Here is a 229,017-nt window from a genome sequence, read left to right as displayed (position 1 = left end):
CACAGACCGGGCAGTCGCTGGCGCGATGCAGCGCCAGGCTGCGCCACTGGCTGGTTTTACCGTCAAACAGGCGCAGCTCGCCGCTCGGCGTTTCCATCCCACTGAGGAATTTGATTGCCTCCAGCGCCTGCAAGGCGCCCATGACGCCAACGACGGGACCGACGATACCTGCGGTACGGCAGTTGCGCTCTGGCTCCACATCGTCTGACCACAGGCAACGGTAACAGCCTTGCTCCCACGGTGGCGTCAGTATCATCAACTGGCCGCCAAAGCCGACGGCGCTGGCGGTAATTAATGGTGTATTCAGTGCCACGCAGGCGACGTTGATCTCCTGACGGGTCGCCATGTTGTCGGTACAGTCGAGCACGACGTCGGCACGCGCTACCGCGTTCTTAAGCACATCGCCAGTCAGACGCTGTTTCAATACGATCAGCTCGCTGCCGGGGTTGAGCCGCGCCAGCCGTAGCTTCGCCGCCTGCGCCTTCGGGTGGGCGATATCGTCGGTGGTGAACAGAATTTGCCGCTGGAGATTGCTCAAGTGAACATCGTCATCGTCCGCCAGCGTCAGCGTACCAACGCCTGCGCCCGCCAGATAGAGTGCCGCAGGCGAACCCAATCCGCCTAAGCCGACAATCAATACATGACTATTGAGCAACTTTTGCTGGCCTTCAATCGCAATATCGCCGAGCAGGATCTGGCGGCTATAGCGCATAAAATCATGGTCATTCATCGCCGACTCCTGCGATTGCAAGTAACTGTTGCGTAGCGGCGCGCCAGTCGGCGGCCTGGGTGATGGCGCTGACCACGGCAATACTGCCGACGCCGGTCGCCAGCACCGCAGGGGCGCGTTCCACACTGATACCGCCAATCGCCACGGTGGGGTAATCCGCCAGACGTTCAATATGCCGCGCCAACTGTTTCAGTCCCTGCGGGGCGGAAGGCATCTGCTTGGTTTGCGTCGGGAAGACGTGGCCGAGGGCGATGTAGGAAGGACGAGCGGCGAGCGCTATGTCGATTTCCATATCATCATGCGTTGAGACGCCCAGGCGTAAACCGGCGGCCCGAATGGCGCTCAGGTCGGTGATCTCCAGGTCTTCCTGACCCAGATGCACGCCCCAGGCGTTGTGCTTAATCGCCAGACGCCAGTAATCGTTGATAAACAGACGGGCATTGTAACGACGCCCAAGCGCAATGGCCGCGACCACATCCGCTTCGACGTCGTCATCGCGCTTGTCTTTGATGCGAAGCTGGATGGTGCGTACGCCCGCCGCCAGCAGGCGCTCAACCCACGTTACACTATCGACCACCGGATAGAGACCTAAGCGGAAAGGGACGGGGGGAAAGTTAGGCTGGTACATTACGCTTCCTCCCGCTTCAGATAGATTTCGCCACCTTTAGCGCGGAAGCTCTCCGACATATCGGCCATTCCCACTTCGATAGTTTGCGCGGCGGCATAGTCGCGCACTTCCTGGCTGATTTTCATTGAGCAGAATTTTGGCCCGCACATCGAGCAGAAGTGCGCCACTTTGCCGGATTCTTGCGGTAGGGTTTCGTCGTGCCAGGCGCGGGCGGTGAACGGGTCGAGCGCCAGGTTAAACTGATCTTCCCAGCGGAATTCAAAACGCGCTTTCGACATCGCGTTATCGCGGATCTGCGCGCCTGGGTGGCCTTTCGCCAGGTCGGCGGCATGGGCGGCAATCTTATAGGCGATCAGCCCCTGCTTAACGTCTTCTTTGTTCGGCAGACCGAGGTGCTCTTTCGGCGTGACGTAGCACAACATCGCGCAGCCAAACCAGCCGATCATCGCCGCGCCAATGCCGGAGGTGAAGTGGTCATAACCCGGCGCGATATCGGTGGTCAGCGGCCCTAAGGTATAAAACGGCGCTTCATGGCAGTGCTCCAGCTCTTCGGTCATATTGCGGCGGATCATCTGCATCGGAACATGTCCCGGGCCTTCAATCATTACCTGTACGTCGTATTCCCAGGCGATTTTGGTCAGCTCGCCCAGCGTATGCAGTTCGGCAAACTGCGCGTCGTCATTGGCGTCCTGAATGGAACCCGGTCGCAGCCCGTCGCCCAGCGAGAGTGAGACGTCATAGGCGGCGCAGATTTCACAAATCTCGCGGAAGTGCTCATACAAGAAGTTCTCTCTGTGATGAGAAAGACACCACTTCGCCATGATCGAGCCGCCGCGCGAGACAATGCCGGTCAGGCGTCTGGCGGTCATCGGCACGTAGCGCAGCAGTACACCGGCGTGAATAGTGAAATAGTCTACCCCTTGTTCCGCCTGTTCCAGCAGAGTATCGCGGAAGGCTTCCCAGGTAAGATCCTCGGCGATCCCGTTGACCTTCTCCAGCGCCTGGTAGATCGGCACGGTGCCGATTGGCACCGGGCTATTACGCAGGAGCCACTCACGGGTTTCGTGTATATAGCGCCCGGTGGAGAGATCCATCACCGTATCCGCCCCCCAGCGCGTCGACCACACCAGTTTTTCGACCTCTTCTTCGATGGAGGAGGTCACCGCCGAGTTGCCGATATTGGCGTTGACCTTCACCAGGAAGTTGCGGCCAATAATCATCGGTTCCGATTCCGGATGATTGATGTTAGCGGGGATGATGGCGCGTCCGGCGGCGACTTCATCGCGCACAAACTCCGGGGTGATGTTTTCCGGCAGGCGCGCGCCGAAGCTTTCTCCGGGATGCTGGTGGCGCAGCACTTCACTGCGGATACGCTCCCGGCCCATGTTTTCACGGATGGCGATAAACGCCATTTCCGGCGTCACGATCCCGTTACGGGCATAATGAAGTTGCGTCACGCGGTGTCCGGCTTTGGCGCGTTTTGGCGTTAACAGACCGGTAAAGCGCAATGCGTCAAGCCCTTCATCCGTCAGACGTTCGCGGGTATAGGCAGAACTGCGGTCAGAAAGCGTTTCTACATCAGCCCGCGCTTCAATCCACGGCTGGCGTAGCTTTGCCAGACCCTGCTGGATGTTGATGGCGATATCCTGATCACCGTACGGGCCGGAGGTGTCATACACTGGAATCGCTTCATTTTCTTCATACTGCGGGTGGTCTTTCGTTCCGCTAATCAATGTCGGGCTAAGCTGAATTTCGCGCATCGGTACGCGAATATCATGCTGCGAACCGGTAACGTAGATGCGTTTCGAGTTGGGAAACGCGGTGCCTTCCAGCGTATCGATAAAATGCTGGGCTTTAGCGCGCTGCTCGCGGCGGGTTAATTTTGTTGTAGACATAGCTCATTCCAAAAAATTAAGGACGTGGCTTGTCAGACGACGGATGGAGTAATGGATGTGCGCCGCCCGTAAAGGCAGCAGCATAAAGCAGAATTACTCTTGTTCCCTTCGCAGGTATTAACCTGATCAGGTTCCGCGGATCCCGAATTAACGGTCTCAGCCAAAAATGGCACTCCGACAAGATGGCATCCCCTCATAAGAGGGGGAAGTTTGTAACCTACCTGTTAACGGCGTAAAACTCAAGCGGGACGTTTTACTCTGGCGCCGTCGTGCATTGCGTCAAATACCAGCATAATCAGCTTGTCTTCCAGCACAAAGCGGGCTTCCAGCGCCTCGCCGATATCTGACAGAGCCTGTTGAAATTCGAGACAATTATCGTGATCGATGGCAGTTTCCAGGCTGGAATCGTAATAATCCATAATGCGCTGCGTATTATCTTCCAGCAGCGGCCAGATTTTTGCCGCATGTAAAAGCTGACCGTTTCCTTCCAATTTATGGAGAATACGTTCATAAATACTGAAGTGCCCGGCGGAAAGGTAATCGACCAGGCTCTGACAAAAATCATCCAGCGCTTTTTCATTCAGCCGCATGTACGATTCTTTGCCAGGCTTAATGCCAACCAGATTGTAGTAAGCCACGAGCAGGTGCTTACGTACATGTAGCCAGCGATCGACCAGTTTGTTGCTTCCGCCAACGCGCTCCGTCAGGTTTTCCAGCTGGTTTAGCATGATTGTCTCCGCAAGTTAGATAAAGGCTGTGCGCCATAAATGTAAAAATATTGTTAACAACATGCCAGTGAAGCAAAGGTAGTGCAAGAGCTATGGATCGTATAATTGAAAAATTAGAGAGTGGCTGGTGGATCGTCAGCCATGAACAAAAATTATGGTTGCCGTATGGGGAATTACCACACGGGCTGGCGGCAAATTTCGATCTTGTGGGGCAGCGCGCACTCCGGATAGGTGAATGGCAAGGCGAGCCCGTCTGGCTGGTGTTACAGCATCGGCGTCATGATATGGGATCGGTACGCCAGGTTATCGATCAGGATGCAGGGCTGTTCCAACTGGCGGGACGCGGCGTACAGCTGGCGGAGTTTTATCGCTCGCATAAATTTTGCGGCTATTGCGGGCACCCTATGCACCCCAGTAAAACCGAATGGGCGATGCTGTGCAGCCATTGCCGCGAGCGTTACTACCCGCAAATCGCCCCCTGCATTATTGTTGCCATTCGCCGTGAGGATTCTATTCTGCTTGCCCGGCATGTTCGCCACCGTAACGGCGTGCATACGGTACTGGCCGGGTTTGTTGAAGTAGGCGAAACCTTAGAACAGGCGGTAGCGCGCGAGGTGATGGAGGAGAGCGGGATTAAGGTGAAAAATCTGCGCTATGTGACTTCCCAGCCGTGGCCTTTTCCGCAGTCGCTGATGACCGCTTTCATGGCGGAGTATGACAGCGGCGAGATTGTCATCGACCCGAAAGAGCTGTTGGAAGCAAATTGGTACCGTTATGACGATCTTCCTCTACTGCCGCCGCCGGGCACCGTCGCACGCCGTTTAATCGAAGATACGGTGGCAATGTGTCGGGCTGAATACGACTGACATGTTACACTGGGCGCATCAACGCTAAAGGAATGTAAAAATGACCGAACTCAAAAACGATCGTTATCTACGTGCGCTGCTGCGCCAGCCCGTTGATGTTACGCCAGTGTGGATGATGCGCCAGGCAGGCCGTTATCTACCGGAGTATAAAGCCACTCGCGCGCAGGCGGGCGATTTTATGTCGCTGTGCAAAAATGCCGAACTGGCCTGCGAGGTCACTTTACAGCCGCTGCGCCGTTATCCGCTTGATGCGGCGATCCTTTTCTCGGATATCCTGACGATTCCGGACGCAATGGGACTGGGGCTCTATTTTGAAGCCGGGGAAGGCCCGCGCTTTACGGCTCCTGTCACCTGTAAAACCGATGTCGATAAGCTGCCCATTCCCGATCCGGAGGATGAACTGGGCTACGTGATGAATGCGGTACGCACGATTCGCCGCGAACTAAAAGGCGAGGTTCCGCTGATCGGCTTTTCCGGCAGTCCGTGGACGCTGGCGACCTATATGGTGGAAGGCGGCAGCAGCAAAGCCTTCACGGTGATTAAAAAGATGATGTACGCTGACCCGCAGGCGTTGCATCTGCTGCTGGATAAGTTGGCGAAAAGCGTCACGCTGTACCTCAACGCGCAAATCAAAGCTGGCGCGCAGTCGGTGATGATTTTCGATACCTGGGGCGGCGTGCTAACCGGCCACGATTACCAGCAATTCTCCCTGTACTACATGCATAAAATCGTGGATGGCCTGCTGCGTGAAAACGACGGGCGTCGGGTACCGGTGACGCTGTTCACCAAAGGCGGCGGTCAATGGCTGGAAGCGATGGCGGAAACCGGCTGCGACGCGCTGGGCCTTGACTGGACAACCGATATTGCCGATGCGCGTCGCCGTGTGGGTCATAAGGTCGCTCTGCAAGGCAATATGGACCCCTCAATGCTTTATGCGCCGCCAGCCCGTATCGAAGACGAAGTCGCGACTATACTTTCTGGTTTCGGTCAGGGAGAAGGGCACGTCTTTAACCTCGGACATGGCATCCATCAGGATGTGCCGCCAGAACATGCTGGCGCATTTGTGGAGGCGGTGCACCGACTTTCTGCGCAGTATCACAACTAAGGAGTTAGTATGGATCTCGCGTCGCTACGCGCTCAACAGATAGAACTTGCTTCATCGGTTTGCCGCGAGGATCGGTTGGACAAAGATCCGCCGGCGTTTATCGGCGGGGCGGACGTCGGTTTTGAGCAGGGCGGCGAGGTGACGCGGGCGGCGATGGTATTGCTGAAATACCCGTCGCTTGAGCTGGTAGAGTACAAGGTGGCGCGTATCGCCACCACCATGCCGTATATCCCCGGCTTTCTCTCTTTTCGTGAATATCCTGCGCTGCTGGCAGCGTGGGAACAACTCTCGCAAAAGCCCGATTTGCTGTTTGTAGATGGTCACGGTATTTCGCATCCGCGTCGGCTTGGCGTCGCCAGCCATTTTGGACTGTTGGTGGACGTGCCAACTATCGGCGTGGCGAAAAAACGGCTATGCGGTAAATTTGAACCGCTTTCCGCTGAACCTGGCGCGCTTAGCGCCTTAATGGATAAAGGCGAGCAACTGGCATGGGTATGGCGCAGCAAGGCGCGCTGTAATCCGCTGTTTATCGCGACAGGGCACCGGGTCAGTACTGACAGCGCGCTGGCGTGGGTACAACGCTGTATGAAAGGGTATCGCCTGCCGGAGCCGACGCGTTGGGCGGATGCCGTCGCTTCCGGGCGTCCGGCGTTTGTTCGTTGGCAAGAAATTCAGCGCTGATTCAGGTAAACTGCCGCTAATTTCCGATTCGAGATTCCATCATGTTACAAAACCCGATTCATTTGCGTCTGGAGCGGCTGGAAAGCTGGCAGCACGTTACTTTTATGGCCTGCTTGTGCGAGCGCATGTACCCGAACTACGCCATGTTTTGCAAGCAGACGGAATTCGGCGACGGACAGATCTACCGTCGCATTCTGGATCTGATCTGGGAAACCCTGACGGTGAAAGATGCGAAGGTCAATTTCGACAGCCAACTGGAGAAGTTTGAGGAGGCAATTCCGGCGGCTGACGACTATGATCTGTACGGCGTTTACCCGGCGATTGATGCCTGCGTCGCATTAAGCGAATTAATGCATTCTCGTCTTAGCGGCGAAACGCTGGAACACGCTATTGAGGTTAGTAAGACTTCCATTACTACGGTAGCGATGTTGGAAATGACTCAGGCTGGTCGGGAAATGACCGATGATGAGCTCAAAACGAACTCTGCCGTTGAACAGGAATGGGATATTCAGTGGGAAATATTCCGACTTTTAGCCGACTGCGAAGAACGCGATATTGAACTGATAAAAGGGCTCAGGGCAGACCTGCGCGAGGCTGGCGAGAGCAATATCGGTATAAATTTTCAGCAATGACACCAGAAAACGTGATTTAACGCCTGATTTGTCGTGCCATAAGGCTTCCCTTCTGCCCCCCGTCTGGTCTACATTTGGGAGGCGAAAAAAAGTGGCTATCGGTGCGTGTATGCAGGAGAGTGCTTTTCTGGCATTTCCGTCGCACTCGATGCTTAGCAAGCGATAAACACATTGTAAGGATAACTTATGAACAAGACTCAACTGATTGATGTAATTGCAGACAAAGCAGAACTGTCTAAAACCCAGGCTAAAGCTGCTCTGGAATCCACTCTGGCTGCTATTACTGAGTCTCTGAAAGAAGGCGATGCTGTACAACTGGTTGGTTTCGGTACCTTCAAAGTGAACCACCGTGCTGAGCGCACTGGCCGCAACCCGCAGACCGGTAAAGAAATCAAAATCGCCGCCGCTAACGTACCGGCATTTGTTTCTGGTAAAGCACTGAAAGACGCAGTTAAGTAAGACGCGTAGCTGTGAACAGTTTTATCGAAGGGGCTCGTCAGCCCCTTTTGTCTGTCTGGCGTCGTGCGCTTCTGTTTTCGGGCGCGCTGTTGCTGACTGCCTGCAGTCATAACGCTTCACCGCCTCCGTTTACTGCCAGCGGCTTTGCCGGCGATCAGGGTGCGGTACGTATCTGGCGTAAAGATACGAACGATGAAGTCCATCTGCTTTCTGTTTTTAGCCCGTGGCATAGCGGCAGCACGAGGACCAGCGAATATCGCTGGCAGGGTGATACGCTTTCGCTTATTGAACTCAATATTTACAGCAAACCGCCAGAACACATTCGCGCGCGTTTCGACGCTCGTGGCGAACTCAGTTTTATGCAGCGTGAAGTCGGGGGGCAGAAGCAGCAGCTTTCCAACGATCAGATTGCCCTGTATCGCTATCGCGCCGAACAAATCCGTCAGACCAGCGACGCATTGCGTCTGGGGCGCGTCATACTACGCCAGGGACGGTGGCACGCCGACCATACGGTAACCACTTGTGAAGGTGAAACGCTGAAACCGGATCTGGATTCCTGGGCAATAAGCCACATTGAGCGCCGCCAGAACCACTCATCGGTAGAGGTGAGCGTAGCATGGCTGGAGGCGCCGGAAGGATCGCAACTTTTGCTGGTGGCGAATTCAGATTTCTGTCACTGGCAGCCACAAGCGAAAACCTTTTGATGGAATGCCGGATGGCGAAGCCGACATTCGGCAAAAATGCTTTACCAGTTTCCCATACCCATGTGGCCGCCGCCGCGATGATAACCGCCGCCATAGCCGCCGCAACCGCCATAGCCCATTCCTGCGCCGCGTGGTATGCCAGCCTGCGCCATCGCGACATCCCGTTTCACGCGTTGCTCATCTAACTTCTGGCCTAATGATTCCATCTCTTTGGCAACCGCATTAATTTTCGCAGTATCCGGCGAACTGGCGGTCAGCAGCGCGTTGTATTCATAACGTTTGGATATCAGTTGCTGGCGCAGCGCGCTGGTCTGCGTATAGTAATCATCATAAATTTTCTGCGCCGTCGCCTGCAGTTCCGTTGTTAACGGGCTACCTCCCTGTTGCCACATACCGTCATTGTTGCCCCAGTGATGCCCGGCGAAGGCGGCGCCGGAGCTCAGGGCCAAAAGAGAGAGGGCGATTAGCGCGATAGCTGATTTATTGTTCCGTTTCATTTTGCGTTCTCCAGTTGCTCATCTTATCCTTTCTCTTGCATCTTCCGTGCCAGGTCACTATTCCTTGTCGGACAGCGAGTTAACCCGCTTCAGGCGGCAAAAAGCGAGTAAAAATGACTCGCATGATCTGCCTGGCGAGTCATTTTTACCCGCTTATCCGGAAGGGTGTGCGACAACGCGCGGTTATGCGGAGCGAAGAATGGCATGATCTCTGCTTAAAGTAAGGAAAATAAAAACGAGCCGGGGAAGCCTGTGAGTTTTATGCGATTACATAAAGATGCCGCTGCAACGTGGTTGAGTCGGCTGCTACCTGTGGCGATCTTCATTCTGGTGGGGCTATTTTCCATTATGGTCATTCGCGACTATGGCCGTGAGAGCGCAGCCGCCAGGCAGACGCTGCTGGAAAAGGGAAATGTACTCATTCGCGCTCTGGAATCCGGCACGCGAGTTGGTATGGGAATGCGGATGCATCACGCGCAGCAGCAGACATTACTGGAAGAGATGGCGGGTCAGCCAGGCGTGTTGTGGTTCGCCGTAACGGATGCGCAGGGGGTAATCATCACTCATAGCAACCCAGGCATGGTGGGCAAATCGCTCTATTCCGCATCTGAAATGCATCAGCTAAACCCCGGGCCGCAGGAGCGTTGGCGGCGTGTCGACGTTGCTGATAGCGGCGAGACGGTGCCTGCGCTGGAAATTTACCGCCAGTTCCAGCCGCTTTTCGGTATGAGAGGTCATGGTATGGCGCGTTGCGCCAATGACTACGAACCTGCGAAGCAAACTATTTTTATTGCCTTTGACGCCAGCGAGCTGGCCGCGACCCAGGCAAGGGAGTGGCGTAATACGCTGATTGTGTTGTCTGCTTTAGCGGCGGTGCTGTTGGCAACGTTACTGGCATTTTTTTGGCATCAGCGTTATCAACGCTCGCACAGAGAACTGCTTGATGCAATGAAGCGTAAAGAAAAGCTGGTGGCGATGGGGCATCTGGCGGCGGGCGTCGCGCACGAAATTCGTAACCCGCTCTCGTCCATCAAAGGACTGGCGAAATACTTTGCCGAGCGTACGCCTGCTGGCGGCGAGTCGCATGAACTGGCGCAGGTGATGGCCAAAGAGGCCGACCGTTTGAACCGGGTAGTAAGCGAATTGCTCGAACTGGTAAAGCCCGCGCATCTGACGCTCCAGGCGGTTAACCTCAATGATATTATTACCCACTCCCTGAATCTGGTCAGTCAGGATGCCCAAAGCAGAGAGATTCAGTTGAGATTCACGGCGAATGAGACGCTTATGCGTATTCAGGCTGACCCGGACAGGCTGACTCAGGTGCTGTTGAATTTGTACCTGAACGCTATTCATGCGATTGGCTGCCAGGGAACGATTACCGTAGAGGCGAAAGAAAGTGGGACCGACCGCGTTATCATTACTGTTACCGATAGCGGGAAAGGGATCGCCCCGGATCAGCTGGAGGCGATTTTTACGCCTTATTTTACGACGAAAGCTGACGGAACAGGCCTGGGGCTGGCGGTGGTGCAAAATATCATCGAACAGCATGGCGGTGCGATTAAGGTGAAAAGTATTGAGGGTAAAGGCGCGGTCTTTACTATCTGGTTGCCAGTGATAGCGAGACAACAGGATTAACAAGGATGATACGCGGAAAAATCGATATTCTGGTTGTGGATGATGATGTCAGCCACTGCACGATTTTACAGGCGCTGCTTCGGGGCTGGGGCTATAAGGTCGCTCTGGCCTACAGTGGGCATGATGCGTTGGCTCAGGTGCGTGAGAAAGTCTTTGATCTGGTACTGTGCGATGTTCGTATGGCGGAGATGGACGGTATCGCCACGCTGAAAGAGATTAAAGCGCTCAACCCCGCCATTCCGATTTTGATTATGACGGCATTCTCCAGCGTAGAAACGGCGGTAGAGGCGTTGAAAGCTGGAGCGCTCGACTACTTAATTAAACCGCTGGATTTTGACCATCTGCAGGAGACGCTGGAAAACGCGCTGGCGCATACGCGGGATGCCACCGCCGAGTCACCTTCTGTGCCTGCCGCGCAGTTTGGCATGATTGGGGAAAGTCCGGCGATGCAACATTTACTGAATGAAATCGCGATGGTCGCGCCATCAGACGCCACGGTATTGATTCACGGAGACTCCGGTACCGGCAAGGAGCTGGTGGCGCGGGCGCTACACGCCTGTAGCGCCCGGAGTGATAAACCGCTGGTCACGCTCAACTGCGCGGCGCTTAATGAATCGCTGCTGGAGTCCGAGCTGTTCGGACACGAAAAAGGCGCGTTTACCGGCGCGGATAAACGTCGGGAGGGACGCTTTGTCGAAGCTGACGGTGGGACATTGTTTCTTGATGAAATCGGCGATATCTCGCCGTTAATGCAGGTACGTTTGCTGCGTGCGATTCAGGAGCGTGAAGTGCAACGCGTGGGAAGCAACCAGACGATCTCTGTGGATGTTCGGTTGATTGCCGCCACCCATCGCGACCTGGCGGAAGAGGTGAACGCCGGTCGCTTTCGCCAGGATCTCTATTATCGCCTGAATGTGGTGACGATTGAAATGCCTTCTTTGCGCCAGCGTCGGGAGGATATTCCGTTACTGGCGGACCATTTTCTGCGGTGTTTTGCCAGACGTAACCGTAAAGCGGTAAAAGGTTTCACGCCACAGGCGATGGATCTGTTAATTCACTACGACTGGCCGGGTAATATACGCGAGCTGGAAAACGCTATCGAACGGGCGGTGGTGTTGCTGACGGGAGAATACATTTCTGAACGCGAACTTCCTCTCGCTATTGCAGCGACGCCGATAAAAACGGAAAACAGCGCCGAGATCCAACCGTTGGTCGATGTGGAAAAAGAGGTCATTCTGGCGGCGCTCGAAAAAACGGGTGGCAACAAAACGGAAGCCGCCCGTCAGTTAGGGATCACGCGTAAGACGCTGCTGGCGAAATTATCGCGTTAGTTCTGCTCGCGTTCGATGGCGCGCCAGCCGATATCGTTACGATAGAAGCAATCGTCCCAGTGGATATCGGTCATTAAGGCGTAAGCGCGTTTCTGCGCGTCGGCCACGGTCTCACCCAGCGCGGTGGCGCACAATACGCGACCGCCGCTGGTTAGCACACGATCGTCATCGGTGAGTTTAGTGCCGGCATGGAATACTTTGCCGTCCGCAACCTCTTCCAGTGGCAGGCCGTGGATAACATCGCCGGTGCGATAGTCGCCAGGATAACCGCCGGCCGCCATCACCACACCCAGCGAGGCGCGGTCGTCCCACTCGGAAGTTTTCTCATCCAGCTTACCGTCGCAGGCGGCGAGGCAAAGATCCACCAGATCCGATTTCATGCGCAGCATGATCGGCTGCGTTTCCGGATCGCCAAAGCGACAGTTGAACTCGATCACTTTTGGGTTGCCTTGCTTGTCGATCATCAGGCCTGCATACAGAAAACCGGTGTAGGTGTTCCCTTCCGCCGCCATGCCTTTCACGGTAGGCCAGATGATCCGTTCCATGGTGCGCTGGTGGACTTCATTAGTGACCACGGGAGCAGGAGAGTAAGCGCCCATACCGCCGGTGTTAGGACCGGTGTCTTTATCTCCCACACGTTTGTGATCCTGACTGGTCGCCATCGGCAGCACGTGCTCGCCATCGACCATCACGATAAAGCTCGCTTCTTCGCCGTCGAGGAACTCTTCAATCACGATGCGGTGGCCCGCATCGCCAAAGGCATTGCCGGCCAGCATATCCTGCACCGCGGCTTCCGCTTCTTCGAGCGTCATCGCTACGATCACACCCTTACCGGCAGCCAGGCCGTCAGCTTTGATCACAATTGGCGCGCCTTTCTCACGCAGATACGCCAGCGCTGGTTCCACTTCGGTAAAGTTCTGGTACTCCGCCGTCGGGATGTTATGACGGGCGAGGAAATCTTTGGTGAAGGCCTTAGAACCTTCCAGTTGCGCTGCGCCTTCGGTCGGGCCGAAGATTTTCAGGCCCGCAGCACGAAAAGCGTCAACCACACCGATTACCAGCGGCGCTTCCGGGCCGACGATAGTCAGGTCAATCTTCTCGTTTTGGGCAAAACTTAGCAGTGCCGGGATATCGGTCACGCTGATAGCGACGTTTTGCAGCGTGGGTTCCAGCGCAGTACCGGCGTTACCCGGAGCGACGAACACGGTTTTTACTTTTGGCGACTGTGCCGCTTTCCACGCCAGCGCGTGCTCGCGCCCGCCGTTGCCAATCACTAATACTTTCATGTTTCGCTCCATTAATGGCGGAAGTGGCGCATGTCGGTGAAGATCATCGCAATACCGTGTTCATCGGCAGCGGCAATCACTTCATCATCACGGATAGAGCCGCCAGGCTGGATCACGCAGCTCACACCCACGGCTGCAGCGGCATCAATACCGTCGCGGAACGGGAAGAAGGCGTCAGAGGCCATGGCGGAACCTTTCACTTCCAGCCCTTCGTCACTGGCTTTAATCCCGGCGATTTTCGCGGAGTAGACGCGGCTCATCTGACCGGCGCCGATGCCGATAGTCATGTTCTCTTTGGCGTAGACGATGGCGTTGGATTTGACGAACTTCGCCACCTTCCAGCAGAACAGCGCATCGCGCAGCTCCTGTTCGGTTGGCTGGCGTTTAGTGACAACGCGCAGGTCTTTTTCGCTCACCATGCCCAGGTCACGATCCTGCACCAACAGGCCGCCGTTCACGCGTTTGAAATCGAGACCTGGCACGCGTACCGCCCACTGGCCGCAAACCAGCACGCGTACGTTCTGTTTGGCGGCGGTGATTTTCAGCGCTTCTTCGCTGGCGGATGGGGCGATGATCACTTCGACAAACTGGCGAGAGATGATCGCCTGCGCGGTTTCAGCATCCAGTTCGCGGTTGAAGGCGATGATGCCGCCGAATGCGGAAGTTGGATCGGTTTTGTACGCGCGGTCATAAGCGTCGAGAATAGAAGTGCTGACCGCCACGCCGCATGGGTTGGCGTGTTTAACAATGACGCAGGCCGGTTCGCTGAACGCTTTCACGCACTCCAGCGCTGCGTCGGTATCGGCAATGTTGTTATAAGAGAGGGCTTTGCCCTGAACCTGCTGAGCGGTAGCGACAGAGGCTTCTTTTACCTCTTCTTCTATATAGAAGGCCGCCTGCTGGTGGCTGTTCTCGCCGTAGCGCATATCCTGCTTCTTAATGAAGTTCAGGTTCAGGGTGCGCGGGAAGCGACCAGCGGCTTCTTTGCTTTCACCGTGGTAGGCCGGAACCATGCTGCCAAAGTAGTTGGCAATCATGCTGTCGTAGGCGGCGGTGTGCTCAAAAGCTTTGATGGCGAGATCGAAGCGGGTTGCAAGCAGAAGGGAACCGTCGTTGGCGTCCATCTCTTTAATAATAGCGTCGTAGTCGCTGCTCTTCACCACGATAGCCACGTCTTTATGGTTCTTGGCAGCAGAGCGCACCATGGTCGGGCCGCCGATATCAATGTTCTCTACCGCATCTTCCAGCGAGCACCCTTCACGGGCCACGGTCTCGGCGAACGGATACAGATTAACGACAACCATATCGATAGGGGCGATGTGATGCTGTTCCATGATCGCATCGTCCTGGCCGCGACGACCGAGGATGCCGCCGTGGACTTTTGGATGCAGGGTCTTCACGCGTCCATCCATCATTTCCGGGAAACCGGTGTAATCGGAAACTTCGGTCACTGGCAGACCCTTTTCTGCTAACAGGCGAGCGGTGCCCCCTGTTGACAGCAGCTCCACACCGCGTGCGGAAAGTGCCTGGGCGAATTCGATGATACCGGCCTTGTCAGAAACACTGAGCAAAGCGCGGCGGACTGGACGACGTTGTTGCATGGTAAATCCCCTGGATTTGACGATTACAGAGAGCGTTAGCTGAATTTTTCGTGAAAAACTCAGCTAACGCCCCTTACGGGGCATCCTCATTTTGCGGCGATATTGTAACGAAAACGTTTGCGCAACGCTCGCGAATTTTTCTTTTTAAATTCTGGCCCCGCTTTTATCCCTGAAAGATCGTTTGCAGAGTGAGAAGATCCAAGAAATGAACGCGCATTTTGTGGATAAGTCTGTGCGTAAATGGGTATAACCAGGGGTTTTGCTGGGGAATGCAGCAAACAGTCATTTTTCTGCAATTTTTCTATTGCGGTCAGCAGAGAACTCCCTATAATGCGCCTCCATCGACACGGCGGATGTGAATCACTTCACACAAACAACCGGTCGGTTGAAGAGAAAAATCCTGACATTCAGGGTTGACTCTGAAAGAGGAAAGCGTAATATACGCCACCTCGCGACGGTGAGCTGAAAGCCGCGTCGCACCTGCTCTTTAACAATTTATCAGACAATCTGTGTGGGCACTCGAAGATACGGATTCTTAACGTCCCCGGACGAAAAATGAATACCAAGTCTCTGAGTGAACACGTAATTCATTACGAAGTTTAATTCACGAGCATCAAACTTTTAAATTGAAGAGTTTGATCATGGCTCAGATTGAACGCTGGCGGCAGGCCTAACACATGCAAGTCGAACGGTAACAGGAAGCAGCTTGCTGCTTTGCTGACGAGTGGCGGACGGGTGAGTAATGTCTGGGAAACTGCCTGATGGAGGGGGATAACTACTGGAAACGGTGGCTAATACCGCATAACGTCGCAAGACCAAAGAGGGGGACCTTCGGGCCTCTTGCCATCAGATGTGCCCAGATGGGATTAGCTTGTTGGTGAGGTAACGGCTCACCAAGGCGACGATCCCTAGCTGGTCTGAGAGGATGACCAGCCACACTGGAACTGAGACACGGTCCAGACTCCTACGGGAGGCAGCAGTGGGGAATATTGCACAATGGGCGCAAGCCTGATGCAGCCATGCCGCGTGTATGAAGAAGGCCTTCGGGTTGTAAAGTACTTTCAGCGGGGAGGAAGGTGTTGTGGTTAATAACCGCAGCAATTGACGTTACCCGCAGAAGAAGCACCGGCTAACTCCGTGCCAGCAGCCGCGGTAATACGGAGGGTGCAAGCGTTAATCGGAATTACTGGGCGTAAAGCGCACGCAGGCGGTCTGTCAAGTCGGATGTGAAATCCCCGGGCTCAACCTGGGAACTGCATTCGAAACTGGCAGGCTTGAGTCTTGTAGAGGGGGGTAGAATTCCAGGTGTAGCGGTGAAATGCGTAGAGATCTGGAGGAATACCGGTGGCGAAGGCGGCCCCCTGGACAAAGACTGACGCTCAGGTGCGAAAGCGTGGGGAGCAAACAGGATTAGATACCCTGGTAGTCCACGCCGTAAACGATGTCTACTTGGAGGCTGTGCCCTTGAGGCGTGGCTTCCGGAGCTAACGCGTTAAGTAGACCGCCTGGGGAGTACGGCCGCAAGGTTAAAACTCAAATGAATTGACGGGGGCCCGCACAAGCGGTGGAGCATGTGGTTTAATTCGATGCAACGCGAAGAACCTTACCTGGTCTTGACATCCACAGAAGTTTGCAGAGATGCGAATGTGCCTTCGGGAACTGTGAGACAGGTGCTGCATGGCTGTCGTCAGCTCGTGTTGTGAAATGTTGGGTTAAGTCCCGCAACGAGCGCAACCCTTATCCTTTGTTGCCAGCGATTAGGTCGGGAACTCAAAGGAGACTGCCAGTGATAAACTGGAGGAAGGTGGGGATGACGTCAAGTCATCATGGCCCTTACGACCAGGGCTACACACGTGCTACAATGGCGCATACAAAGAGAAGCGACCTCGCGAGAGCAAGCGGACCTCATAAAGTGCGTCGTAGTCCGGATTGGAGTCTGCAACTCGACTCCATGAAGTCGGAATCGCTAGTAATCGTGGATCAGAATGCCACGGTGAATACGTTCCCGGGCCTTGTACACACCGCCCGTCACACCATGGGAGTGGGTTGCAAAAGAAGTAGGTAGCTTAACCTTCGGGAGGGCGCTTACCACTTTGTGATTCATGACTGGGGTGAAGTCGTAACAAGGTAACCGTAGGGGAACCTGCGGTTGGATCACCTCCTTACCTGAAAGAAACGGTCTTTGCAGTGCTCACACAGATTGTCTGATGAAAAGTGAAAAGCAAGGCGTCTTGCGATTGAGACTTCAGTGTCCCCTTCGTCTAGAGGCCCAGGACACCGCCCTTTCACGGCGGTAACAGGGGTTCGAATCCCCTAGGGGACGCCACTTGCGCGGTAATGTGTGAAAGGCGTTGCCATCAGTATCTCAAAACTGACTTACGAGTCATGTTTGAGATATTTGCTCTTTAAAAATCTGGATCAAGCTGAAAATTGAAACAAGAACAATTCCGATTGTTCATGAGTCTCTCAAATTTTCGCAATCATGAAGATGACCTGTAAAAGGTGAAGTGAGCGAAGTGAAGACAAGGCGTACCGCACGCAGCGAGCGCAGTGGACTTGATGTCCATGAGCATCGCGAGTACGGAACAACGCAGTATTCACAACGCGCAACAAACCGGACAGAACAAGACATCTTCGGGTTGTGAGGTTAAGCGACCAAGCGTACACGGTGGATGCCCTGGCAGTCAGAGGCGATGAAGGACGTGCTAATCTGCGAAAAGCGCCGGTAAGGTGATATGAACCGTTATAACCGGCGATGTCCGAATGGGGAAACCCAGTGTGACTCGTCACACTATCATTAACTGAATCCATAGGTTAATGAGGCGAACCGGGGGAACTGAAACATCTAAGTACCCCGAGGAAAAGAAATCAACCGAGATTCCCCCAGTAGCGGCGAGCGAACGGGGAGGAGCCCAGAGCCTGAATCAGCATGTGTGTTAGTGGAAGCGTCTGGAAAGGCGCGCGATACAGGGTGAGAGCCCCGTACACAAAAGCGCACATGCTGTGAGCTCGATGAGTAGGGCGGGACACGTGGTATCCTGTCTGAATATGGGGGGACCATCCTCCAAGGCTAAATACTCCTGACTGACCGATAGTGAACCAGTACCGTGAGGGAAAGGCGAAAAGAACCCCGGCGAGGGGAGTGAAACAGAACCTGAAACCGTGTACGTACAAGCAGTGGGAGCCCCACCACTAAGCCAGTGGTGAACTCCACATACGCATCCTTTGCGGAAGATGCGGTTAACGGAGCGAAAGCGACGTTCAACCTCAGAAGAAGCAGAGGGGGCTTAGTGGTGGGGTGACTGCGTACCTTTTGTATAATGGGTCAGCGACTTATATTCTGTAGCAAGGTTAACCGCATAGGGGAGCCGAAGGGAAACCGAGTCTTAATTGGGCGTTAAGTTGCAGGGTATAGACCCGAAACCCGGTGATCTAGCCATGGGCAGGTTGAAGGTTGGGTAACACTAACTGGAGGACCGAACCGACTAATGTTGAAAAATTAGCGGATGACCTGTGGCTGGGGGTGAAAGGCCAATCAAACCGGGAGATAGCTGGTTCTCCCCGAAAGCTATTTAGGTAGCGCCTCGTGAACTCATCTCCGGGGGTAGAGCACTGTTTCGGCTAGGGGGCCATCCCGGCTTACCAACCCGATGCAAACTGCGAATACCGGAGAATGTTATCACGGGAGACACACGGCGGGTGCTAACGTCCGTCGTGAAGAGGGAAACAACCCAGACCGCCAGCTAAGGTCCCAAAGTCATGGTTAAGTGGGAAACGATGTGGGAAGGCCCAGACAGCCAGGATGTTGGCTTAGAAGCAGCCATCATTTAAAGAAAGCGTAATAGCTCACTGGTCGAGTCGGCCTGCGCGGAAGATGTAACGGGGCTAAACCATGCACCGAAGCTGCGGCAGCGACACTGTGTGTTGTTGGGTAGGGGAGCGTTCTGTAAGCCGTTGAAGGTGTCCTGTGAGGGGTGCTGGAGGTATCAGAAGTGCGAATGCTGACATAAGTAACGATAAAGCGGGTGAAAAGCCCGCTCGCCGGAAGACCAAGGGTTCCTGTCCAACGTTAATCGGGGCAGGGTGAGTCGACCCCTAAGGCGAGGCCGAAAGGCGTAGTCGATGGGAAACGGGTTAATATTCCCGTACTTGGTGTTACTGCGAAGGGGGGACGGAGAAGGCTATGTTGGCCGGGCGACGGTTGTCCCGGTTTAAGCGTGTAGGTGTGTGTTCCAGGTAAATCCGGTTCACTTTAACACTGAGGCGTGATGACGAGGCACCACGGTGCTGAAGCAACAAATGCCCTGCTTCCAGGAAAAGCCTCTAAGCATCAGGTAACATCAAATCGTACCCCAAACCGACACAGGTGGTCAGGTAGAGAATACCAAGGCGCTTGAGAGAACTCGGGTGAAGGAACTAGGCAAAATGGTGCCGTAACTTCGGGAGAAGGCACGCTGACACGTAGGTGAAGTGATTTACTCATGGAGCTGAAGTCAGTCGAAGATACCAGCTGGCTGCAACTGTTTATTAAAAACACAGCACTGTGCAAACACGAAAGTGGACGTATACGGTGTGACGCCTGCCCGGTGCCGGAAGGTTAATTGATGGGGTCAGCGCAAGCGAAGCTCCTGATCGAAGCCCCGGTAAACGGCGGCCGTAACTATAACGGTCCTAAGGTAGCGAAATTCCTTGTCGGGTAAGTTCCGACCTGCACGAATGGCGTAATGATGGCCAGGCTGTCTCCACCCGAGACTCAGTGAAATTGAACTCGCTGTGAAGATGCAGTGTACCCGCGGCAAGACGGAAAGACCCCGTGAACCTTTACTATAGCTTGACACTGAACATTGAGCCTTGATGTGTAGGATAGGTGGGAGGCTTTGAAGCGTGGACGCCAGTCTGCGTGGAGCCGACCTTGAAATACCACCCTTTAATGTTTGATGTTCTAACGTGGACCCGTAATCCGGGTTGCGGACAGTGTCTGGTGGGTAGTTTGACTGGGGCGGTCTCCTCCTAAAGAGTAACGGAGGAGCACGAAGGTTGGCTAATCCTGGTCGGACATCAGGAGGTTAGTGCAATGGCATAAGCCAGCTTGACTGCGAGCGTGACGGCGCGAGCAGGTGCGAAAGCAGGTCATAGTGATCCGGTGGTTCTGAATGGAAGGGCCATCGCTCAACGGATAAAAGGTACTCCGGGGATAACAGGCTGATACCGCCCAAGAGTTCATATCGACGGCGGTGTTTGGCACCTCGATGTCGGCTCATCACATCCTGGGGCTGAAGTAGGTCCCAAGGGTATGGCTGTTCGCCATTTAAAGTGGTACGCGAGCTGGGTTTAGAACGTCGTGAGACAGTTCGGTCCCTATCTGCCGTGGGCGCTGGAAGACTGAGGGGGGCTGCTCCTAGTACGAGAGGACCGGAGTGGACGCATCACTGGTGTTCGGGTTGTCATGCCAATGGCACTGCCCGGTAGCTAAATGCGGAAAAGATAAGTGCTGAAAGCATCTAAGCACGAAACTTGCCCCGAGATGAGTCTTCCCTGAGACCTTGAGTCTCCTGAAGGAACGTTAAAGACGATGACGTTGATAGGCCGGGTGTGTAAGCGCAGCGATGCGTTGAGCTAACCGGTACTAATGAACCGTGAGGCTTAACCTTACAACGCCGAAGATGTTTTGGCGGTTGAGAGACGATTTTCAGCACTGATTCAGAGTTGAGTACGCAATAATTTGCGCAGCAGCAAGGCGGCAAGCGAAGGAAAGGAAGGAGCATACAGAAGTATGTGCCTGACTTTACGAATGCAGCCAACACCGCTGATGCGATAAAGAATTGCGTACAGAGCACAAAAGAATTTGCCTGGCGGCCGTAGCGCGGTGGTCCCACCTGACCCCATGCCGAACTCAGAAGTGAAACGCCGTAGCGCCGATGGTAGTGTGGGGTCTCCCCATGCGAGAGTAGGGAACTGCCAGGCATCAAATTTAGTGTGCTGATATGGCTCAGTTGGTAGAGCGCACCCTTGGTAAGGGTGAGGTCCCCAGTTCGACTCTGGGTATCAGCACCACTTAATACGGTTAAAGTTCGGTATTTAAAAAAGAATTTGTCTGGCGGCAGTAGCGCGGTGGTCCCACCTGACCCCATGCCGAACTCAGAAGTGAAACGCCGTAGCGCCGATGGTAGTGTGGGGTCTCCCCATGCGAGAGTAGGGAACTGCCAGACATCAAATAAAGCAAGAGGCCCAATCGAAAGATTGGGCCTTTTTGCATTTATTTTTCTGTGGAAAAGGCTGGCGGATAATGATGCCGACGCGTTTTATATTTGGTTTATGACATCCTCGTCGAGTTGATAAAAACCGTTTTAATAAACGTGATTTCCCGTCACATATCCGCCTGAACCATCGAATGTGACCTGTGCTGATATTGATATACAAACGGTTTTTACTTAGCCCTCTAATAAGCGATGGAAATATTTGTTGAGGACTGAGAGCCTGGGCCATTAGGCTATTTCATTTGCCAGTCTGACCCTGGACAGTGCTCAAAATCCTCACCGTACTACGTGTACGATCTGGTTTTGTCCAAATTGCCAGCAACAATTATGCCTAATGGGCCAGATTCTAAGACTTATTGTACGACGTGTGTTTTTAATATGGCTTACGATTCTATCAACCTACGATGTTGTCTGTATTGAACAGGAATTTGAACAATAGAGTCGGGATTAGCGAATAAGAAAAGGATGCGTTTTACCGTCTTAACTTTCGGGGGATATGCTGAACAGATTACGTAGCTGAGCTGAGTATCCTTATGATCTTTATATTATTACTGAAAGCGCGGCATTGCCGCGCCTGCATGTATCATTTAGAAAGCGCAATGATACCCATCGTCAACCCTGCTACTGCTGCAGCGCCGCCAGCAATAGCGCCTGCTGTCTCCCAGTTATCCTGCGTTGTACCTTTCATACATGTATTGGTATGAACCAGCCGCCCTTGATCGTCATAAACCGGTACGCAGGGAGAGTCATGTGCACAACCTGCCAATAAGGTGGTAAGCAATGCAACTGGAATTAGTTTTTTCATGGTGTTACCTCATTAATAAGTGTTTCGCGAAGTACAGCAATATCAATGCTGGCTCTAACCGCTGCGAAAACGAGAGTTATTTTACCACTACATAAAAAATGACCGACATGAGGAATAATCTCAATTCATGTGAATTGTAAAAACTATGGAGAATACAGAGGTAAGCGGAGAGGGGAGAATAGCAGAGCTAAAGACGTACCGTTTAAAAAAGGCGTCCGAAGACGCCTCTGTTTACCGATTAATCATGATGGCGATTAAATCGGCGTTTTACAACAACAAAGAATACTGGCACGAAGAAGATAGCGAATAAGGTTGCGGTTAACATTCCCCCCATCACCCCTGTTCCTACTGCGTTCTGCGCCCCACTACCCGCGCCACGACTGATAACCAACGGCATTACTCCGAGAATAAAGGCCAGCGAGGTCATTAGAATAGGACGTAAACGCATACGGGATGCTTCCAGCGTTGCCTCGATCAATCCACGCCCTTCTTTCTCCATAAGATCTTTCGCGAACTCGACAATCAGGATGGCGTTTTTAGCAGAAAGGCCAATAGTGGTTAACAAACCAACCTGGAAGTAAACGTCATTGTTCAGACCGCGCAATGACGCTGCGAGCAGAGCGCCAACCACGCCGAGCGGTACGACCAGCATTACCGAGAACGGAATTGACCAGCTTTCATACAGTGCGGCAAGGCAGAGGAAAACGACGATGAGTGAGATTGCGTACAGCGCCGGCGCCTGGTTACCTGACAACCGTTCCTGATACGACATACCTGTCCAGTCATAGCCAATACCGTTTGGTAGCCGTGAAGCCAGGTTTTCCATTAACGCCATTGCTTCACCAGTGCTTCGTCCGGGCGCTGCTTCGCCGAGTAGTTCCATTGACGGCATCCCGTTATAGCGTTCCAGGCGTGGCGAACCATAAATCCACCGTGCTGAGCTAAAGGTAGAGAAGGGAACCATCTCGCCATTGGCGCTGCGTACATAAAGATTGTTGATATCTTCTGGCAGCATACGGAACTGAGCATCAGCCTGAACGTATACTTTTTTCACTCGCCCACGATCGATAAAGTCATTAACGTAATAGCCGCCCAACGCCGCGGAGATGGTTTCGTTGATATCAGACAACGAAACGCCGAGCGCCTGCGCTTTTTCCTGATCGACATCCAGCTTGAACTGTGGCGTGTCTTCCAGCCCGTTCGGGCGTACGCGCACTAACAGATCCGGATGCTTTGCGACCATACCTAAGAGTTGATTACGCGCTTTTGTTAGCGCATCGTGACCGAGTCCTCCCTGATCGATCAGTTCAAAGTCGAAACCTGTCGCGGTACCTAACTCGACAATCGCCGGCATGTTGAAGGGGAACACCAACCCGTCGCGAATCTGGCTAAAGGCGCGTGTTGCTCGGGCGATAACGGCTTCGACGCTATTTTCTTCACCGCTACGGTCTTCCCAGGGTTTAAGGCTGACAAATGCCATCCCTGAGTTTTGTCCCTGACCGCTAAAGCTAAAGCCGTTTACGGTAAACACGCTTTCGACGTTCACTTTTTCATTATTCAGGTAGTAATGAGTGACTTGATCCAGCACTTTCTGCGTACGTTCTTGCGTAGCGCCAGAGGGGAGCTGAATCATGGTCAGGAATACCCCCTGATCTTCTTCCGGCAGGAAGGAGGTCGGGAGGCGTAAAAACAGAACCGCCATTCCGACAACAATCAGCAGATAGATAATGAGATAGCGACCCGTATTACGAACGATACCGCTAACGCTGTTAGTATAGTGGTTAACGCTGTGGTCAAACCTGGCATTGAACCAGCCAAAGAAGCCGCTTTTTTTCTTGTGATGTTCAGCAGATACGGGTTTAAGCAGCGTAGCGCACAGCGCTGGCGTCAGAATCAACGCAACCAGAACGGATAGCGCCATTGCTGAAACAATAGTAATAGAGAACTGACGATAAATTGCCCCGGTTGAGCCGCCAAAAAAGGCCATCGGGATAAATACCGCAGACAGTACCATCGCGATACCCACCAGCGCTCCCTGAATCTGCGACATGGATTTTTCCGTCGCCTCTCGGGGAGAAAGATTATCCTCCATCATCACACGTTCAACGTTTTCTACGACCACTATCGCATCGTCAACCAACAGCCCTATCGCCAGTACCATGCCGAACATCGTCAGGGTATTGATGGAATAGCCAAAGGCGGAGAGTATTGCGAAAGTGCCTAACAATACGACGGGAACAGCGATGGTAGGAATCAGAGTTGCCCGGATATTCTGTAAAAACAGATACATTACCAGGAACACCAGAATAATCGCTTCAAACAGCGTTTTTACTACTTCGTGAATAGATATCTTTACGAAGGGCGTTGTGTCATAGGGATAAACCACCTTCATTCCCTGAGGGAAGAAAGGTTGCAGCTCCACCAGTTTTGCTTTGATTGCGGTTGCGGTATCCAGCGCGTTGGCGCCGGTCGCCAGTTTAATACCCAGACCGGAGGCCGGTTTACCGTTAATGCGCGCCACAACGTTATAGTTTTCACCGCCAAGCTCAATACGCGCGACATCTTTGAGATGGACGACAGAACCGTCGGCATTGACTCGCAACGTAACTTTGCCGAACTCTTGTGGATCTTTCAGACGCGTTTGGGCGATGATTGAGGCGTTAAGCTGCTGGCCTGGTAATGCTGGCGTGCCGCCCAGTTGGCCTGCTGCAATCTGGTCGTTCTGTACTTTTAACTGGTTGATGACGTCAACTGGCGTGAGCTGGTATTTATTTAGCAGATTCGCATCCAGCCAGATACGCATGGCATACTGCGCGCCAAATAGCTGAACGTCGCCCACGCCATTCAGACGGCTGATAGAATCCTTAATATTAGAGGCGACATAGTCAGAGATGTCGTCCTGGGTAGTGTTCGGATTATCCGAGACAAACCCGGCGACCATCAAAAAGCTGCTGCTGGATTTTTCAACGCTAATCCCCTGCTGCTGGACTTCTTGCGGCAGTAAAGGCGTGGCGAGCTGCAATTTATTTTGCACCTGAACCTGCGCGATATCCGGATCGGTTCCGGACTGGAAGGTCAGGGTGATGGTCACGCTACCGGCAGAGTCGCTGGTAGAGGACATATACATCAGGTTATCGATGCCGTTCATATTTTGTTCGATAACCTGAGTAACTGTATCCTGTACCGTCTGCGCATCCGCGCCAGGATAGGTCGCAGAAATAGAAACCGCTGGCGGCGCAATGGTTGGGTACTGCGCAACGGGAAGTTGCATTATTGCCAGTGCGCCCGCCATCATCAGGATAATGGCCAGAACCCAGGCGAAAATAGGACGTCTAATAAAAAAGTTTGCCATGTACGGTTACCTTATTGCGCCGTTTTCGCAGCCGAAGCATCGGTAGTGGCTTTCACCTGGACGCCCGGTCGCGCTTTTTGTAAGCCGCTGATGATGACTTTATCGCCCGGTTTTAACCCTTTGCTGATGAGCCATTTATCACCAATAGCCTGCGCCGCCACGACATTGCGGGCTTCGACCTGGCTTTTATCGTTAACTACCATCACCATTGCGTCGCCGCGCGGCGTGCGGGTCACGCCCTGCTGGGGGACAAGGATGGCATTGGGCTGGATGCCTTCATCAATGCGGGCACGAACAAACATACCGGGAAGTAAGCTGTGCTGTGGATTGGGGAAAACCGCCCTGAGCGTGATAGAGCCGGTGCTTTCATCTACGGTAACGTCGGAAAATTGCAGTGTGCCTTTAAGCGGATAGACCTGACCATTTTCCATGACCAGTTCAACCGTGCTACTTGCGCTGTCTTTATGCAGGCTACCTTGTTCGACGGATTGCCTGAGTCGCATAAAGTCGTTGCTTGATTGCGTAACGTCGACATAAATCGGGTCGAGTTGCTGTACGGTAGCCAGTTCAGTTGACTGACCGTTAGTCACCAGCGCGCCTTCAGTCACGTTAGATTTTCCTATACGCCCGCTGATGGGCGAGGTGACTTTGGTATACGCAAGGTTAATACGCGCGCTTTCAACAGCGGCTTTTGCCGCCACAACGGTGGCATCGGCCTGGCGGGCGTCGGCAATCGCCTGATCATATTCCTGTTGGCTGATATATTTTGTGCCGACCAGCGGAACATTGCGTTTGACCGTCAGGTGCGCGATAGCCGCAGCCGCTTCGCTTTTAGCAAGTTCGCCTTTAGCGCTGTCATAATCGGCCTGATAAGTGGCAGGATCGATCTGATAAAGCGACTGTCCGGCCTCCACATCGCTACCTTCGGTGAAATTTCTTTTAAGCACGATCCCGCTCACCTGGGGGCGAACCTCCGCAATGCGAAATGCAGACGTACGTCCGGGAAGTTCGGTCGTTACGGCTAACGGCGCTGTTTCGACCACATGGATGGTGACTTGCGGCTCGCCGGGATGAGCCTGGGTATCTCCCTGGTCGTTACAACCGGCCAGCAGCGCAGCAGAGAATATGATGAATGAGGGCAGGAGTGAAAACCTGGCATGTTTCGTCATTACTGTTCCTTAAAAAACCGAAAGCTCGTTATTTACCGGGTGATGGTAAGGCGTTAACGCGCGAAAAATAGAATAGCAGAGGGGTATCCTACAAATTATTAGCTTGTGATGTAAGTAATACTTATTTTGGGGTGGGGTTCACGGCACATAAAAGCAAAAGACATTCATTCTTTGTCGTTTCATAATGTCCGGATTAGTAAACTTATGAAGTTGAATTACATAATTCGGAATACATATCCTATGTGAATATATTTATCTAATGCATTTATTTTTATTATTGATTTGGCGATGTTGTGCGAAATAAAAATAGCTGTCTCTCGTCTGGCTAAAAAGGACATGGTAAAGTTGTTTTTTGTGCTGAATATTTTACCAGCGTATGTATCGTTTTTATGTTTCCGGATATCTTAATTATGGCGAAGAAAACGAAGGCGGATGCGCTTAAGACACGGCAACATCTGATTGAAACCGCTATTGTGCAGTTCGCTTTGCGCGGCGTTGCCAACACGACACTGAACGATATCGCTGATGCCGCTGATGTCACGCGGGGAGCCATCTACTGGCACTTTGAGAATAAAACGCAGTTGTTTAACGAGGTCTGGTTACAGCAACCGCCTTTACGCGAACTCATTCAGGATAGGCTTACGGGATACAGGAATGATAATCCTTTACAGGATTTACGTGAGAAATTTATTGCAGCCTTACAATATATTGCGGCAGTGCCTCGCCAGCAGGCGTTAATGCAGATTTTATATCATAAATGTGAGTTCCATAATGGCATGATATCGGAACAGACCATTCGGGAGAAGATTGGTTTCCATCATCAGTCGTTGCTTGAAGTATTACAGCAATGTATGGATAAAAAGCTGATTTCAGGCAGTCTTGATTTAGGCGTCATATTAATTATTCTGCACGGTAGTTTCAGCGGAATAGTAAAGAACTGGTTAATGAATCCCACAAGTTATGATCTTTATAAGCAGGCGCCAACATTAGTCGATAACGTATTAAAAATGCTAAGTCCGGATGGCTGTGTGACGCAATTAATGTCGAATGAACATCAGGCGGAAGGAGCCTGAGATTACTTTTGGCGGGTATTATATATTGACCTGATAAATGTATTGGTGGAATCGAGAATATCGCGATCGATTTCCTCTGCAGTGCGCGGTTTGCCAAGCAGGAATCCCTGAAGCGTATGGCATCCCAATTGTGTCAGAAATTGTTGCTGCGTTTCATTTTCTACGCCTTCTGCCACAATTTGCAGATTTAACGCTTTCGCCAGTGCGACAATAGCCGCAACAATGGTCGCGCCGTCGCCTGCCGCGCTGAGTTCATGCACGAAAGCGCGATCAATTTTTAGTTCGCACGCCGGAAGACGTTTCAGATAGAGAAGGCTGGAATAACCGGTGCCAAAGTCGTCAATAGAGGCCTTAACCCCCATTTCCGTTAATCTGGTTAGTATAGCGACGCTTTGCTCCGGCTTATTCATCGCTGTGGTTTCGGTGATTTCCAGAATCAACAAATCGGGCCGGATATTGTGTCGGGCCAGGCTCTGCCTAATGGTATCCACAAGGCCAGGCTGCTCAAATTGTAAGGCGGACAGGTTTACCGCAACTGACCATAAGGCGTATCCCTGTAAGTGCCACTCGCGGAGCTGGCGACACGCCTCGTTGATAACCCAGCTACCGATGGCGACAATAAGACCCGTTTTTTCCGCCAGCGGTAAAAACTGGTCAGGATTCAGTACGCCTTGTTTTGGATGATGCCAGCGCAGCAATGCCTCAAATCCTACAATGGGGCCGGCAGGGGCCTGAAATTTAGGCTGATATACCAGCCTGAGCTCTTGTCTCTCCAGCGCCAGCCACAGGTCATTCATTAGCTGAAGTTGGGTTTGCGCCAGCATATTCATTGATGGCTGAAAGAAATGGTATCCGTTATGTCAACGCCACGATGTTTGACCGTTATTTGCCATTTTCATGCCCGCTAAGATACTTTCGTTACTGATGCTGTCCGCTTTTCACCATTTCATCATCACTGATTGGCGTTGTGTTTTTGGTCAGCACTCCAGCTTTACGTTTCTCTTTTAACCGGTAACTCTCTCCTTTGATATTCAGCGTGGTTGAGTGATGTAGCAACCGATCCAGTATCGCTGTTGCCAGCACGTGATCTCCGAACATTTCTCCCCAGTCTGCGAACCCTTTGTTTGACGTCAGTATGATGCTCGCTTTTTCATATCGACGGTTCAGTAGCCGGAAGAACAGGCTGGCTTCCTCTCTGTTCATCGGCAGATAGCCTATTTCATCCAGGATCAACACCCGGGCATAACTCAGTTGCTGCAGCTGACGCTCCAGACGGTTTTCCTGTTTCGCTTTCATCAGTGTCGCGATCAGTCTGTCCAGTGGCATAAACAGTACCCGATGTCCCGCATCCACCGCTTTCACGCCAAGAGCTATGGCCAGATGAGTTTTTCCGACACCAGGAGGTCCCAGCAGGATCACGTTTTCGCTGCGCTCCACGAACGCCAGACCAGCCAGTTCCCGGACAACCTTACGGTCGATGCCCGGCTGGAAGGTAAAGTCGAACTGCTCCAGCGTTTTGACCCACGGCAGACGAGCCTGCTTCAGCCTGGACTCCATACCGCGCTGATGCCTGCCGTTCCATTCCTGCTGTAGCGCCATGCACAGGAACTCCCGGTAGTTCAGCTCTTTTTTAGCTGCCTGTTCCAGCAGGCTTTCAACGTGATAACTCAGATGCTCCATTTTCAGGCGACTCAGCAGGACTTCCAGCTCATGCATCACAACAGCTCCTCATAGGCACTCAGTGGTCGATGTTCCACCTGACTGACCTGCTGCCAGAGCGGGGCGTGATGCTCCGGCACTGTCTGCCAGCCAGACGATGCCGAACAGAGGCGATGTGAGGCCACCAGTTTCTCATTACTGTAGATCCGCAACTCGTCATCCAGCGATATTCGTATCGATACCGGCTGACCACACAGCGCTTCGGGAACGCTGTAACGATTACCACCAACCTCGATATAGCTGTCCCAGGACACATGGCGGATATCGAAGTAACTGGTATCGAAGTCCGTATCCGGTAACGGCTGCAGATGTTCCTGCTCCAGCGCGAAGCGCTGTTCCGGCGTTTCTTTGAACTGGCGAAGTTCCCGTTTGTCAGCCACATCGGCTATCCATTGCTCCAGTTGTTGATTAACATGAGTGAAGCTGTCGAACCTGCGGTACCGGACGAAGAAGTTCTCCTTGAGGTATTTCACCATTCGCTCAACCTTACCTTTTGTTCTGGCCCTGCGTGGACGGCATGCCCGTGGCAGGAAGTTATAGTGGTCGGCCAGCAACAGGAATCCGGAGTTGAACACGACTTTCCCGTTGTTATTCTTCAGCACCGCAGCCTTCTGGTTATCAACCAGCACCGTTTTCACACAACCACCGAAGTAGCGGAAGGCGCGAACCAGTGATTCGTAGGTATGCTCAGCATCCTGTTTTGGTGCTGCGAAGACATGGAAGCGGCGGGAGAACCCCAGCGTATTAACCGCAAAGTTAACTTTGCACCGTTGCCCGGCAACCTCCACCTCAACTTCGCCCCAGTCGTGCTGGAGCTGGTATCCAGGCTGAGTTTCGAAGCGAACTGTTCTTTTTGACGGACGCATTTTACGTTTGGGCTGGATGTAGTAACGCAGCATGGAACGTCCGCCCGTATAACCCATTGCCTTAATCTCCGCGAAGATAACCTCACTATTCCAGACATTCTCTGCCAGGCGCATGTCGATGTAATCCATAAACGGTTTCAGCTTAACCATTTTGTGGCGGGTCTTTCTGGCTGGCGGTTCAGGGTATTTGAGGTAGCGTCTGACCGTCCGTTCAGAGCAACCAATCTGAGTCGCAATATCGACAATGTACGCGCCCTGCTGGCGCATTTGCTTTATCATGTAAAAGTCCTCTCTGCTCAGCATGTTGATGTCCTTTCTGGTGTGAGAACCTTAAGGAAACAACATGTTGGGGGGAGCGGACAATCCAAATGGTGAATTACCGTCTTATATCACTGGCGCTGACAGTTACGCCCCGTATGTTTCGTGTGGTACATCGCGGCATCGGCGTTGAACATCAGTTCCCGTTCGTTTTTTCCGTCCAGCGGATAGAGCGCTATTCCAACGCTAAGGGTGACGACCAGTTCATACGGATCTATCGTAAAGGGCGCATCTATCGAATGTACCAGCGCGCTGGCAAGGGAAGCCGCTTCGTCAGGCGCGCTGACTTCTGCGAGCAGCACAAACTCATCGCCGCCAATCCGCGCCAGGGTAAACTGACCGTTCAGCGGTTGGTTCAGACGATGCGTTACCGCCACCAATAACTTATCGCCGATATCATGACCATAAGCGTCATTAACGGTTTTAAAGCCATCCAGATCCATAAACAGTAGCGCGAAAGGCGTACCTTCCCGATTCGCTTTGCTGATGGCCTGTTCCAGACGATCCTCAAGGAGTACCCGGTTTGGTAATCGGGTGAGCGTATCATGCAGCGCTAACTGTGCCAGTTCCTGGTTCGCCTGTGCCAGCGAAGAGGCAAGCCGTGCGGTACGGGCCTGAAGCCGGGCGTCAAATAAAGAAACCAGCAGAGTAATACCCAGGATAGTCAGCGCTACCACGCTGACAAGAATAGCCAGCCAGTTGCCATCGACGCCACGATGCTCCATCGGCCAGTTTTGGGGAAAGTGCGCGGCCTTCATGCCGGCGTAATGCATGCCGGCGATAGCTATCCCCATTAATACCGCGGCGCCTGCTCGCCTCAGAGCAACATCCGTTCCCTCATGACGCAGGCGGAACGTGAGCCACAGCGCGGCGTAGGACGCCAGTAGCGCGATAATGATAGAGAGAGCAACCCACGCGCTATTCCAGACGATGATGGAAGCGAATTGCAGCGCCGCCATCCCGGTATAATGCATTGCGCTGATGCCCAACCCCATCACCAGCGCGCCCGGCAGTAAGCGGCGCAGGCGCAATTTTTCAGCGCTGACCAGCCATAACGCAAAAAGGGAGGAACCGATCGCAATCAGCATGGAGAGGCCGGTGAGGAAAGGATCGAAGCGCATGTTCATCGCGTGATCCATCGCCAGCATCCCAACAAAATGCATAGCCCAAATACCGACGCCCAGTGCGAATCCGCCGCCCATTAGCCATATTCTGGCGCTTGTTCTGGCGTTTCCGACAACGCGTCCGGCCATATTTAATGCGGTATAGGACGCAAAAATAGCGACAGCAAATGAAACCGCCACAAGGATGTGGTTGTACTCACTAACCGGCATGTTTCGTTAGCTCATTGGTTATGCAGGAAAAGAAAAGGACGAGATAGTATCCCCCTTCTTTTATCCTTAAAGTGTTTTAATACACTGATTTTATAAGGGATAAAAGAAATCCAGGCGATAAATAATCATAGGTTAAATCGCCCGGTTCGCTACTCCAGATCGGTACAATTGATCAATTTGAGAGGGTTAACAGAGTCCATGTTTCGACACTTATCCTGTTCAGTTGCCATCAATTCGATCCATTGCATCAAAAGCGCATCAAAAAGAAAAACGGAGACGGCAAAAACAACCAGCCACCAATACTTACGTATCATCGTCAAATCCTGTGTATTCATGCCCATGCGTGCTGGGAATATACATGAAATTTTGACGCTGAAAAGCGGACTTACAATGCTTTTACTTCTCTGAAAATAGCGCATTTATCCCAACATTTCGCCGCTTTTTTGATAGGTTTTTTGTCTTTCTCTTTTTAACTTTTGCAAGTTCATTTTCTGAATAATGCGAAGTGATGCTCAATCTTCTGAGGCCGATTTTTACGTACTCATTATTGATTTCAATACCGATAAACTTACGTCCTGACATCGCTGCGACAGCGCCCGTAGTAAAACTACCCGCGAAAGGGTCCAGCACGGTATCTCCTGGGTTAGAAGAGGCCAGTATGATCCGTCTTAACAGCGCGCTGGGTTTTTGCGTAGGATGGTTTTCATATTCATCCATCAGATAACGTACGCGTGGAAATGACCAGACGTTGCCCGGTACTTTTTTCTGATTGTATGGTTGGGGCGGGTTTTTTCGATAATCAATTAGCGCGCGCTTAGCGCCCGTCGTGGTCTCGACCAGAATCGCGTCGCGGTTAAAGGTATAGCTTTTCGGGTTTTTTACCATCATCAGGATTGGTTCATACATAGAACCAAAGTATTTTTTCGCCTGTACCCCGGAACTATCATAGGACCAGACGATACGGCTTTTGATGGTAAAAAGCGTTCGGCATTTGAGATCGATATACGGCATATTTTCTGTGCTGTTCATGATGTACATGGTGCCGTGTTTCTTCAGCACGCGGTAGCATTCATCAACGCATTCATACAGCCAGGCCAGAAAAGATGCTTCATCCCAGGATTCCACCATACCGTCGAAATCTTTTCCGATATTGTACGGCGGATCGGCAAAAATTAAGTCAATGCTTTCAGAAGGCAGTTTTTTAAGTTCTGTTAGCGCGTCACCGTGAATAATCTTCTTCGATTCATCGCCAAAGTACTGAGGTTCACATTCCGCTTTCATGACCAAATTCCATATGGTGCGTATAAAAAAGGCGCTTCCCCATGCCGAGTAGCGCCTTTTTAAACAAGCAGTTAGCTAATCGAAATTAGTTCATGCCGTATTTTTTTAATTTTTTACGCAGCGTACCACGGTTGATGCCCATCATCAGAGCAGCACGGGTCTGGTTACCACGGGTGTATTGCATCACCATGTCCAACAGGGGCTGTTCTACTTCAGCCAGTACCAGCTCATACAGGTCATTAACATCCTGACCGTTCAGTTGAGCAAAATAGTTCTTCAGTGCCTGTTTAACCGAGTCACGCAGGGGTTTTTGGGTTACCTGATCCTGAGAGTTAACGGTAGAAACGGTCAGTACGTCAGAATTTACGCGTTGTTCGAACATAGTTCTGTCAGCTCTTTATTTCTGTTTACGCAAAATTTTCGAAGTATGCCTCCAACGCCTCCAGCTGTTCGCTGGCGTCCTCAATAGCGTTGAATGTGCGCCGAAACTGGTCATTTGGAGCGTGCTCCTGGAGATACCAGGAGACGTGTTTACGCGCGATTCGGTACCCTTTTGCCTGACCGTAAAAGTCATGCAGTTCCCGAACATGCGCGCAAAGCAAGCGCTTCACCTCTGCCAGCGGCAGCGGCGGGAGCAGCTCCCCAGTGTCCAGATAATGCTGGATTTCCCGAAAGATCCAGGGTCTTCCCTGAGCTGCGCGGCCTATCATCAGGGCATCTGCCCCTGTATAGTCGAGAACAGCTCTGGCTTTACGCGGGTTAGTAATGTCGCCATTCGCGATAATCGGAATGGAAACTTTCTGCTTAACTGCCCGAATACTGTCATATTCAGCTTCTCCGTTGAACAAACAGGCGCGGGTGCGGCCATGGATGGTCAGAGCCTGAATACCACAATCTTCAGCCAGTTGGGCAATCTCTACGCAGTTACGGTATTCCGGCGCCCAGCCGGTGCGAATCTTGAGAGTCACAGGAACGTCCACTGCGTTTACGACCCCGATGAGTATAGACTTCACTAAATCCGGGTACTGCAAGAGGGCTGAACCTGCAAGCTTACGATTCACTTTCTTCGCCGGGCACCCCATATTGATATCAATAATCTGGGCGCCGCTTTCCACGTTAATACGTGCGGCATCGGCCATCTCAACCGGGGAGCCGCCGGCAATTTGCACCGTGCGAATACCTGGCTCATCAACGTGCACCATCCGTAAACGAGATTTATCGCTTTCCCACACTTGCGGGTTAGAAGACATCATCTCGGATACTGTCAATCCTGCTCCCATCTCATAGCACAGCGTCCGAAAAGGTCTGTCAGTAATGCCAGCCATGGGCGCTGCGATCAGGCGATTTCTGAGCTGATATTGTCCGATGCGCATGAGTTAAGAAATGACCATACTGTGACTGCAAGGCGGCGTATATTACGCATTTTTTGCACGAGATGAAAGGCCAAACTTTGAACAATCCACTGTTGTAGATCAATGAATCGTGCTTAAAAACAGTAAAATAAATTGATAATTCATTAAAATCATAGAGTTATTCATTGTTGTCGGTTTTGTACGCGCTTACAAATTCCCGTAACTTCTCTATATTTCTTCGTCCAGGAACAAGATGAACGGGATAATCTGCTTTTTTTATAAGCTAATTACCCCAAATGAATGGGATCGCCGTCTCGTTTCAGGACAAGATCACTTTCCCGCTGCGCGTGATTTTTCACCATTGCCAGCCTGAAGGGGGAGATTGCCACAAGCGTTCCTTAGCGTGCCTCCTGCAAACATCATCACGACAACGGCAAGTTCGCCGTTCGAATTTCGAGACGTTTAATTGGATGGATTATTATATAAATCAATAAATTATTTAATATTATATCGAAGTAGCAGAAAGGCGTTAAGGCGAGTTGTGTGGAGAAAAGCGTGGCCAGGCGACCACGCAGACAAGAACTATTTCTTACGGCCAGTAATGCGGCACCACTCTTCTTTTTCAACGACCGGGTCGAGAGTGAAAAGCTCGGCGTAAGCGTCGCAGACGCTTTCCGCCGGGCTGGCAAGAATACCGGAAAGGCCCAGCAAACCGCCCTCAACGGGTAGCACGCTGATTAACGGCGCCAGTTCGCGTAACGGGCCAGCCAGGATGTTAGCGACGACCACGTCGGCTTTCATGGCGTCTGGCTGGTCTTTCGGCAGATACAGCTCCAGCCTCTCAGACACGCCGTTGCGTTCGGCATTATCGCGACTGGCCTGGATAGCCTGTGGATCGATATCAATGCCAATCGCCTTTGCCGCCCCCAGCTTCAGCGCGGCAATCGCCAGAATGCCGGAACCGCAGCCGAAATCGATCACGGTTTTGCCGTTGAGATCGAGCCCGTCCAGCCATTGCAGACATAAGGATGTGGTGGGGTGCGTACCCGTACCGAACGCCAGTCCCGGGTCGAGCATCACGTTGACCGCATTCTCGTCCGGGATATCGCGCCAACTGGGGCAAATCCACAGACGTTCGCCAAAGCGCATCGGGTGGAAATTATCCATCCATTCGCGTTCCCAGTCTTTATCTTCCAGTTGTTCGATTTTATGGGCAAATCCGGCGCCCAGCAGGGGATGTTGCTCCAGAATCGCGACAACGTCTTTCATGTCGGTTTCGGCGTCGAACAGACCGATCACATCGGTATCGCCCCACAGACGGGTTTCGCCCGGCAACGGCTCAAAAACCGGCGTATCGTGCGTATCCTGAAAGGTGATGGAGACGGCGCCCGCTTCCATCAGCGCATCACTCAAATCTTCAGCATTCGCGCCGGTGGTATTCAGTTTCAATTGGATCCATGGCATGGCAAAACTCTTTATTTATCAGTAGACAATACGGTGGCTTGCGAAGCGGAGGAACCGAATCGGTTTCCGATCAGAAAAGCCAGTAAACTTAACAGTAACGCGGGCACAATCGGATGAAAGCCCAGATACTGAATATTAAATGTGGCAAGCAGGGCATATAGCACGCCGCCCACGATCATGGCGCTTAACGCGCCTGCCGCGTTTGCCCGCTCCCAATAAAGGCCCAATACCAGCGGCCATAAGAACACCGCTTCCAGGCCGCCAAACGCCAGCAGGTTGAGCCAAATGATCATCTCTGGCGGTTTCCACGCGGCCAGCAGCAACAGCGCGCCTAACAGTAATGTGATCGCTGCCGACATACGCTTCAGCCGGATCTCATTTTGCATCTGATCGGGGCGCAGGTTGAGATAGAGATCTTTAATGATCGTCGCGGAACTTTGCAGCAGTTGGGCGTTAATTGTCGACATGATCGCCGCCATTGGCGCAGCAAGGAAGATCCCGGCGGCAAACGGCGGCAAGACTTTCACCATCAGGGTGGGGATCACCAGATCCGGCACCGTCAGATCCGGAAGCACCGCACGACCCAGCGCGCCGGCAAGGTGCATTCCGAACATTAAAATCGCCACGACAATCGTACCGATAATAATGCCCCGGTGTACCGCTTTACTATCTTTATAGGAGATGCAGCGCACCGCCGTATGCGGCAGGCCAACCACGCCAAAACAGACCAGTACCCAAAAAGAGGTCATAAAGGCGGGAGAAAGTATGTTATCGGCACCCTGCGGCGTCACCAGTTTGGGGTCGAGAGCGTGTAGCGTGTCAACGGCCTGGCTTAAACCGCCCGCCGCATGAACCACGCCGACCAGCAATACTACTGTGCCGATCAGCATCACCAGGCCCTGTAACGTATCGTTAAGTACGCTGGCGCGAAAGCCGCCAAATGCCGTATAGAGTGCGATACTGACGCCAAATATGAGCAGGCCGGTTTCGTAGGGGATCCCCGCTGCGGTTTCCAGCAGCCGCGCGCCGCCGATAAATTGTACGGTCATTGCGCCAATAAACGCGACCAATAAACTCAGGCTTGCCAGCCATACCAACAGGCGGCTTTGGTAGCGGGCGAATAGCATATCGTTAAGCGTAACGGCATTATAGCGACGCGCCAGAATAGCGAATTTTTTACCCAGAATACCCAGTGAAAGCCAGACGGCGGGAAGCTGGATCATCGCCAGCAATACCCAGCCTAAACCGTATTTATAAGCCGCGCCGGGACCGCCGATAAATGAACTGGCGCTAATATAGGTGGCGGTAAGCGTCATCGCGAGCACGATCCCGCCCATCGAACGGCTGCCAAGAAAGTATTCGTTTAAAAAGGTGCCTGCGGTACGTTTGCGCATGGCGTAAACGGAGATCCCGAATACCACAACCAGATAGGCTACCAGCGGTAGAATGACCTCAAGCTGCATCGTCATCCTCCAGCGGAATATCGCGATAAATGAATTTCACCATCGCCCAGCACAGCAAAATAAAGACCAGCGGCGTCAATAAGCAGGCCATCTCGAACCAGTGCGGCAGACCGGTAATTCCCGGCGAGTTTCCAGGTAAGTAAGCAGCCACTAACCATACCGCCAGATAGCAAAGGGTCAGCCACAGCGCCCAGCGCGCCTCTTTATGGGCCTGAAAAAAACGAGCGTCCATTTTTTGTCCCTTGTGGGTGAAGAAAGCGGGAATTGTACATGATGGGGCATCGCTATCCCCAGAAATAAAAAAGGCCGGATTAACCGGCCTTTTAAGATTAACGTGCGATTACTTTTCCTGAAGACCGAGTTTTTTCTCCAGATAGTGGATGTTGGTTCCACCGTGCTGGAAGTGCTCGTCATTCATGATGCGGGTCTGCAGATCGATATTGGTTTTTATACCATCGATAATCAGTTCCTGCAGGGCATTTTTCATACGGGCAATCGCCACGTCGCGGTTTTCACCGTAGCAGATAAGTTTGCCAATCATGGAATCATAGTACGGCGGCACCGTGTAGCCCGCGTAGATATGGGATTCCCAGCGAACGCCAAAGCCGCCTGGCGCATGGAAGCGCGTGATTTTGCCGGGGCTTGGCAGGAAGGTGTTCGGATCTTCGGCGTTGATACGGCATTCTACCGCATGGCCGCGAACCACAACTTCGTCCTGAGTGATCGACAGCGGCTGACCCGCCGCGATGCGCAACTGTTCTTTGATCAAATCGACGCCGGTAATCATTTCAGTCACCGGGTGTTCAACCTGAATACGGGTGTTCATTTCGATGAAATAGAACTCGCCGTTTTCGAACAGGAATTCGAACGTCCCTGCGCCGCGATAGCCGATGTCTACGCACGCTTTCGCGCAGCGTTCGCCGATATAGCGACGCAGTTCCGGCGTAATGCCTGGCGCCGGGGCTTCTTCAACCACTTTCTGGTGGCGACGCTGCATGGAACAGTCGCGTTCCGCCAGATAGATAGCGTTGCCCTGGCCGTCCGCCAGCACCTGAATTTCGATGTGGCGTGGATTTTCCAGGTATTTTTCCATGTACACCATGTCGTTACTGAAAGCCGCCTTCGCTTCCGCTTTGGTCATGGAGATGGACTGCGCCAGTTCAGCATCGCTACGAACCACGCGCATACCGCGGCCGCCGCCGCCGCCGGACGCTTTGATGATCACCGGATAGCCAATACGTTTGGCATGAGCGCGGTTCGCATTCATATCGTCGCCCAGCGGGCCGTCAGATCCTGGCACGGTCGGCACGCCCGCTTTTTTCATAGCGGTAATAGCGGACACTTTATCGCCCATCAGGCGGATGGTGTCCGCTTTCGGGCCGATAAAGATAAAGCCGGAACGTTCAACCTGCTCGGCAAAATTGGCGTTCTCAGAAAGGAAGCCGTAGCCCGGATGGATTGCCACCGCGCCGGTGATTTCAGCGGCGCTAATGATAGCCGGGATGTTCAGATAACTTTTTACGGACGGCGCCGGACCAATACAGACCGTCTCATCCGCCAGCAATACGTGTTTTAAATCGCGATCCGCGCTTGAGTGCACAGCGACGGTCTTGATGCCGAGTTCTTTACAGGCACGAAGAATACGTAGTGCGATCTCGCCGCGGTTGGCGATGACAATTTTATCCAACATGTTCGCCTCGTTACTCGATGACGACCAGTGGCTCGTCAAATTCTACCGGTTGACCACTTTCGACCAGAATCGCTTTCACAGTACCTGCTTTGTCTGCTTCGATCTGGTTCATCATTTTCATGGCTTCAACGATGCACAGGGTATCGCCCACGTTCACTTTCTGGCCCACTTCGATGAACGCTTTCGCGTCCGGGCTTGGGGTGCGGTAGAAAGTACCAACCATTGGGGAGCGTACGATGTGACCACTGATTTCCGCTGCGGCAGGCGCTTCCATTGCTGGAGTAGCCGCTGGCGCGACAGCGTTAGACAGAGCAGGTTGCTGCATCATCGGCGCCGCATAAGCCTGCTGCATCACCGGAAAACCGGCATTTGCCGTTGTGCGGCTGATGCGAACAGATTCTTCGCCTTCAGAAATTTCCAGTTCGGAGATACCTGATTCTTCAACCAGCTCGATCAGTTTTTTAATCTTACGAATATCCATGAGTGGGTTCCGTACTCTTTGTTTAGTGTGATTGTGACAGGCGTTTTAGCGCCGTCTGTAAAGCATGTGAATGACTGCTGCGGGTAAAATACCGCGCATCTTTGATTTGCCTGTTATGCCGTAGCACCCGAAGGTGAAATTCATGATTTGCCAGTCATTGTGCGGCTATCTTCTGCCATTTTCGGGCAAAAAACAAAATATACCTTCATTGCACGATTGTCACCCTTTCTGCGAACGAAAATCGCCGTGGGGGAATGCAAAGTCGCACATTATAACTATTTCGTCGCAATTGGCAGCTAAATACTGGTCTTATCAGGGAAGATTATCAACCCAAAACATGCAAAGGACATTGCCTGTTTTGCGTTTTGCAATCGACCGCACAATTCACCAAACTAGCGCCACCACTGGCGAAACTTCCGGTAACGCAACGCTAAAAGGGCTAATGCTAATGCCGCGTAGATGACCGGTTGCGGTGATAAAATCTTTACCGACCACAGATAATGTATGGGGGCCAGGATCACGACAAGATAGACGACGTTATGCAGTGTTTGCCAGCGTTTACCCAATTTACGCTGCGCAAATTGCGTTGAGGTCAACGTCAGAGCCAATAACACCAGCCAACTAATGATCCCAAGCGTCAAATAAGGACGTGAAAGCAGCTCGCTTCCTAACAACGCCAGGTTATGTATCCCCAATTCCAGCAAGGCATAGCTGGTTAAATGCAGTGTGGCCCAAACGAAACACCATAGTCCCAACAGGCGGCGTGTGCGTATCAATAATGGCTGTTTAGCGTAGCGCGCCAGTGGTGAAACCAGCAAGGTGGCGAGCAAAAATTTGAGCGCGGTTCTGCCGGTAAAGTGTTGGATATCCTTTACCGGGTCTGCGCTTAGCCCACCCTGATTTATTGCCCAAAAGAGCCACAGAAGCGGCAAAAAACCGGCAAGATGCAGGCAAACTTTTAGCCAGGTTATCTGTTTTGCTGTCAGACGCACTTAAAAATTCTCCCGCAAATTGAGACCGCGATACAGCGAAGCGACTTCATTGGCGTAGCCGTTAAACAGTAGCGTCGGCTGTCTTTGCACATCAAGGATACCGCCTGAACCAATAAAGCGTTCAGTAGCCTGAGACCAGCGTGGATGATCCACATGCGGGTTCACATTGGCGTAAAAACCATATTCGTTGGGAGCCGACAAATTCCAGGTGGTTGGCGGGCGTTCGCGGGTTAGTTTAATGCTGACGATAGATTTAATACCTTTAAAACCATACTTCCATGGAACGATGAGTCGAATGGGCGCGCCGTTTTGCGGGGGTAACGCCTTGCCATAGACGCCGACGGTCATCAGAGTAAGCGGATGCATGGCTTCGTCCAGACGTAGCCCCTCAACATAAGGGTATTTCAGTCCGCCGCCAATAAAGCGATCTTTCTGTCCCGGCATATCATCCGGCGCGTATAGCGTTTCGAATGCCACATATTTAGCGTGGCTGGTGGGCTGTGCCTGCGCGAGTAGCTTATATAAAGGGAAACCAATCCACGGCACGACCATGGACCACGCTTCGACGCAGCGCATCCGATAGATACGCTCTTCTAATGGGAAACGATGCGTTAAATCGTCGTAATCCAGCGTAAATGGCTTCGCGACTTCCCCGCTGATTTTCAACGTCCACGGTTCGGTTTTCAGACTACCGGCATTGGCCGCCGGGTCGGCTTTATCGAGGCCAAACTCATAGAAATTATTGTAGCCCGTTACTTTATCTTCCGGCGTTAACGCTAAATCACTTCGCCAGGCGGCAGGCTGACTAAACTCAAGCGGTTTACCGGCAGGCGCTTTCGGACGATCGTTGCCTTTAAACCAACTGAATAGATCGGCCTGCGCCGTTGAGGGTAAGGATAAGGCTGCCGCGCTGATGCCTAACGCTTTTAGCACCTGTCGGCGCTGCATAAAAAAAGCCGATTCCGCAGTCACATCGGCTTCTGTTAATGGACGTATTTTTTTCATAACAGACTCCCGGTATACCCACCACAACACGGCGTGGCGTGTAGTGAATATGACAGGGAGTATGTCAATGTGTAAAAATAAATAGTTAATTAAGTGTAAATTTTTTTATACGTGACGTTATTTTATCTTCACCAGCGTACGGCCCTGAACCTGATTATTAATGATGGCATCGGCAAACTTCGGGGCATCGGCCAGGTCTATCTCGGTTGCCGCCTGGGTGTAGAAGGCGTCCGGCAGGCCATTTACCAAACGTTTCCACGCCTCGGCGCGGCGCGCTGGCGGCGTCATAACGGAATCCACGCCCTGCAGACGTACGTTGCGCAGAATAAAGGGCATGACAGTAGTTGGCAGAGCAAAGCCGCCAGCCAGGCCGCAGGCTGCGACGCAACCACCATAGTTCATTTGCGCCAGGATTTTCGCCAGCACGCTATCGCCGACCGTATCAACCGCGCCTGCCCAAAGCTGTTTCTCCAGTGGGCGGGCGTCGGTGAACGCATCGCGCGGCAGAATGCGGTTAGCGCCAAGCGCGCGTAAATAATCATGGGTACTTTCACGGCCGGATACCGCAACGACCTGATAACCTAATTGATGCAGCAGCGCGACCGCAGTGCTGCCTACGCCGCCGCTGGCGCCGGTAACAACGATTTCGCCATCTTCAGGGCGGATGCCGGCCTCTTCCAGCGCCATTATGCACAGCATGGCGGTAAAACCGGCGGTGCCGATGATCATGGCGTTACGGCTGCTCAGTCCCGCAGGCAGCGCGACCAGCCAGTCGCCTTTAACGCGTGCGCGTTCGGCCAGACCGCCCCAGTGGTTTTCGCCCACGCCCCAGCCAGTCAGTAGTACTTCCTGGCCTGCATGAAAGCGAGGATCTTCGCTTGCGCGAACGGTGCCGGCGAAATCAATACCAGGAATCATCGGAAAATGACGGATAATTTTCCCTTTCCCGGTGATAGCCAGAGCATCTTTATAATTCAGGCTGGACCAGTGGACATCCACCGTCACATCACCCTCTGGCAGTTGACTCTCTTCGAGATATTGCACGGATGCGAGGGTTTTATCGTCCTGCTGTTCTAAGATCAACGCCTGCATAACCTGTCCTCACTTTACATGGTAGATTGGAAAAATAACTACGAAGACTATACTCGCTAATTAAAACGTGATGCCGATACAACGCAATAAATTGCCAGACAGACCCATTTTGGTAGTATGCCTGCTTCATTGCGCGCCGTGGCGAATTCCGCCTTCAGATTCGCTTTTTCATACTGTTTATAACTGTCGGAGTTAACTCAAGGATGCGATTAACGACGAAATTCTCAGCTTTTGTTACGCTGCTCACGGGGTTAACGATCTTCGTGACTCTGATAGGCTGCTCTCTAAGCTTTTATAATGCCGTACAGTATAAGTATGTATGCCGTGTGCAGGCGGCGGCGACAGCGATGGATACACACCTGGTGACCCGCGATATTGTTTCGCTGACGCCGCGAATCGACGAACTCATGATCGCTTCCGATATTGTGCGCGTCGATCTGTTGCAGGGGGAGCACCGGGTCTACAGCCATTCTCGCGCCAGAGGTTATCGGCCAGCCGGCACCAGTGACACGTATCGCGAGCTGGTCGTGCCGCTAGTCAAACATCCGGGTATGTCGCTACGTCTGGTTTATCAGGACCCGATGGGCAACTATTTTCACTCACTGATCGCTACGGCGCCGCTGACACTGGCGATCGGCTTTATCGTTCTGATTCTGTTTTTATCGGTGCGCTGGCTGCAACGGCAGCTTTCCGGGCAAGAGCTTCTGGAAATTCGCTCAACGCGTATTCTGAATGGCGAACGCGGACCGAATGTCCGCGGTTCTGTTTATGAATGGCCGACGCGCACCAGCAGTGCACTTGATGTGTTGCTTTCCGAAATTCAGTTTGCTCATGAACAGCGTAGCCGCCTGGACACGCTAATTCGCTCCTACGCCGCGCAGGACACCAAAACCGGACTCGGTAACCGTCTGTTTTTTGATAACCAACTGGCGACGCTGCTGGAAGATCAAGAAAAAGTGGGGGTACATGGCGTGGTGATGATGATCCGCTTGCCAGACTTCAATCTTCTGCGCGACAGCCTGGGCGGCAATCAGGCGGAAGAACAGATGTTTATGCTTATCAATTTGCTATCGACATTTATTATGCGTTATCCAGGCTCGTTGCTGGCGCGCTATCACCGTAGCGACTTTGCCGTGCTGCTACCGCATCGAACGCTGAAAGAAGCGGAAAGTATTGCCGGACAACTTTTAAAAGCCGTCGATGCGCTACCGGCTAACAAAATGCTCGATCGTGACGATATGGTACATATCGGCATTTGCGCCTGGCGCAGCGGGCAGTCCACCGAGCAGGTGATGGAGCATGCTGAAGCGGCGGCGCGGAATGCTGCCCTGCAGGGAGGGAATAGCTGGGCTATCTACGACGACTCATTGCCGGAAAAAGGACGCGGCAATGTGCGTTGGCGCACGCTGATTGAGCAGATGCTAAACCGGGGCGGACCGCGACTTTATCAAAAACCAGCGGTTACGCGAGAAGGCCGCGTGCATCATCGGGAATTGATGTGTCGCATCTATGACGGTAAAGAAGAGGTTAGCTCGGCGGAGTATATGCCGATGGTGCTGCAATTTGGTTTATCGGAAGAGTATGACAGATTACAAATTAGCCGCCTGATTACGTTGCTGGGCTACTGGCCGGATGAAAATCTGGCAATGCAGTTAACGGTCGAGTCGCTGATTCGTCCGCGTTTTCAGCGCTGGTTGCGCGATACATTAATGCAGTGTGAAAAATCACAGCGAAATCGCATAATTATTGAACTTGCGGAGGCGGATGTTTGTCAACACATCAGTCGGTTACAACCCATCCTTCGCTTAGTCAATGCGCTTGGCGTTCGGGTGGCGGTGACGCAGGCGGGTTTGACGCTGGTCAGCACGAGCTGGATTAAAGCGCTTAATGTGGAATTACTCAAGCTACATCCGAGTCTGGTCAGAAACATTGAGAAGCGAACGGAAAACCAGCTTCTGGTTCAAAGTCTGGTAGAGGCCTGCGCGGGTACGCCTACGCAGGTCTACGCGACGGGCGTCCGTTCACGGGGCGAGTGGCAGACGCTGACAAAACGCGGCGTGGCTGGCGGGCAGGGTGATTTTTTTGCCTCCTCCCAACCACTTGACACAAACGTGAAAAAATATTCGCAAAGATACTCGGTTTAACCTGCCGTTTAATTTGTTTTCACGTAGAATAACGCGCGCTGTGCCTCATGGGGGTGTGCTTGTCTGCTCGCCAGATTGTTGCAGCAAATATGCAGGTGAATGACCTTTGACAGGTTGCAAACGAAAGCGAGGATTGCTGCTGATTTTTTCAGCCCTGAGGGACTCAGGCCGAGATTTGTAACAAAGGAAACGAACTGCACTAATTTTCACCGTAGCAGATGATTTTTGCGCCTTGTCGCTGCTGCGTGTGGTTGGTAAAGTAAGCGGATTTTGTTTTCCGCCCCAGCTTTCAGGATTATCCCTTAGTATGTTGAAAAAATTTCGTGGCATGTTTTCCAATGACCTGTCCATTGACCTGGGTACCGCGAATACCCTCATTTATGTAAAAGGACAAGGCATCGTATTGAATGAGCCTTCCGTTGTGGCCATTCGTCAGGATCGTGCCGGTTCGCCGAAAAGCGTGGCTGCGGTCGGTCATGATGCGAAGCAGATGTTGGGCCGTACGCCGGGCAATATCGCGGCGATCCGTCCGATGAAAGACGGCGTTATCGCTGACTTCTTTGTGACCGAAAAAATGCTTCAGCACTTTATTAAACAAGTGCACAGCAACAGCTTTATGCGCCCAAGCCCGCGCGTACTGGTATGCGTGCCGGTCGGCGCGACGCAGGTAGAGCGCCGCGCAATTCGTGAATCCGCTCAGGGCGCTGGCGCTCGAGAAGTGTTCCTGATTGAAGAGCCGATGGCGGCGGCAATCGGCGCCGGTCTGCCGGTCTCTGAAGCGACCGGTTCGATGGTCGTCGATATCGGCGGCGGTACGACGGAAGTCGCCGTGATCTCCCTGAACGGCGTAGTGTACTCCTCGTCCGTGCGTATCGGCGGCGACCGTTTCGACGAAGCGATCATCAACTATGTACGCCGTAACTATGGCTCTCTGATTGGTGAAGCGACCGCAGAACGCATTAAACATGAAATCGGTTCTGCTTATCCGGGCGATGAAGTGCGTGAAATCGAAGTGCGCGGTCGTAACCTGGCGGAAGGTGTTCCACGCGGCTTTACCCTGAACTCAAACGAGATTCTGGAAGCGTTGCAGGAACCGTTGACCGGTATCGTCAGCGCGGTAATGGTGGCGCTGGAACAGTGTCCGCCGGAGCTGGCGTCCGATATCTCCGAGCGCGGTATGGTGCTCACCGGCGGCGGCGCGCTGCTGCGTAACCTTGACCGTCTGTTAATGGAAGAGACGGGCATTCCTGTCGTGGTTGCTGAAGATCCGCTGACCTGTGTGGCGCGCGGCGGCGGCAAGGCGCTGGAAATGATCGATATGCACGGCGGCGACCTGTTCAGCGAAGAGTAGTTGGACACAGGCAGGATTATCCCTGGATGGTCCTGCCTCTCCGACGCGAGAATACGCATAGCCTATGAAGCCAATTTTTAGCCGTGGCCCGTCGCTACAGATTCGCCTTATTCTGGCGGTGCTGGTGGCGCTCGGCGTTATCATTGCCGACAGCCGCCTGGGGACGTTCAGTCAAATCCGAACGTACATGGATACTGCCGTCAGTCCTTTCTATTTTATTTCAAACGGTCCTCGTGAACTGCTCGACAGCGTGTCGCAAACGCTGGCTTCTCGCGACCAGCTTGAACTGGAAAACCGGGCGCTGCGCCAGGAATTACTGCTAAAAAACAGCGACCTGCTGATGCTGGGACAGTACAAACAGGAGAACGCGCGGTTGCGCGAGCTGCTGGGGTCGCCGCTGCGTCAGGACGAGCAGAAAATGGTGACGCAGGTTATTTCAACGGTTAACGATCCTTACAGCGATCAGGTCGTTATCGATAAAGGCAGCGTCAATGGCGTGTATGAAGGTCAACCGGTCATTAGCGACAAAGGCGTCGTAGGGCAGGTTGTCGCCGTGGCGAAACTGACCAGCCGTGTACTGCTGATTTGCGATGCGACTCATGCGCTGCCTATTCAGGTGCTGCGCAATGACATCCGTGTGATTGCTGCCGGTAACGGCTGTACTGACGATCTTCAGCTTGAACATCTGCCCGCCAATACCGATATTCGCGTCGGCGATGTGCTGGTAACGTCCGGACTTGGCGGTCGTTTCCCGGAAGGTTATCCGGTGGCGGTGGTATCCTCCGTCAAGCTGGACACTCAGCGCGCCTATACGGTCATTCAGGCGCGGCCTACGGCAGGGTTACAGCGTTTGCGCTATCTGTTGTTGCTGTGGGGCGCAGATCGTAACGGCGCTAACCCGCTGACGCCGGAAGAGGTTCACCGCGTAGCTAATGAGCGCCTGATGCAGATGATGCCGCAGGTGTTGCCTTCTCCGGATGCGATGGGGCCGCCGGCGCCAGTGCCGGACCCGGCGACGGGGATTACTCAGCCATCTGCGGGCCAGACTGCGCCGGTATCAACGCAACCATCGCCTTCGGGCGCGACCACGCCGCCTGCGCGTGCGCCGGGAGGGCAATAGTGGCGAGCTATCGTAGCCAGGGGCGCTGGGTTATCTGGCTCTCGTTTCTTATTGCGCTGTTGCTGCAAATCATGCCCTGGCCGGACGACATCATTGTTTTCCGGCCAAACTGGGTTTTGCTCATCTTACTGTACTGGATTCTGGCCCTGCCGCACCGCGTAAATGTGGGGACGGGATTTGTGATGGGTGCCATACTTGATCTTATCAGCGGTTCCACACTCGGCGTTCGCGCTCTGTCGATGAGTATTATCGCCTACCTGGTCGCTCTGAAATTCCAGCTCTTCCGTAACCTGGCGCTCTGGCAGCAGGCGCTGGTGGTGATGTTGCTTTCACTGGCTGTGGACATTATTGTTTTCTGGGCCGAGTTTTTAGTGATCAACGTCTCTTTCAGACCGGAAGTGTTCTGGAGTAGTGTAGTTAATGGCGTGCTGTGGCCCTGGCTCTTCTTGCTGATGCGTAAAGTACGCCAGCAGTTTGCTGTACAATAAAGGTCGATATGACAACTCTGTATCTTGCTTCCGGTTCCCCGCGTCGCCAGGAATTATTGACTCAACTTGGATTTTCATTCGAGCAGGTCGTGCCTGGTATTGAAGAGCAGCGGCGCGCTCAGGAAAGCGCGCAGCAGTATGTTGTTCGGCTGGCGCGCGAAAAGGCGCAGGCTGGCGTGGCGCTGGTTCCCCGTGATCTGCCGGTTTTGGGCGCGGATACAATAGTCGTGTTAAATGGCGAGGTGCTGGAAAAGCCGCGCGACGCTGCTCATGCCGCAGCAATGCTGCGTTTACTTTCCGGAAATACGCATCAGGTGATGACTGCTGTCGCGCTTGCGGACTCGCAGCAGATACTGGATTGTCTGGTGGTGACGGAGGTGACTTTCCGCACGCTTTCTGCGCAGGACATTGCTGGCTATGTCGCCAGCGGCGAGCCTTTAGATAAAGCAGGTGCATACGGTATTCAGGGGCGGGGTGGCTCTTTTGTCAGGAAGATAAATGGCAGCTATCACGCCGTCGTCGGCTTACCGCTGGTTGAAACGTATGAGTTGTTGAGTCATTTTAACGCACTGCGTGATAAAAGGGATAAACATGACGGCTGAATTGTTGGTAAACGTAACGCCATCGGAAACGCGCGTGGCGTACATTGATGGCGGTATTCTTCAGGAAATCCATATTGAGCGCGAAGCGCGACGCGGAATCGTAGGCAATATCTACAAAGGTCGTGTAAGTCGTGTACTTCCGGGTATGCAGGCGGCTTTTGTAGATATTGGGCTGGATAAAGCCGCATTTCTTCACGCTTCCGATATTATGCCGCACACCGAATGCGTGGCGGGCGACGAGCAAAAACAGTTTACTGTGCGCGATATCTCCGAACTGGTGCGTCAGGGGCAGGATCTGATGGTGCAGGTGGTGAAAGATCCGCTCGGCACGAAAGGCGCGCGTCTGACCACGGACATCACGTTGCCCTCCCGTTACCTTGTTTTTATGCCCGGCGCGTCGCACGTTGGCGTCTCCCAGCGCATCGAAAGCGAAAGTGAACGCGAGCGCCTGAAAAAGGTGGTGGCGGAATACTGCGACGAACAGGGCGGGTTTATTATACGTACCGCGGCGGAAGGCGTGTGTGAAGAGGATCTCGCGTCTGACGCTGCCTATCTCAAGCGTGTCTGGACGAAAGTCATGGAGCGCAAAAAGCGACCGCAAACGCGTTATCAGATGTATGGCGAACTGGCGCTGGCGCAGCGCGTGCTGCGCGATTTCGCCGATGCGCAGTTGGACCGAATTCGCGTCGACTCACGTCTGACCTATGAGTCGCTGCTGGAGTTTACCGCAGAATACATCCCGGAAATGACCAGTAAACTGGAGCATTACAGCGGTCGTCAGCCGATCTTCGATCTTTATGACGTGGAAAATGAGATCCAGCGCGCGCTGGAGCGTAAGGTTGAACTCAAGTCCGGCGGTTATCTTATTATCGACCAAACCGAAGCGATGACCACGGTAGATATCAATACCGGCGCGTTTGTCGGACACCGTAATCTCGACGACACCATTTTTAATACTAATATTGAAGCGACTCAGGCTATCGCCCGCCAGCTACGCCTGCGTAATCTGGGCGGCATTATCATTATTGATTTTATCGACATGAATAATGAGGATCACCGCCGCCGGGTGCTGCATTCGCTGGAACAGGCGTTAAGTAAGGATCGTGTGAAAACCAGCATTAACGGTTTTTCGCCGCTAGGGCTGGTGGAAATGACTCGCAAACGGACCCGTGAAAGCGTGGAACATGTGCTTTGTAACGAGTGTCCAACCTGTCATGGCCGCGGGACGGTAAAAACGGTGGAAACCGTCTGCTATGAGATTATGCGTGAGATTGTACGTGTCCATCACGCTTATGACTCCGATCGCTTCCTGGTTTATGCTTCTCCTGCGGTAGCGGAAGCGCTGAAAGGCGAAGAATCACACGCGCTGGCGGAAGTCGAAATCTTTGTCGGCAAACAGGTTAAAGTTCAGGTCGAACCGCTTTATAACCAGGAGCAGTTTGACGTCGTAATGATGTAAAAGACCGCACCCCGTACGAGCATTGCAGGCCGGATAAGGCGTTCACGCCGCCATCCGGCAAAACGAGGTTGTGAGTCGTATTTTTTGGCAGACAAGGAGAGACGCGTGAGGCGATTGCCGGGGATTTTATTGCTCACTGGAGCCGCGCTCATCGTCATTGCAGCGCTGCTGGTTAGCGGGCTGCGCCTGGCGTTGCCTCATCTGGACGCCTGGCGTCCAGCTATCCTGAATAAGATAGAGTCCGCGACCGGCGTGCCGGTGGCTGCCAGTCAACTCTCCGCAAGCTGGCAAAATTTTGGCCCTACGCTGGAAGCGCATAATATTCATGCCGCCCTGAAAGATGGCGGCGAACTGTCGATAAAACGCGTTACGCTGGCGCTGGATGTCTGGCAAAGCCTGTTGCATATGCGCTGGCAGTTTCGCGACCTGACCTTCTGGCAGCTCAATTTCCGCACCAATACACCTCTTCAAAGCAGCGACGGGGAAGGCATCGAAACCAGCCGTTTAAGCGATCTTTTCCTGCATCAGTTCGATCATTTCGATTTGCGCGATAGCCAAATTAGCTTTCTGACGCTTTCCGGACAACGCGCGGAACTGGCGATCCCACAGCTTACCTGGCTAAACGGCAAAGACCGGCACCGCGCCGAAGGCGAGGTCAGCCTCTCCAGCCTGACCGGGCAGCACGGCGTAATGCAGGTGCGGATGGATTTACGCGATGACGACGGTCTGCTGAATAATGGCAGAGTCTGGTTACAGGCCGACGATATTGACGTCAAGCCATGGCTGGGTAGGTGGATGCAGGATAACGTGGCGCTCCAGACGGCGCGTTTCAGTCTGGAAGGCTGGATGACGCTCAGTAAAGGTGAAATCGCCGGAGGAGACGTCTGGCTGAAACAGGGCGGCGCAAGCTGGCTGGGCGATAACGCGACGCATACGCTGTCTGTCGATAACCTGACGGCGCACATTAGCCGTGAGCAGCCGGGCTGGCAGTTTTATATTCCCGACACGCGGATTACGCTTGATGGTAAGCCCTGGCCGAGCGGAGCGTTAACCGTGGCCTGGCTCCCGCAGCAGGACGTCGGCGGGAAGAATCACACTCGTAGCGATGAACTGCGCATTCGCGCCAGTAATCTTGAACTGGCAGGGCTGGAAGCATTACGTCCGCTGGCGGCTAAACTGTCGCCTGCGCTGGGCGAGATACGGCAGGCTACGCAGCCGAGCGGAAAGATCGCCACACTGGCGCTGGATATTCCGCTACAGGCGACCGAAAAAACGCGTTTTCAGGCATCGTGGGAAAATCTTGCATGGAAACAGTGGAAGCTGTTGCCTGGCGCGGAACATTTTTCCGGTACGCTGGCGGGAAGCGTAGAAGACGGGCAGATGAAGGTTGTGATGCAGCAGGCCAAAATGCCCTATGAAACAGTTTTTCGCGCGCCGCTGGAAATTGAAAACGGCGTCGCGACGCTTAGCTGGTTGAAGAATGAGAACGGCTTTCAGCTTGATGGCCGTGACATTGATGTAAAAGCAAAGGCGGTACATGCGCGTGGCGGGTTCCGCTATCTGCAACCAACGGGCGATGAACCGTGGCTGGGCATTCTGGCCGGAATCAGTACCGACGACGGGTCACAGGCGTGGCGCTATTTTCCGGAAAATCTGATGGGCAAAGCGCTGGTAGATTACCTTAGCGGCGCGATTCAGGGCGGCGAGGCGGATAACGCCACGTTGGTTTACGGCGGTAATCCGCACCTCTTTCCCTATAAGCATAACGAAGGTCAGTTTGAAGTGCTGGTGCCGCTACGCAATGCGACGTTTGCCTTTCAACCCGACTGGCCTGCGCTAAAAAATCTCAATATTGAACTGGATTTCCTGAACGACGGCCTGTGGATGCGCTCGGATAGCGTCGATTTGGGCGGGGTGAAGGCCAGCAAACTCGCGGCGGCGATTCCGGATTATTCCAAAGAGAAACTGCTCATTGATGCCGATATTCACGGGCCGGGAAAAGCCGTTGGACCTTATTTCGACGAGACGCCGCTAAAAGACTCGCTTGGTTCGACGCTGGCGGAGCTACAATTAGATGGCGATGTGAATGCTCGCTTACATCTTGATATTCCTCTGGATGGCGAACAGGTTACCGCCGAGGGCGATGTCTCGTTGCGTAATAACAGCCTGTTTATTAAGCCGCTAAACAGCACGCTCAAAAATTTGAACGGTAAATTCAGCTTTGTGAATGGCGCGCTAAAAAGCGGGCCGCTGACGGCAAACTGGTTTAATCAGCCGCTTAACCTGGATTTCAGTACGACGGAAGGGGCAAAAGCGTATCAGGTAGCCGTCAACCTTAACGGTAACTGGCAGCCAACGCGTATGGGGGTCTTACCGCCGCAACTGAATGATGCCCTGAGCGGCAGCGTGGCGTGGAATGGTAAAGTCGGCATCGATCTTCCGTATCACGCTGGCGCTACCTATAACATCGAGCTGAACGGCGACCTGAGAAATGTGAGCAGTCACTTACCTTCTCCGCTAAATAAACCCGCAGGCGAAGCCATTCCGGTGAACATTAAAGCTGCCGGCAACCTGAAAAGCTTTGCGCTAACGGGGAGCGCAGGGAGTAAAAATCACTTTAATAGCCGCTGGTTATTAAATCAGAAACTGACGCTGGATCGGGCCATCTGGACGACGGACAGCCGGACGATTCCGCCATTGCCTGCTCAACAAGGTGTTGAACTCAATCTGCCGGCGCTGGATGGCGCGCAATGGCTGGCGCTATTCCAGAAAGGCGCGGCGGATAACGTGAGCAGTTCGGCCGAGCTTCCCCAACGCGTCACGTTACGAACTCCCGCGCTATCGCTGGGCGGCCAGCAGTGGAACAATTTGAGCGTCGTTTCAGTCCCTTCGCTGAATGGAACAAAAATTGAAGCGCAGGGCCGTGAGGTGAACGCCACGCTGACTATGCGCAGTCATGCGCCGTGGCTGGCGAACATTAAGTATCTGTATTACAACCCTGGCGTCGCAAAAACGCACGCCTCGTCGTCAACGCCGACATCGACGTTTGCTTCGGCAAACACTATTAGCTTCCGCGGCTGGCCGGATTTACAGCTTCGCTGCGAAGAGTGCTGGCTGTGGGGGCAAAAATATGGGCGTATTGATGGCGATTTCGCCATCAAAGGCAATACGCTGGCCCTGACGAATGGCCTGATCGATACCGGATTCGCTCGTTTGAAAGCGAACGGCGAGTGGGTGAATGCGCCGGGCAATGAACGAACCTCGCTGAAAGGCAGTCTGCATGGCCGTAACCTGGACGCGGCTGCCGGGTTCTTCGGCATCTCGACGCCAATCCAGAACGCGTCGTTTAACGTAGATTACGATCTGCACTGGCGAAACCCGCCCTGGCAACCTGATGAAGCCACGCTCAACGGGATTTTACGTACGCGTCTGGGTAAAGGCGAGTTTACTGATCTAAGTAGCGGTCATGCCGGGCAGCTACTGCGGCTGCTCAGTTTTGATGCGTTACTGCGTAAACTGCGGTTTGACTTTAGCGATACCTTTAGCGAGGGCTTCTATTTCGACTCTATCCGTAGTACCGCGTGGATTAAAGATGGCGTCCTGCATACTGACGATACGCTGGTGGACGGGCTGGAAGCAGACATTGCAATGAAAGGTTCCGTCGATCTGGTGCGCCGTCGTCTTGATATGGAGGCTGTCGTTGCGCCGGAAATTTCCGCCACGGTGGGGGTCGCCGCGGCTTTTGCCGTTAACCCGATTGTCGGCGCGGCGGTATTTGCCGCCAGTAAAGTGTTGGGGCCGCTATGGAGCAAGGTCTCCATTCTGCGTTATCGCATTACCGGTCCGGTCGATGCGCCGCAGATCAACGAAGTTCTGCGCCAACCGAGAAAAGAAAGCCAGCAATGATTTGACGGGGGCGAGGAATTGCCCCACTCTCAGTACATAGTTATGCCGGATGGCGCTGCGTTTATCCGGTTTGCACAACCTAACAACATAGGCCGGATAAGGCGTGTGCCGCCATCCGGCAGAAATCAACGAGTAGCAAAAACGATGAGTCTGAACCTGGTAAGTGAACAATTGCTAGCGGCGAACGGCCTGAAACATCAGGATCTGTTCGCTATCCTCGGCCAACTGGCCGAACGCCGTCTTGATTATGGCGATCTCTATTTTCAGTCGAGCTATCACGAATCCTGGGTTTTAGAAGACCGCATCATTAAAGATGGTTCATATAATATCGACCAGGGCGTTGGCGTTCGCGCCATTAGCGGCGAAAAAACCGGTTTTGCTTATGCTGACCAGATAAGCCTCCTGGCGCTGGAGCAGAGTGCGCAGGCTGCGCGAACCATTGTACGCGATAACGGCGAAGGCAAGGTAAAAACGCTCGCCGCCGTAGATCATCAGCCGCTCTACACCACCCTTGATCCGTTGCAAAGTATGAGCCGCGAAGAGAAGCTGGATATCCTCAGACGCGTTGATAAAGCGGCGCGAGAAGCCGATAAACGCGTGCAGGAAGTCAACGCCAGCCTGACTGGCGTATATGAATTAATCCTCGTGGCGGCGACCGACGGGACGCTGGCGGCGGATGTCCGTCCACTGGTGCGTTTGTCCGTTAGCGTGCAGGTGGAAGAAGATGGTAAACGTGAGCGCGGCGCCAGCGGCGGCGGCGGTCGCTTTGGTTATGAGTATTTTCTTGCCGATCTCGACGGCGAGGTTCGCGCCGACGCGTGGGCGAAAGAAGCGGTACGCATGGCGCTGGTTAATCTTTCTGCGGTCGCGGCGCCAGCGGGGACGTTACCGGTGGTTCTGGGCGCCGGGTGGCCGGGCGTATTGCTGCACGAAGCGGTCGGACACGGGCTGGAAGGCGATTTTAACCGTCGTGGAACGTCTGTATTTAGCGGTCAGATCGGCGAGCAGGTTGCCTCCGCGCTTTGTACCGTAGTGGATGACGGCACAATGATGAACCGTCGTGGCTCCGTCGCTATCGATGATGAAGGTACGCCAGGCCAGTACAACGTATTGATTGAAAATGGCGTACTGAAAGGGTACATGCAGGACAAGCTGAATGCGCGCCTGATGGGCGCTGCGCCGACCGGTAACGGGCGTCGCGAATCTTACGCGCATCTGCCGATGCCGCGTATGACCAATACCTATATGTTGGCGGGGCAGTCAACGCCGCAGGAAATTATCGAATCCGTTGAGTACGGCATTTATGCGCCTAACTTTGGCGGCGGTCAGGTGGATATCACCTCCGGCAAGTTTGTATTCTCTACTTCGGAAGCGTATCTGATTGAAAACGGCAAAGTCACAACGCCGGTGAAGGGGGCGACGTTGATTGGATCAGGCATTGAAACGATGCAACAGATCTCCATGGTCGGCAACGACCTTAAGCTGGATAACGGGGTGGGGGTCTGCGGTAAAGAGGGCCAAAGCCTGCCGGTAGGCGTAGGCCAGCCGACGCTGAAAGTCGATAACCTGACGGTTGGCGGCACCGCATAACTGTCCGCCTTATCAGGCCTGCGGTGTGTGCCGCCCAGGCCTGATAAGCGCAGCGCCATCAGGCAATGTCTGCGCCGGGTGGCGGCATAAATGCCTTATCTGGCCTACAACCGTCTCCAGCAATTACCCGGTGTTTTTATTTTTCTTTTCCTAGCCCGCGCATCCCCTGAAACAGGTGTGCGACATCGACAAAATAGTCAGTTAACGCGTTAATCACTACCTGCACTTTAAGCGGCAGCTTATCTTTTTCGGTGTACAGCGCATATACCGGTCGGGGATCGGACTGATAGCGAGGCAGCAGGATCTCCAGATCGCCACGATTGATCTCATCGATCACCCACATCAGCGGCACATAGGCGATCCCGGTACCGGCGGTCAGCCAGCGTACCAGCGTCATCGGATCGTTAGTAACGAACCGTCCCTGTGGAATCAACCGGGTAGAAATTCCTTCCGGCGCGATAAGTTCAAACTCATTATCCGGGCGTACGCTATATTCCAGCCAGGAATGGTTGCTGAGATCGGCGGGTTTTTCCGGGGCGCCGAACTGGGCGAGGTAGGGCCTGGCGGCGCACACAACCATCGGCATCGCGCCCAGTCGACGGGAAAACAGGCTGGAGTCTTGCAGCGCGCCCACGCGGATCACCACGTCCAGCCCGTCTGCAATTAAATCCGGGGCAGGAATTCCCGTCACCAGATTAACTGCCAGACCGGGATACTCTTTTAATAATTTCGCGGTAAGCCCGGCCAGCACATTTTGCGCCATGGTTGAAGAACAACCGATACGCAATGTACCGATTGGCGTGTTATTAAAAGCGTAAAGCTGCTCGTGAACATCCTGCACTTCATGCAACATGCGACGACAGCCCTGATAATAGATTTTTCCAGCTTCGGTGAGCCCAATGCTGCGCGTGCTGCGGTTGAGCAATTTAACCTGAAGCTCATCTTCCAGTTTTGCCACAGTCTGGCTGATGGACGACACGCTCATTTGCAACTGTCTGGCTGCGGCGGTAAAAGAGCCAAACTCGACAACTTTGGCGAATACCGACATTCGTTTTAAACGTTCCATTATTCACTCTGGCTTAAAAGTGATTTAGATCACATAATATAGATAACAGCATAACAATTACGCTAATATACTATTATTCGAATAAGAGCTATGTCGCTCTCGCCTGGCGTCTCTTGCCCTTCTCTGCGGCGATGTAGCTTAACAATCTATCGCCTGCTCTCTCTCAGAAATCAAGGTCAACATGAGTCTGTTTCCCGTTATCGTGGTGTTTGGTCTTTCCTTCCCACCGATATTTTTTGAATTGCTTTTGTCACTGGCTATTTTTTGGCTGGTGCGTCGGATGCTTGTGCCGACGGGCATCTATGATTTTGTCTGGCATCCGGCTTTGTTCAATACCGCGCTGTATTGTTGTCTGTTTTATTTAATATCGCGCCTGTTCGTTTGAGGTTGAAGTGAAAACACTAACAAGAAAACTCTCCCGTACGGCCATTACCCTCGTACTGGTTATTCTGGCCTTTATCGCCATTTTCCGCGCCTGGGTGTATTACACCGAATCCCCCTGGACGCGCGACGCGCGTTTTAGCGCCGATGTAGTCGCTATCGCCCCGGATGTCGCGGGCCTGATTACCCATGTAAACGTGCATGATAACCAACTGGTGAAAAAGGATCAGGTCCTGTTTACCATCGATCAGCCACGCTATCAAAAAGCGCTCGCTGAAGCGGAAGCCGATGTGGCCTATTATCAGGTACTGGCGCAGGAAAAACGCCAGGAAGCCGGTCGCCGTAATCGTCTCGGCGTACAGGCGATGTCCCGGGAAGAGATCGATCAGGCGAACAATGTCTTGCAGACTGTACTGCATCAACTGGCTAAAGCTCAGGCGACGCGCGACCTGGCTAAACTCGATCTTGAGCGCACCGTCATTCGCGCGCCTGCCGACGGCTGGGTGACTAACCTCAATGTTTATGCTGGTGAATTTATTACCCGCGGTTCCACGGCCGTCGCCCTGGTGAAAAAGAACTCTTTTTACGTGCAGGCCTATATGGAAGAGACCAAGCTGGAAGGCGTGCGTCCGGGATATCGTGCCGAAATCACGCCGCTCGGCAGCAACCGGGTATTAAAAGGTACCGTCGATAGCGTGGCGGCAGGGGTAACGAATGCCAGCAGTACCAGCGATGCGAAAGGGATGGCGACGATAGACTCTAACCTCGAATGGGTGCGCCTGGCCCAGCGTGTTCCGGTGCGCATCCGGCTTGACGAGCAGCAGGGGAATTTATGGCCTGCCGGTACGACGGCAACCGTCGTGATCACCGGTAAGCAAGATCGTGACGCAAGCCAGGACTCCTTCTTCCGTAAACTGGCGCACCGGCTGCGCGAATTCGGTTAATCGTCATGGGCATTTTCTCCATTGCCAACCAGCACATTCGCTTTGCGGTAAAGCTGGCGTGCGCCATTGTGCTGGCATTATTTATCGGCTTCCATTTTCAACTGGAGACGCCGCGTTGGGCGGTGCTGACCGCCGCGATCGTGGCGGCAGGCCCGGCATTTGCCGCCGGCGGAGAACCCTATTCCGGCGCTATCCGTTATCGCGGAATGTTGCGTATTATCGGGACGTTTATTGGCTGTATCGCTGCGCTTATGATCATTATCACTATGATCCGCGCGCCGCTATTGATGATTCTGGTGTGCTGTGTCTGGGCCGGTTTTTGTACCTGGATCTCGTCTTTGGTACGGATCGAAAACTCTTATGCGTGGGGACTGTCGGGTTATACCGCGCTGATCATTGTGATTACCATTCAGACGGAGCCGCTACTCACACCGCAATTTGCGCTTGAGCGTTGTAGCGAAATCGTCATCGGCATTGGCTGCGCTATTTTAGCGGATCTGCTTTTCTCGCCGCGATCGATAAAGCAGGAGGTTGATCGCGAACTGGATAGTTTACTGGTAGCGCAATATCAGCTAATGCAGCTTTGTATTAAGCATGGCGACAGCGAAGAGGTCGACAACGCCTGGGGTGATCTGGTGCGGCGCACGGCGGCGCTGGAGGGGATGCGAAGTAATCTGAATATGGAATCTTCGCGCTGGGTACGCGCTAACCGCCGCCTGAAAGCGTTGAATACGCTTTCGCTCACGCTGATTACGCAATCCTGTGAAACTTATCTTATTCAAAATACGCGGCCGGAACTGATTACCGATACATTCCGGGAACTGTTCGAGACGCCGGTTGAAACGGTACAGGACGTCCACAGGCAGTTAAAAAGGATGCGGCGTGTCATTGTCTGGACCGGCGAGCGCGAAACGCCCGTCACGCTTTATAGCTGGGTAGGCGCTGCAACGCGCTATCTGCTGCTTAAACGCGGCGTGATCAGTAACACCAAAATCAGCGCGACGGAAGAAGAGATCCTGCAAGGCGAGCCCGTGGTTAAAGTGGAATCCGCCGAACGTCACCATGCTATGGTGAACTTCTGGCGCACCACGCTCTCCTGCGTACTGGGGACATTATTCTGGCTATGGACCGGCTGGACATCGGGTAATGGCGCGATGGTGATGATTGCCGTGGTGACCTCGCTGGCGATGCGTTTACCCAATCCGCGCATGGTCTGCATTGATTTTATTTATGGCACGCTGGCGGCGCTGCCGCTGGGATTGCTCTATTTCCTGGTGATTATTCCCAATACGCAGCAAAGTATGCTGTTGCTATGTTTGAGCCTGGCGGTATTGGGGTTCTTTATCGGCATTGAGGTGCAGAAACGGCGTCTGGGGTCGATGGGGGCGCTGGCCAGTACAATTAACATTATTGTGTTGGATAATCCGATGACGTTCCATTTCAGCCAGTTCCTGGACAGCGCGTTGGGGCAAATTGTCGGCTGTATGCTGGCGTTTATCGTCATCTTGCTGGTGCGTGATAAATCCAAAGACCGAACCGGTCGCGTGCTGCTTAATCAGTTTGTTTCCGCTGCGGTTTCGGCAATGACGACCAACGTGGCGCGTCGTAAAGAGAACCGTCTGCCTGCGTTATATCAACAACTCTTTTTGCTGATGAATAAATTCCCTGGCGATTTGCCGAAGTTCCGTCTGGCGCTAACGATGATCATTGCCCATCAACGTCTACGCGATGCGCCGATACCGGTTAATGAAGACCTGTCAGTGTTCCATCGTCAGCTTCGTCGTACCGCAGACCATGTTATTTCCGCCGGAAGCGATGATAAACGACGACGCTACTTTGGTCAGTTGCTGGATGAGCTGGATATCTATCAGGAGAAATTACGTATCTGGGAGGCGCCGCCGCAGGTGACGGAACCGGTTAAACGCCTGACGGGCATGTTACATAAATACCAGAACGCGCTTACCGATAGCTAACCCACGAGAACCGATGCCAAAAGCGTCGGTTTTTTTATGACTATACTTATTCGAGATACAAAAACAGCGCAAGAGTGCTCCGGGGCTAAAAGCGTTTCTGGAAGTGAAACCTCTGCATAATGATGCTTTGTAGTAAAACAGACAATTGTCTGTCGGGGATGGTGGCTGGCTATGAATGTCTATACTTTTGATTTTAATGATATTAAAAACCAAAGCGATTTTTATCGCGAGTTTACGCAGACGTTTGGTCTTGCCAGTGAGAAAGTAAGCGATCTTGATACATTATGGGATGCGGTAATGAGCGATATCTTACCCTTACCGCTAGAGATTGAGTTTGTTCACCTGCCTGATAAACTGCGCAGGCGCTACGGGGCGCTGATTTTACTCTTTGATGAAGCGGAAGAAGAGTTGGAGGGGCGGCTACGGTTTAATGTCCGGCATTGAAAAAGCATAAAAAAGCCCCCGACAGGCGGGGGCAAGTCGTCGGGTTAGACGACGAGGGTTTATTTATACAATTCGGCGGTGGCGTGCCAGTTATCACCTTCTTTTAATTCGATAATGCGATAGCTATTAGCGCCTGCTTTTTCGGCTTTAGCGACGAGTTCCTGGCGCATATCCATTGGTGTACTGCCAATCTGCGAGACGGAAATGGTGCCCATCGGTTGCAGATTCTGCGCCTGTTCCGCGTTGACCTGGTGTACTGCGGCATTTGCGCCGAAAGAGAGTAGAGTGGCCAGGCTGAGTGATGCGATAATGTATTTCGTTTTCATAATCTTTTATTCCTTTATAGGGTCAACCTCGCGGATTAATGGGCTTTTCTTATGCGATATCTCCGCGAAGTAACGACATGTTATATGCGATGGCAGGTGAATTTTATTTGTACAGTTCGGCAGTGGCGTGCCAGTTGCTGCCGCTACGCGCTTCGGTAATGTGGTAGGCCGTAGCGCCTTGTTCATCCGCTTTTTTGCTCAGCATGGCGTTCATATCCATAGGCGATGAGCCAATAGCGCTGACTGAAACCGATCCAATCGCTTCACGGTTTTGCGCTTGCTCTGCGCTGATAGGTTCTGCGGCGAAAGCGCCAAAAGAGAGAATGGACAGAATACTTAATGTTGCAACAGTGGTTTTGATTTTCATGATTTTTACCTCGTCGAATTCCTTTACTGGGGTCTTTGTTTCGTGACCCTCATCACAAAATCAAGTATACACTAATCACGCTATTAATTAATACCACGCTAATTGTTTCTTCTTTTTTAAGATACTAAAAATCTTATTTTTTATAATGTTATAGAATTAAAATTGCTGCTTTTCGCCGCGATATTTAAAAAAAGAAAATAAAATCAATGCATTAAAAAATTTGACATTTTGTGCGTTTTTTTGATTTGGTATTCATATAGTGAATGTTTAAGGGCATGATTTGCCAAATGATAACCGTACAGGAAAGCCGCGCGGAGAGAGGAGAAGAAGGTGCCTCCGCCGTACGACGACGGAGGAAGTAGGGCTAGAGCTCTTGTTCAAAGAGTTCCAGAATGGCTTCGTAAAGATCTCTTACGGAAAAGCCGCTGGCAGGCGTAGTGAAGATAGTATCGTCGCCGGCAATCGTGCCGAGAATACCTTCCGCTTTCCCCAATGAATCCAGCAGGCGCGCGATGAGCTGCGCCGCGCCAGGGCTGGTATGGATTACCACGACAGCGTCGTTATAATCGATATCCAGCACCAGATTTTTCAACGGACTGGATGTTGTCGGGACGCCCAGTTCAGCCGGAAGACAGTACACCATCTCCATTTTTGCGTTACGCGTACGCACCGCGCCGAACTTAGTCAACATGCGCGAGACCTTGGACTGATTGATATTTTCAAAGCCCTGATCCTGCAACGCGAGGACGATTTCGCCCTGTGAGCTGAATTTTTCTTCTTTGAGGAGCGCTTTAAACGCCCTTACTAGTTCTTCTTGTTTAGCCGAGCTTCGCATAAGTCACCCGTAATATGGCGGTAGAAACAACATTATTGTGCATACAGATGAATTTTTATGCAAACAGTCTGCCTTGTTTAAGGCTGAAATAATGTTATGAAAGAGCGGAATTTTATCAAATTTCGTTATCAAGAAACATGCCTGCGTCACGCCTCGCAAATAAGATTAAAAGTAAATTAATTGTTATCAAAATGATGTTGTTTTGAGAGGGCAGTAGGGTATATTGTCACCACCTGTAGGAACGTTGCTCTCTGGTTGCAGCCGATCCGGATTACGCAAATTAAATGCATAAAAGCCAAAATTGCGCGACTCCGCATTCTTGACGCGTGAGGATTGTAATCATTGAATTTGTGAATTAAGGTCGCCGCCGCGGAGCAATAGACACTAAGTTAATCATATAATAAGGAGTTTAGGATGAAAGTCGCAGTCCTCGGCGCTGCTGGTGGTATCGGTCAGGCGCTGGCATTACTTTTAAAAAACCAACTGCCTTCAGGTTCAGAACTCTCCCTGTACGACATCGCTCCAGTGACTCCCGGTGTGGCCGTTGATTTGAGCCATATTCCCACCGCAGTAAAAATCAAAGGTTTCTCTGGCGAAGACGCAACCCCGGCGCTTGAAGGCGCTGACGTAGTACTGATTTCTGCGGGGGTGGCGCGCAAGCCGGGTATGGACCGTTCCGACCTGTTTAACGTTAACGCCGGCATCGTGAAAAATCTGGTGCAGCAGATCGCTAAAACCTGCCCGAAAGCGTGCGTGGGTATTATCACCAACCCGGTGAACACCACCGTTGCGATTGCGGCGGAAGTGCTGAAAAAAGCAGGCGTATACGACAAAAACAAACTGTTTGGCGTAACCACGCTGGATATCATCCGCTCTAACACCTTTGTTGCAGAGCTGAAAGGTAAGCTGCCAACGGAAGTTGAAGTTCCGGTGATCGGTGGGCACTCCGGCGTGACTATTCTGCCGCTGCTGTCGCAGATTCCAGGCGTAAGCTTTACCGAACAAGAAGCGGCCGATCTGACTAAGCGCATCCAGAACGCCGGTACTGAAGTCGTTGAGGCGAAAGCCGGCGGCGGATCGGCAACCCTCTCTATGGGCCAGGCTGCTGCGCGTTTCGGTCTTTCTCTGGTTCGCGCTCTGCAGGGCGAAAAAGGCGTGGTGGAATGCGCCTATGTGGAAGGCGACGGTCAGTATGCCCGTTTCTTCTCTCAGCCGCTGTTGCTGGGTAAAAATGGCGTAGAAGAGCGTAAATCCATCGGCACGCTGAGCGCTTTCGAGCAACGCTCGCTGGAAGGTATGCTGGATACACTGAAAAAAGACATTACGCTTGGCGAAGAGTTCGTCACGAAGTAAGCCATATGCTATTATAAAAAAAACCGGAGTTAACTCCGGTTTTTTTATGCCCGCTTGATTAACGGCGCAGAAAATATCAATTAGTCGCCGGATATTCCTGCACCGTCACCTGGAACGTGAACTGCTTATCATCCCGCATCACCACGACCGGAATGACGGAGCCCGGACGGATTTCCGCCACCTGATCCATCGTCTCCAGCGCGGACACGGCCGGTTTATTATTGACCGAAATAATCAGATCGTTAACCTGAATACCGGCAAGCGCGGCGGGGCCGTTTGGCGTTACTTCATTAACCACAATGCCCTGAATCGGGTCCATGCCGCTACCCTGCGCGTGCAGCGGCGCGATTTCTCGTCCGCCAATACCGATATAGCCGCGAATCACGCGACCGTCGCGGATAAGCTTATCCATAATTTTCGTGGCTAGCTGGAAGGGAATCGCAAAACCAATACCTTCCGGCGTTTCGCCATCGTTACTCTTATCAAAAGAGAGGGTGTTGATCCCCATCAGTTCGCCTAACGAGTTGACCAGCGCGCCGCCGGAATTACCGTGGTTAATCGAGGCGTCGGTCTGGAGAAAATTCTGCCGCCCCGTCGGGTTCAGGCCGATACGACCCGTTGCGCTGATGATCCCCTGGGTGATGGTCTGTCCCAGATTATATGGGTTGCCGATAGCCAGTACGACATCGCCAATATGCGGCGTACGCTTTGTATTAATCGGGATGGTAGGCAGCCCGCCGGTGGCGTTGATCTTCAGCACCGCCAGATCGGTAAGCGAATCGGAGCCAACCAGTAGCGCTTCAAACACGCGGCCGTCCTGTAGCGCGACGATAATCTGATCGGCATCGTTAATCACGTGCTTGTTGGTAATAATATAACCGCGTTGATCCATGATCACGCCGGAACCCAGCGTGCGGATCTCCAGTTGATTATGCGCGGTACTGTTCATACTGCGGTTATAGACATTGACGACGGCAGGCGCGGCGCGGCGAACCGCAAAATTATAGCTGGCTGGCGTCTCATCGGTACTGTCGAATTGCGGGACGGCGATAGGATTAATTTTGCGCAAAGAAGGCATGACGGCCAACAGAATAGCGCCGACAATTAAACCTATTGCGACCGAACGTAAGAGCTTCACAAACATGATGGAGGCGTCGTTAAAAAAGGGAACGGCAGCAGCATACCATGAGTTAACCGGACATCACATCGCAGGCTGATGCCCGGTTTAAGACAGGATTAGCGCAGCAATAGATAAATGTTCTCGTTGCCGCGTACTACCTGAAGGGCAATGATAGACGGTTTTGCCGCCATCACTTTGCGCATTTCGGCGATAGAACTGATGCGATCGCGGTTAACGCCGATAATAACATCATCTTTTTGCAAACCGGCCTGAGCGGCGGGACTGCTTTTTTCGACGCTATCAATCTTAACGCCTTTCGTCCCGTCTTTCAGTTGTCCGTCGCTCAGCGTCGCGCCTTGCAACGCCGGGGCGATCATTTCGGCGCTGGCGGAAGAGGAGGTATTGGAATCCAGCGTGACTTCCACCTCCAGCGGCTTACCATCGCGCAGCAGACCCAGCTTTACTTTCGTGCCCGGTTCGGTGGTGGCGATACGTGAACGCAGTTCGGCAAAGCTATTCAGCGGCTTACCGTTAAGACTGATAATCACGTCTCCGGATTTCACCCCGGCCTTCGCCGAACCTGAATTGGGTAAAACCTCGCTGACAAAAGCGCCACGCTGAACGTTCAGTTTGAATGCCTTAGCGATATCAGCGGTCATTTCAGTGCCTTTAATTCCCAGCAATCCGCGTTTGATTTCGCCGAACTGAATCAACTGCTGCGCCAGCGTCTGCGCCATATTGGAAGGAATAGCAAAGCCGATGCCGATGCTCCCGCCCCCTGGCGCGAGGATCGCGGTATTAATCCCAATCAGCTCGCCGTTCAGGTTAAGCAGCGCGCCGCCGGAGTTGCCGCGGTTAATGGAGGCATCGGTTTGAATAAAGTTCTCAAGCCCTTCCAGATTAAGCCCGCTACGTCCCAGCGCTGAAATAATCCCGGAGGTGGCGGTTTGCCCCAGACCAAACGGATTACCGACCGCCACGGCGAAATCGCCGACGCGGAGTTTGTCGGAATCGGCGATCGCAATTTGCGTTAACTGACTGGGATTCTGAATCTGTAACAGAGCGATATCGCTCTGGTCGTCGCCGCCGATCAGCTTCGCGTCAAATTCGCGTCCGTCATTCAGTTGAATGCTGATCTTCTGCGCCTGATTAATCACATGATTATTGGTTAATACATAGCCTTTCGCGGCATCGATAATCACCCCCGAACCGAGTCCTTCAAACTGCTGGGACGGCTGGTCTGGCAGATCTTCGCCAAAGAATTTTTTAAACTCCTCCGGCACTTTTGGGCTCTGGGTGGCGGTTCCCTCGACTTTTACGCTGACGACAGCAGGCAGCACTTTCTCCAGCATAGGGGCAAGGCTTGGCAGCGTCGCCTGGCCTGGCACCTGGCCTGGTATCGATGCAAGGGCTGGAAACGGCGCCGAAAGAGTTAACCCGACACTTAACGCGAATGCACTTAACAGCTGGGTGTGTTTTTTCATGGATGCTGCTCTCGTACCTTGAATGAACGGATAGACAATTCAAAACAGATTGATGTTATTGAATTTTCAGCCTGGTAACAATGATAATAGCTGGGACAGGAAAGATAGAGAGGGGGCGCAAGCGATGCGCCCGATAAATTTCTTAACGGCGTGCGATTAATCGCGCTTTGCACCGCTACGCAACAGGCCTGACGCGCCTTCAGAATAGTCACGCGGCATTTGTACCGGCGCCTGATCGTTGCTCGCTTCAGACTCCGCCAGACGGTTACGGAACGGATTCGACTCCGCCGACATTTCCGGCAGCAGGCTGCTGGAGCTTTTCGCCATATGCTGATACAGCTGGCGGTAATCATGCGCCATGGTATCCAGCAGCTCTGCGCTGCGGGCAAAGTGGCTAACCAGCTCTTCACGGTACTCTTCCAGCTCAGCTTTGTTTTTTTCCAGTTCGTACTGCAATGCCTGCTGTTGACGTAACTTACGATTACCAAAACGCATGGCCACGGCACCAATGATGATACCGACGACTAATCCAATTAGCGCATATTCCCAGGTCATGAACATCTCCCGTTGTCTTATGTTTCCGTAGGGTGTTGGCTCCAGGCTCCATGCCCGCGCCTGATTATGCCACTATAACCGCTAATTCCGTAGAAGTGGAATCCCGGCAGCATATCGCGTAGTGTAGAACGGCCTTTTTTTCGTCAGCCGTGAACGGACGGCACATCGATTTTCAAGGAATAACAATAACATTATGCAAAGCCTTTCCCCTACATCGCGTTATCTCCAGGCTCTCAACGAAGGCACCCATCAGCCTGACGACGTACAGAAAGAGGCGGTCAACCGTCTGGAAACCCTTTATCAGGAGCTCACCGCGAAAAAATCGTCGACTACGCCGCCTGGCGGACTGATAGCGCGACTGGGGAAATTATTAGGCAAAAACGAACCGGACGCGCAAATACCGGTTCGCGGGCTGTACATGTGGGGGGGCGTGGGTCGCGGCAAAACCTGGCTCATGGATCTCTTCTACCACAGCCTGCCGGGCGAGCGAAAACTGCGCCTGCATTTTCATCGTTTTATGCTGCGCGTGCATGAAGAACTCACCGTACTACAGGGACAGAGCGATCCGTTAGACATTATTGCCGACCGGTTTAAAGCCGAGACGGACGTACTGTGTTTCGATGAGTTTTTCGTCGCCGATATTACCGACGCCATGCTGCTGGGCGGTTTAATGAAAGCGCTGTTTGCACGCGGCATTACGCTGGTCGCGACCTCCAATATTCCGCCGGATGAACTCTACCGCAACGGTTTGCAACGCGCCCGCTTCCTGCCAGCTATCGATGCCATCAAACAGCACTGCGACATTATGAATGTGGACGCCGGCGTCGATTACCGGCTGCGTACGCTGACGCAGGCCCATTTATGGCTAACGCCGCTTAATGATGAAACCCGGCGGCAAATGGATAAACTGTGGCTGGCGTTAGCGGGGGCCACGCGAGAACACGCTCCGACCCTGGAAATCAATCATCGCCCTTTATCCACCCTGGGCGTTGAAAACCAAACGTTAGCGGTCTCTTTCGCTACGTTGTGCGTCGAGGCCCGTAGCCAGCATGATTACATTGCGCTCTCAAGGCTATTTCACACGGTTCTGCTGTTTGACGTGCCGGTCATGACGCCGCTGATGGAGAGCGAAGCGCGCCGCTTTATTGCGCTGGTGGATGAGTTTTACGAGCGCCACGTTAAGCTGGTGGTCAGCGCCGCCGCGCCGTTATATGAGATTTATCAGGGGGAGCGGCTCAAGTTTGAATTTCAGCGCTGTCTGTCGCGCCTGCAGGAGATGCAGAGTGCGGAGTACCTCAAGCGGGAGCATATGCCGTAAGCCGGACAAGCGCAGCGCCCCGGGCATTGTGTGTCTCATGTCGACAACTTCCCCGACCGATGTTGGATAAGGTCTGAACAAAACCCGCGGCAAATCACAAAAAGGGGTCGATCTTTGACCTGGACTTCTCTATAATCCTGCGACCCCACGTTACAAGAGAGTTTTTTCCCAAACTTTCTCTGTGCCGGCCAAACATATCCGAGGGGGTAGGTTTACCGGACTTTGTCGTGTGAACCTCAACTATTTAAAACGCTTGGGTGTTCACCAACGTGTAACTTATTTATTTGGGTAAGCTTTTAATGAAAACTTTTACAGCTAAACCAGAAACCGTAAAACGCGACTGGTATGTTGTTGACGCGACCGGTAAAACTCTGGGCCGTCTGGCTACTGAACTGGCTCGTCGCCTGCGCGGTAAGCACAAAGCGGAATACACTCCGCACGTAGATACGGGTGATTACATCATCGTTCTGAACGCTGACAAAGTTGCTGTAACCGGCAACAAGCGCACTGACAAAGTGTACTATCACCACACCGGTCACATCGGTGGTATCAAACAAGCGACCTTTGAAGAGATGATTGCCCGCCGTCCTGAGCGTGTGATTGAAATCGCGGTTAAAGGCATGCTGCCAAAAGGCCCGCTGGGTCGTGCTATGTTCCGTAAACTGAAAGTTTACGCGGGCAACGAGCACAACCACGCGGCACAGCAACCGCAAGTTCTTGACATCTAATCGGGATTATAGGCAATGGCTGAAAATCAATACTACGGCACTGGTCGCCGCAAAAGTTCCGCAGCTCGCGTGTTCATCAAACCGGGCAACGGTAAAATCGTTATCAACCAACGTTCTCTGGAACAGTACTTCGGTCGTGAAACTGCCCGCATGGTAGTTCGTCAGCCGCTGGAACTGGTCGACATGGTTGAGAAACTGGATCTGTACATCACTGTTAAAGGTGGTGGTATCTCTGGTCAGGCTGGTGCGATCCGTCACGGTATCACCCGCGCTCTGATGGAGTACGATGAGTCTCTGCGTGGCGAACTGCGTAAAGCTGGCTTCGTTACTCGTGACGCTCGTCAGGTTGAACGTAAGAAAGTCGGTCTGCGTAAAGCACGTCGTCGTCCGCAGTTCTCCAAACGTTAATGGGTTTCTGCTTCGGCAGACAACTGTTAGCGAAAAACCCGCTTCGGCGGGTTTTTTTATGGGCAATGCATTTATCTGTCACGATGAAATGCGGATTGTTGTCTCTTTTTCCCCAATTCCAGAATCGACTCACCACAAAGGTCACAAAATCTGGTAAACTATCATCCAATTTTCTGCCCAAATAGCGGGGAATGTTCATTTTTTGTCTCGTTTTTGAGCAATGATGACTTTTTTCGCCCTGGGTGACATAACATCTGGCTGGTCACGTTGTGGCTGGTAGCAGTAAAAATTCTGAATATACCTGGAGGTTTTCATGGCTGTCGCTGCCAACAAACGTTCGGTAATGACGCTGTTTTCTGGTCCTACTGACATCTATAGCCATCAGGTCCGCATTGTGCTGGCTGAAAAGGGTGTTAGTTTTGAGATCGAACACGTGGAAAAGGACAATCCACCTCAGGATCTGATTGACCTCAACCCGAATCAAAGCGTTCCGACACTGGTGGATCGTGAGCTGACCCTGTGGGAATCTCGCATCATTATGGAATATCTGGATGAGCGTTTCCCTCATCCGCCGCTGATGCCGGTTTATCCGGTCGCTCGCGGTGAAAGCCGTCTGTACATGCACCGTATTGAAAAAGACTGGTATACGCTGATGAACGTCATCGTAAACGGGTCTGCTTCCGAGGCCGACTCTGCGCGTAAACAACTGCGCGAAGAGCTGCTGGCGATTGCGCCGGTATTTGGCCAGAAACCGTATTTCCTGAGCGACGAATTCAGTCTGGTTGATTGCTACCTGGCACCTCTGCTGTGGCGTTTACCGCAGTTAGGTATCGAATTCAGCGGCGCAGGGGCGAAAGAGCTGAAAGGCTATATGACCCGCGTCTTTGAACGTGATTCTTTCCTGGCTTCCTTAACCGAAGCTGAACGTGAAATGCGCCTCGGTCGGGGTTAACCTGTATGGATTTGTCACAGTTGACGCCGCGTCGTCCTTATCTGTTGCGCGCTTTCTATGAGTGGTTATTGGATAACCAACTGACCCCGCATCTGGTGGTGGATGTGACGCTGCCTGGCGTGCATGTCCCTATGGAATATGCGCGCGATGGGCAAATCGTCCTCAACATCGCGCCGCGTGCGGTAGGTAATCTGGAACTGTCTAATGATGAAGTGCGCTTTAATGCGCGCTTCGGCGGCGTTCCCCGTCAGGTTTCTGTGCCTTTGGCTGCGGTGCTGGCGATTTACGCCCGTGAAAATGGCGCGGGTACCATGTTTGAGCCTGAAGCCGCCTATGATGAAGACGTTGTCAGCTTAAATGATGATGACAAAACCACAGGCGCGGAAAGCGAGACCGTGATGTCCGTCATTGATGGCGATAAGCCTGACCACGATGACGACAGTAGCCCTGATGACGAGCCGCCACCGCCGCGTGGCGGACGTCCGGCGCTGCGCGTGGTAAAATAATCAACAGGCCCTGAAGGGCCTGTTTTGTTTGGTCTCCTCGTGGGTTCACCCCGCTTTTAAAGCTGTGATACGATAGGCTGGCTATTATCTGCCACCGACCACTCATGAATGGACGTTATGAACGCATTTGATTCGCAAGCAGAAGATTCTCCTACATCCCTCGGGCGTAGTTTGCGCCGCCGTCCGCTGGCGCGTAAAAAACTGTCTGAAATGGTTGAGGAGGAGCTGGAACAGATGATCCGTCGCCATGAATTTGGCGAGGGGGAACAGCTACCGTCTGAACGTGAATTAATGGCCTTCTTCAATGTGGGACGTCCCTCCGTGCGTGAAGCGTTAGCCGCGCTGAAGCGTAAAGGTCTGGTGCAAATCAATAACGGCGAACGCGCCCGCGTTTCGCGCCCCTCTGCCGATACCATCATCAGTGAACTGTCAGGTATGGCGAAAGATTTTCTTACTCACCCTGGCGGTATTGCTCACTTTGAACAGCTACGGCTTTTCTTTGAATCCAGCCTGGTACGCTATGCGGCGGAACATGCCACCGACGAGCAGATCGCGTTGTTAACGAAAGCGCTGGAAATTAATAGTCAGTCGCTGGATGACAACGCGCTGTTTATTCGTTCGGACGTCGAGTTTCACCGGGTACTGGCTGAAATTCCTGGTAACCCGATCTTTATGGCTATTCATGTTGCTCTGCTGGACTGGCTAATCGCCGCTCGTCCAAGCGTTCCCGATCGCGAGTTGCATGAACATAATAACGTGAGTTATCAACAGCATATTGTGATTGTTGATGCCATCCGTCAGCGAGATCCAGATAAAGCGGATCGCGCTCTGCAAACCCACCTCAATAGCGTTTCCGCTACCTGGCACGCGTTCGGTAAAAAAAGTCAAAAAATGCGGTAGAGATCGCGCTTCCGATCTTTGTTTAGTGAAGCAGATCGCACTATAAGCGTTCTGTATTATTTGCTGCTTATTTGTTCTGGTATAACAGGTATAAAGGTAGGTAGTTAATATATTCATCATCCGCAGAGGTAGGTATGGCAAAAGCATTGCAAGGCGTAATGGCGGCGTTGTTGACCCCATTTGATCATCAGCAGCAACTGGATAGCGAAAGTCTGCGCCGTCTGGTGCGTTTTAACATTGGGCAGGGTATCGACGGACTATACGTTGGCGGTTCCACCGGGGAAGCATTCGTACAGAGTCTTGCAGAAAGAGAGCAGGTGCTGGAAATTGTCGCCGAAGAGGCGAAGGGAAAAATCACGCTGATCGCCCATGTCGGGACGGTAAGCACCGCAGAAAGCCAGCAACTGGCGAGCGCTGCAAAGCGTTACGGTTTTGATGCTGTCTCTGCGGTGACGCCCTTTTATTACCCTTTCAGTTTTGAAGAGCACTGTGACCATTATCGGGCAATCATTGATTCCGCAGATGGGCTACCGATGGTGGTATACAACATTCCGGCGTTAAGCGGCGTAAAACTTACGCTGGATCAGATCAATACGCTGGTGACATTACCAGGCGTGAGCGCGCTGAAGCAAACTTCCGGCGATCTTTTCCAGATGGAACAGATCCGTCGCGCGCATCCGGATCTGGTGTTGTACAACGGTTATGACGAAATTTTCGCCTCCGGCTTGCTGGCGGGAGCGGACGGCGGTATCGGCAGCACATACAACATTATGGGCTGGCGTTATCAGGGGATTGTGCAGGCGTTACGTGAGGGCGATGTGGCGAAAGCACAGCGCCTGCAAACCGAGTGCAATAAGGTTATTGATTTACTGATTAAAACCGGCGTATTCCGCGGCCTGAAAACGGTCCTGCATTATATGGACGTGGTATCGGTGCCGCTGTGTCGTAAACCGTTTGCGCCTGTTGATGAAAAATATCTGCCGGAGCTGAAGGCGCTGGCTCAAGAATTGCTGGAAGAAAAGGCGTAACAGCGTAATGCCGGGGGCGCTGCGCTTGCCCGGCCTACGACAGTACGAACGGTAGGCCGGATAAGGCGAAGCCGCCATCCGGCACAACGACAACAAAAATCGTCGGGAGAGTAAAATGAGTACTTCTGCCCAGAACATCCCGTGGTATCGCCATCTCAACCGGGCGCAATGGCGGGCATTTTCCGCTGCCTGGCTGGGATATCTGCTTGATGGTTTTGATTTTGTGTTGATTGCTCTTGTACTGACTGAGGTACAAAGCGAATTTGGGCTGACGACGGTACAGGCGGCAAGCCTGATTTCGGCGGCTTTTATCTCTCGCTGGTTTGGCGGGTTATTGCTGGGCGCGATGGGCGATCGCTATGGGCGTCGTTTGGCGATGGTCAGCAGCATCATTCTGTTTTCGGTGGGAACCCTGGCCTGCGGGTTTGCGCCCGGTTACACTACCATGTTTATCGCCCGATTGGTGATTGGTATGGGCATGGCGGGCGAATATGGTTCCAGCGCGACCTATGTGATTGAAAGCTGGCCAAAACATTTACGCAATAAAGCCAGCGGATTTCTGATTTCCGGCTTCTCCGTTGGCGCGGTCGTCGCCGCGCAAGTGTACAGCCTGGTGGTGCCTGTCTGGGGCTGGCGTGCGCTGTTTTTCATTGGCATCTTGCCAATTATCTTCGCCCTCTGGCTGCGGAAAAACATTCCGGAAGCAGAGGACTGGAAAGAGAAACACGCGGGTAAAGCGCCGGTACGCACGATGGTCGACATTCTTTATCGGGGCGAACATCGCATCATCAATATCTTAATGACCTTCGCCGCCGCCGCTGCGCTGTGGTTCTGTTTTGCCGGTAATCTACAAAATGCTGCGATTGTGGCGGGGCTGGGACTATTGTGTGCGGCTATCTTTATCAGTTTTATGGTGCAGAGCAGCGGTAAACGCTGGCCCACTGGCGTAACGCTGATGCTGGTGGTGCTGTTTGCTTTCCTCTATTCCTGGCCGATTCAGGCGCTATTACCCACTTATCTGAAAACCGAGCTGGCCTACGATCCACATACGGTGGCGAATGTCCTTTTCTTTAGTGGATTCGGCGCGGCGGTTGGTTGCTGCGTAGGCGGTTTTCTTGGCGACTGGCTGGGAACGCGTAAAGCGTATGTCTGTAGCCTGCTGGCCTCGCAAATACTCATTATTCCAGTTTTTGCGATTGGTGGCGCAAACGTCTGGGTTCTGGGTCTGCTACTGTTTTTCCAACAGATGTTGGGGCAGGGGATTGCCGGGATTCTGCCGAAACTGATCGGCGGGTACTTCGATACCGATCAGCGTGCGGCGGGGCTGGGCTTTACTTATAACGTCGGCGCGCTCGGCGGCGCGCTGGCACCGATCCTGGGAGCGCTGATCGCTCAACGTCTGGATCTGGGCACTGCGCTGGCATCGCTCTCTTTCAGCCTAACGTTTGTCGTGATCCTGCTTATAGGTCTCGATATGCCGTCTCGCGTACAGCGTTGGCTACGTCCGGAAGCGTTACGAACTCACGATGCTATCGACGACAAGCCGTTCAGCGGAGCCGTACCGTTTGGCAGTAGTAAAGATGCCTTTGTAAAAACGAAAAGTTAATCCGCTTGCCCGGTTTTCAAACCGGGCAATATTTGTAAGGGAGTAGTATGTCGTTACTTGAACAACTGGATAAAAATATTGCCGCTTCTGGCGGTTTGATTGTCTCCTGCCAGCCCGTTCCTGGCAGTCCGCTGGATAAGCCGGAGATTGTAGCGGCAATGGCGTTGGCGGCGGAACAGGCGGGCGCGGTTGCGGTGCGTATTGAAGGCATAGACAACCTGCGTGTGACCCGCTCGCTCGTTTCGGTACCGATTATCGGCATTATCAAACGCGATCTGGACGAGTCTCCAGTACGCATTACCCCTTTTCTCGACGATGTAGATGCGCTGGCGCAGGCAGGCGCAAATATTATCGCCGTTGATGGAACCGCTCGACAACGGCCGGTAGCTGTTGAGGCGTTGTTGGCGCGCATTCATCACCACCATCTACTGGCGATGGCCGACTGCTCATCCGTGGACGATGGTCTCGCCTGCCAACGGTTGGGCGCGGACATTATCGGCACGACAATGTCCGGCTACACTACCCCCGATACGCCGGAGGAACCCGATCTGCCCTTAGTCAAAGCGTTGCATGACGCCGGATGCCGGGTGATAGCCGAAGGGCGCTATAACTCGCCAGCACTGGCGGCGAAGGCGATCCGTTATGGCGCATGGGCGGTGACGGTGGGGTCCGCCATTACCCGTCTGGAACATATCTGTGGATGGTATAACGACGCATTAAAAAAGGCGGCGTCATGACTACGTTAGCAATCGATATTGGCGGTACTAAACTTGCCGCCGCGCTCATCGACAAAAACTTGCGCATTAGCCAGCGTCGCGAGCTGCCGACCCCCGCGAGCAAAACGCCGGACGCGTTACGTGAAGCATTAAAGGCGCTGGTTGAACCGCTACGGGCAGAGGCGCGTCAGGTAGCGATAGCCTCTACCGGGATCATTCAGGAAGGGATGCTGCTGGCGCTAAACCCCCATAATCTGGGTGGCTTGCTACACTTTCCGTTAGTTCGGACACTGGAAACGATCGCTGGCCTGCCGACGCTGGCGGTGAACGATGCGCAGGCGGCGGCCTGGGCGGAGTATCACGCGCTCCCTGATGATATCCGCGATATGGTGTTTATCACCGTTTCAACAGGGGTTGGCGGCGGCGTTGTTTGCGACGGCAAGCTTCTTACCGGAAAAGGCGGTCTGGCCGGGCATCTGGGACACACTCTGGCGGACCCACACGGGCCCGTGTGCGGCTGTGGACGCGTTGGCTGCGTAGAGGCCATCGCCTCTGGACGAGGGATGGCCGCGGCGGCACGCGACGATCTGGCGGGATGCGACGCCAAAACCCTATTTATTCGCGCTGGCGAAGGCCATCAGCAGGCGCGGCATCTGGTAAGCCAATCCGCGCAGGTAATGGCGCGACTGGTCGCCGATGTGAAAGCGACCACCGACTGCCAATGTGTGATCATTGGCGGCAGTGTAGGGTTAGCTGAGGGATACCTGGAGCAGGTTCGTGCGTTTTTGATGCAAGAACCTGCGCCTTATCACGTGGCGCTGAGCGCCGCTCGCTATCGGCATGACGCAGGATTATTGGGCGCTGCTCTGTTAGCTCAAGGAGACACATTATGATGATGGGTGAAGTACGGTCGTTGCCTTCTTGCGGGTTGCATCCGCGACTGCTGGATGCATTGACCCTCGCGCTGGCGGCAAGGCCGCAGGAGAAAGCGCCGGGGCGCTATGAATTGCAGGGCGACAATATCTTTATGAATGTGATGCAGTTAACGACGCAAATGCCTGCAGAGAAGAAAGCGGAATTGCATGAGCAATACATTGATATTCAGCTACTGCTGACCGGCGCCGAGCGTATTGCGTTCGGGATGTCCGGCGCCGCTCGCCAGTGCGAGGAGATGCACGTTGAAGAGGATTACCAGCTTTGTAGTAAAATCGCCGACGAGCAGGCTATTACGCTGCAAGCGGGGATGTTTGCTGTGTTTATGCCGGGAGAACCGCATAAACCGGGATGTGCAGTTGGTGAGCCGGATGACATCAAGAAAGTGGTAGTGAAGGTACGCGCCAGTCTGCTGGCGGCCTAAATCTCTTGCCGGAAGTATCCTTCCGGCAAGGTAAACGCATCGATTCGGAACCCTCATGCATTCGCCGTTAGTGATTGCGCCCGGGGGCAGCGCGGCGATGAAGGTTAAAGCGGACAACGTGATAAGCGCTCCAGTGCTGACTTACGTCAACGAGTATGGCGCGCCTCTGCCGTTAGTTTCAGCGCCTGCACGTTAACTCTGTAAGGGACTGGCGTTGCCGCGGTGGATTTGGCGCAGATCGACAGCGCCGATTTTATCCCAGTGGCAGTTCTCATCCACTTGTAGTTTTCCGTGCATTGTGGATGAAATATAAACGCAGGCCCCTTTGCGGGGCTGCGTTGTGAAGGTGTCGGTTAGCGCTTAAACGTCACGGCTTCCGGCTGGGTCAGGTGCAGCGTTGTCTGGCTCGGCACCGTCTCGGCAATAACCCGCCCGTGGCGAATCGAGTAACGGGCAGGCGTCTGGCGGCGCACCGCGTCGAATCCATTCTCAGCCGGTAAGATAACCAGATTCGCGGAATTGCCGACGTTCAGGCCGTAGTCCGGTAAATGCAGAGTTTTCGCGCTGTGGGTGGTGATCAAATTCAGCCCATCATTGATTTGTCCGTATCCCATCAACTGGCAAACGTGTAACCCCATGTGTAGCACCTGCAGCATATTGGCGGTACCCAGCGGATACCACGGATCGAATACGTCATCATGACCAAAGCAGACATTAATGCCCGTCTCCAGCATCTCTTTCACGCGGGTTACGCCGCGGCGCTTGGGATAGGTATCAAACCGCCCTTGCAAGTGGATATTCACCAGCGGGTTAGCAATGAAGTTAATCCCCGACATTTTCAATAGGCGGAACAGGCGTGAAGCGTAGGCGCCGTTATAGGAGTGCATTGCGGTGGTATGACTGGCAGTGACGCGCGCGCCCATGCCATCGCGATGCGCCAGCGCCGCGACCGTTTCGACAAAGCGAGACTGCTCATCATCAATTTCGTCGCAGTGCACATCGATCAGTCTGTCGTATTTCTGTGCCAGGGCGAAGGTTTTGTGCAGCGATTCAACGCCATATTCCCGCGTGAACTCAAAGTGCGGGATTGCGCCAATAACGTCAGCGCCCAAACGTACGGCTTCCTCTAACAGCGCTTCACCGTTGGGGTAAGAAAGAATACCTTCTTGCGGGAAGGCGACGATTTGCAGGTCTACCCATGGCGCAACCTCCTGCTTCACTTCCAGCATCGCTTTCAGTGCCGTCAGCGTCGGGTCAGAAACGTCAACGTGAGTACGGACATACTGGATGCCGTTGGCCATCTGCCACTTGAGGGTTTGCATCGCACGTGACTTCACGTCTTCGTGGGTGAGCATCGCTTTACGTTCGGCCCAGCGCTCAATCCCTTCAAACAGCGTCCCCGACTGATTCCAGTTCGGTTCGCCTGCGGTTTGCGTGGTGTCCAGGTGAATATGTGGCTCAACAAACGGCGGGATGACCAGCCCACCTTCGGCATCCAGCGCTTCGCCTTGCGCCAACGAGGCCGCTTCCTGCGGTTCAATACGGCTAAAGCGACCGTTTTCAATCGTGAGCTGCCACAATCCTTCGCGCCCCTGCAGACGCGCCTGACGGATGGTAAGGGAATTATTCTGCATGGCCGATCTCCGGGGATTTCGCAAAGCTGCGATTGCAAAGTGGATTCAACAAGATATAGCTGAAGACGCCGCCGAGTACGGCGTTGACGGGCACAATACCTGGAACATAATGTCCGGCGGCGATGCCCAGCGCGACGGAAAGAATAGCAATCCAGTTAACAGGAATAAAGCGCGCGGTGTTGAAGTCGGCATAGCGGCGGCGGTTTAACAGGTAGTCGGCAATAATCACCCCGCCAATCGGTGGGATGGCAGATGAGAGGAACGTCAGCCAGCCGACAAAATTATTGTAAAGCCACAGCGCGCACACGGTACCGATAATACCGTTAGCCACCGACAGCGTGCGGCTGGAAAGGCCGGTAATATTGGCGAAACCCAGGCCCGATGCGTACAGCGCGTTGTCGTTGGTGGTCCAGATATTCAGGCCGAGCACCACAATCGCGGGCAGCAACAGCCCCTGCGCGATCATCACGTCAGAGATATCCGCTTGACCGACGGCGGCAGCGCCTGCCGCGCCAAAGATAAACATCAGCGAGTTACCGAGGAAAAAAGCGACCATCGCAATCAGTACGGCGCTTTTGGCACGACGCCCGAAGCGGACGAAGTCGGCGGTCAATGTACCGGCGCTGACAAATGATCCCACCACCAGCGCCAGCGCGCTGGAAAAATCCAGCGGTGTCTGCGGCATTATCGTTTTTAAATGCTCCAGCCCACCCACGCCGCTGACCGCCAGCCAGACGGAGTAGCTACCCAGAATAACGATCGCGGGTACGGCAATGATAGACAAAATGGTCAACGCCGAGATGCCGAAAAAGATGGTCAGGGTCATCAGCAGACCCGAAACGGCAATCAGGATATTGGCATCAATGCCCGTCGCTTTACTGACCGGAATAGCGAACATCGCTACGCCAACGCCAAACCAGCCTACCTGTGTGCCGCCAAGCAGCAAGGAGGGAAGCCATGAGCCTTTAACGCCAAAGGAGTAACGTGCAAGGAGGTGGGTGGAGAGTCCGGTTTTTGCGCCGATGTAGCCAAGAAATGCAGTGTAGATACCGAGGAGGAGATTACCGAAGAGAACTGCGAGGAAGAAATCATGATAGGAAAGGCCGGTGCCGAGCGTCCCTCCGGTCCACATACTGGCGGAAAAAAACGTTAAACCCAACATGACAAACGTCAGTGGAATCACGCCTTTCCGCGCCGCCTGGGGAACTGGCCCCTGGCTATAATTGTTGTCCTGCGACACAACGCCTCCTTGAAATTTGGCCAAAAAATCCGCCGCATAATATACATTTTTTTGATGAATGCAAACGTTTACGTACGGATTTACATATAGCATCGTGAAGAGGCGATATTTGAGTTATCGGGGATAATATCTGGCGGTCTCTGGCATTATGATTTGCGCGTCTCCAACAGGTTTTGTGAGCGCACAAGTTCATCAGCCAGCAGCGTTACGTAAAGTCTCTTTTTCATAAAAGCGGCGGGCATCGTTATCTTTCACCGACAGCAGACGCACATAAGCTGACCAGGGAAGAGGGAATGTTTTGGCGAGCAGTATGCTATTAGATTCCGCAGACAGTGTCTGCGGAATTTCAATATGTTGAAAACAAAGATAAAATGTACGAATTTGCCATAGGTTTCTGGTGGAAAAACCGCGCTTATAGCGCTGGCTTAAATCTACCGCCAATCGTTCGATAAGCTGAGTACCATAGGCCGCTCGCGCTTCTCCTCCTGTTCAAATTCGACAATGCGTCGGCCAATTTCCTAATAGGTGGCGGTCATGATGGTATTGATACTGCGTACGGTCTCAGTACGGGCCGTATCCACTAGCCGGATGATGCCGTCATGAATTTGCTGATATTCATCAGACTGTGGCGATAAAGTTGGATTCGTCATGTCATCCCTTACGTGATAGTTTCAATGTGAAATTAGAACGCTATCAATACGCCTCAGGCGTAAACGGATCAATCCGTGAACGGATTTTACATGGTATTACATCTCGATTTACGAGCGGGTTTCCAGAACCGGCAGGAGAGATATTGAGGAGAAGAATATCTCTCCTGCCACCAGCACAAGGCATCAACCGGGGAGCCGGAAGGGTTACACTTCAAGGTAGTTCATAATCCCGTCAGCCGCTTTACGGCCTTCGGCAATTGCCGTCACCACCAGATCGGAACCGCGCACGATGTCGCCACCAGCGAAGATTTTCGGGTTGCTGGTCTGGAAAGCATTATCGCTGCGTTCCGGCGCGATAATTCGTCCTTGCGAGTCCAGTTCCACGCTGTGTTTCGCCAGCCATTCCATGCTGTGTGGACGAAAACCAAACGCCATCACCACCGCATCAGCCGGAACCACATGCTCGGAGCCGGCGACGATCTCCGCCCGTCGACGGCCTTTGGCGTCCGGTTCGCCCATTTCAGTACGCACCATTTTTACGCCGCTTACTTTGCCGTTGGCATTGACTTCAATGCCCAGCGGCTGCACGTTAAACTGGAACTCGACACCTTCCTCGCGCGCGTTTTTCACTTCGCGTCTGGAACCAGGCATGTTCTCCTCATCACGACGATAAGCACAGGTCACGTGCGTGGCGCCCTGACGAATGGAGGTACGCACGCAGTCCATTGCGGTATCGCCGCCGCCCAGCACCACCACGCGTTTGCCTTCCATGCTGACATATGGCTCGTTACTGGTTTCGCCAAACCCCATGATCTGCTTCGTATTGGCGATAAGGAACGGCAGAGCGTCGAAAACCCCGTCCGCATTTTCATTTTCCAGCCCGCCGCGCATCGACTGATAGGTACCGACACCAAGGAACACTGCGTCGTACTCTTTCAACAGCTCGTCAAGTTCGACGTCGCGGCCCACTTCAACATTGAGTTTGAACTCAATGCCCATGCCGGTGAAGATTTCACGGCGGCGGGTCATCACCTCTTTTTCCAGTTTGAAAGCTGGAATACCGAAGGTCAGCAGGCCGCCGATTTCCGGATGGCGGTCAAAGACCACCGCCTTCACGCCGTTGCGGGTCAGCACGTCGGCGCACGCCAGCCCTGCCGGGCCTGCGCCGATAATCGCTACCCGTTTGTCAGTCTGGCGCACGCCGGTCATATCCGGGCGCCAGCCCATCTCAAACGCTTTATCATTGATATAACGTTCGATGTTGCCGATGGTCACCGCGCCAAACTCATCGTGCAGCGTACAAGAACCTTCGCACAGACGGTCCTGCGGGCAGACACGGCCGCACACTTCCGGCAGAGTGTTAGTCTGGTGCGATAGCTCAGCCGCCTCAAAAATACGCCCTTCGTTAGCCAGTTTCAGCCAGTTTGGGATGTAGTTATGTACCGGGCATTTCCACTCGCAGTATGGGTTACCACAGGATAAACAGCGATCCGCCTGGGCTTTCGCCTGGCCTTCAGAAAACGGTTCGTAGATTTCAACAAACTCGATCTTACGGATCTTCAGCGGTTTCTTCGGCGGATCAACGCGCTGCAGGTCGATAAATTGATAAACATTCTGGCTCATTTCAATTCCTTACTGCGCCTGCACGCGCAATTCTGCCGCACTACGACTACGGTGGCCCAACAGGGCTTTGACATCGCTGGACTTGGGTTTAACTAACGCGAATTGGGTTGAGAAGCTTGACCACCTGGACAGGATCTCTTCGCCGCGTTGCGAACCAGTATGTTGCACGTGCTCGGTGATCAGGCCGCGCAGATGCTCTTCGTGGATAGCCAGCGAATCGACGTCCAGTACTTCCACCAGTTCCGGGTTCACGCGTTTACGGAATTCGCCGTCTTCGTCCAGCACGTAGGCGAAGCCGCCGGTCATTCCCGCGCCGAAGTTAACGCCGGTTTTACCCAGCACGCAGACGATGCCGCCGGTCATGTATTCACAGCCGTTGTCGCCGATGCCCTCTACCACGGTAATCGCCCCGGAGTTACGCACGCCGAAACGTTCGCCCGCGCGGCCCGCCGCGTACAGACGGCCACCGGTCGCCCCATACAGGCAGGTGTTGCCGATAATGCTGGCTTTATGACTGAGGAAGGCGGAGCCTACCGGTGGTCTGATGGCGATCAAACCGCCCGCCATACCTTTACCGACATAGTCATTGGCATCGCCGGTCAGATATAGCTCCACGCCGCCCGCGTTCCACACGCCGAAGCTCTGGCCTGCAGTACCGCTGAAGTGCGCTTTAATCGGATCGGAAGCCAGCCCCTGATCGCCGTGGGTCTGCGCGATATAGCCGGAAAGCGACGCCCCAACGGAACGATCGGTGTTGCGAATATCGAACCAGAAGGTTTTGCTCTGGCGTGCATCAACAAACGGTTTTGCCTGCTGCAACAGTTGCGCATTCAGCACGCCGTTATCAAACGGCGGGTTATTCTCGGTGCAGTACAGCGCTTTGCCAGGATGCGGCTGTGCGGTTTCCAGCAGGCGAGACAGCGCCAGCTTCTGCTGTTTAGCGGTGAAGCCCTCCAACTCTTTAAGCAGGTCGGTGCGGCCAATCAAATCCACCAGGCGGGTCACGCCCAGTTCGGCCATCAGCTCGCGCACTTCGCGGGCGATAAATTCAAAGTAGTTGGTCACTTTGAACGGCAGACCGTGATAGTGGTTCTTACGCAGTTTTTCATCCTGCGTCGCCACGCCGGTTGCGCAGTTGTTCAGATGACAAATACGCAGGTATTTACAGCCCAGCGCCACCATCGGGCCGGTGCCGAAGCCGAAACTTTCCGCACCGAGAATCGCCGCTTTAATGATGTCTACGCCAGTTTTCAGGCCGCCATCGACCTGCAGACGAATCTTGTGACGCAAGCCATTGGCGACCAGCGCCTGCTGGGTTTCAACAAGTCCGAGTTCCCACGGACAGCCCGCATATTTCACGGAAGAGAGCGGGCTGGCACCGGTGCCGCCGTCGTAGCCGGCGATGGTGATCAGATCCGAATAGGCTTTCGCCACGCCGGTAGCGATAGTGCCGACGCCCGGCTCGGACACCAGCTTCACCGAGATCATCGCTTTCGGGTTGACCTGTTTGAGGTCGAAAATGAGCTGCGCTAAATCCTCGATAGAGTAGATATCGTGATGCGGCGGCGGGGAGATCAGCGTCACGCCCGGTACTGAATAGCGCAGTTTGGCGATATATGGCGTCACTTTATCCCCCGGCAACTGACCGCCTTCGCCTGGCTTCGCGCCCTGCGCGACTTTAATCTGAATCACATCGGCATTCACGAGGTAGGCCGGCGTCACGCCAAAGCGACCGGAGGCCACCTGTTTGATACGCGACACTTTATTGGTGCCGTAGCGCGCCGGATCTTCACCGCCTTCACCGGAGTTGGAGTTGCCACCGAGGCTGTTCATCGCTTCCGCCAGCGCTTCGTGCGCTTCCGGACTTAATGCGCCGATAGACATGGCTGCGGTATCAAAGCGTTTAAACAGCTCACTGGCGGGCTCAACCTCGTCGATAGCGATCGCCTCGCCGTCTGGATGTATCGCCAGCAGATCGCGCAGCGTTGCCGCCGGGCGGTTGTTGACCAGCTCGGCATATTCTTTGTAATCGCTGTATTCGCCGCTCTGTACCGCCTGTTGCAGGGTGCGCACCACGTCCGGGTTATAGGCGTGATATTCGCCGCCGTGGACGTACTTCAGCAGGCCGCCAGGGCTAATGGGTTTGCGCGCCAGCCAGGCGCGTTTAGAGAGATTCAGCAGATCCTGTTGGAAGTCATCGAAGCTCGCGCCGCCGATACGGCTGACCACGCCCTGGAAGCACAGGTTTACCACATCATCGTGCAGCCCGACCGCTTCAAACAGTTTGGAGCAGCGGTAAGAGGCAATGGTCGAAATGCCCATTTTGGACATGATCTTGTACAGTCCTTTGTTGATGCCGTTACGGTAGTTCTGCATCACGGTACGGTAGTTTTTGGCGATGGCCTGGGTATCAATCAGACGCCCCAGCGTTTCGTAGGCCAGATACGGATAGATGGCCGTCGCGCCAAAGCCCAGCAGCACCGCAAAGTGGTGCGGATCGCGGGCGCTTCCGGTTTCTACGATGATGTTGGCGTCGCAGCGCAGGCTTTGTTCTACCAGACGCGTCTGCACCGCGCCCACCGCCATCGGCGCGGGTACCGGCAGGCGATTCTTACCGATATTGCGATCCGAGAGGACCAGCAGCACGGTGCCATTACGCACCATCTGTTCCGCTTTATCGCACAGTGCTTTGACCGTCGCATCCAGCGAGGTTTCGGTGACATCAAAGGTAATGTCAAGCCAGTCGGCGCGGTAGTGATGCTCGGTCATGGTGGTGAGCTGTTTGAAATCGGAGTACAGCAGGATCGGCGATTTAAAACTCAGGCGATGGGCCTGACCTTCCGCTTCGCAGAAGACGTTCATTTCGCGACCGATGCTGGTGGCGAGCGACATGACGTGCGCTTCACGCAGCGGGTCGATAGGCGGGTTAGTGACCTGCGCGAACTGTTGGCGGAAGTAGTCGTAAATAATACGCGGCTGGCTGGAGAGCACGGCAAAGGGGGTATCGTCGCCCATTGAGCCAACTGCTTCCTGGCCGTTTTCACCTAACACGCGGATAACCGAGTCCAGCTCTTCGGCGCTGTAGTTAAACTGTTTCTGATAGCTGGCAAGCAGGTCGTCGTCCAGTTCGCGGCTACCGACTTCTTCATCCGGCAGATCTTCAAATGGCACCAGACGGCGGACATTCTTTTCCATCCACGCTTTATACGGATGGCGACTTTTTAGATCGTCATCAGTTTCCGCGGAATGCAGGATACGTCCCCCGCGGGTGTCGATCACCATCAGCTCGCCGGGACCGACGCGACCTTTCTCGACCACTTCATCCGGCTGATAGTCCCAGATACCGACTTCCGAGGCGCAGGTGATCAGCTTGTCTTTGGTGATGACATAGCGTGCCGGGCGCAGGCCGTTACGGTCGAGGTTACAAGCGGCGAAGCGCCCGTCGGACATCACGATGCCTGCCGGGCCGTCCCACGGCTCCATGTGCATGGAGTTAAAGTCGAAGAAGGCGCGCAGATCCGGGTCCATATCCGGGTTGTTCTGCCAGGCGGGCGGCACCAACAGGCGCATGGCGCGGATGATGTCCATCCCGCCTGCCAGCAGCAGTTCCAGCATATTGTCCAGCGAGCTGGAATCCGAACCGGTTTCGTTAACAAACGGCGCGGCGGACTGTAAATCTGGGATCAGCGGCGTCTGGAATTTATAGGTACGGGCGCGCGCCCACTGGCGGTTGCCGGTAATGGTGTTAATCTCGCCGTTGTGCGCCAGGTAGCGGAACGGCTGCGCCAGCGGCCAGCGCGGCACGGTGTTAGTGGAAAAGCGCTGGTGGAACAGGCAGATAGCCGATTCCAGACGCAGATCCGCGAGATCCAGGTAGAAGCGCGGCAGATCCGCCGGCATACACAGACCTTTATAAATGTTGACCAGGTTCGACAGGCTGCACACGTAGAAATCTTTGTCGTCCTGCAAGCGCTTTTCAATGCGGCGGCGGGCGATAAACAGACGGCGTTCCATATCGCGCGGACGCCAGCCCGCCGGAGCGTTGACAAAAATCTGCTCAATACGCGGCAGGGAGGAGAGGGCGATTTCACCGAGCACGCCTTCATTGGTTGGTACATCGCGCCAGCCGACAATCGACAGGGTTTCCTGTTGTAATTCTTCTTCGACAATATGGCGTGACGCGGCGGCCAGTTCAGGATCTTTATTCAAAAAGATCATCCCGACGGCGTAGTTTTTGGCTAAGCGCCAGCCGCGCTCTTCGGCCACGATGCGAAAGAAACGGTCAGGTTTTTGTAATAGCAAGCCGCAACCGTCGCCGGTTTTACCGTCGGCAAGGATCGCGCCACGGTGCTGCATGCGGGCCAGCGCGTGTATGGCGGTACGCACTACCTTGTGGCTAGGTTCGCCTTCTATGTGGGCGATCAGGCCGAAACCACAGTTATCCTTCTCAAGGGATTTATCGTACAACATATCAGTGAACCTCCCCAGGCTCTACGGGACGCTCTCCCAACCGATGGCGCGCGGGCACAGCAAGAGCATGGCGACGGGGCTGGCGCATCATACGCTTACCTCGCATTCGCCCTCTTTATGTCCTTTTCGCATTGGTAAATACGGTTAAGAGGGAATCTCAATTACTGCATAAATATGATGAGCAGACGGCTCATCCAGAAAGCTTCCAGCGGATTCCCAACTTATCGGGAATCCACACCCAGGTCAAATGGCAAACTGATTTATGCAAAAGTGTGCTGTAGTACAGATAACTTTTTGAATCCATTGAAATTAAAAGGTTTTTATAGAAAGGCGGCCAAAGCGGAGCGGCAGAAATCCTGTGATCTGTCTCACTATAAGAGCCGCTTGTCAGGTCCTGTCTGACCTTGTTTTTCCAAAAATCTTAGCATTTTATGCTGATTTAAGTATAAGCGGCATTTAATGCTACTGTTTTTATCGACGAACCTTCAGACGTTGAAAAAAGAGGGGAATATCAGAAAAAATCATCAGCAGTTTTATGAATGAAATATCGTTTATTTTGCTTTATTATGCAATAAGTAAACGCCTTCCGGGGCGATTGATCCAGGTCATCGCCAAAGGAGGCTAAAAATGGCAGGCTTTGGCCTCTTTTTAAGAGGCGGTCTATCAGATTATGCAGTTACAGAAATTAGTCAATATGTTTGGTGGGGATCTTTTACGTCGGTATGGGCAAAAGGTTCATAAGCTGACGCTTCATGGCGGTTTTAGCTGCCCTAATCGCGACGGCACCATCGGGCGCGGCGGCTGCACCTTCTGTAATGTCGCCTCTTTTGCCGATGAGGCGCAGCAGCATCATTCGATTGCCGAGCAGCTTGCGCATCAGGCGCATCTGGTGAACCGCGCTAAACGCTATCTGGCCTATTTCCAGGCCTACACCAGCACCTTTGCAGAAGTGCAGGTGCTACGTTCCATGTATCAACAGGCCGTCAGTCAGGCCAGCATCGTCGGATTATGCGTCGGTACGCGTCCGGATTGCGTACCGCAGGCGGTAGTAGATTTATTGTGTGAATATAAAGATCAAGGCTATGAGGTGTGGCTGGAACTGGGACTGCAAACCGCGCACGATAAAACGCTGCGCCGTATTAATCGCGGGCATGACTTCGCCTGCTATCAGCGTACCACCCGGATTGCCCGTGAGAGCGGGTTGAAAGTGTGCGCGCATCTGATTGTGGGGCTGCCGGGCGAGGGGCAAAGTGAATGCCTGCAAACGCTGACTCGCGTTGTGGAAACGGGCGTGGACGGCATTAAACTGCACCCGCTGCATATCGTCAAAGGCAGTATTATGGCGAAAGCCTGGGAGTCGGGGAGGCTGAACGGCATTGCGCTGGACGATTACACGCTAACGGCAGGGGAGATGATTCGTCATACGCCGCCGGAGGTGATTTATCACCGGATTTCCGCCAGCGCGCGCCGTCCGACGCTGCTCGCCCCTCTGTGGTGCGAGAATCGCTGGACGGGGATGGTTGAGTTGGACAAATACCTGAATGAGCATGGCGTACAGGGATCTGCGCTGGCCCGTCCCTGGATACCTCCCATAGCGTAGCGTGATGAGGGGCGCTACGCATATTTCGCACAATATTCAACGCGGTTCTCATAATTGGGTATTATGTGCGAAGTTGTGGTGAAGGAATCCTCTATGAAGCAAATTCGTATGCTGGCGCAATACTATGTCGACCTGATGATGAAACTGGGTCTGGTGCGCTTTTCCATGCTCCTGGCGTTGGCGTTGGTGGTGCTGGCGATTGTCGTGCAGATGGCAGTGACCATGGTGCTGCATGGTCAGGTCGAAAGTATCGACGTCATTCGTTCTATCTTTTTTGGCCTGTTAATTACGCCCTGGGCGGTCTATTTCTTATCGGTTGTTGTTGAACAACTGGAAGAGTCAAGGCAGCGACTGTCGCGTCTGGTGCAAAAGCTGGAGGAGATGCGCGAGCGCGATCTCAAGCTTAACGTACAGTTGAAGGACAATATTGCCCAGCTTAATCAGGAAATTGCCGATCGCGAAAAAGCGGAAGCGGAGCTACATGAGACATTTGAACAGCTAAAAGTAGAAATTAAAGAGCGTGAAGAGGCGCAAATCCAGCTAGAACAGCAATCCTCTTTTTTGCGCTCATTTCTGGACGCCTCGCCGGATTTGGTTTTTTATCGTAATGAGGATAAAGAATTTTCCGGCTGTAACCGCGCAATGGAATTGCTAACCGGCAAGAGTGAAAAACAGTTGGTGCATTTGAAGCCGGAAGATGTGTACTCTCCCGAAGCGGCGGAGAAAGTCATTGAAACCGATGAAAAAGTATTCCGCCATAACGTCTCTCTGACCTACGAACAGTGGCTGGATTACCCGGACGGACGGAAAGCCTGCTTTGAAATTCGTAAAGTGCCTTATTATGACCGTGTCGGTAAACGTCATGGCCTGATGGGATTTGGCCGTGATATTACCGAGCGTAAGCGTTATCAGGACGCGCTTGAACGCGCCAGCCGCGACAAGACCACGTTTATCTCTACGATCAGCCATGAACTGCGTACCCCGCTTAACGGCATCGTCGGTTTAAGCCGCATCCTGCTGGATACCGATCTCACCGCCGAACAGGAAAAATACCTTAAGACGATCCATGTCTCCGCCGTGACGTTAGGCAATATTTTCAATGATATCATTGACATGGATAAGATGGAACGGCGTAAGGTTCAGCTTGATAACCAACCGGTTGATTTCACCAGCTTTATGGCCGATCTGGAAAACCTTTCCGGTTTGCAGGCGCAGCAAAAAGGTCTACGTTTTGTGCTTGAGCCGACGTTGCCGCTGCCGCACAAAGTCATTACCGACGGAACGCGTCTGCGCCAGATTCTGTGGAATTTGATCAGCAATGCGGTGAAGTTTACTCAGCAGGGCCAGGTTACGGTGCGGGCGCGCTATGAGGAAGGCGACATGCTGCACTTTGAAGTAGAAGATTCCGGGATCGGCATTCCGCAGGATGAGCAGGATAAAATTTTCGCCATGTATTATCAGGTGAAAGACAGTCATGGCGGTAAACCGGCGACGGGTACTGGTATCGGGCTGGCGGTCTCCCGTCGGCTGGCGAAAAATATGGGGGGCGATATTACCGTTTCCAGTTTGCCGGGCAAAGGATCGACCTTTACGCTAACGGTTCATGCGCCAGCGGTGGCGGAAGAGGTGGAGGACGCCTTTGATGAAGACGACATGCCGCTGCCCGCGCTGCATGTTCTGCTGGTCGAAGATATTGAACTGAACGTGATCGTGGCGCGTTCGGTACTGGAAAAACTGGGTAACAGCGTGGATGTCGCGATGACCGGCAAGGCGGCGCTGGAGATGTTCGTGCCGGGCGAATACGACCTGGTCTTACTGGATATTCAGCTACCGGATATGACGGGTCTGGATATCGCCAGAGAACTAACCCGTCGCCACACGCGGGAAGATTTACCGCCGCTGGTGGCGCTCACGGCTAACGTTCTGAAAGATAAAAAAGAGTATCTGGACGCCGGTATGGACGATGTGCTGAGTAAGCCGCTGTCGGTGCCGGCCTTAACTGCGATGATTAAAAAATTCTGGGATGCCACCGATAAAGAGGAGAGTACCGTGACGCCTGAAGAGAGCGATAAAGCGCAAGCGCTGCTGGATATCCCGATGCTGGAACAGTACATCGAGCTGGTCGGGCCTAAATTGATCACCGACGGTCTCGCAGTGTTTGAAAAAATGATGCCTGGCTATTTAAGCGTGCTGGAGTCCAATCTGACGGCGCGTGACAAAAAAGGCGTCGTTGAGGAAGGGCATAAGATTAAAGGCGCCGCCGGTTCGGTAGGGCTGCGTCATCTGCAGCAGCTTGGCCAGCAAATCCAGTCGCCGGATCTTCCCGCCTGGGAAGATAACGTCGCAGAATGGATTGAAGAGATGAAGCAGGAGTGGCAGCACGACGTCGCGGTGCTGAAAGCCTGGGTGGCAAACGCGGAAAAAAAATGACCCCGGTTTGACCGGGGTGCGCGAATACTGCGCCAACACCAGGGAAATCGTGGCTGCGCCGTGCTTATTATGATGATGTAAAAGGCGCAGTCCTATTTTCAGGCCGCACGCAGTTAAGATAGCAAATCCTAAATGATTTGTTACATGAATCATTTAAATGTGTGAAGCGTAGCATTTTAATCAAAATTATTAATGGGCTTGAGTCGGTTGCAGGAGGATGTTCACCATGAAAAAAATTGGCGTAGTGCTCAGCGGATGCGGCGTCTATGACGGCGCCGAAATTCATGAGGCCGTTCTGACGTTGTTGGCCATTGCCCGCAGCGGCGCGCAGGCTGTCTGCTTCGCGCCGGATAAACCACAAGCGGATGTCATTAATCACCTGACCGGCGAAGCGATGGCGGAAACGCGTAATGTCCTGATTGAGGCGGCGCGTATTACGCGGGGCGAGATTCGTCCCCTGTCCCAGGCTCAGCCAGAGGAACTGGATGCGCTCATTGTGCCTGGTGGTTTCGGCGCGGCGAAGAACCTGAGTAATTTCGCCAGCCGGGGGAGCGAATGCCGTGTGGATAGCGATTTAGCCGCGCTGGCGAAGGCCATGCACCAGACCGGCAAGCCGCTGGGATTCATCTGTATCGCGCCCGCAATGTTGCCGAAAATCTTTGACTTCCCGTTACGTCTGACGATAGGGACGGATATTGATACCGCTGAAGTACTTGAAGAGATGGGCGCCGAACACGTACCTTGCCCGGTTGATGATATCGTTGTGGACGAGGATAACAAGGTCGTGACCACCCCTGCCTATATGTTGGCACAGGATATCGCCCAGGCGGCAAGCGGCATTGATAAATTAGTGTCGCGCGTGCTGGTTCTGGCGGAATGAGCAAACGACGCATCGCGCCGTTAACGTTTTTGCGCCGTCTACTTTTACGTACTCTTGTTGCGCTCGCCGTCTTTTGGGGCGGCGGTATTGCTCTGTTTAGCGTGGTTCCGGTGCCTTTTTCGGCGGTGATGGCGGAACGGCAGATTAGCGCCTGGCTGAGCGGAGAGTTCGGGTATGTGGCGCGTTCTGACTGGGTCAGCATGGCAGATATCTCGCCGTGGATGGGGCTGGCGGTAATTGCGGCGGAAGACCAGAAGTTCCCTGAGCATTGGGGCTTTGATGTTCCGGCGATTGAAAAAGCGCTGGCGCATAATGAGCGGAATGAGAGCCGTATTCGTGGCGCCTCCACGCTTTCGCAGCAAACGGCGAAAAATCTCTTTTTATGGGATGGACGAAGTTGGGTGCGCAAAGGTCTGGAGGCCGGGCTGACTCTGGGCATTGAAACCGTCTGGAGCAAAAAGCGCATCCTCACGGTTTATCTGAATATCGCGGAGTTTGGCGATGGTATTTTCGGCGTGGAGGCTGCGGCCTGGCGATATTTCAATAAGCCCGCCAGCCGCTTAAGTATGCCCGAAGCCGCGTTGCTGGCGGCCGTATTGCCAAATCCGTTACGCTATAAGGCGAATGCGCCTTCCGGCTATGTGCGTAGTCGACAGGCGTGGATATTGCGCCAGATGCGCCAACTGGGCGGGGAAGCTTTTATGACGCGCAACCAGCTTAATTGATTTTGCCGGATGGCGACGTGAACGTCTTATCCGGCCTACGATCCGTGTCGTCCAGGCCTGATAAGCACAGGCCATTAAGCTTCGCGCGAAGTGAGCGCCAGCCCTTTCTTGTCTTTTGGCTGCGCGTTCCTCTCCAGGGCAACGACCAGCGCAGGCTGGGCGATAAACCGCTGCCACACTCTCTCCAGTTTGCGTTCACAGCACCATGTTGACCAGGTCGCTAGCGGGATAAAGGTACTTTCACCCAGATTGTCACAAACCACCGGCACTACTTCTGACTCGCTGATTCGCTGGCACAGGACGTTTTGCGGCTTCAGCGACATTGTCACAATATGATTATCAAACAGGTAACGTTTCAGTTTCTTCAGTAGCTGGCGCAGGACGGCGACATCCTCTTCATAACGGCATTGCGCAGCGAACTCGGTCAGGGTGATAGATGGCGCGCCGTTGAAATCGGTAATCATGTCGTAGACATAGCCAGTACCGCAATCGGTTTCCACCGTGCCGTAATAACGGGGGATAGCGCTCCAGTCTGTCAGGTAGCGGGACAGACGCGCATAGTAGCTCAGTTCACGCCGAATCTCTTTATCGCCGCCGTGCTCACGGTTGTAAATAACCTTTATGCAGCGCCGGGCATTATCCGGGTGCATATAGCATTTACGATGTCGACCGGCGCCCAGCGGAGTCTGTTCGGATAAGGGGATCATGGCGAGTCCTGGAAAATTTTATTCACATAAATTTAGTATGGACAAAGAATTTAAATAAAACCTAAACGAAATTTTTAAGGTTTTCTTAATGTTTTTATGCATAGGTAAAACGCACGAAATGTACAAATCTTACGAAAGGGTGGGACTGCGGGACAATTGGCAGGCGTAACATGCCCGGCTTTGGGTTGGCTGTCATCAAATACCGGGACGGCGTGGGGGAAATATGGAATAGAGGGGGAGGCTTAGTCTTCGTCAAAGCCGGAATTGAACAGAGCGATAACCGCCGCCAACGCTTCAACTTCTTGCGGGCCGGTGGCTTCAATTTCTATCTGGCGTCCTTTGGCTGAATCGAGCATTAACAGCGCGATGACGCTGTTCGCTTCCGCTTCGGTGCCTTCGTCATTGCGTAATAGCACCTCGGCGTCAAAACCCTGCATCAGTTCGAAAAGCTTCATGGCAGGCCGGGCATGCATGCCCAGCTTATTGGTAATTTCAACAGTTTGCTTTACGGTCATGTTTTGCGTTTTTCCAGCGTGCGATGGCGAGACTGGACGTTTTTACCGCGCGAGCGGAAGTAGTCTGCCAGCTGTTCTGCAATATACACCGAACGGTGTTTCCCGCCGGTACAACCAATAGCGACGGTAAGGTAGCTGCGGTTGTTGGTCTCCAGCATCGGTAACCATAGCTCAAGATAGCTGCGAGTTTGATAGATAAAATTGTGAACTTCTGTGTGCCGGTCAAGAAATGCGGCTACCGGCTTATCAAGCCCGGTCATGGGGCGCAGTTTTGGGTCCCAGTGCGGGTTGGGCAGGAAGCGAACATCGAACACATAGTCCGCATCGATCGGGATACCATGTTTAAAGCCGAAGGACTCAAATACCATCGTCAGTTCGCGCTCGCGTTTGCCCAACAGCCGGGTACGCAGCATCTCCGCCAGCTCATGAACGGACATTTCCGAAGTGTCGACGATTAGATCCGCACGAGAACGTAATGGCTCCAGCAGGTCGCTCTCTTTATCGATCGCACTCTCTAAAGAAAGGTTTTTGCTGGAAAGCGGATGCAGACGTCGCGTGTCGCTGTAGCGGCGAATCAAGGTATTGCGGTCGGCGTCAAGAAACAGCAATTGCGGCGAGAAAGCGTCAGGCAGATTATTCATCGCCTGTTCAAAAATCTCAGGTGATTCAGGCATATTGCGCACATCAATGCTGACGGCGGCGGAAATCTGGCGATCGGCCAGTGTTCGCGCCAGATCGGGCAACAGCACGACGGGAAGGTTATCCACGCAGTAAAAACCCATATCTTCCAGCGCGCGTAGAGCGACAGATTTACCTGATCCGGAACGCCCGCTGACGATCATCAGTACCATGTACCGTTTCTCCTCACAACGACAGAAAGAAATGCCATTGAGTTGTTATGCCTCATTCTGCTCACCTTCGGTGTCAGTAATGATTTGATACAGCTCTTCATCATTCAGCGCCGCGCGCAGGCGGCGGCAGATCGTTTTATCCGCCAGACGTTTCGCGACCAGCGACAGCGTATGCAGATGCGTTTTAGTCTGATCGGCGGGCACCAGCAGGGCGAAGAGGAGATCGACCGGCTGGTTATCGATGGCATCGAACGCGATAGGCGTTTCGAGCTGAACGAACACGCCGACGGCGCGTAAGGTATCTTCTTCCAGTTTCCCGTGCGGGATGGCGATACCATTACCAATACCGGTACTGCCCATTTTTTCGCGTGTCAGAATGGCTTCAAACACGACCTGAGGAGGTAAACTGAGCTGTTTTGCCGCCAGTTCGCTGATGATTTCCAGCGCGCGTTTCTTACTCTGACAATGAACGCCGCTACGCGTACACTCCTGGTTAAGTACACTGCTCAGTTGTAGAGTCGTATCGTTATTTATCATAATTTCACCTAAGAACCTGTCCTGTCAGGTTGATGGCCAGGTTCGGAGCGCTAACTGTACAAATGGCCCGTTGTGTCACACAACAGGCCGTCCTGCACTGGCTAACTGCCCGGACAATTAGTGTTGTTTCAGTTTATCTTTATGCCTGGTTAACTGCCTTGCCAGTTTATCAATCAAGCCGTCAATGGCGGCATACATATCCTGGCCTTCCGCGCTGGCGTGAATTTCGCCGCCGTTAACGTGTAGCGTCGCATCCGAGATGTGCGTGACCTTCTCCACTTTCAACACCACGTATACCTGATTAATCCGCTCAAAATACTGTTCAAGTTTGGCGAATTTCGTCGTCACAAATTCACGCAGGGCTTCAGTAATTTCGACGTTATGTCCGGTGATATTGAGCTGCATAGTGTCTTCCTTATCGGTTGGGTCAAACCAGCTGTTTGCGTTGGTTTGACGGCGGAATGGATAAAGACTCTCGGTACTTCGCAACAGTGCGGCGCGCCACCATGATACCCTGTTCTGACAGCAGAGAGGTTAACTTGCTGTCGCTCAGCGGTTTCGCGGGGTTTTCCGCCGCAATTAACTTCTTCACCAGCGCGCGAATCGCGGTGGAAGAGGCTTCGCCTCCGCCTTCGGTATTGACGTGGCTGGAAAAGAAATATTTGAGTTCAAAAATACCGCGCGGGCTGTGCAGATACTTCTGCGTGGTCACGCGGGATATGGTGGATTCGTGCATCTCGACGGCCTGGGCGATATCCGCCAGTACCATCGGTTTCATATATTCTTCGCCCTGTTCAAAAAAGGCTTGCTGTTGCTCGACGATGCAGCGACTGACACGCAGCAGCGTGTCGTTGCGGCTTTCAAGGCTTTTTATCAGCCACTTCGCATCCTGTAAATTACTGCGGATGAACTGGCTGTCGGTATCGTTGCGCGCGCTGTTGCACATGGCGGCATAGTGCTGGTTAATCTGTAAACGGGGAATACTGTCGCTATTAAGCTCCACCGTCCAGCGGCCGTTATGCTTGCGTACCAGCACATCCGGGATAACGTACTCCGGCTCGCCGGTCTGGATCGACTGACCGGGTCTGGGATCGAGCGACTGAATCAGGTTTACCGCCTCTTTCAGTACCTCTTCTTTCAGTCGGGTAACGCGCATCAACGTGCGGAAATCGTGGTTGGCCAGCAGATCAAGGTGATCGCAGATAATGAGCCGCGCCTCTTCCAGCCACGGCGTGGATTTGTCGAATTGTGAAAGCTGGATCAGCAGACAGTCGCGAAGATCTTTCGCCGCAACGCCCACCGGATCAAAACGCTGAATACGCTTCAGGACGGCTTCGACTTCATCAAGATCTACCTCTTCATCGCCCATGCTTTCGCGAATTTCATCCAGGGATACGGTGAGATAACCGGTATCATCTACCGCATCGACAATGGATGTCGCAATGGCGCGATCGGTGTCCGAGAAGGGCGTTAGCTCAACCTGCCACATCAGATAATCCTGCAACGACTGCGTCGTTTCGCCCTGATAGACGGGCAGTTCATCATCGATATAATCGCCGCTGGGGCCGGATGGCGTCCCGGCGGTGTAAATTTCATCCCAACTGGCGTCAAGCGGCAGCTCTTCCGGCATCTCTTTCTGTTCGAGCGCATCTGCGGTATCGAGAGGATCGTCATCCTGAGGTTGCTGAGTGTCGATTTCGTCATGAAGATCGGTTTGCTCAAGCAGCGGGTTATTTTCCAGCGCTTGCTGGAGTTCCTGCTGAAGTTCCAGCGTAGACAACTGCAACAGACGGATGGCCTGTTGTAGCTGAGGCGTCATCGCCAGTTGTTGGCTAAGCCTGAGTTGCAAACCTTGCTTCATATTCAGAGTCGTTTTCTCCCGCTAGAGCAGCATAGCCCTCTACCCTATCAGAGTCTGAAGTCTTCCCCAAGATATACACGCTTAACGTGTTCGTCTTGCAGGATTTCTGTCGGCGTACCGTGGGCGATAAGGTGGCCCTGGCTTACGATATAGGCGCGTTCACAGACTGCCAGCGTCTCACGGACATTATGGTCGGTGATCAGCACCCCGAGCCCGCTATCGCGCAGATGTTCGATAATGCGTTTGATGTCGATAACGGAAATCGGGTCAACGCCGGCAAAGGGTTCATCCAGCAGGATAAATTTGGGATTAGCGGCCAACGCGCGGGCAATTTCTACACGACGGCGTTCACCACCGGACAGCGCCTGTCCCATGCTGTCGCGCAGATGCTCAATATGAAACTCTTCCATCAGCTCGTTGGCGCGGTCTTCTCGCTGTTCTGCGGTCAAATCGTCACGAATTTGCAGTACCGCCATCAGGTTATCAAATACGCTGAGACGGCGGAAAATAGAGGCTTCCTGCGGCAAATAGCCGATACCGCGGCGCGCGCGCGCGTGCAGCGGCAGCAGACTGATATCTTCATCATCAATGATGATATTGCCCGCGTCACGCGGCACGATACCGACGACCATATAAAAGGTGGTGGTTTTACCTGCGCCGTTTGGACCGAGCAGACCGACAATCTCCCCGGAGTTAACGGTCAGACTGACATCTTCCACTACGCGACGGCCTTTATAGGCCTTCGCCAGATTCTTTGCAGTTAATGTTGCCATAACGAATTAGTTACTCTTCTTTTGCGCCGGAGTCTGGCCTTTGTTTTTGTCTTGCAACTGCGACGGCACCAGAACGGTGGTGACGCGTTTGCCTTTCTCGCTGAAGGCCTGCATTTTCTGCTCTTTCACCAAATAGGTGATTTTGTCGCCAGTAATGTTGCTGTCAAGCTGTTCCAGATAAGCGTTGCCGGTCAGCACCACAAAATCTTTTGCCAGTTCGTAATGCATATGTGAAGCGTGGCCTTTCACCGGTTTACCGTTGTCCTGCATCTGGTAGAAGGTGGCCGGATTGCCGTAACCGTCGATCACCTCTTTCCCTTGCTCGCCGCCAGGGCGGGTAACAACGACTTTATCGGCGTTGATCTTAATCGTGCCCTGGGTCATCACCACGTTGCCCGTAAAGGTCACGACGTTGCCTTGCATATCCAGCGACTGTTGATCCGAGTCAATATGAATAGGCTGCTCGGTATCGCCCGTGACGGCGAATGCCGGAATGCTGGCGGCCAGCAGCGAGCCGGCAAGCATAAGATTAAGGCTGAGTTTGTTTGTTTTGAATTTCATAAGAGGTTCTAACCTTTTCAATCAGCTCGGCGTTCTTGCTGCGTAAGTTACCGCGCATTTTCAGTCCGCTGGAGTTAAATGTTGTGCCGTATAACGTCACCAGATCGTTCGAAGTAACGTCCTGCGTCACCAGATTAATTTGCGCGTTATCGGTGGTAATTCTGCGTAATTGAGCGTCAGGCACCAGGGCGTTGACTTCAACATGGCCATACAGATAGAGCATCCGATCGTTAGTCAATTTGGCTTTATCGGCTTTGATCGACCATGTCGGCACTTTATCCTTATCAAAGGTGGTTAATACCGGTTGCGTAAACCATGAGACCGCCTGATCGGAAAAATATTCAACGTGCTGTGCGATCAGACGATAGCTCAACGCGCCTTCCGGACTGTACACGACGGTATCCGTATGCTCGCTTTTATACGTGGGATCGTTGCTATTGACCACCACGGCGGCAGGATCGTCTTTATCTGCCAGATTGATACCAATCAGTACCAGAATGGCCAACGACAGTAGAATGATAACCCAACGTCTGGTTTTACTCATATCGATTGCCCTTTGGCCTCATTCAGCTTGCCCTGCGCCAGCAGCAGCAAATCGCACACCTCACGTACCGCGCCGCGCCCGCCGGCAATGTGCGTCACATAGTCAGCGCGGGGGATCAGCAGCGGATGCGCATCCGCAACGGCAACGCTTAATCCCACTTTTTCCATTACCGGCCAGTCAATCAGATCATCGCCAACATAGGCGACGTTTTCCGGTGCAATAGCCAGTTTTTCCAGCAGATTGCTAAAGGCGATCAGCTTATTCGACTGCCCCTGATAAAGATGGGCGATCCCCAGCGTGGCGCAGCGATCTTCTACAAGTTTAGCCTTTCGTCCGGTAATAATGGCAACCTCGATATTGGAGGTCAAAACACAGCGAATGCCATAGCCGTCACGAACGTTGAAAGCCTTCAGCTCTTCGCCGTTATTGCCCATATAAATCAGGCCGTCAGACAATACGCCATCCACGTCAAGGATGAGCAGACGGATATTCTCCGCCTTTGTCATGACGTGGGTGCTGACGGGGCCATAACAGGTCGCAAGCGACGCACCTGCTTTACTCATCGTTAATTATCCTTGAGTTTCTACACGACGCCTGCACGCAGGAGATCATGCATATGTAACACACCGAGTAACTGGTCGCCATCAGCAACCAGTACGGAGGTGATATGGCGGGACTGCATTAAATTCAGCGCATCGACGGCGAGAATACCGGGACGCACGCGAATGCCCCCTGGCGTCATCACCTCGGCGATCCCCAACTGGCGCATATCGCCGCCCATGTCGAATACGCGACGTAAATCGCCGTCGGTGAAGATGCCGTCGATCTTCATGGATTCATCGCAAATGACGGTCATACCGAGATTTTTACGCGTAATTTCTAATAGCGCATCACGCAGGCTGGCATGTTTATTAACATGCGGGATTTCATCGCCGGTATGCATAATATCGCTTACGCGCAGCAGCAGCTTACGTCCCAGCGCGCCGCCAGGATGCGACAGAGCGAAATCTTCGGCGGTAAAGCCGCGCGCTTTTAACAATGCCACGGCGAGCGCGTCGCCCATCACCAGCGTTGCGGTGGTACTACTGGTAGGCGCCAGGCCTAACGGACACGCTTCTTTGGGCACTTTAACACACAGATGCACATCTGCCGCACGCGCCATGCTGCTTTCCGGTCGCCCGGTAATGCAAATTAACGGTACATGCAGGCGTTTAAGCACCGGTATTAGCGCCGCGATCTCGCTGGATTCGCCGGAGTTGGAGATAGCGATAACCACATCCTGCGGCGTAACCATCCCCAAATCGCCGTGCGCGGCTTCGCCCGGATGTACAAAAAAGGAAGAGGTGCCGGTACTGGCGAAAGTGGCGGCCATTTTCCGTCCGATATGACCGGATTTTCCCATACCCATCACCACTACTTTTCCGGTGCAGTTGAACATTTTTTCACATGCCAGCGTGAAATGCTGGTTGATGTATTGATCAAGCTCCGCCAGGCCTTCACGTTCAATTTCCAGGACCTCTTTGCCTGCCTGCTGAAAGTCAAACCCCGGTTGTAACGCTAAATGCGACATAATCCGTTTCCAGTTATCCAACAAGAAGTGGCGATAGCCAATAGAGCATCGCCAACCATACGATAAACCCGCCGGTCAGTAGTATACCTGCGCCCCGACCAATCTGGCGCGGATGCCGCCAGCAAAGTAAAGCGAAAACCACGCTAACCAGCAACATCACGCTATAATCACGCCCAAACGCCAGCGGGTTGATCTCCCCCGGGGCGATCAGCGCAGGCAGCCCCAGCACGATGGCGAGATTAAAAATATTGGCGCCAATGATATTGCCGACGGCAATATCATTTTCGCCTTTTCGCACGCCGGCAATCGCCGTGGCCAGTTCTGGCAGACTGGTGCCGACGGCGATGACTGTCAGGCCGAGCGTTAATTCACTCATGGCGAAATAATTCGCCAGTACCGTAGCGTTATCGATTACCATGCGCGTCGCCATCGGCATGATGACCAGCGCAATGCCCAGCCATAAGAACGCGACGGGGAGCCCGCCTTCGCGCGGCAGTTCCGCCAGTTGTTCGCGAGTGAGGCTGTCATTTCCCTGCCGTTCGGCCAGACGCGCGATTTTAACAATGAATAACAGCCATAGCACGGCCAGAAGCAGGAGAAAGATACCATCACTGCGGCTTAACTGTCCGTCATGCAGTACGGAACCGGCTACCACGCTAACAAATAACATTAACGGCAATTCGCGACGTAAAACATCGGAATGCACGGTAAAAGGACGAACCAGCGCCGCCAGCCCTAAGATCAGCAAAATATTGGTGATGTTAGAACCGAGCGCCGCGCCGACGGCTAAATCGAGCTGACCGTGCAGCGATGCGGCAACCGACACAATAATTTCCGGCAGCGAGGTGCCGATACTCACTACCGTCATCCCGATGATCAGCGGGGGAATACCGAATGTACGGCATAAAATAGAGGCTGCAAACACCAGACGATCGGCGCCGTAGGCCACCAGAAGCAAACCAATTATGAGTAGCGCCATCGCTAAAAGCATCTAAAGTCCTTTCTTCAGGTATACTCGCCGGTCCCCTGGAAGGGATATCTGGAAGCCGTAACGAAGTCCTAATTTTGACTTTATGCGGCTAAAAAGTAAAACGAATGCCAGCTTTCGCTAACCCTGTCAGTGAATATTCTGTAATTATGTCGAACCCATGGTTAAATTCAGCGCCATGGTTACCTCAACAAGGCAATACGAAGGATGAATCAATGGGTCAGTCTGTGGCAAATTTAGTCGATATGCGCGACGTCAGCTTTTCCCGTGGCGAACGCTGCATTTTCGATAATATTTCCCTGACGGTGCCGCGCGGGAAGATCACGGCGATCATGGGGCCGTCGGGCATCGGTAAAACCACTCTGTTGCGCCTGATTGGCGGACAGATCCCGCCGGATAAGGGCGAGATCTTATTTGATGGCGAGAATGTGCCGGCCATGTCCCGTTCGCGGCTCTACACCGTCCGCAAACGTATGAGTATGCTGTTTCAGTCGGGAGCGCTGTTTACCGACATGAATGTGTTTGACAATGTGGCCTATCCGCTACGGGAGCACACCACTTTACCCGCGCCGCTGCTAAAAAGCGTTGTGATGATGAAACTGGAGGCTGTCGGGCTGCGCGGCGCGGCAAAACTGATGCCTTCCGAGCTCTCCGGCGGGATGGCGCGCCGCGCCGCGTTGGCGCGCGCCATCGCTCTGGAACCGGATCTCATCATGTTCGATGAGCCGTTTGTCGGCCAGGACCCGATTACCATGGGCGTTCTGGTGAAGCTGATTTCAGAATTGAACAGCGCGCTGGGCGTGACCTGCGTGGTGGTCTCGCATGATGTGCCAGAGGTGCTCAGTATTGCGGATCACGCCTGGATCATGGCGGACAAAAAAATCGTCGCTCACGGTAGCGCTCAGGCGTTGCAGGAGAATACGGACCCGCGCGTGCGTCAGTTCCTTGACGGTATTGCCGACGGGCCGGTTCCGTTCCGCTATCCGGCGGGCGACTATCACCTTGATTTACTCGAAACAGGGAGTTAAGCCACTCATGCTGTTAAATGCGCTGGCAGCACTCGGACACCGCGGGATCAAAACCGTCAGGACGTTCGGGCGCGCCGGGTTAATGTTATTCAATGCGATTATCGGTAAGCCGGAGTTTCGCAAACATGCGCCGCTGCTGGTGCGCCAGCTTTATAATGTGGGCGTCTTGTCGATGCTTATCATTATTGTCTCCGGCGTATTCATCGGTATGGTGCTGGGGCTGCAAGGCTATCTGGTTCTGACCACTTACAGCGCGGAGACCAGTCTTGGCATGTTAGTGGCGCTTTCGCTGCTGCGCGAGCTGGGGCCGGTGGTCGCGGCGTTGCTGTTTGCCGGGCGGGCCGGGTCGGCGTTGACGGCGGAAATCGGCCTGATGCGGGCGACGGAGCAGCTCTCCAGTATGGAGATGATGGCGGTCGATCCATTGCGCCGGGTGATTTCGCCGCGCTTTTGGGCGGGCGTGATTTCATTGCCGCTACTGACCATTATCTTTGTGGCGGTCGGTATCTGGGGCGGCTCGCTGGTCGGCGTAAGCTGGAAGGGAATCGACGCCGGGTTCTTCTGGTCCGCGATGCAGAATGCCGTCGACTGGCGTATGGACCTGGTGAACTGTCTGATAAAGAGCGTGGTGTTCGCCATTACGGTAACATGGATTGCGTTATTCAACGGTTATGACGCAATACCGACTTCTGCCGGGATTAGCCGGGCAACGACGCGTACCGTGGTTCACGCATCGTTGGCCGTTCTGGGGCTGGATTTTGTGCTGACCGCACTGATGTTTGGGAATTGAGTTCATGCAAACGAAAAAAAATGAAATTTGGGTAGGCGTTTTTTTGCTGGTAGCGTTGCTGGCGGCGCTGTTTGTTTGCCTGAAGGCGGCAAATGTGACCTCTATGCGCACGGAGCCGACCTATAAGGTTTATGCGACCTTCGATAACATCGGCGGTCTGAAAGTGCGTTCCCCGGTACGCATCGGCGGGGTGGTTGTCGGGCGGGTTGAAGATATCTCGCTTGATCCGAAAACATACCTGCCGCGCGTAACGCTCGACATCGAAGAGCGTTATAACCATATTCCCGATACCAGCTCGTTGAGTATTCGTACTTCCGGGCTGCTGGGGGAGCAATATCTGGCATTAAACGTCGGTTTTGAAGATCCTGAGCTGGGAACGTCTATCCTCAAAGATGGAAGTACGATCCAGGACACCAAGTCTGCAATGGTGCTGGAAGATATGATTGGTCAGTTCCTTTATAACAGCAAAGGCGACGACAATAAGAATTCTGGCGATGCGCCAGCCGCAACGGAAGGCCATACTGAAGCCACAACGCCCGTGGGCGCAACGAAATAATCTCAGGAGAATTGAGGCATGTTTAAACGACTGATGATGGTGGCCATGCTGGTCATTGCGCCATTAAGCGTAGCAACGGCAGCGGATCAGAGCAATCCTTATAAACTGATGAACGAGGCGGCGCAGAAAACTTTTGATCGCCTGAAAAACGAACAGCCGAAAATTCGCGCCAATCCGGATTACCTGCGCGACGTTGTTGATCAGGAACTCCTGCCGTACGTGCAGGTAAAATATGCCGGCGCTCTGGTGTTAGGCCGCTACTACAAAGATGCGACCCCGGCGCAGCGTGAAGCCTATTTTGCAGCGTTTCGCGAATACCTGAAACAGGCCTACGGCCAGGCGCTGGCGATGTACCACGGTCAGACTTACCAGATAGCGCCTGAGCAACCGCTGGGCGATGCGACCATTGTGCCGATCCGTGTAACGATTATTGATCCCAACGGTCGTCCGCCGGTGCGTCTGGATTTCCAGTGGCGCAAAAATACCCAGACCGGCAACTGGCAGGCGTATGACATGATTGCGGAAGGCGTCAGCATGATCACCACCAAGCAAAATGAGTGGAGTGACCTGCTGCGTACTAAAGGCATCGACGGCCTGACCGCACAATTGAAATCTATCTCTCAACAGAAAATTACTTTAGACGAGAAACAGTAATGACGCCGCAACTCACCTGGACGCGTGAAGCGGGCACACTGATGCTGGCGGGAGAGCTGGATCAGGACGTGTTGACGCCGTTATGGGACGCGCGCGTAGAGGCGATGACAGACGTTACCCGTATCGACCTGAGCCAGATCTCCAGGGTGGATACGGGGGGCCTGGCGCTGCTGGCGCACCTTGTGAACCAGGCAAAAAAACAGGGCAATACCGTGTCATTGTCTGGCGTTAACGATAAGGTCTACGTGTTGGCGCAATTATATAACTTGCCCGAAGACGTACTTCCTCGTATGTAATGAATGCCGGATGTTTTATCCGGCCTACACTTCGCATGATCCTCGTAGGCCTGATAAGACGCGTTAGCGGCGCCATCCGGCACTTTTACAGCTCTGATTTATCAGCGTGATCTTTTGCTTATTTAAGACGGCGCCACTTTGCTCTAAGATGTTGGGCTGTTTTCACTATTTGACGAATAAAGAACCCATGGAAAATCATGAAATTCAGAGTGTGCTGATGAATGCCCTCTCCCTCCAGGAAGTCCACGTCTCCGGCGATGGCAGTCACTTTCAGGTTATTGCCGTGGGCGAGATGTTTGACGGCATGAGCCGGGTCAAGAAACAGCAAACGGTCTATGGCCCGCTAATGGAGTACATTGCGGACAACCGTATCCATGCCGTATCGATCAAAGCGTATACCCCGGCGGAATGGGCGCGCGATCGTAAACTTAACGGATTTTAAGCTACGGGTAAGGGTAACCTGCCGGTAGCGGAGATGAATGCTTAATTGAGAATACAATAATGGATAAATTTCGTGTACAGGGGCCAACGACGCTCCAGGGCGAAGTCACAATTTCCGGCGCCAAAAACGCCGCGCTGCCGATCCTGTTCGCCGCGCTGCTGGCAGAAGAGCCGGTAGAGATCCAAAACGTCCCAAAACTGAAAGACGTGGATACGTCAATGAAGCTCCTGAGCCAATTAGGGGCGAAAGTGGAACGCAATGGATCGGTACACATTGACGCCAGCCAGGTGAACGTGTTCTGCGCGCCTTATGATCTGGTTAAGACCATGCGCGCCTCGATATGGGCGCTGGGGCCGCTGGTTGCCCGTTTTGGTCAGGGACAAGTCTCCCTGCCGGGGGGATGCACTATCGGCGCGCGTCCGGTTGATCTGCATATTACCGGTCTGGAACAACTAGGTGCGACCATCAAGCTGGAAGAGGGCTACGTAAAGGCCTCCGTGGAAGGGCGTCTTAAAGGGGCGCATATCGTGATGGATAAGGTCAGCGTCGGCGCGACCGTCACCATTATGTGCGCCGCTACGCTGGCGGAAGGGACGACCATTATTGAAAATGCCGCGCGCGAGCCGGAAATTGTCGACACCGCTAACTTCCTGATTGCTCTGGGGGCGAAGATCGCCGGGCAGGGCACCGATCGTATTACGATCGAGGGCGTAGAGCGTCTGGGCGGCGGCGTTTATCGTGTGCTGCCGGATCGTATCGAAACGGGGACTTTCCTGGTGGCGGCAGCGATCTCTCGCGGTAAAATCATCTGCCGTAACGCGCAACCGGACACTCTGGACGCGGTACTGGCGAAACTGCGTGATGCTGGTGCGGACATCGAAGTGGGCAAGGACTGGATTAGTCTGGACATGCACGGCAAACGACCAAAGGCGGTCAATGTTCGTACTGCACCGCATCCGGCATTTCCGACCGATATGCAGGCACAGTTCACGTTGCTAAACCTGGTGGCGGAGGGGACAGGCTTTATCACAGAAACCGTTTTTGAAAACCGTTTTATGCATGTGCCTGAACTCAGCCGCATGGGCGCGCGTGCGGAAATTGAAAGCAATACCGTGATATGCTATGGCGTAGAAACACTCTCTGGCGCACAGGTCATGGCGACAGATCTGCGGGCATCTGCGAGCCTGGTGCTGGCGGGCTGTATTGCGGAAGGTACGACGGTTGTGGATCGCATATATCACATCGATCGCGGTTATGAGCGCATCGAAGATAAACTGCGCGCGCTAGGCGCCAATATTGAACGTGTGAAAGGCGAATAACCTTCTGTTCGCTGAATAACCCCCGCGAACGCTGTTGCGGGGGTTGTTTTGCAGGCATTCACTCTACATTCTGCTTGCCTTTATTACGCGCTCTCATGAGCCGCGTTCTGTCGATAAACTCATGCGTGTGCGGATCGTGATAACGCGATGGCCAAATAACCCAGGGTTCCGTTCCCAATGCTTTCGCGATAATCAACTCTCCTTTCGGCCACGGGCGCGTTAACGCATTGGCCAGCGTGGATGAACTCAATCCATTCCGGCGTGACTCAGCGGCCATTGAAGTCCCTTTTTTACGCAGCCCGGCAATGATATCGGCCGGATGCCAGTCAATAAGCTTGCTTTCCATACATCCATCACTCCTGAGGTTAATCATTTACGGTTTTAACAACCCGACGACGTCCGATACTATAACGCTTCGTGAAAGAATGTTCTAAAAAGTTCATGTAAGTGGCGGCAATATTCAGAATATGCCAAGGAAAGCCGCATAGAAAAAGATGGGCAAGAGAATATCTGGAGTTTATTGGAGCTTAATGGAATATCCCGCGCAGGGCGCGGGATAAGAGAATGGCATTAACGATCGCGTTGCACCGCGATGTGTGCGAGACCGATTAGCGCCTCACGCCATGGGGTATCCGGTAATATCTGCAACGCGGATATCGCTTTGTCGGCTTCTTCTTCCGCTCGCTGACGCGTCCATTCCAGCGAGCCGCAGGTGGTCATCGCTTCCAGAACCGGTTCCAGAAGATGACGACCATTACCTTGTTCAATAGCGGTACGGATCATCGCTGATTGTTCTGGCGTACCGTGACGCATGGCGTGAAGCAACGGTAAGGTGGGTTTGCCCTCATTGAGGTCATCGCCCACATTTTTACCGAGATGCTCGCCGTCGGCGCTGTAATCCAGCAGATCGTCAATGAGCTGAAAAGCCGTACCCAGGTAGCGGCCATAGTCCTGCAACCCTTTCTCTTGCTCAGGCGTACAACCGGCGAGAATACCGGAACATTGGGCGGCGGCTTCGAACAGACGCGCAGTTTTACTGTAAATCACCCGCATGTAATTTTCTTCGGTAATGTCCGGGTCATTCACGTTCATCAATTGCAGCACTTCGCCTTCTGCAATCACGTTGACCGCTTCCGACATCACTTCCAGCACTTTTAGCGAGCCGAGGCTGGTCATCATCTGGAAGGCGCGGGTATAGATAAAGTCGCCGACCAGCACGCTGGCGGCATTACCAAAGGCGGCATTTGCCGTTGCCTTGCCGCGACGCATATCGGATTCATCCACCACATCATCATGCAGCAACGTCGCCGTGTGGATAAACTCGATCAGAGCGGCGATAGTCACGTGCGCGTTGCCCTGATAACCCACCGCGCGCGCGGCAAGAACGGCAATCATCGGACGAATGCGTTTTCCGCCGCCGCTAATGATGTAATATCCTAGCTGATTAATCAGTTGAACGTCGGAATTAAGCTGTTCAAGGATTGTCGCATTGACACCCGCCATATCTTGCGCGGTTAACTCGTTGATTTTTTCTAAATTCATCGCAAAAGCCGGGCTTATCGCCCCGATTATCCCATGTCTGAATGAGGTAACGTAGGGTTTATGGTTAGAAATATACTCTGATTGTACTGAAAAAACGCCGCAGATAAACGTTACCGTATGCGTTGTGTTTTTTTTCTTCATGTATTGATGGTAGCACTTGTCAAAGCCGTGCAATTTGCGTAATATTCGCGCCCTATTGTGAATATTTATAGCGCGCTCTGAATCATTGAAAAGGTGTGCGCGGAAGCGGAGTTTTTTATGTACGCGGTTTTCCAAAGTGGTGGTAAACAACACCGAGTAAGCGAAGGTCAGACCGTTCGCCTGGAAAAGCTGGACATCGCAACTGGCGAAACTATTGAGTTCGCTGAAGTTCTGATGATCGCAAACGGTGAAGAAGTCAAAATCGGCGTTCCTTTCGTTGATGGCGGCGTAATCAAAGCTGAAGTTGTTGCCCACGGTCGTGGCGAGAAAGTTAAAATCGTTAAGTTTCGTCGTCGTAAACACTACCGTAAGCAGCAGGGCCATCGTCAGTGGTTCACTGATGTGAAAATCACCGGCATCAGCGCTTAAGAATAGGGGAGCAGATTAAATGGCACATAAAAAGGCTGGCGGCTCGACTCGTAACGGTCGCGATTCTGAAGCTAAACGTCTGGGCGTAAAACGCTTTGGCGGTGAAGCAGTTCTGGCAGGCAGCATCATCGTTCGTCAACGTGGTACTAAATTCCACGCTGGCACCAACGTTGGTTGCGGTCGTGACCACACTCTGTTTGCTAAAGCAGACGGTAAAGTGAAATTCGAAGTTAAAGGCCCGAAAAACCGTAAATACATCAGCATCGTTGCTGAGTAAGTTCTTCGTGGTCCGGTAACGGATGAGAGCCCCGCACCTGTTGCGGGGCTTTTTACATTCGATGGCCGACTAAAATATACCCGTGTGGCTGTGCGAATGCCGTTAACGGGTCTTTGCAGGGAATACGGCATGAAGCAGCAGGCAGGCATTGGTATTCTTTTAGCGCTCACTACTGCGATGTGCTGGGGAGCGCTGCCAATAGCAATGAAGCAAGTGCTGGAGGTGATGGAGCCTCCAACCATTGTCTTCTACCGCTTCTTAATGGCCAGTATTGGCCTCGGGGCGATACTGGCAGTAAAAAGAAAGCTGCCGCCGCTGCGTATTTTTCGTAAGCCGCGCTGGCTGGTATTACTGGCGATAGCGACCTGCGGACTGTTCGGTAATTTCATTTTGTTCAGTTCTTCCTTGCAATATTTAAGCCCAACGGCGTCGCAGGTTATCGGCCAGCTTTCGCCGGTCGGCATGATGGTCGCCAGCGTCTTTATTCTGAAAGAAAAGATGCGCGGTACGCAGGTGATTGGCGCGCTGATGTTATTGAGCGGGCTGGTGATGTTTTTTAACACCAGTCTGATCGAGATTTTTACCCGACTGACCGACTACACCTGGGGCGTTATTTTTGGCGTAGGCGCGGCGATGGTGTGGGTGAGTTATGGCGTGGCGCAAAAAATATTATTGCGACGTCTGGCCTCGCAGCAAATCCTGTTTTTACTGTACACTTTATGTACGATAGCGCTCTTACCGCTGGCAAAACCGATGGTGATAGCGCAACTGAGTGACTGGCAGCTCGCCTGTTTGATTTTCTGCGGGCTGAATACGCTGGTAGGATATGGCGCCCTGGCGGAAGCGATGGCGCGTTGGCAGGCGGCGCAGGTGAGCGCGATAATCACGCTTACACCGCTATTTACCCTGCTGTTTTCAGATCTTTTATCTATGGCCTGGCCCGATTTCTTCGCCAGACCGATGTTAAACCTTTTAGGTTATCTCGGTGCGTTTGTCGTGGTTGCGGGCGCGATGTATTCCGCCATTGGTCATCGTATTTGGGGCGGTTTACGCAAGCATGAAACGGTGGTTTCGCAACCCCGCTCAGGCGAATGATTTACGGAGAGTAAAATGAAGTTTGTTGATGAAGCATCGATTCTGGTCGTTGCAGGCGATGGCGGTAATGGCTGTGTGAGCTTCTGCCGCGAAAAATATATCCCGAAAGGCGGCCCGGACGGCGGTGATGGCGGCGACGGCGGCGACGTCTGGATGGAAGCCGATGAAAACCTGAATACGCTGATCGATTACCGCTTTGAAAAATCGTTCCGCGCTGAACGTGGTCAGAATGGCGCGAGCCGCGACTGTACCGGTAAACGCGGTAAAGACGTGACCATCAAAGTGCCGGTCGGTACGCGCATTATCGACCAGGGAACCGGTGAAACGATGGGCGACATGACCAAACACGGTCAGCGTCTGTTGGTCGCGAAGGGCGGCTGGCATGGGTTAGGCAATACCCGTTTCAAATCCTCGGTTAACCGTACGCCGCGCCAGAAAACCAACGGTACGCCGGGCGATAAGCGCGACCTGCTGCTGGAACTGATGCTGCTGGCGGATGTCGGGATGCTGGGGATGCCAAACGCCGGTAAATCAACGTTCATTCGCGCGGTATCGGCAGCAAAACCAAAAGTCGCGGACTATCCATTTACCACGCTGGTGCCGAGCCTGGGTGTGGTACGTATGGACAACGAAAAGAGTTTTGTGGTGGCCGACATTCCGGGGTTGATCGAAGGCGCGGCGGAAGGCGCGGGCCTGGGAATTCGCTTCCTGAAGCACCTCGAACGTTGCCGCGTACTGCTGCACCTCATTGATATCGATCCGATCGACGGTTCCGATCCGGTGGAAAACGCCCGTATCATTATTGGCGAACTGGAAAAATACAGCCAGGATCTGGCGGCTAAACCGCGCTGGTTAGTGTTCAACAAAATCGATCTGATGGATAAAGCCGAAGCGGAAGAGAAAGCGAAAGCGATCGCCGAAGCGTTGGGCTGGGAAGGGAAATACTATCTGATTTCCGCTGCCAGTCAGCTAGGAGTGAAAGATCTCTGCTGGGATGTGATGACCTTTATCATCGAGAACCCGATCGCGCAGGCTGAAGAAGCGAAACAGCCGGAAAAAGTCGAGTTCATGTGGGATGATTATCATCGTCAGCAGTTGGCTGAAGTGGAAGAAGACGCAGACGATGATTGGGATGACGACTGGGACGAAGACGACGAAGAAGGCGTCGAGTTCATCTATAAGCGTTAATCGGCTTTAAATGCCCGGTGGCGCTTGCGCTTACCGGGCCTACATACTTGTAGGCCGGATAAGGCGCAAAGCGCCGCCATCCGGCAATCAAACGCTCCACCTAGTTGTTCTGATAAATATCCTTGTACAGCCGGCTTTCAAAGCGCACTAACGGGATGCGGCGATTACGCTGATCGGCTGGTGGAACCGCGTAGCCGGACAAATACTGTACAAATGCCATCCGTTGCCCGCTTGCGGTGGTAATAAAGCCCGCCAGGTTATACACCCCCTGCAGTGACCCGGTTTTCGCTGAAACCTTACCGTCTACGCCCGCCTGATGCAGCCCGGCGCGATATTGTAATGAACCATCATAGCCCGCCAGCGGCAGCATAGAGATAAAGTTCAGCTCATTATCGTGTTGAGCGATATATTGCAGCACCTGCATCATCGTGGCGGGAGCGATCAGGTTATGACGAGAGAGGCCTGAACCATCGGCAATAATGGTATTGCCTATGTCGATTCCCGCCTGTTGGCGCAGGATCTGGCGAACGGCATCCGATCCCGCCCGCCAGGTGCCAGGCACGTTAAACCTGACATGACCAATCATCCGAAAAACAGTATCAGCGATCATATTGTCTGACTTTTTCAGCATAATCTTAAGCAGATCGTGCAGTGGCGCCGACTGTTTACTGGCGACGATTGTTCCGGGCTCGTTAACCAGCGTCTGACGCAGCAACGTGCCGCGGTAAGTTATTCCGGCCTCTTTCAGCTCCTGCTTGAGGATCGCGCCCGCGTAGCTGGCACCGTCCTGAATAGCAAAGGCCAGCGGCAGCGGGTCGGTGCGCTGTGGTAAACAGCCGGTAAGCGTATAACGGTTCAAATCCCCAGGCACAACATCCAGCTCGCAATACTGCGCTTCTGCCGAACCGCGCGGCAGGGTCCGCACCTGGCTGAACATCGTTACCGGATAATAAGAGGCCACGCGAATAAAGGCTAAATCGTTTGGTTTTTGCGCGCTATAAAGCGACACAGAAAAACAGTTGCGGTCAACGATGGCGGCGGCGGGAGGCGCGCTGAAACACTGCGTCAGGTCGTTCCACGGCCAGCCTGGCGCTTTATCGTGGCTGGCGAAAATCGACGTGTCGATAAGCACATTGCCGTCGATTTGCGTGACGCCGGACTTTTTCAGCGTCGCGACCATATTGCGAATATCCTGACGTCTTAGCGTTGGATCGCCGCCGAAGCGCGCAATTAAGTCACCTTTTAAGATGCCGTTATCGACGCTGCCTTTGGTCTCCAGCGTGGTCGTAAAACGGAAATCCGGGCCGAGTTGAATCAGCGCCGCCAGCGCGGTAATCACTTTTTGGGTGCTGGCGGGAAGCGCCATCTGCTGACTATGGTAATCAATAGCCGGCGCGGGCGCGCCAACCTTTTGCACCATCAGCGCGAGGTTGGCGCCAGCCGGAAGCTGTTTGATGTATTCGTCAATATTCGCGGCCTGAACGCTGAACGCTATACTGGTAGTCAATCCGATGATAAATCTGGAAAATCGCATAATCTCGCGCTAACACCCTGGAAACAAGCCGTCATACTACGGCGCAACGCCCTAAAAAGTAAACGATGACCCATAGGGAACTCCAGGGTAAAATGGTTATCAAAGAGGAAATTGTAGCTGACCTGGGACTGCGCGCCCGGGTTGGTGTTTTTTTGCTTCTGACCCTGGTATGGCATATGCCGGGGCTGGCTTAGCAGCCGGGGTAGAGTTCATTGCCCCCTACAGGAATGTTCAAGAGGTATAACAAATGCAAGCTATTCCGATGACCTTACGCGGTGCCGAAAAACTGCGCGAAGAGCTGGATTTTCTGAAATCTGTGCGCCGTCCTGAAATCATCGCCGCTATCGCCGAAGCGCGTGAACATGGCGATTTAAAAGAAAACGCGGAGTATCATGCTGCACGCGAACAGCAGGGTTTCTGCGAAGGACGTATTAAAGATATCGAAGCAAAACTGTCGAATGCGCAGGTGATTGATGTCACCAAAATGCCGAACAATGGTCGCGTGATTTTTGGCGCTACCGTCACGGTGCTGAACCTGGACACCGACGAAGAGCAGACCTACCGTATTGTTGGCGATGATGAGGCGGATTTTAAGCAAAATCTCATTTCGGTAAACTCGCCAATCGCTCGCGGCCTGATCGGCAAAGAGCAGGATGACGTCGTGGTGATCAAAACGCCTGGCGGCGATGTGGAATACGAAGTGCTTAAAGTGGAATACCTTTAAGTAGTACTCAATACGCAAATTGTTGGTGTATTGTAAAGAAAGGAAAAAGGCCGCATAGCGGCCTTTTATCAACGGAGAGAGCGTGGCATTTTGCTCTCCTGCTCGTGGAAAACCCCTCGTTTTACACAGATTTTGTGTTCGACTTTAGGATATCCTTAACGCGGCAGCGAGATTTTACGCTCTTTAGTTGGGCGATACAGCACCAGCGTTTTACCGATGACCTGTACGTTACAGGCGCCGGTTTCGCGCACGATAGCGTCCACGATCAAGGTTTTTGTTTCGCGATCTTCCGAGGCGATTTTCACCTTGATAAGTTCATGGTGCTCTAACGCTTGTTCAATCTCGGCCAGTACCCCTTCGGTCAAACCATTATTGCCAAGCATAACAACAGGCTTGAGCGGATGTGCCAGACCTTTTAGGTGCTGTTTTTGTTTAGTACTCAGATTCATCGTATATTTTTGCTTACGTTGGGATTGAAAACGGGTCATTCTACCGCCATCTCCCTTATATCGCCAAATAGGCGTGTAGAAATTTACGCCATTGGCTACGATGAACTGCCCCGACGGGAAAGTTAAATGACAGGTAAAAAGCGTTCTGCCAGCTCAAGCCGCTGGCTTCAGGAACACTTTAGCGATAAATATGTTCAACAGGCGCAGAAAAAGGGGCTACGCTCCCGTGCCTGGTTTAAACTTGATGAAATACAGCAAAGTGACAAACTTTTTAAGCCGGGAATGACGGTAGTCGATCTCGGCGCTGCGCCAGGAGGCTGGTCACAATATGTGGTCACGCAGATTGGCGGTAAAGGCCGTATCATCGCTTGTGATCTTTTACCTATGGATCCTATCGTTGGTGTGGACTTTCTTCAGGGCGATTTTCGTGATGAACTTGTCATGAAAGCGTTACTGGAACGCGTGGGTGACAGTAAAGTACAAGTTGTCATGTCGGATATGGCACCAAACATGAGCGGAACACCGGCGGTGGATATCCCCCGCGCCATGTATCTGGTGGAGCTGGCGTTAGAGATGTGCCGCGATGTGCTGGCGCCAGGCGGAAGTTTTGTAGTGAAGGTGTTCCAGGGCGAAGGTTTCGATGAGTATCTAAGGGAAATTCGCTCCCTGTTTACGAAGGTCAAAGTTCGTAAGCCGGACTCTTCGCGTGCGCGTTCGCGTGAAGTGTACATTGTAGCGACCGGGCGAAAGTGATAACCGGCAGATTTCAGACGTAAGGTTTGAAAGAAACTGGATATAGAGTATCCTGACGCTGTTTTTAACACAGTTGTAATAAGAGGTTAATCCCTTGAGTGACATGGCGAAAAACCTAATACTCTGGCTGGTCATTGCCGTTGTGCTGATGTCAGTATTCCAGAGCTTTGGGCCCAGCGAGTCTAATGGCCGTAAGGTGGATTACTCTACCTTCCTGCAAGAGGTCAATCAGGACCAGGTTCGCGAAGCGCGTATCAACGGACGTGAGATCAACGTTACCAAGAAAGATAGTAACCGTTACACGACTTACATTCCGATTAATGATCCGAAGCTGCTTGATAACCTGCTGACTAAAAACGTCAAGGTTGTTGGCGAACCTCCCGAAGAGCCAAGCCTGCTGGCTTCTATCTTCATTTCCTGGTTCCCGATGCTGTTGCTGATCGGCGTCTGGATCTTCTTCATGCGTCAGATGCAGGGCGGCGGTGGCAAAGGCGCCATGTCGTTCGGTAAGAGCAAGGCGCGTATGCTGACGGAAGATCAGATCAAAACCACGTTTGCTGACGTCGCGGGCTGTGACGAAGCGAAAGAAGAAGTGGCGGAACTGGTTGAATACCTGCGTGAACCGAGCCGCTTCCAGAAGCTGGGCGGTAAAATTCCGAAAGGCGTTCTGATGGTCGGACCGCCGGGTACCGGTAAAACCCTGCTGGCAAAAGCCATTGCAGGTGAAGCGAAGGTGCCATTCTTTACGATTTCCGGTTCTGACTTTGTGGAAATGTTCGTTGGTGTTGGTGCATCCCGTGTGCGCGACATGTTCGAACAGGCCAAGAAAGCGGCGCCGTGCATTATCTTCATCGATGAAATTGACGCCGTAGGTCGCCAGCGTGGCGCAGGTCTTGGCGGCGGTCATGATGAACGTGAGCAGACGTTGAACCAGATGCTGGTTGAGATGGACGGCTTCGAAGGTAACGAAGGTATCATCGTTATCGCGGCGACCAACCGTCCTGACGTCCTTGACCCTGCGCTGCTGCGTCCAGGTCGTTTTGACCGTCAGGTGGTGGTTGGCCTGCCGGATGTTCGCGGTCGTGAGCAGATTCTGAAGGTGCATATGCGTCGCGTACCGTTAGCGACGGACATTGATGCGGCGATCATCGCGCGCGGTACACCGGGCTTCTCCGGTGCAGACCTGGCGAACCTGGTCAACGAAGCGGCGCTGTTTGCCGCACGCGGCAACAAACGCGTAGTGTCAATGGTCGAGTTCGAGAAAGCGAAAGACAAAATCATGATGGGCGCCGAACGTCGCTCCATGGTGATGACGGAAGCGCAGAAAGAGTCGACCGCGTACCACGAAGCGGGCCACGCGATTATCGGTCGCCTGGTGCCGGAACACGATCCGGTGCACAAAGTGACGATTATCCCACGTGGTCGTGCGTTGGGTGTGACCTTCTTTCTGCCTGAAGGCGACGCGATCAGCGCCAGCCGTCAGAAGCTGGAAAGTCAGATCTCTACCCTGTACGGCGGCCGTCTGGCGGAAGAGATTATCTACGGCGTTGAGCATGTTTCCACTGGCGCGTCGAACGACATTAAAGTCGCGACGAACCTGGCGCGTAACATGGTGACCCAGTGGGGCTTCTCGGAGAAACTCGGTCCGTTGCTGTACGCAGAAGAAGAGGGTGAAGTGTTCCTCGGCCGTAGCGTCGCGAAAGCGAAGCATATGTCCGATGAAACTGCGCGTATCATCGACCAGGAAGTGAAAGCGCTGATTGAACGTAACTACAATCGCGCCCGTCAGATCCTGACTGATAATATGGATATTCTGCACGCCATGAAAGATGCGCTGATGAAATATGAAACCATCGATGCGCCGCAGATTGATGACTTGATGGCGCGTCGTGAAGTGCGTCCGCCTGCGGGCTGGGAAGATCCAAACGGCACCAATAACTCTGACAGCAATGGTACGCCTCGTGCGCCGCGTCCGGTTGATGAACCACGCACGCCGAACCCGGGCAACACGATGTCAGAGCAGTTGGGCGACAAATAAGCGTTTGTTGTACAACACTATGTTTAGCGCTCACCGAAACCCTGGGGCTTGCCCCGGGGTTTTTCTTTTTTAACTCACCATAAATAAAACAGGGATTTTGACCATGAAACTCTTCGCTCAGGGCGCCACGCTCGATCTCACTCATCCGCATGTTATGGGTATCCTGAACGTAACACCGGATTCTTTCTCCGACGGCGGCGCGCATAACACGCTGATTGAGGCGGTGAAACATGCGAATTTAATGGTGAATGCCGGGGCGACAATTATTGATGTGGGTGGTGAATCAACGCGGCCAGGCGCGGCGGAAGTGAGCGTGGAAGAAGAGCTGGATCGCGTCATTCCGGTGCTGGAAGCAATAGCGCAACGTTTTGAAGTGTGGATTTCTGTGGATACCTCTAAACCCGAGGTGATCCGTGAAGCGGCGAGGGCGGGCGTGCATATTATCAATGATGTCCGTTCGCTTTCCGAGCCTGGCGCGTTGGAAGCCGCGGCGGAAACTGGCTTGCCGGTCAGTCTTATGCATATGCAGGGCAACCCCAAAACCATGCAGAATGCGCCGAAATATGACGATGTCTTTGCCGAGGTGAATCGCTACTTTATTGAGCAAATAGCACGTTGTGAAAAGGCCGGCATCGCAAAAGAGAAATTGTTGCTCGACCCCGGATTCGGTTTCGGTAAAAATCTCTCTCACAACTATACCTTACTGGCGCGACTGGGTGAGTTTCATCATTTTAACCTGCCGCTGCTGGTGGGCATGTCGCGTAAAACGATGGTTGGTCAGCTACTTAACGTGGGGCCATCAGACCGTCTGAACGGCAGCCTTGCGTGCGCAGTAATTGCCGCGATGCAGGGCGCGCAGATCATTCGCGTCCATGACGTCAAAGAAACCGTAGAGGCGATGCGGGTGGTAGAAGCCACTCTGTCTGCAAAGGGAAACAAACGCTATGAGTAATCGTAAATATTTCGGCACCGATGGGATTCGCGGGCGTGTAGGCGATGCCCCCATTACACCTGATTTTGTGCTTAAACTGGGTTGGGCTGCCGGAAAAGTGCTGGCGCGTCATGGTTCGCGTAAAATTATTATCGGTAAAGATACGCGTATTTCTGGCTATATGCTGGAATCCGCGCTGGAGGCGGGCCTTGCCGCTGCGGGGCTGTCGGCCTCGTTTACCGGACCTATGCCAACGCCGGCCGTCGCCTATCTGACGCGGACTTTCCGCGCGGAGGCGGGTATCGTTATCTCGGCTTCGCATAACCCGTTCTATGATAACGGGATTAAATTCTTCTCTATCGATGGCACGAAACTGCCTGACGATGTGGAAGAAGCCATCGAAGCCGAAATGGAAAAAGAGATCACCTGCGTAGACTCCGCTGAGCTGGGGAAAGCGAGTCGCATCGTCGACGCCGCCGGACGTTATATTGAGTTCTGTAAAGGCACCTTCCCGAACGAGCTGAGCCTTAATGGCCTGAAAGTGGTCGTGGATTGCGCCAACGGCGCCACCTACCACATCGCGCCGAATGTGCTGCGCGAGCTGGGCGCGACCGTTATCGCCATCGGCTGTGAGCCAAACGGCGTCAACATTAACGAAGAAGTGGGCGCGACCGACGTGCGCGCGTTGCAGGCGCGCGTGTTGGCGGAGAAAGCGGACCTCGGTATCGCGCTGGACGGCGACGGCGACCGCGTCATCATGGTTGACCACGAAGGCGCAAAAGTCGATGGCGATCAGATCATGTATATCATCGCACGCGAAGGGCTGCGCCAGGGCCAACTGCGCGGTGGCGCGGTGGGGACGCTGATGAGCAATATGGGTCTGGAGCTGGCGCTTAAACAGCTCGGCATTCCGTTTGCCAGGGCGAAAGTGGGTGACCGCTACGTGCTGGAAAAATTGCAGGAAAAAGGCTGGCGCATCGGCGCGGAAAACTCTGGTCACGTTATTCTGCTGGATAAAACGACCACTGGCGACGGTATCGTTGCGGGGCTACAAGTTTTGGCGGCGATGGTGCGTAATCACATGAGTTTGCACGATCTGTGCAGCGGTATGAAAATGTTCCCGCAGATTCTGGTTAACGTGCGTTACACCGCCGGTAGTGGCGATCCGCTGGAAAATGAAGCGGTGAAAGCGGTAACGGCGGACGTAGAAGCCACGCTCGGCAATCGTGGGCGGGTACTGCTACGTAAATCCGGTACCGAACCGCTGATTCGCGTGATGGTTGAAGGCGAGGATGAAGCGCAGGTTACGGCATTCGCCCATCGTATTGCGGACGCGGTAAAAGCCGTTTAATCGTTTAAGTGACTAAAAAGGCGGCGGTTGCCGCCTTACTGTCCGTAAAAAACAACGCTTTTGCTGTTTTTTTCCGCAGTTGATACAATGCGCTTAAATTGCCCTTGCGAAGGTCATTCGCTTTGGTTAGTATTCACACCCGCTTCAGTGGGAAACAGTAAAAATCCCGCTTTATTGGTAGAAGCATTGGTACGCGGCAACTCCGCAAGGAACAGGTTGATTATGTACGAAGCTCTTTTAGTTGTTTTCCTTATTGTGGCAATTGGCCTTGTGGGTCTGATCATGCTGCAGCAAGGTAAAGGCGCTGATATGGGAGCCTCCTTCGGAGCAGGCGCTTCCGCTACGCTATTTGGTTCAAGTGGTTCTGGTAACTTCATGACCCGAATGACGGCGGTACTGGCGACGCTGTTCTTCATCATCAGTCTGGTGTTGGGTAATATCAATAGCAACAAAACCAATAAAGGAAGCGAGTGGGAAAACCTGAGCGCACCGGCGAAGACCGAGCAGACTCAACCTGCTGCGCCGGCCCAGCCGACCAGCGATATCCCGCGTTAATAATAGTATCCGTGCCGAGGTGGTGGAATTGGTAGACACGCTACCTTGAGGTGGTAGTGCCCAATAGGGCTTACGGGTTCAAGTCCCGTCCTCGGTACCAATATTCCAGAAAAGAGACGCTGAAAAGCGTCTTTTTTTTCGTCTGAGCCCCGTCAAATGATGTGGCATGTAGGCCTGATAAGCGTAGCGTCGCCAGGCAATCAATGCCGGATGGCGGCGTGTACGCCTTATTCGGCCTACAGTTATCATCCCCCATAAAAAAGGCCGCTTGCGCGGCCTGTGAGAAATATCATTCGGTTACTTTGCATTGTTTTCCAGACTGCCGACCTGCGGTAAACCGGTGGCGGACGATGTCGCCAGCAGGCCAGACTGCGCATAGCCATACAGTTTTTCACGCGTATCGGTGATGTCCAGGTTACGCATCGTCAACTGACCGATACGATCGTCTGGCGAGAATACGGAATCGCCTTTTTCCATGGTTAAACGTTCTGGCTTATAGGTCAGATTGTCGGATACGGTGTTCAGAATTGAGTAGTCGTTGCCGCGACGCAGCTCCAGCGTGACCTCGCCCGTCACCTGGCTGGCTACCCAGCGTTGCAGGGAATCGCGCAGCATCAGCGCCTGAGAGTCGAACCAGCGGCCCTGATACAGCAGACGACCCAGTTGGCGGCCATGGGCGTGATACTGCTCGATGGTATCTTCATTGTGGATACCGGTCAGCAGACGCTCATAGGCGATGTGTAGCAGCGCCATTCCGGGGGCTTCATAAATACCGCGGCTTTTCGCTTCAATGATGCGGTTTTCAATTTGGTCGCTCATGCCCAGGCCGTGGCGGCCACCGATGCGATTCGCTTCCAGCATCATCTCAACATCATTGCTGAAGGTTTTGCCATTCAGCGCTACCGGATGTCCCTGCTCAAAACGGACGGTCACTTCTTCCGCCGGAATCTTCACCTCTTCGTCCCAGAACTTCACGCCCATAATCGGGTTGACGATCTTGACGCTGGAATTAAGAAACTCCAGATCTTTCGCTTCATGCGTGGCGCCGAGCATATTGGAGTCGGTGGAATAGGCTTTTTCGACTGACATCTTATAGTCGAAACCGCAGGCAATCATAAATTCAGACATCTCATGGCGACCGCCCAGCTCATCGATAAAGTCAGTATCCAGCCACGGTTTGTAAATCTGTAATTCAGCATTCGTCAGCAGGCCGTAACGATAGAAACGTTCAATATCGTTGCCTTTATAGGTGCTGCCGTCACCCCAGATATTCACGCCGTCTTCTTTCATCGCTGCGACCAGCATCGTGCCGGTCACGGCACGGCCCAGCGGCGTGGTATTGAAATAGGTCAGCCCGCCAGTCGTATTATGGAAAGCGCCGCACTGAATCGCCGCGATCCCTTCTGCAACCAACTGCTTGCGGCAATCAATCAGGCGAGCGTTCTCTGCGCCATACTCCATTGCGCGACGAGGAATGGCGTCATAGTCATCCTCATCCGGTTGTCCCAGATTCGCAGTATATGCATATGGGACAGCTCCTTTTTGTCGCATCCACAGCAGTGCGGCGCTGGTGTCCAGACCGCCGGAAAAAGCGATACCAATACGTTGACCTGCTGGAAGATGCTTAAGAATCGTCGTCATAGAATAGAACCCTGCTTGATTGACTGATAATGAGATCGGTTTTCTGTTTCGGTGCATTTTTATGCAAAATAAATGAGTTTTCATTTAATCATCTTTTATCAGAGACAGGAAGCGTTTAGTGAGGGTTTACTAAAATAACGTTGTGAAATGCGTGTATAAGCCGGAGAGGTGGGATGAGTATAACGAAGAGTGATATTCATTCATCTGCATATTGGGAATAAGGTTGACATTACTCATGCCTGGTCACTATACTGTGCGCAGATTTTACGTCCCGTCCTCGGTACCAAATCCCAGCAGTATTTGCATTTTTTACCCAAAACGAGTAGAATTTGCCACGTTTCAGGCGCGGGGTGGAGCAGCCTGGTAGCTCGTCGGGCTCATAACCCGAAGGTCGTCGGTTCAAATCCGGCCCCCGCAACCACTTTCCCTTAGAGTTCTTTTTCAAATATACTGTGAAGATTATGTCCTTCGTAGCTGGATTTGAAAAAAATTCTTTCGGAAGGTACACCAGACCGCAGTTGCGGTTATAGGGTTCAGTTATCTAAAGCCCCGATTTATCGGGGTTTTTTGTTATCTGACTACAGAATAACTGGGCTTTAGGCCCTTTTTTTATGTCTTGGGGGTGGGCTTGTCCACATTAGAGCAAAAATTAACAGAGATGATTACAGCGCCAGTTGAAGCCTTAGGCTATGAGCTGGTCGGCATCGAATTTATTCGCGGTCGCACATCCACACTGCGCATCTATATTGATAGTGAAGATGGCATCAATGTTGATGATTGTGCTGATGTGAGCCACCAGGTAAGCGCGGTGCTGGACGTTGAAGATCCTATCTCCGTGGCTTACAACCTTGAAGTCTCGTCACCGGGTCTCGACCGTCCTATGTTCACTGCCGATCATTATGCGCGTTTCCAGGGTGAAGAAGTCGCGCTGGTTCTTCGCATGGCGGTACAGAACCGTCGCAAGTGGCAGGGCATTATCAAAGCGGTGGACGGTGAAATGATTACCGTCACAGTCGAAGGCAAAGATGAAGTGTTCGCGCTGAGTAATATCCAGAAGGCGAACCTGGTTCCCCACTTTTAACAGTCTGGATGAGGTGAAAAGCCCGCGATGAACAAAGAAATTTTGGCTGTTGTTGAAGCCGTCTCCAACGAAAAAGCGCTGCCACGCGAAAAAATTTTTGAAGCGCTGGAAAGTGCGCTGGCGACAGCAACAAAGAAAAAATATGAGCAGGAGATCGATGTTCGTGTAGAAATCGATCGTAAAAGCGGTGATTTTGATACTTTCCGCCGTTGGTTGATCGTTGAAGAAGTGACCATGCCGACGAAGGAAATTACACTGGAAGCGGCGCGCTTTGAAGACGAAAGCCTGAATGTCGGCGACTATGTTGAAGATCAGATTGAATCTGTCACCTTTGACCGTATCACCACGCAGACTGCGAAACAGGTTATCGTGCAGAAAGTCCGTGAAGCCGAACGGGCGATGGTTGTCGATCAGTTCCGCGACCAGGAAGGCGAAATCGTCACTGGCGTGGTGAAGAAAGTGAACCGCGACAATATCTCTCTGGAAATTAAATCCGAAGGGATGGCCGGTAACGCTGAAGCGGTGATTCTGCGTGAAGATATGCTACCGCGTGAAAACTTCCGTCCTGGCGACCGTATTCGCGGTGTGCTGTATGCTGTTCGCCCGGAAGCGCGTGGCGCGCAACTATTCGTCACCCGTTCCAGGCCGGAAATGCTAATTGAACTTTTCCGCATTGAAGTGCCGGAAATCGGCGAAGAAGTGATTGAAATTAAAGCTGCGGCTCGCGATCCGGGTTCTCGTGCGAAAATCGCGGTGAAAACCAACGATAAGCGTATCGATCCGGTCGGCGCTTGCGTGGGTATGCGCGGCGCGCGCGTTCAGGCGGTCTCTACCGAGCTGGGCGGCGAGCGTATTGATATCGTGCTGTGGGATGATAACCCGGCGCAGTTCGTCATTAATGCGATGGCGCCGGCAGACGTCGCGTCTATCGTGGTGGACGAAGATAAACATACCATGGATATCGCCGTTGAAGCCGGTAATCTGGCGCAGGCGATCGGACGTAATGGTCAGAACGTCCGCCTGGCTTCGCAATTGAGCGGCTGGGAACTCAACGTAATGACCGTTGATGACCTGCAGGCTAAACATCAGGCTGAAACACATGCCGCTATCGAGATCTTTACTAAATATCTTGATATTGATGAAGAGTTCGCGACCGTTCTGGTAGAAGAAGGTTTCTCCACGCTCGAAGAACTGGCTTATGTGCCAATGAAAGAACTGCTGGAAATTGACGGCCTTGATGAGCCGACCGTTGAAGCACTGCGCGAGCGTGCTAAAAACGCACTGGCCACTCTGGCGCAGGACCAGGAAGCAAGCCTCGGTGATAATAAACCGGCTGACGATCTGCTGAATCTGGAAGGATTAGATCGCGATATGGCTTTCAAACTGGCGGCTCGTGGTGTTTGTACGCTGGAAGATCTCGCCGACCAGGGCATTGATGATCTGGCTGATATCGAAGGGGTGACCGACGAAAAAGCCGGTGAGCTGATTATGGCTGCCCGTAATATTTGCTGGTTCGGCGACGAAGCGTAATAAACTGTAGCAGGAAGGAACAGCATGACAGATGTAACCGTAAAAGCGCTGGCCGCAGAGAGACAGGTTTCCGTGGATCGCCTGGTACAGCAGTTTGCTGATGCAGGTATCCGGAAATCTGCTGACGACTCTGTGTCCGCACAAGAAAAACAGACTTTACTGGCGCACCTGAACCGCGAAGCGGTTTCTGGTCCCGATAAACTGACGCTGCAGCGTAAAACGCGCAGTACCCTGAATATTCCAGGTACCGGTGGAAAAAGTAAATCGGTACAAATCGAAGTCCGCAAGAAGCGCACCTTTGTAAAACGCGACCCGCAAGAGGCTGAACGCCTTGCCGCGGAAGAACAGGCGCAGCGTGAAGCGGAAGAGCAAGCCCGTCGTGAGGCAGAAGAACAGGCCAAACGCGAGGCGCAACAAAAAGCTGAACGCGAGGCCGCAGAACAAGCTAAGCGTGAAGCCGCTGAAAAAGCGAAACGTGAAGCTGCGGAAAAAGACAAAGTGAGCAATCAACAGACTGACGATATGACCAAAACCGCCCAGGCCGAAAAAGCCCGCCGTGAGAATGAAGCTGCAGAACTGAAGCGTAAAGCGGAAGAAGAAGCACGTCGCAAACTCGAAGAAGAAGCGCGTCGTGTAGCAGAAGAAGCTCGCCGCATGGCGGAAGAAAACAAATGGACCGCAACGCCTGAGCCTGTAGAAGACACCAGTGACTATCATGTCACCACTTCTCAGCACGCTCGCCAGGCCGAAGACGAAAGCGATCGTGAAGTAGAAGGCGGTCGCGGTCGTGGCCGTAATGCGAAAGCGGCTCGTCCGGCGAAAAAAGGCAAACATGCCGAATCCAAAGCCGATCGTGAAGAAGCGCGTGCTGCGGTTCGCGGCGGTAAAGGTGGTAAGCGTAAAGGGTCTTCTTTACAGCAAGGCTTCCAGAAGCCCGTTCAGGCCGTTAACCGCGACGTGGTGATCGGTGAAACCATCACCGTTGGCGAACTGGCGAACAAGATGGCGGTTAAAGGCTCTCAGGTCATCAAAGCGATGATGAAACTGGGCGCCATGGCTACCATCAACCAGGTCATAGACCAGGAAACCGCACAGTTGGTCGCCGAAGAGATGGGCCATAAGGTTATCCTGCGTCGTGAAAACGAACTGGAAGAAGCGGTAATGAGCGACCGTGACACCGGCGCTGCGGCTGAACCGCGCGCACCGGTTGTGACCATCATGGGTCACGTTGACCACGGTAAAACCTCTCTGCTGGACTACATTCGTTCAACGAAGGTGGCCTCTGGCGAAGCGGGCGGCATTACCCAGCACATCGGCGCATACCACGTTGAAACTGACAACGGTATGATCACCTTCCTGGACACCCCGGGCCACGCCGCGTTTACCTCCATGCGTGCTCGCGGCGCCCAGGCAACGGATATCGTGGTTCTGGTGGTGGCGGCAGACGACGGCGTGATGCCGCAGACTATCGAAGCTATCCAGCACGCGAAAGCGGCAGGTGTGCCGGTGGTTGTGGCGGTGAACAAAATTGATAAGCCGGAAGCCGATCCGGATCGTGTGAAGAACGAGCTGTCCCAGTACGGCATTCTGCCGGAAGAGTGGGGCGGTGAAAGCCAGTTCGTCCACGTGTCTGCGAAAGCGGGCACCGGTATCGACGAACTGCTGGACGCGATCCTGCTGCAAGCCGAAGTCCTGGAGCTGAAAGCCGTACGTAAAGGTATGGCGAGCGGCGCGGTCATTGAATCCTTCCTTGATAAAGGTCGTGGTCCGGTGGCTACCGTTCTGGTACGCGAAGGTACGCTGCACAAAGGCGATATCGTGCTGTGCGGCTTCGAATATGGCCGTGTGCGCGCGATGCGTAACGAGCTGGGTCTGGAAGTGCTGGAAGCGGGTCCGTCCATTCCGGTGGAAATTCTCGGCCTGTCTGGCGTTCCGGCTGCCGGTGACGAAGTCACCGTGGTCCGTGACGAGAAGAAAGCGCGTGAAGTGGCGCTGTACCGTCAGGGCAAATTCCGTGAAGTGAAACTGGCGCGTCAGCAAAAATCGAAACTTGAGAACATGTTCGCCAACATGACCGAAGGCGAAGTTCACGAAGTGAACATCGTGCTGAAGGCTGACGTACAGGGTTCCGTGGAAGCGATCTCCGACTCCTTGCTGAAACTGTCTACTGACGAAGTTAAAGTGAAGATCATCGGTTCCGGCGTAGGGGGCATCACCGAAACTGACGCCACCCTGGCTGCGGCGTCCAACGCGATTCTGGTCGGCTTCAACGTGCGTGCCGATGCATCTGCGCGTAAAGTGATCGAGTCTGAAAGCCTGGATCTGCGTTACTACTCCGTCATCTATAACCTGATCGACGAAGTGAAAGCTGCGATGAGCGGTATGCTGTCTCCGGAACTGAAACAGCAGATCATCGGTCTGGCTGAAGTGCGCGATGTGTTCAAATCGCCGAAATTCGGCGCGATCGCGGGCTGTATGGTTACCGAAGGTACGATTAAACGCCATAACCCAATCCGCGTACTGCGCGACAACGTGGTTATCTATGAAGGCGAGCTGGAATCCCTGCGCCGCTTCAAAGATGACGTTAACGAAGTCCGTAACGGCATGGAATGTGGTATCGGCGTGAAGAACTACAACGACGTTCGCGTTGGCGATATGATTGAAGTGTTCGAGATTATCGAGATCCAACGTACCATCGCTTAATCTTCGTCGTCTTTCGGGCCGCAACTGCGTTGGCTACGAGTGTTCACCCCGGTCACATAGTTATCTATGCTCCCGGGGATTCACACTCTTGCCGCCTTGTTGCAACCCAAAATACTTAGAAGATAATTTTGCGTAGGCCGGGTAAGCGAAGCGCCACCCGGCATGAATTTAAAAGGGGCTGAATGCCCCTTTTTTGTCTTTATTCTGGAGAATTTATTATGGCGAAAGAATTCGGTCGCCCGCAGCGTGTGGCCCAGGAGATGCAAAAAGAGATTGCCATCATCCTGCAGCGCGAAATTAAAGACCCGCGCCTGGGCATGATGACCACCGTCTCCGGTGTCGAAATGTCCCGTGACCTGGCCTATGCCAAAGTGTTTGTGACCTTCCTGAACGACAAAGATGAAGACGCGGTGAAAGCGGGTATCAAAGCGTTGCAGGAAGCGTCCGGATTTATCCGTAGCCTGCTGGGTAAAGCGATGCGCCTGCGTATCGTGCCGGAACTCACCTTCTTCTACGATAACTCGCTGGTGGAAGGGATGCGTATGTCCAACCTGGTGACTAACGTGGTGAAACATGACGAAGAACGTCGTGTGAACCCGGACGACAGCAAGGAGGATTGATGAGTCGTCCTCGTCGTCGTGGCCGCGATATTCACGGCGTTCTGCTGCTGGATAAGCCGCAGGGCATGTCCAGCAATGACGTGCTGCAGAAAGTTAAGCGCATCTATAATGCCAACCGCGCCGGGCATACCGGCGCGCTGGACCCGCTGGCGACCGGCATGTTGCCGATTTGCCTCGGTGAAGCGACAAAATTTTCGCAGTACCTGCTGGATTCTGACAAACGCTATCGTGTTATTGCCCGTCTGGGGCAGCGTACGGATACCTCTGACGCCGATGGTCAAATCGTGCTGGAGCGTCCGGTGACTTTCAGCGCCGGGCAGCTTGCGAGCGCGCTGGAGACCTTTCGTGGGGATATCGAACAGATTCCGTCAATGTATTCAGCGCTGAAGTATCAGGGCAAGAAGCTGTACGAATATGCCCGTCAGGGTATCGAAGTGCCGCGCGAAGCCCGCCCGATTACCGTCTACGAACTGCTGTTTATTCGCCACGAAGGTAACGAGCTTGAACTGGAAGTTCACTGCTCGAAAGGCACCTATATTCGTACCATTATTGACGATTTAGGTGAGAAACTGGGCTGCGGCGCACACGTCATTTACCTGCGCCGTCTGACGGTAAGTAAGTATCCGGTAGAGCGAATGGTCACGCTGGAGCATTTGCAGACGCTGGTGGCGCAGGCGGAACAGCAAGGCGTTCCGGCAGCGCAGTTGCTCGATCCATTATTGATGCCAATGGATAGTCCTGCTTCGGACTATCCTGTTGTTAATCTGCCGTTAACGTCTTCGGTATACTTCAAAAATGGCAACCCGGTTCGTACCACGGGCGCGCCGTTGAATGGACTGGTTCGTGTGACGGAAGGTGAAGACGGTAAATTTATCGGTATGGGCGAAATTGACGACGAAGGTCGTGTTGCGCCCCGTCGACTGGTAGTAGAGTATCCGGCATAACGTCGCTTCGTCTTGCGATAAGAGAGCGCTACGAGTAGAATACCGCCGTTTAACGTCGCGTAAATTATTTAACAGTTTGCGGGCGTGTACACAAAATCATTCGAGCTGCATCAAGGCGGCAAGGAAGAGACAAATTCGTCTGGAACGAATTTGAACAGCCTAAGGCTGCCTCTGGTGAGGGACAAGGATATCTCTCATTACATCCTCAGGGGCTTACTCAAGTAAGTGACTGAGGTGAGCGGATGCAGCCAACACAGAGGCAGTTTGAAGGATGAAGTGTATACACTGGGACCGCTGAATTAGAGATCGGCGTCCTTTCATTCTTAAATACTTTGGAGTTTTAAAATGTCTCTAAGTACTGAAGCTACAGCTAAAATCGTTTCTGAGTTCGGTCGTGACGCAAACGACACCGGTTCTACCGATGTTCAGGTTGCTCTGTTGACTGCACAGATTAACCACCTGCAGGGTCACTTTGCAGAGCACAAAAAAGATCACCACAGCCGTCGTGGTCTGCTGCGTATGGTTTCTCAGCGTCGTAAACTGCTCGACTACCTGAAACGTAAAGATGTTGCACGCTACACCGCGCTGATTGAGCGTCTGGGCCTGCGTCGCTAATTCTTGCGAGTTTCATAAAGAAGGGGCCTTAAGGCCCCTTTTTTCAAGTGGACGGCAGCAATTCACTGGAAACTAATGTATTGTTGCTATGAATGATCTTCCGTTGCAGAGGTTCGCGCGGCTAATGAGAGGCTTTACCCATATCAGGGTTAGGGTTGTCATTAGTCGCGAGGATGCGCAGAAGATCGGGTATTAACGACGGTGCGTATTGTGCCGTCAAAAATTGGAAAGGATATTATTTTGCTTAATCCGATCGTTCGTAAATTCCAGTACGGTCAGCATACCGTAACGCTGGAAACTGGCATGATGGCGCGTCAGGCCACAGCCGCTGTTATGGTAAGCATGGATGACACCGCCGTATTCGTTACTGTTGTCGGCCAGAAAAAAGCCAAGCCAGGCCAGGACTTCTTCCCACTGACCGTTAACTATCAGGAGCGTACCTACGCTGCTGGCCGTATCCCGGGCAGCTTCTTCCGTCGTGAAGGCCGTCCAAGCGAAGGCGAAACCCTGATCGCGCGTCTGATTGACCGCCCGGTTCGTCCGCTATTCCCGGAAGGTTTCGTTAACGAAGTGCAGGTTATCGCCACCGTCGTTTCCGTTAACCCGCAGGTTAACCCGGATATCGTGGCGATGATCGGCGCATCCGCTGCGCTGTCGCTGTCCGGCATTCCGTTCAACGGCCCAATCGGCGCGGCGCGTGTTGGCTATATCAACGAGCAGTACGTACTGAACCCGACCCAGGACGAGCTGAAAGAGAGCAAACTGGACCTGGTGGTTGCCGGTACTGAAGCGGCTGTGCTGATGGTGGAATCCGAAGCTGAACTGCTGAGCGAAGACACTATGCTGGGCGCGGTGGTATTTGGTCACGAGCAGCAACAGGTCGTTATCCAGGCGATCAACGACCTGGTGAAAGAAGCTGGTAAACCGCGTTGGGACTGGCAGCCGGAAGCCGTCAACGACGCACTGAACGCGCGCGTTGCTGCGCTGGCTGAATCTCGTCTGAGCGACGCGTACCGCATCACCGATAAACAAGAGCGCTATGCTCAGGTTGACGTGATCAAATCCGAAACCATCGATCAGCTTATCGCAGAAGATGAAACTCTGGACGCTAATGAACTGGGCGAAATCCTGCACGCGATTGAGAAAAACGTGGTTCGTAGCCGCGTACTGGCAGGCGAGCCGCGTATCGATGGCCGTGAAAAAGACATGATCCGCGGTCTGGACGTGCGCACTGGCGTGCTGCCGCGTACTCATGGTTCCGCTCTGTTCACCCGTGGTGAAACGCAGGCGCTGGTTACCGCAACACTGGGCACTGCCCGTGACGCGCAGGTGCTTGATGAACTGATGGGCGAGCGTACTGACAGCTTCCTGTTCCACTACAACTTCCCTCCGTACTCCGTAGGCGAAACCGGCATGGTCGGTTCTCCTAAGCGTCGTGAAATTGGTCACGGTCGTCTGGCGAAGCGCGGCGTGCTGGCAGTGATGCCGGACATGGATAAATTCCCGTACACCGTTCGCGTGGTGTCTGAGATTACTGAATCCAACGGTTCTTCCTCTATGGCTTCCGTGTGCGGCGCTTCTCTGGCGCTGATGGACGCTGGCGTGCCAATTAAAGCCGCCGTAGCGGGTATCGCGATGGGTCTGGTGAAAGAAGGCGACAACTACGTTGTACTGTCTGACATTCTGGGCGACGAAGATCACCTGGGCGATATGGACTTCAAAGTGGCGGGTTCCCGCGACGGTATCTCTGCGCTGCAGATGGATATCAAAATTGAAGGTATCACCAAAGAGATCATGCAGGTGGCGCTGAATCAGGCGAAAGGCGCGCGTCTGCACATCCTGGGCGTGATGGAACAGGCGATCAACGCGCCGCGCGGCGATATCTCTGAATTCGCGCCGCGTATCCATACCATCAAGATCAGCACGGACAAGATCAAAGACGTGATCGGTAAAGGCGGTTCTGTGATCCGCGCGCTGACTGAAGAGACCGGTACTACCATCGAAATCGAAGATGACGGTACTGTGAAGATCGCGGCGACCGACGGTGAAAAAGCGAAATACGCTATCCGTCGTATCGAAGAGATCACCGCGGAGATCGAAGTCGGTCGTATCTACAATGGTAAAGTGACCCGCATCGTTGACTTTGGCGCGTTTGTTGCCATCGGCGGCGGTAAAGAAGGTCTGGTTCACATCTCTCAAATCGCGGATAAGCGTGTAGAGAAAGTGACCGACTATCTGCAGATGGGTCAGGAAGTGCCGGTTAAGGTTCTGGAAGTTGACCGCCAGGGCCGTGTACGTCTGAGCATTAAAGAAGCAACCGAGCAGTCTCAACCTGCGGCTGCGCCGGAAGCTCCGGCGAGCGAACAGGGCGAGTAAGGTTGCCTTTTGCCCTCCGCATTGCGGAGGGCTTTAGACCTGGCTGGACGCCTTGTTGAGCCACCGGGGAACAGGACGTTCATTCAATCGTTGTCTTCGGGAGTGGGAAATGAAGCCTTTTTTGCGCTGGTGTTTCGTTGCGACAGCACTCACGCTGGCAGGATGCAGTAATTCCGCCTGGCGTAAAAGTGAAGTCCTCGCAGTACCATTGCAACCGACTTTACAGCAGGAAGTGATTCTGGCGCGTATGGAACAGATTCTTGCCAGTCGGGCTTTAACCGATGACGAACGCGCACAGCTTTTATATGAGCGCGGAGTGTTGTATGATAGTCTTGGTTTGAGGGCATTAGCGCGAAATGATTTTTCACAAGCGCTGGCAATCAGACCGGATATGCCTGAAGTATTCAATTACTTAGGCATTTATTTAACGCAGGCAGGCAATTTTGATGCTGCCTATGAAGCGTTTGATTCTGTACTAGAGCTTGATCCAACTTACAACTACGCGCACTTAAACCGCGGTATCGCATTGTATTACGGCGGCCGTGATAAGTTAGCGCAAGATGATCTGCTAGCGTTTTATCAAGACGATCCCAATGATCCTTACCGCAGCCTGTGGCTGTATCTTGTTGAGCAGAAGCTCAATGAGAAGCAGGCGAAAGAAGCGTTAAAAGCACGCTTCGAAAAATCGGATAAAGAGCAATGGGGATGGAACATTGTCGAGTTCTACCTGGGCGACATTAGCGAAGCAACGCTGATGGACAGGCTCAAGGCGGACGCAACGGATAACACCTCGCTCGCTGAGCATCTCAGTGAAACCAACTTCTATTTAGGTAAGTACTACCTAAGTCTGGGGGATTTGGACAGCGCCACGGCTCTGTTCAAACTGGCGGTGGCCAACAACGTTCATAACTTTGTTGAGCACCGATACGCATTGTTGGAATTATCGCTCCTGGGCCAGGACCAAGATGACCTGGCAGAATCGGACCAGCAATAGCTGACGAGCATATCAGCCCGTAATCTTTTTGATTGCCATCACCTTCGCGGGTGAGGGCGTTGTTGTTCGTTAATACACCTACTTTGAGCCGGTTCACACTTTTCAATGAAAATTGCAGATCAATTTCATGATGAGTTATGTAGACTGGCCGCCATTAATTTTGAGGCACACGTACTACATGGCTGAATTCGAAACCACTTTTGCAGATCTGGGGCTGAAGGCTCCTATCCTTGAAGCCCTTACCGATCTGGGTTACGAAAAACCATCTCCAATCCAGGCAGAGTGCATTCCGCATCTGCTGGGCGGTCGCGACGTGCTGGGCATGGCCCAGACCGGTAGCGGCAAAACTGCAGCGTTCTCTTTACCGCTGCTCAACAATCTTGATCCTGAGCTGAAGGCACCTCAGATTCTGGTGCTGGCGCCAACCCGCGAACTGGCGGTACAGGTTGCCGAAGCCATGACAGATTTCTCTAAACACATGCGCGGCGTAAACGTGGTTGCTCTGTACGGCGGTCAGCGTTATGACGTGCAGTTACGCGCCCTGCGTCAGGGGCCGCAGATCGTTGTCGGTACGCCCGGACGTCTGCTTGATCACTTAAAACGCGGCACCCTCGACCTCTCTAAACTGAGCGGTCTGGTGCTGGATGAAGCCGACGAAATGCTGCGTATGGGCTTCATCGAAGACGTTGAAACTATTATGGCGCAGATCCCGGAAGGTCATCAGACTGCTCTGTTCTCCGCCACCATGCCGGAAGCGATTCGTCGCATTACCCGCCGCTTTATGAAAGAGCCGCAGGAAGTGCGCATTCAGTCCAGCGTGACGACCCGTCCTGACATCAGCCAGAGCTACTGGACGGTGTGGGGCATGCGTAAAAACGAAGCGCTGGTGCGTTTCCTGGAAGCGGAAGACTTTGATGCGGCGATTATCTTCGTGCGTACCAAAAACGCGACTCTGGAAGTAGCGGAAGCGCTGGAACGTAGCGGCTACAACAGCGCCGCGTTGAATGGCGATATGAACCAGGCGCTGCGTGAGCAGACTCTGGAACGTCTGAAAGATGGTCGTCTGGACATCCTGATCGCCACCGACGTTGCGGCCCGTGGTCTGGACGTTGAGCGCATCAGCCTGGTAGTGAACTACGACATCCCGATGGACTCCGAGTCTTACGTTCACCGTATTGGCCGTACTGGTCGTGCAGGTCGCGCTGGCCGCGCGCTGCTGTTCGTTGAGAACCGCGAGCGTCGTCTGCTGCGTAACATCGAACGCACCATGAAGCTGACCATTCCGGAAGTGGAACTGCCGAACGCAGAACTGCTGGGCAAACGTCGTCTGGAAAAATTCGCCGCGAAAGTTCAGCAGCAGTTGGAAAGCAGCGATCTGGATCAGTACCGTGCGCTGCTGGCGAAAATCCAGCCGTCTGCTGAAGGGGAAGAGCTGGACCTCGAAACGCTGGCCGCCGCGCTGCTGAAAATGGCGCAGGGCGAGCGTCCGCTGATTCTGCCGCCGGATGCGCCGATGCGTCCTAAGCGTGAATTCCGCGACCGTGATGACCGTAGTCCGCGCGATCGTAACGACCGTAGCCCGCGTGGCGACCGTGAAGATCGTCCGCGTCGTGAACGTCGTGACGTTGGCGATATGCAGTTGTACCGCATTGAAGTGGGCCGCGATGATGGCGTTGAAGTTCGCCATATCGTGGGCGCGATCGCTAACGAAGGCGACATCAGCAGCCGTTACATTGGTAACATTAAGCTGTTCGCGTCTCACTCCACCATCGAGCTGCCGAAAGGTATGCCGGGTGAAGTGCTTCAGCACTTCACGCGTACCCGCATTCTGAACAAGCCGATGAATATGCAGTTGCTGGGTGATGCTCAGCCGCATACCGGTGGTGAGCGTCGTGGCGGTGGTCGTAGCTTTAGCGGCGAACGTCGTGAAGGCGGTCGTAATTTTAGCGGTGAACGTCGTGAAGGCGGCCGTAGCGAAGGTCGCCGTTTCAGCGGCGAGCGTCGTGAAAGCCGTGGTCCGCGTCGCGATGACTCCACCGGTCGTCGTCGTTTCGGCGGTGATGCGTAACTCACGCTGACCTGCGCGTTCACAGCGTAAAGTAAAATATACAGCCCCGATCGTAACAATCGGGGCTTTTTTTATTTCCTTTGTACTCATGTACTGGTACAGTGCAGCGTATTGATAGATAGTCACACTATAAATGACTGGAGAGAGAGCTGAATGGCAACACTTACCACCACCCAAACGTCACCTTCGCTGCTTGGCGGCGTAGTGATTATCGGCGGTACCATCATTGGCGCGGGGATGTTCTCGCTGCCGGTGGTCATGTCCGGGGCGTGGTTCTTCTGGTCGATGGCGGCACTGGTCTTTACCTGGTTTTGTATGCTGCACTCCGGGCTGATGATCCTTGAGGCTAACCTTAACTACCGCATTGGTTCGAGTTTCGACACCATTACCAAAGATCTATTGGGGAAAGGCTGGAACATTGTCAACGGCATTTCTATTGCCTTTGTGCTCTACATCCTGACTTATGCTTATATCTCGGCGAGCGGTTCGATTTTGCATCATACCTTTGCTGAGATGTCGCTGAACGTTCCGGCGCGAGCGGCAGGTTTTGCCTTTGCGCTGCTGGTGGCGTTTGTAGTGTGGCTGAGTACGAAGGCGGTCAGTCGGATGACGGCGATTGTTCTGGGCGCGAAAGTGATTACTTTCTTCCTGACCTTCGGCAGCCTGTTGGGGCACGTCACGCCGACCACGTTGTTTAACGTGGCTGAAAGCAACGCGTCATATACGCCGTACTTGCTGATGACGCTGCCATTTTGTCTGGCTTCTTTTGGTTATCACGGTAACGTGCCGAGCCTGATGAAATATTACGGCAAAGATCCGCGCACCATCGTGAAGTGCCTGATTTATGGGACGTTACTGGCGCTGGCGCTCTATTCTGTCTGGCTGCTGGGGACGATGGGCAACATCCCGCGTCCGGAATTTATCGGCATTGCGCAGAAAGGCGGCAATATTGATGTGCTGGTACAGGCATTGAGCGGCGTGCTGAACAGCCGCAGCCTGGATCTGCTGCTGGTGGTGTTCTCTAACTTTGCTGTCGCGAGCTCATTCCTTGGGGTTACGCTGGGGCTGTTTGACTACCTAGCGGATCTGTTTGGCTTTGATGACTCGGCGATGGGACGTTTGAAGACCGCGCTGCTGACTTTCCTGCCGCCGATGATCGGTGGCCTGTTGTACCCGAACGGCTTCCTGTACGCCATTGGTTATGCAGGACTGGCAGCGACGATCTGGGCGGCCATTGTGCCGGCATTATTGGCGCGTAAATCTCGCCAGCGCTTTGGTAGCCCGAAATTTCGCGTCTGGGGCGGCACGCCGATGATTGTGCTGATTCTGCTGTTTGGTGTCGGTAACGCTTTGGTGCATATCTTGTCGAGCTTTAATCTGTTGCCGGTGTATCAGTAAAATAATGGCCCGGTGGCGCTACGCTTACCGGGCCTACGTTCTTATGTAGGCCGGATCAGGCGAAGCCGCCATCCGGCACAAGGCGTACTATCCCAACAATTCTTGCTTCACATTCATCGCCAGTTCAAACGAATGTAGCCGCGCCTGATGATCGAAAATCTGGCCGTTGACCATAATTTCATCCGCCTGAGTTTCCCGCAGGATAGATTCCAGCCCGTGGCGGACCTTCGCTTTATCACCGACCAGCGACATGCTCAACGCCTGCTGCACGCCATACTGCTCGGATGACGACCAGAAGGTATCCATGTTCTCGATCGGCGGCGGCAGTTGGCCGGTCTCTCCACGGCGTAGCTTCACAAAGGCCTGCTGCATGGAGGTAAACAGGAACTCCGCGTCGCGATTGCTATCGGCAGCAATAATGTTAATGCACACCATCGCGTACGGTTTTTCCAGTCGCGCTGAAGGTTTGAACTGGGTGCGGTACAGATGCAGCGCCTGAAACAACATATCCGGCGCGAAATGCGAAGCAAAGGCGAACGGCAGGCCAAGCTGGGCCGCCAACTGCGCGCTATACAGGCTGGAGCCCAGCAGCCAGACCGGGATCTTCTCGCCGTAGCCGGGCACCGGGCGCACCAGCGGGCTGGGATCGCGGGCGTCGAACCAGTCCACCAGCTCTGCGACATCGCGTGGAAAGTTATCGATATCGCCGCTCATATGACGACGTAGCGCGCGCATCGTCGGCTGATCGCTACCCGGCGCGCGTCCCAGCCCTAAGTCGATACGTCCAGGATAGAGGGTATTCAGCGTGCCAAACTGCTCGGCAATCACCAGCGGTGAATGGTTAGGCAGCATCACGCCGCCGGAGCCAAGACGTAATGTTGTGGTATTGGCCGCCAGATAGCCAATCAATACCGAGGTCGCCGCGCTGGCGATGCCGGTCATGTTGTGATGTTCCGCCAGCCAGTAGCGATTAACACCACGTTTTTCAGCGAGGCGAGCAAGATCCAGCGAATGTGCGAAGGCCTCTTTCGCGCAGGAACCTTCCGGGATTGGCGCCAGGTCGAGTACCGAGAATGGGACAGAGTTGTTAGTCATAACCGCTCACTTTGTTATCCGTTAATCTTGTCATACTGCATTAAAGATTAGCGAATGTTGTTAACAAAGTGAGCTTTATAAGACAGGTCGCGAATATAACATGCCTGATGGCACTACGCTTATCAGGCCTACGCCAGGCACCATCCGGCAAATTTACGCCTGTAGCTCCAGCCCGGCCAGACGTTTCCAGTAGCCGTTACAGTCGCTATGCGCGGCAAGTGCTAATGGCGCGCCGCCGTTTTCGTTAGCGCGAAAGGCATCAAGCATGGCCAATGTCTCCGTACCCAACGGCGATAGCCGCACGATATCCACCAATCCCTGCATCGACGTCAGTTCGTTGCCAAGGTTATAGACATAGCCGCTCATGGTCTGAATACCGTTAAGCACAAACACCTGCTGATTCTCCTGCGAGAGCACGTCACGACCGTTTGGATACTTGATACAGCAGGTTTCGCATTCATCTTTTGGACGGTCTTCCGAACGGGCAGTAAAGCAGCGAGCGGAGTAGGCCAGCGGCAGATGCCCATAGCTCAACACTTCCACTTCAAACTGATTGCGGATGCCCAGTTCATCGCACTGATTAAGCAAATTCACCAGCCAGTCGCGGGAAAGCTCCACCGGCATACACCAGCGCACCATGCCTTCTTTCAGCAACCGACGCAGCGTGACCGCGTTGTAACAGTTCAGCGCATGGCCGGCGACAAATGGCAGTTTGCGCTCGGCGCACAGATTCACCACGCCAAGATCGCTGGCTTCCAGCAGAAAATCGCCGTTGTCCACATAGCGTTTCAGCTCGCTTAATTCAGATGACGCCTGTACCAGCGCCAGGGTGGAGAGCGCCACCTGCTTACCGCTGGCGGCGAGGGATTTCGCCATTTCCAACCAGTCGCCGACTTTGGTAGCGCGACGCTTGCTACACACCGCTTCGCCCAGATAAATGACGTCAGCACTGCTTTTTGCGGCCTGCTGATAAAAATCTTCCAGCGTCTCTTTCGGCCAGTAATAAAGCACCGGTCCTAAGGAATATTTCATAGCTCCTCTCACTGCCATTTACGGTGATATGCGCCAAGCGTGGTTTGGGTGCCTTCGGACATCGCGCCGAGCGTCTCCATCCAGTCGCGCTGTGGAACGAAGTTTTGCGGGGCGGCTTTGCAGCGATCGATCGCCTGGCGCCACACTTTCGCCACCTGGCTGACATAGGCCGGGCTGCGCTGGCGGCCTTCGATCTTCACCGAGGCGATATTCGCCGCCATGAGCTCCGGCAGCAGCTCCAGCGTGTTCAGGCTGGTTGGCTCCTCCAGCGCGTGATAGCGCTCGCCGTCTACTAAATAGCGGCCTTTACATAGCGTTGGGTAGCCCGCGTTTTCGCCATCCTGGTAACGGTCGATCAGGACATCATTCAGGCGCGATTCCAGCCCCTGCGGGGGTTGCTGCCAACGAACAAAGCGGGCGGGGGAGCAGGCGCCGACGGTATTGGGCGATTCCCCCGTCAGGTAAGAAGAAAGATAGCAGCGACCTTCCGCCATAATGCACAGGCTGCCGAACGCGAATACCTCCAGCGGCACCGGCGTGACGCGGGCCAGTTGTTTTACCTGGTGAATCGACAGTACACGCGGCAGTACCACGCGGTGGACATCAAAGTGGCGGTGATAAAAGCGAATCGCCTCTTCGTTGGTTGCCGAGGCCTGAACGGAAACATGACGCTCAATATGTGGGTAACGCTCTGCGGCATATTCCAGCATAGCGAGGTCGGCGAGAATCAACGCGTCGGCGCCAAGCTGCGCCGCCATATCCACGGCGCGCTGCCAGCGGACATAGCCGTCCGGATGCGCAAAAGTATTAATGGCGATGTGTAATTTGCGGCGATGCTGGTGAACAAAGCTCACCGCTTCCTGCAATTTTTTTTCGGTGAAGTTAAGGCCGGCAAAGTGACGGGCATTGGTATCGTCTTTTAACCCGATATAAACGGCGTCAGCGCCGTTCTCGATGGCCGCCTTCAGCGCCGGGAGATTTCCGGCAGGGCAGAGCAGCTCCATAATTTATCCTGAGGATTACGTCTGAGACGCAAAATTGTTAACGAACAGGGATTTTAGTTAACCTTGCTGCGACAATTTTTGATTTAAGGCAGTTAAAGGCGTATTGGTAACACCAATAATGGGGTAGAAAATCAGACACAATTGTTGATTTACGCCGCCATGTGATTTATTGGATATGGCAAAATAACAGGACTATTGAAACAGGGAGTAAAGCTCGTGTTAGATAAACTGCGTTCACGCTTAGTCCATGCTGGCCCGTCTCTGATGAGTGTACCGGTTAAACTGACGCCCTTTGCGCTAAAGCGCCAGGTTCTGGAACAGGTTCTGAGCTGGCAGTTTCGTCAGGCGCTGGCCGATGGAGAGCTGGAATTCCTCGAAGGTCGTTGGTTAAGCATTCATGTGCGTGACATTGACTTAAAATGGTATACCACGGTTGAAAATGAAAAGCTGATCGTTAGCCAGCAGGCGGATGCCGACGTCAGTTTTAGCGCCGATGCCAGCGATCTGCTAATGATAGCTGCCCGTAAACAGGACCCGGATACGCTCTTTTTCCAGCGTCGACTGGTCATTGAAGGCGATACTGAGTTAGGGTTATATGTGAAGAATCTGATGGACGCCATCGAACTGGAGCAGATGCCGAAAGCGTTACGCGTTATGCTGCTGCAACTGGCGGATTTTGTTGAGGCGGGCATGAAAAACTCGCCGGAAACCAAACAGACCTCGGTAGGTGAACCATGCTAATTCGAGTAGAAATCCCCATTGATGCGCCTGGTATTGATGCGCTGTTACGCCGTTCATTCGAAAGCGATGCGGAAGCGAAGCTGGTTCACGATTTGCGTGAAGATGGCTTTCTGACGCTCGGTCTGGTGGCCACGGATGATGAAGGTCAGGTGGTGGGCTATGTGGCCTTCAGCCCGGTTGATGTGCAGGGCGAGGATTTACAGTGGGTCGGTATGGCGCCGCTGGCGGTGGATGAAAAATATCGCGGGCAAGGGCTGGCGCGCCAGTTAGTGTATGAAGGGCTGGATTCGCTCAATGAGTTCGGCTACGCGGCGGTCGTGACGCTGGGTGACCCGGCGTTATATAGCCGCTTCGGTTTTGAACTGGCCGCTCATTACGATCTTCACTGCCGTTGGCCCGGTACGGAAAGCGCTTTCCAGGTACACCGTTTGGCTGAGGATGCGCTGGAGGGCGTGACGGGGCTGGTGGAGTATCACGACCACTTCAATCGTTTTTAAGCACCGGCGTTTGCAGGCTGGACAATAGCGCTTCAAATACCTCGCGTTCCGTCACAAGGTGCTCCTTCTGGCGCTTTGTGAGCTGTTTGATGCGATACTCTATGCGCAGGGCCAGCGAGCGATCGCCGACCTGCGCCGCAAACGCCAGCGTTAATTCACCTTTCCCCCGTAATGCTTTTGCGCCTTTTCCCGTTTGATGCTGCCTGTAACGACGCGCCACATCGGTGGTGATCCCGGTGTAAAGCGCATTGTCTGCCGTACGAATCAGATACAGATACCAGGGTGTCATTGTCGCCATCAGCATGATAATTTTCAGGTTCCCAGTATAAGCGAGAATAAAGATGGACACACTTACCGCTATTGGCCGTTGGCTGGCGAAACAACATGTGGTGACCTGGTGCGTACACCATGAGGGAGAGCTGTGGTGCGCCAACGCGTTTTATTTGTTCGATGCGCAAAACGTCGCGTTGTATCTGTTAACGGAGGATAAAACCCGCCATGCGCAAATGTCCGGCGCGCGCGCGCCAGTTGCGGGAACGGTCAACGGACAGCCGAAAACGGTGGCGCGCATTCGCGGCGTGCAGTTTAAAGGGGAAATTCGCCGTCTGGAGGGGCAGGAGAGCGACGCCGCGCGTAAAGCTTACCTTCGTCGCTTCCCGGTCGCCAGAGTGCTGCCAGCGCCGGTATGGGAAATCCGGCTGGATGAAATTAAATTCACCGACAATACGCTGGGGTTTGGTAAAAAACTGCACTGGTTACGCGATTCACGCGCCCAGCAGGCGTAGCGCCTCGCGGTTAAATGCCGGCAGGTCGTCAGGCGTGCGGCTGGTCACCAGCTGATCTTTATCGACGACGACTTCCTGATCGTAAAATTCCGCGCCCGCGTTCTTCACATCGATAATAATCGGTTTCACCGCCGTGAGTTTGCGGCCACGAATGACATCAGCGCTGATCAACAACTGCGGGCCGTGGCAAATGGCAAAGACCGGTTTACCGCTGTTAACAAAATCGCGGGTAAAATCCACGAAACGGCTGTCGCCGCGCAGGTGGTCCGGCGAATGACCTCCCGGCAATAGCAAGGCGTCGAACTCGTCGGGACGAACATCATCAATCGCCTTATCAATGGTGACGCTGGCCTCGCCTTTTTTTCCTTTCACCGTTTTACCCGCCTCTTTTTCGATGGTGATGACCTCATGTCCGGCCTGACGGAATTCTGCTGCCGGCGAGGTAAATTCTGAATCTTCAAATTCATCGGTAATCAAAACGGCTATTTTCTTACTCATGCGTTTCCTCCGCGGTGTTGGCTTCTGGTAAGGCAAATTTCCCACAATGATGGATACTTACCTTGTAGACTATTAAGCCTGGTCGATAGGGCCGAGAGTGCAAGGTGGACAAATCTGTAAAGGAGCGAGGATGAGTCAGGTACTGATTACCGGCGCGACCGGACTGGTCGGCGGACATCTGCTGAGAATGTTAATCAACACGCCGCAGGTGAGCGCTATCGCCGCGCCGACGCGTCGTCCGCTGACGGATATTGTCGGCGTGTATAACCCTCACGATCCGCAGCTTACCGATGCGTTAGCTCAGGTGACCGACCCGGTGGATATTGTTTTTTGCTGCCTGGGCACGACCCGGCGTGAAGCGGGAAGTAAAGCGGCGTTTATTCATGCGGATTATACGCTGGTGGTTGATACCGCACTGACCGGGCGTCGGCTGGGCGCGCAGCACATGTTGGTGGTCAGCTCAATGGGAGCAAACGCGCACTCTCCGTTTTTCTATAATCGGGTGAAAGGAGAAATGGAGGAGGCGTTAATCGCGCAAAAATGGCCTCGTTTGACGATTGCCCGGCCTTCTATGCTGCTCGGCGACAGAACAACGCGGCGGGTGAATGAAACGCTTTTCGCTCCGCTATTCCGGCTGCTGCCCGGCAACTGGAAATCGATTGATGCGCGGGATGTGGCGCGCGCCATGCTGGCGGAAGCGCTGGCACCAGCACAAGAAGGCGTGACGATTCTGACCTCATCGCAACTGCGGGAAAAAGCGGGGTAGCGAAGCCGGAGGATTTGCCGGATAGCGATGCGGTTTACACATTCTTATCGCCACCCGGCACACCGGTTACTTAATATACGTAAAGGCGGTGGTCACGCGTTTCACGCCGCTCACCCGGCTGGCGATATCCGCTGCCGCTTTACCTTCACGTTCAGTCACCAGGCCCAGCAGGAACACTTCGCCATTTTCAGTGGTGACTTTTACGTTTGACGATTTTACCTGATCGCTGGTCAGTAGCTGTGAGCGAACTTTCGTGGTGATCCAGGTATCGTTAGAGGCGGTCCCCAGGCCGATAGGCTGACCCTGGCGAATCTCGTTATAAACCTCGGTGGTGCCTTCAACGCCCATCGCTATCTGTTTAGCGCGTGCGGAGAGTTCGCTGTTTGGCGACTGGCCCACTAACAAAACTTTGCCCTGATAAGCCGTGACGTTGATGCGCGTCTCTTTTTTGATTTGCTCATCTTTCGACAGCGCGCTACTGACGCGCAGTTCCAGCGTTCCGTCATCCACCTGGGTGCCCACGCTACGCGGGTCGGTTGCGGCTTTGGTACCGACGGCCGCCGTACCCACTACCGCGGCGGCGACGCAGCCTTGCAATAGCAACGCAGAAATAAGGACTGCGAGCGGCGAAAATGCCTTCATGTGTACTCCTTAATCATCCTGGTGAGGAAAAAGCGTGTTATCAATCAAATCGCACAGGCAGTTTACCGTCAGCATATGCATTTCCTGAATGCGCGCGCTGTGGTGTGAAGGGATACGAATTTCAACATCCTGCGGCCCTAGTAGTCCGGCCAGCTCGCCCCCGTCATACCCGGTTAGCGCCACAATGGTCATGTCACGCGTGACGGCTGCTTCAACGGCTTTTACGATATCGCGACTATTACCACGCGTAGAGATCGCCAATAAAACATCGCCTGCATGTCCCAGCGCCCGGACTTGTTTTGCATAAACTTCATCGTGCAGGCGATCGTTAGCGATCGCTGTTAAGACCACATTATCGGTATTTAGTGCAATGGCGGGTAAACTGGGTCGCTCCGTTTCAAAGCGGTTAATCATGCTGGCAGCAAAATGCTGTGCGTTGGCCGCGGACGTTCCGTTTCCACAACAGAGGATTTTGTTGCCGTTAAGCAGGGAATGAACCAGCGTCATGGCGGCGCGGGAAATGGCATCCGGAAGCGCTTCCGCCGCAGCAATTTGAGTTTGAATGCTTTCTGTAAAGCAGACTTTGATTCTATCGAGCACGCTAATCCTTAAAATCTTCAATTATGAGTGGTCGTTAAACGCATCCCGAAACCACTCAATCTCATTTCCGGTGAAGGCTAACACATCGAACCGACAATCCACAGTATCAAAACTCCCATTCTGGCGGGCGAGCCACAAGCGGGCAGTATGTAATAATTTGTGTTGTTTGCTGCGGGTCACACTGGCCGCCGCGCCGCCATAAAGCCCAGATCGCCGATAGCGAACCTCAACAAAAACCGTGGTTTTTCCGTCGCGCATGATCAGATCGATTTCGCCGCCGCGCTCGCGCACGTTGGCGGCGACAAACCGCAGTCCTTTGCTTTCCAGCCAGCGACGCGCGGCAGCTTCCCACACGTCACCGGCCTGTTTACGCGTTAGCTGGCGGGAACAATCTCCCCTTGCTGGTATTTGAGCCATGATAACTTCCTGTTAATCACACAATCCGGGCTGGCGGTTAATGCGCCGGTATTGCCATTGATCTCAAATCCCGGCACCTGACGCATCTGCGAAAAGTGGTTCGCCAGCGTCCAGGCGTCCACGCCCATGGCATACATCCGCGCCAGAGAATAATCGTTATGTACGGTACTCAGCGCCTGCTGCATCAACGGCATATTGCCGCCTGCCAGCATGGGAACTTCACTGTACTGCAAGCCATCCATCTCCAGACGGAAGTCGGGGCCGGAGGTGCCTTGCGCGCTGCGGGAGCTGGCATACAGCGTCGCGCCGCTCTGGGTGCCGTTACGCATGGCGATCATTGGTTTGATAAAGCCAATCTCCTCCGGCGTAGCCAGAATATAGACCGCGTCTACGCGTCCACCGCCGGTGATTTGCGCGTCGGTCGGCGGCGCAGGGATGGTCAGACCACCAATGGTGACGCCCGGCTGCGAAGGCACGCTGCCGGCGACCGGGCTGCCCGTCAATGCGATACCCGCGCCGCCGTTCACGCCCATTTTCAGCTCGGCTACGGAGCCGAATTTTTGCTGTAACACGATGCCGCCGCCCAGTTTTTGCCACTCCTGGGTGAAGGCATTCGCCACGCGATCGCCAAGCGCGCTGCGTGGGATCAACAGCAGCGGCGACTGCTTGCCCTGGTCATAAATATGATGCGCTGCGTCACGGGCTTCATCTTCCGGAGAGAGCGCGAAATAGCAGATGTTAGGGAAGCTACGTACCGTTTCCGGCTGGTTGAGCGCCAGTACGTTGAGCGGCGTGTTGCTTTTCATCAGCGCTTCCACATTGTTTTTCAACAACGGCCCGACGACGATACTGGCGCCGTCTTGCTGAACCTGGGCAAGCACCTGATCCAACGGCTGGGAAGAGGTATCGTAGATTTTTAATTCAGCGGAAGGATTTGCCGGCGCGCTTGCCGTAGCAGGCTGTGCAGGGGGAGTTTGTGGCGCGCTGACTGGCGTAGCGGACTGGGATGGAGCGTCATCAGTCAGATCGCTCACCGAGGCCTGTGACGGACTGGCGACGCCATCGGTGATTTGTGGTTGCGTCTCCTCCACGCCAGGTTCGACCGGCGCGTCAGGCGCGGCGGCAGGCTGCATCTCCACCGCCTGGGTGCCGAGGTTTTTCGCGGCTTCAAAACCTTGCTGGATGGTACGGCCAAACACGGCGGCCTGACCGCTCAGCGGCAGCAGCAGAGCGATTTTGCTGGTGGAAGCCGGTTTAAAACGTTGTACATTGACGAGCTGTGTCGGCAGCATTTTCGCCCCCGGATTTTGCGGGTAGCGTTTTTGCCAGTCGGCGATCCCGGCTTTCAGCATGTCTGGATCGTTGCGGTTGTCAAACCAGACGCGTTGCAGATCCAGCCAGCCCTGAAGCACATTTTCATCGGCGTTGATAACCAGCGTCCTGGCCTGATCCTGCGTCATGGCGGAGAGCGCCTGCCAGGTGGCGTCGATATTTTTTTGTTTATCTTTCGCTGCCAGTAGCGGTTCCTGAGCGATTAACGCCCGTAATAGGGTAAGTGACGGGCGTCCCTGGCTGGCATCGATCTGCGCCTGCCAGTAACGCGCTTGCTGAGTTGGCGCAAAGTCGGCGGGCTTTAGCTTATCCAGCAAGGCCTGCGCGCCTGCCACATCTTTCTGCGCCAGTTTGATCTCGACGGCCAGCAGCGACTGCTCGCGGCGTTGCGTATCGTTCAGATTCTGCGGGAGTTGGTTGAACAGGTCGACGGCCTGATGGCTTTTACCTTCTTTCAGCAGTGCATGAATGGCGAGTAATTGCCAGTTGGTCTTGCTATCATCTGCGCTTTGCTGCATCTGATGCAGGTAAAAGGCGGAGTCAGCTTGCGCTGAGCCCTGCATATAGGCTGCACTTTGATCCGGCGCCTGGGTGCCGCAACCGGCGAAAAGCAGTGCCGCCAGGACGACAGGCAGCGCGCGCGCGGCGTTCAAACGAGAAAATGTTGAGGGTACCATACTGTATCCAGTGATATTTTTTTACGCAATGCTCAATATTAAATCGGCAATACGGACGACACAATGAAACAAAACGAATCGGCGGATAATTCTCAGGGCCAACTCTTTATTGTACCTACTCCTATCGGGAATTTGGCTGATATTACCCAACGTGCGCTGGAAGTTTTACAAGCCGTTGATTTAATTGCTGCTGAAGACACCCGACATACCGGTTTATTACTGCAGCATTTCGCGATTAACGCCCGGCTGTTCGCGTTGCATGACCATAACGAACAACAAAAAGCGGAAACGCTGGTCGCGAAGCTGAAAGAAGGGCAAAACATTGCGCTGGTTTCCGATGCCGGTACGCCGCTAATTAACGATCCGGGTTACCATCTGGTGCGTACTTGTCGCGAAGCGGGCATCCGTGTGGTGCCGCTACCGGGGCCGTGTGCGGCTATTGCCGCCCTGAGCGCCGCTGGCCTGCCATCCGACCGTTTCTGCTATGAAGGCTTTTTACCGGCGAAATCCAAAGGTCGCCGCGATGCGCTGAAGGCGGTTGAAGCGGAGCCGCGAACGCTGATTTTTTATGAGTCCACCCATCGTCTGCTGGATAGCCTGGAAGATATGGTGGCCGTGTGGGGCGAATCCCGCTACGTGGTGCTGGCGCGTGAGCTGACCAAAACCTGGGAGACGATTCACGGCGCGCCGGTCGGCGAGCTGCTGGCGTGGGTGAAAGAGGATGAAAACCGCCGTAAAGGCGAGATGGTGCTGATTGTCGAAGGGCATAAAGCGCAAGAAGACGACCTGCCCGCCGACGCGCTGCGCACGCTGGCGCTGCTACAGGCCGAATTGCCGCTGAAAAAAGCGGCGGCGCTGGCGGCGGAAATTCATGGCGTGAAGAAGAATGCGCTGTATAAATATGCGCTGGCGCAGCAGGATTCATAAATTTATTAACGCGTTTGATACCCGTAGGCCGGATAAGACGCTCAGGCGTCGCCATCCGGCAGAATGGGATTTCAGTTATCAGCCCTGTTTTCGCATCCGTTCTATTACTTGTTCCTGCCAATATCTTTGCGTGCCGAAGTCGATTCGGCAAAAAGCGTTCACTGCCCAGAACATAGTGGCTTTCGTCTTCAATAATCACCCCGCTGGTGTGGGCAATGCTTTGAAATAATGGCCATACTTATGGTTTGAAAGACTTTTCCTGGGGTGTGCAGAATACTCCATTATTGACAATAAGATACTATGAAGATCATGAGGTGCTCATCATGACCTTCATAAATTGAGAACTAAGTAGTGATAGTGATTAATTTATTTATCTAACCCAGAAAAATATATTAATACTGTAGAGTAGGTAGTAATTTTTCGTGTGAATTACAAACGGTTATCTTACTTCTTACCACTTCTTTCATCGCATTCATACCAACACGCATATAATAACGTGGGTCGTTGCCATCCGGGTTTTCAATAAACCATTTTTTGACCGCAGCGGCAAAAGCAATTTTTAATTCGGTTGCTACATTCACTTTACATACACCTAATTCAATAGTGCGTCGTACATATTCGTCAGGTACATCGCTTGCGCCGTGCAGCACCAGCGGTATATCAACCACTTCACGAATTTCTGCCAGACGTTGGAAATCGATTTTGGGTTTTTTAGTGTAGAGGCCATGCGCCGTACCGATAGCAACAGCAAGGCTATCTACGCCCGTCAGTTCGACAAAGCGTTTGGCTTCCTGCGGATCGGTCAGAAAAGCATTTTCCGCATCAACGCTCATGTCGTCTTCGACTCCGCCCAGGCGCCCTAGCTCTGCCTCTACGCTGCAATCACGTGAGTGGCAAAAGTCCACGACTGATTTCACCAGCTTTACGTTATCTTCAAATGGGAAGTGGCTACCATCGATCATGGCGCTACGCACACCCGCATTCACCTTATGGCGAATATCATCCAGCGATTCGTGGTGATCGAGGTGCAGTGCCAGTGGTATACCGAAACTGGTAGAGTATGCGCTGCATAGCGCATAGATCTCTTCCAGCGCAATATGCTTAAAAGTACCCGGCGTCCCGGCGAGGATCACGGGGGATTTCATTTCGCTGCACACTTCAAGGATCGCCTGGATCGTCTCGGCATTATGAATGTTGAAAGCCGGTACCGCATAACCTTTTGCCTGCGCATCCTGCAGGAGATATTTTGTGGAAATAATGCTCATGATCGGAACCTCTTAATCCTGCCAGGGATGAATAACGACGCCCTGTACCACACGGTTGACTGTGCCGCTGGCGGAAGGGGTATCTGGAGTATTACCAACACTGATTGATTGTGTGAGCGCGAATACCTGGGCGTACATCAGGAAGCAGAAAGCCTGCTCAATATCGTTAAAGAAGCGTGAAGGCGGCAGCAGGATGTGCGGGCCAGCGTCAATAACGGCATCACTTTCAGCAGCAATGGCTACGACGCGCATGGCCTGTCGATCGCGACGCAATTCAGCCAACAGATCGAGATCATATTGGCGTGTATAAGGGTGGCTGGAGATGTACACCACGATCAACGTTTCGCTATCGACCAGTGATTTTGGACCGTGGCGGAAACCGGTCGGCGAGTCATAGAATGCTGCCAGTTTACCCGCTGTCAGCTCCAGCACTTTCAGCGATGACTCACGTGCGGCACCCTGCAGCCCACCGCTACCGAGGTAAACGATTCGTTTCCAGGGCTCACTACCAAACACGCCGTGGTTGAAATCACCGAGTGAGTTCAGAATCGCCTGACAACGATCGGCCACGTCACGGAAGGTCCGACTATTAATCATTTCCGGAACGAAGACGGCCAGGCAACTGGCCATCATGGTGGTGATACTGCTGGTCATCGCAAAGCCGCGATCGTGTGTTTCAGCGGGCATTAACAATGCAAAAGCATTGTCGTTTCCAACAGCGTTTTGATACAGGCTGCCTGCCTCGTTACAGGTGATCGAAAGATGGTAACACTCTGGAACGAAGTGATTTGCCAGTTCAACGGCGGCGACACTCTCCGGACTGTTACCGGAACGGGCGAAGGAGACCAACAGTAATGGGTGCGCCGGGTTCAGATAGTCCATCGGATTGGTGACCAGATCGGTTGTCGGTATGGCACAGATATTTTTTCCGGTCTGGCTGGCAAGCCAGGGAGCGATGATTTCGCCGATAAATGCTGAAGTACCCGCCCCGGTGAGGACTATCCTGAGGTCGTTTTTATGCAGCAATGGTGTAAGAAAGCTGTCGATCGCGGAGCGAATAGTATCGATATGATTCAGTGAGCGAAGCCAACTGGCGGGCTGCTGACGAATCTCTTTTTCTGTCCAGGTTCCGGTTGTCGCGGCTGCTGAGGTATAGGTTTCTGGCATAACGTAAGTCCTTAGTCTTGTGAATTCCACATCAGACGTTAGCAAAGTGTTGCTATCTTTCGTTTCGTTTCACTTATTCACATAATCGTTTGCTGTAATTTATAGAAAAGGAATCGAAAGTTCAATGTGGGCAAATGAAATAAAACGAAATTTATATCCAGTAAAATGAAGGCTGTGTTTATCTTGTTGATTTATAATAAATAGATTTAAATATGCAGGGTTGAATTTTTATGAAGCGAAAGGAAAAGAAAGGCCTTGCGGGAGATAACCGAAGGCCATAATAACGTACAATGAAAGGGTTATAAGGGAAATGCTCGACCCTGAATCCAGATCTGTTGTAAATACAGCCTGTTATCTAGCGCAATGATATTGGCGCGTTTGCCTGTTTTTAACGATCCCAAATGATGATCGATTCCTAACAAGCGGGCCGGATGTAGCGAAGCCATATGGATAGCTTCCCCTGTGGCGATCCCCGTCAACTCGACCATATTGCGAACCGCTGCATCAACTGATAGGGTGCTGCCCGCCAGACCGCCGGAAGCGGTCCGCACGATACCGCCGTGCATTTCCACCTCTTCACCGCAGAGTGTATAGCGCCCGTCGGACTGGCCTGCAGCCTGCATGGCATCGGTGATCAGTACCACCCGATCTTTGGCGCAACAGCAGCACAGTTTCATTGCCGCCGGATGGACGTGGTGGCCGTCGGCGATAAGCTCCAGCCAGGCACGGGGGTCCGTTAACCCTGCGCCGACCATTCCCGGTTCCCGGTGATGCAGACCGGTCATGCCGTTATAGCAGTGCACCAGCCCGTTCGCGCCTGCATCAAAAGCGGCGTGGGTTTGCTTCCAGGTGGCTGCGCTGTGTCCTAGCATCACCCGAACCCCCTGCTGCTTCAGATGGGCAATTGCTTCTAATGCTCCGGTTTTTTCCGGCGCCAGCGCGACCACGCGTAAGGTATGCCGGGAGATTGCTATCAGTTCATTTAATTCGACGAGATTCAGTTCCCGGAACAGCTCCGGGGGATGCGCTCCTTTATTCTGCGGCGTGAAGTAGGGGCCTTCCAGGTAGCTCCCCAACACCTGTGCGCCCGGGCCGCCCGAATGGCAGCGTAGCGCTATACGTTTCAGAGCGCTGTGAATCGCCTTTAGCGGCGCTGTAACGGTAGTGGGTAGCCAACTGGCTACCCCTTCACGTGCTTTATGGATTGCCAGTTTATCGAGTGCGTCCGGCGCTTCATCCATCACGTCGACTCCCGCGCCGCCGTGAACATGGGTATCAATATAAGCAGGGCACAGCAACTCGGCATCACGCAATGTTATGCCTGCCGGAATGGGTTCTAGCGCGGTGATAATGCCCTCTTCAATACGCAACTGGTGATCGTCCAGCCAGCCTTGCTCTGTCAGTAGGCGCCTGGCGCGCAAAATTTGCGTCATATTCCTTCCTCAAGCAGTTTTCCTTCGCGGCACCGACCCGGTTCGTCGACCAGTACCAGATTTGCCATAACGTTTTTCCTTTTTGTTATTCGTTATGGAACATCGTGCCATAACAAGCGGCGTGGTACTGTTGCAAGATGTCCTGAATATGACTGATGATGAGTTCTTTCGGCGTAGCGTTGATATCTCCCGCGCGGACTTTTACGTACTGCAACGGTAAATACTGACTGATGAGCGGCAGTGGAATAGGTTCGTCTGCGAGGTTGCGTACCAGCCGCTCGAAGGCGTTATCAATCTGGCTGTCCGGCCAGTAGTAGCGAACGCGGTCAGAATAGCTGTAGCCACGCGCCAGACGTCGAGCGTGACCATCTCCGTGATAGTGGCTCTGCCAGTATTCCGGGCGATCGAGCATCACGCTTTCAAGTACATGACGTAGTCCGGAGCTGGTTTTAGCTGGAAGCAACTCTTCTTCAATGGCCGCCAGCGAGAAGAGCGCTTCGCGTAGGGCGAAGGTCAGGGCCGGACCGACTTTCAGGATGGCGAAGTGATCTTTCACTAGCTGGCGCAGCGACTGCGGTGTCTGGTAATCCGTGGAGTGCGCTTCGAATACCAGCGTGTCATACGCTTCCACCATTTTGCTCAGAGCGATAGCTTTTTGTGGCTGGTAATCGATGATATGCGTGTGGTCAAACTCGACGCCGGGCTGTACAACCAGTCCAATGATGCGTGGCCAGATAGCATCCAGTCCTGCCTTTTCAAACGCATGACGGTGGGCTTCCAGCGTGGCGCGTGCTGCTTCCGGCGTGGTTACTTCCAGCTCTGTTAATGTTTCATGCGCCCCGCCGGGAACCGGAACTTCCGTCCCGATGACATAGACCAGGTCGGATTCACCGAAATGCTGCTGACAGGTTTCTTCTGCTACTTTCGCCAGGCGAGCCGCCCGCTCCGCTACGATTTCATCGGTTAGCGGCACCGGGTCATCGGCGCAGGACATACTGCAATCCAGGTGGATCTTTTTAAATCCGGCTGCTACATAACTTTTAATCAGGTCATCGGCATTAACCATCGCCTGTGCAGCGGGCAGGTTTTGCCAACGATTGGGACCGAGATGGTCTCCGCCCAGGATTAATTCTGGTTGAGGAAATCCCAGTGAATCGGCGAGCTGGCAGACAAAATCGCGAAAATCGGCAGGGGTCATGCCTGTGTAGCCGCCAAACTGGTCAACCTGGTTAGAGGTTGCTTCGATCAGCAAGGGGGTGTGGTTAGCGTGGGCGTAGCGTATCGCGGATTCCAGTACCAGTGGATGCGCGGAACAAACGGCGTAAATCCCGTTTGCTTTCTCGCGTTTATGCTGCTCCACCATTTTAGTTAAATGTTTCACTTTCTTCTCCAGTTCAGGTGATTACGTCCATCTTCTTTCGTTGTATTTCATTTTATACTGTATCATGGTCTTTTGAAAAGAAAACGAAAGTTAATGGTTTTCCGATCTGTTTCACAAAAGAAACATAATGAAAGATTTAGGTGGAGGGATCTGGGTATTACCGGAGGGAGGCTTGCTTTCCCCTATAAGAAAAGCGTTAATAGTCAAAACGAAATAAAACGAAAGATTTAATTAAAGGATGTTTTATGGGCCATACCGACTCTTCCGCAGATAAACGCGTAACGGGTACCAGTGAAAGACGTGAGCTGATTATTCAGCGGCTGCGACAGCAGGGAAGCGTACAAGTGAGCGATCTTTCCGTACTGTTTGGCGTATCTACGGTGACAATTCGTAACGACCTGGCTTTCCTTGAAAAGCAGGGTATTGCAGTAAGAGCCTACGGCGGCGCGCTAATCTGTGACAGTAATACCTCAGGTATTGAGCCTTCTGTGGAAGATAAAAGTTCTCTTAATACGGCATTGAAACGCAGTATTGCCAGAGCTGCGGTCGAGCTGATTAAACCGGGTCATCGTGTGATTCTTGACTCGGGTACGACGACTTATGAAATTGCTCGTCTGATGCGCAAGCACACTGATGTGATTGCTATGACCAATGGTATGAACGTTGCTAATGCCTTACTGGAAGCCGAGGGCGTCGAATTACTAATGACTGGTGGACATCTCCGCCGCCAGTCTCTGTCTTTTTATGGCGATCAGGCGGAGCACTCCTTACAGAATTACCATTTCGATATGTTGTTCCTTGGCGTTGATGCTATTGATTTAGAGCGTGGTATTAGTACTCATAATGAAGATGAAGCCAGGCTTAACCGTCGGATGTGTGAGGTGGCGGAGAGGATTATTGTTGTTACTGACTCCAGCAAATTCGATCGTTCCAGCCTGCATAAGATCATTGATACGCAACGGATCGATATGATTATTGTTGATGAGGGCATTCCCGTGGAAAGTCTGGAAGGGCTACGTAAGAGCGGAATTGATGTGATACTGGTGAAAATATAATTGCATGATACGTAAAAATACCGGGCGGCGCTGGCGCTTACCCGGTTTACAGATTATACGGTTATACCCAGGCTGGATAACGGCTACTTTTTTATCCGGCATCGTCTGGATCAGGTCACTGGCGCCGGGTTAAATACCGCCAGTTGGTTATGTAAGCCCCATTGATCCGAAAAAGTCTTTTTCCGACCACTGGCGACATCGAGAATAAAGTGAAACAGCTTCCAGCCCACATCTTCGATTGTCTCTTCACCCGTGGCGATGGTGCCTGCATTGATATCCATTAAGTCATACCAGCGGTTCGCCAGCTCGGTACGCGTCGCCATTTTAATCACCGGCACTGCCATCAGCCCGTACGGCGTGCCGCGTCCGGTGGTAAAGACCTGTACGGTAATGCCGGAAGCGACCTGCTGCGTGCCGCAGACGAAATCGCTGGCGGGCGTCGCGGCGTAAATCAGGCCGCGTTTGGTGGGGCGCTGGCCTGGCGACAATACCTCCACAATGGCGCTCTGACCGGATTTAGCGATAGAGCCCAGCGCTTTTTCCACCACATTCGCCAGGCCACCTTTTTTGTTGCCAGGGGACGGGTTAGCGCTGCGATCGGTTTTCCCCATATCAAGGTAATTATCGTACCAGACCATCTCATCCAGCAGACGTTTACCCACGGCTTCGTTGATGACGCGCGGCGTCAGAAGATGAATGGCATCGCGCACTTCGGTAACCTCTGAGAACATGACGGTCGCGCCGCAGCGTACCAGCAGATCGGAAGCGTAACCCACCGCCGGGTTTGCCGTGACGCCGGAAAACGCATCGCTGCCGCCGCACTGCATTCCGACGACCAGCTCGGAAGCCGGGCAGGTTTCGCGCTGGCGTTGGTTCAGTCTCGTCAGATGGCGTTCGGCGACCTGCAAAATATCATCGACCATTGCTTTAAAGCCGACATGCTGTTCGTCCTGTAAACGCACAATACTGGCGCTTTCGACGGCGATGGCGGGGACATCCTCGGTGCCTTCCAGCAGTCGTTCCGGTTGCAGTTTTTCGCAACCGAGGCCAATCAGCATCACTTCGCCGCCAAAATTGGGGTTGAGCGCGATATTATGAATCGTGCGAATCGGCACGACCGCCGCCGGCGCGTTGATTGCCACGCCGCAGCCGTACAGATGGTTTAGCCCTACAACGCCATCGACATTCGGGTATTTGGGCAGGAGATCGCGCTCAATCATTTTCACCACATACTCGACCACGCCCGCCACACAGTGCACGCTGGTGGTAATGCCAAGCAGATTTTTGGTGCCGACGCTGCCATCGGCGTTACGATAGCCCTCAAACGTGTAGCCTTCCAGCAGCGGCAGTGGTTCTGGCACTTTGGTCGCCAGCGGCAGCGTATTCAGCGACGGCGCTTTTGGCAGTTCAACCAGCGACTCGTCGATCCAGCTTCCGCGTGGGATGTCACGTACCGCATACCCGATGACTTCGCCGTAACGGACGATTTCGTCGTGAGCGAGGATATCCGTCAGAGCGACTTTATGGCCTTGCGGAATATGTTCAGTCAGTTCCAGTCCATCCGGAAAACGTGTTCCGGCTTTAAGACCGTGGTGATTAACAATAATTGCGACATTATCGGTTTCGTGTACTTTTATATAAAACGCCGATGACGATTCCTGGCGAATTTCGATATTGGCCATTGTTCAGCATTCTCCAGCCTGGATGATAGAAAAAGGATTATCTATTTTGGTTATGGTTTAATCGTTAAATCTCAATATAAGAAATAAAGTTCATGCCTAATGAAATAAGAATGACAGGAGTATAAATATAAGAATGTGATCCAGGTCACCGCAAATTATGAAATTTTTTATGTAGGCCAGGGAAAGCGTAAATGTGTGCATTAGCGCCCAGTATCATGGGCGTATGCTCAAAAATAAGCGTTAAGCGCCCCCTTCTTAATGAGCATTTGCACAATGATTATCCGCCATATGCTGTTTATACTGAATAGCGAATTCAGTGTATCTGACGAGTTATTTGAAAATGCCATGATAATAATAAAAAACGATAAAGATATTGGGGCGGTATATTGTGCTACAGGATGTGTTACCACACTAGAAATAGAATCTGGAGACTCATTCTTATTTTCAGATAAGCATTTTTAGTGTCGCTGCTATAAGTCATGGGGGCGACATCATAGGTAGAGAATTAAAGAAATAAGCGAAGGTATAAGCGATGAATAACGCTATTTTCCCGAATAAGTTTAAAGCGGCGCTGGCGTCGCAACAGGTGCAGATTGGCTGCTGGTCTGCACTGGCAAACCCAATCACCACCGAAGTTCTCGGTCTGGCGGGATTTGACTGGCTGGTGCTGGATGGCGAACATGCGCCGAACGATGTGACCACCTTAATTCCGCAGTTAATGGCATTGAAAGGCAGCGCCAGCGCGCCTGTGGTACGTGTGCCGACCAATGAACCGGTCATTATCAAACGGATGCTGGATATCGGGTTTTATAACTTCCTGCTCCCCTTTGTTGAAACGCAAGAGGAAGCGGCTCGCGCCGTCGCCTCGACGCGCTACCCGCCGGAAGGTATTCGCGGCGTCTCTGTTTCTCACCGCGCCAACATGTTCGGCACGGTGCCTGATTACTTTGCGCAGTCGAACAAAAACATCACCATTATTGTTCAAATCGAAAGCCAGTTGGGTGTCGACAACGTTGATGCCATCGCCGCAACGGAAGGCGTTGATGGCATTTTTGTCGGCCCCAGCGATCTGGCCGCCGCGCTGGGTCATCTCGGCAATGCCTCTCACCCTGACGTGCAACAGACGATTCAGCATATTTTTGCCCGCGCCAAAGCGCACGGTAAACCGTGCGGCATTCTGGCGCCGGTAGAGGCGGATGCCCGCCGTTATCTGGAATGGGGCGCGACCTTTGTCGCTGTTGGCAGCGACTTAGGCGTATTCCGCGCCGGCACGCAGAAGCTTGCCGACACCTTTAAAAAATAATCCCGGTATGGAAAGAGAGAACGTTATGACGATGAAAGTTGGCTTTATTGGCTTAGGCATCATGGGTAAGCCCATGAGCAAAAACTTGTTGAAAGCAGGGTACTCGCTGGTGGTGTCCGATCGTAATCCTGAAGCGATTGCCGACGTAATCGCCGCAGGCGCGGAAACGGCTTCTACGGCGAAGGCGACCGCTGAACAGTGCGACGTCATCATCACGATGCTGCCTAACTCTCCGCATGTGAAAGAGGTTGCGCTGGGCGAGAACGGTATCATCGAAGGCGCGAAGCCGGGAGCCGTATTGATTGATATGAGTTCTATCGCGCCGCTGGCAAGCCGTGAGATCAGCGAAGCCCTGAAAGCAAAAGGCATTGCAATGCTGGATGCGCCGGTCAGCGGCGGGGAACCCAAAGCCATCGACGGCACGCTGTCCGTCATGGTCGGCGGCGACAAAGCGATTTTCGACAAATACTACGACCTGATGAAAGCGATGGCCGGTTCCGTGGTGCATACCGGCGATATCGGCGCAGGCAACGTCACGAAACTGGCTAACCAGGTGATTGTGGCGCTGAATATCGCCGCCATGTCTGAAGCGCTGACGCTGGCGACTAAAGCTGGTGTCAATCCGGATCTGGTCTATCAGGCGATTCGTGGCGGTTTGGCTGGCAGTACGGTACTGGATGCGAAAACGCCGATGGTCATGGACAGAAACTTTACACCGGGTTTCCGTATCGATCTGCACATTAAAGATCTGGCGAATGCGCTGGATACCTCCCACGGCGTTGGCGCGCAGCTACCGCTGACCGCCGCCGTTATGGAGATGATGCAGGCGTTACGCGCGGATGGACACGGTAATGACGACCATAGCGCTTTGGTGTGCTACTACGAAAAACTGGCAAAAGTGGAAGTCACTCGCTAACGATGCGGTCTTTAGCATACTCACGCGCATTGTGATGCTGGAGGTGGTTTTTCGGGGGGGATTTTAACAATATTTATCGGGTCTCCAGAAATGTTGCTGCTGCTCTGGCGATAGGAATGCGCAGCGCAGGGTGACAAAGTTGCGCGAACCCTCTATACTTCGCGCCGAAGCTGACCAGACAGTCGCCGCTTCGTCGTCGTCCTTTCGGGGAGACGGGCGGAGGGGAGGAAAGTCCGGGCTCCATAGGGCAGGGTGCCAGGTAACGCCTGGGGGGGAAACCCACGACCAGTGCAACAGAGAGCAAACCGCCGATGGCCCACGCAAGTGGGATCAGGTAAGGGTGAAAGGGTGCGGTAAGAGCGCACCGCGCGGCTGGTAACAGTCCGTGGCACGGTAAACTCCACCCGGAGCAAGGCCAAATAGGGGTTCATAAGGTACGGCCCGTACTGAACCCGGGTAGGCTGCTTGAGCCAGTGAGCGATTGCTGGCCTAGATGAATGACTGTCCACGACAGAACCCGGCTTATCGGTCAGTTTCACTTCTTCATAAAACCCGCTTCGGCGGGTTTTTGCTTTTACAGGGCGGCAGGATGAATGACTGTCCACGACGCTATACCCAAAAGAAAGCGGCTTATCGGTCAGTTTCACTTCTTCATAAAACCCGCTTCGGCGGGTTTTTGCTTTTACAGGGCGACAGGATGAATGACTGTCCACGACACTATACCCAAAAGAAAGCGGCTTATCGGTCAGTTTCACCTCTTCATAAACCCCGTCAGTGTAAGCTGGCGGGTTTTTGCTTTTACAGGGCGGCAGGATGAATGACTGTCCACGACGCTATACCCGAAAGAAAGCGGCTTATCGGTCAGTTTCACCTCTTCATAAAATCCGCTTCGGCGGGTTTTTGCTTATCAGGCCGGTGAAGGGTATAGAGGTTGCAGAAGACGCCAGTGTCACCATCCGGCAATTAATTGACAGCCGTGGTGACATAATATTATTCGTTTTTGTGATGAGAAACACAAAACGCTATGGATTTCGATCTTTTTAGTTGAAGTGAAAAGCAATCGATTTCTTTAACAAAATTACATCCTGAAAAACAGTAGAAAATCAGTGTAAATGATTTGTTGTAAATGAAAATTAAATGTATGAAATATTTTGGTTAAATTTTTATTAAATGTTTATTTGAAAACAACTAAGGTAAAAAAATGTGATACGTAACGCTTTTTAAGCGCATTTACTCCTGATTTATACTTAAATTTGATAAATTGTGCTTTAAATTTAACGCTGAAATTGCCTATAAAATGTCCCGTAATTGATTGAAATATCGTCTTCATGGGATGCTGAAAATAGGGAGGGGGAATTGGTTGGTTATCGCCATAATATATTGTTATCCCGGCCATATTTTTTGATTGAAATCAGACTAAACTACTGGTTTATTTTTGTAACTTATTGAAATAAGAAGTTTTATTTATTTTATGAAGACCTTATAAAGATTGTGGTAAGTTAATTTGTGAGTAGTCGCACATAACCTTTAAGATTTAATTTGCTACACTTCCTGCCGTTCACAATGTTATTTCAGAGCGGTAGATATGAATACTCTTGTTCTCCCTAAAACACAGCATTTGGTGGTCTTTCAGGAAGTCATTAGAAGTGGTTCTATCGGGTCTGCCGCAAAATCGTTAGGGTTAACCCAGCCCGCCGTCAGTAAAATCATTAGCGACGTTGAGGCCTATTTTGGCGTTGAGTTAATTGTACGTAAAAATACCGGCGTTACGTTGACCGAAGCGGGACAGGTGCTGCTTTCCTGGTCTGAATCTATCACCCGCGAAATGAAAAACATGATCAACGAGATGAACAGTATGACGTGCAATACCGTCGTTGACGTCTCGTTTGGCTTTCCTTCGCTGATTGGCTTTACCTTCATGTCCGATATGATTCATAAGTTCAAAGAGGTATTTCCAAAAGCGCAGGTATCCATGTACGAAGCCCAACTCTCTTCATTCCTGCCGGCCCTGCGCGACGGGCGGCTGGACTTTGCTATCGGTACGCTCAGTAATGAAATGCAGCTACAGGATCTGCATGTCGAGCCGCTGTTTGAGTCAGAGTTTGTCCTGGTAGCCAGCAAGTCCCGAACATGCATCGGCACCATCACACTGGAATCGTTAAAAGACGAACAGTGGGTGTTGCCGCAAACGAATATGGGCTACTACAGCGAATTACTCACCACTCTACAACGAAATGGCATCAGCATCGAAAACATTGTTAAAACAGATTCCGTCGTCACGATATATAATCTTGTTCTCAATGCTGATTTCTTAACTGTTATTCCCTGCGATATGACCACGCCTTTTGGCTCTAATCAATTTATCACCATACCAATAAAAGACACGTTACCCGTCGCACGTTATGCGGCAGTATGGTCTAAAAATTATCGTATAAAAAAAGCCGCTTCAGTATTAGTGGAATTGGCTAAGCAATATTCATCATATAATGGATACAGACGCAGGCAGTTAATAGAAATTGAATGATATGGAATAAACATATTTAGCGAAATTGACGCCATCTGTCTTTTTTGAACAGTGGGCAACAGTAACTTATTTTTAATACCCAGGTTAAGAGGTTATAATGCACATTACATACGATCTCCCGGTTGCAATTGAAGATATCCTCGAAGCGAAAAAAAGACTAGCGGGGAAGATATATAAAACGGGAATGCCTCGCTCTAACTATTTTAGTGAACACTGCAAAGGCGAAATATTTCTCAAGTTTGAAAATATGCAGCGTACGGGTTCATTTAAAATTCGTGGCGCTTTTAACAAACTTAGCTCGTTAACGGAGGCTGAAAAACGTAAAGGCGTCGTGGCCTGTTCCGCAGGTAATCATGCACAGGGCGTTTCTCTTTCTTGTGCAATGCTTGGTATTGACGGCAAAGTCGTGATGCCGAAGGGCGCGCCAAAGTCTAAAGTGGCGGCCACCTGTGATTATTCGGCGGAAGTGGTGCTCCACGGCGACAACTTCAATGACACCATTGCTAAGGTGAGTGAAATTGTCGAAACCGAAGGCCGCATTTTTATTCCGCCTTACGACGATCCAAAAGTCATTGCCGGACAGGGCACTATTGGTCTGGAAATTATGGAAGATCTGTACGATGTCGATAATGTCATCGTGCCTATTGGCGGTGGCGGTTTAATTGCAGGTATTGCCATTGCGATTAAATCGATTAACCCCACCATTAAAGTTATCGGCGTGCAGGCCGAAAATGTTCACGGTATGGCGGCGTCTTATTACGCTGGCGAAATAACCACGCACCGAACGACCGGCACCCTGGCGGATGGTTGTGATGTCTCCCGCCCGGGTAATTTAACCTATGAAATCGTACGTGAATTAGTCGATGACATTGTCCTGGTTAGCGAAGATGAAATTCGTAACAGTATGATCGCTTTAATTCAGCGCAATAAGGTTATTACTGAAGGCGCTGGCGCTCTGGCTTGCGCAGCATTATTAAGCGGAAAGTTAGATAGCCATATTCAGAACAGAAAAACGGTCAGTATTATTTCTGGCGGTAATATCGATCTTTCTCGTGTATCACAAATTACGGGTTTAGTTGACGCTTAATCTTTTCGTGAGGATAGGATATGAGTACTACTGATAGCATTGTATCCAGCCAGACAAAACAGTCGTCATGGCGTAAATCGGACACTACGTGGACACTGGGTTTATTTGGTACCGCCATTGGCGCCGGGGTGCTGTTTTTCCCTATCCGCGCCGGGTTTGGCGGGCTTATCCCCATTCTGCTGATGCTGGTTTTAGCTTACCCCATTGCGTTCTATTGTCACCGGGCGCTGGCGCGTCTGTGTTTATCCGGGTCTAATCCGTCCGGCAATATTACGGAAACGGTCGAAGAGCACTTTGGTAAAACGGGCGGGGTAGTTATCACGTTCCTTTACTTCTTTGCGATTTGTCCGCTGCTGTGGATTTATGGCGTCACCATTACTAACACGTTCATGACGTTTTGGGAAAACCAGTTGCAGATGCCAGCGTTGAACCGCGGCTTCGTGGCGCTGTTCTTGCTGCTGCTGATGGCTTTTGTGATCTGGTTTGGTAAAGATCTGATGGTTAAGGTGATGAGTTACCTGGTATGGCCGTTTATCGCCAGCCTGGTGCTAATCTCATTATCGCTGATTCCTTACTGGAACTCGGCGGTTATCGATCAGGTTAATCTCAGCAATATCGCGTTGACCGGGCACGATGGCATACTGGTTACGGTGTGGCTGGGAATTTCTATCATGGTGTTCTCCTTTAACTTCTCGCCCATCGTCTCTTCGTTCGTGGTGTCTAAGCGTGAAGAGTATGAGAAAGAGTTTGGTCGCGACTTTACCGAACGTAAATGTTCACAGATCATCTCTCGCGCCAGTATGCTGATGGTCGCCGTGGTGATGTTCTTCGCCTTTAGCTGCCTGTTTACGCTCTCCCCGCAGAACATGGCGGATGCGAAAGCGCAGAACATTCCAGTGCTTTCCTACCTGGCCAACCATTTCGCCTCTTTGTCGGGGACAAAATCCACTTTTGCAACGGTGCTGGAGTATGGCGCGTCTATCATTGCGCTGGTTGCTATCTTCAAATCTTTCTTCGGTCACTATTTGGGGACGCTGGAAGGGTTGAACGGCCTGGTGCTGAAGTTCGGTTATAAAGGCGATAAAACCAAAGTCTCCATGGGCAAGCTTAACACCATCAGCATGATCTTCATTATGGGGTCTACCTGGGTTGTGGCTTATGCAAACCCGAACATTCTGGATCTGATTGAAGCGATGGGCGCGCCGATTATCGCCTCACTGTTATGTCTGCTGCCGATGTACGCCATTCGTAAAGCGCCGTCGCTGGCGAAGTACCGTGGTCGTCTGGATAACGTGTTCGTCACCCTGATTGGTCTGCTGACCATCCTGAATATCGTCTACAAATTGTTCTAATCCTCTCGTTCAGCCTGCGTTCCGCCATAGGGCGTGGACGCAGGTTGACATCGACGGAGTCACTACATGAATGAATTTCCGGTCGTTCTGGTCATTAATTGCGGATCATCTTCTATTAAATTCTCTGTACTGGATGTCGCTACCTGTGATGTTTTAATGGCGGGAATAGCAGATGGAATTAATACTGAAAACGCCTTTTTATCTATTAATGGCGATAAGCCGATAAACCTCGCGCACCCTAATTATGAGGACGCGTTAAAAGCCATTGCCTTTGAGCTGGAAAAACGTGATTTAACGGATAGCGTGGCATTAATTGGCCACCGTATCGCGCACGGTGGAGAGCTATTTACGCAGTCCGTAATTATTACCGATGAGGTTATCGATAATATTCGTCGGGTATCGCCTTTAGCGCCGCTGCATAATTACGCTAATTTAAGCGGTATTGACGCGGCGCGGCACCTTTTCCCGGGCGTGCGACAGGTGGCGGTATTTGATACCAGTTTCCACCAGACGCTGGCGCCGGAAGCCTATTTGTACGGATTACCGTGGGAATATTTTTCCAGCCTGGGCGTGCGGCGCTACGGCTTTCACGGTACGTCGCATCGCTATGTTTCGCGGCGCGCCTATGAACTACTTGACCTCGATGAAAAAAACTCGGGTTTGATTGTCGCGCATTTGGGCAATGGGGCGTCTATCTGCGCGGTACGCAATGGTCAGAGCGTGGATACCTCAATGGGGATGACGCCGCTGGAGGGGCTGATGATGGGCACTCGCAGCGGCGACGTTGATTTCGGCGCGATGGCGTGGATAGCCAAAGAAACCGGGCAGACGTTGAGCGATCTGGAGCGAGTGGTGAATAAAGAGTCCGGTTTGCTCGGCATATCCGGTTTGTCATCCGACCTTAGAATCCTGGAAAAAGCCTGGCACGAAGGACATGAGCGCGCCCGGTTAGCGATAAAAACGTTTGTCCACCGTATCGCCCGTCATATTGCCGGACACGCGGCATCGTTACATCGGCTGGATGGCATTATTTTTACCGGCGGTATTGGTGAAAATTCAGTATTAATTCGCCAGTTGGTGATTGAACATCTGCGCGTACTGGGGCTTACGTTAGACGTTGAAATGAATAAGCAGCCGAATTATCACGGCGAGCGTATTATTTCCGCTAACCCTTCTCAGGTTATTTGCGCTGTTATTCCCACAAATGAAGAGAAAATGATTGCCCTTGATGCCATTCATTTAGGCAACGTGAAAGCACCAGTGGAATTTGCATAACTTAACAGTTGTTCTGTAGAGAGATTATTTTTCATGAAGGTAAATATCGATACCAGCGATATGCTGTATGCCGAAGCATGGCGTGATTTTAAAGGTACGGACTGGAAAGAAGAAATTAATGTCCGTGATTTTATTCAGCATAACTATACGCCTTATGAGGGGGATGAGTCTTTTCTCGCCGATGCGACGCCAGCGACCACGGCGTTGTGGGAAAAGGTGATGGCGGGAATACGTATCGAGAACGCGACCCATGCACCGGTGGATTTCGATACCAACATCGCGACGACAATTACCGCCCACGATGCGGGATATATTGAAAAAGAGCTGGAAAAAATCGTCGGTTTACAAACGGATAAGCCGCTTAAACGCGCTTTGCATCCGTTTGGCGGCGTTAATATGATCAAAAGTTCATTCCATGCCTATGGCCGCGAAATGGACGCCGATTTTGAATATACCTTTACCGACCTGCGGAAAACCCATAATCAGGGCGTATTCGATGTTTACTCGCCGGATATGCTGCGCTGCCGTAAATCCGGTGTATTAACCGGTTTGCCGGATGGTTATGGTCGCGGGCGCATTATTGGCGATTATCGCCGCGTCGCGCTGTATGGCATCCGTTATCTGGTGCGCGAACGCGAGCTGCAATTCGCCGACCTGCAGTCGAATCTGGAGTGGGGACAGAATCTTGAGGCGACGATTCGCCTGCGTGAGGAGCTGGCGGAGCACCGTCGCGCGTTGCTGCAAATGCAGGAGATGGCGGCGAAATACGGCTACGATATCTCCCGTCCGGCGCGAAACGCGCAGGAAGCGGTACAGTGGCTCTACTTTGCCTATCTGGCGGCGGTAAAATCGCAAAATGGCGGTGCAATGTCGTTGGGGCGAACCGCGTCGTTCCTTGATATCTACATTGAGCGCGATTTCAATGCGGGCCTCCTGACAGAGCAGCAGGCGCAGGAGCTGATCGACCATTTCATCATGAAGATCCGTATGGTGCGCTTCCTGCGCACGCCGGAATTTGACTCGCTCTTTTCCGGCGATCCGATCTGGGCCACCGAAGTTATTGGCGGGATGGGGCTTGATGGCCGCACGCTGGTGACGAAGAACGCCTTCCGTTATCTGCATACCCTGCACACGATGGGGCCAGCGCCGGAGCCGAACCTGACCATACTGTGGTCTGAAGCGCTACCGGTGGCATTCAAAAAATATGCTGCGCAGGTCTCCATCGTGACCTCATCTTTGCAGTATGAAAACGACGATTTAATGCGTACCGACTTTAACAGCGACGATTACGCCATCGCTTGTTGTGTCAGTCCGATGGTCATCGGTAAGCAGATGCAGTTCTTCGGCGCGCGCGCCAACCTTGCCAAAACGTTGCTGTACGCTATCAATGGCGGCGTTGACGAGAAACTGAAAATCCAGGTTGGGCCGAAAACCGCGCCGTTAATGGATGAGGTGCTGAATTACGACACGGTAATGGAGAGCCTCGACCATTTTATGGACTGGCTGGCGGTGCAGTACATCAGCGCGCTGAACATCATTCACTACATGCACGATAAGTATAGCTATGAAGCCTCGCTGATGGCGCTGCACGACCGCGATGTGTATCGGACGATGGCGTGCGGCATCGCCGGACTGTCGGTGGCGGCGGATTCCCTGTCCGCCATCAGGTATGCTCAGGTGAAGCCGATTCGCGATGAAAACGGCCTTGCCATTGACTTCGCTATTGAAGGCGAGTATCCGCAGTATGGTAATAACGATGAGCGCGTGGACAGCATTGCCTGCGACCTGGTGAAACGCTTTATGCAAAAAATTAGCGTGTTGCCGACGTATCGCAATGCGGTGCCGACGCAGTCCATTTTGACCATCACCTCGAACGTCGTGTACGGGCAGAAGACCGGCAATACGCCGGATGGACGTCGTGCCGGAACGCCGTTCGCGCCGGGGGCGAACCCGATGCACGGTCGTGACCGTAAAGGGGCGGTGGCCTCGCTGACGTCGGTGGCGAAACTGCCGTTTACCTACGCCAAAGACGGTATTTCATACACCTTCTCGATTGTGCCTGCGGCGCTCGGGAAAGAAGATGCGGTGCGGAAAACCAATCTGGTCGGCCTGCTGGACGGCTATTTCCATCATGAAGCACAGGTGGAAGGCGGGCAGCATCTGAACGTCAATGTAATGAACCGTGACATGTTGCTGGATGCGATTGAACATCCGGAAAACTATCCGAACCTGACGATCCGCGTTTCTGGCTATGCCGTGCGTTTCAATGCGCTGACTCGTGAGCAGCAACAGGACGTTATTTCGCGCACCTTTACTCAGGCGATGTAACGTGAGCGGGGCGATCGTGTGGATCGCCCCGCGACGGATCTTCACTGAACGGTAATCTTAGGGGGAGATATGATTAGCGCATTTGATATTTTTAAGATCGGCATTGGACCTTCAAGCTCCCATACCGTAGGGCCAATGAATGCAGGAAAATGTTTTATCGATCGGCTGACCGACAGCGGCGACCTGCCGCGAACAACGCGCATCACGGTTGATCTTTACGGATCGCTGTCGCTGACTGGCAAAGGCCATGCGACCGATACCGCCATCATTATGGGCCTGGCGGGCAATACGCCGCAGGATGTCAATATTGATAGCATTCCGGCATTTATCCAGGAGGTTGCCCGCAGCAGCCGTTTATCGGTTGCGGGGGGCGCGCATGTGGTGGATTTTCCCGTTGCCGACAGTATTCTCTTTCACGCTGAAACCCTGGCACGCCATGAAAACGGTATGCGTATTACCGCCTGGAACGGACAAAAGCTGCTTTTACGTAAAACGTATTACTCTATCGGCGGCGGCTTTATTGTCGAAGAGGAACGCTTTGGTCAGTCGCACGACGTAGAAAAATCGGTGCCGTATGATTTTCATTCCGCCAGCGAACTGTTGACGCTGTGTGAAAGACAGGGTCTCTCGGTTTCCGGCCTGATGATGCAAAATGAACTGGCGTTGCGTAGCAAAGAGCAGATTGACGCTGGCTTTGCCCGCATCTGGCAGGTGATGTTGGCCGGGATTGAGCGTGGTATGAATACTGAGGGCGTTCTGCCGGGGCCGCTGAACGTTCCACGCCGCGCGGTAGCGTTACGGCGTCTGTTGGTCTCCAGCGATAATCTCTCCCGCGATCCGATGAACGTCATCGACTGGATTAACATGTTCGCCCTGGCCGTGAGCGAAGAGAACGCGGCGGGCGGGCGAGTGGTCACCGCGCCGACCAACGGCGCGTGCGGAATTATTCCCGCGGTGCTGGCCTATTACGACAAATTCCGTCGTCCGGTCAATGCCAACTCTATCGCCCGTTATCTGCTGGCGGCGGGGGCGATTGGCGCGCTGTACAAGATGAACGCCTCGATATCCGGCGCGGAAGTGGGGTGTCAGGGCGAAGTTGGCGTAGCGTGTTCGATGGCGGCGGCGGGGCTGACAGAACTACTGGGCGGCAGCCCGGCGCAGGTCTGCATTGCGGCGGAAATCGCGATGGAGCATAACCTTGGCCTCACCTGTGACCCGGTGGCGGGTCAGGTGCAAATCCCTTGTATTGAACGTAATGCGATTAACGCCGTTAAAGCGGTAAATGCGGCGCGAATGGCGCTACGCCGTACCTCCGAACCGCGGGTTTCGCTCGATAAAGTGATCGAAACCATGTACGAAACCGGTAAAGACATGAACGACAAATATCGCGAGACGTCGCGCGGCGGCCTGGCGATTAAAGTCGTTTGTAGATAGGCCCGATAGGCGCAGAGTTATCAGGCTATGGGATAACGCAGAAGACAGAAGCATGAAAAAAGGGCGCACTTTAGTGCGTCCTTTTTTGTTGTGATCCGCTTCAAATAGAGAAAATAACAATATTAAACGAATAGTAAATAGAAAATAATTCTTAACCCACAAGAAATATAGGTGTTTGATTGGTAAGTTTTTCTCTTATCGTGCGCGTATGATTTTCTTATTACAAGAAAGTACCTGCACCTCACGTTCTGCACATCGCCTTGCTGCGGCACGAAAAATAAAAAAACCTCTACCTACACATTGAGCGAGAATTCTATGGAATCGGCAAGTAATACCAGCGTAATCCTCGACGCATCAGCCCCGGCGCGTCGGGCAGGGATGACAGAAAGCGAATGGCGTGAGGCCATCAAATTTGATAGTACCGACACCGGTTGGGTCATTATGAGTATCGGGATGGCGATCGGCGCAGGGATCGTTTTCCTTCCTGTCCAGGTCGGCCTGATGGGACTTTGGGTCTTTTTACTCTCTTCTATTATTGGTTATCCGGCCATGTACTTGTTCCAGCGGTTGTTTATTAATACGCTGGCGGAATCCCCGGAATGTAAAGACTACCCCAGCGTGATCAGCGGCTATCTGGGCAAAAACTGGGGTATTTTATTAGGCGCGCTCTACTTCGTCATGCTGGTTATCTGGATGTTCGTCTATTCTACGGCGATTACTAACGACAGCGCCTCTTATCTGCATACTTTCGGCGTAACGGAAGGCTTACTTTCCGATAGCCCGTTTTATGGTCTGGTGCTGATTTGCATCCTGGTGGCGATTTCCTCACGCGGTGAAAAATTACTGTTCAAAATTTCCACGGGTATGGTACTGACCAAACTACTGGTTGTTGCGGCGCTGGGCGTATCCATGGTTGGTATGTGGCACCTGTATAACATTGGCGCGCTGCCGCCGATGGCCCTGCTGATTAAAAACGCCATTATTACCCTGCCGTTTACGCTGACCTCGATTTTGTTTATCCAGACGTTAAGCCCAATGGTGATCTCTTACCGTTCACGCGAAAAATCTATTGAGGTCGCACGTCATAAAGCGTTGCGCGCCATGAATATCGCGTTTGGCGTCCTGTTCGTTACCGTCTTTTTCTATGCGGTTTCCTTCACCCTGGCGATGGGGCATGACGAAGCGGTGAAAGCCTATGAGCAGAATATTTCCGCCCTGGCGATCGCCGCGCAATTTATTAGCGGCGATGGTGCTGGCTGGGTCAAAGTGGTCAGCGTGATTCTGAACATCTTTGCCGTAATGACCGCCTTCTTTGGCGTTTACTTAGGATTCCGCGAAGCGACGCAAGGCATTGTGATGAATATCCTGCGCCGCAAAATACCCGCAGAGAAGATCAATGAAAATCTGGTACAGCGCGGCATTATGCTTTTCGCTATTTTGCTGGCCTGGAGTGCCATTGTGCTCAACGCGCCGGTACTGAGCTTCACCTCTATTTGTAGCCCTATCTTCGGTATGGTGGGCTGTTTAATTCCGGCATGGTTGGTCTACAAGGTTCCCGCATTGCACAAATATAAAGGCGCCTCGTTGTACCTGATTATTATTACCGGTCTGCTGTTATGCGTTTCTCCGTTCCTGGCATTCTCTTGATATACCTGAGATTAAGGTTGTTGTTATGTTTGAATCTAAAATAAATCCATTGTGGCAAAGTTTTATCCTGGCCGTACAGGAAGAAGTAAAACCGGCGCTGGGGTGTACTGAGCCAATTTCACTGGCGCTGGCGGCAGCGGCAGCGGCGGCTGAACTTGACGGCACAGTTGAACGCATTGACGCGTGGGTTTCGCCCAATCTGATGAAAAATGGTATGGGCGTTACCGTTCCAGGAACGGGAATGGTAGGGCTACCGATCGCCGCGGCGCTTGGCGCGTTGGGCGGTGATGCGAAAGCCGGGTTGGAGGTGTTAAAAGACGCTTCCGCTAAAGCGGTTGCCGATGCAAAAGCGATGCTGGCCGCCGGACATGTCGCGGTGATGTTGCAGGAGCCATGTAATGATATCCTGTTTTCACGGGCGAAAGTTTATAGCGGCGATAGCTGGGCATGTGTCACGATCGTTGGCGATCATACAAACATCGTGCGGATAGAAACCGACAAGGGTGTAGTGTTTACCCAGGCCGATAATGCACAGGGAGAAGAAAAAACCTCGCCACTGGAAGTGCTGTCTCATACCTCGCTGGAAGAGATTCTGGCGTTTGTGAATGCGGTGCCCTTTGACGCTATCCGCTTTATTCTGGATGCGGCCAGGCTAAACGGCGCGTTGTCGCAGGAGGGACTGCGTGGTTCCTGGGGGCTGCATATCGGTTCGACGCTGGCCAAACAGTGCGATCGCGGTCTGCTGGCGAAAGATCTCTCCACGGCGATTTTGATCCGTACCAGCGCGGCGTCAGATGCCCGAATGGGCGGCGCAACGTTGCCCGCGATGAGCAACTCCGGTTCCGGCAACCAGGGGATTACCGCCACAGTGCCGGTCATGGTGGTTGCTGAACATGTCGGCGCCGATGATGAGCGTCTGGCGCGTGCGCTAATGTTATCGCATTTGAGCGCTATCTATATTCACCATCAGCTTCCGCGTTTGTCGGCGCTGTGCGCGGCAACCACGGCGGCGATGGGCGCGGCGGCGGGTATGGCGTGGCTGATAGATGGTCGTTATGACACTATCGCAATGGCTATCAGCAGTATGATTGGCGATGTCAGCGGGATGATTTGCGATGGCGCGTCGAATAGCTGCGCGATGAAAGTCTCCACCAGCGCGTCGGCGGCGTGGAAAGCCGTGCTGATGGCATTGGACGATACGGCGGTGACCGGAAACGAAGGGATTGTGGCACACAATGTCGAACAATCTATTTCGAATTTATGTTCGCTGGCGTGTCGCTCAATGCAGCAGACAGACAAGCAGATCATCGAGATTATGGCCAGTAAAGCGCATTAATAATAACGCCCCGGCATGACGTCGGGGCGTTATGTTGCCCGATGATGCTGCGCTTATCGGGCCTACCCGCTGTAGGCCGGATCAGGCGCTTGCGCTGCCATCCGGCATGATTTCAGGCTGTGGCCTCTTCTTCTGCCAGCCGGACTTCGGCGTCCGCCACGATTGCTTCCAGTTCGGTTAGCATCTCTTCATAGCCCAGCGGCACAGTGGCGCTCATCGCCTCCTGTACGGCAGCAGGTTTTACCACGGGCTGACGTTTCTTCGCCGATTTTTTGCTCATCTTACGACTCCTTTTCTGGCTGGCTACACCGGTAAATCTACCAGTAATGCGCGCAGCGGCGTATCGGCAACCAGCGTAATGTTAGGTTCATCACGAATAAATGCGCCATCTCCGCAGGTTAACGCCTCGCGTTCTTCATTGGGCGTCACCGCGTGGAACGTACCGTGAATCGACTGCAAATAGGCGCGCGGCCCGTGAAGCTGGAAATTAAGCGATTCGCCTTTCTCCAGCGTAATATGATGTACCCAGACCTGTTGGCGCAGTTGTAAGCTGTTTTGCTCACCGTCGGGCGACGCAAGAAGCTGTTGTTGCGCCGCCGAGAGTGGGATTTTTTGTACCAGCGCGTTTTCCCGTTCAGGACAGGCGTCAAGCCACAGTTGCATTCGGGTTAACGGCTTAACTTTGCTGAGATTATGTTCGCTGTAGCTAATGTCCGGCTGCGCGGCGAGCAGTAACGCTTCGCCCGCTTTAGCCTGTACATGGTTGCCGTCGCTGTCGCGATATTCTGCTTCGCCGTCCAGAACCAGGTTTAAAATATCCACCTTTGGATAAGTTCGAGGCTGAAAAGAGGCGCCCGGCGCCAGTACTTCCTGGTTCAGCACGCGCAGCGAAGCGTAGCCCAGCAGTGTAGGGTCGAAATAGTGTCCAAAGGAGAAGGTGTAGCGGGCCTGCAACCATCCATAGTCTGCCTGTCCACATTGTTTGGCGGTTCGGGTCGTAATCATCGTTATTAACCTCTCTTTACTCCCTTTTATGTTAAGGGGCTGGACGCTGTATTGTTAGCCAGATATTCTGCCCGGTATGTTCAAATTTCCTGAATGAGAACGCTATGGCTAAAGAGAGAGCGCTGACGCTTGAAGCATTGCGTGTGATGGACGCCATTGACCGCCGGGGCAGTTTTGCCGCAGCGGCAGATGAGCTGGGACGGGTACCCTCCGCGCTGAGTTACACCATGCAGAAGCTGGAAGAAGAGTTGGACGTTGTACTGTTTGATCGCTCCGGCCATCGTACAAAATTCACCAACGTCGGTCGTATGCTGCTGGAACGCGGGCGGGTATTGCTGGAAGCGGCAGACAAGTTAACGACGGATGCCGAAGCGTTGGCCCGTGGTTGGGAAACGCATCTGACGCTGGTCACTGAAGCTCTGGTGCCGACGCCTGCTTTTTTTCCGCTGATCGACCGGCTGGCCGCCAAAGCCAATACGCAGCTTTCCTTGATTACCGAAGTACTGGCTGGCGCATGGGAGCGGCTTGAGCAGGGACGGGCGGATATCGTCATCGCCCCGGATATGCATTTTCGGTCGTCGTCGGAAATTAACTCCCGTAAGTTGTATACGATAATAAATGTGTATGTCGCCGCGCCTGACCACCCCATTCATCAGGAGCCGGAGCCGCTTTCGGAAGTGACGCGGGTTAAATACCGCGGCGTAGCGGTAGCGGATACCGCGCGCGAGCGGCCGGTATTAACGGTGCAACTGCTGGATAAGCAGCCACGTCTGACGGTAAGCACGATTGAAGATAAACGTCAGGCGCTGCTGGCCGGGCTTGGCGTCGCGACCATGCCGTATTCGATGGTGGAACAGGATATTGCTGAAGGGCGGCTACGCGTGGTCAGCCCGGAATCGACCAGCGAAATCGATATTATTATGGCCTGGCGGCGCGACAGTATGGGCGAGGCAAAAGCCTGGTGTCTGCGGGAAATACCTAAGCTATTCGCCGGAAAATAAATAGCGCGCGGCGCTTTAAAAGCGGCGCCGCGCCGCCATCAGGAAAAACGTTTCGGATCGGGGCCGAAGCGGTTGTCGCCCGGCGTACCATTCTGGCAGTTGAACGCGATGATGATAAGCCAGCCGATAATGGGGATAAGTAGCAACAGTAGCCACCATGCGGAGCGGTCAGTGTCATGCAGACGACGGAACTGCACGGCCCACCACGGTAAAAAGATCAGAACGCCGTAAATGGTGGTCAGAATGCCTTCACCCCCGGCGCGTTGCCAGCCGAGCATGGCGTCCAACAGGCCCAACACAAAGGTAAAGATGATATTGACCAGAATAAACATCCAGTACTCTTTGCGTCGCGCGCGGCCACCAAATCCCAGATAATTTTTTAAAACGTTTAAATACCAATCCATTTTCGCCTCAATAATCGTTCAATCACTTGTTTTTAAAGTAATCAAACTAAGAATAGCCGCGAATGAAATGCTGGTAAATATTTGTGATATTAATTAATAAGGCGTCCCGGAGGACGCCTGAAATTAGCCAAAGCGCACGTCGCGCCCGTGAGGTTCGAGCAGATCCTGCCACGGTCCGATAGAAATGATACCTGTGGGGTTAATCGTTTTATGGCTACGGAAATAGTGGTGACGAATATGGTCAAAATTAACGGTCTCAGCAATGCCCGGTATTTGATAGATATCGCGTAGGAAACCATACAGATTCAGGTAGTCGCTGATTCGGTATTTGTCGCATTTGAAATGAGTCACGTAAACCGGATCAAAGCGTACCAGGGTCGTCCATAAGCGGATATCCGCCTCGGTCAACTGGTTGCCCGTCAGATAGCGATGCTGTCCGAGAATCTGCTCCAGGCGCGCCAGCGCAGTAAACACCTTTTCTACCGCTTCATCATACGCTTGCTGGCTGGTGGCGAAGCCTGCTTTATAAACGCCGTTATTAACGTTGTCATAAATCCAGGCGTTTAACTCGTCAATTTTGCTTTGTAGCGCGGGTGGATAGTAATCTCCGGCTTTAGCGCCCAGCCCATCGAAGGCGGAGTTAAACATACGAATGATTTCGGCGGACTCGTTGCTGACGATAGTATGATTCTTTTTATCCCATAAGACCGGCACGGTGACGCGGCCGCTGTAGTGCGGATCGGCGTGCAGATACAACTGGTAGAGAAATTCATGCTGATAGAGTGTATCGCCGGTGGCCGCCGGAAAATCATCATCAAACGTCCAGCCGTTTTCCAGCATCAATGGATTCACGACGGAAACCGGAATAAACGGCTCCAGGCCTTTCAGTTTACGGAAAATGAGCGTGCGGTGCGCCCAGGGACAGGCAAGGGAAACGTACAGATGGTAACGATCTTTTTCTGCGGCGAATCCGCCTTCGCCGGAAGGTCCGGGCGCGCCGTCAGCGGTAAGCCAGTTGCGGAAAGCCGACGCTGAACGCTGAAATTTCCCCCCGGAAGATTTGGTGTCATACCAGGTGTCGTGCCAGACGCCATCGATCAGTTGTCCCATGTCTCTCTCCTTCAGATGACAAAAGCGAGGCGCTATTCCCTCGCTTTTTTAATTGAGTATAGATTGCTTACCACTTTTTATTCAGCAGACGGTCAAGGCTGAACGTGCCAGGCCCGGTTAACGCCAGTAATAAGAATCCGCCGGCAATGGTCAGGTTTTTCATAAACATCAGCGAGTTTACGCCTTCTGCAAAATTGCTATGGAAGATCAATGCCGTCAGCAACGTAAAACCAGCGGTAAAAAGCGCAGTGGTTCGGGTGAGGAACCCCAGCAGAATCGCCAGACCGCCGCCGAACTCAAGCAGTATGGTGAGCGGCAGCAGGAATCCCGGTACGCCCATCGCTTCCATATACTGTTGTGTGCCCGCATAGCCATTAATTTTTCCCCATCCTGCGGTAATAAACAGAACTGGCATTAAAATACGCGCTATCAGTACACCAACATCTTCTAATTTTTTCATTTTATTCTCCAGGAGGCCGATTCGGCTGCTGCTGCTATTTTCATGAGCAATGGCGCGGTGTAGAGCGTCATTGTTATCGCTGGAGAGAATCATAAACGTGGCGTACAGGAATTGTTAGCAAGGAAAATTGCTAAATTTTTTCAAAAAATTTGAGTGATTACTGAAGAGACGAGGTGTCTGAAAGTATCGCGCCATCAGGAGTAAGCGGGTGATAACCTGATGGCGCGATGCTATAAAAGAAAAGACATTAACCGCGGAGCTGTTGTTGACGGAGGGTAGTTTTTACCAGGCGCCATGCGCTCCAGATCCCCAGGCCGCGTTTCGCCCAGCGTACCAACATATTAGGATGACGGATGGTCCAGATGGCCATTACGCTGCTACCGACCAGCGCCCAGGAGCGCAGGCTTAACACGGTATTCCAGCCGCGATCGTAAGCGCTGGTGGTCTCCAGCCAGTCGCGACGGCTGGCCGATAGATCCAACCGTTGCTGCTGGATCTGACTGAGAAGCAGCGCTTTACGTTTTTCGCGTTCGCCTTTGCTGCTCACGACTGATCGTCCTCCAGAATTTGCCGATCGTTAGCCAGTTCGTGCCGTGTATGGCGCAATAGCGTGGACTGACGCGCTTTGCGTAACGTCCAGATGCCGCCGATTAGCGCAAGCACTAACAGCACAACGGTGGTCGCGATCATCGCGTTCAAACGGTACTGAGGATCGATAGCCCAGATGACCAGGACCATCAGGCTCATTAAGCCAAACGCAGCGAAGAGCATGGTAAGACCTACCATCAGCAAAAGCTGAAAGAGGTTCGCTTTCTCTTCTTCCAGTTCTACTACCGCCAGTCGCAGCCGGGTTTCCACCATCTCAACGATAATGGTGACAATCCGCTGCCCGATACCCAGTACGCTTTTGCCTGGTCCTTGTGCCTGTCGAGAGTCCGCCATAATTAACGACGCGTCAGCAGTACGCCCAACACCAGACCGACAGCGGCGCCAATGCCTACGCCTGTCCAGGGATTTTCGCGCACATAATCATCGGCGCGGGCGGCGGCGACGCGAGTCTGTTTGGCAATCACATCACCCGTTTCGCCCAGGCGGTAACGGCTCTCTTTCAGCGCGCGCTCGGCTTTGCTACGAATCTTACTCAACTCTTCTTTCGACTTTTCGCCCGAAGAGCTCAGCACTTCTTCAAGCGTATCAGTCAGGGATTTCAACTCAGCGCGCAGATGTTCCGTAGTGTTATCTTTCGACATAGTTTTCTCCAGGTGAGTGAGTATTTACATTTGGCGTTAATTTAGTAGTCTCTGGCCTCAAGTTTTTTTAGCTCATCCTGAGCCTCGGCCAGCTTACGTTCACGTTTGTCTATTTTATCCACATCGCCTTTTGCTTTTGCCTCGGCTAAATCACGTTGGCGTTCGGCTATCTCCTCTTTTTGCTCAGCGATCTTTTTCTGATGCTCGGCGCGTAGCTTGCTGTCAGTACAATTGGCGCGTACTTCGCTGAGCGCCTTGTTCAGACCCTCAATACGGCGCTGATTGTTGTGCTTTTCAGCGTAGCTAATTTCCTTTTGTATATCCTGCTCTTTTTCCTGACAAAGCGTATTAGCGTAGCTGCCGGCGCTAAGCGTAAAAAGCGTGATAGCCAAAGCGATGTGGTATTTCATTCCTGAACTTTCCCTTATGTTCGGACCCGTTGTCCGGGGCGGTAATCCCGATAATAACGCAGTGGGTTAAACACCGCTTTATTAATCATAGTCATTAAACAATGAAATCACCAAAGTGAGTGATATGATTCGGATTCCTGGAGATTAGCCAAAGCGGTGTGAGCTTTCCCGTAAGCGGGACAGCCACTGTACCGTTTCGTTGTCATCGTCCTGCTGAGCGACGACATAACCGTGTGGAAGCGTTTGATCAAGCACCGCTTTTGCTGCGGCGCTTTGCGCAGGGGAATCGAAGGTAATGAGCAGCATGTCATTTTTAGGCGTAATGCTTTTAAAATGAATGCCGTTCGCATCCAGATGATGCAGAACTGAAAAGCCGTCAGGCATACTGGCGCCGTGGTTAACCGCGCGAATGGCTAGCGTCGACTCTTGCTGACGCAGCGTTGACCACGCCACCATGAGTACGGTCAGCATCAGTAGAAAAGCGCTGATCCAAATGAGTTGTCGGGCAGTTATGCGTGTTTTAAGCATAAGTTATCCCCGGCTCCCATACTTCTTTTTCCACAGCATGACCAGCGAACCCGCCAGGCCAAAAAAGAGCAGCACCACGGGCAACAGCATCAGGCATGACATTAACTGATCTTCATATTTCATAAAGACGGGCGTTTTGCCCAGCAGATAGCCCAGCGACGTCAGGATAAGCACCCACAACAAGCCGCTTATCCAGTTGAAGAACTGAAAGCGCGCGTTATTCAGGCCGGATATGCCGGCAATAGTGGGCAGCAGTGTTCTGACAAACGCGATAAAACGGCCTATCAATAATGCCGACAGACCGTGTTTATGGAAAAGGTGGTGGGCACGTTGATGATAATGTGCGGGGAGATGAGAGAGCCAGTTTTGCACGGTGCGGGTATTCCCCAGCCAGCGGCCCTGAATATAGCTAACCCAGCAGCCCAGGCTGGCCGCGACGGTAAGCAGCAAAATGGTTTGTGGAAAACCCATTGCGCCTTTGGCGATCAGCACGCCGACCAGGATTAACAGGCTGTCGCCAGGTAAAAAGGCGGCAGGGAGCAGCCCATTTTCCAGGAACAAAATCATAAATAACACAAAATACAACATGCCAATCATGGAAGGATTGGCCAGAGTTTCAAAGTCCTGAGCCCACAGGGCATTCAGCAATTGAGTCAGTAGTTCCATTCAGTATTCCTGGAGAATCGGTTAACGTCACGCCGGTGATCTAAGCTTTGCACTACCGCAACAGAGTTGGAGTTTTTATCAGCGTTGCGGAAACGGCAAATTCGCGGCCTGAACTATTCCTTGTTAAGTTGTGAAGTAAGCAAGCACTAACACACAAAAATTCAAAATGCATCTAATTGTAACAAAGGTCAACGAAGTCCGTTAAAGAAATTACGCGTCGTTGAGCTTTGATTTTGCTTATCGCAAAGGAGGGTGGCGAGAGGATTTACACAGGCTGACACTTTATACTTTACGCTGACCAAGCGCCGCGGCAGACGCCATCTACACGCCTGCTGCGGTAAAAACGGTTATTTTGCGCCGCCAGAGACGGTATCAAGGTGTACAACCGGATTTTCGGCAAACAGATAGCGATCGGCATTAAATTCGAAATCATCGCTGGTTTCATTAAATAACATCTGTTTCGTGTTCTCCAGATGCTGCCACATCGCCACTTTGGCGGCGTGAGGATCTTTACGAATCAGCGCGCGCAGGATCTGGTCGTGATCGTCGCACCAGTTGTCAACCGTGCGCAAGTCAATGTGATCATGCAATTTTTTCCAGTAAGGGTTGTGTACGCGTTGTGTCCACATCTTATTGACAATGGCAGCCAACGCGGAGTTTTGCGTGGCTAACGCTACCTGAACATGGAATTGCAAATCCCATTCGGAGTCGCGAAAACATTTTTCATTACGCGCTTTTTCCTGGATTTCCATCAGCTTCATGATGTCTTGCTTTGTGACTTGCGTCGCGGCGAACTCGGCGATATTGCTCTCTATCAATTGTCGTGCCTGAAGCAGTTCGAAAGGGCCATAATTGGCGAATTCCAGCTTTTCATCCGGAACGATATAGTGTCTGGGCTGGTTGGAAATAACATGAATGCCGGAACCTTTACGGACTTCGACATATCCTTCCACCTCCAGCATGATGATCGCTTCACGAACCACGGTACGGCTGACGTTTTTTTCCTCGGCAATAAATCGTTCTGCGGGCAGTTTATCGCCAGGGTGGTAAAGACCCTGTTCAATACGCGCCTTCAGATCGGCGGCAAGCTGTTGATATAAACGTCGTGGTTCGGTGATTTCCATATGCGCTCCAGGCATGATACGGCAGATTCCATTTGTTATACCACTTTCGTAAAGGCGCCACCACTCGCAACCATACGAAAAAGCCATCGGACCTGGTGAATCGGATGCCTGTTTGAATCCTTTGCCACTTTTTTGCCGGGTGGGATAATTCCCACCGACTTGCTATATCAACAGGTTATCACGCTGTCGGGAATCAGCTTTGTGTTGCAGGAACATGTATCTGACTGGCGGTAGTTTCACTGGCGGGTTTATTTTGCAAAACCGTCCAGATAACTAACGCGCCGAGCAGATCGAACACCGCCAGTACAGCAAACAGCGGGCTAAAGCCGATAGTATCCGCCAGAGCGCCGACGACCAGGGCGAACAGGGTACTTGCCAGCCAGGCGGACATCCCGGTCAGGCCGTTCGCTGTCGCGACTTCATTACGCCCGAAAACGTCAGAGGAGAGCGTAATCAGCGCGCCGGAGAGCGCCTGGTGCGCAAAACCGCCGATACACAGTAACATAATGGCAATGTACGGACTGGTGAACAGGCCAATCATCCCTGGGCCTATCATCAGCAGAGCGCCAAGCGTGACGACCATCTTACGGGAAACAATCAGGTTTACGCCGAACCAACGCTGGAATAACGGCGGCAGATAACCGCCAATAACGCAGCCAAGATCGGCAAACAGCATCGGCATCTAGGCGAACATCGCAATTTCTTTCAGGTTAAAGCCATAGACTTTAAACATGAATAACGGAATCCACGCGTTAAAGGTTCCCCATGCCGGTTCAGCCAGAAAACGCGGCAGAGCGATGCCCCAGAACTGGCGGTTACGCAGAATTTGTAAGGCAGACATTTTTTTCGCATTGTCGGTCTGATGTTGCGCTTCCTGACCAGTAATAATGTAATCGCGCTCTTCATCGGTCAGCTTTTTCTGGTTGCGAGGATGCTTATAAAAGAGCAGCCATGACATCGCCCAGATGAAACTCAATACGCCGGAGATAATGAACGCCATCTGCCAACTGTGCATGACAATTGCCCAGACCACCAGCGGTGGCGCAATCATCGCGCCAATAGAGGAACCGACGTTAAAATAGCCCACGGCGATAGAACGTTCTTTCGCCGGAAACCACTCGGAGCTGGCTTTCAGGCCCGCAGGGATCATCGCCGCTTCCGCCGCGCCTACCGCCCCGCGCGCCAACGCCAGGCCACCCCAGCTTCCCGCCAGCGCGGTGGCGCCGCAGAATACGGCCCATGCGATAGCGAAGAAAGCGTAACCGATTTTTGTCCCCAGAATATCTAATACATAGCCTGCGACAGGCTGCATAACGGTATAGGCAGCAGAATAAGCAGCGATGATATAAGAATACTGTTGGGTGGAGATGTGTAACTCTTCCATCAGCGTCGGCGCTGCTGCCGCCACCGTGTTTCGCGTCAGGTAGCCCAGCACGGTACCCACCGTCACCAGTGCTATCATATACCAACGTAACCCTTTAATTTTACGCATCTAAAACCTCATCGTTTTGTCATTTCCGCAAGGAACACGGCCATCTTCCTGCTCGCGGCGGGGGATGTTCATTCAGGAAGGGGAATCGGAAAAAAATCCGGTACGCCCCGACTCTGCCATCAAACCACTGTGTTCATTCGGTTTCCGTACCGGTCAATTCGATGGTGACGCCATCGATAACTGCGCATTCCGTCGGCTTATATATCGCGCCGGCAGAAAGATAACTTGTCATACATCTTAAAAAGGTGAATGACATCACAAATGCGTGAATCTTAGTGTGGTCATTATTTGGTTTCAGCCATGCCAGTTCTGGCGCGCCTTTCCGGGAAGTTTATTTCTTTTACGGGGATTTATTTGTTGATGTTTATTGATCTATCTCATGAAAAGTTGTTCAGTATATGGAAATTGGTGTGATAACTTTGACGGCATCAAGACATAAGCAATCTGCTGCTCTTGTTGATGAGGATGATGACCATGACGCCGTTTATGACCGAAGATTTTTTACTGGATACTGAGTTTGCCCGCCGTCTGTACCATGATTATGCGAAAGACCAGCCGATTTTCGACTACCATTGCCACTTACCGCCGCAACAGGTTGCCGAAAATTACCGTTTTAAGAATCTGTATGACATCTGGCTGAAAGGCGATCATTACAAATGGCGCGCAATGCGTACCAACGGCGTGCCGGAGCGGTTGTGTACCGGCGATGCGTCCGATCGTGAGAAATTCAACGCCTGGGCCGCTACCGTTCCGCATACCATTGGCAACCCGTTATACCACTGGACGCATCTGGAGCTACGCCGTCCGTTTGGCATCACTGGTACATTGCTGTCTCCGGCTACTGCGGATGAGATCTGGGAGCAGTGTAACGCGCTGTTGGCGCAGGAGGCTTTCTCCGCGCGCGGTATCATGCGGCAGATGAATGTGAAAATGGCAGGTACGACCGACGATCCTGTCGATTCGCTGGAACACCACGCCGCGATCGCGAAAGATGACACTTTTGACATTAAAGTGTTGCCGAGCTGGCGTCCGGATAAGGCGTTCAACATTGAACTGGCAACCTTTAGTGATTACATGACCAAACTGGGCGAGGCGGCGGATACCGACATTTGTCGCTTTAGCGATCTGCAAACCGCGCTGACTAAACGTCTGGATTACTTTGCTGCGCATGGCTGTAAAGTCTCTGATCATGCGCTGGACGTGGTGCTGTTCGCTGAAGCCAGCGAGGCTGAACTGGACGGTATTCTGGCGCGTCGTCTGGCGGGAGAAACCCTTAGCGAGCACGACGTGGCGCAGTTTAAAACGGCAGTGCTGGTGTTCCTTGGCGCTGAATATGCGCGTCGCGGCTGGGTTCAGCAGTACCACATTGGCGCGCTGCGTAATAACAACCTGCGTCAGTTCACATTGCTGGGGCCGGACGTGGGCTTTGACTCCATTAATGACCGTCCGATAGCGGAAGCGTTATCTAAATTGCTCAGCAAGCAGAACGAACAGAATCTGCTGCCGAAAACTATTCTCTACTGCCTGAACCCGCGCGACAACGAAGTGATCGGCACCATGATCGGCAATTTCCAGGGCGAAGGGATGCCCGGCAAAATGCAGTTTGGTTCCGGCTGGTGGTTCAACGATCAGAAAGATGGCATGGAGCGTCAGATGACACAACTGGCGCAACTGGGCTTGCTGAGCCGCTTCGTCGGTATGCTGACCGATAGCCGCAGCTTCCTGTCTTACACCCGTCATGAGTATTTCCGCCGCATACTCTGCCAGATGATTGGTCGCTGGGTCGCCGCGGGCGAAGCGCCGGCTGATATCCAGTTACTGGGTGAGATGGTGAAAAATATTTGCTTTAACAATGCGCGTGATTATTTCGCCATTGAACTGAACTAAGGTCTGGGGTTGATATGCAATACATCAGGATCCACTCGCTGGATAACGTCGCGGTAGCGCTGGTCGATTTAGCGCAAGGTACGCCAGTAAGCGTCGATAGCCAAACTGTGACATTACGCCAGGATGTTGCGCGTGGACATAAATTTGCTTTACGTGACATAGCGATGGGTGAAAATGTCATTAAATATGGTCTGCCGATCGGCCATACGCTGGCGGATGTCGCAGTGGGAGAACATATTCATGCGCACAATACCCGCACCAATCTAAGCGATGTGGATGCGTACCGCTATCAACCTGATTTCCAGACGTCTCCGTCACAGCCTGCGGATCGGGAGGTTCAGATCTATCGTCGCGCTAGCGGTGACGTTGGCGTGCGTAATGAGCTGTGGATTTTGCCAACCGTAGGCTGCGTAAACGGTATTGCGCGCCAGATCCAGAAGCGCTTTTTACAAGAGAGTGACAACGCAGAAGGCACTGACGGCGTATTTCTTTTTAGCCACACTTACGGCTGCTCCCAGTTGGGCGATGACCACATTAATACCCGCACCATGCTGCAAAATATGGTTCGCCATCCGAATGCGGGCGCGGTGTTAGTGATTGGCCTGGGCTGTGAGAATAATCAGGTCGACGTGTTCCGCGACACGTTAGGCGAGTTTGACTCTGAGCGCGTGCATTTTATGGTTTGCCAGCATCAGGATGATGAAGTCGAGGCGGGCGTTGAACATCTTCATCAGCTTTATAGCGTAATGCGCCACGATAGACGCGTACCTGGCAAACTGAGCGAGCTGAAATTTGGCCTCGAGTGTGGCGGATCGGATGGGCTGTCAGGGATCACCGCCAACCCAATGCTGGGACGATTTTCCGATTATGTGATTGCCAACGGCGGCACCACAGTACTGACGGAAGTGCCGGAGATGTTCGGCGCAGAACGGTTGCTGATGAGCCACTGCCGTGATGAAGAGACATTTAGCAAATTGGTGACGATGGTGAATGACTTTAAGCGATACTTCATCGCCCATAACCAACCAATCTATGAAAACCCGTCGCCGGGCAACAAAGCAGGCGGTATTACCACGCTGGAAGATAAGTCGTTGGGCTGCACTCAAAAAGCGGGCTCCAGCCCGGTGGTGGATGTGCTGCGTTACGGAGAACGTCTGAAAAAAGCGGGTCTGAATCTGTTAAGCGCGCCGGGTAACGACGCCGTGGCAACCAGCGCGCTGGCAGGAGCGGGATGCCATATGGTGCTATTCAGTACCGGGCGAGGAACACCATACGGCGGATTTGTCCCCACGGTAAAAATCGCCACCAACAGCGAACTGGCGAGCAGAAAAAAACACTGGATTGATTTTAACGCCGGACAACTCATCCAGGGCAAAGCGATGCCGCAGCTCTTAAATGAGTTTGTCGATACCATCGTTAAGATTGCTAACGGCAAGCAGACCTGCAACGAGCGTAATGACTTCCGTGAGCTGGCGATCTTTAAGAGTGGTGTCACCTTATAAAAAGCGCCGGATGGCGACGCTAACGCGTCTTATCTGCGAACGTAGGCCGGGCAAGCGGATCTGCCGGATAGCACGCGCTATCCGGCATCAATAATAACTTAGCTGCGCAAGGCGTTATTCGCCAGACGTTCGTCCTCTGCCTGGCAGGCTGCCGCAGTGAACAGAACATCGGTAGACGAGTTCAGCGCCGTTTCACACGAATCCTGCAATACGCCGATAATAAAGCCGACCGCAACCACCTGCATCGCGATATCGTTCGGGATACCAAACATGTTGCACGCCAGCGGAATCAGTAACAATGAACCGCCTGCCACGCCGGAGGCGCCGCAAGCACACAGCGAGGCCACTACGCTCAACAGCAGCGCTGTGGGCAGATCCACCGGTACGCCTAACGTATGGACTGCCGCCAACGTCAGAACCGTAATGGTAATTGCCGCGCCGGCCATATTGATGGTGGCGCCCAGCGGAATGGAAACGGAGTAAGTATCCCTGTCCAGATTCAGTTTTTCGCACAACGCCATGTTCACCGGAATATTGGCGGCAGAGCTGCGGGTAAAGAAGGCATAAACGCCGCTTTCACGCAGGCATGCGAACACCAGCGGATAAGGGTTACGACGAATTTTCCAGAATACTAACAGCGGGTTGACCACCAACGCGACCAGAAGCATACAGCCAATCAAGACGACCAGCAGGTGCGCATAGCCCCACAGCGTGGAGAAACCGGTGGTTGCAAGCGTTGATGAAACCAGGCCAAAGATACCGACTGGCGCGAAACGGATCACCAGTTTCACCATAAAGGTCACGGCGTTGGACATATCGTTCACGAGGTTTTTGGTGGTCTCATTACCATGACGCAGGGCAAATCCCAGACCGACGGCCCACACCAGAATCCCAATATAGTTGGCGTTCAGCAGCGCGTCGATGGGGTTCGACACCATACTCAGCAGCAGGCCACGCAGGACTTCTACAATGCCGGATGGCGGCACGATATCCTGAGCGCTGCTGGACAGATGCAGCGTTGAAGGGAAGGCGAAGCTGAACACGACGGCCGCCAGCGCGGCTGAAAAGGTGCCTAGCAGATAAAGAAAGAGAATAGGGCGAATATTGGTTTTTTGACCGTGCTGGTGGTTGGCGATCGAGGCCATTACCAGCATCAGCACCAGAATGGGGGCGACCGCTTTTAAGGCGCCGACGAACAGGGTGCCAAGCAAGCCAACCGCTTCCGCCGCAGGCTTAGAAACCCATGCCAGTAAAATTCCCAGTACCAGACCCACTAAAATTTGTTTAACCAGACTGCCTTGCGCTAAACGCTGTAGTAGCCCTGATGCACGTTGCGTAGCCATTTCATGTTCCTTGTATTGTGTTGCTGTTCATCCCCTGCACGCTCTTACGGCGCATCTTTCAGGATGTAACAAAGTGTTTGCCTGGTTGAGTATAAGGAAAGTTGAAGGTTCGGGAAGCGAAATATCCTGGATTTTTTGCTGTGATCATGTTTTATAACTTTATATTAACAGTATTGTGACATGTTAAACAAAAACGCCCGGCAGGTGTGCGCCGCCGGGCGTTTTTTATGGGGCAGGTTACCCCGATAATAGCTTATTGCGCTCGCAGTTTCTTATCGCGCTGATGGTTAACCCAGGCGTTAATCACCAGCGTAACGGTCAGAATGCCAAACACTACGCCCAGCGAAATTGCGATAGGAATATGATAGAAGTCGACGATCAGCATCTTAATGCCGATAAAGACCAGAATGACCGCCAGACCATATTTCAGCATCGAGAAACGTTCCGCCACGCCGGATAGTAGGAAGTACATCGCGCGCAGGCCCAGGATAGCAAACAGGTTAGAGGTCAACACGATGAACGGGTCGGTGGTGACCGCAAAGATCGCCGGAATACTGTCAACGGCGAAGATTACATCGCTGAACTCAACCATAATCAGCACCAGCAGCAGCGGCGTGGCATACAGCAGGCCGTTTTTGCGTACGAAAAAGTGCTCGTTCTCGATCGTATCGGTCATGCGCAGATGCCCACGCAGCCAACGCACCATCGGTTTTTCGCCAATGCCGGATTCGTCTTCTTTCGCCAGCGCCATTTTTACGCCGGTAAACAGCAGGAAGGCGCCAAACACATACAGCAGCCATTCGAACTGGGTGATAAGCCAGGTACCGGCAAAAATCATGATAGTACGCAACACAATCGCGCCAAGAACCCCATACACCAGCACCCGGCGTTGCAGGGCCGGAGGGACGGAGAAATAGCTAAACAGCATCAGCCAGACAAAGACGTTATCCACGGCCAGCGACTTCTCAATCAGATAGCCGGTAAGGAACGCCAATGCCTGCGGGTCAGCAACTTCGCGCCCTTGCGTTTCAGCCAGATACCACCAGAAAGCGGCGTTAAACAGTAACGAGAGCGTTACCCACAGGATTGACCATCCCGCCGCTTGTTTCATCGACATAGCATGTGCGCCGCGGCGCCCCTGCAATAACAGGTCGATGGATAGCATTATCACCACAACAACCGCGAATCCACCCCATAATAATGGCGTACCGACAGTATTCATTATTTCTCCCCATGCAAAAAAAACGGCTAACGCCGAATAGCATTAGCCGCTGCTTTTATGCATAGACCTTGCCATTCGGCAAGGTCTCACTTACAACAATAAAGGAATACGCTGACGCATTCCTTTATGGCTGCCCGGTGACCGGATGTGGTGTTGCACACATCGTAATGACGATCGACCGACAATGAAGTTACTCCCCTTTGCGCGTAACAAAGTATGACAGGCCATGCGTAGAGTCAATGGCCTGTAACATAGGATTTACTTAATTTTACGCGGAAAGGGGATGGGTCAGACCGTCCGCCGGGAAGATAACCCCGGTTTGACGGCGTATTTCTGTCAGCCATTTTGCCGTGGCGCGACTTAGCGACAACCCCGAATGTTCCACGGCGTGGTTCTCAATAAGATGGGCAAACGCCTCGGCCTCATACAGCATAGTATTAATATGCTGAGGCTGGGTCAGATCCTGCATCAGCGCGCCGCGCGGCGCAAAACACACTTTCTGGCATTCCGACAGCTTTTCAATCACCAGCGATCCCGCCTCGCCCTGAATTTCACTGGCCAGTACCGAGTCGCTGACTTTGGAATGCTGTAGCGTGACGCTAAAATCGCCGTAATCCATGACCACGACACCGTGCGCATCTACCCCGCTTTCCAATAAACTCGCCGACGCCTGAACGCTGCGCGGCTCGCCCCATAGCGCGATCGCCGACGCCAGACAGTAATACCCGATATCCATAATCGAACCATTGGCGAAGGCCGGATTAAACGTATTCGGATTTTCACCGTTCAGATAGCGCTGATAACGTGAAGAGTACTGGCAGTAATTTAGGAATGCTTTATGCATTCTGCCGATTTTCGGCAACGATTCCCGCAGCAGCAGGAAATTGGGCAGGCAGGCGGTTTTAAAGGCTTCAAACAGTACCCGCTGGTTATCGCGCGCGCAGGCGATAGCGGCATCAACCTCCGCCAGGTTAGAGGCCAGCGGCTTTTCGCACATGACATGTTTTTTATGCTGCAAAAAGCGCTGCGTCTGGGAGAAATGCAGGGAATTCGGGCTGGCGATATAAACTGCCTCTATCGCGTCGCTTTGCGCCATCGCTTCCAGCGAGGTAAACAGATGCTCGACGGGATAATCATTTGCGAAAGACTGCGCCTGTTCAAGACTACGGGAGTAAACGGCGGCGAGCCTGAATTTGCCGGTTTCATGGGCGGCGTCGACAAACTGACGCGTGATCCAGTTAGTACCAATTACAGCGAAACGTATCATAAACGTCAGCGGACTCCAGAAAGGGATTTTCGTCAATGTAGCACGCCTTTCCGCCCTTGCCAGTGCGCTGCGACGCACTCTGGCATTTTACTGGCGAGAAGGGCACCAGTGTGCGCTATCGGCCCCAATAGTTACGCCAGCGCCTGATGCGTCAGCCACAGGCGAGTATCAAACTCCAGTTGATGGTACTGCGGTTCCATATGGCAGCAGAGCTGATAAAACGCTTTGCTATGCTCTTTCTCTTTCAGGTGCGCCAGTTCGTGAATCACAATCATCCGTAAGAATGGCTCCGGGGCGTTGCGAAACACGGTGGCGATGCGGATCTCCGCCTTTGCCTTGAGCTTGCCGCCCTGAACGCGCGAGACGGCGGTATGCAGTCCCAGCGCATTTTTCAGCACATGGATCTTGCTGTCATACATCACTTTATTGATGGGCGGCGCGTTGCGCAGAAACTGACTTTTCAGCTCCTGAGTATAGTGATATAGCGCTTTGTCAGTGGCGTAATCATGTGCGCCGGGATAACGTTTTTCCAGCACCGCTCCCAGGCGCTGCTCGGCGATTAAGGTGCGCACCTGGGCAAGGAGATGTTCCGGATACCCCTGAAGGTAAGTTAGTGAGGTCATCAAAGCTCCATGTTGCTGATAAAAAGTGTATACTCACGCACCCTTTTCAGGGATAACGCCGCAATTTTACCATTCAGGAGGCCCAATGAGCCACGTAGACGACGGTTTCCGTTCACTGACGCTGAAACGTTTTCCGCAAACGGATGATGTTAACCCGCTTCTGGCGTGGGAGGCGGCCGATGAATATCTGCTGCAACAACTGGATGAGACGGAAATTCGCGGCCCGGTGCTGATCCTGAATGATACGTTTGGCGCGCTAAGCTGCGCGCTGGCGGAGCATTCGCCATACAGTATTGGCGATTCGTATTTAAGCGAACTGGGTACGCGAGAGAATTTACGCCATAACGGCATCGCGGAGTCCAGCGTAACGTTTCTCGATAGTACCGCTGACTACCCGCAGGCGCCAGGCGTTGTATTGATTAAGGTACCGAAAACACTGGCGTTGCTGGAACAGCAGTTACGCGCTTTGCGTAAGGTGGTTACGGCGCACACGCGTATTATCGCTGGCGCGAAAGCGCGTGATATTCATACCTCTACGCTGGAACTGTTTGAAAAAGTGCTGGGTCCAACCACAACGACGCTGGCGTGGAAGAAAGCGCGTCTGATTAACTGTACCTTCAGCAATCCGCAACTGGCCGCTGCGCCGCAAACGCTAAGCTGGAAACTGGAAGATACTGGCTGGACGATTCACAACCACGCGAATGTATTTTCTCGTACCGGATTGGATATCGGCGCACGCTTCTTTATGCAGCATCTGCCGGAAAACCTCGACGGGGAGATTGTCGATCTCGGCTGCGGCAACGGGGTGATTGGCCTGAGCTTACTGGCGAAAAATCCGCAGGCGAACGTGGTATTTGTCGATGAATCGCCGATGGCGGTAGATTCCAGCCGTTTGAATGTAGAAACGAACCTGCCGGAAGCGTTCGAACGCTGCGAATTTATGATCAACAACGCGCTCTCCGGCGTGGAGCCGTTCCGTTTTAACGCCGTTTTCTGTAACCCGCCGTTCCACCAGAAACATGCGCTGACCGATAATATTGCCTGGGAGATGTTCCATCATGCCCGCCGCTGCCTGAAAATCAACGGCGAACTGTATATTGTGGCGAACCGCCATCTGGACTATTTCCACAAGTTGAAGAAGATTTTCGGTAATTGCGCGACGATAGCAACCAACAATAAATTTGTCATTCTGAAAGCGGTGAAGCAGGGACGCCGTCGATAAGGCGCTCAAGCGTCTTATCCGGTCTACAACCGGTATGACGGCGTAGGCCCGGTAAGCGTAAGCGCCATCGGGCAAAAGTCGTTAAATCTCCAGCGCCAGTCGGGTGCCCTGGGCAATCGCCCGCCGGGCATCCAGCTCCATCGCTACATCGCATCCGCCAATAAGATGTACCGTTTTACCTGCGGCGCGTAACGGTTCCGCCAGCTCGCGGCGGGGTTCCTGTCCGGCGCAGATCACCACATGATCCACTTCCAGCAACTGCGGTTCGCCGCCGATCAAGAGATGTAATCCGTCGTCGTCGATCTTCTGGTAACTGACCGCCGGGATCATTTTCACGCCGCGCGCCAGTAACGTCGCGCGATGGAGCCAGCCGGTCGTTTTGCCTAATCCTTCTCCGGGCTTACCGGCTTTGCGTTGCAGCATGACGATTTGCCGTGGACTACGTGTCAGGCGCGGGCCTTCCGGGCGCAGACCGCCGGCCTGTAGCAGGCTGGTATCAATTCCCCATTCAGTACAAAATTCAGCAATATTTTGGCTGGTGGATTCGCCGTGCTGGCTCAGATACATGGCCGTGTCAAAACCGATCCCGCCGCAGCCGATGATCGCCACTCGCTTACCAACCGGCGCTTTATCGCGCAATACCTCCAGGTAGGTCAATGTCTTCGGATGATCGATACCGTCTATCGGCGGGCGACGCGGTACTATTCCGCAGGCGAGGATCGCTTCGTCAAACGGCTGAAGATCTTCTGCGTTCACCCGTTGGTTCAGTTTCAGCGTAACGCCAGTAACATCGATCATTCGACGGTAGTAGCGCAGCGTTTCGTAAAACTCCTCTTTACCGGGGATCTGCCTGGCGATAGTAAACTGACCGCCAATTTCACTATGGGCGTCAAATAGCGTGACATGATGACCGCGCGACGCGGCGTTAATCGCGAAAGCCAGCCCCGCCGGGCCTGCGCCGACAACGGCCAGGTTCTTTTTGCGTATGACCGGCGTTATCGGCATTTGGGTTTCGTGACAGGCGCGCGGGTTAACCAGACAGGAGGTCACTTTGCCGATGAAGATCCGATCCAGACAGGCCTGATTACAGCCGATACAGGTGTTTATCTCATCTGCGCGTCCGGATTGCGCTTTAGCCAGGAATTCGGCATCGGCAAGGAAGGGACGCGCCATCGACACCATATCGGCGTCACCGCGCGCCAGAATCGCCTCGGCGACCTGCGGATCGTTAATGCGATTGGTCGCGATCAGCGGAACCGACACATGACCTTTGAGTTTACGCGTCACCCAGCTAAAAGCGCCGCGCGGTACTGGCGTGGCGATGGTCGGAATTCGCGCCTCATGCCAGCCGATGCCGGTATTAATAAGGGTTGCGCCTGCGGCTTCAATGGCTTGCGCCAGTTGTACCGTTTCGTCGAACGTGCCGCCATTTTCCACCAGATCGAGCATCGACAGGCGATAGATAATAATAAAGTCGTTCCCTACTCGCTGGCGTACCGCGCGTACTACCTCAACCGCGAAGCGCATACGGTTGGCATACTCACCGCCCCATTCGTCATCGCGATGGTTAGTCCGCCGCGTGAGAAATTCATTAATCAGATAGCCCTCTGATCCCATCACCTCTACGCCGTCGTAGCCCGCTTCCCGCGCCAGTTGCGCGCAATGCGCGAAGTCGTCGATTAACTGCAATATTTCATCATGCGTCAGTTCATGCGGCGTAAAGCGGTTGATTGGCGCCTGAATTGCCGACGGCGCGACCAGGTGTGGCTGATAGCTGTAACGCCCGGTATGTAAAATTTGTAGTGCGATTTTACCACCTTCCGCATGTACGGCATCGGTCACTACGCGATGATGCGCTAATTGACTGCCATCGTTCAGCATCGCGCCGCCGGTCATGACTACCCCGGAGGGGACGGGCGCAATACCGCCGGTGACGATTAACGCTACGCCGTGTCGCGCGCGCTCGGCATAAAATGCCGCCAGGCGCTCTGCGCCATCAGGATGTTCTTCCAGACCCGTGTGCATCGATCCCATCAGCACGCGGTTTCTGAGAGTAGTAAAGCCCAGATCGAGCGGGGCGAACAGCGATGGGTAGCTCATAAGCATATCCAGTATGTAAAATTATTGTTATGTGGTCGGATGAGTTACTACTGTAGCCGTCACGAGGTAAAAGGGAAAAGGGGAATGTGGTGATTGTGATGGGATTCAAAAAAGAGGCTGCAACCCGGGGAAAACAGGCCGGATAAGCACAGTGTTATCCGGCATCGGTTTTAAACCTCTTCAACGCTCACCTGCATCGCCGCCAGCGCATTACGCGCTGATTTCAATACCTGTTCGCACAGTTCAATAGTTAGCGTGAGCGGTGGTTCGATACGAATTGTTTTCGCATTATTCAGCGTACCGGCGACCAGCACGCGTTGACGGAACATCTCACTGGCAAAACGGTAGCCCGTTTCGTTATCGACAAATTCAATGGCCATCAACATGCCTTTGCCGCGCGCATCATGCACCAGATTGGGATACTCACGCGCAAGTTGTCGAAAACCATCCAGGAGCGTATCGCCTTTTTGTTCCGCCTAGGCCGGGAGGCTTTGCTCCAGCAGGACGTTAATGGTCGCCAGCGCGGCAGCACAAGCCAGCGGATTACCGCCAAAGGTGGTGGTATGCAGGAAAGGGTTGTCAAACAGAACCGAAAACACTTCTTCAGTAGCGATGGTAGCACCAATCGGCATCACGCCGCCGCCCAGGGCTTTCGCCAGACACAGAATATCAGGCTGCACATTTTCGTGCTCGCAGGCAAACATCTTGCCGGTACGCCCCATGCCGGTTTGTACTTCATCCAGAATCATCAGCGCGCCGAATTCATCGCAGAGTTTACGTACTTCTGTCAGGTATCCCTGCGGCGGCAGGATCACGCCGCCTTCACCCTGAATAGGCTCCAGAATCACGGCTGCTATCTCGTCACCTGTTTTTTTGCCTTCGCTAAATGCCATGCGCATAGCGTCGATATTGCCAAACGGCACATGGCGGAAGCCCGGCAATAAAGGCATAAAGGGTCTGCGGAAGGCGGATTTGGCCGTGGCGGAGAGCGCGCCCAGGGATTTGCCGTGGAATGCGCCGCTGGTGGCGATGAAGGTAAACCTGCCGCGCGGCGACTGATACGCTTTTGCCAGTTTTAACGCCGCTTCGACGGATTCGGTGCCGCTGTTGCAGAAAAAGCTGTACTTGAGTTTCCCCGGGGTCAGCGCCGCCAGCGTTTTTGCCAGCATCGCCCGCAAGGGGTCAAGTAACTCCTGGCTGTGGAGGGGTTGTTTTGCGAGTTGATTCTGGACGGCGGATACCACAACAGGATTACGGTGCCCCACGTTAAAGATACCAAACCCTCCAAGACAGTCGATAAACTCCTGCCCCTGGGTGTTGACAAGCGTATTTAAACTGCCCGCTTGCCACTCTACGGCTCCGTAATCCCCGCCGGCGGTAACAGATTTCCGGTATTCCAGAAATCCAGGATTTACATGCTCTTTAAAGTAGTCAATGACCTCTCGATTTAGTGCTTTCATTTCCTCATGGTTTAGCGTTCGCTTCTCAATGAGATTCAGTGCGTGCGCGCTACAGGCCAAAGCCGATGCGCTGGAAGGTAACCTGTTCAAAATGAGCTCCAGAGGGCCGTGTATCACATGATACTGAATTAAGTATTGCAGGGATTAGCGCGTGCCAAAGTCCATAGTGAAAATCAGGATAAACACCAGGAATAATCACTTTTCAACAACATTTAATATCATTAATTAACAATTGGATGCATTTTGTGCAGATCTTGTTTTACGGTTTACGCTTTGTTGCGTTAGCGGCGGCGTTAAAAAAAGGTGAGCCAGGACAGATTTTAAAGAAAAAGATTGCCCACGCTAAACAATTTCATAATGAAAATAATGCGCAGGATGACGTAAAAATCGTACAAATATTAAGGATTAATTGCAAATTGCGATCCAGGTCAATTTTAACAACTAAAGATAAATAGATTAGCGCCGAAATAACATTTGAGAGAAAAATTAACATACAGATAACCTGCACAGGACGCTATCATGTCTTCTCATCCCTACGTCAGCCAGCGAAATACTCCGCTGGATGATGATACCACTTTGATGTCTACGACCGACCTGGAAAGCTATATCACTCACGCCAATGACACCTTTGTCCAGGTGAGCGGCTATCAGTTAAACGAGTTGCTGGCGCAGCCACATAATCTGGTGCGCCATCCGGATATGCCAAAAGCTGCCTTCGCAGATATGTGGTACACCCTAAAACAGGGAGAACCGTGGAGCGGCATTGTGAAAAACCGACGTAAAAACGGCGACCATTATTGGGTACGGGCCAACGCGGTACCGATGATACGTGAAGGGCGTATGACGGGATATATGTCGATTCGTACCCGCGCCACGGATGAGGAGATTGCCGCCGTCGAGCCTTTATATCAGGCGCTGAATGAAGGGCGGTGTAATAAACGTATTCATAAAGGACTGGTGGTTCGTCAGGGCTTGCTGGGCAAACTGCCCGCTATGCCTGTTCGCTGGCGAGTACGTAGCATTATGGGGCTAATGGCAGTGATGCTGGCGTTGGCGATGTTCTATACGGATGCGTCATGGCAGGCGTTGCTGATAGGCGAGTTGGCAATACTGGCAGGTACGGCGCTGTTTGAATGGCAAATTGTGCGTCCCATTGAAAATGTGGCGACGCAGGCGCTGAAAGTGGCGACCGGTGAACGCAACAGCGTACAACATCTTAATCGTAGCGATGAGCTGGGGCTGACGCTGAGGGCAGTGGGGCAGCTTGGCTTGATGTGCCGCTGGCTGATTAATGATGTGTCAAGTCAGGTCTCCAGCGTCAGAAACGGCAGTGAAAGGCTGGCGAAGGGTAACGATGATCTGAATAAGCACACCCGTCAGACCGTGGAGAATGTTCAGGAAACGGTAACGACCATGAACCAGATGGCGGAGTCTGTGAAGCTCAATTCCGAGACGGCTTCCGCTGCGGATAAGCTTTCCATGGCGGCCAGTAGCGCGGCGACTCAGGGAGGCGAGGCGATGGCTACAGTCATTAAAACGATGGATGATATCGCTAACAGTACGCAACGTATCGGGACGATCACCACGCTAATTAACGATATCGCTTTTCAGACGAACATCCTGGCGCTGAATGCCGCGGTAGAAGCGGCGAGAGCGGGCGAGCAGGGGAAAGGGTTTGCAGTGGTTGCTGGCGAGGTGCGCCATCTTGCCAGCCGCAGCGCTAACGCGGCGAACGATATTCGTAAATTAATTGATGCCAGCGCAACAAAGGTGCAGTCAGGCTCCGGGCAGGTTCACGCCGCAGGTCGTACTATGGATGACATTGTAGCCCAGGTGCAAAATGTCACCCAGCTTATTGCCCGCATCAGTCAGTCGACGCTGGAACAGACAGATGGACTCTCCAGCCTGACCCGCGCAGTGGATGAGTTGAACCGCATAACCCAGAAAAATGCGGAGCTGGTGGAAGAGAGCGCACAAGTGTCGGCAATGGTAAAACACCGTGCCAGCCGGCTGGAGGATGCGGTCACGGTGCTGCATTAAGTTTATTTGCAGGTGACAGCCGTACTGACGTCCGCCCGGCAGCAACAGGCCTACCGGGCGGATGCGCTCTGATAGAGGAAGGTTTCTGCCGTCATAGAGAGTACCAGTCACATATACCGTTAAAAATCATGTAAATAAATTTTAATATAACTGTTATTTTTTCTCTTCTGTCTACCTATTTATAGGTGCCAGCTTGGTTAATTAATTAGAAATGGTTAACCTTTTAGCATATTTCTTTCATTATGAGTGTCAATTCATATCACTATTGGCTCATTTTTCTGTAATCGATAAAATTTATTTACTAATAATGTTCCGAAATAAAAAACGATCAATATCATAAAGTTAGTAACATTTTTGCCGATAAACCTTCCTGTATGAGGATATGCAATCCCAGGGAGAAAATATGTTTTTGCATAACATTAAAATACGTTCGAAATTATTTATTGCCTTTGGTTTATTCATTGTACTCATGGTAGTGAGTTCCGCTCTGTCTTTGTTTAGCCTTGATCGGGCTAATACAGGTATGCAGAACATTATTACCAATGATTATCCCACCACGGTGAAAGCCAATCTGTTAATCGATAATTTTAATGATTTCATCATCGCGCAGCAGCTCATGCTACTGGATGAGGAGGGGCGCTGGAGCCAGAGTTCGCAGAAAGAGCTGGATGAGATAAGCCAGCGTATTACGGCGCTACTGGATGAGCTTTCCAGCAATCGTCACGATGCGGCTTCGCAGAAAATCATTACCGAGATCCGTGAAGCGCGCCAGCAATACCTGGAGTCCCGATTCCGTATTTTGCAAGATATTCAAAGCCATAATCGTCAGGCGGCCATTCAGGAGATGATGACCAGAACGGTGCAGGTGCAAAAGGTCTATAAGGATAAAGTTCAGGAGCTTATCGCCGTTCAGGATGCGCAGATGCACAACGCGGGCGTGCAGGTCGAAGGAGATTTTAAAACTAACAGGACGCTGTTAATTACCCTGGCGCTGATAAGCATCGCCGCCGGATGCGTAATGGGATGGTATATCGTACGTTCCATTACCCGACCGCTTGATGAAGCGGTACGCTTTGCCGAGGCGATTGCCGATGGCGATCTGACTCGCCATATCACCACCGACTATAAAGATGAAACGGGCGTGCTACTGCAAGCGTTGATGGCGATGAAAACGCGTCTGTTGGATATCGTACAGGAAGTGCAAAACGGTTCGGAAAGTATCTCCACGGCGGCGGCGCAAATTGTCGCCGGTAACCAGGATTTGGCGGCGCGTACGGAAGAGCAGGCCAGCTCAGTTGAAGAAACGGCGGCGTCGATGGAACAGATTACCGCCACGGTTAAAAATACGGCTGATCATACCAGTGAAGCGACCAAACTCTCTGCCGGCGCCGCCAGCGTGGTGAAAAACAACGGTGAGATGATGAATCAAGTGACGCAGAAAATGCGCGTCATTAACGATACGGCAAATCGTATGTCGGATATCATCAATATCATTGATTCCATTGCCTTTCAGACCAATATTCTGGCACTGAACGCGGCGGTTGAAGCGGCGCGCGCGGGCGAACATGGGCGCGGTTTTGCCGTTGTCGCGGGGGAGGTTCGCCAGTTGGCGCAAAAGAGCGCCTCGTCGGCCAGTGAAATCCGTAATTTGATTGAAGATTCAACCAGTCAGACCCAGGAAGGTATGCAACTGGTGGAGAAAGCCAGCGCCCTGATTAATGGCATGGTGGACAACGTCGAAGAGATGGATGTGATATTACGTGAGATTGGGCAGGCCAGCCGCGAGCAAACTGACGGTATTTCGCAGATTAACAGCGCGATTGGCCTGATTGACGCCGCCACGCAACAAAACTCCTGCCTTGTGGAGGAGTCTGTTGCCGCCGCGGCGTCGCTGAACGAACAGGCGTTACATTTAAAAGAGCTGGTTAACGTGTTCCGCGTCCGGGAAGAGGACGCGCAGCCTGCTTAATCCAGTTCGGCGATCTCCAGCGCCGCGCGATCAATCACGCCGATAATGCGTTTGATTTGCGCGTCGTTGATATCGCTGTGGTTTATCCGCAGATCCAGCACGGCCTTGAAGTTATCCAGCGCCCGCTTCATCTGCGGATTTTTACGTAACTCCATGCCGACGCAACGGGCTTTTAGCCGCGTCTGAATATGCGTCAGATGTTCGCGATTTTCATCAAGCCATTGCTCGCCCTTCGCGGTAATCGCGATTTTTTTCCGCCCGCCTTCTTCGTCGCTAATAGTGATAAATTGCTGGTCCTGTAAAAAATCCAGCGTAGGGTAGATCACGCCGGCGCTTGGCGTATAGCCGCCCCCCGTCAGGTTTTCTATCGCTTTAATCAGTTCATAGCCGTGGCTGGCGTCCCGGGTCAGGATATCAAGGATGACCAGCCGAAGTTCGCCGTGGCCAAAAAATCTCTGACGCCGGCCGCCGCCCCGTTCATGACGGCCGCAGCCGTGTCCGTGACGGTGTTCGCCGCCGCAACTGGCGTTCTCATGCTGATGCGCGCTATGGCAGCCTTCATGCTGATGTTCCCGATCTTTACAGCAGCCATCGTGCTTATGCTCCCGGTTTTTGCAGCACCCTTCATGTTGATTTTGCATCATTGCCTCCTGCTTATTTAGATATATCTAATTTATATCTAAGTGTTGGCTTTTAGCAAGGCTAAGATTGTTTTTTATTATAATTTATTAATTTATAACGATTTATTTTTTAAGTGGTGAGTAACGAAGCGCAGCAAGAACACTATCAAAAAACAGTTGCATTTTTCATGATTAACAATCATTATCATTTAAAACTTTAATTTAGATATATCGTATTATTTTACGAAGGCAAAAAATGACGACATCATCTGTACGCTATCCACAGCGTGTTCGTAATGAATTGCGTTTTCGCGAGCTGACCGTTCTGCGGGTAGAACGTATTAGCGCAGGATTTCAGCGGATCGTACTTGGCGGCGAGGCGCTGGAGGGTTTTACATCCCAGGGCTTTGACGATCACACGAAAGTCTTTTTTCCTGAGCCAGGCAGCCACTTTACGCCCCCGACAGTCACTGAGGAAGGCATTATCTGGGGGGAGGGTGTTCGTCCGACCTCCAGGGATTACACGCCGCTGTATGATGAGGCACGTCGCGAGCTGGCGCTGGATTTCTTTATCCACGATGGCGGCGTAGCCAGCCGTTGGGCAATGGAAGCGCGTGAAGGCGATATACTGACGATTGGCGGGCCGCGCGGGTCGCTGGTGGTGCCGGAAGACTATGGCTGTCAGGTTTATGTCTGCGATGAGTCCGGTATGCCCGCGCTGCGTCGTCGTCTGGAATCGCTTAGCCGTCTGCCTGCACGTCCCGCAGTAACCGCGCTGGTGAGCATTCAGGATGCGGCATATCGCGATTATCTCGCCCATTTGGCGGACATGACTGTGGAGTATGTTGTTGGCGGCGATGAACAGGCAATACAAACGCGCCTGTCGCAGCTGATAATACCAGAATCAGACTATTTCATCTGGATTACTGGCGAAGGCAAGACGGTGAAACGTTTAAGTCAGCGCTTTGAAATTGGGTTTGATCCACACCTGGTACGTGCGGCAGCCTATTGGCATCGTAAGTAACTGTAGAGGCGTTAACCCCCGGTCTCTCATCCCGCAGATGGACGTAGCATGAACCAGGCAAGTTGGCATTCGCGCGCGAAAATTTGCTTTAACGCTCGAATCTCATGTTTCCTGGCCTTAGCTTTTCGACATCCGTCTGGCAACTCTCTGAGAATGAAAAGACAAATAGCAACAAAAGCGGATGCGGGGATGAGAGAACTATTTGTCAGAAGGCTAAGCCAATCATATGGCAATAGAGTATTTACCGCCATTTTATCGTCACTTTGAGATTGAGAAATAAAAAAGCCACTCTTTCGAGTGGCTTTTTTATATGATTTTAAAGCTAAAATTTGGTGGCCCCTGCTGGACTTGAACCAGCGACCAAGCGATTATGAGTCGCCTGCTCTAACCACTGAGCTAAGGGGCCGTGGCGGTGGATTATAATGTAACTTTACGCAGCAATCCAGCCATAACCGTGCGGGTGCTGTTTTTATAAACAATGTATTTTCAAACCGTTATACTTAAAGAACATTGTATTGCTCAGGAGTGATAATGGTTAAGGACATACTGGCGCCAGGGCTACGGGTGGTTTTTTGCGGCATCAATCCGGGGCTCTCCTCGGCGAATACCGGCTTCCCGTTTGCTCATCCTGCGAATCGTTTCTGGAAGGTTATTCATTTGGCTGGTTTTACCGATCGACAGTTGAAACCGGAGGAGGCGGAAAAATTACTGGATTTTCGCTGCGGGGTAACGAAATTAGTCGACCGACCGACTGTTCAGGCGACAGAAGTGAAGTTGCATGAGTTACGTAGCGGCGGGCGAAGCCTGATTGAAAAGATAGAGGATTACCAGCCTGCGGCGCTGGCGGTGCTTGGTAAACAGGCTTTTGAACAGGGATTCAGCCAGCGCGGTATCGCCTGGGGTAAACAAAATATCGCCATTGGCGCGACGATGGTGTGGGTATTGCCGAATCCCAGCGGTTTAAACCGTATTAAAACGGAAAAACTGGTCGAAGCTTATCGTGAGCTGGATCAGGCGCTCATTATGCGTGGGCTATAACAATGTTGAATGAGGACGCGAATACTCGCACTTTGTAAAAATTTTGTAGGCCAAATAGGGCGCTTGCGCGTGACCTGATAAAAAACGCCAGCTCGCGGTGTAATGCCAGCCAGTTAAGCAACTGACTGGTCCTTTTTCGGGGCTGTGGGGTATTTCCAGGGCCTCTCTTTTACCACCCTCGGGAAGGCTCTTTCCCTTCTTGTCGGTAACTTCAGCTTTCCAGGTCAGGCATCAGTTCCGGGATGCGGCCCGACGATGGCTGTCCAGACGATTTACTATCTGATGAAGGGGGGAAGCGCCATACCGACAATGCACCAGACCATCATTTCCAGCGACAGGCGACGTTTGCGCAGGGAGTCGTAACGTGATACCAGATCAAAAGCCTGTCCAATGTGCATAAAAAAATCCGGAAACGGGTGAGCATCTCCGGATTCTTACATAGCCACTGGATCGGTAAACCGATCCTTAACTGATCGGCATTACACCTCGCGGTGGTGTTTATACGTGTACGGCGAATTAATCGTCGAGGAAGCTGCGCAGCACTTCAGAACGGCTCGGATGGCGCAGCTTACGCAGCGCTTTTGCTTCGATCTGACGGATACGCTCGCGAGTAACATCAAACTGTTTACCCACTTCTTCCAGCGTATGGTCGGTGTTCATATCAATACCGAAACGCATACGCAGCACTTTCGCTTCACGGGCGGTCAGGCCAGCCAGCACATCGTGGGTGGCGGCACGCAGGCTCTCGGTGGTGGCAGAGTCCAGCGGCAGCTCAAGGGTGGTATCCTCGATGAAGTCCCCCAGATGCGAATCTTCATCGTCGCCGATCGGCGTTTCCATGGAGATCGGCTCTTTGGCGATTTTCAGCACCTTACGAATTTTATCTTCCGGCATCAGCATCCGTTCAGCCAGCTCTTCCGGCGTTGGCTCGCGGCCCATCTCTTGCAGCATCTGCCGGGAAATACGGTTGAGTTTGTTGATGGTCTCAATCATATGCACCGGAATGCGGATAGTGCGCGCCTGATCTGCGATAGAGCGGGTGATCGCCTGACGAATCCACCAGGTAGCGTAGGTGGAGAACTTGTAGCCGCGGCGGTATTCAAATTTATCGACTGCTTTCATCAGACCGATGTTGCCTTCCTGAATCAGATCGAGGAATTGCAGACCGCGGTTGGTATATTTCTTGGCGATAGAGATAACCAGACGCAAGTTCGCTTCAACCATCTCTTTCTTCGCACGACGGGCTTTCGCTTCCCCGATGGACATGCGACGGTTGATGTCCTTCACCTGTTCGATGGTCAGGCCGGTCTCTTCTTCAATCTGCCGCAGTTTTTGCAGACAGCGTTGCACTTCTTCCGCGACATCGTGCAGTTTTTCCGACCACGGTTTGTTCATCGCGATGGCGGCGTTGAACCAGGTTTCGCTGGTTTCGTTGCCGGTGAACAACGTGATAAAGTTTTTCTTCGGCATTTTGCACTGCTCGACGCAGAGCTTCATGATCAGACGTTCCTGCGTACGAACGCGATCCATCATCACGCGCATACTGTTGACCAGGTAGTCGAATTGCTTCGGTACCAGACGGAACTGTTTGAACACTTCAGACAGCTTCAGAATCTCTTCCTGCGCGGCGGCATGACTGCGGCCTTTCGCTTTGATGGTGTCGCGCGTGACGACGTATTGCGCGCGTAGCTCTGCGAATTTTTCGCGTGCCAGTTCAGGGTCAATGCTGTTGTCGTCATCGGCGGCATCATCGTCGCCGTCTTCTTCATCTTCGTCTTCGTCATCATCCAGGTCTTCCTGGGAGAGCTCAGAGCCGACGTGAGTTGCGGTCGGCGCCATATCTTCTTCCGCGTTCGGATCGACAAAGCCGGTGATAAGATCGGACAGACGGGCCTCTTCAGCCTCAACGCGATCGTACTGTTCCAGCAGATAGGTAATGGCTTCCGGGTATTCGGCAACGGAGCATTGAACCTGGTTGATCCCGTCTTCGATACGTTTAGCGATGTCGATTTCGCCTTCCCGGGTCAACAGTTCAACAGTGCCCATTTCACGCATATACATGCGTACCGGGTCAGTCGTACGACCGATTTCAGACTCAACACTGGACAGAACTTGTGCAGCAGCTTCTTCCGCATCTTCATCGGTGCTGGTGGTATTTTCAGCCAGCAGCAGATCATCGGCATCAGGCGCTTCTTCCATCACCTGAATACCCATGTCGTTGATCATTTGGATGATATCTTCAATTTGATCTGAATCGACGATATCTTCCGGCAGATGGTCATTGACCTCGGCATAGGTCAGATAGCCTTGCTCCTTACCACGGGTGACAAGAAGTTTCAGCTGTGACTGCGGGTTTTGCTCCATAAGACGGTATCCACACTTATTCGTTTGATTGGTGTCGACGGTATAACTGTCGACATTTAAAGCGAGGGCATACTTATATTTTGGCCGCTGCCTCTCACTGCGGCTGTCGGGGGCTTCCCGATTGATATGCGGCATTTAAGCCGTTAAATTCATTTTCTGGCCAGCTCCTGGTTTAACGTCCAGAGCTCTCGGCGTTCTTCGCTGCTTAAACCGTGAGTGCGATCGCGAGCGATCAGCTCTTCTTGTCGCAGTTGCAGCAGCGAATCAAACATATGGTTGAGTGAGTCGGTAAAGGTCTTTTCGGCAATCGCCTTATCTGCTATATCGTCCCACATCGATAATTTTTCAAGGGTCGCAGCATCATTTGTGCCACGGTAGAGTTCCAGAAGTTGTCCGGTAGTAAGACCTGGCTGAGCCAAACAAGTTTTGACCAATTCTTTAAATAAGCCAAGTCCCGGCAGCTTATTCTGATCCAGCGCGTCTAAGGGCGGCACTAACGGCGCGAGATCCGGATTCTGCACCAGTAATCCTATCAGTATACGCATGGTCGTGCGTTTTAGCTGCGGAGCCGGGCGGGAAACGCCGCTTTCCGCCTGTTTTGGCACTAAACGATCAAGCTGACTATCATCGAAAATGCCTAACTTCAGCCCCAGCGTCTGGCGCAACTGAATACGGTGCGCGTCGCCAGGCACCTGATTAATGAGCGGCAGCGCCAGCGCGGCTAACTGCGTGCTGCCATCCGGCGAGCTTAAATCCACCTGCGGCAGGAGGCTATTAAACAGAAACGTAGAGAGCGGCTGCGCCTGCTCCATCCGCGCTTCGAAAGCCGCCTTGCCTTCTTTACGCACCAGCGTATCCGGGTCTTCGCCGTCAGGTAAAAACATAAAGCGTACCTGCCGACCGTCGGTCATATAGGGCATTGCTGTTTCCAGGGCTCTCCACGCGGCATCACGGCCTGCCCGGTCGCCGTCGTAACAGCAAATCACGTTGTTCGTCGCCCGGAATAACATATGCATATGGTCTGCCGTGGTTGAGGTACCCAGCGAGGCGACCGCATAGTTAATGTCATATTGCGCTAGTGCGACGACATCCATATAACCTTCGACCACAAGCAAGCGTTGCGGTTCAGCACTATATTGCTGAGCCTCATAAAGGCCATACAGCTGGCGGCCTTTATGGAAAATGTCGGTTTCCGGAGAGTTAAGGTATTTCGGCGTGTCGTTCCCCAGAACTCGACCGCCAAAACCAATCACCCTGCCGCGTTTATCCCGAATAGGGAACATGACCCGATTACGGAAACGATCGTAAGTGCTGCCCTGCTCGTTATTGACCAGCATTCCGGCATCCAGCAACAATGCTTTGTTATCGCTGTTATTACCGAAGCGCTTTAATGCGTTATCCCAACCTGGCGGCGCGAAGCCAATGGCGAAACGCTGAATAATTTCAGCGCTCAGACCGCGCTTTTGCAGATAGTCACGCGCAGGTTTTGCCGCAGGATGGGTAAGCGACTGCTGATAAAAGTCATTCAGCCCATTCATCAACTGATAGAGGTTTTGCCGTTGATGGCGCTCTATCTGGCTAAGCCCGGTGCCTGCTTCATAGGGGATTTCCAGGTTATGCATGGCCGCTAATTCTTCGACGGTTTCGACAAATTCGAGCTTGTCGTAATTCATCAGAAAGTCGATCGCATTGCCATGCGCGCCGCATCCAAAGCAGTGATAAAACTGTTTTTCACCGTTTACGGTGAAAGAAGGGGTTTTCTCATTATGGAATGGACAACACGCGTGATAGTTCTTGCCCTGTTTCTTGAGTTTTACGCGCACGTCGATCAGATCGACGATGTCGGTTCTCGCCAGCAGGTCATTAATAAATACGCGTGGGATTCGTCCAGCCATATGCCCCTTTTATACACGTCATCCTTCAGGCTGCCGCAGTGTTGGCTGCGTTCGCTCACCCCTGTCGCTGACTTGCGTAAGCGCCGGGGATTTACTCTCTTGCCGCCTGGACGCAGCATGAATGATTTTGTGTATATGCTAATGCATAAACGAAAACAAGCCGCGCATTCCTTTCGGAAGCACGGCCTTACAACTACAACTCGATCTGAATTGAGAGCAGCCCGCTCTCAAAAGATTAGTACAGACGAGTACGGCGTGCGTTTTCGCGAGCCAGTTTCTTCGCGTGACGTTTCACTGCAGAAGCTTTAGCGCGCTTACGTTCAGTCGTCGGTTTTTCATAGAACTCACGACGACGAACTTCCGCCAGAACACCTGCTTTTTCACAGGAACGCTTGAAGCGACGCAGAGCTACGTCGAACGGCTCGTTTTCACGTACTTTAATTACCGGCATGTGCCTCTCACCTTTGATTAATTCGGTTTGCCGCTGGCATCAACGCCAGCTTATTTCAAAATGGTGCGGAATTTTACTGCAATTGCTGCTGCTTTGTAAAGCACCGCTGCCTTTTTTGAAAGGGACTTTTATAAGGGGAGGGAGTATACACGAAGTCGGGACTGAGGGTATACATCCACCCGCATTCGACCTACACTGCGCGGTATTAGAGCGAGGTAAAACAAGTCATGCGTGTACTGGGTATTGAGACATCCTGCGATGAAACCGGCATCGCCATTTACGACGACGAAAAAGGTCTGTTAGCCAACCAATTGTATAGTCAGGTGAAATTACATGCTGACTACGGCGGTGTAGTGCCTGAGCTGGCTTCCCGCGATCATGTGCGTAAAACCGTGCCGCTGATTCAGGCGGCATTAAAAGAAGCCGGTCTGACGGCGAGCGACATTGACGCGGTGGCCTATACCGCAGGCCCGGGCCTGGTCGGCGCGCTGCTGGTGGGTGCCACGGTTGGACGTTCGCTGGCATTTGCCTGGAATGTGCCAGCCATTCCTGTACACCATATGGAAGGTCATCTGCTGGCGCCGATGCTGGAAGATAATCCCCCGGAATTCCCGTTTGTGGCGCTGCTGGTCTCCGGCGGGCATACGCAGCTCATTAGCGTGACCGGAATCGGTCAGTACGAACTGCTGGGGGAGTCGATTGACGATGCCGCCGGTGAAGCGTTTGATAAAACCGCCAAATTGTTGGGGCTGGATTATCCTGGCGGCCCGCTGCTGTCGAAAATGGCGTCGCAGGGGACGGCGGGGCGTTTTGTCTTTCCGCGTCCAATGACCGATCGCCCGGGGCTGGATTTTAGTTTTTCCGGTCTGAAAACCTTTGCCGCTAACACCATTCGTAGTAATGGCGATGACGAACAAACTCGCGCTGATATTGCGCGCGCTTTTGAAGATGCGGTCGTGGATACGCTGATGATCAAGTGCAAGCGCGCGCTGGAAAGCACCGGCTTTAAGCGTCTGGTAATGGCGGGCGGCGTCAGCGCTAACCGTACGTTGCGCGCGAAGTTGGCGGAGTTGATGCAAAAACGCCGCGGCGACGTGTTCTATGCGCGTCCGGAGTTTTGTACCGACAACGGGGCGATGATCGCCTATGCCGGGATGGTGCGGTTTAAGGCGGGCGTTACGGCGGATCTTGGCGTAACGGTACGTCCGCGCTGGCCGCTGGCGGATCTACCAGCGGCGTAAAAGCGGAAAAAGGGGGCGACATCACGCCGCCCCAATGGGTTTACAGCAAAACGACGGGCATCCACAACAGCCCGGTGACGATCAGTAGCACCAGGAAGATCAGGCCGAAGATCGCGCCTAATCGCCAGTAATCCACCGTAGGTAAGTAGCCGCTGCCGTAGTAAATCGGGCTGGGGCCGGTCGCATAGGGGGTAAGAATACTGCCCAGACCAATGGCTGCGCCGACCATCAGGCAGAATACCGGTAACGGGATTTCCGGCATCGCCAGCGCGGCGGCAATCATCATTGGCGCCAGCGCCGAGGTATAGGCGGTGGCGCTGGCAAAAAAGTAGCGCAGTAGATAAAAGGCTACGATAAGCGCGACCATCACCATCGTCGGCGAGTAGCCGCTGAGGCCGTTCGCCAGCAGCTTGCCAAACCAGGCGATAAAGCCAGTGTTGTTAAGTCCGGTGGCGAGGGCAATCAGCGACGCCAGCCAAAAGAAGACGTTCCACGCCGCTTTATTGCTGACAATATCGTCCCAAGAGATAATGCGTAATACCAGCATCAGCGCTACCACGCTGTAACCCACCATCGCGGCATCAATATAGTCGCCGCCAAAAATCCACAGCGCCAGCGCACCCACCATCAGCGCCAGCATTCTTTTTTCGCGTGAGCAAAGCGGGCCCATCGTTTTCAGTTCCGTCTCGGCCCAGCGTGGCACCTGATCGCCCGATTTCAACACCGGCGGGTAGAACATGTAGGCCAGCCACGGCACCAGAAGTACCAGCAGGATACTGAGCGGCAGCATCCCTAAGAACCAGTCGCCCCAGCCTAATGCCGCATGCGATGCGCTTTTCATCAGTCCCATCAGCAGTAGGTTAGGCGCCATGGCGGTCAGGAAAACGGCGCTGGTGACGCAGTCGGCGGTGATCCCCATCCACATAATATAGGAACCGATGGAACGGGAGCTGGCGTCGTTAGGCTGGGAATGATAGAGCGGCGGCAGATTGCGAATAATCGGGTAGACAATGCCTGCGCCGCGCGCGGAGTTGGATGGCGTCACCGGGGCGAGAATAAGTTCGGACAGCATTACCGCGTAGCCGAGAAACAGTGTGCGGTGCCCCATTTTTTTTACCAGGATTAGCGCAATACGCCGACCGAGACCGGTTTTCTCATAGCCCGTGCCAAACATAAAAGCCGCGAAAATCAGCCAGATAACCGAGTTTGAAAAGCCTGATACCGCCCATGATAGCGCTTTAGCGGTAAATTTAAACCCGTCCTGCGCGAGTTGCTCCGGGCTGAACAGCAGCCACGGCGAAAGGATGGCGATGATCGAAATCCCTATCATCGCCACCACCGCGCCGGGTACTGGTTCCAGAATTAATCCCACAATCACGCCGGCAAAGACCGCGAAATAGCGCCAGGTATGGCTTTCAAGACCGGTGGGAACGGGCAGAACCGCAATAATCGCGATGACCAGCAGCGGCGCCAGATATCGCCACCAGGCAGTTAAAGGTGCCATTATTGTATCCCTGCGAAAGAGGAGAGGCGAAACGCCTCCCCGGAAAGGTTATTTGATGTAGTGGACGTGCTCGCAAATCTCATCGACGATCGGGCCGCGACGTTCGGCGAACTGTTTTTTGTTTTCGGCGATCAGGTTATTGCCGTGGGTATCGATAGAGACAATCAGCGGCCCGAACTCTTTCACACGACAGACCCACAGGGATTCCGGCATCCCCAGTTCTGTCCAGTGCACCTCTTCAATCTCCTCAACCTGGGTGGCCGCCAGTACCGCGCAGCCTGCCGGGAAGATCACGTGTAACGCTTTGAATTTTTGGCAACCTTCTTCAGTGAGCGGTCCCATGCCGCCTTTTCCCACCACCAGCTTCACGCCGGTCTGTTCAATAAACTCTTTTTCAAAGGTTTCCATACGCATACTGGTGGTTGGGCCGACGGAGATCATTTCCCATTTTTCACCGTTCTTACGCACGATCGGCCCGGCGTGGAAAATCGCTTTGCCGTTGAGGTCGTAAGGAATAGGGCGCTTAAGTTCGATCAGACGGCGGTGGCAGACGTCACGGCAGGTGACCAGCGTGCCGGTCAGGTAGATCACATCGCCAACATGAATATCTTCCAGATCTTCAGCTTTGATCGGGGTTGTCAGGATCTTTTTCATAACGCGCTCCGGGTGTGGGACAGGTTTTCGAAGGAGAGGTCAGAGTGGACCAGCAGCGTACCGCGACGGTGCGCCCAGCAGCCGGTGGAGACCGCCACGCCAATGGTGGAAGGGTGACGCGCAGCGGATTCGATATGTACGCCCATCACCGAGCTATTGCCGGTCAACCCTTGTGGGCCGATCCCCAGACGGTTGAGTCCCTCTTCCAGACGCAGCTCCAGCTCAGCCGCCTTCGGATTAGGATGGCGAGTGCCGATCGGGCGTAATATCGCTTTACGTGACAGCACGGCGGCAGTTTCAACGGAAGTCGCGATCCCGACGCCGACCAGCACCGGCGGGCAGGCGTTAACCGCCAGCGTAGAGATATTTTCAAAAACGAATTTCACCACGCCTTCGTAGCCTTCAGAGGGCATCAGCACTTTGGAGCGCCCCGGCAATGTGCAGCCGCCGCCCGCCATGTAGACTTCGATTTCCGCGTCGTCGCCGTCCGGAATAATGTCCCAGGTGACCCACGGTACGCCGCTACCGGTATTTTTGCCGGTGTTTACTTCGTCGAAAATTTCTACCGCGTTATGGCGCAACGGTGCTTTGACGGTGGCATCTTCCACCGCCTGCTTCAGAATATCTTGCAGCTCGCCCAGCAACGGGAAACGGGAACCGACCTTCACGAAGAACATGATTTCACCGGTGTCCTGACACGCCGGTCGATTCAGATCGATCGCTTTTTGCATGTTGTCGAACATCGTGTGGTAGATGATTTTCCCCATCGATGACGTTTCAGCGTCGCGTAGCTGCTTTAATTTATCTACCACGTCATCGGGCATCCGGGTGGATATCATGGCGGTAAACTGAGCGACAATTTCTGTCAGCGTATTTATCGCTTTTTGCTTATTTTCATTGCTCATTATGTCAACTCCAGGACTTTTATTTATCTGGAAATAAATGTTTCGGCATAAACTACCACTAAAAGCAGGGTTTTATATTTATTGGCGGTGTGTATATGTAATTAACAGTTCGTGAATCACAGCTAAAAAAGAGACGAAAATTGCGCCAGGGCAGGAATTAAAAAGCCGGCTGGAAGTACACTATAATGCTCAACACCACGGATAATCCGACAATGCTTAATACATTTCCCTTAGCCAAAGATTTACAGGTACTGGTTGAAATTGTTCATGCCGGAAGTTTTAGCGCCGCCGCCGCCGCGTTAGGGCAGACGCCGGCATTTGTGACTAAACGTATCCAGATTCTGGAGACGACTCTCGCCAGTACGCTACTGAACCGCTCGGCAAGAGGCGTAGCGCTGACGGAAAGCGGGCAGCGTTGTTATGAGCATGCGATGGCGATCCTCACGCAATATCAGCGGCTGGTGGACGAGGTGACGCAAATAAAAACGCGCCCTGCCGGGATGATCCGTATTGGCTGTAGCTTCGGCTTTGGCCGCAGCCATATTGCGCCGGCGATTACCGAATTAATGCGCAGCTATCCGGAATTACAGGTACATTTCGAACTTTTCGATCGGCAAATTGATCTGGTGCAGGATAATATCGATTTGGATATTCGTATTAATGATGATATCCCTGACTATTATATTGCCCATTTGTTAACGAAAAATAAAAGAATACTCTGTGCTGCGCCGGCTTATTTACAAAAATATGCCGCGCCGGAAACGTTGCAGGAATTAAGCCGTCACGACTGCCTGGTGACGAAAGAACGGGATATGACCCACGGTATATGGGAATTGGGTAACGGTCAGGAAAAAAGGTCGGTAAAGGTCACAGGGCATCTTTCTTCCAACAGCGGTGAAATTGTGTTGCAGTGGGCGCTGGAAGGCAAAGGCATCATGCTGCGTTCTGAGTGGGATGTGCAGCCGTTTTTACAGAGTGGGGAGTTAGTCCGCGTATTACCTGACTATGCGCAAAGCGCTAATATCTGGGCGGTCTACCAGGAACCGCTTTATCGCAGCGTGAAACTCCGGGTCTGCGTCGAGTTTTTAGCCGCATGGTGCCAGCAGCGGCTCGGCAAGCCCGATGAGGGATATCAGGTCTTTCAGGCCGGATAAGACACTTTACATCGCCATCCGGCGATGCGTAGGCACGGCATAGCGCAAAAAACTACTCCGAATCTTTCTGGCGTTTCTTTTTCAGCTTCGTCCAGATTTTCGTCTCCTGGCGACGCCACAGACGCTGGATGTTGTCATGATGGCGCAGCAAAATGAGGCATGACAGCATCGACACCGGGAAGGTAAACTGCGGTTTAAACCACCAGACGTAAAACGGCGCAATCAAGGCGCTGACAATCGCCCCTAACGATGAATAACCGCTTAACAGGACCGTCAGCAGCCAGGTGCCTGCCATGACGCCGGTTAAATCCCAGCCGATGGGCGCAATGGCACCAAATGCGGTTGCTACGCCTTTTCCGCCTTTAAAGCCAAAAAAGACCGGCCAGATATGTCCCAGACAGGCGGCGATGGCGATAAGCCCAAGCCAGAAAGGGGTAACGCCTAACGCATACGCGCCCCAGACGGGCAACATGCCTTTAAGGATGTCAAAAATAAGTACCGCGACAGCCGCTCCCTTGCCACCGATTCGTAATACGTTTGTCGCGCCCGGGTTGCCAGAGCCGCTTTCACGCGGATCGGGCAGCCCAGCGATGCGGCAAACCAGAATGGCACTGGAAATTGAGCCGCAGAGGTACGCGAAGAGGATCATTCCAGGCGCGATTGCACTCATAAGCTGTTCCGTTTTGAAAGTGTCGTTTTATTTACTATTTCTGTGGATAATACGCACATTTCGCCGGAAGTGGTATCCGGCTTAGCTAAAAAGCAGGCAGGTCGTGATGGATATTGTATTTATAGAGCAACTTTCGGTAATCACCACTATCGGTGTTTACGACTGGGAACAGACTATCGAACAGAAACTGGTGTTCGATATCGAAATGGCATGGGATAACCGCAAGTCGGCGAAAAGCGATGATGTCGCAGATTGTCTCAGTTACGCGGATATTGCCGATACGGTGATTAGCCATGTTGAAGGCGGGCGTTTTGCGCTGGTCGAGCGCGTAGCGGAAGAGGTGGCGGATCTACTGCTTAGCCGATTCAACTCCCCGTGGGTGCGCATTAAGCTGAGCAAGCCAGGCGCCGTCGCGCGTGCGGCGAACGTGGGGGTAATTATTGAGCGTGGCAATAATCTGAAATAAAAATAAATAATTTTATATTTTTTAAACCAAACGGTTATATATGGGTCTTAACGCGAGATCCATTTTGCAGTGTTTTTCATTTTAGGGGTTTATTGATGAGCGATATGCACTCGCTGCTGATAGCGGCAATTTTGGGTGTGGTCGAAGGATTGACGGAGTTTTTGCCGGTATCCAGCACGGGCCATATGATTATTGTGGGTCATCTGCTGGGGTTTGAAGGCGATACGGCCAAGACGTTTGAAGTGGTGATTCAACTTGGATCTATTCTGGCGGTCGTGGTGATGTTCTGGCGGCGGTTGTTTGGCCTAATCGGTATTCACTTTGGTCGCCCGCTACAGCGTGAAGGTGAAAGTAAAGGCCGATTAACGTTGATTCACATCCTGCTGGGCATGATTCCGGCGGTGGTGCTCGGGTTAGTCTTTCATGACACGATCAAGTCGCTATTTAACCCGATTAATGTGATGTACGCGCTGGTGGTGGGCGGCCTGTTGCTGATTGCTGCCGAGTGCCTGAAGCCGAAAGAGCCGCGCGCGCCGGGGCTGGATGATATGACGTATCGTCAGGCGTTTATGATTGGCTGTTTCCAGTGTCTGGCGCTGTGGCCGGGTTTCTCGCGTTCCGGAGCGACCATTTCCGGTGGGATGCTGATGGGCGTCAGCCGTTACGCCGCCTCTGAGTTCTCGTTCTTACTGGCTGTGCCGATGATGATGGGCGCAACGGTTCTGGATCTCTACAAAAGTTGGTCATTCCTGACCGCAGCGGATATTCCGATGTTTGCGGTGGGCTTTGTGACGGCGTTTGTGGTCGCGCTGATCGCCATCAAAACCTTCCTGCAACTGATTAAGCGTATCTCGTTTATTCCGTTTGCGATTTACCGCTTTGTGGTGGCGGCTGCCGTTTACGTCGTCTTCTTCTGATGATTGACCGTGCCGGATGGCGGCGTACCGCCTTGTCCGGCCTAACTGTTTTGTCGGCCTGATAAGCGCAGCGCCATCAGGCAATTTAGCGTGCCGGATGGCGTTTAGCTGGCGGGTTTCGGGCAGCGCTTCTCTTTCCAACTGGCAACCGCTGCAATTCGTCGCTTAGTCAGCTCCTCGCGAATCTCGATGCCCTTAAATCCGGCCTCCACCACCCCTTTAGTCGGTACCGCCTGCGCTACCTGCCAGGCTTCGCGCAGCCAGCGCCCCTGCGGGTAATCCGACGCTTCAAAGCCGGTACGCCCACGGACGTCGGCCTCGCTGGTCAGCGCAATCTGCTCGACGCGCTGCGGTTTACGCCATGCATCAATGGCGTCAAACAGCTTAACGATTGTTTTCGGCTGGAGTATTGGAAAGGTGTGGATCAGATCGTGGTACTCGGCGACCAGTTTAGCTAAATCACGCAGGTCATTGGGGACGCGCAAACGCTGGCATAACTGTTCGACCAGCTTCACGCCCGCCGGGCCGTGGCCGTGATGGCGTGGCCAGAGATTTTTCGGCGTTAAGCCTTTGCCCAGATCATGACAAAGCGTGGCGAAACGGACATCAAGCTGCGGACTGAGCATGGCGGCCATCGACAGCGTCATCAACGTATGAACTCCGGTATCAATTTCCGGATGCCACTTTGCCGGCGCGGGCACGCCAAACAGGGCGTCGATTTCCGGAAACAGGACGCGCAGGGCGCCGCAGTCGCGTAATACCTGGAAGTAAATTTGCGGATTGCGGGTGGTAAGCGCATTTTCCGTCTCTTTCCATACCCGTTCCGGCGTCAGATGTTCCAGCTCGCCTGCCGCGGTCATTTCGCGCATTAACGCCAGTGTTTCATCGGCGATACGGAAACTAAGATGGGCGTAACGGGCGGCAAAACGCGCCACGCGCAATACGCGCAAGGGATCTTCGCCAAACGCGGGAGAGACATGGCGCAGTAGACGCGTCTCCAGATCCCGGCGCCCGTGGTAAGGGTCGATAATCTGGCCGTCATCGTCGCGCGCCAGAGCGTTAATGGTCAGATCGCGGCGCTGGAGATCGGCTTCCAGGGTAACGTCCGGCGCGGCATAGCAGGTGAAGCCCGTGTAGCCGGAGCCGGATTTACGCTCGGTACGCGCCAGCGCGTATTCTTCGTGAGTTTGCGGATGGAGAAACACGGGAAAATCACGGCCTACCTGCTGGTAGCCCGCATCGAGCATCTCCTGCGGCGTGGCGCCGACAACGACCCAATCTTTATCTTTAACCGGTAGCCCTAACAACGCATCCCGAACCGCACCACCGACCAGATAAATCTTCACGCCATTTTCCTTTTAAAAACGATCATTTCCTAATGATAAGACAGTGCGGCGGAGAAGGCGATTTAGTTCATCCAGCGGTCTTTGCGTTTACGACTTGGGATCATATGCGGCAGCACCAGCCCTAACAGCAAGCCAATGCCCAACACGCCGCCGCCATACATAAACCACTGCATAATAATGGTGCGCTGTTTGTCATCCAGTTGCAGATTCGCGGCGCTAACTTTTTTCTGCGCCACAATCAGCTCGTTTTTCAGCTTCTGGTTCTCTTCTTTTAGCCCGTTGATGACGCTGTCGCTTTGCGCCACTTTCTGCTGCATGTCGGCGGTGCGCTGATTCCACGTGGTATCAATATTGTTGAGTTTATCGGTCAACGTTTTGACCTGATTCTCCAGATCCGGCACGCGGGTACGCAGGCTTGGCGTGGTATTCAGTTCTTTTAACGGTATCCAGGCAGTACGACCAGAACTGTCTTTGATTTGACCATAGTTGGCATCGCTCTGTAAGAGCGTGACTTCCTCGCCGGCGTTGACGGTACCCACGAGGCGATAATTATCTCCCGGACCGCTGCGGACCCAGGTATTCAGTTCATCAGAAACGTAACGCGTCTCTTCAGCATGAGAAACGGCGGTGGCGCTAAGCGCAAGTAAAGTTAGTCCAATCAGGCGTAATTTTGGCATCAGGCTGTCGTTATTGTCAGAGAAAGTGGAACGATAGTAACGGCATCAGTGTCGCTACGCAAAGCAGTCGACATCAATCGGAATCATCTGTGTCGCCTTTGCCGCTACGTCAAACTTTTACGCCCGTCAAATTGCTCGTTGCATGGCAATTTGGCGCAAAATACTATCTACTGACAAAAATAATGCGGGTAAGTTCGCCAACAATCTTCCCATATGTGACATAACCAATAAGTACAAGGCCATGGCTCAGGAAATCGAATTAAAGTTTATCGTCAATCACGACGCCGTAGATGCGCTGCGAAATCATCTTCATACGCTCGGCGGCGAGCATCATGCGCCCAGCCAGTTGTTGAATATCTACTACGAAACGCCTGATAACTGGCTACGCCGCCACGATATGGGACTGCGTATTCGTGGTGAAAATGGGCGCTATGAAATGACCATGAAAATTGCCGGCCGGGTAACCGGCGGGCTGCACCAGCGACCCGAATACAATGTCGCGCTAAGCGAACCCGTTCTGGATCTGACGCAACTCCCGGCGGAGGTCTGGCCGGACGGCAAACTGCCCGTTGGCCTGGCATCAAGCGTACAACCGCTGTTCAGCACCGATTTTTACCGCGAAAAATGGTGTCTGGACGTTGACGGTAGCAAGATTGAAATTGCGCTCGATCTCGGCGACGTAAAAGCGGGCGAGTTTGCCGAACCGATTTGTGAACTGGAGCTTGAGTTGCTTCGCGGCGATACGCGCGCCGTATTAAAGCTGGCGAAGCAACTGCTGTCGCAAACCGGTTTGCGTCAGGGCAGTCTGAGTAAGGCGGCGCGAGGTTATCACCTGGCGCAGGGGAATGCGCCGCGAGAGAATACACCAACGGCAATTCTGCGGACTGCCGCAAAAGCCACTGTAGAACAAGGACTGGAGGCCTCGCTGGATCTGGCGTTGTCACAGTGGCAGTACCATGAAGAGCTCTGGCTGCGCGGCGACGAGTCAGCGAAAGAGCACGTGCTGGACGCAATGGGGTTGGTGCGCCATGCCTTAATGCTCTTTGGTGGCATTGTTCCGCGTAAAGCGAGCGCTCACTTACGTGATCTGCTTACCCAGGCGGAAGCGACGATGACATCAGCGGTGTCCGCCGTCACAGCCGTTTATAGTACGCAAACGGCGATGGCGAAACTGGCGTTGACGGAATGGCTGGTGACGAAAGCCTGGCAGCCATTTCTGGACGCGAAGGCGCAGGCCAGAATAGCCGACTCTTTTAAGCGTTTCGCCGACATTCATCTTTCTCGTCATGCTGCTGAATTAAAAAACGTTTTTGGACAACCGCTGGGTGATAAGTATCGCGACCAGTTGCCGCGTTTGACTCGCGATATCGACAGCGTTTTACTGCTGGCGGGATATTATGATGCGATGGTTGCGCAGGCATGGCTGGATAACTGGCAGGGATTGCGTCACGCCATTATTACCGGGCAACGTATTGAAATTGAACATTTCCGTAATGAGGCCATTAACCAGCAACCGTTCTGGTTGCACAGCGGAAAACGATAATCAGAACCGTAGAAAGTGCCTGATGGCGCTGCGCTTATCAGGCTTACGGTATGCGGACTTGTAGGCCGGATAAGGCGAAACGCCGCCATCTGGCATTATTTAAAGGATATCCCTAAATGACGCCGCTCTCTTCACCCTTATCGCAGTACTGGCAGACCGTTGTTGAGCGCCTACCAGAAGGATTTACTGAGACATCGCTTAGCGCGCAGGCGAAGTCAGTACTTACATTTAGCGATTTTGCGCTGGACAGCGTGATAGCGCATCCAGAGTGGCTTGCCGAACTGGAATCCGCATCGCCGCAGGCTGATGAATGGCAACATTATGCTGGCTGGTTACAGGAGGCATTGGCAGGTGTCTGTGACGACGCCTCGCTGATGCGTGAACTGAGGCTTTTTCGTCGTCGCATTATGGTACGCATCGCCTGGGCGCAGGCGCTGTCGCTGGTGGAAGATGAGACTATTTTACAGCAGTTGAGCCATCTGGCGGAGACGCTCATTATTGGCGCGCGCGACTGGCTGTATGCCGCCTGTTGCCGCGAATGGGGGACCCCCTGTAACCCGCAGGGCGTTCCGCAACCGCTGCTGATTTTAGGCATGGGCAAGCTGGGCGGCGGCGAACTGAATTTTTCTTCTGATATCGATCTGATTTTCGTCTGGCCGGAACATGGCGCGACCCGGGGTAGGCGTCGTGAACTCGATAACGCCCAGTTCTTTACGCGTCTCGGGCAGCGGCTGATCAAAGCGCTGGATCAGCCCACAATGGATGGTTTTGTCTATCGGGTTGACATGCGCCTGCGACCGTTTGGCGACAGCGGCCCGCTGGTGCTGAGTTTTGCCGCGCTGGAGGATTACTATCAGGAACAAGGACGTGACTGGGAACGTTACGCCATGGTGAAAGCGCGGCTCATGGGCGATAACGACGACGCCTGGTCTCGTGAATTACGCGCCATGCTGCGGCCTTTCGTTTTCCGCCGCTATATCGATTTCAGCGTCATCCAGTCGCTACGCAATATGAAAGGGATGATCGCCCGCGAAGTGCGCCGCCGCGGTTTGAAAGACAACATTAAACTTGGCGCGGGCGGTATTCGTGAAATTGAGTTTATCGTGCAGGTATTCCAGTTGATCCGCGGCGGACGCGAGCCGTCGCTACAGTCGCGTTCGTTACTGCCGACGTTAAATGCTATCACGGCGTTGCATTTGCTGCCTGAGAATGACGTGGCGCAATTGCGTGCGGCCTATCTTTTTTTACGTCGCCTGGAGAATCTGCTGCAAAGCATCAATGACGAACAGACGCAAACGTTGCCTGCCGACGATCTGAATCGGGCGCGGCTGGCCTGGGGGATGAATACGAATAACTGGCCGCAGCTTGTTGGTAAACTGACGGATCATATGGCTAACGTACGCCGCGTATTCAACGAATTAATTGGCGATGATGAGGCCGATACCCCGCAGGAGGAAGAGCGTTCAGAGCCGTGGCGTGAAGTATGGCAGGATGCGCTACAGGAGGATGATTCGACGCCAGTGCTGGCGCATTTAGCCGATGAGGATCGGCGACAGGTTCTGACCCTCATCGCTGACTTCCGTAAGGAACTGGATAAACGCCCTATCGGCCCGCGCGGGCGGCAGGTGCTGGACCAACTGATGCCGCACTTGCTTGCCGACGTCTGTTCCCGCAAAGACGCCGCCGTTACGCTATCGCGTATTACGCCGTTGTTGGCGGGGATTGTCACCCGCACCACCTATCTGGAGCTGCTGAGTGAATTTCCCGGCGCGCTGAAACACCTGATTATGCTCTGCGCCGCTTCGCCAATGATAGCGAGCCAACTGGCGCGCTATCCGTTGTTGCTTGATGAACTGCTCGACCCCGGTACGCTTTATCAGCCGACGGCTACCGACGCTTACCGCGACGAATTACGCCAATATTTGCTGCGCGTGCCGGAAGAGGACGAAGAACAGCAGCTGGAAGCATTACGCCAGTTTAAACAGGCGCAGCTTTTGCGGATTGCGGCGGCGGATATTGCCGGTACGCTGCCAGTGATGAAAGTGAGCGATCACCTCACCTGGCTGGCGGAGGCGATGATTGATGCTGTAGTACAGCAGGCGTGGACGCAGATGGTCGCGCGTTATGGTCAACCAACGCATCTGGATGATCGTCAGGGGCGGGGATTCGCGGTCGTCGGCTATGGCAAGTTGGGCGGATGGGAGCTGGGCTACAGTTCCGATCTGGATCTCATCTTTCTGCATGACTGTCCAATGGACGTCATGACCAATGGCGAACGCGAAATCGACGGGCGGCAGTTTTATCTGCGCCTGGCGCAGCGCATTATGCATCTGTTCAGTACGCGCACCTCCTCCGGCATTTTGTATGAGGTGGATGCGCGGCTACGCCCCTCTGGCGCGGCGGGAATGCTGGTGACTTCAGCGGACGCGTTTGCCGATTATCAGCAGCATGAAGCCTGGACCTGGGAACATCAGGCGCTGGTACGTGCTCGCGTGGTATATGGCGACCCGCAGCTTACCTCACAGTTTGATGCGGTACGCCGCACTATCATGACGACGGCGCGCGACGGCAAGACATTGCAGACTGAAGTGCGTGAAATGCGCGAGAAAATGCGGGCGCATCTCGGCAATAAGCATCGCGATCGTTTTGATATCAAAGCTGATGAAGGCGGCATTACGGATATTGAGTTTATCGCGCAATATCTGGTACTGCGCTACGCTCATGAAAAACCTAAATTAACGCGCTGGTCTGATAATGTGCGCATCCTGGAGCTTCTGGCGCAAAACGGCATTATGGATGAAGATGAGGCGCAGGCGCTGACGGTAGCCTACACCACACTGCGTGATGAACTGCATCACCTGGCATTGCAGGAGCTTCCCGGCCATGTGGCGCAGACGTGTTTTAGTAAAGAGCGCGCGCTGGTGCAGGCAAGCTGGCGGAAGTGGCTGGTAGCCGTCTGAATTATGCTATTATCGCGCGCAAATTTTGAATCTCTCAGGAGACAGGAATGAAAGTAAATCTGCCAGCGTTTGAACGTGCAGGCGTCATGGTTGTGGGTGATGTAATGCTGGATCGCTACTGGTATGGCCCTACTTGCCGTATTTCACCGGAAGCGCCGGTGCCGGTTGTTAAGGTGAATACCGTTGAGGAACGTCCGGGCGGCGCGGCGAACGTGGCGATGAACATTGCGTCTCTGGGAGCGAACGCCCGTCTGGTCGGCCTGACGGGTATTGATGACGCCGCGCGCGCGCTGAGCAAAACGTTGGCGGAGGTCAATGTGAAGTGCGACTTCGTTTCTGTGCCGACGCATCCGACGATTACCAAACTGCGCGTGCTGTCACGTAATCAGCAGCTCATTCGTCTTGATTTTGAAGAAGGCTTTGAGGGGGTGGACCCGCAGCCGCTACATGAGCGTATCAACCAGGCGCTGGGATCGATCGGCGCGCTGGTATTGTCCGATTATGCCAAAGGCGCTCTGACCAGCGTGCAGACTATGATTGCCCTGGCTCGCCAGGCGGACGTGCCGGTGCTCATCGATCCGAAAGGAACGGATTTTGAACGTTACCGCGGCGCTACGTTACTGACGCCAAACCTTTCTGAATTTGAGGCGGTCGCGGGGAAATGTAAAAGTGAAGACGAACTGGTTGAACGCGGCATGAAGCTCATTGCCGATTACGACCTTTCCGCGTTGTTGGTCACGCGTTCCGAGCAGGGAATGACGCTGCTGCAACCGAATAAAGCGCCGCTACATATGCCGACGCAGGCGCAGGAAGTTTATGATGTTACCGGTGCGGGCGATACGGTGATCGGCGTGCTGGCGGCGACGCTGGCGGCGGGAAATACTCTGGAAGAGGCGTGCTATTTCGCCAATGCGGCGGCGGGCGTAGTGGTGGGTAAACTCGGGACGTCAACGGTTTCCCCTATTGAGCTGGAAAACGCAGTGCGCGGACGCGCGGATACCGGCTTCGGCGTCATGACCGAAGAGGAGCTGAAACAGGCCGTCGCCAGCGCGCGTAAGCGTGGCGAGAAAGTGGTCATGACCAACGGCGTTTTCGATATTTTGCACGCGGGCCACGTCTCTTATCTGGCGAACGCGCGCAAACTGGGCGACCGCCTGATTGTTGCGGTCAATAGTGACGCCTCGACCAAACGTCTGAAAGGCGAAAGCCGTCCGGTTAATCCGCTCGAACAGCGTATGATCGTGCTGGGTGCGCTGGAGTCGGTTGACTGGGTTGTCTCATTTGAAGAGGATACGCCGCAACGACTGATTGCCGGTATTCTGCCAGATCTGCTGGTAAAAGGCGGTGACTATAAGCCGGAAGAGATTGCGGGCAGCGAAGAGGTCTGGGCCAACGGCGGCGAAGTCATGGTGCTGAACTTCGAAGATGGTTGTTCAACGACCAATATCATCAAAAAGATCCAGACTGAGAGCGAGAAGTAAAATCGCGCCATCAGGCGTTACAGACGCTGTGGGCGCTGAATTTGAAGGCGCGTCGGACATTTCGTTTCGACGCGTATCTCGCGGTTAACGCTGCTTTTTTTCGACCTAAAATAAAGGAATAAGGGTGAGAGGGGATCTCTCCCCCTCTGATTGGCTGTTAGTAAGCTGCGAAACTTATCGGTAACAGACCAATCAGTATGATGACCTGTTGCATCATAACCCTTTCCTTATTAAAGCCACTTCTTTGGTAGGGGGTCCCGTTTCAGCCCCTTGCTGATATCGCGATTGTTGGTGAGCGTCCAGCTCTTAAGCCCGCAAGATATTTATACGCCGTCATATTTGGTGGAAATTGTGATTTTACGCATTAAATTTGCGCACGTTATGTATAAAACCGTCGTACATATAGAGAAATACTGAAATTAGAAAAAGCATATAGCCTTAACAGAATTCAATCACTGGAGGGTATGCTGATGAACAATAATAACGTCTATTCATTAAATAATTTCGATTTTCTGGCGCGCAGCTTTGCCAGAATGCAGGCGGAGGGGCGTCCTGTTGATATCCAGGCTGTAACCGGCAATATGGACGAGGAGCACCGCGACTGGTTTTGCAAGCGTTACGCGCTTTACTGTCAGCAGGCGACTCAGGCGAAAAAGTTAGAATTAGAACACTAACCCTGGTTCCCTTTACCGGCGCAGGGCATGATTAAGATCTTATATGAGCGGGCCGTCAGGCCCGTTCACGTTTTTACTCTTGTGGATCGACTGGCGGAATGGCGGGCGCAGGTTTTACTTCCTGTGGTTTGTCGCGAGCTTCCAGTTCGCTGAGGCGTTGCTCCAGCAGCGCCAGTTTTTCCCGGGTGCGCAGCAAAACCTGAGTCTGGACATCAAACTCTTCGCGGCTCACCAGATCGAGACGCGTCAGTTGAGATTGCAGCGTTTGACGGATTTTCTTCTCGATATCTTCCCCGAACTCGCGAATACCTTTCGGCATTGACTCATGAACCTGGCGTGCGATTTGCTCAATTTTTTTCGGGTCAATCATTGTGGTTTCCCTGAACTGGTAAGTGTTAGCTCTTATTGTAGTGCGATATGTGGACGCCATAAACCAGAATTGTGTGACGCCATACGGAGTAAAGGCGTTGATGAAGGTAGTCAATAGCGTTATAGTTAACCCGCTTATTCTCAGGGCGGGGCGAAATTCCCCACCGGCGGTAAATCAACGATGTTTAACGCGTTTCTCATTACGGTGCGCCGTGACGAAATGCGAAGAATGGGTTGAAAGCCCGCGAGCGCTTTTTGCAATAGCGAAAAGGTCAGCAGATCCGGTGTAATTCCGGGGCCGACGGTTAAAGTCCGGATGGGAGAGGGTAACGATCCAGTCGGGCATGGACCCGCTCACGTTATTTTTTTGCCGCTTGTCGGCACTCCTAAGACTGCCCTGATTCTGGTAACCATAATGTTAATGAGGTTTTTTTACCATGAATCAGACGCTACTTTCCTCTTTTGGTACGCCTTTTGACCGTGTTGAACTTGCACTGGATGCGCTGCGTGAAGGACGCGGTGTCATGGTGCTTGATGATGAAGACCGTGAAAACGAAGGCGATATGATTTTCCCCGCAGAGACGATGACCGTAGAACAGATGGCGTTAACCATTCGTCACGGTAGCGGTATTGTTTGCCTGTGCATTACTGAAGAGCGCCGTAAGCAGCTTGACTTGCCAATGATGGTGGAAAACAACACCAGCGCCTACGGCACTGGTTTTACCGTGACCATTGAAGCCGCAGAAGGCGTGACTACCGGCGTATCCGCCGCTGACCGTGTGACGACGGTGCGTGCCGCCATCGCAGATGGCGCAAAACCGTCCGATCTTAACCGTCCGGGTCACGTTTTCCCACTGCGCGCTCAGGCGGGCGGCGTGCTGACGCGCGGCGGCCATACGGAGGCGACCATCGATCTGATGACGCTGGCCGGTTTTAAACCTGCAGGCGTACTGTGCGAGCTGACTAACGACGATGGGACGATGGCGCGTGCGCCGGAGTGTATCGCGTTTGCAGCCCAGCATAATATGGCTGTTGTCACGATTGAAGATCTGGTGGCTTATCGTCTGGCGCATGAGCGTAAGGTGAGTTAATCGGATGGCGACGTCTGTCGTCATGATGAAAAAAACCGAAGCTAAAACGCTTCGGTTTTTTGTTATTACGCGCGGGTTTTACCTCTGGAGAGTTTTATCACCCAGGTGTCGCTTATGACCAGCAGAATCAGGTACAGCCCAGAGGCCAACAGGCATGCCTGCGCCATATTCATAAAGTGCCAGGGCGGGAGCAGGTACCAGCCATCGTAATAACTTTCGTTTGCTGGCTATCTGAAATAAAACGGTTATCCATATAATGGTTGACGATGGTGGACGTCTGCACCACATAGTTATCCTTCATAGTTTTGCCGTTTCCTTTATATTCTACCGTGACGCTGTTGGCAAATTTCTGGTAAAGGCCAAAAATAGGAATACCATCATATGTTTCTAAAGACTCTTTTTCAACGGTATAGTAACAGGAACACGTCTTCCTCTCTGCCATGTGCAGTAACTTTGACGTCTGAAATAATATGGCTATCTAATTCCATCAGTGCGGTGAGCGGGACATTTCTGTAAGGATCGACAACGACTGCGCCTAATATTCCTGCGGGCTGCGCCGATAAGTATTTTTTTCGGCATTGGTCAAGGATAGATATATATCCTTATGTACAACTTCTAAATATAATACTTATAAATATGCTATTTTTTATGGATGATAAATGATTGGTATTTAAATATAAGGCATGATGCTATTGCTTATTTTAAAATATACTCTGCATCCATATTCTTTAATTTAATTTATGAGTTGACAGTAGGGGAAGGGTATTTTAAGAACACTATAAATTAGTGTAAAGTGTGACATTATCGACATTGTTTTCTGCTTAATACTTTTTTCATTATTGGATTTCACTACTGATTTATATGATCAAAATCATTTATTTGTTCCACAAATATGCCAGTATATGAATACGTCAAAATAAAGGTATGTAAAATTTTAACGTTAAATGTTTAGTGTTGTTAAATTTTAAGGGTAAAAAGGATGTTTATTGCCTGGTACTGGATAATATTAATTGCTCTTGTGGTGATAGGGGATGTTTGCCATATGAAGCGTTATTGCAGAGCGTTTCGGCAGGACAGAGATGCATTACTTGAAGCGCGAACGAAACGTTTTCACCAGACGAACGAAGGCGGCAGCGTGATGAATGAGCAGAAATAGCGCATATCCTCGCCGGGCAGCCGGATGTTGCCTGACTAAAGGGTTACATCCGGCGCGACGTTTCTCTTAACCGATGCCTATCGTCTGCAAAATGACGAGACTAAGCCCCATGACGGACATGCCGCAAAGCACGCCATAGCTGGGGTTATTGTTAGGATCGATCTCTTTTGCCAGCGGCATCAGTTCATCGACGGAGAGCGCCACCATAATGCCAGCGACCGCCGCCATGATAGCCGCCATGACGATCGGCGAAACCAGACTGCCCAAAATTAGCCACGCCAGCACGCCGCCAAGAATCTCCGCCATGCCGGAGATTCCGGCCCAAAAAATCGCGGTACGTTTTGAGCCCGTCGCGGCATAAACCGGGCCGGCGACCGCCAGACCTTCAGGAATATTGTGCAACGCCACCGCCAGTGCGATGCCGAAACCCAGTTCCAGATTGCTGCTGGCGGTGACAAAGGTGGCGATCCCTTCCGGAAAGTTGTGCAGGCTAATGCCGAGCGTCAATAAAATCGCGGTGCGTTTTATTGAGCCGGGAATCGGCTGCTGCCTTTTTTGCACCAGATCCTGCGGGTGAGCGTGAGGAAGCAGGCGATCCAGCCCGAAGTAGCCTAACAGGCCGATAATAAACATCCCGTAGCCCAGTACGGGCGACATTCCATCGGTGTCAAGCGCGGCGGGCAGCATCTCCATCAGCGAGATGAGCAACATGATGCCTGCGGCGAAGCCCAGCGAAAAAGCCAGCACGCGATTAGACGGTTTTTGGCCGAGAACGCCAAGAAACGCGCCAATAAAGGTGGCGGCGCCCGCCAGTAAGGTCAGAATAAGTGGTACTGACATTCATTACTCCTTATCAATTTGCCGTCCGAACCTGACCTTCAAAATAACTGATGATCTTCATCATGGTTATCTGAGTTCTTCCTCTGTGAAGAAAGCGTATGGTGATGTTAACAAAATGTCTTTCCTGTAAGGATAACATCATGTCTTTAACGCGTATGCCAGCATTGTTTTTGGGGCATGGCAGCCCGATGAACGTGCTGGACGATAACGATTATACCCGCGCCTGGCGGCGATTGGGGGAAGCCTTACCGCGACCACAGGCGATAGTGGTGGTGTCGGCGCACTGGTACACCCGCGGGACGGGCGTTACAGCGATGGAAAGGCCGCAAACTCTCCATGATTTTGGCGGTTTTCCGCAGGCGCTGTATGACACGCATTATCCGGCTCCTGGATCGCCTGCGCTGGCGCAGCGTCTGGTTGAATTGTTGGCGCCCGTTCCCGTCGCGCTCGATAAAGAGGCGTGGGGATTTGATCACGGCTCCTGGGGCGTATTGATCAAGATGTACCCGAATGCGGATATTCCGGTGGTGCAGCTTAGCGTTGATAGTACCAAGCCGGCGGCATGGCATTTTGAGGCGGGTCGTAAACTGGCGACGCTGCGTGACGAAGGCGTGATGCTGGTAGCTAGCGGGAATGTGGTTCATAACCTGCGGACTGTGCGTTGGCACGGTGAGAATGCGCCTTATCCATGGGCCGTCTCGTTTAATGAGTATGTAAAGGCGAACCTGGCATGGCAGGGGCCGGTAGAACAGCACCCGCTGGTGAATTATCTGCAACATGAAGGGGGCGCCTTATCGAACCCGACGCCGGAACACTTTTTACCTTTGCTGTATGTACTTGGCGCCTGGGATGGCAAGGAACGTATCTCGGTTCCGGCAGACGGTATTGAGATGGGCAGTATAAGTATGTTGTCGGTGCAGGTGGGGTAGGCCGGATAAGGCGCTGAATGATTGCCCGATGGCGTTACGCTCATCGGGCCGACAGGAGAATCTATCCTTCGACAAAAATATGCGGATAGAAGCGGGAGAGATCCTGGGTGATCAGCGCCCGATCTTCACGGATACCAATTCCGGCGGGTTGATCGTTAATCAGCCAGCTACCAATCAGGGTATAACTGTCGCCGAATTTTGGCAGCGGATAGAACTGTTGCACGATCATACCCTCTTCGCCATACGGGCCTTCCACGGATTCGATCGTTTTACCGTTCTCAATAATCGATACGTTCGCCCCTTCGCGGGAGAAGATCGGTTTCACGACATATTTATCCATTGGCGGATGTTCGTCTTCGGCGAAATACGCAGGCAACAGATTCGGATGGTCCGGGAACATCTCCCACAACAGCGGCAACAACGCTTTATTAGAGATAATGCTTTTCCAGGCCGGTTCCAGCCAGCGCACGCCGGCATCTTCCAGCTTGGTGGAAAACATCTCGCGTAGCATAAATTCCCACGGATAGAGCTTGAACAGGTTCGCAATGACCTGATCCTGCAGATCCGTAAATTGACCTTTTTCCCCCAGACCAATATCGTCGATATAGAGAAATTCGGTGGCGATTTCCGCTTCGGCCGCGCAATCCTGTAAATACTGAATGGTGCCGCGATCCTCAACCGTATCGCGACAGCAGGTGAGATGCAGCAACTGAAAACCGTACTGTTCGCGAAGTTCAGCAAAGCGTTCAATCAGCTTTTCCTGCAGGCTATTAAACTGATCGCTGCCTTCCGGCAGATTGCCAGCGTTAATCTGATCTTCCAGCCAAATCCACTGAAAAAACGCCGCTTCATACAGTGACGTTGGCGTGTCGGCATTATTTTCGAGCAGCTTAGGCTCGCCGATGCCGTCCCAGGCCAGATCGAGGCGGGAATAGAGCGACGGTTGTTGCGTTTGCCAGGACTGGCGAACAAAACCCCAGGTATGTTTTGGAATACGAAACTTCGTCATCAGCTCATCGCTGGCGATGACGCGTTCTACCACCTTGAGGCACATCTGGTGCAACTCGGCGGTAACGTCTTCCAGTTTTTCCACCTGGGCGAGCGTTAACTTGTAATAAGCGTCTTCACACCAGTACGGTTCACCATACATCGTGTGAAAATTAAACCCGTATTCAGTCGCTTTATCGCGCCAGTCCGGGCGCTCGGTAATACTGACTCTTTCCATGCGTATCAGCCGCCCATCGAACGTGTTGAAGTGCCGGCAGCGCTACGCTGCATGGTGCTCTGTTTGGCGATGGATTCACCAAAACCGCCGCGGGTAACGGTTGTTGTGGCCGCAGGCTTCGGCGCCATAGCGGTTTTCGGTACGGTCATTGTCCGGCCCGGTTGCGCCGCGCCGTAGTTTTTACCTGCCGCGTCGGTATATTTGCCGTATGCCGGGCTGGCCGGGTTTTTCGAGCTAAACAGCGGCTGTTGCGCAAAGCCTGCGCCGCCGCCCATCAGACGCCCCATCATGTAACCTGCCATCAGCGGCATCCAGAAACTGCCGCTGGATTGTTGGGCCTGCGCCTGATTTTCCGGCGCCATGCCAGCCTGTGCGGGCGCTTGCTGGCACTGACCTTCACCAAACTCGGCAACGCAATCTTCGCGTGTAGCGTACTTAGGCGCAGTACGTTCGGCCTCTTTCAGCGCATTGTTATACGCGGTTGTACACTCCGCGCTTTTGCCCGGATTTGCTGCTGAACAGTCATCAGCGTTTTGATACAACGATACGGTTTCATCGCTTTTTTCACAGCCAGCCAGCATAAAAACAGCCGTAACCGCCAGGGCGACCGGCGTTAAATGCCGCGCGCTCCAGCTTTTGCGAAACGATGCGTGATGGATGGATTTTGTCCGTTTCATATTTGTCTTCCAGGACCCAGTGGTAAATACAACATGCGTTCAGAATAGAGGATGACTGGTCGAAATTGAAGCGAGAAAAGGCGAGAATGCGGCGGAATAGCAGGATCTTTACGTTGTCTTACGTTCAGGCGCGGCTTCATGACAGGTAGCGCCGCGCTTACCAGACCTACAAGGGCATAGGCCTGATAAGCGTAGCGCCAGCGAATAACTTATCAATGCCGGAATGGATTGCCGTTATTGCTGTTGGCGCGGGCGGCGGTCGGCTGTACTGCCGGCGCGGCGCTATGGGCATTATAACCGTCTGCGGCAGCATCCTGCTCTGGTGTTTCCGGCGCTACGCTTTCCGGCGACGTCGGGATAGGTTTCCCCAACGTACTGTTAAGCGCGAGCAGATCCTGCTCGTTCAGCGTACCGAGCGCATATTTGATATTTAACTGATTAATCAAATAGGTATAACGCGCGTTGGCCAGTTGCTGCTTGGCTTCATACAGCGTGGTGGTGGCATCCAGTACGTCAACAATGGTACGCGTACCGACTGAGTAGCCAGCTTCCATCGCGTCCAGAGAACTTTGCGCGGAAACGACCGCCTGTTTGTAGGCGTTGATGCTGCTGATAGACGCGTTAATATTGTTGAAGGAGGAGCGCACGGTCTGCACCACGCTACGGTGCGCGCTTTCCAACTGTTCGCTCGCGCCGACAAAGTTATACTGCGCCTGTTTTACCTGCGAGTTAACCATCCCCCCCTGATACAGCGGCAGGGAGAAGTTCAGGCCGATTTTATTCTGCCCCATGTTGCTATCGTCGTACTGGCTACCTGGACCGTGGGTGTTAGAACCGTTATACGAAGTATCAGAAACGCCGGTCGAGGCCGTTAAATTCAGCGTCGGCAGATGACCGTCCTGCGCCTGGCGGATTTGCTCGCGCGCCAGATCCTGACTCAAACGCGCCTGCAACAGCGACAGGTTGCGGTTTTCCGCTTCCTTCAGCAGGGCGTTAACTGCTTTAGGTTTGTCGGTTTTAAAATGCTCGACGTTAAGCGAGGCCAGCTCTGGATAATAATTGCCGGTCACCTGGCGCAGCTCTTCTACCGCGTTATCCAGGTTGTTGCGGGCGGTAACTTCATTCGCCAGTACGGTATCATACTGCGCGCGGGCGTTTTGCACGTCGGTAATGGCGACCAGACCCACGTTAAAACGTTGCGTCGTTTGATCTAACTGGCGATAGATAGCCTCTTTTTGCGCCTGGGTATAGGAAAGCATATCAATAGCGTTCAATACTTTAAAATACGCGTTCGCGGTATTGAGAATCAGCGTCTGCTGATCGGTCTGATAGGCCACATCCTGAATGCCTGCTGCTTTTTCTTGCAGGGTGAGCCCACGCCATTTCGACATATCAAACAGCGTCTGCGTTAATTGCAGAGAAGCGCTGGTTTGATTGGAGTTGATGCCGTTCGCATCGCGATAACCGTTGCTGTAGGTGTAGTCGGCACCTAAACCCAGTTGCGGCAGTAAAGGACTACGCGCTTCGTTAATTTTTTCGAATGCAGCATCGCGATCGGCAGCGGATTTACGCAATTCCGGGTTGCTCAGGCGTGCTTGCTGATAAACTTGCATCAGGTTCTCTGCCTGGCTTAGTGTGCTGAACCCCGACAGGCTCAGGCCGATAAGGATGGGGAGCAATTTCTTCATTTGCATTCCTTGTTGTGAAGCAGTATTTAGCGCTGATCAATTTGTAAAAATAATTGCTGATTCTAGCAGAATCCGCCACTGCAAAAAGTTGGCGTTACGTGCCATACGAGCCTTAATTGGCACCAATTTACCACAAGGGTGATAAAACAGCAGTCAACCACCCTTGAAATTCATCATTTAATCATTATTGCTAGCAGGGCAGCACAATGCGTAAATCAGACAACTTGCCAGTTACTTTCACCAAAAGCGATGTAGAAATTATTGCACGGGAAACGCGCTACCGCGGTTTTTTTTCATTAGATATGTATCGATTCCGCCATCGTTTATTCAACGGAGAAATGAGTGGCGAAGTAAAGCGCGAAATTTTTGAGCGCGGGCACGCTGCCGTCTTGCTACCCTTTGACCCTGAACGCGACGAGGTGGTGCTGGTCGAACAGATTCGTATTGCCGCGTATGACACAAGCGTTACGCCGTGGCTGCTGGAGATGGTCGCTGGCATGATAGAAGAAGGCGAAACCATTGAGGCGGTCGCCCGGCGTGAGGCGATGGAAGAAGCGGGGCTGACCGTGGGCCGCACCCGACCGGTTATCAGTTACCTGGCGAGTCCTGGAGGAACCAGCGAGCGCTCATCTATTCTGGTGGGTGAAGTGGACGCCACGACCGCGGTAGGTATTCACGGTCTGGCGGATGAAAACGAAGATATTCGGGTTCATGTGGTAAGCCGGGAGCAGGCATACCAGTGGGTAGAAGAGGGGAAAATCGACAACGCAGCCGCAGTCATCGCTTTGCAATGGCTTCAGTTACATCATCAAGAGTTAAAAAACGAGTGGAAAAAATGAAGCGTTATACACCTGACTTCCCTGAAATGATGCGTCTGTGCGAAACCAATTTTTCGCAATTGCGCCGCTTGTTGCCGCGCAATGACGCACCCGGTGAAACGGTGAGCTATCAGGTGGGCAACGTACAATATCGGTTAACGATTGTGGAATCGACCCGATACACTACGCTTGTAACGATCGAGCAAACGGCGCCAGCCATCACCTACTGGAGCCTGCCGTCGCTGACGGTGCGCCTCTACCATGATGCGATGGTGGCTGAAGTGTGTTCAAGCCAGCAGATCTTTCGCTTCAAAGCGCGGTATGATTATCCAAATAAAAAGTTGCATCAACGCGACGAAAAGCATCAAATTAATCAGTTTCTGGCCGACTGGCTACGATTCTGTTTAGCACATGGAGCGATGGCGATTCCGGTTTATTAGCGTCGTGAAACCTAAGGACACCATTTGGAAAGCCTGTTAACCCTACCTCTGGCTGGTGAGGCCCGAGTCAGGATTTTACAAATTACAGATACTCACCTGTTTGCCGAAAAGCATGAAACGCTGTTAGGCGTCAATACCTGGGAAAGTTACCAGGCCGTGCTGGAGGCTATTCGGGCGCAACAGTATGAATATGATCTGATCGTGGCGACCGGCGATCTGGCGCAGGATCAATCCGCTGCGGCTTATCAGCATTTTGCTGAGGGTATCGCAAGTTTTCGCGCGCCTTGCGTTTGGCTGCCGGGCAATCATGATTTTCAGCCGGCAATGTACAGCGCGCTGCAAGAAGCGGGGATTTCCCCGGCTAAACGCGTGTTAATCGGCGAACAATGGCAGATTTTGTTGCTGGATAGCCAGGTGTTTGGCGTTCCGCATGGCGAACTGAGCGAGTTCCAACTGGAATGGCTTGAGCGTAAGCTCGCCGATGCGCCAGAGAGACAGACATTGCTCCTTTTGCACCACCATCCGTTGCCGGCAGGGTGCAGTTGGTTGGATCAGCACAGCTTGCGTAATGCCGGTGAGCTGGATAGCGTGCTGGCGAATTTCCCGCGTGTGAAGTATCTGTTATGCGGACATATTCACCAGGAGCTGGATCTCGACTGGAACGGACGCCGTCTGTTGGCGTCGCCGTCAACCTGTGTACAGTTTAAACCGCACTGCGCGAACTTTACGCTGGATACTATCGCGCCGGGCTGGCGTACGCTGGTGCTTCAGGCGAACGGCGTCCTGGAGACGGAAGTGCATCGCCTGCAGGATACCCGGTTCCGACCCGATACCGCTTCGGAAGGATACTGATGTCTACGCTTCTCTATTTGCACGGATTCAACAGTTCCCCTCGCTCGGCAAAAGCGTGCCAGCTAAAAAACTGGCTGGCGGAGCGTCATCCACACGTCGAGATGATCGTCCCTCAACTACCGCCGTATCCTGCCGATGCGGCGGAGCTACTGGAGTCTCTCGTGCTTGAGCATGGCGGCGCGCCATTAGGGCTGGTAGGATCGTCACTGGGTGGTTATTACGCCACCTGGCTGTCGCAATGTTTTATGCTACCGGCTGTGGTCGTCAACCCGGCGGTGCGGCCCTTTGAATTACTGACCGACTATCTCGGTCAGAACGAGAACCCCTACACCGGACAGCAATATGTGCTAGAGTCTCGCCATATTTATGATCTTAAAGTCATGCAGATTGACCCGCTGGAAGCGCCGGACCTGATCTGGCTACTGCAACAGACGGGCGATGAAGTGCTGGATTACCGCCAGGCGGTGGCATATTACGCCTCCTGCCGTCAGACAGTGACCGAGGGAGGTAATCACGCATTCACGGGCTTCGAAGATTATTTCAACCAGATTGTCGATTTTCTTGGACTGCACAGTTGCTGACAATCAATTCGAATTGCTAATTAAACCATGACGCAAACTTATAACGCTGATGCCATTGAGGTACTCACTGGGCTTGAGCCGGTACGCCGCCGCCCGGGGATGTACACCGATACGACCCGCCCCAACCACTTGGGGCAGGAAGTGATTGATAATAGTGTGGATGAAGCACTGGCAGGTCACGCCAAACGCGTGGATGTCATTTTACATGCCGATCAATCGCTGGAAGTGATTGACGACGGACGCGGGATGCCGGTGGATATCCATCCGGAAGAGGGGGTTCCGGCGGTAGAACTGATCCTCTGTCGGCTTCATGCCGGCGGTAAATTCTCCAATAAGAACTATCAGTTCTCTGGTGGTCTGCATGGGGTGGGGATTTCGGTAGTGAATGCCCTGTCAAAGCGCGTGGAAGTGACCGTGCGCCGCGACGGTCAGGTCTATAACATCGCGTTTGAAAACGGCGAAAAAGTGCAGGATTTGCAGGTTGTCGGCACCTGCGGTAAACGTAATACTGGCACCAGCGTCCATTTCTGGCCCGACGAAAGTTTCTTCGACAGCCCGCGTTTTTCTGTCTCTCGCTTAATGCACGTTCTGAAAGCAAAAGCGGTGCTGTGTCCCGGCGTGGAAATCACTTTTAAAGATGAAGTGAATAACAGCGAGCAGCGCTGGTGCTACCAGGATGGCCTGAACGACTATCTGGGCGAAGCGGTAAACGGCCTGCTGACGCTGCCGGAAAAACCGTTTATCG

206 protein-coding genes, 5 tRNA genes, 4 rRNA genes, 1 other RNA gene, 9 pseudogenes and 2 riboswitches (2 of these 227 running past the window's edge) are annotated in these 229,017 nt (G+C 53.1%); of the genes and pseudogenes, 116 read left to right on the top strand and 109 right to left on the bottom strand.

What is annotated here, in order from left to right:
* The 4 genes from ACE15A_RS21730 to rsd all read right to left on the bottom strand — a co-directional run.
* Window positions 1-730, bottom strand: the 5' portion of a protein-coding gene (locus ACE15A_RS21730; protein WP_053510941.1) for a HesA/MoeB/ThiF family protein. It extends 29 nt beyond the left edge of the window; the window shows 730 of its 759 coding nt (coding positions 1-730); it begins with the start codon at window positions 728-730; its stop codon lies off the left edge, out of view.
* A complete protein-coding gene (gene thiE / locus ACE15A_RS21725) occupies window positions 723-1,358 on the bottom strand; it encodes a thiamine phosphate synthase (RefSeq protein WP_023247917.1) in 636 nt (211 codons plus the stop codon). Before thiE ends, ACE15A_RS21730 begins: the two co-directional genes overlap by 8 nt.
* Entirely contained in the window at window positions 1,358-3,253 is a 1,896-nt protein-coding gene (gene thiC / locus ACE15A_RS21720; protein WP_380912002.1) for a phosphomethylpyrimidine synthase ThiC, read from the bottom strand. The genes thiE and thiC overlap by 1 nt, the downstream gene beginning before the upstream one ends.
* 86 nt (window positions 3,254-3,339) lie before the next feature.
* A riboswitch (TPP riboswitch) is annotated at window positions 3,340-3,440 on the bottom strand.
* A gap of 52 nt (window positions 3,441-3,492) precedes the next feature.
* A complete protein-coding gene (gene rsd, locus ACE15A_RS21715) occupies window positions 3,493-3,981 on the bottom strand; it encodes a sigma D regulator (protein ID WP_000934318.1) in 489 nt (162 codons plus the stop codon).
* A 92-nt stretch (window positions 3,982-4,073) separates the two neighbouring features.
* Here rsd and nudC point away from each other — a divergent pair, with 92 nt between their 5' ends.
* The 6 genes from nudC (at window position 4,074) to ACE15A_RS21685 (ending at window position 8,428) form a co-directional block, all read left to right on the top strand.
* Window positions 4,074-4,847: an NAD(+) diphosphatase gene (gene nudC / locus ACE15A_RS21710; protein WP_000373960.1), complete on the top strand. Its 774-nt coding sequence runs from the start codon at window positions 4,074-4,076 to the stop codon at window positions 4,845-4,847.
* 40 nt (window positions 4,848-4,887) lie between these two features.
* Window positions 4,888-5,952, top strand: coding sequence for a uroporphyrinogen decarboxylase (gene hemE, locus ACE15A_RS21705; RefSeq protein WP_023247920.1), 1,065 nt, complete (start codon window positions 4,888-4,890; stop codon window positions 5,950-5,952).
* A 9-nt stretch (window positions 5,953-5,961) separates the two neighbouring features.
* Window positions 5,962-6,633, top strand: coding sequence for a deoxyribonuclease V (gene nfi / locus ACE15A_RS21700; protein WP_000362358.1), 672 nt, complete (start codon window positions 5,962-5,964; stop codon window positions 6,631-6,633).
* Window positions 6,634-6,674: 41 nt separating this feature from the next.
* Window positions 6,675-7,265, top strand: coding sequence for a YjaG family protein (locus ACE15A_RS21695; protein WP_023247921.1), 591 nt, complete (start codon window positions 6,675-6,677; stop codon window positions 7,263-7,265).
* Between the two features lie 186 nt (window positions 7,266-7,451).
* Window positions 7,452-7,724, top strand: coding sequence for a nucleoid-associated protein HU-alpha (gene hupA, locus ACE15A_RS21690; protein WP_001044509.1), 273 nt, complete (start codon window positions 7,452-7,454; stop codon window positions 7,722-7,724).
* An 11-nt stretch (window positions 7,725-7,735) separates the two neighbouring features.
* Window positions 7,736-8,428 (top strand): DUF1481 domain-containing protein, encoded by a 693-nt coding sequence (locus ACE15A_RS21685; RefSeq protein ID WP_023247922.1) that lies wholly within the window; start codon window positions 7,736-7,738, stop codon window positions 8,426-8,428.
* Window positions 8,429-8,469: 41 nt separating this feature from the next.
* Here the strand turns inward: ACE15A_RS21685 and zraP are convergent, their stop codons facing one another.
* Window positions 8,470-8,925, bottom strand: a complete 456-nt coding sequence (gene zraP, locus ACE15A_RS21680) for a zinc resistance sensor/chaperone ZraP (protein ID WP_053510939.1) — start codon at window positions 8,923-8,925, stop codon at window positions 8,470-8,472.
* Window positions 8,926-9,177: 252 nt separating this feature from the next.
* On the opposite strand from zraP, the gene zraS reads away from it, so the two are divergent.
* Together zraS and zraR are read left to right on the top strand one after the other, a co-directional pair.
* A complete protein-coding gene (gene zraS / locus ACE15A_RS21675) occupies window positions 9,178-10,560 on the top strand; it encodes a two-component system sensor histidine kinase ZraS (RefSeq protein ID WP_053510936.1) in 1,383 nt (460 codons plus the stop codon).
* A 5-nt stretch (window positions 10,561-10,565) separates the two neighbouring features.
* Window positions 10,566-11,891: a sigma-54-dependent response regulator transcription factor ZraR gene (zraR, locus tag ACE15A_RS21670; RefSeq protein WP_023247925.1), complete on the top strand. Its 1,326-nt coding sequence runs from the start codon at window positions 10,566-10,568 to the stop codon at window positions 11,889-11,891.
* Here the strand turns inward: zraR and purD are convergent.
* Both purD and purH read right to left on the bottom strand, forming a co-directional pair.
* Entirely contained in the window at window positions 11,888-13,177 is a 1,290-nt protein-coding gene (gene purD, locus ACE15A_RS21665) for a phosphoribosylamine--glycine ligase (RefSeq protein WP_023247926.1), read from the bottom strand. The genes zraR and purD overlap by 4 nt on opposite strands.
* Before the next feature lie 11 nt (window positions 13,178-13,188).
* Window positions 13,189-14,778 carry a bifunctional phosphoribosylaminoimidazolecarboxamide formyltransferase/IMP cyclohydrolase gene (gene purH / locus ACE15A_RS21660; protein ID WP_053510934.1) on the bottom strand — a complete coding sequence of 530 codons (1,590 nt, stop codon included), beginning with the start codon at window positions 14,776-14,778 and terminating at the stop codon, window positions 13,189-13,191.
* A 623-nt stretch (window positions 14,779-15,401) separates the two neighbouring features.
* Between purH and ACE15A_RS21655 the strand changes: the two genes are divergently transcribed.
* The 6 genes from ACE15A_RS21655 to rrf (ACE15A_RS21630) all read left to right on the top strand — a co-directional run bounded on the left by ACE15A_RS21655 (window position 15,402) and on the right by rrf (ACE15A_RS21630) (window position 20,987).
* Window positions 15,402-16,943, top strand: a 16S ribosomal RNA gene (locus tag ACE15A_RS21655).
* Between the two features lie 85 nt (window positions 16,944-17,028).
* Window positions 17,029-17,104, top strand: a tRNA-Glu gene (locus tag ACE15A_RS21650).
* Between the two features lie 319 nt (window positions 17,105-17,423).
* A 23S ribosomal RNA gene (locus tag ACE15A_RS21645) occupies window positions 17,424-20,429 on the top strand.
* A 197-nt stretch (window positions 20,430-20,626) separates the two neighbouring features.
* Window positions 20,627-20,742: ribosomal RNA gene (gene rrf / locus ACE15A_RS21640) — 5S ribosomal RNA — on the top strand.
* Window positions 20,743-20,756: 14 nt separating this feature from the next.
* A tRNA-Thr gene (locus ACE15A_RS21635) sits at window positions 20,757-20,832 on the top strand.
* A gap of 39 nt (window positions 20,833-20,871) precedes the next feature.
* Window positions 20,872-20,987: ribosomal RNA gene (rrf, locus tag ACE15A_RS21630) — 5S ribosomal RNA — on the top strand.
* The 16S, 23S and 5S rRNA genes sit together here with 2 tRNA genes alongside, the layout of an rRNA operon.
* 631 nt (window positions 20,988-21,618) lie before the next feature.
* Here rrf (ACE15A_RS21630) and ACE15A_RS21625 read toward each other — a convergent pair.
* From ACE15A_RS21625 to ACE15A_RS21615, 3 genes are all read right to left on the bottom strand, one after another.
* The gene (locus ACE15A_RS21625) at window positions 21,619-21,840 is read right to left on the bottom strand and encodes a lipoprotein (RefSeq protein ID WP_023246338.1); all 222 of its coding nucleotides are present in this window, start codon (window positions 21,838-21,840) and stop codon (window positions 21,619-21,621) included.
* A gap of 238 nt (window positions 21,841-22,078) precedes the next feature.
* The gene (locus ACE15A_RS21620) at window positions 22,079-25,192 is read right to left on the bottom strand and encodes an efflux RND transporter permease subunit (RefSeq protein WP_053508318.1); all 3,114 of its coding nucleotides are present in this window, start codon (window positions 25,190-25,192) and stop codon (window positions 22,079-22,081) included.
* A gap of 11 nt (window positions 25,193-25,203) precedes the next feature.
* Window positions 25,204-26,361 carry an efflux RND transporter periplasmic adaptor subunit gene (locus tag ACE15A_RS21615; RefSeq protein WP_053508316.1) on the bottom strand — a complete coding sequence of 386 codons (1,158 nt, stop codon included), beginning with the start codon at window positions 26,359-26,361 and terminating at the stop codon, window positions 25,204-25,206.
* 410 nt (window positions 26,362-26,771) lie between these two features.
* Here ACE15A_RS21615 and envR point away from each other — a divergent pair, with 410 nt between their 5' ends.
* A complete protein-coding gene (gene envR / locus ACE15A_RS21610) occupies window positions 26,772-27,434 on the top strand; it encodes an acrEF/envCD operon transcriptional regulator (RefSeq protein WP_064055694.1) in 663 nt (220 codons plus the stop codon).
* A 2-nt stretch (window positions 27,435-27,436) separates the two neighbouring features.
* On the opposite strand, the pseudogene ACE15A_RS21605 reads toward envR, so the two are convergent.
* The 16 genes and pseudogenes from ACE15A_RS21605 to ACE15A_RS21530 form a co-directional block, all read right to left on the bottom strand.
* A pseudogene (locus tag ACE15A_RS21605) lies at window positions 27,437-28,291 on the bottom strand (putative bifunctional diguanylate cyclase/phosphodiesterase); the annotation flags it as partial.
* 61 nt (window positions 28,292-28,352) lie between these two features.
* Entirely contained in the window at window positions 28,353-29,150 is a 798-nt protein-coding gene (gene istB, locus ACE15A_RS21600; protein WP_000544830.1) for an IS21-like element IS21 family helper ATPase IstB, read from the bottom strand.
* Window positions 29,150-30,322: an IS21-like element IS21 family transposase gene (gene istA, locus ACE15A_RS21595; RefSeq protein WP_000952373.1), complete on the bottom strand. Its 1,173-nt coding sequence runs from the start codon at window positions 30,320-30,322 to the stop codon at window positions 29,150-29,152. Before istA ends, istB begins: the two co-directional genes overlap by 1 nt.
* Before the next feature lie 101 nt (window positions 30,323-30,423).
* Window positions 30,424-31,671: pseudogene (locus ACE15A_RS21590) on the bottom strand (MHYT domain-containing protein); the annotation flags it as partial.
* 149 nt (window positions 31,672-31,820) lie between these two features.
* Window positions 31,821-31,985: a DUF2556 family protein gene (locus ACE15A_RS21585; RefSeq protein ID WP_000620015.1), complete on the bottom strand. Its 165-nt coding sequence runs from the start codon at window positions 31,983-31,985 to the stop codon at window positions 31,821-31,823.
* Between the two features lie 82 nt (window positions 31,986-32,067).
* Window positions 32,068-32,952: an adenine-specific DNA-methyltransferase gene (gene yhdJ, locus ACE15A_RS21580; protein WP_053508312.1), complete on the bottom strand. Its 885-nt coding sequence runs from the start codon at window positions 32,950-32,952 to the stop codon at window positions 32,068-32,070.
* Between the two features lie 85 nt (window positions 32,953-33,037).
* Window positions 33,038-33,334 carry a DNA-binding transcriptional regulator Fis gene (fis, locus tag ACE15A_RS21575; RefSeq protein WP_000462905.1) on the bottom strand — a complete coding sequence of 99 codons (297 nt, stop codon included), beginning with the start codon at window positions 33,332-33,334 and terminating at the stop codon, window positions 33,038-33,040.
* 25 nt (window positions 33,335-33,359) lie between these two features.
* Window positions 33,360-34,325, bottom strand: coding sequence for a tRNA dihydrouridine synthase DusB (gene dusB, locus ACE15A_RS21570; RefSeq protein WP_023246345.1), 966 nt, complete (start codon window positions 34,323-34,325; stop codon window positions 33,360-33,362).
* Between the two features lie 561 nt (window positions 34,326-34,886).
* Window positions 34,887-35,768, bottom strand: a complete 882-nt coding sequence (gene prmA / locus ACE15A_RS21565; RefSeq protein WP_064055693.1) for a 50S ribosomal protein L11 methyltransferase — start codon at window positions 35,766-35,768, stop codon at window positions 34,887-34,889.
* An 11-nt stretch (window positions 35,769-35,779) separates the two neighbouring features.
* Window positions 35,780-37,231, bottom strand: coding sequence for a sodium/pantothenate symporter (panF, locus tag ACE15A_RS21560; RefSeq protein ID WP_053508307.1), 1,452 nt, complete (start codon window positions 37,229-37,231; stop codon window positions 35,780-35,782).
* A complete protein-coding gene (locus tag ACE15A_RS21555) occupies window positions 37,221-37,463 on the bottom strand; it encodes a YhdT family protein (RefSeq protein ID WP_053508305.1) in 243 nt (80 codons plus the stop codon). The genes panF and ACE15A_RS21555 overlap by 11 nt, the downstream gene beginning before the upstream one ends.
* A gap of 108 nt (window positions 37,464-37,571) precedes the next feature.
* The gene (gene accC / locus ACE15A_RS21550) at window positions 37,572-38,921 is read right to left on the bottom strand and encodes an acetyl-CoA carboxylase biotin carboxylase subunit (RefSeq protein ID WP_000884627.1); all 1,350 of its coding nucleotides are present in this window, start codon (window positions 38,919-38,921) and stop codon (window positions 37,572-37,574) included.
* Window positions 38,922-38,931: 10 nt separating this feature from the next.
* Window positions 38,932-39,402 carry an acetyl-CoA carboxylase biotin carboxyl carrier protein gene (accB, locus tag ACE15A_RS21545; RefSeq protein ID WP_000354626.1) on the bottom strand — a complete coding sequence of 157 codons (471 nt, stop codon included), beginning with the start codon at window positions 39,400-39,402 and terminating at the stop codon, window positions 38,932-38,934.
* Window positions 39,403-39,794: 392 nt separating this feature from the next.
* Complete coding sequence (gene msrQ, locus ACE15A_RS21540; RefSeq protein ID WP_023246349.1) at window positions 39,795-40,394, bottom strand: protein-methionine-sulfoxide reductase heme-binding subunit MsrQ; 600 nt, start codon at window positions 40,392-40,394, stop codon at window positions 39,795-39,797.
* Entirely contained in the window at window positions 40,395-41,399 is a 1,005-nt protein-coding gene (gene msrP, locus ACE15A_RS21535; protein ID WP_000723876.1) for a protein-methionine-sulfoxide reductase catalytic subunit MsrP, read from the bottom strand. It lies immediately after the preceding gene.
* Between the two features lie 117 nt (window positions 41,400-41,516).
* Window positions 41,517-42,491: an MDR family oxidoreductase gene (locus tag ACE15A_RS21530; RefSeq protein ID WP_023246350.1), complete on the bottom strand. Its 975-nt coding sequence runs from the start codon at window positions 42,489-42,491 to the stop codon at window positions 41,517-41,519.
* Window positions 42,492-42,694: 203 nt separating this feature from the next.
* On the opposite strand from ACE15A_RS21530, the gene csrD reads away from it, so the two are divergent.
* From csrD to tldD, 8 genes are all read left to right on the top strand, one after another.
* A complete protein-coding gene (gene csrD, locus ACE15A_RS21525; protein WP_023246351.1) occupies window positions 42,695-44,635 on the top strand; it encodes an RNase E specificity factor CsrD in 1,941 nt (646 codons plus the stop codon).
* Window positions 44,636-44,942: 307 nt separating this feature from the next.
* Window positions 44,943-45,986, top strand: a complete 1,044-nt coding sequence (gene mreB, locus ACE15A_RS21520; protein WP_000913396.1) for a rod shape-determining protein MreB — start codon at window positions 44,943-44,945, stop codon at window positions 45,984-45,986.
* Window positions 45,987-46,050: 64 nt separating this feature from the next.
* A complete protein-coding gene (gene mreC, locus ACE15A_RS21515) occupies window positions 46,051-47,106 on the top strand; it encodes a rod shape-determining protein MreC (protein ID WP_023246352.1) in 1,056 nt (351 codons plus the stop codon).
* The gene (gene mreD, locus ACE15A_RS21510; protein WP_023246353.1) at window positions 47,106-47,594 is read left to right on the top strand and encodes a rod shape-determining protein MreD; all 489 of its coding nucleotides are present in this window, start codon (window positions 47,106-47,108) and stop codon (window positions 47,592-47,594) included. The genes mreC and mreD overlap by 1 nt, the downstream gene beginning before the upstream one ends.
* An 8-nt stretch (window positions 47,595-47,602) precedes the next feature.
* The gene (locus ACE15A_RS21505) at window positions 47,603-48,196 is read left to right on the top strand and encodes a nucleoside triphosphate pyrophosphatase (protein WP_053508303.1); all 594 of its coding nucleotides are present in this window, start codon (window positions 47,603-47,605) and stop codon (window positions 48,194-48,196) included.
* Window positions 48,186-49,655: a ribonuclease G gene (rng, locus tag ACE15A_RS21500; RefSeq protein ID WP_000123192.1), complete on the top strand. Its 1,470-nt coding sequence runs from the start codon at window positions 48,186-48,188 to the stop codon at window positions 49,653-49,655. The genes ACE15A_RS21505 and rng overlap by 11 nt, the downstream gene beginning before the upstream one ends.
* 105 nt (window positions 49,656-49,760) lie before the next feature.
* Entirely contained in the window at window positions 49,761-53,561 is a 3,801-nt protein-coding gene (gene yhdP / locus ACE15A_RS21495; RefSeq protein ID WP_053508301.1) for an AsmA2 domain-containing protein YhdP, read from the top strand.
* Between the two features lie 144 nt (window positions 53,562-53,705).
* Entirely contained in the window at window positions 53,706-55,151 is a 1,446-nt protein-coding gene (gene tldD, locus ACE15A_RS21490) for a metalloprotease TldD (RefSeq protein WP_023246356.1), read from the top strand.
* A 136-nt stretch (window positions 55,152-55,287) separates the two neighbouring features.
* Here the strand turns inward: tldD and aaeR are convergent, their stop codons facing one another.
* Window positions 55,288-56,217 (bottom strand): HTH-type transcriptional activator AaeR, encoded by a 930-nt coding sequence (gene aaeR / locus ACE15A_RS21485; RefSeq protein ID WP_053508299.1) that lies wholly within the window; start codon window positions 56,215-56,217, stop codon window positions 55,288-55,290.
* Window positions 56,218-56,398: 181 nt separating this feature from the next.
* Here aaeR and aaeX point away from each other — a divergent pair, with 181 nt between their 5' ends.
* From aaeX to ACE15A_RS21465, 4 genes are all read left to right on the top strand, one after another.
* Complete coding sequence (gene aaeX, locus ACE15A_RS21480; protein WP_000051840.1) at window positions 56,399-56,602, top strand: p-hydroxybenzoic acid efflux pump operon protein AaeX; 204 nt, start codon at window positions 56,399-56,401, stop codon at window positions 56,600-56,602.
* A gap of 7 nt (window positions 56,603-56,609) precedes the next feature.
* Window positions 56,610-57,542 carry a p-hydroxybenzoic acid efflux pump subunit AaeA gene (aaeA, locus tag ACE15A_RS21475; protein WP_000855134.1) on the top strand — a complete coding sequence of 311 codons (933 nt, stop codon included), beginning with the start codon at window positions 56,610-56,612 and terminating at the stop codon, window positions 57,540-57,542.
* 5 nt (window positions 57,543-57,547) lie between these two features.
* Complete coding sequence (aaeB, locus tag ACE15A_RS21470) at window positions 57,548-59,515, top strand: p-hydroxybenzoic acid efflux pump subunit AaeB (protein ID WP_023246358.1); 1,968 nt, start codon at window positions 57,548-57,550, stop codon at window positions 59,513-59,515.
* A 171-nt stretch (window positions 59,516-59,686) separates the two neighbouring features.
* On the top strand, window positions 59,687-59,959 hold the full coding sequence (locus ACE15A_RS21465) for a hypothetical protein (protein WP_001103887.1): 273 nt from the start codon (window positions 59,687-59,689) through the stop codon (window positions 59,957-59,959).
* A 59-nt stretch (window positions 59,960-60,018) separates the two neighbouring features.
* Here the strand turns inward: ACE15A_RS21465 and yhcN-B are convergent, their stop codons facing one another.
* The 3 genes from yhcN-B to argR form a co-directional block, all read right to left on the bottom strand.
* Window positions 60,019-60,285, bottom strand: a complete 267-nt coding sequence (gene yhcN-B, locus ACE15A_RS21460; protein ID WP_053508297.1) for a DUF1471 family stress response protein YhcN-B — start codon at window positions 60,283-60,285, stop codon at window positions 60,019-60,021.
* Window positions 60,286-60,388: 103 nt separating this feature from the next.
* Window positions 60,389-60,652, bottom strand: a complete 264-nt coding sequence (gene yhcN / locus ACE15A_RS21455) for a peroxide/acid stress response protein YhcN (RefSeq protein ID WP_053508295.1) — start codon at window positions 60,650-60,652, stop codon at window positions 60,389-60,391.
* Between the two features lie 364 nt (window positions 60,653-61,016).
* Complete coding sequence (gene argR / locus ACE15A_RS21450; RefSeq protein WP_001257852.1) at window positions 61,017-61,487, bottom strand: transcriptional regulator ArgR; 471 nt, start codon at window positions 61,485-61,487, stop codon at window positions 61,017-61,019.
* Between the two features lie 414 nt (window positions 61,488-61,901).
* Between argR and mdh the strand changes: the two genes are divergently transcribed.
* A complete protein-coding gene (mdh, locus tag ACE15A_RS21445) occupies window positions 61,902-62,840 on the top strand; it encodes a malate dehydrogenase (RefSeq protein ID WP_000861583.1) in 939 nt (312 codons plus the stop codon).
* A gap of 76 nt (window positions 62,841-62,916) precedes the next feature.
* Here mdh and degS read toward each other — a convergent pair whose 3' ends face one another.
* The 3 genes from degS to zapG all read right to left on the bottom strand — a co-directional run bounded on the left by degS (window position 62,917) and on the right by zapG (window position 65,999).
* Window positions 62,917-63,984 (bottom strand): outer membrane-stress sensor serine endopeptidase DegS, encoded by a 1,068-nt coding sequence (gene degS, locus ACE15A_RS21440; protein ID WP_023246361.1) that lies wholly within the window; start codon window positions 63,982-63,984, stop codon window positions 62,917-62,919.
* A gap of 92 nt (window positions 63,985-64,076) precedes the next feature.
* Window positions 64,077-65,444, bottom strand: a complete 1,368-nt coding sequence (degQ, locus tag ACE15A_RS21435; protein ID WP_023246362.1) for a serine endoprotease DegQ — start codon at window positions 65,442-65,444, stop codon at window positions 64,077-64,079.
* Between the two features lie 156 nt (window positions 65,445-65,600).
* Window positions 65,601-65,999, bottom strand: coding sequence for a Z-ring associated protein ZapG (gene zapG / locus ACE15A_RS21430; RefSeq protein WP_001519074.1), 399 nt, complete (start codon window positions 65,997-65,999; stop codon window positions 65,601-65,603).
* A 193-nt stretch (window positions 66,000-66,192) separates the two neighbouring features.
* On the opposite strand from zapG, the gene zapE reads away from it, so the two are divergent.
* The 12 genes from zapE (at window position 66,193) to ACE15A_RS21370 (ending at window position 75,714) form a co-directional block, all read left to right on the top strand.
* Window positions 66,193-67,317 carry a cell division protein ZapE gene (gene zapE / locus ACE15A_RS21425; protein WP_053508293.1) on the top strand — a complete coding sequence of 375 codons (1,125 nt, stop codon included), beginning with the start codon at window positions 66,193-66,195 and terminating at the stop codon, window positions 67,315-67,317.
* A gap of 299 nt (window positions 67,318-67,616) precedes the next feature.
* The gene (gene rplM / locus ACE15A_RS21420; protein WP_000847559.1) at window positions 67,617-68,045 is read left to right on the top strand and encodes a 50S ribosomal protein L13; all 429 of its coding nucleotides are present in this window, start codon (window positions 67,617-67,619) and stop codon (window positions 68,043-68,045) included.
* 15 nt (window positions 68,046-68,060) lie between these two features.
* Window positions 68,061-68,453: a 30S ribosomal protein S9 gene (gene rpsI / locus ACE15A_RS21415; RefSeq protein WP_000829815.1), complete on the top strand. Its 393-nt coding sequence runs from the start codon at window positions 68,061-68,063 to the stop codon at window positions 68,451-68,453.
* 313 nt (window positions 68,454-68,766) lie between these two features.
* A complete protein-coding gene (gene sspA, locus ACE15A_RS21410) occupies window positions 68,767-69,405 on the top strand; it encodes a stringent starvation protein SspA (protein WP_000257298.1) in 639 nt (212 codons plus the stop codon).
* 5 nt (window positions 69,406-69,410) lie between these two features.
* Window positions 69,411-69,911 (top strand): ClpXP protease specificity-enhancing factor, encoded by a 501-nt coding sequence (gene sspB / locus ACE15A_RS21405; RefSeq protein ID WP_023246364.1) that lies wholly within the window; start codon window positions 69,411-69,413, stop codon window positions 69,909-69,911.
* Between the two features lie 108 nt (window positions 69,912-70,019).
* Window positions 70,020-70,811 carry a transcriptional regulator NanR gene (nanR, locus tag ACE15A_RS21400; RefSeq protein WP_000382925.1) on the top strand — a complete coding sequence of 264 codons (792 nt, stop codon included), beginning with the start codon at window positions 70,020-70,022 and terminating at the stop codon, window positions 70,809-70,811.
* A 134-nt stretch (window positions 70,812-70,945) separates the two neighbouring features.
* A complete protein-coding gene (nanA, locus tag ACE15A_RS21395; protein ID WP_023246366.1) occupies window positions 70,946-71,839 on the top strand; it encodes an N-acetylneuraminate lyase in 894 nt (297 codons plus the stop codon).
* Window positions 71,840-71,954: 115 nt separating this feature from the next.
* Entirely contained in the window at window positions 71,955-73,445 is a 1,491-nt protein-coding gene (gene nanT / locus ACE15A_RS21390; RefSeq protein WP_023246367.1) for a sialic acid transporter NanT, read from the top strand.
* Between the two features lie 47 nt (window positions 73,446-73,492).
* Complete coding sequence (locus ACE15A_RS21385) at window positions 73,493-74,182, top strand: N-acetylmannosamine-6-phosphate 2-epimerase (RefSeq protein ID WP_023246368.1); 690 nt, start codon at window positions 73,493-73,495, stop codon at window positions 74,180-74,182.
* Window positions 74,179-75,054 (top strand): N-acetylmannosamine kinase, encoded by an 876-nt coding sequence (nanK, locus tag ACE15A_RS21380; RefSeq protein ID WP_023246369.1) that lies wholly within the window; start codon window positions 74,179-74,181, stop codon window positions 75,052-75,054. Before ACE15A_RS21385 ends, nanK begins: the two co-directional genes overlap by 4 nt.
* Complete coding sequence (gene nanQ / locus ACE15A_RS21375; protein ID WP_023246370.1) at window positions 75,051-75,518, top strand: N-acetylneuraminate anomerase; 468 nt, start codon at window positions 75,051-75,053, stop codon at window positions 75,516-75,518. The genes nanK and nanQ overlap by 4 nt, the downstream gene beginning before the upstream one ends.
* 55 nt (window positions 75,519-75,573) lie before the next feature.
* Entirely contained in the window at window positions 75,574-75,714 is a 141-nt protein-coding gene (locus ACE15A_RS21370) for a hypothetical protein (protein ID WP_023246371.1), read from the top strand.
* 157 nt (window positions 75,715-75,871) lie between these two features.
* On the opposite strand, the gene ACE15A_RS21365 is transcribed toward ACE15A_RS21370, so the two are convergent.
* The 5 genes and pseudogenes from ACE15A_RS21365 to gltB form a co-directional block, all read right to left on the bottom strand.
* Window positions 75,872-77,152, bottom strand: coding sequence for a cytosine deaminase (locus ACE15A_RS21365; protein ID WP_023246372.1), 1,281 nt, complete (start codon window positions 77,150-77,152; stop codon window positions 75,872-75,874).
* The gene (gene codB / locus ACE15A_RS21360) at window positions 77,142-78,392 is read right to left on the bottom strand and encodes a cytosine permease (RefSeq protein WP_023246373.1); all 1,251 of its coding nucleotides are present in this window, start codon (window positions 78,390-78,392) and stop codon (window positions 77,142-77,144) included. Before codB ends, ACE15A_RS21365 begins: the two co-directional genes overlap by 11 nt.
* 204 nt (window positions 78,393-78,596) lie before the next feature.
* Window positions 78,597-79,042: pseudogene (locus ACE15A_RS21355) on the bottom strand (DUF1016 N-terminal domain-containing protein); the annotation flags it as partial.
* Between the two features lie 204 nt (window positions 79,043-79,246).
* On the bottom strand, window positions 79,247-80,665 hold the full coding sequence (gene gltD, locus ACE15A_RS21350; protein WP_023246374.1) for a glutamate synthase subunit GltD: 1,419 nt from the start codon (window positions 80,663-80,665) through the stop codon (window positions 79,247-79,249).
* A gap of 9 nt (window positions 80,666-80,674) precedes the next feature.
* The gene (gene gltB, locus ACE15A_RS21345) at window positions 80,675-85,135 is read right to left on the bottom strand and encodes a glutamate synthase large subunit (RefSeq protein ID WP_129382512.1); all 4,461 of its coding nucleotides are present in this window, start codon (window positions 85,133-85,135) and stop codon (window positions 80,675-80,677) included.
* A 670-nt stretch (window positions 85,136-85,805) separates the two neighbouring features.
* Between gltB and ACE15A_RS21340 the strand changes: the two genes are divergently transcribed.
* From ACE15A_RS21340 to mtgA, 4 genes are all read left to right on the top strand, one after another.
* Window positions 85,806-86,735 carry a TIGR01212 family radical SAM protein gene (locus ACE15A_RS21340; RefSeq protein ID WP_053508291.1) on the top strand — a complete coding sequence of 310 codons (930 nt, stop codon included), beginning with the start codon at window positions 85,806-85,808 and terminating at the stop codon, window positions 86,733-86,735.
* A gap of 93 nt (window positions 86,736-86,828) precedes the next feature.
* Entirely contained in the window at window positions 86,829-89,165 is a 2,337-nt protein-coding gene (arcB, locus tag ACE15A_RS21335) for an aerobic respiration two-component sensor histidine kinase ArcB (protein ID WP_053508289.1), read from the top strand.
* A 226-nt stretch (window positions 89,166-89,391) separates the two neighbouring features.
* The gene (gene elbB / locus ACE15A_RS21330; RefSeq protein WP_023246378.1) at window positions 89,392-90,045 is read left to right on the top strand and encodes an isoprenoid biosynthesis glyoxalase ElbB; all 654 of its coding nucleotides are present in this window, start codon (window positions 89,392-89,394) and stop codon (window positions 90,043-90,045) included.
* Window positions 90,042-90,770, top strand: a complete 729-nt coding sequence (gene mtgA / locus ACE15A_RS21325; protein WP_023246379.1) for a monofunctional biosynthetic peptidoglycan transglycosylase — start codon at window positions 90,042-90,044, stop codon at window positions 90,768-90,770. Before elbB ends, mtgA begins: the two co-directional genes overlap by 4 nt.
* A 74-nt stretch (window positions 90,771-90,844) precedes the next feature.
* On the opposite strand, the gene yrbL is transcribed toward mtgA, so the two are convergent.
* From yrbL to ACE15A_RS21265, 12 genes are all read right to left on the bottom strand, one after another.
* Window positions 90,845-91,477 carry a PhoP regulatory network protein YrbL gene (yrbL, locus tag ACE15A_RS21320; protein WP_023246380.1) on the bottom strand — a complete coding sequence of 211 codons (633 nt, stop codon included), beginning with the start codon at window positions 91,475-91,477 and terminating at the stop codon, window positions 90,845-90,847.
* A 242-nt stretch (window positions 91,478-91,719) separates the two neighbouring features.
* Entirely contained in the window at window positions 91,720-91,992 is a 273-nt protein-coding gene (gene npr / locus ACE15A_RS21315) for a PTS phosphocarrier protein NPr (protein ID WP_000216790.1), read from the bottom strand.
* Window positions 91,989-92,843, bottom strand: a complete 855-nt coding sequence (gene rapZ / locus ACE15A_RS21310; RefSeq protein WP_000243747.1) for an RNase adapter RapZ — start codon at window positions 92,841-92,843, stop codon at window positions 91,989-91,991. Before rapZ ends, npr begins: the two co-directional genes overlap by 4 nt.
* 45 nt (window positions 92,844-92,888) lie before the next feature.
* Window positions 92,889-93,380: a PTS IIA-like nitrogen regulatory protein PtsN gene (ptsN, locus tag ACE15A_RS21305; RefSeq protein ID WP_000609332.1), complete on the bottom strand. Its 492-nt coding sequence runs from the start codon at window positions 93,378-93,380 to the stop codon at window positions 92,889-92,891.
* A gap of 117 nt (window positions 93,381-93,497) precedes the next feature.
* Complete coding sequence (gene hpf / locus ACE15A_RS21300; protein WP_001176589.1) at window positions 93,498-93,785, bottom strand: ribosome hibernation promoting factor; 288 nt, start codon at window positions 93,783-93,785, stop codon at window positions 93,498-93,500.
* A 22-nt stretch (window positions 93,786-93,807) separates the two neighbouring features.
* Window positions 93,808-95,241, bottom strand: a complete 1,434-nt coding sequence (gene rpoN, locus ACE15A_RS21295) for an RNA polymerase factor sigma-54 (protein WP_023246381.1) — start codon at window positions 95,239-95,241, stop codon at window positions 93,808-93,810.
* Between the two features lie 47 nt (window positions 95,242-95,288).
* Window positions 95,289-96,014 carry an LPS export ABC transporter ATP-binding protein gene (lptB, locus tag ACE15A_RS21290; protein ID WP_000224104.1) on the bottom strand — a complete coding sequence of 242 codons (726 nt, stop codon included), beginning with the start codon at window positions 96,012-96,014 and terminating at the stop codon, window positions 95,289-95,291.
* A gap of 6 nt (window positions 96,015-96,020) precedes the next feature.
* Window positions 96,021-96,575 (bottom strand): lipopolysaccharide ABC transporter substrate-binding protein LptA, encoded by a 555-nt coding sequence (gene lptA / locus ACE15A_RS21285; protein ID WP_000669770.1) that lies wholly within the window; start codon window positions 96,573-96,575, stop codon window positions 96,021-96,023.
* Window positions 96,544-97,119: an LPS export ABC transporter periplasmic protein LptC gene (gene lptC / locus ACE15A_RS21280; RefSeq protein WP_000047848.1), complete on the bottom strand. Its 576-nt coding sequence runs from the start codon at window positions 97,117-97,119 to the stop codon at window positions 96,544-96,546. Before lptC ends, lptA begins: the two co-directional genes overlap by 32 nt.
* Window positions 97,116-97,682 (bottom strand): 3-deoxy-manno-octulosonate-8-phosphatase KdsC, encoded by a 567-nt coding sequence (gene kdsC, locus ACE15A_RS21275; RefSeq protein WP_053529428.1) that lies wholly within the window; start codon window positions 97,680-97,682, stop codon window positions 97,116-97,118. The genes lptC and kdsC overlap by 4 nt, the downstream gene beginning before the upstream one ends.
* Window positions 97,683-97,702: 20 nt before the next feature.
* Window positions 97,703-98,689, bottom strand: coding sequence for an arabinose-5-phosphate isomerase KdsD (gene kdsD / locus ACE15A_RS21270; protein ID WP_023183204.1), 987 nt, complete (start codon window positions 98,687-98,689; stop codon window positions 97,703-97,705).
* Between the two features lie 13 nt (window positions 98,690-98,702).
* A complete protein-coding gene (locus ACE15A_RS21265) occupies window positions 98,703-99,680 on the bottom strand; it encodes a calcium/sodium antiporter (protein WP_023246383.1) in 978 nt (325 codons plus the stop codon).
* A 212-nt stretch (window positions 99,681-99,892) separates the two neighbouring features.
* On the opposite strand from ACE15A_RS21265, the gene mlaF reads away from it, so the two are divergent.
* The 7 genes from mlaF (at window position 99,893) to murA (ending at window position 104,762) form a co-directional block, all read left to right on the top strand.
* Entirely contained in the window at window positions 99,893-100,705 is an 813-nt protein-coding gene (mlaF, locus tag ACE15A_RS21260) for a phospholipid ABC transporter ATP-binding protein MlaF (RefSeq protein ID WP_053508286.1), read from the top strand.
* 7 nt (window positions 100,706-100,712) lie between these two features.
* Window positions 100,713-101,495 carry a lipid asymmetry maintenance ABC transporter permease subunit MlaE gene (gene mlaE, locus ACE15A_RS21255; RefSeq protein WP_053508284.1) on the top strand — a complete coding sequence of 261 codons (783 nt, stop codon included), beginning with the start codon at window positions 100,713-100,715 and terminating at the stop codon, window positions 101,493-101,495.
* Between the two features lie 4 nt (window positions 101,496-101,499).
* A complete protein-coding gene (gene mlaD, locus ACE15A_RS21250) occupies window positions 101,500-102,051 on the top strand; it encodes an outer membrane lipid asymmetry maintenance protein MlaD (protein WP_023246386.1) in 552 nt (183 codons plus the stop codon).
* Window positions 102,052-102,069: 18 nt separating this feature from the next.
* Entirely contained in the window at window positions 102,070-102,705 is a 636-nt protein-coding gene (mlaC, locus tag ACE15A_RS21245) for a phospholipid-binding protein MlaC (protein ID WP_023246387.1), read from the top strand.
* Window positions 102,705-103,001 carry a lipid asymmetry maintenance protein MlaB gene (mlaB, locus tag ACE15A_RS21240; RefSeq protein WP_023246388.1) on the top strand — a complete coding sequence of 99 codons (297 nt, stop codon included), beginning with the start codon at window positions 102,705-102,707 and terminating at the stop codon, window positions 102,999-103,001. Before mlaC ends, mlaB begins: the two co-directional genes overlap by 1 nt.
* Window positions 103,002-103,188: 187 nt before the next feature.
* Window positions 103,189-103,443 carry a BolA family iron metabolism protein IbaG gene (ibaG, locus tag ACE15A_RS21235; protein WP_001518349.1) on the top strand — a complete coding sequence of 85 codons (255 nt, stop codon included), beginning with the start codon at window positions 103,189-103,191 and terminating at the stop codon, window positions 103,441-103,443.
* A 59-nt stretch (window positions 103,444-103,502) separates the two neighbouring features.
* The gene (gene murA, locus ACE15A_RS21230) at window positions 103,503-104,762 is read left to right on the top strand and encodes a UDP-N-acetylglucosamine 1-carboxyvinyltransferase (RefSeq protein WP_023246389.1); all 1,260 of its coding nucleotides are present in this window, start codon (window positions 103,503-103,505) and stop codon (window positions 104,760-104,762) included.
* Between the two features lie 58 nt (window positions 104,763-104,820).
* On the opposite strand, the gene sfsB is transcribed toward murA, so the two are convergent.
* Entirely contained in the window at window positions 104,821-105,108 is a 288-nt protein-coding gene (gene sfsB / locus ACE15A_RS21225) for a DNA-binding transcriptional regulator SfsB (protein ID WP_023246390.1), read from the bottom strand.
* 224 nt (window positions 105,109-105,332) lie between these two features.
* Window positions 105,333-106,304 (bottom strand): octaprenyl diphosphate synthase, encoded by a 972-nt coding sequence (ispB, locus tag ACE15A_RS21220; protein WP_001047354.1) that lies wholly within the window; start codon window positions 106,302-106,304, stop codon window positions 105,333-105,335.
* Window positions 106,305-106,562: 258 nt separating this feature from the next.
* Between ispB and rplU the strand changes: the two genes are divergently transcribed.
* The 4 genes from rplU to cgtA all read left to right on the top strand — a co-directional run bounded on the left by rplU (window position 106,563) and on the right by cgtA (window position 109,434).
* Window positions 106,563-106,874 carry a 50S ribosomal protein L21 gene (gene rplU, locus ACE15A_RS21215; RefSeq protein ID WP_000271396.1) on the top strand — a complete coding sequence of 104 codons (312 nt, stop codon included), beginning with the start codon at window positions 106,563-106,565 and terminating at the stop codon, window positions 106,872-106,874.
* 19 nt (window positions 106,875-106,893) lie between these two features.
* Window positions 106,894-107,151 carry a 50S ribosomal protein L27 gene (gene rpmA, locus ACE15A_RS21210; protein WP_000940593.1) on the top strand — a complete coding sequence of 86 codons (258 nt, stop codon included), beginning with the start codon at window positions 106,894-106,896 and terminating at the stop codon, window positions 107,149-107,151.
* A 129-nt stretch (window positions 107,152-107,280) separates the two neighbouring features.
* Complete coding sequence (locus tag ACE15A_RS21205) at window positions 107,281-108,246, top strand: DMT family transporter (protein WP_023246391.1); 966 nt, start codon at window positions 107,281-107,283, stop codon at window positions 108,244-108,246.
* 15 nt (window positions 108,247-108,261) lie between these two features.
* Window positions 108,262-109,434, top strand: a complete 1,173-nt coding sequence (cgtA, locus tag ACE15A_RS21200) for an Obg family GTPase CgtA (protein WP_064055689.1) — start codon at window positions 108,262-108,264, stop codon at window positions 109,432-109,434.
* Window positions 109,435-109,534: 100 nt separating this feature from the next.
* Here the strand turns inward: cgtA and dacB are convergent, their stop codons facing one another.
* Complete coding sequence (gene dacB / locus ACE15A_RS21195; protein ID WP_053508280.1) at window positions 109,535-110,968, bottom strand: serine-type D-Ala-D-Ala carboxypeptidase; 1,434 nt, start codon at window positions 110,966-110,968, stop codon at window positions 109,535-109,537.
* A 247-nt stretch (window positions 110,969-111,215) separates the two neighbouring features.
* Here dacB and greA point away from each other — a divergent pair, with 247 nt between their 5' ends.
* Entirely contained in the window at window positions 111,216-111,692 is a 477-nt protein-coding gene (greA, locus tag ACE15A_RS21190) for a transcription elongation factor GreA (RefSeq protein WP_001148008.1), read from the top strand.
* A gap of 155 nt (window positions 111,693-111,847) precedes the next feature.
* Here greA and yhbY read toward each other — a convergent pair whose 3' ends face one another.
* The gene (gene yhbY, locus ACE15A_RS21185; RefSeq protein ID WP_001592995.1) at window positions 111,848-112,141 is read right to left on the bottom strand and encodes a ribosome assembly RNA-binding protein YhbY; all 294 of its coding nucleotides are present in this window, start codon (window positions 112,139-112,141) and stop codon (window positions 111,848-111,850) included.
* A gap of 126 nt (window positions 112,142-112,267) precedes the next feature.
* On the opposite strand from yhbY, the gene rlmE reads away from it, so the two are divergent.
* The 6 genes from rlmE to ACE15A_RS21155 all read left to right on the top strand — a co-directional run bounded on the left by rlmE (window position 112,268) and on the right by ACE15A_RS21155 (window position 117,869).
* Complete coding sequence (gene rlmE / locus ACE15A_RS21180) at window positions 112,268-112,894, top strand: 23S rRNA (uridine(2552)-2'-O)-methyltransferase RlmE (RefSeq protein ID WP_000145974.1); 627 nt, start codon at window positions 112,268-112,270, stop codon at window positions 112,892-112,894.
* A gap of 103 nt (window positions 112,895-112,997) precedes the next feature.
* Entirely contained in the window at window positions 112,998-114,932 is a 1,935-nt protein-coding gene (gene ftsH / locus ACE15A_RS21175; RefSeq protein ID WP_023246394.1) for an ATP-dependent zinc metalloprotease FtsH, read from the top strand.
* A 103-nt stretch (window positions 114,933-115,035) separates the two neighbouring features.
* Window positions 115,036-115,884: a dihydropteroate synthase gene (gene folP / locus ACE15A_RS21170; protein ID WP_023246395.1), complete on the top strand. Its 849-nt coding sequence runs from the start codon at window positions 115,036-115,038 to the stop codon at window positions 115,882-115,884.
* On the top strand, window positions 115,877-117,214 hold the full coding sequence (gene glmM, locus ACE15A_RS21165) for a phosphoglucosamine mutase (protein ID WP_000071159.1): 1,338 nt from the start codon (window positions 115,877-115,879) through the stop codon (window positions 117,212-117,214). Before folP ends, glmM begins: the two co-directional genes overlap by 8 nt.
* Window positions 117,215-117,436: 222 nt before the next feature.
* Window positions 117,437-117,769 carry a preprotein translocase subunit SecG gene (secG, locus tag ACE15A_RS21160; RefSeq protein WP_000272680.1) on the top strand — a complete coding sequence of 111 codons (333 nt, stop codon included), beginning with the start codon at window positions 117,437-117,439 and terminating at the stop codon, window positions 117,767-117,769.
* 13 nt (window positions 117,770-117,782) lie between these two features.
* A tRNA-Leu gene (locus ACE15A_RS21155) sits at window positions 117,783-117,869 on the top strand.
* A 197-nt stretch (window positions 117,870-118,066) separates the two neighbouring features.
* Here ACE15A_RS21155 and argG read toward each other — a convergent pair.
* Window positions 118,067-119,410 carry an argininosuccinate synthase gene (gene argG, locus ACE15A_RS21150; protein WP_046093092.1) on the bottom strand — a complete coding sequence of 448 codons (1,344 nt, stop codon included), beginning with the start codon at window positions 119,408-119,410 and terminating at the stop codon, window positions 118,067-118,069.
* A gap of 344 nt (window positions 119,411-119,754) precedes the next feature.
* Between argG and ACE15A_RS21145 the strand changes: the two genes are divergently transcribed.
* From ACE15A_RS21145 to mtr, 12 genes are all read left to right on the top strand, one after another.
* Window positions 119,755-119,831 (top strand) — tRNA-Met (locus ACE15A_RS21145).
* A 207-nt stretch (window positions 119,832-120,038) separates the two neighbouring features.
* On the top strand, window positions 120,039-120,491 hold the full coding sequence (gene rimP, locus ACE15A_RS21140; RefSeq protein ID WP_000105461.1) for a ribosome maturation factor RimP: 453 nt from the start codon (window positions 120,039-120,041) through the stop codon (window positions 120,489-120,491).
* Between the two features lie 27 nt (window positions 120,492-120,518).
* Window positions 120,519-122,021 (top strand): transcription termination factor NusA, encoded by a 1,503-nt coding sequence (gene nusA, locus ACE15A_RS21135; RefSeq protein WP_129382511.1) that lies wholly within the window; start codon window positions 120,519-120,521, stop codon window positions 122,019-122,021.
* A 24-nt stretch (window positions 122,022-122,045) separates the two neighbouring features.
* Complete coding sequence (infB, locus tag ACE15A_RS21130) at window positions 122,046-124,724, top strand: translation initiation factor IF-2 (protein WP_053508277.1); 2,679 nt, start codon at window positions 122,046-122,048, stop codon at window positions 124,722-124,724.
* A gap of 218 nt (window positions 124,725-124,942) precedes the next feature.
* The gene (gene rbfA, locus ACE15A_RS21125) at window positions 124,943-125,344 is read left to right on the top strand and encodes a 30S ribosome-binding factor RbfA (RefSeq protein ID WP_001040199.1); all 402 of its coding nucleotides are present in this window, start codon (window positions 124,943-124,945) and stop codon (window positions 125,342-125,344) included.
* Window positions 125,344-126,288: a tRNA pseudouridine(55) synthase TruB gene (gene truB, locus ACE15A_RS21120; RefSeq protein WP_023246642.1), complete on the top strand. Its 945-nt coding sequence runs from the start codon at window positions 125,344-125,346 to the stop codon at window positions 126,286-126,288. The genes rbfA and truB overlap by 1 nt, the downstream gene beginning before the upstream one ends.
* Before the next feature lie 345 nt (window positions 126,289-126,633).
* Window positions 126,634-126,903 carry a 30S ribosomal protein S15 gene (gene rpsO, locus ACE15A_RS21115; protein ID WP_000059465.1) on the top strand — a complete coding sequence of 90 codons (270 nt, stop codon included), beginning with the start codon at window positions 126,634-126,636 and terminating at the stop codon, window positions 126,901-126,903.
* Window positions 126,904-127,143: 240 nt separating this feature from the next.
* A complete protein-coding gene (pnp, locus tag ACE15A_RS21110) occupies window positions 127,144-129,279 on the top strand; it encodes a polyribonucleotide nucleotidyltransferase (protein WP_023246641.1) in 2,136 nt (711 codons plus the stop codon).
* Between the two features lie 109 nt (window positions 129,280-129,388).
* Window positions 129,389-130,273 carry a lipoprotein NlpI gene (gene nlpI, locus ACE15A_RS21105; protein ID WP_023246640.1) on the top strand — a complete coding sequence of 295 codons (885 nt, stop codon included), beginning with the start codon at window positions 129,389-129,391 and terminating at the stop codon, window positions 130,271-130,273.
* Between the two features lie 105 nt (window positions 130,274-130,378).
* Window positions 130,379-130,459 (top strand): protein YrbN, encoded by an 81-nt coding sequence (yrbN, locus tag ACE15A_RS21100; protein ID WP_010723222.1) that lies wholly within the window; start codon window positions 130,379-130,381, stop codon window positions 130,457-130,459.
* A complete protein-coding gene (gene deaD, locus ACE15A_RS21095) occupies window positions 130,452-132,341 on the top strand; it encodes an ATP-dependent RNA helicase DeaD (RefSeq protein ID WP_053508275.1) in 1,890 nt (629 codons plus the stop codon). The genes yrbN and deaD overlap by 8 nt, the downstream gene beginning before the upstream one ends.
* 153 nt (window positions 132,342-132,494) lie before the next feature.
* Complete coding sequence (mtr, locus tag ACE15A_RS21090; RefSeq protein WP_023246638.1) at window positions 132,495-133,739, top strand: tryptophan permease; 1,245 nt, start codon at window positions 132,495-132,497, stop codon at window positions 133,737-133,739.
* 87 nt (window positions 133,740-133,826) lie between these two features.
* On the opposite strand, the gene ACE15A_RS21085 is transcribed toward mtr, so the two are convergent.
* From ACE15A_RS21085 to ACE15A_RS21075, 3 genes are all read right to left on the bottom strand, one after another.
* On the bottom strand, window positions 133,827-134,834 hold the full coding sequence (locus ACE15A_RS21085; protein ID WP_053508273.1) for an LLM class flavin-dependent oxidoreductase: 1,008 nt from the start codon (window positions 134,832-134,834) through the stop codon (window positions 133,827-133,829).
* 153 nt (window positions 134,835-134,987) lie between these two features.
* Window positions 134,988-135,884: a U32 family peptidase gene (locus ACE15A_RS21080; RefSeq protein WP_077918408.1), complete on the bottom strand. Its 897-nt coding sequence runs from the start codon at window positions 135,882-135,884 to the stop codon at window positions 134,988-134,990.
* A complete protein-coding gene (locus ACE15A_RS21075; RefSeq protein WP_129382510.1) occupies window positions 135,875-136,870 on the bottom strand; it encodes a peptidase U32 family protein in 996 nt (331 codons plus the stop codon). The genes ACE15A_RS21080 and ACE15A_RS21075 overlap by 10 nt, the downstream gene beginning before the upstream one ends.
* Window positions 136,871-137,086: 216 nt before the next feature.
* Between ACE15A_RS21075 and ACE15A_RS21070 the strand changes: the two genes are divergently transcribed.
* A complete protein-coding gene (locus ACE15A_RS21070) occupies window positions 137,087-137,611 on the top strand; it encodes an SCP2 domain-containing protein (RefSeq protein ID WP_000884721.1) in 525 nt (174 codons plus the stop codon).
* Complete coding sequence (locus tag ACE15A_RS21065) at window positions 137,605-138,108, top strand: GNAT family N-acetyltransferase (RefSeq protein ID WP_000908562.1); 504 nt, start codon at window positions 137,605-137,607, stop codon at window positions 138,106-138,108. Before ACE15A_RS21070 ends, ACE15A_RS21065 begins: the two co-directional genes overlap by 7 nt.
* Here ACE15A_RS21065 and ACE15A_RS21060 read toward each other — a convergent pair.
* The gene (locus tag ACE15A_RS21060; RefSeq protein WP_072158667.1) at window positions 138,095-138,412 is read right to left on the bottom strand and encodes a GIY-YIG nuclease family protein; all 318 of its coding nucleotides are present in this window, start codon (window positions 138,410-138,412) and stop codon (window positions 138,095-138,097) included. The two genes, ACE15A_RS21065 and ACE15A_RS21060, sit on opposite strands and share 14 nt — an antisense overlap.
* A 37-nt stretch (window positions 138,413-138,449) precedes the next feature.
* Between ACE15A_RS21060 and ACE15A_RS21055 the strand changes: the two genes are divergently transcribed.
* Window positions 138,450-138,893, top strand: a complete 444-nt coding sequence (locus ACE15A_RS21055; protein ID WP_023246632.1) for a YhbP family protein — start codon at window positions 138,450-138,452, stop codon at window positions 138,891-138,893.
* Here the strand turns inward: ACE15A_RS21055 and yhbO are convergent.
* Entirely contained in the window at window positions 138,873-139,391 is a 519-nt protein-coding gene (gene yhbO, locus ACE15A_RS21050) for a protein/nucleic acid deglycase (RefSeq protein WP_000037597.1), read from the bottom strand. The genes ACE15A_RS21055 and yhbO overlap by 21 nt on opposite strands.
* A 130-nt stretch (window positions 139,392-139,521) precedes the next feature.
* Between yhbO and ACE15A_RS21045 the strand changes: the two genes are divergently transcribed.
* On the top strand, window positions 139,522-140,157 hold the full coding sequence (locus ACE15A_RS21045; RefSeq protein ID WP_001664614.1) for an NAD(P)H-binding protein: 636 nt from the start codon (window positions 139,522-139,524) through the stop codon (window positions 140,155-140,157).
* A 66-nt stretch (window positions 140,158-140,223) separates the two neighbouring features.
* On the opposite strand, the gene dolP is transcribed toward ACE15A_RS21045, so the two are convergent.
* From dolP to ACE15A_RS21025, 4 genes are read right to left on the bottom strand one after another with little or no spacing between them, the layout of a single operon-like run.
* On the bottom strand, window positions 140,224-140,799 hold the full coding sequence (dolP, locus tag ACE15A_RS21040; RefSeq protein WP_000643280.1) for a division/outer membrane stress-associated lipid-binding lipoprotein: 576 nt from the start codon (window positions 140,797-140,799) through the stop codon (window positions 140,224-140,226).
* A gap of 9 nt (window positions 140,800-140,808) precedes the next feature.
* The gene (diaA, locus tag ACE15A_RS21035) at window positions 140,809-141,399 is read right to left on the bottom strand and encodes a DnaA initiator-associating protein DiaA (protein WP_023246631.1); all 591 of its coding nucleotides are present in this window, start codon (window positions 141,397-141,399) and stop codon (window positions 140,809-140,811) included.
* A 21-nt stretch (window positions 141,400-141,420) separates the two neighbouring features.
* On the bottom strand, window positions 141,421-141,816 hold the full coding sequence (locus ACE15A_RS21030; RefSeq protein ID WP_023246630.1) for a YraN family protein: 396 nt from the start codon (window positions 141,814-141,816) through the stop codon (window positions 141,421-141,423).
* A complete protein-coding gene (locus ACE15A_RS21025) occupies window positions 141,774-143,825 on the bottom strand; it encodes a penicillin-binding protein activator (RefSeq protein WP_053508269.1) in 2,052 nt (683 codons plus the stop codon). The genes ACE15A_RS21030 and ACE15A_RS21025 overlap by 43 nt, the downstream gene beginning before the upstream one ends.
* 63 nt (window positions 143,826-143,888) lie before the next feature.
* On the opposite strand from ACE15A_RS21025, the gene rsmI reads away from it, so the two are divergent.
* The gene (gene rsmI / locus ACE15A_RS21020) at window positions 143,889-144,752 is read left to right on the top strand and encodes a 16S rRNA (cytidine(1402)-2'-O)-methyltransferase (protein ID WP_053508267.1); all 864 of its coding nucleotides are present in this window, start codon (window positions 143,889-143,891) and stop codon (window positions 144,750-144,752) included.
* Between the two features lie 392 nt (window positions 144,753-145,144).
* Here rsmI and kbaY read toward each other — a convergent pair whose 3' ends face one another.
* The 4 genes from kbaY to kbaZ form a co-directional block, all read right to left on the bottom strand.
* Entirely contained in the window at window positions 145,145-146,017 is an 873-nt protein-coding gene (gene kbaY / locus ACE15A_RS21015; RefSeq protein ID WP_023246627.1) for a tagatose-bisphosphate aldolase subunit KbaY, read from the bottom strand.
* 12 nt (window positions 146,018-146,029) lie between these two features.
* Complete coding sequence (locus ACE15A_RS21010) at window positions 146,030-147,184, bottom strand: SIS domain-containing protein (protein WP_023246626.1); 1,155 nt, start codon at window positions 147,182-147,184, stop codon at window positions 146,030-146,032.
* Window positions 147,185-147,483: 299 nt separating this feature from the next.
* Window positions 147,484-148,617: an N-acetylglucosamine-6-phosphate deacetylase gene (gene nagA / locus ACE15A_RS21005; protein ID WP_053508264.1), complete on the bottom strand. Its 1,134-nt coding sequence runs from the start codon at window positions 148,615-148,617 to the stop codon at window positions 147,484-147,486.
* 85 nt (window positions 148,618-148,702) lie between these two features.
* Window positions 148,703-149,980: a tagatose-bisphosphate aldolase subunit KbaZ gene (kbaZ, locus tag ACE15A_RS21000; RefSeq protein ID WP_053508330.1), complete on the bottom strand. Its 1,278-nt coding sequence runs from the start codon at window positions 149,978-149,980 to the stop codon at window positions 148,703-148,705.
* A gap of 263 nt (window positions 149,981-150,243) precedes the next feature.
* Here kbaZ and ACE15A_RS20995 point away from each other — a divergent pair, with 263 nt between their 5' ends.
* On the top strand, window positions 150,244-151,053 hold the full coding sequence (locus tag ACE15A_RS20995; RefSeq protein WP_023246623.1) for a DeoR family transcriptional regulator: 810 nt from the start codon (window positions 150,244-150,246) through the stop codon (window positions 151,051-151,053).
* Between the two features lie 110 nt (window positions 151,054-151,163).
* On the opposite strand, the gene garD is transcribed toward ACE15A_RS20995, so the two are convergent.
* Window positions 151,164-152,735 carry a galactarate dehydratase gene (gene garD / locus ACE15A_RS20990; protein WP_053508263.1) on the bottom strand — a complete coding sequence of 524 codons (1,572 nt, stop codon included), beginning with the start codon at window positions 152,733-152,735 and terminating at the stop codon, window positions 151,164-151,166.
* A gap of 532 nt (window positions 152,736-153,267) precedes the next feature.
* Between garD and garL the strand changes: the two genes are divergently transcribed.
* From garL to ACE15A_RS20930, 12 genes and pseudogenes are all read left to right on the top strand, one after another.
* Window positions 153,268-154,038 (top strand): 2-dehydro-3-deoxyglucarate aldolase, encoded by a 771-nt coding sequence (gene garL / locus ACE15A_RS20985; protein WP_023246621.1) that lies wholly within the window; start codon window positions 153,268-153,270, stop codon window positions 154,036-154,038.
* A gap of 25 nt (window positions 154,039-154,063) precedes the next feature.
* A complete protein-coding gene (gene garR / locus ACE15A_RS20980) occupies window positions 154,064-154,954 on the top strand; it encodes a 2-hydroxy-3-oxopropionate reductase (RefSeq protein WP_053508258.1) in 891 nt (296 codons plus the stop codon).
* A 1-nt stretch (window position 154,955) separates the two neighbouring features.
* Window positions 154,956-155,088 (top strand): annotated as a pseudogene (locus ACE15A_RS20975) (glycerate 2-kinase); the annotation flags it as partial.
* A 32-nt stretch (window positions 155,089-155,120) separates the two neighbouring features.
* Window positions 155,121-155,495: RNase P RNA component class A (rnpB, locus tag ACE15A_RS20970), an RNA gene on the top strand.
* Window positions 155,496-156,539: 1,044 nt separating this feature from the next.
* A complete protein-coding gene (gene tdcA, locus ACE15A_RS20965) occupies window positions 156,540-157,478 on the top strand; it encodes a transcriptional regulator TdcA (protein ID WP_023246612.1) in 939 nt (312 codons plus the stop codon).
* Between the two features lie 97 nt (window positions 157,479-157,575).
* A complete protein-coding gene (gene tdcB / locus ACE15A_RS20960; RefSeq protein ID WP_053508256.1) occupies window positions 157,576-158,565 on the top strand; it encodes a bifunctional threonine ammonia-lyase/L-serine ammonia-lyase TdcB in 990 nt (329 codons plus the stop codon).
* 20 nt (window positions 158,566-158,585) lie between these two features.
* Entirely contained in the window at window positions 158,586-159,917 is a 1,332-nt protein-coding gene (gene tdcC / locus ACE15A_RS20955; protein ID WP_023246611.1) for a threonine/serine transporter TdcC, read from the top strand.
* A 66-nt stretch (window positions 159,918-159,983) separates the two neighbouring features.
* Window positions 159,984-161,192, top strand: a complete 1,209-nt coding sequence (tdcD, locus tag ACE15A_RS20950) for a propionate kinase (RefSeq protein ID WP_023246610.1) — start codon at window positions 159,984-159,986, stop codon at window positions 161,190-161,192.
* 33 nt (window positions 161,193-161,225) lie between these two features.
* Window positions 161,226-163,520: a formate C-acetyltransferase gene (pflB, locus tag ACE15A_RS20945; protein WP_023246609.1), complete on the top strand. Its 2,295-nt coding sequence runs from the start codon at window positions 161,226-161,228 to the stop codon at window positions 163,518-163,520.
* Between the two features lie 69 nt (window positions 163,521-163,589).
* Window positions 163,590-164,954: an L-serine ammonia-lyase gene (tdcG, locus tag ACE15A_RS20940; RefSeq protein ID WP_053508254.1), complete on the top strand. Its 1,365-nt coding sequence runs from the start codon at window positions 163,590-163,592 to the stop codon at window positions 164,952-164,954.
* A gap of 315 nt (window positions 164,955-165,269) precedes the next feature.
* Window positions 165,270-166,601, top strand: coding sequence for an amino acid permease (locus tag ACE15A_RS20935; RefSeq protein ID WP_023246607.1), 1,332 nt, complete (start codon window positions 165,270-165,272; stop codon window positions 166,599-166,601).
* 25 nt (window positions 166,602-166,626) lie between these two features.
* A complete protein-coding gene (locus ACE15A_RS20930) occupies window positions 166,627-167,937 on the top strand; it encodes a serine dehydratase subunit alpha family protein (protein WP_023206301.1) in 1,311 nt (436 codons plus the stop codon).
* A gap of 112 nt (window positions 167,938-168,049) precedes the next feature.
* On the opposite strand, the gene ACE15A_RS20925 is transcribed toward ACE15A_RS20930, so the two are convergent.
* Together ACE15A_RS20925 and ACE15A_RS20920 are read right to left on the bottom strand one after the other, a co-directional pair.
* The gene (locus ACE15A_RS20925; protein WP_053508252.1) at window positions 168,050-168,217 is read right to left on the bottom strand and encodes a hypothetical protein; all 168 of its coding nucleotides are present in this window, start codon (window positions 168,215-168,217) and stop codon (window positions 168,050-168,052) included.
* Window positions 168,218-168,240: 23 nt separating this feature from the next.
* Window positions 168,241-168,942, bottom strand: coding sequence for a pirin family protein (locus tag ACE15A_RS20920; protein WP_023246605.1), 702 nt, complete (start codon window positions 168,940-168,942; stop codon window positions 168,241-168,243).
* Between the two features lie 104 nt (window positions 168,943-169,046).
* On the opposite strand from ACE15A_RS20920, the gene yhaJ reads away from it, so the two are divergent.
* Window positions 169,047-169,943: a DNA-binding transcriptional regulator YhaJ gene (gene yhaJ, locus ACE15A_RS20915; protein ID WP_023246604.1), complete on the top strand. Its 897-nt coding sequence runs from the start codon at window positions 169,047-169,049 to the stop codon at window positions 169,941-169,943.
* Between the two features lie 38 nt (window positions 169,944-169,981).
* Here the strand turns inward: yhaJ and ACE15A_RS20910 are convergent, their stop codons facing one another.
* The 11 genes and pseudogenes from ACE15A_RS20910 to ACE15A_RS20860 all read right to left on the bottom strand — a co-directional run bounded on the left by ACE15A_RS20910 (window position 169,982) and on the right by ACE15A_RS20860 (window position 177,387).
* Window positions 169,982-170,347 (bottom strand): DUF805 domain-containing protein, encoded by a 366-nt coding sequence (locus ACE15A_RS20910; RefSeq protein WP_023246603.1) that lies wholly within the window; start codon window positions 170,345-170,347, stop codon window positions 169,982-169,984.
* Window positions 170,348-170,470: 123 nt separating this feature from the next.
* Window positions 170,471-171,457 carry a glutathione S-transferase family protein gene (locus tag ACE15A_RS20905; protein ID WP_053508249.1) on the bottom strand — a complete coding sequence of 329 codons (987 nt, stop codon included), beginning with the start codon at window positions 171,455-171,457 and terminating at the stop codon, window positions 170,471-170,473.
* A gap of 67 nt (window positions 171,458-171,524) precedes the next feature.
* The gene (locus ACE15A_RS20900; RefSeq protein ID WP_023246601.1) at window positions 171,525-171,917 is read right to left on the bottom strand and encodes a DoxX family protein; all 393 of its coding nucleotides are present in this window, start codon (window positions 171,915-171,917) and stop codon (window positions 171,525-171,527) included.
* A 247-nt stretch (window positions 171,918-172,164) separates the two neighbouring features.
* A complete protein-coding gene (locus ACE15A_RS20895) occupies window positions 172,165-172,464 on the bottom strand; it encodes a YqjK-like family protein (RefSeq protein ID WP_053508247.1) in 300 nt (99 codons plus the stop codon).
* Complete coding sequence (locus tag ACE15A_RS20890) at window positions 172,461-172,859, bottom strand: phage holin family protein (RefSeq protein WP_000785626.1); 399 nt, start codon at window positions 172,857-172,859, stop codon at window positions 172,461-172,463. Before ACE15A_RS20890 ends, ACE15A_RS20895 begins: the two co-directional genes overlap by 4 nt.
* A 2-nt stretch (window positions 172,860-172,861) precedes the next feature.
* Window positions 172,862-173,167, bottom strand: a complete 306-nt coding sequence (locus tag ACE15A_RS20885) for a YqjD family protein (RefSeq protein ID WP_000031219.1) — start codon at window positions 173,165-173,167, stop codon at window positions 172,862-172,864.
* 41 nt (window positions 173,168-173,208) lie between these two features.
* Entirely contained in the window at window positions 173,209-173,577 is a 369-nt protein-coding gene (locus ACE15A_RS20880; RefSeq protein ID WP_023246600.1) for a DUF1090 domain-containing protein, read from the bottom strand.
* Window positions 173,578-173,721: 144 nt separating this feature from the next.
* Entirely contained in the window at window positions 173,722-174,105 is a 384-nt protein-coding gene (gene mzrA / locus ACE15A_RS20875; RefSeq protein ID WP_053508244.1) for an EnvZ/OmpR regulon moderator MzrA, read from the bottom strand.
* 3 nt (window positions 174,106-174,108) lie between these two features.
* Window positions 174,109-174,771: a DedA family general envelope maintenance protein YqjA gene (gene yqjA / locus ACE15A_RS20870; RefSeq protein ID WP_023246598.1), complete on the bottom strand. Its 663-nt coding sequence runs from the start codon at window positions 174,769-174,771 to the stop codon at window positions 174,109-174,111.
* Window positions 174,772-175,118: 347 nt separating this feature from the next.
* On the bottom strand, window positions 175,119-175,895 hold the full coding sequence (exuR, locus tag ACE15A_RS20865) for a transcriptional regulator ExuR (protein ID WP_380911885.1): 777 nt from the start codon (window positions 175,893-175,895) through the stop codon (window positions 175,119-175,121).
* Between the two features lie 193 nt (window positions 175,896-176,088).
* Window positions 176,089-177,387 (bottom strand): annotated as a pseudogene (locus tag ACE15A_RS20860) (MFS transporter).
* Between the two features lie 474 nt (window positions 177,388-177,861).
* Here ACE15A_RS20860 and uxaC point away from each other — a divergent pair.
* Entirely contained in the window at window positions 177,862-179,274 is a 1,413-nt protein-coding gene (gene uxaC, locus ACE15A_RS20855) for a glucuronate isomerase (RefSeq protein ID WP_053508243.1), read from the top strand.
* A 14-nt stretch (window positions 179,275-179,288) separates the two neighbouring features.
* A complete protein-coding gene (locus ACE15A_RS20850; protein ID WP_023246593.1) occupies window positions 179,289-180,776 on the top strand; it encodes a UxaA family hydrolase in 1,488 nt (495 codons plus the stop codon).
* Between the two features lie 98 nt (window positions 180,777-180,874).
* Here ACE15A_RS20850 and sstT read toward each other — a convergent pair whose 3' ends face one another.
* The 4 genes from sstT to ACE15A_RS20830 form a co-directional block, all read right to left on the bottom strand.
* Window positions 180,875-182,119, bottom strand: coding sequence for a serine/threonine transporter SstT (sstT, locus tag ACE15A_RS20845; protein ID WP_023246592.1), 1,245 nt, complete (start codon window positions 182,117-182,119; stop codon window positions 180,875-180,877).
* A 253-nt stretch (window positions 182,120-182,372) separates the two neighbouring features.
* Window positions 182,373-183,341, bottom strand: a complete 969-nt coding sequence (locus ACE15A_RS20840) for a TerC family protein (protein ID WP_001098835.1) — start codon at window positions 183,339-183,341, stop codon at window positions 182,373-182,375.
* 268 nt (window positions 183,342-183,609) lie between these two features.
* Window positions 183,610-184,608 (bottom strand): Gfo/Idh/MocA family protein, encoded by a 999-nt coding sequence (locus tag ACE15A_RS20835; protein WP_023246591.1) that lies wholly within the window; start codon window positions 184,606-184,608, stop codon window positions 183,610-183,612.
* 131 nt (window positions 184,609-184,739) lie between these two features.
* Complete coding sequence (locus tag ACE15A_RS20830) at window positions 184,740-185,231, bottom strand: M48 family metallopeptidase (protein WP_023246590.1); 492 nt, start codon at window positions 185,229-185,231, stop codon at window positions 184,740-184,742.
* An 85-nt stretch (window positions 185,232-185,316) separates the two neighbouring features.
* On the opposite strand from ACE15A_RS20830, the gene rlmG reads away from it, so the two are divergent.
* Complete coding sequence (gene rlmG, locus ACE15A_RS20825) at window positions 185,317-186,453, top strand: 23S rRNA (guanine(1835)-N(2))-methyltransferase RlmG (RefSeq protein WP_023246589.1); 1,137 nt, start codon at window positions 185,317-185,319, stop codon at window positions 186,451-186,453.
* Window positions 186,454-186,534: 81 nt separating this feature from the next.
* Here the strand turns inward: rlmG and ACE15A_RS20820 are convergent, their stop codons facing one another.
* Both ACE15A_RS20820 and ygjG read right to left on the bottom strand, forming a co-directional pair.
* Window positions 186,535-188,553, bottom strand: a complete 2,019-nt coding sequence (locus tag ACE15A_RS20820; RefSeq protein ID WP_053508241.1) for an FAD-dependent oxidoreductase — start codon at window positions 188,551-188,553, stop codon at window positions 186,535-186,537.
* A gap of 170 nt (window positions 188,554-188,723) precedes the next feature.
* A pseudogene (gene ygjG, locus ACE15A_RS20815) lies at window positions 188,724-190,103 on the bottom strand (putrescine aminotransferase).
* 429 nt (window positions 190,104-190,532) lie between these two features.
* Between ygjG and ACE15A_RS20810 the strand changes: the two are divergent.
* Entirely contained in the window at window positions 190,533-192,053 is a 1,521-nt protein-coding gene (locus ACE15A_RS20810) for a PAS domain-containing methyl-accepting chemotaxis protein (RefSeq protein WP_023246585.1), read from the top strand.
* 403 nt (window positions 192,054-192,456) lie between these two features.
* Complete coding sequence (locus ACE15A_RS20805; RefSeq protein ID WP_023246584.1) at window positions 192,457-194,022, top strand: methyl-accepting chemotaxis protein; 1,566 nt, start codon at window positions 192,457-192,459, stop codon at window positions 194,020-194,022.
* On the opposite strand, the gene ACE15A_RS20800 is transcribed toward ACE15A_RS20805, so the two are convergent.
* Window positions 194,019-194,666: a PadR family transcriptional regulator gene (locus ACE15A_RS20800; RefSeq protein WP_088733696.1), complete on the bottom strand. Its 648-nt coding sequence runs from the start codon at window positions 194,664-194,666 to the stop codon at window positions 194,019-194,021. The genes ACE15A_RS20805 and ACE15A_RS20800 overlap by 4 nt on opposite strands.
* Before the next feature lie 232 nt (window positions 194,667-194,898).
* Here ACE15A_RS20800 and ACE15A_RS20795 point away from each other — a divergent pair, with 232 nt between their 5' ends.
* Entirely contained in the window at window positions 194,899-195,666 is a 768-nt protein-coding gene (locus ACE15A_RS20795) for a siderophore-interacting protein (RefSeq protein WP_023246582.1), read from the top strand.
* A 330-nt stretch (window positions 195,667-195,996) separates the two neighbouring features.
* Here the strand turns inward: ACE15A_RS20795 and ACE15A_RS20790 are convergent.
* Window positions 195,997-196,072 (bottom strand) — tRNA-Ile (locus ACE15A_RS20790).
* 125 nt (window positions 196,073-196,197) lie between these two features.
* Between ACE15A_RS20790 and mug the strand changes: the two genes are divergently transcribed.
* Complete coding sequence (gene mug, locus ACE15A_RS20785; protein WP_053508234.1) at window positions 196,198-196,704, top strand: G/U mismatch-specific DNA glycosylase; 507 nt, start codon at window positions 196,198-196,200, stop codon at window positions 196,702-196,704.
* Between the two features lie 113 nt (window positions 196,705-196,817).
* Here mug and ACE15A_RS20780 read toward each other — a convergent pair.
* The 5 genes and pseudogenes from ACE15A_RS20780 to rpsU form a co-directional block, all read right to left on the bottom strand.
* Window positions 196,818-196,960: pseudogene (locus ACE15A_RS20780) on the bottom strand (IS4 family transposase); the annotation flags it as partial.
* 19 nt (window positions 196,961-196,979) lie between these two features.
* Window positions 196,980-197,102, bottom strand: a complete 123-nt coding sequence (locus tag ACE15A_RS20775; protein ID WP_023248593.1) for a transposase domain-containing protein — start codon at window positions 197,100-197,102, stop codon at window positions 196,980-196,982.
* Window positions 197,103-197,220: 118 nt separating this feature from the next.
* Complete coding sequence (gene rpoD, locus ACE15A_RS20770; RefSeq protein ID WP_023248592.1) at window positions 197,221-199,068, bottom strand: RNA polymerase sigma factor RpoD; 1,848 nt, start codon at window positions 199,066-199,068, stop codon at window positions 197,221-197,223.
* A 149-nt stretch (window positions 199,069-199,217) separates the two neighbouring features.
* A complete protein-coding gene (gene dnaG, locus ACE15A_RS20765) occupies window positions 199,218-200,963 on the bottom strand; it encodes a DNA primase (protein WP_000918865.1) in 1,746 nt (581 codons plus the stop codon).
* Between the two features lie 235 nt (window positions 200,964-201,198).
* On the bottom strand, window positions 201,199-201,414 hold the full coding sequence (rpsU, locus tag ACE15A_RS20760; RefSeq protein WP_001144069.1) for a 30S ribosomal protein S21: 216 nt from the start codon (window positions 201,412-201,414) through the stop codon (window positions 201,199-201,201).
* A gap of 227 nt (window positions 201,415-201,641) precedes the next feature.
* Between rpsU and tsaD the strand changes: the two genes are divergently transcribed.
* Window positions 201,642-202,655 (top strand): tRNA (adenosine(37)-N6)-threonylcarbamoyltransferase complex transferase subunit TsaD, encoded by a 1,014-nt coding sequence (gene tsaD, locus ACE15A_RS20755; RefSeq protein ID WP_053508232.1) that lies wholly within the window; start codon window positions 201,642-201,644, stop codon window positions 202,653-202,655.
* A 40-nt stretch (window positions 202,656-202,695) separates the two neighbouring features.
* Here tsaD and ACE15A_RS20750 read toward each other — a convergent pair whose 3' ends face one another.
* From ACE15A_RS20750 to ttdA, 3 genes are read right to left on the bottom strand one after another with little or no spacing between them, the layout of a single operon-like run.
* A complete protein-coding gene (locus tag ACE15A_RS20750; RefSeq protein ID WP_023248589.1) occupies window positions 202,696-204,159 on the bottom strand; it encodes an anion permease in 1,464 nt (487 codons plus the stop codon).
* A 48-nt stretch (window positions 204,160-204,207) separates the two neighbouring features.
* Window positions 204,208-204,813 (bottom strand): L(+)-tartrate dehydratase subunit beta, encoded by a 606-nt coding sequence (gene ttdB / locus ACE15A_RS20745; protein ID WP_023248588.1) that lies wholly within the window; start codon window positions 204,811-204,813, stop codon window positions 204,208-204,210.
* Window positions 204,810-205,721: a L(+)-tartrate dehydratase subunit alpha gene (gene ttdA / locus ACE15A_RS20740; protein WP_024149712.1), complete on the bottom strand. Its 912-nt coding sequence runs from the start codon at window positions 205,719-205,721 to the stop codon at window positions 204,810-204,812. The genes ttdB and ttdA overlap by 4 nt, the downstream gene beginning before the upstream one ends.
* Before the next feature lie 209 nt (window positions 205,722-205,930).
* On the opposite strand from ttdA, the gene ACE15A_RS20735 reads away from it, so the two are divergent.
* Window positions 205,931-206,872 (top strand): LysR family transcriptional regulator, encoded by a 942-nt coding sequence (locus tag ACE15A_RS20735; protein WP_053508328.1) that lies wholly within the window; start codon window positions 205,931-205,933, stop codon window positions 206,870-206,872.
* A 52-nt stretch (window positions 206,873-206,924) separates the two neighbouring features.
* On the opposite strand, the gene plsY is transcribed toward ACE15A_RS20735, so the two are convergent.
* Window positions 206,925-207,542 carry a glycerol-3-phosphate 1-O-acyltransferase PlsY gene (gene plsY / locus ACE15A_RS20730; protein WP_001272785.1) on the bottom strand — a complete coding sequence of 206 codons (618 nt, stop codon included), beginning with the start codon at window positions 207,540-207,542 and terminating at the stop codon, window positions 206,925-206,927.
* Between the two features lie 106 nt (window positions 207,543-207,648).
* Between plsY and folB the strand changes: the two genes are divergently transcribed.
* Complete coding sequence (gene folB, locus ACE15A_RS20725; RefSeq protein ID WP_023248585.1) at window positions 207,649-208,008, top strand: bifunctional dihydroneopterin aldolase/7,8-dihydroneopterin epimerase; 360 nt, start codon at window positions 207,649-207,651, stop codon at window positions 208,006-208,008.
* Between the two features lie 95 nt (window positions 208,009-208,103).
* Window positions 208,104-208,925 (top strand): undecaprenyl-diphosphate phosphatase, encoded by an 822-nt coding sequence (gene bacA / locus ACE15A_RS20720; RefSeq protein WP_001281933.1) that lies wholly within the window; start codon window positions 208,104-208,106, stop codon window positions 208,923-208,925.
* A gap of 104 nt (window positions 208,926-209,029) precedes the next feature.
* On the opposite strand, the gene ACE15A_RS20715 is transcribed toward bacA, so the two are convergent.
* Together ACE15A_RS20715 and ACE15A_RS20710 are read right to left on the bottom strand one after the other, a co-directional pair.
* On the bottom strand, window positions 209,030-210,271 hold the full coding sequence (locus ACE15A_RS20715; RefSeq protein ID WP_023248583.1) for a multifunctional CCA addition/repair protein: 1,242 nt from the start codon (window positions 210,269-210,271) through the stop codon (window positions 209,030-209,032).
* Window positions 210,272-210,333: 62 nt separating this feature from the next.
* Window positions 210,334-210,948, bottom strand: coding sequence for a TIGR04211 family SH3 domain-containing protein (locus ACE15A_RS20710; protein WP_001125344.1), 615 nt, complete (start codon window positions 210,946-210,948; stop codon window positions 210,334-210,336).
* Window positions 210,949-211,189: 241 nt separating this feature from the next.
* Between ACE15A_RS20710 and ACE15A_RS20705 the strand changes: the two genes are divergently transcribed.
* The 3 genes from ACE15A_RS20705 (at window position 211,190) to hldE (ending at window position 216,932) form a co-directional block, all read left to right on the top strand.
* Window positions 211,190-212,491 (top strand): inorganic triphosphatase, encoded by a 1,302-nt coding sequence (locus ACE15A_RS20705; protein ID WP_053508230.1) that lies wholly within the window; start codon window positions 211,190-211,192, stop codon window positions 212,489-212,491.
* A 116-nt stretch (window positions 212,492-212,607) separates the two neighbouring features.
* The gene (glnE, locus tag ACE15A_RS20700) at window positions 212,608-215,451 is read left to right on the top strand and encodes a bifunctional [glutamate--ammonia ligase]-adenylyl-L-tyrosine phosphorylase/[glutamate--ammonia-ligase] adenylyltransferase (RefSeq protein WP_053508228.1); all 2,844 of its coding nucleotides are present in this window, start codon (window positions 212,608-212,610) and stop codon (window positions 215,449-215,451) included.
* A 47-nt stretch (window positions 215,452-215,498) separates the two neighbouring features.
* The gene (gene hldE / locus ACE15A_RS20695; protein WP_023248580.1) at window positions 215,499-216,932 is read left to right on the top strand and encodes a bifunctional D-glycero-beta-D-manno-heptose-7-phosphate kinase/D-glycero-beta-D-manno-heptose 1-phosphate adenylyltransferase HldE; all 1,434 of its coding nucleotides are present in this window, start codon (window positions 215,499-215,501) and stop codon (window positions 216,930-216,932) included.
* Between the two features lie 157 nt (window positions 216,933-217,089).
* On the opposite strand, the gene ACE15A_RS20690 is transcribed toward hldE, so the two are convergent.
* Entirely contained in the window at window positions 217,090-217,146 is a 57-nt protein-coding gene (locus ACE15A_RS20690) for a hypothetical protein (RefSeq protein ID WP_226296155.1), read from the bottom strand.
* Window positions 217,147-217,396: 250 nt separating this feature from the next.
* Here ACE15A_RS20690 and glgS point away from each other — a divergent pair, with 250 nt between their 5' ends.
* Entirely contained in the window at window positions 217,397-217,606 is a 210-nt protein-coding gene (gene glgS, locus ACE15A_RS20685; protein WP_000928925.1) for a cell surface composition regulator GlgS, read from the top strand.
* 73 nt (window positions 217,607-217,679) lie between these two features.
* On the opposite strand, the gene ubiK is transcribed toward glgS, so the two are convergent.
* Complete coding sequence (gene ubiK / locus ACE15A_RS20680) at window positions 217,680-217,976, bottom strand: ubiquinone biosynthesis accessory factor UbiK (RefSeq protein WP_023248579.1); 297 nt, start codon at window positions 217,974-217,976, stop codon at window positions 217,680-217,682.
* Between the two features lie 132 nt (window positions 217,977-218,108).
* A riboswitch (FMN riboswitch) is annotated at window positions 218,109-218,307 on the top strand.
* 105 nt (window positions 218,308-218,412) lie between these two features.
* Between ubiK and ribB the strand changes: the two genes are divergently transcribed.
* Window positions 218,413-219,066 carry a 3,4-dihydroxy-2-butanone-4-phosphate synthase gene (gene ribB / locus ACE15A_RS20675; protein ID WP_023248578.1) on the top strand — a complete coding sequence of 218 codons (654 nt, stop codon included), beginning with the start codon at window positions 218,413-218,415 and terminating at the stop codon, window positions 219,064-219,066.
* 65 nt (window positions 219,067-219,131) lie between these two features.
* Here the strand turns inward: ribB and ACE15A_RS20670 are convergent.
* A pseudogene (locus ACE15A_RS20670) lies at window positions 219,132-219,272 on the bottom strand (disulfide bond formation protein B); the annotation flags it as partial.
* A pseudogene (locus ACE15A_RS20665) lies at window positions 219,266-219,623 on the bottom strand (aryl-sulfate sulfotransferase N-terminal domain-containing protein); the annotation flags it as partial. The pseudogenes ACE15A_RS20665 and ACE15A_RS20670, both read right to left, overlap by 7 nt.
* A 422-nt stretch (window positions 219,624-220,045) precedes the next feature.
* Between ACE15A_RS20665 and ACE15A_RS20660 the strand changes: the two are divergent.
* Window positions 220,046-220,222 carry a hypothetical protein gene (locus tag ACE15A_RS20660; RefSeq protein ID WP_053508224.1) on the top strand — a complete coding sequence of 59 codons (177 nt, stop codon included), beginning with the start codon at window positions 220,046-220,048 and terminating at the stop codon, window positions 220,220-220,222.
* 66 nt (window positions 220,223-220,288) lie between these two features.
* On the opposite strand, the gene zupT is transcribed toward ACE15A_RS20660, so the two are convergent.
* Window positions 220,289-221,062 (bottom strand): zinc transporter ZupT, encoded by a 774-nt coding sequence (zupT, locus tag ACE15A_RS20655; protein ID WP_023248574.1) that lies wholly within the window; start codon window positions 221,060-221,062, stop codon window positions 220,289-220,291.
* Window positions 221,063-221,202: 140 nt separating this feature from the next.
* Between zupT and ygiD the strand changes: the two genes are divergently transcribed.
* Window positions 221,203-221,991, top strand: coding sequence for a 4,5-DOPA dioxygenase extradiol (ygiD, locus tag ACE15A_RS20650; RefSeq protein WP_023248573.1), 789 nt, complete (start codon window positions 221,203-221,205; stop codon window positions 221,989-221,991).
* A 61-nt stretch (window positions 221,992-222,052) separates the two neighbouring features.
* On the opposite strand, the gene ACE15A_RS20645 is transcribed toward ygiD, so the two are convergent.
* The 3 genes from ACE15A_RS20645 to tolC form a co-directional block, all read right to left on the bottom strand.
* A complete protein-coding gene (locus ACE15A_RS20645) occupies window positions 222,053-223,216 on the bottom strand; it encodes a glutathionylspermidine synthase family protein (RefSeq protein WP_000442833.1) in 1,164 nt (387 codons plus the stop codon).
* Between the two features lie 5 nt (window positions 223,217-223,221).
* Complete coding sequence (locus tag ACE15A_RS20640) at window positions 223,222-223,893, bottom strand: DUF1190 family protein (protein ID WP_053508222.1); 672 nt, start codon at window positions 223,891-223,893, stop codon at window positions 223,222-223,224.
* Window positions 223,894-224,105: 212 nt separating this feature from the next.
* Window positions 224,106-225,587 (bottom strand): outer membrane channel protein TolC, encoded by a 1,482-nt coding sequence (tolC, locus tag ACE15A_RS20635; protein ID WP_072158659.1) that lies wholly within the window; start codon window positions 225,585-225,587, stop codon window positions 224,106-224,108.
* Window positions 225,588-225,787: 200 nt separating this feature from the next.
* Here tolC and nudF point away from each other — a divergent pair, with 200 nt between their 5' ends.
* The 5 genes in view from nudF to parE are tightly spaced (at most 27 nt apart) and all read left to right on the top strand, a layout consistent with a single transcriptional unit that may run on beyond the window.
* Window positions 225,788-226,420: an ADP-ribose diphosphatase gene (nudF, locus tag ACE15A_RS20630; protein WP_023248570.1), complete on the top strand. Its 633-nt coding sequence runs from the start codon at window positions 225,788-225,790 to the stop codon at window positions 226,418-226,420.
* The gene (locus tag ACE15A_RS20625) at window positions 226,417-226,839 is read left to right on the top strand and encodes a DUF1249 family protein (protein WP_000833404.1); all 423 of its coding nucleotides are present in this window, start codon (window positions 226,417-226,419) and stop codon (window positions 226,837-226,839) included. Before nudF ends, ACE15A_RS20625 begins: the two co-directional genes overlap by 4 nt.
* A 24-nt stretch (window positions 226,840-226,863) precedes the next feature.
* Window positions 226,864-227,691 (top strand): 3',5'-cyclic-AMP phosphodiesterase, encoded by an 828-nt coding sequence (gene cpdA / locus ACE15A_RS20620; RefSeq protein WP_023248569.1) that lies wholly within the window; start codon window positions 226,864-226,866, stop codon window positions 227,689-227,691.
* On the top strand, window positions 227,691-228,272 hold the full coding sequence (gene yqiA / locus ACE15A_RS20615) for an esterase YqiA (RefSeq protein ID WP_000105725.1): 582 nt from the start codon (window positions 227,691-227,693) through the stop codon (window positions 228,270-228,272). Before cpdA ends, yqiA begins: the two co-directional genes overlap by 1 nt.
* A gap of 27 nt (window positions 228,273-228,299) precedes the next feature.
* Window positions 228,300-229,017: the 5' portion of a DNA topoisomerase IV subunit B gene (gene parE, locus ACE15A_RS20610; protein WP_000195315.1), read on the top strand. Its footprint extends 1,175 nt past the window's final position; only the first 718 of its 1,893 coding nucleotides appear in the window; its start codon is at window positions 228,300-228,302; its stop codon lies beyond the right edge, outside the window.

Source organism: Salmonella sp. HY31 (assembly GCF_042604575.1).
Taxonomy (GTDB): domain Bacteria; phylum Pseudomonadota; class Gammaproteobacteria; order Enterobacterales; family Enterobacteriaceae; genus Salmonella; species Salmonella diarizonae.
Note: the sequence above shows the minus strand (reverse complement) of the source record. Positions and strands in the feature narration are given on the sequence as shown.

What these genes read in the sequence shown, in the direction of transcription:
- argR (WP_001257852.1), bottom strand. Translation starts at nt 61,487, where the DNA reads ATGCGAAGCTCGGCTAAACAAGAAGAACTAGTAAGGGCGTTTAAAGCG.
- mlaB (WP_023246388.1), top strand. Translation starts at nt 102,705, where the DNA reads ATGACGCCGCAACTCACCTGGACGCGTGAAGCGGGCACACTGATGCTG.
- ACE15A_RS21055 (WP_023246632.1), top strand. Translation starts at nt 138,450, where the DNA reads ATGGACACACTTACCGCTATTGGCCGTTGGCTGGCGAAACAACATGTG.
- nanR (WP_000382925.1), top strand. Translation starts at nt 70,020, where the DNA reads ATGGACGTTATGAACGCATTTGATTCGCAAGCAGAAGATTCTCCTACA.
- mdh (WP_000861583.1), top strand. Translation starts at nt 61,902, where the DNA reads ATGAAAGTCGCAGTCCTCGGCGCTGCTGGTGGTATCGGTCAGGCGCTG.
- accB (WP_000354626.1), bottom strand. Translation starts at nt 39,402, where the DNA reads ATGGATATTCGTAAGATTAAAAAACTGATCGAGCTGGTTGAAGAATCA.
- rpsU (WP_001144069.1), bottom strand. Translation starts at nt 201,414, where the DNA reads ATGCCGGTAATTAAAGTACGTGAAAACGAGCCGTTCGACGTAGCTCTG.
- gltD (WP_023246374.1), bottom strand. Translation starts at nt 80,665, where the DNA reads ATGAGCCAGAATGTTTATCAATTTATCGACCTGCAGCGCGTTGATCCG.
- ACE15A_RS20925 (WP_053508252.1), bottom strand. Translation starts at nt 168,217, where the DNA reads ATGAGCAAAAAATCGGCGAAGAAACGTCAGCCCGTGGTAAAACCTGCT.
- rbfA (WP_001040199.1), top strand. Translation starts at nt 124,943, where the DNA reads ATGGCGAAAGAATTCGGTCGCCCGCAGCGTGTGGCCCAGGAGATGCAA.
- ACE15A_RS20840 (WP_001098835.1), bottom strand. Translation starts at nt 183,341, where the DNA reads ATGAATACTGTCGGTACGCCATTATTATGGGGTGGATTCGCGGTTGTT.
- csrD (WP_023246351.1), top strand. Translation starts at nt 42,695, where the DNA reads ATGCGATTAACGACGAAATTCTCAGCTTTTGTTACGCTGCTCACGGGG.
- exuR (WP_380911885.1), bottom strand. Translation starts at nt 175,895, where the DNA reads ATGGAAATCACCGAACCACGACGTTTATATCAACAGCTTGCCGCCGAT.
- zupT (WP_023248574.1), bottom strand. Translation starts at nt 221,062, where the DNA reads ATGTCAGTACCACTTATTCTGACCTTACTGGCGGGCGCCGCCACCTTT.
- yqiA (WP_000105725.1), top strand. Translation starts at nt 227,691, where the DNA reads ATGTCTACGCTTCTCTATTTGCACGGATTCAACAGTTCCCCTCGCTCG.
- yhbO (WP_000037597.1), bottom strand. Translation starts at nt 139,391, where the DNA reads ATGAGTAAGAAAATAGCCGTTTTGATTACCGATGAATTTGAAGATTCA.
- ACE15A_RS21530 (WP_023246350.1), bottom strand. Translation starts at nt 42,491, where the DNA reads ATGCAGGCGTTGATCTTAGAACAGCAGGACGATAAAACCCTCGCATCC.
- mug (WP_053508234.1), top strand. Translation starts at nt 196,198, where the DNA reads ATGGTTAAGGACATACTGGCGCCAGGGCTACGGGTGGTTTTTTGCGGC.
- ACE15A_RS20625 (WP_000833404.1), top strand. Translation starts at nt 226,417, where the DNA reads ATGAAGCGTTATACACCTGACTTCCCTGAAATGATGCGTCTGTGCGAA.
- nagA (WP_053508264.1), bottom strand. Translation starts at nt 148,617, where the DNA reads ATGACGCAAATTTTGCGCGCCAGGCGCCTACTGACAGAGCAAGGCTGG.
- lptC (WP_000047848.1), bottom strand. Translation starts at nt 97,119, where the DNA reads ATGAGTAAAACCAGACGTTGGGTTATCATTCTACTGTCGTTGGCCATT.
- dusB (WP_023246345.1), bottom strand. Translation starts at nt 34,325, where the DNA reads ATGCGCATCGGACAATATCAGCTCAGAAATCGCCTGATCGCAGCGCCC.
- ACE15A_RS20810 (WP_023246585.1), top strand. Translation starts at nt 190,533, where the DNA reads ATGTCTTCTCATCCCTACGTCAGCCAGCGAAATACTCCGCTGGATGAT.
- tdcD (WP_023246610.1), top strand. Translation starts at nt 159,984, where the DNA reads ATGAATGAATTTCCGGTCGTTCTGGTCATTAATTGCGGATCATCTTCT.
- ibaG (WP_001518349.1), top strand. Translation starts at nt 103,189, where the DNA reads ATGGAAAATCATGAAATTCAGAGTGTGCTGATGAATGCCCTCTCCCTC.
- ACE15A_RS21505 (WP_053508303.1), top strand. Translation starts at nt 47,603, where the DNA reads ATGACAACTCTGTATCTTGCTTCCGGTTCCCCGCGTCGCCAGGAATTA.
- tolC (WP_072158659.1), bottom strand. Translation starts at nt 225,587, where the DNA reads ATGCAAATGAAGAAATTGCTCCCCATCCTTATCGGCCTGAGCCTGTCG.
- ACE15A_RS21465 (WP_001103887.1), top strand. Translation starts at nt 59,687, where the DNA reads ATGAATGTCTATACTTTTGATTTTAATGATATTAAAAACCAAAGCGAT.
- uxaC (WP_053508243.1), top strand. Translation starts at nt 177,862, where the DNA reads ATGACGCCGTTTATGACCGAAGATTTTTTACTGGATACTGAGTTTGCC.
- mlaF (WP_053508286.1), top strand. Translation starts at nt 99,893, where the DNA reads ATGGGTCAGTCTGTGGCAAATTTAGTCGATATGCGCGACGTCAGCTTT.
- dolP (WP_000643280.1), bottom strand. Translation starts at nt 140,799, where the DNA reads ATGAAGGCATTTTCGCCGCTCGCAGTCCTTATTTCTGCGTTGCTATTG.
- thiC (WP_380912002.1), bottom strand. Translation starts at nt 3,253, where the DNA reads ATGTCTACAACAAAATTAACCCGCCGCGAGCAGCGCGCTAAAGCCCAG.
- kdsD (WP_023183204.1), bottom strand. Translation starts at nt 98,689, where the DNA reads ATGTCGCATTTAGCGTTACAACCGGGGTTTGACTTTCAGCAGGCAGGC.
- kbaZ (WP_053508330.1), bottom strand. Translation starts at nt 149,980, where the DNA reads ATGGTGGAGCAGCATAAACGCGAGAAAGCAAACGGGATTTACGCCGTT.
- zapE (WP_053508293.1), top strand. Translation starts at nt 66,193, where the DNA reads ATGCAAAGCCTTTCCCCTACATCGCGTTATCTCCAGGCTCTCAACGAA.
- yrbL (WP_023246380.1), bottom strand. Translation starts at nt 91,477, where the DNA reads ATGATCCCCTTATCCGAACAGACTCCGCTGGGCGCCGGTCGACATCGT.
- npr (WP_000216790.1), bottom strand. Translation starts at nt 91,992, where the DNA reads ATGACCGTAAAGCAAACTGTTGAAATTACCAATAAGCTGGGCATGCAT.
- mlaD (WP_023246386.1), top strand. Translation starts at nt 101,500, where the DNA reads ATGCAAACGAAAAAAAATGAAATTTGGGTAGGCGTTTTTTTGCTGGTA.
- rng (WP_000123192.1), top strand. Translation starts at nt 48,186, where the DNA reads ATGACGGCTGAATTGTTGGTAAACGTAACGCCATCGGAAACGCGCGTG.
- dnaG (WP_000918865.1), bottom strand. Translation starts at nt 200,963, where the DNA reads ATGGCTGGACGAATCCCACGCGTATTTATTAATGACCTGCTGGCGAGA.
- garD (WP_053508263.1), bottom strand. Translation starts at nt 152,735, where the DNA reads ATGGCCAATATCGAAATTCGCCAGGAATCGTCATCGGCGTTTTATATA.
- ACE15A_RS20735 (WP_053508328.1), top strand. Translation starts at nt 205,931, where the DNA reads ATGCTTAATACATTTCCCTTAGCCAAAGATTTACAGGTACTGGTTGAA.
- yqjA (WP_023246598.1), bottom strand. Translation starts at nt 174,771, where the DNA reads ATGGAACTACTGACTCAATTGCTGAATGCCCTGTGGGCTCAGGACTTT.
- thiE (WP_023247917.1), bottom strand. Translation starts at nt 1,358, where the DNA reads ATGTACCAGCCTAACTTTCCCCCCGTCCCTTTCCGCTTAGGTCTCTAT.
- prmA (WP_064055693.1), bottom strand. Translation starts at nt 35,768, where the DNA reads ATGCCATGGATCCAATTGAAACTGAATACCACCGGCGCGAATGCTGAA.
- mtr (WP_023246638.1), top strand. Translation starts at nt 132,495, where the DNA reads ATGGCAACACTTACCACCACCCAAACGTCACCTTCGCTGCTTGGCGGC.
- nanK (WP_023246369.1), top strand. Translation starts at nt 74,179, where the DNA reads ATGACTACGTTAGCAATCGATATTGGCGGTACTAAACTTGCCGCCGCG.
- truB (WP_023246642.1), top strand. Translation starts at nt 125,344, where the DNA reads ATGAGTCGTCCTCGTCGTCGTGGCCGCGATATTCACGGCGTTCTGCTG.
- kdsC (WP_053529428.1), bottom strand. Translation starts at nt 97,682, where the DNA reads ATGAGTAAAGCAGGTGCGTCGCTTGCGACCTGTTATGGCCCCGTCAGC.
- nanQ (WP_023246370.1), top strand. Translation starts at nt 75,051, where the DNA reads ATGATGATGGGTGAAGTACGGTCGTTGCCTTCTTGCGGGTTGCATCCG.
- ACE15A_RS20640 (WP_053508222.1), bottom strand. Translation starts at nt 223,893, where the DNA reads ATGAAACGGACAAAATCCATCCATCACGCATCGTTTCGCAAAAGCTGG.
- bacA (WP_001281933.1), top strand. Translation starts at nt 208,104, where the DNA reads ATGAGCGATATGCACTCGCTGCTGATAGCGGCAATTTTGGGTGTGGTC.
- ftsH (WP_023246394.1), top strand. Translation starts at nt 112,998, where the DNA reads ATGGCGAAAAACCTAATACTCTGGCTGGTCATTGCCGTTGTGCTGATG.
- rlmG (WP_023246589.1), top strand. Translation starts at nt 185,317, where the DNA reads ATGAGCCACGTAGACGACGGTTTCCGTTCACTGACGCTGAAACGTTTT.
- istA (WP_000952373.1), bottom strand. Translation starts at nt 30,322, where the DNA reads ATGCTGAGCAGAGAGGACTTTTACATGATAAAGCAAATGCGCCAGCAG.
- ACE15A_RS20995 (WP_023246623.1), top strand. Translation starts at nt 150,244, where the DNA reads ATGGGCCATACCGACTCTTCCGCAGATAAACGCGTAACGGGTACCAGT.
- ubiK (WP_023248579.1), bottom strand. Translation starts at nt 217,976, where the DNA reads ATGATTGACCCGAAAAAAATTGAGCAAATCGCACGCCAGGTTCATGAG.
- rpoD (WP_023248592.1), bottom strand. Translation starts at nt 199,068, where the DNA reads ATGGAGCAAAACCCGCAGTCACAGCTGAAACTTCTTGTCACCCGTGGT.
- sspB (WP_023246364.1), top strand. Translation starts at nt 69,411, where the DNA reads ATGGATTTGTCACAGTTGACGCCGCGTCGTCCTTATCTGTTGCGCGCT.
- ACE15A_RS21080 (WP_077918408.1), bottom strand. Translation starts at nt 135,884, where the DNA reads ATGGCAGTGAGAGGAGCTATGAAATATTCCTTAGGACCGGTGCTTTAT.
- elbB (WP_023246378.1), top strand. Translation starts at nt 89,392, where the DNA reads ATGAAAAAAATTGGCGTAGTGCTCAGCGGATGCGGCGTCTATGACGGC.
- ACE15A_RS20800 (WP_088733696.1), bottom strand. Translation starts at nt 194,666, where the DNA reads ATGATGCAAAATCAACATGAAGGGTGCTGCAAAAACCGGGAGCATAAG.
- nudC (WP_000373960.1), top strand. Translation starts at nt 4,074, where the DNA reads ATGGATCGTATAATTGAAAAATTAGAGAGTGGCTGGTGGATCGTCAGC.
- ygiD (WP_023248573.1), top strand. Translation starts at nt 221,203, where the DNA reads ATGTCTTTAACGCGTATGCCAGCATTGTTTTTGGGGCATGGCAGCCCG.
- glgS (WP_000928925.1), top strand. Translation starts at nt 217,397, where the DNA reads ATGCTGATGAACAATAATAACGTCTATTCATTAAATAATTTCGATTTT.
- sstT (WP_023246592.1), bottom strand. Translation starts at nt 182,119, where the DNA reads ATGGCTACGCAACGTGCATCAGGGCTACTACAGCGTTTAGCGCAAGGC.
- rapZ (WP_000243747.1), bottom strand. Translation starts at nt 92,843, where the DNA reads ATGGTACTGATGATCGTCAGCGGGCGTTCCGGATCAGGTAAATCTGTC.
- tdcG (WP_053508254.1), top strand. Translation starts at nt 163,590, where the DNA reads ATGATTAGCGCATTTGATATTTTTAAGATCGGCATTGGACCTTCAAGC.
- tldD (WP_023246356.1), top strand. Translation starts at nt 53,706, where the DNA reads ATGAGTCTGAACCTGGTAAGTGAACAATTGCTAGCGGCGAACGGCCTG.
- ACE15A_RS20905 (WP_053508249.1), bottom strand. Translation starts at nt 171,457, where the DNA reads ATGGGACAACTGATCGATGGCGTCTGGCACGACACCTGGTATGACACC.
- yhdJ (WP_053508312.1), bottom strand. Translation starts at nt 32,952, where the DNA reads ATGAAAGCGGAATGTGAACCTCAGTACTTTGGCGATGAATCGAAGAAG.
- ACE15A_RS20750 (WP_023248589.1), bottom strand. Translation starts at nt 204,159, where the DNA reads ATGGCACCTTTAACTGCCTGGTGGCGATATCTGGCGCCGCTGCTGGTC.
- rpsO (WP_000059465.1), top strand. Translation starts at nt 126,634, where the DNA reads ATGTCTCTAAGTACTGAAGCTACAGCTAAAATCGTTTCTGAGTTCGGT.
- ttdB (WP_023248588.1), bottom strand. Translation starts at nt 204,813, where the DNA reads ATGAAAAAGATCCTGACAACCCCGATCAAAGCTGAAGATCTGGAAGAT.
- ACE15A_RS20830 (WP_023246590.1), bottom strand. Translation starts at nt 185,231, where the DNA reads ATGACCTCACTAACTTACCTTCAGGGGTATCCGGAACATCTCCTTGCC.
- rsmI (WP_053508267.1), top strand. Translation starts at nt 143,889, where the DNA reads ATGAAACAAAACGAATCGGCGGATAATTCTCAGGGCCAACTCTTTATT.
- envR (WP_064055694.1), top strand. Translation starts at nt 26,772, where the DNA reads ATGGCGAAGAAAACGAAGGCGGATGCGCTTAAGACACGGCAACATCTG.
- nanA (WP_023246366.1), top strand. Translation starts at nt 70,946, where the DNA reads ATGGCAAAAGCATTGCAAGGCGTAATGGCGGCGTTGTTGACCCCATTT.
- deaD (WP_053508275.1), top strand. Translation starts at nt 130,452, where the DNA reads ATGGCTGAATTCGAAACCACTTTTGCAGATCTGGGGCTGAAGGCTCCT.
- mreB (WP_000913396.1), top strand. Translation starts at nt 44,943, where the DNA reads ATGTTGAAAAAATTTCGTGGCATGTTTTCCAATGACCTGTCCATTGAC.
- ACE15A_RS20885 (WP_000031219.1), bottom strand. Translation starts at nt 173,167, where the DNA reads ATGTCGAAAGATAACACTACGGAACATCTGCGCGCTGAGTTGAAATCC.
- hupA (WP_001044509.1), top strand. Translation starts at nt 7,452, where the DNA reads ATGAACAAGACTCAACTGATTGATGTAATTGCAGACAAAGCAGAACTG.
- ACE15A_RS21695 (WP_023247921.1), top strand. Translation starts at nt 6,675, where the DNA reads ATGTTACAAAACCCGATTCATTTGCGTCTGGAGCGGCTGGAAAGCTGG.
- ACE15A_RS21340 (WP_053508291.1), top strand. Translation starts at nt 85,806, where the DNA reads ATGCAGTTACAGAAATTAGTCAATATGTTTGGTGGGGATCTTTTACGT.
- hemE (WP_023247920.1), top strand. Translation starts at nt 4,888, where the DNA reads ATGACCGAACTCAAAAACGATCGTTATCTACGTGCGCTGCTGCGCCAG.
- murA (WP_023246389.1), top strand. Translation starts at nt 103,503, where the DNA reads ATGGATAAATTTCGTGTACAGGGGCCAACGACGCTCCAGGGCGAAGTC.
- yhcN-B (WP_053508297.1), bottom strand. Translation starts at nt 60,285, where the DNA reads ATGAAAACGAAATACATTATCGCATCACTCAGCCTGGCCACTCTACTC.
- nusA (WP_129382511.1), top strand. Translation starts at nt 120,519, where the DNA reads ATGAACAAAGAAATTTTGGCTGTTGTTGAAGCCGTCTCCAACGAAAAA.
- ACE15A_RS20660 (WP_053508224.1), top strand. Translation starts at nt 220,046, where the DNA reads ATGTTTATTGCCTGGTACTGGATAATATTAATTGCTCTTGTGGTGATA.
- glmM (WP_000071159.1), top strand. Translation starts at nt 115,877, where the DNA reads ATGAGTAATCGTAAATATTTCGGCACCGATGGGATTCGCGGGCGTGTA.
- mzrA (WP_053508244.1), bottom strand. Translation starts at nt 174,105, where the DNA reads ATGCTTAAAACACGCATAACTGCCCGACAACTCATTTGGATCAGCGCT.
- ACE15A_RS20820 (WP_053508241.1), bottom strand. Translation starts at nt 188,553, where the DNA reads ATGAGCTACCCATCGCTGTTCGCCCCGCTCGATCTGGGCTTTACTACT.
- hldE (WP_023248580.1), top strand. Translation starts at nt 215,499, where the DNA reads ATGAAAGTAAATCTGCCAGCGTTTGAACGTGCAGGCGTCATGGTTGTG.
- degS (WP_023246361.1), bottom strand. Translation starts at nt 63,984, where the DNA reads ATGTTTGTGAAGCTCTTACGTTCGGTCGCAATAGGTTTAATTGTCGGC.
- ACE15A_RS20775 (WP_023248593.1), bottom strand. Translation starts at nt 197,102, where the DNA reads ATGCACATTGGACAGGCTTTTGATCTGGTATCACGTTACGACTCCCTG.
- ACE15A_RS21205 (WP_023246391.1), top strand. Translation starts at nt 107,281, where the DNA reads ATGAAGCAGCAGGCAGGCATTGGTATTCTTTTAGCGCTCACTACTGCG.
- rpoN (WP_023246381.1), bottom strand. Translation starts at nt 95,241, where the DNA reads ATGAAGCAAGGTTTGCAACTCAGGCTTAGCCAACAACTGGCGATGACG.
- folP (WP_023246395.1), top strand. Translation starts at nt 115,036, where the DNA reads ATGAAACTCTTCGCTCAGGGCGCCACGCTCGATCTCACTCATCCGCAT.
- ACE15A_RS20935 (WP_023246607.1), top strand. Translation starts at nt 165,270, where the DNA reads ATGGAATCGGCAAGTAATACCAGCGTAATCCTCGACGCATCAGCCCCG.
- ACE15A_RS21065 (WP_000908562.1), top strand. Translation starts at nt 137,605, where the DNA reads ATGCTAATTCGAGTAGAAATCCCCATTGATGCGCCTGGTATTGATGCG.
- zraR (WP_023247925.1), top strand. Translation starts at nt 10,566, where the DNA reads ATGATACGCGGAAAAATCGATATTCTGGTTGTGGATGATGATGTCAGC.
- ACE15A_RS21075 (WP_129382510.1), bottom strand. Translation starts at nt 136,870, where the DNA reads ATGGAGCTGCTCTGCCCTGCCGGAAATCTCCCGGCGCTGAAGGCGGCC.
- ACE15A_RS20710 (WP_001125344.1), bottom strand. Translation starts at nt 210,948, where the DNA reads ATGCCAAAATTACGCCTGATTGGACTAACTTTACTTGCGCTTAGCGCC.
- aaeX (WP_000051840.1), top strand. Translation starts at nt 56,399, where the DNA reads ATGAGTCTGTTTCCCGTTATCGTGGTGTTTGGTCTTTCCTTCCCACCG.
- fis (WP_000462905.1), bottom strand. Translation starts at nt 33,334, where the DNA reads ATGTTCGAACAACGCGTAAATTCTGACGTACTGACCGTTTCTACCGTT.
- rpsI (WP_000829815.1), top strand. Translation starts at nt 68,061, where the DNA reads ATGGCTGAAAATCAATACTACGGCACTGGTCGCCGCAAAAGTTCCGCA.
- kbaY (WP_023246627.1), bottom strand. Translation starts at nt 146,017, where the DNA reads ATGAGCATTATTTCCACAAAATATCTCCTGCAGGATGCGCAGGCAAAA.
- mlaC (WP_023246387.1), top strand. Translation starts at nt 102,070, where the DNA reads ATGTTTAAACGACTGATGATGGTGGCCATGCTGGTCATTGCGCCATTA.
- rpmA (WP_000940593.1), top strand. Translation starts at nt 106,894, where the DNA reads ATGGCACATAAAAAGGCTGGCGGCTCGACTCGTAACGGTCGCGATTCT.
- nudF (WP_023248570.1), top strand. Translation starts at nt 225,788, where the DNA reads ATGCGTAAATCAGACAACTTGCCAGTTACTTTCACCAAAAGCGATGTA.
- nanT (WP_023246367.1), top strand. Translation starts at nt 71,955, where the DNA reads ATGAGTACTTCTGCCCAGAACATCCCGTGGTATCGCCATCTCAACCGG.
- ACE15A_RS21620 (WP_053508318.1), bottom strand. Translation starts at nt 25,192, where the DNA reads ATGGCAAACTTTTTTATTAGACGTCCTATTTTCGCCTGGGTTCTGGCC.
- ACE15A_RS21385 (WP_023246368.1), top strand. Translation starts at nt 73,493, where the DNA reads ATGTCGTTACTTGAACAACTGGATAAAAATATTGCCGCTTCTGGCGGT.
- ACE15A_RS21625 (WP_023246338.1), bottom strand. Translation starts at nt 21,840, where the DNA reads ATGAAAAAACTAATTCCAGTTGCATTGCTTACCACCTTATTGGCAGGT.
- ACE15A_RS20930 (WP_023206301.1), top strand. Translation starts at nt 166,627, where the DNA reads ATGTTTGAATCTAAAATAAATCCATTGTGGCAAAGTTTTATCCTGGCC.
- purH (WP_053510934.1), bottom strand. Translation starts at nt 14,778, where the DNA reads ATGCAACAACGTCGTCCAGTCCGCCGCGCTTTGCTCAGTGTTTCTGAC.
- ACE15A_RS20835 (WP_023246591.1), bottom strand. Translation starts at nt 184,608, where the DNA reads ATGATACGTTTCGCTGTAATTGGTACTAACTGGATCACGCGTCAGTTT.
- ACE15A_RS20850 (WP_023246593.1), top strand. Translation starts at nt 179,289, where the DNA reads ATGCAATACATCAGGATCCACTCGCTGGATAACGTCGCGGTAGCGCTG.
- secG (WP_000272680.1), top strand. Translation starts at nt 117,437, where the DNA reads ATGTACGAAGCTCTTTTAGTTGTTTTCCTTATTGTGGCAATTGGCCTT.
- rplM (WP_000847559.1), top strand. Translation starts at nt 67,617, where the DNA reads ATGAAAACTTTTACAGCTAAACCAGAAACCGTAAAACGCGACTGGTAT.
- ACE15A_RS21030 (WP_023246630.1), bottom strand. Translation starts at nt 141,816, where the DNA reads ATGGCTCAAATACCAGCAAGGGGAGATTGTTCCCGCCAGCTAACGCGT.
- ACE15A_RS21045 (WP_001664614.1), top strand. Translation starts at nt 139,522, where the DNA reads ATGAGTCAGGTACTGATTACCGGCGCGACCGGACTGGTCGGCGGACAT.
- infB (WP_053508277.1), top strand. Translation starts at nt 122,046, where the DNA reads ATGACAGATGTAACCGTAAAAGCGCTGGCCGCAGAGAGACAGGTTTCC.
- ACE15A_RS20805 (WP_023246584.1), top strand. Translation starts at nt 192,457, where the DNA reads ATGTTTTTGCATAACATTAAAATACGTTCGAAATTATTTATTGCCTTT.
- zapG (WP_001519074.1), bottom strand. Translation starts at nt 65,999, where the DNA reads ATGACCTGGGAATATGCGCTAATTGGATTAGTCGTCGGTATCATCATT.
- sspA (WP_000257298.1), top strand. Translation starts at nt 68,767, where the DNA reads ATGGCTGTCGCTGCCAACAAACGTTCGGTAATGACGCTGTTTTCTGGT.
- rsd (WP_000934318.1), bottom strand. Translation starts at nt 3,981, where the DNA reads ATGCTAAACCAGCTGGAAAACCTGACGGAGCGCGTTGGCGGAAGCAAC.
- ACE15A_RS20890 (WP_000785626.1), bottom strand. Translation starts at nt 172,859, where the DNA reads ATGGCGGACTCTCGACAGGCACAAGGACCAGGCAAAAGCGTACTGGGT.
- lptA (WP_000669770.1), bottom strand. Translation starts at nt 96,575, where the DNA reads ATGAAATTCAAAACAAACAAACTCAGCCTTAATCTTATGCTTGCCGGC.
- ACE15A_RS21265 (WP_023246383.1), bottom strand. Translation starts at nt 99,680, where the DNA reads ATGCTTTTAGCGATGGCGCTACTCATAATTGGTTTGCTTCTGGTGGCC.
- tsaD (WP_053508232.1), top strand. Translation starts at nt 201,642, where the DNA reads ATGCGTGTACTGGGTATTGAGACATCCTGCGATGAAACCGGCATCGCC.
- rlmE (WP_000145974.1), top strand. Translation starts at nt 112,268, where the DNA reads ATGACAGGTAAAAAGCGTTCTGCCAGCTCAAGCCGCTGGCTTCAGGAA.
- cgtA (WP_064055689.1), top strand. Translation starts at nt 108,262, where the DNA reads ATGAAGTTTGTTGATGAAGCATCGATTCTGGTCGTTGCAGGCGATGGC.
- ptsN (WP_000609332.1), bottom strand. Translation starts at nt 93,380, where the DNA reads ATGATAAATAACGATACGACTCTACAACTGAGCAGTGTACTTAACCAG.
- ACE15A_RS20705 (WP_053508230.1), top strand. Translation starts at nt 211,190, where the DNA reads ATGGCTCAGGAAATCGAATTAAAGTTTATCGTCAATCACGACGCCGTA.
- yhaJ (WP_023246604.1), top strand. Translation starts at nt 169,047, where the DNA reads ATGGCTAAAGAGAGAGCGCTGACGCTTGAAGCATTGCGTGTGATGGAC.
- ACE15A_RS21085 (WP_053508273.1), bottom strand. Translation starts at nt 134,834, where the DNA reads ATGACTAACAACTCTGTCCCATTCTCGGTACTCGACCTGGCGCCAATC.
- gltB (WP_129382512.1), bottom strand. Translation starts at nt 85,135, where the DNA reads ATGTTGTACGATAAATCCCTTGAGAAGGATAACTGTGGTTTCGGCCTG.
- greA (WP_001148008.1), top strand. Translation starts at nt 111,216, where the DNA reads ATGCAAGCTATTCCGATGACCTTACGCGGTGCCGAAAAACTGCGCGAA.
- folB (WP_023248585.1), top strand. Translation starts at nt 207,649, where the DNA reads ATGGATATTGTATTTATAGAGCAACTTTCGGTAATCACCACTATCGGT.
- pflB (WP_023246609.1), top strand. Translation starts at nt 161,226, where the DNA reads ATGAAGGTAAATATCGATACCAGCGATATGCTGTATGCCGAAGCATGG.
- ispB (WP_001047354.1), bottom strand. Translation starts at nt 106,304, where the DNA reads ATGAATTTAGAAAAAATCAACGAGTTAACCGCGCAAGATATGGCGGGT.
- yhcN (WP_053508295.1), bottom strand. Translation starts at nt 60,652, where the DNA reads ATGAAAATCAAAACCACTGTTGCAACATTAAGTATTCTGTCCATTCTC.
- arcB (WP_053508289.1), top strand. Translation starts at nt 86,829, where the DNA reads ATGAAGCAAATTCGTATGCTGGCGCAATACTATGTCGACCTGATGATG.
- yhbY (WP_001592995.1), bottom strand. Translation starts at nt 112,141, where the DNA reads ATGAATCTGAGTACTAAACAAAAACAGCACCTAAAAGGTCTGGCACAT.
- mreC (WP_023246352.1), top strand. Translation starts at nt 46,051, where the DNA reads ATGAAGCCAATTTTTAGCCGTGGCCCGTCGCTACAGATTCGCCTTATT.
- ACE15A_RS21555 (WP_053508305.1), bottom strand. Translation starts at nt 37,463, where the DNA reads ATGGACGCTCGTTTTTTTCAGGCCCATAAAGAGGCGCGCTGGGCGCTG.
- ACE15A_RS20910 (WP_023246603.1), bottom strand. Translation starts at nt 170,347, where the DNA reads ATGGATTGGTATTTAAACGTTTTAAAAAATTATCTGGGATTTGGTGGC.
- aaeR (WP_053508299.1), bottom strand. Translation starts at nt 56,217, where the DNA reads ATGGAACGTTTAAAACGAATGTCGGTATTCGCCAAAGTTGTCGAGTTT.
- aaeB (WP_023246358.1), top strand. Translation starts at nt 57,548, where the DNA reads ATGGGCATTTTCTCCATTGCCAACCAGCACATTCGCTTTGCGGTAAAG.
- ACE15A_RS21370 (WP_023246371.1), top strand. Translation starts at nt 75,574, where the DNA reads ATGCATTCGCCGTTAGTGATTGCGCCCGGGGGCAGCGCGGCGATGAAG.
- tdcA (WP_023246612.1), top strand. Translation starts at nt 156,540, where the DNA reads ATGAATACTCTTGTTCTCCCTAAAACACAGCATTTGGTGGTCTTTCAG.
- rplU (WP_000271396.1), top strand. Translation starts at nt 106,563, where the DNA reads ATGTACGCGGTTTTCCAAAGTGGTGGTAAACAACACCGAGTAAGCGAA.
- nlpI (WP_023246640.1), top strand. Translation starts at nt 129,389, where the DNA reads ATGAAGCCTTTTTTGCGCTGGTGTTTCGTTGCGACAGCACTCACGCTG.
- lptB (WP_000224104.1), bottom strand. Translation starts at nt 96,014, where the DNA reads ATGGCAACATTAACTGCAAAGAATCTGGCGAAGGCCTATAAAGGCCGT.
- nfi (WP_000362358.1), top strand. Translation starts at nt 5,962, where the DNA reads ATGGATCTCGCGTCGCTACGCGCTCAACAGATAGAACTTGCTTCATCG.
- purD (WP_023247926.1), bottom strand. Translation starts at nt 13,177, where the DNA reads ATGAAAGTATTAGTGATTGGCAACGGCGGGCGCGAGCACGCGCTGGCG.
- ACE15A_RS20645 (WP_000442833.1), bottom strand. Translation starts at nt 223,216, where the DNA reads ATGGAAAGAGTCAGTATTACCGAGCGCCCGGACTGGCGCGATAAAGCG.
- ACE15A_RS21365 (WP_023246372.1), bottom strand. Translation starts at nt 77,152, where the DNA reads ATGCAGAATAATTCCCTTACCATCCGTCAGGCGCGTCTGCAGGGGCGC.
- accC (WP_000884627.1), bottom strand. Translation starts at nt 38,921, where the DNA reads ATGTTGGATAAAATTGTCATCGCCAACCGCGGCGAGATCGCACTACGT.
- ACE15A_RS21585 (WP_000620015.1), bottom strand. Translation starts at nt 31,985, where the DNA reads ATGATACGTAAGTATTGGTGGCTGGTTGTTTTTGCCGTCTCCGTTTTT.
- tdcB (WP_053508256.1), top strand. Translation starts at nt 157,576, where the DNA reads ATGCACATTACATACGATCTCCCGGTTGCAATTGAAGATATCCTCGAA.
- istB (WP_000544830.1), bottom strand. Translation starts at nt 29,150, where the DNA reads ATGCATGAGCTGGAAGTCCTGCTGAGTCGCCTGAAAATGGAGCATCTG.
- glnE (WP_053508228.1), top strand. Translation starts at nt 212,608, where the DNA reads ATGACGCCGCTCTCTTCACCCTTATCGCAGTACTGGCAGACCGTTGTT.
- ACE15A_RS21060 (WP_072158667.1), bottom strand. Translation starts at nt 138,412, where the DNA reads ATGCTGATGGCGACAATGACACCCTGGTATCTGTATCTGATTCGTACG.
- ACE15A_RS21010 (WP_023246626.1), bottom strand. Translation starts at nt 147,184, where the DNA reads ATGCCAGAAACCTATACCTCAGCAGCCGCGACAACCGGAACCTGGACA.
- argG (WP_046093092.1), bottom strand. Translation starts at nt 119,410, where the DNA reads ATGACGACGATTCTTAAGCATCTTCCAGCAGGTCAACGTATTGGTATC.
- degQ (WP_023246362.1), bottom strand. Translation starts at nt 65,444, where the DNA reads ATGAAAAAACACACCCAGCTGTTAAGTGCATTCGCGTTAAGTGTCGGG.
- sfsB (WP_023246390.1), bottom strand. Translation starts at nt 105,108, where the DNA reads ATGGAAAGCAAGCTTATTGACTGGCATCCGGCCGATATCATTGCCGGG.
- panF (WP_053508307.1), bottom strand. Translation starts at nt 37,231, where the DNA reads ATGCAGCTTGAGGTCATTCTACCGCTGGTAGCCTATCTGGTTGTGGTA.
- zraP (WP_053510939.1), bottom strand. Translation starts at nt 8,925, where the DNA reads ATGAAACGGAACAATAAATCAGCTATCGCGCTAATCGCCCTCTCTCTT.
- mtgA (WP_023246379.1), top strand. Translation starts at nt 90,042, where the DNA reads ATGAGCAAACGACGCATCGCGCCGTTAACGTTTTTGCGCCGTCTACTT.
- hpf (WP_001176589.1), bottom strand. Translation starts at nt 93,785, where the DNA reads ATGCAGCTCAATATCACCGGACATAACGTCGAAATTACTGAAGCCCTG.
- ribB (WP_023248578.1), top strand. Translation starts at nt 218,413, where the DNA reads ATGAATCAGACGCTACTTTCCTCTTTTGGTACGCCTTTTGACCGTGTT.
- garL (WP_023246621.1), top strand. Translation starts at nt 153,268, where the DNA reads ATGAATAACGCTATTTTCCCGAATAAGTTTAAAGCGGCGCTGGCGTCG.
- ACE15A_RS20880 (WP_023246600.1), bottom strand. Translation starts at nt 173,577, where the DNA reads ATGAAATACCACATCGCTTTGGCTATCACGCTTTTTACGCTTAGCGCC.
- ACE15A_RS21025 (WP_053508269.1), bottom strand. Translation starts at nt 143,825, where the DNA reads ATGGTACCCTCAACATTTTCTCGTTTGAACGCCGCGCGCGCGCTGCCT.
- garR (WP_053508258.1), top strand. Translation starts at nt 154,064, where the DNA reads ATGACGATGAAAGTTGGCTTTATTGGCTTAGGCATCATGGGTAAGCCC.
- ACE15A_RS20900 (WP_023246601.1), bottom strand. Translation starts at nt 171,917, where the DNA reads ATGAAAAAATTAGAAGATGTTGGTGTACTGATAGCGCGTATTTTAATG.
- ACE15A_RS20795 (WP_023246582.1), top strand. Translation starts at nt 194,899, where the DNA reads ATGACGACATCATCTGTACGCTATCCACAGCGTGTTCGTAATGAATTG.
- ACE15A_RS20920 (WP_023246605.1), bottom strand. Translation starts at nt 168,942, where the DNA reads ATGATTACGACCCGAACCGCCAAACAATGTGGACAGGCAGACTATGGA.
- yrbN (WP_010723222.1), top strand. Translation starts at nt 130,379, where the DNA reads ATGAAAATTGCAGATCAATTTCATGATGAGTTATGTAGACTGGCCGCC.
- msrP (WP_000723876.1), bottom strand. Translation starts at nt 41,399, where the DNA reads ATGAAAAAAATACGTCCATTAACAGAAGCCGATGTGACTGCGGAATCG.
- ACE15A_RS21615 (WP_053508316.1), bottom strand. Translation starts at nt 26,361, where the DNA reads ATGACGAAACATGCCAGGTTTTCACTCCTGCCCTCATTCATCATATTC.
- mlaE (WP_053508284.1), top strand. Translation starts at nt 100,713, where the DNA reads ATGCTGTTAAATGCGCTGGCAGCACTCGGACACCGCGGGATCAAAACC.
- tdcC (WP_023246611.1), top strand. Translation starts at nt 158,586, where the DNA reads ATGAGTACTACTGATAGCATTGTATCCAGCCAGACAAAACAGTCGTCA.
- plsY (WP_001272785.1), bottom strand. Translation starts at nt 207,542, where the DNA reads ATGAGTGCAATCGCGCCTGGAATGATCCTCTTCGCGTACCTCTGCGGC.
- dacB (WP_053508280.1), bottom strand. Translation starts at nt 110,968, where the DNA reads ATGCGATTTTCCAGATTTATCATCGGATTGACTACCAGTATAGCGTTC.